The organism is Janthinobacterium lyxosi (genome assembly GCF_051380665.1).
Classification (GTDB): domain Bacteria; phylum Pseudomonadota; class Gammaproteobacteria; order Burkholderiales; family Burkholderiaceae_D; genus Janthinobacterium.
In genome coordinates this window covers 168,063-389,265 of sequence record NZ_JBNYXM010000001.1, presented here as the reverse complement: position 1 = coordinate 389,265, position 221,203 = coordinate 168,063, and the positions used below count along the sequence as shown (strand labels likewise).

Below are 221,203 nucleotides of genomic sequence, written 5' to 3'. Positions count from 1 at the left end.
TTCCGCCTTGCGACGGACACCCTTGCCGTTCAGCTAGCACTTCCCCTTGCCCGGTGTGCAGAGGACTTTCACCTCCAAGTCACTCAACTAACCACCACAGTCAGTCGAGCCGCGCTCCCGCGCGTCGCGCCATGCCTGGCGCACCAAAAAAAAGCCACCGGCATGAGCAGGTGGCTTTGATGTGGCGCAAGGTGCTTAGAAATTCAGCGCCGATTCCACGCCGGCGCTGTGCGCCTGTTCATCCGCGTGGTACGAGCTGCGCACCATGGCACCCACGGCGGCGTGGGTGAAGCCCATTTTATAGGCTTCTTCCTCGAACATCTTAAAGACGTCCGGGTGCACGTAGCGGCGCACGGGCAAGTGGCTGTTCGATGGCGCCAGGTACTGGCCGATGGTCAGCATGTCGATGTCGTGCTCGCGCATGTCGCGCATGACTTGCAGGATTTCCTCGTCCGTCTCGCCCAGGCCCACCATGATGCCGGACTTGGTCTTCACTTCCGGGTACATGGCCTTGAAATCCTTCAGCAGTTTCAGCGAGTGCATATAGTCGGAGCCGGGACGCGCTTCCTTGTACAGGCGCGGCGCCGTTTCCAGGTTATGGTTCATGACGTCAGGCAAGCCATCCTTGAACAGGTTCAAGGCTTTTTCCAGGCGGCCGCGGAAGTCCGGTACCAGCACTTCGATGCGGGTGTTCGGCGACAGGGCGCGCGTTTGCTGGATGCACTCGACGAAATGGCCGGCGCCGCCGTCGCGCAAGTCATCGCGATCGACGGAAGTGATGACCACGTAGTTCAAACGCAGCTTGGCGATGGTTTTCGACAGGTTGGCCGGCTCTTCCTTGTCCAGCGGATCAGGACGGCCATGGCCGACGTCGCAGAACGGGCAACGGCGCGTGCACTTGTCGCCCATGATCATGAAGGTGGCCGTACCCTTGCCGAAGCATTCGCCGATGTTCGGGCAGCTGGCTTCTTCGCACACCGTGACGAGCTTGTTTTCGCGCAGGATGTCCTTGATTTCATAGAAACGGGTCGATGCCGAGGCGGCCTTGACGCGGATCCAGTCCGGCTTTTTCAGGCGCTCGACTTGCTCGATCGGAATGATCTTGATCGGGATGCGCGAAGTCTTGCTGGCGCCTTTTTGCTTTTCGCTCGGGTTGTAGGCGGGAGCGGCGGGGGCGGTGCTGGAAATGGTCTCAGAAGTCATGGCTGCAAGCCCTTGACGGGCATGTTGGTTTGTTTGCTCAGGCATCCGCTGCCTGAGGCGCGCCTGCGGCGCTGTTTACTTCGCTTACATCGAGTAATACGGTCAATTCATGGGCCAGGGCGCGCTGCACCTCGGCCAGCGGCGCCGACACGCCCATGCTGCGCATGTCCACCGTCTTCAGGCCGAAATAGCCGCAGGGGTTAATCCAGGAAAACGGCGCCAGGTCCATCGCCACGTTGAGCGATACGCCATGGTAGGTGCAACCGTTGCCGCGCACTTTCAAGCCCAGCGCGGCGATCTTCGCACCCTTGTCTGGCCCGCCAGCAATATAAATGCCCGGCGCGCCGTCGATGCGCTCGCCAGCGAGATTATACGCCGCCAGCACGTTGATGATGGCTTGCTCGATTTTATGCACGAACTGGCGCGCATACAGCTTGCCGCCCGGCTTGTTGCGGCGCAAGTCCATCAACAGGTAAATCACCACCTGGCCGGGGCCGTGAAAGGTGACTTCACCACCGCGGTCCGTCTGCACCACGGGCACATTCTCGGCACCTGCCAGCAAATGGCCGCGGTCGGCCGCCAGGCCCAGGGTGAACACGGGCGGATGCTCGACGATCCACAGTTCGTCGCGCGTGTCTGTCGTGCGCGCGTCGGTGAAGGCGCGCATGGCGGCAAAGGTCGGCTCGTAATCGACGCGGCCCAGCTCGCGGATCAGCGCCGCTTCGGTTCGGGTGGTGGTCATGACAGATTCTGTAATCAGCTGCCGGCGCCCTGCGGACGCTGCGGCGAAGCGGTGATTATAAGCCAGGCCGCCGTTTCATTCCGGGGCGGCCCCTGGCAGCAACAGCAGCCTGCCCAATTTTTGTGCAGCATGGCGTATCTGGGCCGCATTCAGGGCCGTGTAGCCCAGCAGCACGGCCGGCGCCAGCTTTGCGCTATGGCAAAAATCACCGAGCGGCTGCAGTACCAGCCCCTCCTGCGCCGCGCGCGCGCAAAACGCCCGCTCGTCGCCGTCCGGCGGCAGCCACAGCACGCAATGAAAGCCCGCCTGCTGGCCAGTCACCGTGTAGCGCCCGGCGGCCGTCTGCTCGAGGCAGGCCAGCAGCAGGTCGCGCCGCTCCTTGTAGGCCAGCCGCGCCTGGCGCAGATGGCGCACGAAAGCACCATCCTCCATCCAGGCGGACAGCGCCAGCTGCTCCGTCACGCCCACGGAACGACCCGTCAACTGCAGGGTGCGCAGCAACTGCGGGCGCAAGGCGGGCGGCAGCACCATGAAGCCCACGCGCAGGCCGGCAAACAAGGTCTTGTTGAAACTGCCACAATAAATCACGCGCTGGTACTGGTCCAGCGCCTTCAGGGCCGCCAGCGGCGCGCTCTGGTAATTGAATTCGCTGTCGTAATCGTCTTCCAGCACCCAGGCGCCGCCGTCGTTCGCCCATTCCAGCAAGGCCAGGCGGCGCGTGACGGACATGGTCACGCCCAGCGGCGACTGGTGCGCCGGCGTCACATACGCGAGGCAGGCATCGGTGTGCGCGGCCAGGGCGGCGCAATCGATGCCCTCGGCGTCGACGGCAATGTCCACGGACACGGCGCCCGCCAGGGCGAACAGGGCGCGCGCGGCCGGATAGCCGGGCTCTTCCAGGCAAACCTTGTCGCCATCGCGCACGATGCTGCGCGCCAGCATGTCGATCGCGTGGCGGATGCCGGTGGTAACAACGATGTCTTGCGGATCGCAGCGGATGCCCCGGTACTTGGCGAGAAAATCGGCGATCTGCTGGCGCAGCTGAGGCAAGCCGGCCGGATCGGCGCTGCACAACTGCTCCGGCGTGGCGGCCGCCAGCGCCCGCGTGGCGCACTTGGACCAGGCGGCCATGGGAAACAGGCTGGCGTCGGCGCGCCGCGCCACGAAGGGCAAGCCGTCGCGCACGCCCGTGTCCGAGGCGGGCGCGGGCAGGCTAGCCGCTGCGGCCGGGGTGGCATCGGCGAAGCCTGCCATCAGGAAGCGCTCCGGCACCACGGCGCACACGCGCGTGCCGGAACCGGGCACGCGCGTCACGTACGCTTCCGCGTGCAGGCGGTCGAACACGGTTTCGATGGTGCCGCGCGACAACTCCCACCGTTCGGCCAGGGTGCGGCTGGACGGCAAACGGCTGCCCGCCGGCAGCATCTTCGTCAGGATGGCCGAGCGCAGCGCTTCATACGCGCCATCCTGCTTGTTGACGCCCGCCTTGTCGAGCCAGCTGGTGGGACGAGGCAAGTCCAGGGCGTGCGGTGATTTTCCTCGCGGCATGATAATCGTCCAAGTGGTCCAATGAGTTTTCTGATGACTGGCACTTTGCATTACACCACAAACATCCTACTCTCACCGTTCCGGTGCGCCAGCGGGGCGCACGCATGAAGGGACACCTGAGAGGATCGTGTAAAACAATGCAGAAACAACTCGCTTTATGGGCCTGGGGCGGCATCGTGCTGCTGCTGGTCTGCCTGTCGCGCATCAGCATCGACATCTATTTGCCTTCGCTGCCGGCCATGGCCGATGCCCTGCACGCCAGCGATGCCCAGTTGCAGCTGACCCTGAGCCTGTTCATGGCCGGCTCGGCCGCCTCGATGCTGGCTTGCGGGCCACTGGCCGACCGTTACGGACGCCGTCCCGTGCTGCTGACCGGCACGGGCATTTATGTGCTCGCCAGCATCGTCTGCACCCTGACCTCCGATGTGCACGTGCTGATCGCCGCGCGCGTGCTGCAAGCGTTCGGCGGCTGCAGCGGCACCATCATCGGCAGAGTCATGGTACGCGACCGCTTCGACCCCGCCACGCAGGCGCGCATGCTGGGGAGAATATCGATGGTGATGGGCCTGTCGCCGATACTGGCGCCGCTGGCCGGCAGCGTGCTCGATGCAGCGTTCGGCTGGCGCGCCGTGTTCGGCGTACTGTGCCTGCTGGGCGCGCTATCGCTGGGACTGATCGCCGCGTATGTGCCGGAAACGAAACCAGCAGATGCCGTGCCACAAGGCAATACCCTGGCGCTGTACCGCCGCCTGCTGGGCGATGCGTATTTCCTGCGCTATGCGCTGGCCATCGCTTGTGTGTATTGCACGTATTTCCCGTTCATCGCGGAATCGTCCGTGTTGTTGCAAAGAGGTATGCATCTGTCACCGCACGCGTATGCGCTGGTGTTCGCGCTGACGGTCAGCGGCTATGTGGCGGGATCGAGCCTGTTTCGCGCCCTGGGACCGCGCCTGGGCGCCGATTATATGCTCGGCGTGGCGGTGCTGATCAATGTGGCGGGTGCAGGCAGTTTGTTGCTGGCGGGCAGCCTGGCGCCGCAGCACGTGGCGTCGCTGGTGGCGCCGATGCTGCTGGTGATGGTATCGGTTGGCATGGCCATCCCCGCCTGCCAGCTGGCCGTGCTGCAGCCGTATGGCGCCCAGGCGGGCAGCGCCTCGGGCCTGTTCTTCTTCGTGCAAATGCTCATCACGGCCGTTTGCGGTGCCGTGATCGCCGCCATCACGGACGGCAGCGAAAAACCCCTGCTGTGGGTGACGGCGGCGGCCAGCACGGCCTTTGCCCTGGTGTGGCGGCTGACGCAACGCCAGCCCGCCCGGGCAAAAGCATGTCTTACATGACGATCTTGACCATCGGGTGGCCCGACAGCGCCATGTACAGGGCATCGAGCTGCTCGCGGCTGATGGCGCGCACGGTCACGGTCAGGCCCGTGTAATTACCCTTGGGTGATGGGCGCTCTTCCATGCGGCCCACGTGGAAGGTCGGATCGTGGCTGATCACCAGTTCCAGCATGGTCGGCGCGAAGTCGACATGCGTCGGGCCCATGATCTTGATGGGAAAGTCGCTCGGGTATTCGATCAGCGATTCGCTGGGAGGAATCGTGACTTCGGTGGGTGGGGTGGTTTGCATGAGAAATCCAATCAGTGCCGGTCAGAACAGGCGGCGCAGCATATAGCGCGCGGCGGCTGCATAAAGACGTATTGTAGCCAACTTTGGCAGCGCCTGCGCCGTTGCCATGGCGCCAGGGGCGCGGAAAAAAAAAGCCAGCTTTGTAAGCTGGCGAAAACTATTTCGTTTGGACAAAATAGCCGGAAAATCGGTGCTCTCAGCCGCGAAGGCATTGCGTTGTCTTGCAATGACTCCACTGTAGACAAAACACCGCGACTTGACCGCTGAAATGTGACGAACTGTCGGTTTGGCGGCTTGAACGTCGATAATCCATGACCGGGCGGACAGACGGCCAGCGCCAGCGGCCCGTTCAGCGCTCCGTTTCCTGCGTCCGGCTACCGCGGCCGGGACCGCCGCGCTCATTGTTGCGTTCACGCGGCGGATTGGCGCGCTCGACACCGCGCGCATCAAAGGGACGCTCGATGACGGGGCGCGGCGGCGGCCGCTCGGCGCGGGACCGCTGCTCGCCACGCCACCCGGGATGAGCCACCTGGTCTTGCACGGGTGGCAAGGCCGGCAGGGCCGGCATCACGGGCTGGGCCGGCACCGGCGGCTGTTGCGGCTGTTGCGGCACGAGCGGCCGGTTCGGCTGCATGGGACGCGGCGCCATGTGCGTCTGGCCATCGTCCGTCTGCAAGCGGCCGGGACGATTGACCCAGTCGCGCCGGACACCGTTGTCGCCGCGCGGCGCATCAAAGGGGCGCTGCCAGTTGCCCGCCGGCGCAGGCGCCGTGCTCAAGGGCAAGCTTTGCAGCACGGGTGGCGGCATGCTGGTACGGTTGCGGCGCGGCACGTCGACCATGGGCTGCGCGCCAAAACGCTCGCCCGCCACGGAGCGGCGCCCCTCGGCCACGCGGTTGATGCGGCGTTCATAGTCCGCGCTGGCGCGGTAGCCGGGCACGTAGCGGTCATGCGGCGACAGGGGAAACCAGCCCACGCCAGGACGCGCGCCTTGCTGCGGCCCAGCATTTGGCCCATGAACACCACCCACCCACCCCACCAGGGCCGGCGCCCACGGCACGCGGCCGCGCTCGCGCCCCGGTGCCCAGCCCCAGCGGTGGCCCAGCAGCACCCAGCGGCCGTAATGCGAGGGCGCATAGCCCCACGGCGCATTGTCGACCCAGGTCCAGCCCCACGGCGCGATCCATGTCCAGCGCCCGTCGCTGTACGGCGCCCAACCGGCCGGCACCGTGCTGGGCAGCCACAAGGGGCCGTATTGCGCATCGTCCTGCCAGGCGCCGTAGCGGTCCAGCTCTTCATAGCCGGTGGTATCGTCCGTGACATAGCGCAAGGCCGGCGCGGCAGCGGGCAAGGCTTCGGGCCAGTGGTCGAAGGCGATCCTCTGCACGGAGCCCGTGCGCAATGCATCATCCGTCAGCTCGGCGCGCTTGCCAGCACGCAAGGTGACGCTGCCCGTCGCGCCATCCACGTCGGCCGCGCCGTCGAGCACGCTGACGACGCTGGTGCCGGGCTGGCGCCCCGCATCGACGCGCACCCAGCCCGGCTGGGTGAGCGTCACGCGGGCCTGGGCGGTGGTCAGCTCGAAGCCGCGCAGCGCGTCGGGATTGCGCACGCGCACGCTAACTGTGCCATAGCCCAGGTGCAATTTGAAACTGTCGTCATCGAGCTCGCTCACTTCCAGCTCGGAATCGCCATCGAGGCGCACGGCGGCCGCGCCCACGCGAAATTCCGCCAGCGCGCCGCGCTGGGTGCTGAGCCGGTTATCCGTCGTGACGGGCCAGTTCAGCAGGGCGTTTTGCGCCTCGCCATCACCGGCGCGCACCAGCACCTGCCCTTCGACGGTGGAAATGCGGCCCACGCGGGCGGGCGGGTCCTGCGCCAGGGCGAAGGTGCATGCCGACGACAGCAGCACGGCGCAAACGGTGTTCAGGAGGGGGAGAGACAGGATCGGACGCATGATAGCGCTCCAGGCAGGACTTACAAGGGTGATTGCTATCGATTACATCCGCATCGGGCGGGCATCGCAAGCGGGCTTACAAATGTTTGCATATTGATCTGGCTCAGGATGCAGCCTGGCCACCGCGCTTGACGAAGAACAGGGCGGCGCCGACGGCCATCAACAGGCCGCCAAAGAAGCGGTTCTGCTTTTTCACGGCGCTGGCGTCGCGGAAAAAACGCTGCATCGACGAGGCCAGGAAAGCGTAGCTGTGCATGACGATCTGATCGATCGTGCACATGGTGACGGCCAGTATCAGCAGTTGCGGTAGCAGAGGCGAAGTAGGGCTGATGAATTGCGGCAACACCGCCACCATGAAGATGATGCCCTTCGGATTCGTCACGTTGGTGAGAAAGCCCGTCAGCACGCGCCGGCGCATGGAAGGCACCACAGCGTCGGCATGCACGTCGCCCGTGACCGCCACCTTGGCGCGCCACTGCGACAGGCCCAGGTAGATCAAATATAGCGCGCCCACCGTCTTGACGAGATTGAAAGCCACTTCGGAGGCCAGCAGCAAAGAGCCCACGCCGGCGCCGGCGATGCCCAGCACCACCAGCAGCCCCAGCTGCAGGCCGAGAATGGTGGCGCTGGCCTTTTTCACCCCGTACGACAGGCCGTGCGACATCGACAGCACGGCGCCCGAGCCGGGCGAGACGGCGATGATGGAGGCGGCGATGACAAAGGTGATCCAGGTGGCAAAGTGCATGCGGTTTCCAAAAAATGGGGATGAGAGGCAATTTTAACCCGGCCAGTGCGGCCTTGCCGGCCCGCCCTGAGGTAAGATCGCAGTCATGCCTTACCTACGTCAGCCCTTGCCGTACAACCAAGAATAACATCATGAAAAACAACACTTTCCTCGCTCCAAGATTTCCTGCCACCACCACGGGAGCACGCTGAGATGGCCGGCTCCAGCCTGCTGGCCCTGCTCGACGACATCGCCAGCATCCTTGACGATGTTTCCCTGATGACCAAGGTGGCCGCCAAGAAGACGGCCGGCGTGCTCGGTGACGACCTGGCCCTGAACGCGCAGCAAGTGGCCGGCGTGCGCGCCGATCGCGAACTTCCCGTCGTGTGGGCCGTCGCTGTCGGTTCGATGAAGAACAAGGCCATCCTCGTGCCCGCCGCGCTGGCCATCAGCGCGTTTGCGCCGTGGGCCATCACGCCGCTCTTGATGGTGGGCGGCGCCTACCTGTGCTTCGAGGGCTTCGAAAAGATCGCGCATAAATATCTGCACCCGGACGACAGCCACAAGGCCGAGCTGGCACAGGCGCTGCGCGATCCGCAAGTCGACCTGGTGGCGCTGGAAAAGGACAAGATCAAGGGTGCCATCCGCACCGACTTCATTTTGTCGGCGGAAATCATCGTCATCGCCCTGGGCACGGTGGCTGCGGCCACCTTCGCCCAGCAGGTGGCCGTCGTCGTCGGCATCGCCCTCATCATGACGGTGGGCGTGTACGGCCTGGTGGCTGGCATCGTCAAGCTCGATGACGCGGGCTTTTATCTGGCGGCGCGCAAGGGTGCGGGCGCGCTGATGAATGGCGTGCGCGGCTTTGGCCGCATGCTCGTGTCGGCGGCGCCGAAACTGATGAAATTTCTCTCCGTGGTGGGCACGCTGGCCATGTTCATGGTGGGTGGCGGCATTTTGACGCACGGCTGGCCGTGGGCCAGCGGCATGCTGCACCACGCGGAAGAAGCCGTCGGCGGCGTGGCCGGCATCGGCCCCGTACTGGCGGCCGTCACGCCCAGCCTGATCAACGCCGTGGCTGGCGTCATCGCCGGTGGCCTGGTGCTGGCCGGCGTCACCGCCGTATCGGCTTTGCTGCGCATGGTCAAATCACACAAATAAGCTTTCTGGTCTGATGGGGCGGCAGGCGCATCCGTGTCTGCCGCCTCGGCCATGCCGGCGGCGCCTGCCTGCCCATGGAGACCCTATGCAGCCTTCCCCCATTCAACGCCCCAGCAACGCCTTCATCGGCGCCTCCTGGGCGGCCCTGCTGATCGGCGCCATTACCTATTTGTCCGGCCTGTGGAACGCCACGATGGCCTTCAACGAGAAGGGCTATTACTTTACGCTCCTCATGCATGGCCTGTTCGCCGCCATCTCGCTGCAAAAATCCGTGCGCGACCGTAGCGAAGGCGTCGCCGTGACGGGCATGTATTTCGGCCTGTGCTGGGTTTCCGTGCTGCTGGCCTTGCTGCTGCTCACCGTCGGCCTGTGGAATGCCGCCCTGCAAAACAGCGAAAAGGGTTTTTATGCCATGGCATTCCTGCTCAGCCTTTTGCCGCCGTGGCCGTGCAAAAGAATGTGCGCGATGTGGCGCGCGCCCCGGCCGCCACACCAGCCGACGCGCCGGGAACTTAAGCACTAGCGGCGCGTCTATCTCTATATCCATAGCGGGAGAGGACGATGAGCGACCAGCAGAAACGTTTACAAATGGCGCTGGAGGCGGCGCACATGGCGATATGGGATTCGCGCATCGTCGCTGGCCAGGTCATCGACGGCACGGTCATCTGGTCGGCCAGGGGCGCGGCCCTGCTGGGCCTCGGGGAGCGCGCCCTGACGCATTCCTTCCCCGCCTTCCTCGACTGCGTGCATGCCGATGACCGCGACAAGGTGATCGGCGTGCTGCAGGACGGTGTGCGCCGGTGCGGCGGCTACGCCCTGCAATACCGCGTCGTCTGGCCCGACGGCAGCGAACACTGGCTGGCGGCCAAGGCGCAGGTCTTCATGGATGGCGGCGGCCATCCCGAACGCACCCTGGGCGTCATCTGGGATGTCACCGAACACATACTGCGCGAACTCATGATCGACGAGCGCAAGGAACTGGCCGAAGTGACGCTCAGCTCCATCGGCGACGGCGTCATCACCACCGATCCACAGGGCAAGACGCGCTACCTGAACCGCGTGGCCGAGCAACTCACGGGCTGGAGCAGCCAGTTGGCCGAGGGGCTCGACATCCTGGAAACGCTGTGCCTGGTCGATGAGCACTCGAACCAGCCGCTCGAGCACGTCGCCATCAAGTGCCTGCGCCTGCGCCAGGCCATCGGCATCTCCACGCACACGCAACTGATCACGCGCGAAGGCCGGCGCATCGCCATTGAAGAGTCCGCCGCGCCCATCTGGTCGCGCGAAGGTGAGATCCTCGGCGCCGTCGTCGTGTTTCGCGACGTCAGCCACGAACGCAAGCTGAGCCAGCAATTGTCGTGGCAAGCCACACACGACGCCCTGACGGGCCTGATCAACCGGCGCGAATTCGAACACCTGGTGGCGGGCGCCCTGCATACGGCCAAAGAAAACGGCCACGCGCATGCGCTGCTATACCTCGACCTGGACCAGTTCAAGATCATCAACGACACCTGCGGCCACGCCGCCGGCGACGTGCTGCTGCAGCTGCTGGCCAAGATGCTGCAGGGACAGATGCGCGACAGCGACATCCTGGCGCGCCTCGGCGGCGACGAACTGGGCGTGCTGCTGCCCCACTGTCCGCTCGAGCATGCGCGCCTGATCGGCGAACAGCTGCGCCAGTCCGTGCGCGAATTCCCCTTCGCCTGGGACGAACACAGCTTCGAACTGGGCGTGAGCATCGGCATCGCGGAAATCAACCAGGACAGCAAGTCCATGAGCGAGCTGCTGAGCGCCGCCGACCAGGCTTGCTGCCTGGCCAAGGAGCAGGGCCGCAACCGCCTGCACGTGTACCAGGAGTCCGACGTCATGCTGGCGCAGCGGCATGGTGAAATACTATGGATTTCACGCCTGAACGAAGCGTTCGCACACGATTATTTCCGCCTGTACGCCATGCCCATCGTGCACCTGCGCGACAGCCCGGAACAACATGACGAAGTGCTGATCCGCATCCGCAACAGCCAGGGCGACCTGATACTGCCCGGCGCCTTCATTCCCGCCGCCGAACGCTACGACATGATGCTGTCCATCGACCGCTGGGTCATCCGCGCCGTCTGCCAGCATATCCAGAGCGTGCGCGACAGCCTGCCGCCTTTGGCCGCGCTGGCGGAAAGCCGGCGCCGCACACCGGCCCTGTATTCCGTCAACCTGTCGGGCATGTCGCTGGCCGACACGGGCCTGCAAGACTACATCACCGGACAATTCGTACAGTACGCAATTGCGCCTGAACAAATCTGCTTTGAAATCACGGAAACGGCCGTCATCGCCAACTTACCAAAAGCGCAAGTGTTCATGCGCCAGCTCAAGGCCATGGGCTGCCGCTTCTCGCTCGACGACTTCGGCAGCGGCTTTTCCTCGTTCGGCTACCTGAAAGCGCTGCCCGTCGACTACCTGAAAATCGACGGCGTCTTCGTGCGCGGCATCGCCACCAATGCCATCAACCGCGCCATGGTCAAGGCCATCAATGAAGTAGGCCACGTGATGGGCTTGAAAACGGTGGCCGAATACGTGGAAAACGCGGAAACCCTGGCCATCATCCGCGAGCTGGGCATCGACTACGCGCAAGGCTACGCCGTGGGCAGTCCGCGGCCGCTGACGGCAGGCATCGATTAGTCACCGCCAGCAACCAATAACTTTAAAACAATGCCGCATTGCTATCGCTAAATGCGTGCGAGCACGACCAATCTGGAGGATTTTGATCTACATCAATAAATTTGCGCAGGCGACTCCTTACACTGATCTCCATTCTTGCAATCGTGCAAGTCTTATTCACCAATTAGCTCTTTAACTGATCAGGAAGCCGCGACCATGCGCCAAAATTTGCCAGTGACTAACCGTGAAGTCCTCGTCTTGGACGATCAGGCCATCGTGTCGAAAACGGATATGAACGGCAATATCGTGTATGTGAATCCGTACTTCAGCCAGGTCAGCGGCTTCAGCGAGGCAGAACTGATCGGTTCGCCGCAAAATATCGTGCGCCACCCGGACATGCCGGCCGAAGCGTTTGCCGACCTGTGGACCTCGATCCAGGCCGGCACGCCGTGGACGGGCCTGGTCAAGAACCGTTGCAAGAACGGCGACTTTTACTGGGTGCGCGCCAACGTCACGCCCATCCGCGAAGCGGGCAAGACCATCGGCTACATGTCGGTGCGCGTGAAAGCCGACAAGGATCAGGTCAAGGTGACCGAGGAAGCCTACGCGGCCATCCGCAACAAGGAGGGTGGCAACATTGTCATCAAGAACGGGCAAATCGTGCGCCCGGGCCTGGCGCACCTGCTGCACAATCTGACGCACATGTCACTCAACCTGCGCATCTGGGCCGCCACGTCCATCGTTAACTGTTTGCAACTGCTGGTGTGCGTCATCAGCCTGTTCGCCAGCGGCGGCAAGATCACCAATTACGCCATCTTCGGCGCCACCCTGTTCGGCTTCCTGATCAACGTTTTCCTCTGGTACACCTTGCGCATGTCCGTGCTCAAGCCGCTGGGCAAGGCCCTGAACGGCGCGCGGGCGATTGCCGCCGGCGACCTGTCGGGCAGCTTTGAGACGGATAGCACGGATGAAGTGGGACAATTGCTGCGCGCGCTGCAACAGATGAACAGCAACCTGATCGCCACCATCCGCGACGTGCGCATCAACGTGGAAACCATGGCCGTGGCTACCAAGCAAATCGCCGTCGGCAATATGGACCTCTCGGGCCGCACGGAATCGCAGGCGGCCAGCCTGGAAGAGACGGCCTCGAGCATCGAGGAATTCTCGTCGACGGTGAAACAGAATGCGGACAACTCGGTGCAAGCGAACGAGCTGGCCGTGGCCGCCTCGAAAGTGGCCGTGCAGGGCGGCGAGATCGTTGCCGAAGTGATCACCACCATGGACGAGATCAACACCTCGTCGAAGAAAATCGTCGACATCATCGCCCTGATCGAAGGCATCGCCTTCCAGACCAACATCCTGGCCCTGAACGCGGCCGTGGAAGCGGCCCGCGCGGGCGAACAGGGCAGGGGCTTCGCCGTAGTGGCGGGCGAAGTGCGCAACCTGGCGCAGCGCTCATCCGTGGCGGCCAAGGATATCAAGCAACTCATTGAAATTTCCGTCGGCAAGGTGGGCGCCGGCATGCTGCAGGTGAACCGCGCCGGCGCCACCATGGAGCAAGTGGTCAGTTCCGTCAAGCAAGTGACGGCCATCATGCAGGAAATTTCCATCGCCTCGCGCGAACAGAGCATCGGCGTCGACCAGGTCAACCAGGCCATCGCCCACATGGACCAGGTGACGCAGCAAAACGCGGCCCTGGTGGAAGAAGCCGCCGCCGCCGCCACGCGCCTGGCGGAAGAAGCGGCCAGCCTGTCGCAAGCCGTGAGCCTGTTCAATTTCGGCAAGATGCCGCCACCGCGCCGCGTCGCCATGCCCGGCGGCAAGGGAGGCGCCGCGAACACCGGCAAACCCGCCACGCTGAAACGCCTGGCCGCCTAAACCTTTCAAGACTTTACACACATCATGCCTACACTACTCAGCAGTGCTTCCGCCGACCTGGACGCCGTCGTCGAATTCGACCCGGTCATCATCGGCAAGATGAGCCAGTCCGGCCCCCGCTACACGTCCTATCCGACCGCCGACCGTTTCCATGCCGACTTCGGCTACGGCAATTTCCTCGAAGCGCTGGCCGCGCTGCGCATGCGCGGCGGCCGCCGTCCGCTGTCGCTGTACGTGCACGTGCCGTTCTGCGACACCCTGTGCTACTACTGCGCCTGCAACAAGATCATCACCAAAGACCGCAGCAAGGCCGCCACCTATCTCAGCTATCTGAAACAGGAAATCGCCATGCAGGGCAAGCTGTTTGCCGGCATGAACCAGATCGAGCAGCTGCATTTCGGCGGCGGCACGCCGACCTACCTGAGCGAGAAGCAGATGGAGGAGCTGATGCTGCATTTGCGCCAGCATTTCGAGTTCGCTTCCGATGAAGACGGCGAGTATTCGATCGAAATCGATCCGCGCACCGTGTCGCGCGAGCGCGTATTTTCGCTGCGCGCGCAAGGTTTCAACCGCATCAGCCTGGGCGTTCAGGATTTCGACGCCGACGTGCAAAAGGCCGTCAACCGCATCCAGCCGGAAGCGGAAACGGTGGCCATCATGCAGGCGGCGCGCGACGCCGGCTTCCGCTCGATCAGCATCGACCTGATCTACGGTTTGCCCAAGCAAAGCCTGGACACGATGACGGAAACCTTGCGCAAGGTCATTTCCGCCAGCCCCGACCGCATCGCTCTGTACCACTACGCGCACATGCCGCACCTGTTCAAGCCGCAGCGCCGCATCCTCGACGCCGACATGCCCGACAGCGCCACCAAGCTGGCGATGCTGGGCCTGTGCATCGCGCGCCTGACGGCCGCCGGCTATGTGTACATCGGCATGGACCATTTCGCCAAGCCGACGGACGACCTGGCCGTGGCGCAGCGCCAGGGCCGTTTGCACCGCAACTTCCAGGGCTACTCGACGCGCGCGGAAGCGGACCTGATCGCCTGCGGCGTGTCGGCCATCAGTTCCGTCGGCGCCGTCTACAGCCAGAATGAAAAGACGCTGGACGCGTATTACGAAAAACTCGACGAAGGCGTGCTGCCGATCGCGCGCGGCATCAAGCTCGACACGGACGATTTATTGCGCCGCATCATCATCCAGATGCTGATGTGCAACTTCGAATTGTCGATCGCCACCATCGAGCAAGCGCACCCCGTGAAGTTCCGCAGCTATTTCGCCGCCGAGCTGGAAAAGCTGCGCGAACTGGCGCGTGACGGCTTGCTCGTCATCGAGGAAGACTGGCTGACGGTGACGCCGAAAGGGCGCTTGCTGATCCGCAATATCTGCATGGTCTTCGACCGCTACCTGACGCAGGCCCGCGCCAACGCGGCGCCGGACACGGTGCAGCCGCTACGCTACTCGAAAACGGTGTAATACCGTCCGATGAATGCCCTGAGCCTCGTGCCCATGTTCATGGTCGGCCTGGCCGGCAGCGTGCACTGCATCGGCATGTGCGGCGGCATCGTCGGCGCGCTGTCGCTGGGCGGTGGCGCAGCTCCCGCGCCCAGCCGTCCCGTGATCGCCATCGCTGTGGCGCGCCCCGCGCTGCAAACGAACGTGCTGCGCATGCTGGCCTACAACGGCGGGCGCATAGTCAGCTACATGCTGGCCGGCGCCCTGGCCGGCAGCCTGGCCGGTGCTGGCATGCTGCACATGGCGTCACTGCAGGTGGCCGGCTACTGGCTGGCCAACCTGATGCTCGTCGCCCTGGGCCTCTACCTGATGGATGCCTGGCGCGGCCTGGCCCACTTGGAAGCGGCCGGCAATGTGGTCTGGCGCCGCGTGCGCCCCCTGTTGAAACCCTTGATGCCGATGGATACGCCATTAAAGGCGCTGGCCGTGGGCGGCCTGTGGGGCTGGGTGCCGTGCGGCATGGTCTACAGCGCCTTGCTGACGGCCATGCTGCAAGGCTCGGCCCTCAACGGCGCGGCCAGCATGGCAGCCTTCGGCCTGGGCACCCTGCCCATGCTGCTGGGCATGGGTTTTCTGGGCACGCGGCTGCGCACGCAGATGCAGCGCCGTCCCGTGCGCATCGCCAGCGGCTTGCTGGTGCTGGGCTTTGGCTTGCTGGGCCTGCTGCGCGCCGCCAACGGCGTGTCGCTGGGCTGGCTCGACGCCCTGTGCGTCACGGGCCATCCATGAAAAGATGCATGAAACCAAACCTATGAATGCTGTTTTAAAACCCTCCGCCTGCTTCCATTGCGGCTTGCCCGTCCCCAGCGGCTCGAGCTGGAACGTCACCATCGACGAGCTGCCCCGCGCCATGTGCTGCCCCGGCTGCGAAGCGGTGGCGCAAACCATCGTCGACATCGGCCAGAGCGCGTACTACCGCGACCGCGACGAATATGCCGTCAACGCGTTTGATGCCACCCTGATGCCGCCCGAACTGCGCCTGTACAGCAATGACGACGCGCAATTCGCGCGCGACGCCAGCAGCTGCGAAGCGACACTGTCCGTCGAAGGCATCCGCTGCGCCGCCTGCGTCTGGCTGATCGAACGCCAGCTGACGCGCCTGCCCGGCGTGCAGGCGGCCAGCCTGAACGTCGCCACCGAGCGCCTGTACGTGCGCTGGAGCCGCGCCGAATGCGAGCCGGGCGACATCCTGCAAGCCGTGCGGCAAGTCGGCTACACGGCCTATCCGTACGACGCCGTGCGCCATGGCGAGCGCCTGCAAAAAGCCAGCAAGACCCTGGGGCGCCAGCTGTTCGTCGCCGGCCTGTCGATGATGCAGGTGATGATGTACGTGGCGCCCGCCTACCTGGCCGAGGATGGCACGCTGGACGACAATATGGCCAGCCTGATGCGCTGGGCCAGCCTGCTGCTGACCTTGCCGGCCATCTGCTATTCGGCCATGCCCTTCTTCCAGGGCGCCTGGGCCAGCCTGCGCGCGCGCACCCTGGGCATGGACGTGCCCGTGGCGCTGGGCATCCTGGCCGCCTTCTTCGGCAGCGTGGTGGCGACCTTTACGGGCCGCGGCGAGGTGTATTACGACTCGGCCACGATGTTCATCTTCCTCTTGCTGTGCAGCCGCTATTTCGAACTGCAGGCGCGCCGCAAGGCCGCCTCGGCGCTGGAGCGCTTGCAGCACGCCTTGCCCGCGTCCGCGTCGCTGATGGCGGGCTTCCCGGACAACCGCACCACCACCCTGGTGCCGGCCGGCAGTCTGGCCGTGGGCGACATCATTTTAGTCAAACCGGGCGAGGCGATCGCCGCCGACAGCGTCATCATCGAGGGCACGAGCGCACTCGATTTATCTCTGCTGACGGGTGAGAGCGCGGCCCAGCGGCGCAAGACGGGGGAACAGGTGCCGGGCGGGGCCATCAACGCCAGTGCCGTCCTGACATTGCGCGTACTGAAACCGGCGCGTGAAAGCACCCTGTCGGACCTGTTAAAACTCATCGAGCGGGCCGGCAGCGGCAAGCCGCAGATCGCGCAGTGGGCCGATAAAGTAGCCGCCTGGTTCGTGCTGGGCCTGCTGCTGTTTGCCGTTGCCGTGTTCGCTTTCTGGAGCTGGCACGATGCGTCGCGGGCTTGGCCCGTGGCCATCGCCGTGCTGGTCGTGTCGTGCCCGTGTGCATTATCCCTGGCCACGCCGACGGCGCTGGCGGCCGCCACCGACAGCCTGCTGCGGCGCGGCGTGCTCATCGTCCAGCCGCATGTGCTGGAAACCCTGCACCGCGCCACGCATATCGTCTTCGACAAGACGGGGACATTGACCCTGGGCCGGCCTGTGCTGCAGCAAATCGAGGGCCTGGGCAACATGACGGAAGATGCTTGCCTGCAACTGGCCGCTGCGCTGGAAGCGGGCAGCGCCCATCCGCTGGCGCAGGCGATCCTGGCCGCCGCCGAAGGGTTGCCAAGACAGCAGGCGCACACGCATGCGGAACAATTGCAGGAAGTGCAGGGCCAGGGACTCGAAGGCGTGATCAATGGCGTGCGCTACCGTTTGGGCAACGCGGCCTTTGTCGCCGCCATCGCCGGGCCGCCGCTGGGCGACACGGCCATCGGCATGCAGGGCATGACGCCACTGTACCTGGGCACGCAGGGGCACTGGCTCACGCGCTTTTTGCTCAGCGATGCGCTGCGCCCGGAAGCGCGCGAAGTGGTCGATTATTTCCACCGGCGCGGCAAGCAAGTCGTGTTGCTGAGCGGCGACCAGGAAGCGCTGACGCAAAGCGTGGCGGCGCAGCTGGGCATCGCCACGGCCTGCGGCGAATGCCTGCCCGATGAAAAGCTCGATTTCGTGCAGCAATTGCAGGCGACGGGCGCCGTCGTGGCGATGGTCGGCGACGGCATCAACGACGCCGCCGTGCTGAGCGCGGCCGACGTCTCGTTCGCCATGGGTTCCGGCGCCGCACTGGCGCAGGCGCATGCGGACACGGTGCTGCTCTCGAGCCAATTGGTTTCCGTGCTCGACACGGCGAAAACGGCCGCGCGCAGCATGCGCATCATCCGCGAAAACCTGGGCTGGGCTACCCTGTACAATCTGACGGCCATCCCGGCCGCCGCGCTGGGTTTCCTGAACCCCTGGCTGTCCGGCGTCGGCATGGCTGCCAGCTCGGCGGTCGTCATCGCCAACGCCCTGCGCCTGCGGAAAGCCTGAACCATGGAAGCACTCTACCTCCTCATCCCCTTAAGCGTCGTGGTCGTCTTCATCGCCCTGTGGGTGTATTTCACCGCCTCGGACAGCGGCCAGTTCGACGACCTCGTCGGACCGGGCCTGCGCGTGCTGCAGGACGACGATACGGCGCCGCCCGAAGCGGCAGCCCCTCCGGCCACTCAACGCGAATAGCCTTGCGAGCCCGGCCGCGCATCGAAGCGCCGGCCCCACCACGGTAAAAACACGGTGTTGCCGCCACGTGCGCGAAACCACGGCTGCTCGTGGTCAACGGGCCGCACGACTGCCGGCGGCGCCACATCAACAATAGTCGTTTCATCAGCAATCCTTCTTCAAGAGAAACATCGACTGGCGGTATCTGCAAGACAGACCAAAGTGCAATACCAGACGCAAGACTGAAAACAAATATGCTCCAGCCCAGCCGGCACGGTAAGGTAGCAATCAATTTGCGCATCAGGATGTCTCCGGGCGCTTGTACACGCGCTCATCCACAATTTCAGAAGGCATGCTTCCCGTGCTGCCACTGCTACTCACCCAATCCAGCAAGGGCAGTTCCTTGAACGTTCCCGTCAAAAAATACTCACGAAAAATTTTCAATGGCAGCATTTCATTACCAGTAATTAAAAGACGCCAATCTGCCGCGATGCGCAGTTGTAGCATGCGGTCGTTGACGGGATTCAGATGCTCGATATGGATGAACAGGAAGAGGGCGTCCGACAAGCCCTCGCCCCACAGATCCGGCAGGGAGGAACAGCCATTGGCGAACGGGCCGCCGCCCCAGTAAGCGTGTTCGTTCAGGTAGACCGAATCGCCATACGCCTGCAACTCCTTGTCGCTGGCCGTGTAGCCCCGGCGAAACTGGATCACGGGCGAGAAATGCGCTTGCGGCCCGATGAAGGTGCTGGCCGTATAGTCGGGATCGACATAGCCGTCATCGCTCAGTTCGCTCCGATAGCCCACCGGCGTCAGTTGCCGCCCTGCACCGTAGCATGCGCCATGTGCTCGTCACAACGCTTCATGCGCGTGTTCAGGCCGGCGCATAGGCCTGCTTCGGCCGCGCGGTACCACTCGCCGTCGGAATTGACGCCATGCACGAAGATGACGATGCCCGGCGACGGCGCCTGCACCAGGCAAGCGAGCTTGCCGTGATCGAACAGGGTCGTGCCCTCGGCCTTGCCGACGACCAGGTCCACCTGGGCATCAAACGGGTCGCGGCGTTCCGGGTCTTCCATGGCGGGCCTTGGACTTGTCTGGACAAGTCACTCTAAGCCATTGCCTCCACGCACGTTTTAAGCCATGTCAAGCCAGCTGTTGCAGGGATCTTGCATGGCTTTTTTTACCCAAATCACCATTTATTTCGATGTCAGTTAGCTACTCTTATTTCATCCGGGGAATTTTGATCCACATCAAAGTTTTTTAGCGGTCAAACACTTACTCTCTGGCCACCATCATAAATAGTAATTCCAGGGAGAGTCTTTGTGGATCAATCGCTGAACTATAACTACAAGATCGTGAAGCAATTCGCGGTCGCTACTGTGGTATGGGGCATCATCGGCATGCTGGTTGGCGTTATCATCGCCGCTCAGTTGGCCTGGCCTGCCCTGAACCTCGACATACCATGGCTGACATACGGACGTTTGCGTCCGCTGCACACGAATGCGGTGATTTTCGCCTTCGGCATCTGCGGCCTGTTCGCTACCTCGTACTACGTTGTACAACGCACCTGCCAGGTGCGCCTGTTTTCCGACAAACTGGCCGCCTTCACGTTCTGGGGCTGGCAAGCGGTGATCCTGTGCGCCGTCGTCACCCTGCCCATGGGCATGACGCGCGGCAAGGAATACGCCGAACTGGAATGGCCTATCGCCATTCTCATCGCCGTCGTCTGGATCGCTTACGCCATCGTGTTCTTCGGCACCTTGATCAAGCGCAAGGTCAAGCACATCTACGTGGCCAACTGGTTCTTCGGCGCCTACATCCTGGCCGTGACGATTTTGCACGTGGTCAATGGCGCCGTCATGCCAGCCTCGTTCACCAAATCGTATTCCGCCTATGCGGGCGTGCAGGACGCCATGATCCAGTGGTGGTACGGCCATAACGCGGTGGGTTTCATCCTGACCGCCGGCTACCTGGGCATGGTCTACTACTTCATCCCGAAACAGGCCGAGCGCCCCGTGTACTCGTACCGCCTGTCCATCGTCCACTTCTGGGCGCTGATCTTCACCTACATGTGGGCCGGCCCGCATCACCTGCACTACACGGCATTGCCTGACTGGACGCAATCGATCGGCATGGTCTTCTCGCTGGTCCTGCTGGCACCAAGCTGGGGCGGCATGATCAACGGCATCATGACCCTGTCGGGCGCCTGGCACAAGCTGCGCACCGATCCGATCCTGAAATTCATGATCGTCTCGCTGTCGTTCTACGGCATCGCCACCTTCGAAGGTCCGATGATGTCGATCAAGACCATCAACTCGCTGTCGCACTACACCGACTGGACCGTTGCCCACGTGCATGCGGGCGCCCTGGGCTGGGTGGGCTTCATCACCATGGGTTCGATCTACTATCTGCTGCCACGCCTGGCGGGCCGCACGCAGATGCACAGCACGCGCCTGGTCGACGTGCACTTCTGGGTGGCCACCATCGGCATCGTGCTGTACATCGCGGCAATGTGGATCGCCGGCGTGATGCAGGGCTTGATGTGGCGCGCGGTCAATCCGGACGGCACCCTGACCTACACCTTTGTCGAAAGCGTGAAAGCAACGTATCCGTACTACGTGGTGCGCGTGGCCGGTGGCCTGCTGTACCTGTCGGGTATGTGCATCATGGGCTACAACACCTGGATGACCTTGCGCGGCAGCAAACTCCCCGTCGCCCGCATTCCGGAACTGAACGCGGCGCACGCCTGATAGGAGCAAAAGCAAATGAAATTTTCACATGCATGGATTGAGAGAAACCCCTGGCTGCTGATCGCCCTGGTCACGGTAGTGATCAGCATCGGCGGCGCCGTCGAGATCATCCCCCTGTTCTTCCAGAAGAGCACGACGGAACCGGTCGCCGGCCTGAAGCCGTATTCGCCGCTGCGCCTGGCGGGCCGCGACATTTACGTGCGCGAAGGCTGCTACAACTGCCACTCGCAGATGGTACGTCCGCTGCGCGCGGAAACGGAACGCTATGGCCACTATTCGGTCGCTGGTGAGTTCGTCTACGACCGTCCGTTCCAGTGGGGTTCCAAGCGCACGGGGCCGGACCTGGCCCGCGTGGGCGCCCGCTACAGCGATGAATGGCACCGCACGCACTTGAACAACCCGCGCGACGTGGTGCCCGAGTCGAATATGCCGGGCTACCCATGGCTGGCGACGACCAAGCTGGTGCCTGACGACATCATGCCGAAGATGCGCGCCCTGAAACGCCTGGGACAGCCGTACAGCGATGCGGAAATCGCCGCCGGCCCGGCGCAGCTGCAGGACAAGACGGAAGAAGACGCCCTGGTCGCCTATCTGCAAGGCCTCGGTACATTAATCAAAACAAGGAATTAGCATGGCAATCGAAAACCTGTTTGACAGCGCCAGCAGCGTCATGACGGTGGTTTCCTTTACGACGTTCGTAGGCATCCTGTGGTGGACTTTCAGCCGCAGCAATAGCGACTTCGACGCGGCGGCGCACCTGCCGTTCGACGACGAGGCGCTCGACTATCCGGCGGCGCCGGTATCCATGCCTGCGCCGGCACAAGGGGAGCGCAACCATGGCTGATTTTACGAGTGGCTTCTGGAATATCTACATCATCGTGCTGTCCCTGCTGGGCATCATCGGCTGCGGCGTGCTGCTGTACTCGCAGTCGAAAATCAAAGTGGTCGACGGCGCGCCTGCCGACGGCACCACGGGCCACGTCTGGGACGAGGACTTGAAGGAACTCAATACGCCGATGCCGCGCTGGTGGATGTGGTTGTTCTACATCACTATCGTCTTCTCGCTGGCGTATCTGTTCCTGTACCCGGGCCTGGGCAACTATGCCGGCAGCCTGGGCTGGAAATCGACGGGCCAGTACGAGGAAGAGCTGAAGAAGGCGGAAGCCGACTACGGTCCCCTGTTCAACAAGTACCTGAGCCAGGACTTGAAGACGGTGGCAGCCGATCCGCAGGCACTGGCCATCGGCCAGCGTTTGTTCCTGACCTACTGCGCGCAATGCCACGGTTCGGATGCGCGCGGCAACAAGGGCTTCCCCAACCTGACCGACAAGGACTGGCTGTATGGCGGCGAACCTGACGTCATCAAGACCACCATCCTGCACGGCCGCAATGGGCAGATGCCACCGATGGGCGCCGCCCTGGGCTCCGAAAAGGATGTCGAGAACGTGGCCCATTATGTGCTGAGCCTGTCCGGTTCCACCTCGGACCCTGTCAAGTCGGTGCTGGGCAAGGCCAAGTTCGGCGCCTGCATGGCCTGTCACGGTGCCGATGCGAAGGGCAACCCGATGCTGGGTTCGCCGAACCTGACGGACAAGATCTGGCTGTATGGTGGCAGTGCCGATACCATCATGGAAACCGTACGCAAGGGACGCAGCAACACCATGCCGGCCTTCAGCGATTTCCTCGGCGAGTCCAAGGTGCACGTGCTGTCGGCCTATGTCTGGAGCCTGTCGAATCCCCAGACGCCCGTGAAATGACGTAATGGAACCTCAAGTCATCAAGATGTATGCGGCCCGCGAGCAAATCTACCCTCGCGAGGCCAAAGGACGCTACGCTACCTGGCGATGGGTATGCGTATGGCTTACCCAGCTGGCGTTCTACGGCTTGCCGTGGTTGACCTGGAATGGCAGGCAAGCCCTGCTGTTCGATTTGACCACGCGCAAGTTCTACATTTTCGGCGTCGTGCTGTGGCCCCAGGATTTCATCTATCTGGCGGCCCTGCTGATCATCTGTGCGTATTTGTTGTTCCTCGTCACGGCCATTGCCGGACGGGTGTGGTGCGGGTTCTCTTGCCCGCAAACGGTATACACGGAAATCTTCCTGTGGGTCGAACGCCGCATCGAAGGCACGCGCAGCGCGCGCATGGCCCTCGACAAGCAGGGCCCCTCCGTGCGCAAGGCCTTCAAGAAAACGGCCAAGCACCTGGTATGGGGCGCCATCGCCCTGTGGACGGGCTTTACCTTTGTCGGCTATTTCACGCCGATCAAGGAACTGGCGCAGGCGGTGACCACCTTGAATTTCGGTCCCTGGGAATGGTTCTGGGTCTTGTTCTACAGCCTGGCAACCTACGGCAACGCGGGCTGGCTGCGCGAGCAGGTGTGCAAATACATGTGCCCCTACGCGCGCTTCCAGAGCGCCATGTTTGACCAGGACACCCTGATCATCACTTACGATGCCAAGCGCGGCGAACCGCGTGGCGCCATGAGCAAGAAGGCCGGCAACAACGACAAGCTCGGCGATTGCATCGACTGTACCTTGTGCGTGCAGGTATGTCCGACCGGTATCGATATCCGCAACGGCCTGCAGTATGAATGCATCGGCTGCGCCGCCTGCGTCGATGCCTGCAACAGCGTGATGGACAAGGTCGAGCGGCCGCGCGGCCTGATACGCTACAGTACCGACCATGCGATGGAAAACAACTTCAATTCGAAGCAGATCCGCCAGCGCGCCATGCGCCCGCGCGTGCTGATCTACACTTCCATCCTGGGCCTGATCATCATCGCCGTGTGTACCTCGCTGGCCCTGCGCACGCCCCTGAAAATGGACGTCATCCGCGACCGCGGTTCGATGGGACGCGAAGTGGAAGACGGCATGATCGAAAACGTCTACCGCCTGCAGATCATGAACACCTCGGAGCAAAGCCAGCATTTTAAAATCAGCGTCTCCGGCTTGCCGGGCCTGACCTTGCTGACGCGCGAAGAAGTGATGTTGCAGCCGACGGAAACGCTGGGCTGGCCGATCCGCCTGCGCGTGCCGCACGGCGTGGGAGAGAAGGGCTCGAACAAGATTGCGATCGAATTGCAATCGCTGGACGACCCATCGCTGCATGTGCGTGAAAGCGCGGTATTCATCGTGCCGCGCTAATGCAGGAAGGCCAGTCCCCGGATGGGGAGTGGCCGATTAAACAGGAGAAATATCATGTCCGACAGTCTCAAGCTGCAAGCACCCGTTGCACCGTGGTACAAGCATCGCTGGCCATGGCTGCTGATGATCGGCCCCGGCCTGTCCGTCGTCGTCGGCAGCTTCATGGGCTATATCGCGTTTACGCAGCCCGATGCGCTGGTGGTGGGCGACTATTACAAGCAGGGCAAGGCGATCAACCAGGATTTGAAGCGCGACACGATCGCCAGCAACCTGGCGATGGATACCAGCTTGTCGTATGACGTGGCGCAAGCGCGCCTCAGTGGTTCCGTGCATAGCTTCGGCAAGGCTTACCAGGGTCCGCTGCAGCTGCATCTGGCGCATGCGACCTTGCCGGAAAAGGATATCAAGCTGCTGGTGCAGCCCGATGCGGCCGGCAACTTCTCGGTAGCGCTGCCGATGCTCGAGCGCAGCCGCTGGCAAGTGCTGGTGGAAAACGACAAACGCGAGTGGCGCCTGTCCGGCATCTGGACCTGGCCGCTGCAACGCAGCATCGCGCTGCATGCGGACGCAGAACTGTAAAGCTTATTTACAGACGTCGGTACCGGCCGTAATGGCTTTCAACTTGGCCGGCTGCAAGATCTCGATCTCGCGGTTGGAGACGCGCAGCCAGCCTTCCTTCTTGAATTTCGACAATAAACGGCTGACGCTCTCGATGGTCAGCCCCAGGTAGTTGCCGATTTCCTCGCGCGACATGCGCAGCTGAAATTTGCTGGCCGAATAGCCGCGCGCTTCATAGCGCGAGGCCAGGTTGACGATAAAGGCGGCAAAACGCTGGGTCGCCTGCATATTGCCCAGCAACAGCATCACGCTTTGCTCGCGCGTGATTTCCTGGCTCATCATGCGGTGGAAATGGCGCAACAGGGTCGGCATGTTGCCGAGCAATTGTTCCAGGCTGGAAAACGGAATTTCACAGACTTCGCTGTCTTCCAGCGCCACCGCATTACAGTGGTGACGGTCGGCGCTGATGGCGTCCATGCCCAGCAGTTCGCCGGCCATCTGGAAACCCGTCACCTGCTCTTCGCCGCCCGGATTGATCTGGTACGTCTTGAAGTGCCCCAGGCGGATCGCGTACAGGTTCTGGAACGAGTCGCCGATGCGGAACAGCGAGGCGCCGCGCACGATCTTGCGGCGGCGGCCGATGATCTGGTCCAGCCTGTCCATGTCGCCCACATCGAGGCCCATCGGCAGGCACAATTGATGCATGCTGCAGGTCGAGCATCGCGCACGCAACGCTTCCACGTTCACTGTGGGCAAGGTGGGAGTGAGTAGCGCTTCAGTCATGTCGGTACCTTTAAGAAAATGCAATAACGAGTTTACTGCATACACGGTTGCCGTGTGCCAATTTCACCGCAATTGCGCTGAATAAACGACGTTCTGACTTTAATTATATGGCAACATCGTCAAAAGCCCATGCGGGGAAGGCAATTTGCGCGGCGCCGCTTGCCAAGTTGATGTATTGATAGGAAAATTCCTGACAGCATTATCTGCCGCCTGTGCCGCCCGGTACTGAAAAGGAAATCATGAAGCCTCTCGGCATTAAAGCAAAAGTCGCGCTGGCCACCAGCCTGACCTCGATCGCCATGATCGCGCTGGTCACCATGATCCAGGTGCAGCACATGCGCGCCGACTTCACCCGAGTACTGCTGAGCCAGCAATCGTCCCTGATCACCCGCACCGCTGCCGAGCTCGACGACAAACTGGGCATGCTGCTGCAGATCGTCACGCTGACGGCCAGGCAGCAGCCGCCGGAATTGATCACCCAGCCCGCCCAATTGCGCGAATACTATGCGCGCCGCTCGATGCTGGTGCTGTTCGACGATGTGCTGGTGCTCGACGCGCAAGGCGCCGTCGTGGCCGACATGCCCCTCGTCACGGGACGCGCTGGCATCAACGTTGCCGAACGCGAATATTTCCAGACCGTCTTGCGCACGCGCCAGCCCATGATCACCGAGCCGATGCTGGGCAAATCGAGCGGCATGCCCATCGTGCAGATGGTGGCGCCCGTGCTGGCCGCCAATGGCCAGGTGGTGGGCGTGGTGATCGGCGTGCTGCGCCTGTACAAGGATAACCTGCTGGGCCGCCTGCGCTCGGAAAAGATCGGCAAGAGCGGCTATTACTTCATCCTCACGCGCGGCGCCGTGCCGCGCTACGTGCTGCACCCCGATACCAGCCGTTTGCTGCAGCCGCGCAAGCCGAACGCCAACCTGACGACCACCCAGTTGCTGAAGGAAGATGGCGAAGGCAGCATGGTCAGCACCAACAGCCGCGGCATCACGGCCGTCAACAGCTTCAAGCGTCTGAAGTCCGTGAACTGGCTGCTGGCCGCCTCGCTGCCCGTCGAAGATGCCTTCGAACCGTTCGATGGCGTACTCTACCGGCTGGTACTGTGGAGCATCCTCGCTTCGCTGCTGGCTGCAGCCGTGCTGGGCTGGGTCACCGTGCGCCTGCTGTCGCCGCTGGTGCGCCTGCGCGACACCCTGCTGGCCCTGCACACCAGCGGCAACCGCTTCACCCCCGTGCCGGTGCAGCAGCGCGACGAAATCGGCGAACTGACGGAAGCGTTCAACGGCCTGATGAGCGAACGCGACCGCCTGCAGCAGGAGCTCGAATCGCGCGCGGCAGAGCTGGAGCAGGAGCGCGACCGGGCCGAGGCGGCCAACCGGGCGAAGAGCGACTTCGTGGCCAACATGAGCCATGAAATCCGCACCCCCCTGAATGCCGTGCTGGGCATGGTGTATCTGCTGGGCAATACCAGGCTCGACACGGAACAGCGCAAGTATCTGACCATGGTGCGCGTGGCGGGCCAGTCGCTGCTGGGCATCCTCAACGACGTGCTCGATTATTCGAAGATCGAGGCGCGCCGCATGGAATTGTCGCCCGTCGAATTCGACCTCGATGAAGTGATGAATACCCTGGCCACGACGATGACCATGAATGCGGGCGAAAAGGAGCTGGAACTGGCCATCGCCGTCGAGCCCGACGTGCCGCGGCGCCTGGTAGGCGACGCCCAGCGCCTGCAGCAAATCCTCGTCAACCTGGCCGGCAATGCCATCAAGTTCACCGAGAGCGGCGAAGTGGTAGTGGCCGTCAGCCTGGCCGAGAGCGAAAACGGGCGCGCCTGGCTGCGCTTCGAAGTGCGCGACACGGGCATCGGCATGACGGAGCAGCAGCAGCAGCAGCTGTTTTCCGCATTTTCACAGGGCGACCAGAGCATCACGCGGCGCTTCGGCGGCACGGGCCTGGGCCTGGCCATCAGCAAGCAGCTGATCCACATGATGGGCGGCGACATCGCCGTCACCAGCAGCGAAGGCAAGGGCAGCCGCTTCTGGTTCAGCGTGCCATTCGACATGCTGGCGCAGCCGGCCGAAACGCGGCGCATGCCGGCCCTGGGCCAGTTGCGCCTGCTGGTGGCCGACGATAACCGCACCACGCGCGAACTGATCGTCAAGCTGATCGAGGCGTGGGGCTGGCTGGCCGACGAAGTGGACTCCGGCTTTGCCGCCATCGAACTGTACCGCGAACGCCTGGCGCAGCAGCAGCCCTACGACGTGGTGCTGGCAGACTGGCACATGCCCGTCATGGACGGCCTGGCCACGGCCAAGGCCATCCGCCAGGCGGCCACCGGCCAACGCCAGCCCATCGTGGTGATGGTCAACGCCTTCGCGCGCAACCACCTGGAGGAAATCTCCAGCGCCGCCGAGGCCGATGTCGTGCTGATGAAGCCGATCACGGGATCGAGCCTGTTCGATGCCCTGCACCAGGCGCTGATCACCAAGAACGGCGGCGGCGAGCAGCGCATCCTGCACCAGACGCTGGGCACGGAGCTGGCCGGCGTGCACTTCCTGCTGGTGGAAGACAATCATTTGAACCAGGCCGTGGCGCGCGGCATCCTCGAGCACATGGGCGCTACCCTGGACGTGGTGGGCGACGGCTTGCAGGCCGTGGAACGGCTGCGCACGGAGGCACTGCGCTACGACATCGTGCTGATGGACATGCAGATGCCCGTCATGGATGGCTTCAGCGCCACCCACATCCTCCGCACGGAACTGCGTCTGAACCTGCCCGTGATCGCCATGACGGCCGGCGTGCTGGCGTCCGAGCGCGAACGCTGCATGACGGCCGGCATCAGCGATTTCATCGCCAAGCCCGTGGTGGTGGAAGAGATGATGGAAGTCATCCTGCGCCACCTGCCCAAGCGCCCGCAAATGCAGACGACCGAGCCGGCACCCGTTGCCGATGAAGAAGTGTTTTCCATGGCGCCGCTGATGCGCGTGATGGGGCGCGATGCAAAGGGGCGCGGCGTGCTGCGGCGCATGGTGGAAGACGCGCTGAACAAGGGCATGTCGCCCGTGCGCGACGCCGAAACCGCGTTGCAGGCGGGCCGCCACAGCGACGTGGCGCGCATCCTGCACGGCGTGCGCGGTTCAGTGGGTACCCTGGGCACGAAGCGCCTGATCCGCGCCGCGTTTGCCACCGAGGAAGCCATCGATGCGGGCCGCCTGGACGAGGTGCCGGCGCTGCTGGCGCACACGGCGCAGGAACTGGAGCTGGTGCTGGCGGCGGCAGCGGATTGGTTGTCGCGGTTGAAGGATTAGGCCTGCAACGTAAAGCTGGGGTCAGACCCCGGAACTTTGCTCAGCGTCGCCGTTTACGCCGGTACGCCCAGGATCACGCTGGACGCCTTGAAAATCGCCGTCACATTGCTGCCGATCTCGATGCCCAGGTCGGTGCTGCTCTGGTTCGTGATGATGGCGGCTATGGTGCCGCCACGCGGCAAGTCCAGCACCACTTCGGTGTTGACAGCGCCCGTCTGCACGCGCGTCACAAGCCCGGCCAATTGGTTGCGCGCGGAAAAGCGCGCCCCTTCGCTGTCCGCCACGAGGATGATCGACGAGGCCTTGATCAGTGCGAACGCTTCCGCGCCCGGCACCAGGCCCAGGCTTTCGCTGCTGCCCTGCGTGACGATGGCCACGATGTGCTGGCCGCCTGGCAATGCCAGGGTGACTTCGTCGTTGACGGCGCCCTGTTTCAGTTCGGCAACTTTGCCCAGGAATTGATTGCGTGCCGTGGTTTTCATGGCCATTCTCCGTATGAGTAAAAGATCGTCGGCGATGCCTTCCGCCTGGCTGCCCAGCTGGCGCAGGTAGCGGGCATGCTCGCGCTCGATGATACGGAAATTGTCGACCAGCTGGCGCCCCCGTGGGGTCAACCGCGTGCCGCCGCCGCCCTTGCCGCCCGTCAAGCGCTCGACCAGCGGCTCGCCAGCCAGGTTGTTCATGGCGTCGATGGCGTCCCAGGCCGCCTTGTAGCTCATCTTGACGAGTTTGGCCGCCTGCGTGATGGAGCCGCATTCGGCGATGGCGCCCAGCAATTCCACGCGGCCGACGCCGCCCAGGTGCTCGCCGCCCACCGTCATCCATACCGAGCCTTGCAGGCCAATTTCCGCTGCCGCTGATTTATCCAATGCGTTCACCCAATGCCCTATTTTCTTCCATGCTGTCAATTTGTCCGTCGCGCAAGTACAGCACATGCTCGCCCAGGATGCGCGCATCTTCCGGATCATGTGTGATCAGGATCATGGGCACGTCCAGGCGCTGCTGCCACTGGCTCAGTTCCAGACGCATTTTGACACGCAGGGCCGGATCGAGGGCGGCAAACGGCTCGTCGAGCAGCAGCGCGGCCGGCTCGGCCACGAGCGCCCTCGCCAGCGCCACCCTTTGGCGCTGGCCACCGGACAACTCGTCGGGGAACTGGTGCGCCAGTTCCTGCAAATGAAACGCGTCCAGCCAATGCTCGACTTTCTGCAATTTTTCGCGCGCGCGCGGATTGAACCAGCCGCGGCTCAGACCAAAGCCCACGTTCTGGCGCACCGTCAGGTGCGGGAACAGCGCGTAGTCCTGGAACAGGTAGGCCACGTTGCGCTGCTGCGGCGGCAGGTTGATGCCGGCGGCGGAATCGAACAGGGTACGGCCATTCAGGCGGATATGGCCCGCGTCCGGTGTAAACAGTCCGGCAATGGCTTTCAGGGTCATGCTCTTGCCGGCGCCGGACGGGCCATACATGGCGATGCGCTGACTGCTTGAGGTGCATTGCACGTGCAGGTCGAAGCGGCGTTTGCCGGAGCGCAAGGTGGCGCGGAGGTCGAGGTCGAGTTGCATAGGCGTCATCATCAGCGTCATTTGTGAGCGATGCGCCCGGGCGCCAGGCGGCCAGCCGACAGCAGCACCACGATGCACACGGCAGAGGTGATCAGCACGAGGGTGTTGGCGACGTCGTCCTGGCCTGCCTGCACGGCTTCATACACGGCCACCGACAAGGTCTGCGTCTTGCCGGGAATGCTGCCGGCCACCATCAGGGTGGCGCCAAACTCGCCCAGCGCGCGCACAAAGCCCAGCAGTACGCCGGCCAGGATGCCGCGCCAGGCCAGCGGCAAGGTCACGCGGAAGAAAATCGCCATTTCCGAGATGCCCAGCACGCGGGCCGCCTGCTCCAGTTGCCCGTCGACCGCCTCGAAGGCGGCGCGCGCCGGCTTGAAGACAAGGGGAAAGGCGACCACCGTGGACGCGATCACGGCGCCCTGCCAGGTGAAGATGAGATTGATGCCGAAGTTGTCTTGCAGCCAGATGCCCAGCGTGCCGCGCCGGCCCAATAACACCAGCAGGTAATAGCCGAGCACGGTGGGCGGCATCACCATCGGCAAGGTCAGCAGGGCGTCGAGCAGCTCGCGCCCGGGAAAACGCGTGCGCGCCAGCAGATAGCCCGTGCCGATGCCGAGCAGCAAATTGAGCGCCGTGGCCCACGCCGCTACTTTGAGCGACAGGGCCAGCGCGGTCCAGGCGATATCCATGCAGGTGCTTACCTAAAGATCAGGGCTTTTTAAAACCATACTTGGCAAGGATGGCTTGCGCCGGCGCCGTCTGCAGGTAGCTGACGAAGCGCTTCGCTTCGGCGGCATTGCTGCTGTCCTTGATAGTGGCGATCGGGTACAGCACGGGCGCCTCCAGCGGCACGTCCAGCACGACGTTGACTTTATCCTTCATGATGGCCGCGTCGGTGGCGTAGACAAAGCCCGCATCGACTTCGCCGCGCGCCACATAGTCGAGCGACTGGCGCACGTTCTGCGTGCCGATGGCTTTAGCTTGCACGGCGTCCCACAGCTTCGCCTTTTTCAGCGCGCCTTCCGAATAACGGCCGACGGGCACGCTGGCCGGGTTGGCGATGGCCACGCGGGTCACGCCCTTGTGCGTCAGGTCGCTCAAGCTCTTGATGCCCAGCTTGCTATCGTGCGGCACGATCAGCACCAGGCTGTTGCTGACGAAGTCCATGCGGTCGGCCGGCAGCACCAGGCCCTGCTTTTGCGCCGCATCCATGGTTTCCTGGTCAGCCGAGGCAAACACGTCCACGGGCGCACCCTTGACGATCTGCTGCAGCAGCACGCCCGAAGCAGCGAAGTTCAAGGACACCTTGCTGCCCGGATACTGTGCCTCGTAGCTTTGCGCCGCATCCTTGAACGCATTCGTCAGGCTGGCCGCGGCCGATACCACCACTTCGCCGGCAAAGGCGGACGAGGCGGCAGTGGCGAGCAGGGCGGCGCTGAGAAGTTTGGCGAGGGAGGTGAGGCGCATGATCGTATCCTTGTAAAGTGAACGGTGAACAAGGACCGTAATATACACTTATATATAGCGTTCTGCCATTGCATGGGTCAAGTGAACTCCAATGACATTTGACATGCGCGGATAGTCGGACTATTTTTAAAATAGAAAAATATCAACTTCCTTCAAGGGGGAAACGATGGGATACGAGGTACTGCTTGGCCCCTTGCTGCTGCTGACGGTAATTCTTCTGGCATTACACGTCGAGAAACGGCATCCCCTGGAGGAACAGCCTTCGGGTACCTCACGCTTCAATCTTGCTTATATGTTCATTTATGCTGCCAGTGGCGCGATGCTTGCGCCGCTTACGGCAATCGTGACTGTGCAACTTGTCAATGCAGCCGGCGGCGGCCTCATCGATCTCAATGTGTCGGGATGGATGCTGGCGCCCGCCTTCATCCTGTATGCCCTTACCATGGATTTTCTTGAATACGCCTTTCATCGCGCTCAACACCGCGTACCCGCCCTGTGGGCCATGCATTCCTTCCATCATAGCGATACGGCCATGAATGCCTCCACAACGACCAGGCACTACTGGGCCGAATCGGGCGTCAAGGCAATCAGCATCTATCTGCTTGCCGGCATCTTGTTCAAGACAAACATGGTGTTTCTGGCAATATACGGCGTCATGGGCTTCTACCATGTTTTCCCGCATATGAATGTGCGAATCGGCTTTGGCCGTTACTGGATGTTGTTGAATTCACCGCAGTACCATCGCATTCATCACTCTGTGCAAGCTGAGCATTTCAACTGTAATTTCGCCAGCCTCTTCCCGGTCTTCGACTGGCTGTGTGTTACTCACCATATTCCCCCTGCGGGAGAATATCCACCGACGGGTTTGGACACGGGCAAGGCGCCGAGGAGTTTGATTGATGCGGTGATTTGGCCAGTGCGAGCATGACCGGCCAATCCATTATTTATGTGCGAACCACCTGCGCCTCGTCACGCCTTGCATATTTTTGCGCGATCACGGCGCAGATCATCAATTGAATCTGGTGAAACAGCATCAGCGGCAAAATCACCATGCCCAGCGAGCGCGTGGAAAACAGCACCTTGGCCATCGGCACGCCGCTGGCCAGGCTTTTCTTCGAGGCGCAAAAGACGATGGCGATTTCATCTTCCTTGTTGAAACCCAGGCGGCGGCTGACAAAGGTGGAGATGCCCAGCACCAGCACCAGCAGCAGCAGGCTGATCAGGCCCAGCGCGACCAGGGTTTCCACCGAGATGGTATGCCACAGGCCTTCGCTGACGGCTTCGCTGAAGGCCGTGTAGACCACCAGCAAAATCGAGCCCTGGTCGACGTATTTCAAGGTGGCTTTATGGCGGTCGACCCAGCGGCCGATCCAGCGGCGCAGAAACTGGCCGGCCAGAAAGGGCAGCAGCAGCTGCATGACGATGGAGAGCACCGCGTCCACCGACGACTTGCTTTCCGCGCCCTTGGCCACCAGCAAGCCCACCAGGATGGGGGCGAGGAAAATGCCGATGAAGTTCGAGGCCGAGGCGCTGCAGATGGCGGCAGGTACATTGCCGCGCGCCATGGCTGTCATGGCGATCGACGATTGCACTGTGGACGGCAGGGCGCACAGGAACAAAATGCCCATGTACAGGTCGGGCGTCAGGAACGTCAGCGCCAGCGGACGCAGGGCCAGGCCCAGCAGCGGGAACAGGACAAAGGTGCTGGCCAGCACCAGCAAGTGCAGCCGCCAGTGCATGGCACCGGCCACCACGGCTTCGCGCGACAGCTTGGCACCGTGCAAGAAAAACAGGGCGCCAATGGCCACGGTGGTGATGTTGCCGAAAACTACGGCCGTCGTGCCCGTACAGGGCAGGAACGTGGCCAGCGCCACGGTGATGAGCAGGGCCACGGTAAAACTATCGGGTTTCAGATTGCGCAGCAGGGCGGCGGGAGAGAAAGAAGACATGCGGTAGCCTGGTAGCGGCGCAGCCTTGCAACAGAATGCTGTGCCGGGGATGACAAAAAGCGCCGGGAGCGGCGCCAGTACTGGCTATTCTACCTGCTTCCAGGCACCTTGCCTGGAAGCAGCATTGCTCCTCTTGCTAGCTCGCCTTACACGATGCCGCTGCTGCTGGCGCCCGCCTTAGGGGGCCGCGCCACGCCGCGTTGCTCCCGATAGCCACTGCTGCGGTAGCAGGCGACCGGATCGATGGCGGCGCCCGAGCGCAGGCGCGCCATGGCCAGGATGGCGCTCACGTCCGTGCGGAAGGCCTGTTTCAGGGCTTGCGCCGACGCATGCACGTCGTTGCTTTCCTGCAGATGGCGCAAGCCGGCGCGGTCGACCAGGGCCGACTGGATGAATGCGCGCTGCACTTCCACGGCGCTGCTCATCAGGCTTTCGATCGGGTCGGTGACATTGTGCGACTGGTCGAGCATGTAGGCGGGATTGAACGCCGATCCTTCCCGCTCGGCCGCATCGGCCAGTTCGTTGAACACCAGGAACAGCTGGAAGGGATTGATGCTGCCCGAATCGAGGTCGTCGTCGCCATACTTGCTGTCGTTGAAATGGAAGCCGCCGAGCTTGCCGAACTGCGCCAGGCGCGCGACGATCATTTCAATATTCGTGTTCGGCGCGTGGTGACCCAGGTCGACCAGGCATTTGGCTTTCGGTCCCAGAGCGGTGGCGCAGGCAAAACTGGTGCCCCAGTCGGCAATCGTGGTGGCATAAAAGGCCGGCTCGAACAGTTTATGCTCGATAAAGATATTCCAGTCGGCGGGCAGGGCGCCGTAGATGTCGCGCATGCTGTCCAGATAACGCTCCAGCGCGCCGCGCAGATTGTGCTGGCCCGGAAAGTTGGCGCCGTCGCCGACCCATACGGTCAGCGCTTTCGAGCCCAGCGCATGGCCCAGTTCGATGCACTCGATATTGTGCTCAACCGCCTGCGCGCGCACGCTGGCGCCTTGCGAGGTCAGACTGCCGTGCTTGTAGGTATGCGCCTGGCCAAGCTGGTCCTGGAAGGTATTCGAGTTGACGGCGTCGAAGCTCAAGCCATGGCCTTCGGCGATTTCGCGCAGGGCGGCCGTGTCGCTGACCTTGTCCCAGGGGAAATGCAGCGAGACGGCAGGCGTGGCCTGCGTCAGCTGATTGATCACGGCGCAGTCTTCCAGTTTTTCAAAGACATTGCGCGGCTCGCCAAGGCCAGGGAAACGGGCAAAGCGCGTGCCGCCCGTGCCGGCACCCCAGCTCGGTACGGCCACGGCAAAGGTCTGCGCCAGCCCCGTCAGTTTTTCAATATCCTGGCCGCGCCGTTCCAGCACGCCAGCCAGCGCCGCATAGTCGGCGTCCAGATTCGCTTTCAGTTTGGCATTGTGTTCTGCCACCAGGCCTTCGTTGATCATGCTGCTCATGTTCTGTCTCCTTGTACGCAGCGCGGCGCGATGGCCGGCTGTTTTTTTATAGGACTTGATTATCGTGTAAAGGCGGCGGCATTGCCGGCATCCACATTGATGATATTTCCGGTGCTCTTGGCCGCTTTTTCGCTGGACAGGAAATACACGGCTTCGGCGATGTCTTCCGGCAGTACGCTGCGTTTCAACAGGCTGCGCTGGCGGTAGAATTCCTCGATATCGTCCGAGCCGATCTTGTTCGAGGCGGCCCGCTCTTCCTTCCACTTGCCATCCCAGATGCGCGAGCCACGGATCACGGCGTCGGGGTTGACGACATTGACGCGGATGCCGTGCGGCGCGCCTTCCAGCGCCAGGCAGCGCGCCAGGTGGATCTCGGCCGCCTTGGCGGTGCAATAGGCCGAGGCGCCACCGGAGGCGACCAGGCCATTCTTGCTGGCCACATACACCATGCTGCCACCGAGCTGCTGCTGCTTCATGATGCGGAAGGCGGCGCGGCTCACAAGAAAGTAGCCGGTCACCAGGATGGACTGGTTGCGCTCCCACATTTCCAGGGTCGTGTCTTCCACCGGTGCGGACGACGCGATGCCGGCGTTCGATACCAGCAGGTCGACGCCGCCAAAGCGCAGCGCGGCCGCGTTCAGGATGGATTCGACTTCATGCTCGGCCGTGATATTGGCGCGCACCGTGGCAATATTGTCGCGGCCCGCCACTTTCAACAAGTTCTGCTCGGCTTCTTCCAGCGCACCGCCATCGATATCGGTCAGCATCACGCACGCGCCTTCCTGCAGCAGCTGGCGCGCCACGGCCTGGCCAATGCCGCCAGCGCCGCCCGTCACCAGCGCGATGCGTCCGGCCAGGCTTTTCGGTTTCGGCATGCGCTGCAGCTTGGCTTCCTCGAGCAGCCAGTATTCGATATCGAAGGCTTCCTGCTCCGGCAAGCCCACATAGGTGTCGACGCCATTGGCGCCGCGCATTACGTTGATGGCGTTGACATAGAACTCGCCGGCAATGCGCGCCGTCGCCTTGTCCTTGGCGAACGACAGCATGCCCACCCCAGGGATCAGATAAATGATCGGATTGGCGTCGCGCACGGCTGGGCTGTTGCCGTGCTTGCAGCGCATATAGTAGGCGATGTAGTCGGCACGGTAGGTGGCCAGTGCATCGTCAAGGCCCGCCACCAGCTTGTCGAAATCGGGATTGCCTGGATCAAAATCGATCACGAAGGGGCGGATCTTGGTGCGCAAAAAGTGATCGGGGCAGGAAGTGCCGAGCGCGGCCAGCGGCAGCAGATCATTGCTGCAAACAAAATCGAGCACGTTGGCGCTGTCGTCAAAGTGGCCCAGCTTGTATTCGTCCTGACTGATCTTGCCGCGCAGCAAGGGCATCAGACGCTGCGCCAAGGCCGCGCGTTCCGGCGCTGGCAGTGGCGTGGTCCTGGCGCCGCCAAACGCGGGCTGCCGGGTATTGGCGGCCAGCCAGTCTTCGGCGCGCTTGATGATGGCCAACGTCACTTCATAGCAGGACTTGGCCGTATCACCCCAGGTAAACAAGCCGTGGCCTTCGAGGATGATGCCTTTCAGATGCGGTTGCGACTGCGACAGCGCTTCGAGTTTCAGCCCCAGGTCGTAGCCGGGGCGTTGCCATGGCAGCCAGCCCAGTTCGCCTTCGAAAATCTTTTGCGTGAGCGTCTTGCTGTTGGCGCAAGCGGCAACAGCAATCACGGCGTCCGGGTGCATATGGTCGACATGCTTACGCGCGATATAGGCATGCAAGGGAGTATCGATACTGGCCGCGCGCGGGTTCAGGTTGAAAGTGCAGTGGGGCAAATAGGCCACCATCTCGTCTTCCAGCGCCAGGCCACGGTAGCGGCCTTTCAAGGCGTTCAGCTTGTCCATGTAGAGGGTGGAAAAGCCGTCGAGCTTGATGCTGCCCAGGTCGCCGCCGGAGCCTTTGACCCACAGCACTTCGGCTTGTTCGCCCGTCAGCGGATCGCTCATAGTGATCTTGGCCGAGGTATTGCCGCCGCCAAAATTGGTGATGCGCATGTCCGAACCGAGCAGGTTCGAGCGGTACAGCAGCAGCTCCGGTTCGCTCAAGGTTGTGGCGTGCGCGTCATCCCACAGCGAAGTCATGGGCGCAGGCGTGTTGGTATCCATCGTGGCGGTCATACAGTGTCTCCATTATTGGTTATGTGTGCCCATTGCCATGACCGCATCTGTGTGCGGAGCAGCTGGCGGCAGCAGCACTCAGTAGAAGTCAGGCGCCCGATCATGTCAATCAACAAGCAATCAAAATGGTGAGAGAAATGCAAATAATCATCATGTTGATCGAAGTGATGATCAGCCATTTGCGCGATGGGCAAATAATCACGATGTTGATTGATTGATTGTTGACATGCACTGCTCAACTGCTTAGGCTGGCTCACCGATACAGAAGTCGTCCCTGCGCTGTGCAGCCTATGCGGCAGCACGCAGGAGAGGGCTCAAGAGGAGACAACGTGATCAATCACAAACGCCGCAAAGGGCTGTTGAAGTTACTCGCCGAGCATACCGTGGCGAGCGTCGACCAGTTGGTCGGCTGGCTCAGTTCGTCGCCAGCCACCGTACGGCGCGATATCGCCTGGCTGGCCGAGCGCAATCTGCTGGTACGCACCCGTGGCGGCGCGGAAAGCCTGCCGCAAAAAAAACAGCGTACCTTTGCGCTGTCGGGCGAGACATTCCAGAACAACATCGACCGCTGCGCGGCGCAAAAACGCGCGATTGCCCGCCATGCCTGCGGCCTGTGCGCCGACGGCGACACCATCATCATCAATGGTGGCACCACCACCTACCGCATGGTGGAATTTTTGGTCGACAAGCGCCTGAAAATCCTCACCAACTCCTTCATGATGGCCGAGCGCCTCTTGATGACCAGCGAGAATGAAATCATCCTGCCAGGCGGCACGGTGTACCGCGAGCAAAACGTCATCCTGAGTCCATTCGACAACGATATCAGCCAGCACCATTACGCCAGCAAGATGTTCATGGGCGTGTACGGCCTGTCGATGCTGGGCCTGATGGAAGCGGACCCGATGCTGATCCAGGCCGAAAAGCGCTTGATCAGCCAGGCCGAAGAACTGATCGTGCTGGCCGACAGCAGCAAGTTCGCCAGGAAGGCCGGCCTGATCCTGTGCGGCCTGAACCGCGTGTCCTGCGTCATCACGGATACGGGCGCGTCCGACGCGGCGGTGCAGATGCTGGAGCAATCGGGCGTAAAGGTGCTGGCCGTGGCGCCCGAGCGCGCGCCGGAACCGGCCTTGCTGCAGGCGGAAAGTGAATGGCAGGGCCAATAAAAACCAATAACAAGATGGCCGGGGACATGGTGTCTACCGCCACATCAATAGTAAAAGGAGACGTGGCATGAAAATGAAAAAAATGATGGTGGCGGTCTTGAGCACCTGCATGATGGCGTGCCTGGCCACCGGTGCCCAGGCGGCTGAAAAAATGAAGATCGCCATGGTCGTGAAAAACCTCGGCAACGGCTTTTTTGACGCCGCCCATGAAGGCGCGAACGAGGCGGCCAAGCAGCTGGGCGACGTGGAAATCATCTACACGGGCCCGACCACAGCCACCGCCGAAGGCCAGATCGAAATCATCAGTTCCCTGATCAGCCAGAAGGTCAAGGCCATCGTCATTTCCGCCAACGACGCCAATGCGCTGGTGCCGATCACCAAAAAAGCCATGCAGCGCGGCATCAAGGTCATTTCCTTCGACAGCGGCGTGGCCAAGGATGGCCGCTTGCTGCAACTGAACCCATCGAGCCCGTCCCTGATCGGCCAGAAACAGATCGAAATGGCATCCGACGCCATCGGCGGTGCCGGTGAAGTCGCCATCCTGTCGGCCACGGCGCAAGCGACCAACCAGAATATCTGGATCGGCGAAATGAAAAAAACGCTGGCCCAGCCCGCGTACTCGAAAATCAAGCTGGTGTCGACCGTGTATGGCGACGACCAGTCCGACAAAAGCTACCGGGAAGCGATTGGCCTCTTGCGCAGCAACCCGAATCTGAAAGCCATCATCGCCCCGACCACGGTCGGCATCAATGCAGCCGGCAAGGCCGTCGTCGATGAAAAACTGGTCGGCAAAGTGTATGTGACGGGCCTGGGTCTGCCATCGGAAATGGCCGGCCACGTGAAAAGCGGTGCCGTGAAAAGCTTTGCGATCTGGAATCCGATCGACCTGGGCTACGCTGCCACCTACGCCGCGCACCAGTTCGTCATCGGCAAGGCGACGGGCAAAGCCGGTGAGTCGATCGCCGTGGGCCGCATGGGCAAGCTGACGGTCGACGCGGCCGGCGAAGCGGCGCTGGCGCCACCGTTCACCTATGACAAGGATAACGTCGAAAAGTTCTCGAAGATTTTCTAAGCGGTATTTGCAGCTCATGTCGGGTTATGGCCTTTGGCCTGACCCGACCTACGAATCTCTACTTGTGTGAACGGATCATGTCTCAGAATCCCCCTATTTCTGCGGGCGCCGATGCGTCGCAGACCGAGGCGCCGGTATTGCGCCTGCATGGCATCTGCAAGCATTTCCACGGCGTCACCGCGTTGCAGGACGTGGCCCTGACGGTGCGCGCCGGCGAAGTGATGGCGCTGATCGGCGAAAACGGCGCCGGCAAGTCGACCCTGGTCAAGACCTTGACCGGTATTTATCAACCCGATGCCGGCCATGTCGAAGTCGGTGGCCAGGCCGTGCTGTTTGCCAGCCCGCAAGACGCGATGGATGCCGGCATTACCGCCGTGCACCAGGAAACCGTGATGTTCGACGAACTGACAGTGGCCGAAAACATTTATATCGGCCGCCAGCCGCAGACCGGCTATCCGGCGCGCATCGACTGGGCGCTGATGGCCAAACAGGCCGCGGCGATCTTCGCCCGCCTGGAAGTGCAGCTGCCGGTATTGGCCAAGGTCAAGGACCTGAGCGTGGCGCAGCGCCACTTCGTGGAAATTGCCCGTGCCTTGTCGCAGGACGCCCGCGTGGTGATCATGGACGAGCCGACGGCGTCGCTGTCGCAACGCGAAATCCACGAGCTGTACCGCATCATCGGCCAGCTGCGCGCAGCCGGCACGGCAGTCATTTTCATCTCGCACAAATTCGATGAAATCTTTGCCGTTGCCGACAGTTACACGGTGCTGCGCGACGGCCATTTCGTCGCCGCCGGCCTGCTGGCCGAGATCACCGAACCGCAACTGGTGTCCCTGATGGTGGGCCGCGCGATCCACCAGGTGTTTCCCAAAGCCGATATTGCGCTGGGCCCCACCTTGCTGGAAGTGTCGCAGTTCTGTCATCCGACCGAATTTCACGATGTCAGCTTTTCCGTGCAGCAAGGAGAGATCGTCGGCTTCTATGGCCTGGTGGGCGCCGGGCGCTCCGAGGTGATGCAGGCGCTGTTCGGCCTGACAAACGGCGTCACCGGCAAGGTGAAAATTGCCGGCAAGGAGGTGGCGATCCGCAGCGCCAGCGACGCCATCAGGCATGGCATCGCCTATGTGCCGGAAGACCGCCAGCACCAGGGTGCGCACCTGTCGCTGTCCATCGTGCAAAACATCACCTTGCCCATCCTGGATGGCATCGGCTTTTTCCTGCGCAGCAAGCGTGCGCGCGAAACGGCAATCGCACGCCAGCTCAGCGAACAACTGGAACTCAAAGCCAGCCATTTCACGCAAATGGTGTCGGAACTGTCGGGCGGCAACCAGCAAAAAGTGGTGCTGGCCAAATGGCTGGCGACCAAACCCAAGGTCATCATTCTCGATGAGCCGACCAAGGGCATCGATATCGGCTCGAAGGCGGCCGTGCACCGCTTTATCAGCGAACTGGTGACGCAGGGCCTGTCGGTGATCCTGGTGTCGTCCGAATTGCCGGAAGTGCTGGGCATGGCCGACCGCGTGGTGGTGATGCACCAGGGACATATCAATTGCGTCTTCTCGCGCGCCCAAGCGACGCCGGAAAACGTGGTCGCCGCCGCCTCCGGCAGCGCGCACTCGAACGAGGAACTCCTATGCACTACCTGAAACAACGCGAAGTCCAGCTGGCGGTGCTGATCGTGCTGCTGGCCGGCGCCGTGGGCCTGCGCGCCCCCGTCTTCCTGACCGCCGGCAGCCTGTCGAATCTGCTCACCGACAGCACGCTGTTGATCATGCTGGCGCTGGCGCAGATGTTCGTTATCGTCACGCGCGGCATCGATTTGTCGGTGGCCTCGAACCTGGCGCTGTCGGGCATGATGGCGGCGCTGCTGGCGGTGAAGTACCCCGAGCTGCCCCTGGTGCTGGTGATGCTGGTGGCCGTGCTGATCGGCCTGCTGCTGGGCCTGGTCAATGGCTACCTGATCGGCTACCTGGATTTGCCGCCCATCGTCGTGACCCTGGGCACCATGAGCGTGTATCGCGGCCTGGTCTTCGTGCTGTCGGGCGGTGCCTGGGTCTCGTCGCACCATATGCCGGCCGGCTTCATCGCCTTTCCGCTCGACCATTTGTTCGGCATCACGCACCTGGTGTGGATTGCGGCGGCGGCGGTCATCGCCACCTGGCTGCTGGCACGCTACACGCGCTTTGGCCGCGACCTGTATGCGATCGGCAACCAGCCGATGGCGGCGCGCTATGTCGGCATCTCCACGGCGCGCCGGCTATTCTGGACATATGGCCTGTCGGGCATGATGGCGGGCTTGTGCGGCTACCTGTGGGTGGCGCGCTATGCGGTGGCGTATTCGGAAATTGCCTACGGCTTTGAGTTTACCGTGATCGCCGCTTGCGTGATCGGCGGCATCAGCATCGCCGGCGGCGCCGGTACGGTCTCTGGCGCCGTGCTCGGCGCGCTGTTTCTGTCCGTGATCAACAATGCCTTGCCGATCATTAAGGTCTCGCCTTTCTGGCAAAGCGCGTTGACGGGCATCGTGATCCTGACGGCCGTGCTCATCAATGCACGCGGCAACAAGAAAGCCGGGCGCCAGATCTTGCCGCAGGCCATGCTACAACCTTCATCAAGGAGCGCCGCGTGAACGCGATCTCGACTTCCCTGGACCAGCTTGCCGTGAGCGGCACGCCAACACCCGCCGCGCCCGGTTCGCGCTACACCATCCTCGACCGCAAGGCACAGCGGCTGTCGCACTACCTGGCGCACTGGGAAGCGCTGCTGGCGCTGTTGCTGGTGGTGGTGTTCATCGGCAACAGCATCTTCCTGCCGCACTTTTTTGATGCCTACAACCTTGCCGACAGCACCTTCAATTTCAGCGAAAAAGCCTTGATCGCGCTGCCGATGGCCTTGCTGATCATCTGCCGCGAAATCGATATTTCCGTCTCCGGAACGCTGGCGCTGTCATCGGTGGCGATGGGCTTTGCGCACCACCACGGCGTGCCGCCCGCAGGCTTGCTGATCGTCGCGCTGGCCATGGGCGCGGCCTGCGGCTGCCTCAACGGCGTGCTGGTCACGCGCTTCGCCTTGCCGTCCATCGTCGTGACAATCGGCACGGTGGCGCTGTTTCGCGGCCTGGCCAGCGTGATCCTGGGCGACCAGGCCTATACCGGTTATCCGCAACTGCTGATCGATTGGGGCCAGGGCTATTTCTTTGACCTCATCCCCCGTCCTTTCGTGATTTTGCTGGCGTTCGCCGTGCTGTTTGCCGTGCTGCTACATGCCACCAGCTGGGGCCGGCGCATCGTTGCCATCGGCAGCAACCCGATGGCCGCGCGTTTCTCGGGCGTGGCGGTGGACCGCTACCGCTTTGCCCTGTTCGTGGCCACCGGCGCCATGGCGGGCCTGGCCGCCTGGTTGCTGACGGGACGCATCGGCAGCACGCGGCCGAATATCGCCATGGGCTGGGAACTGGAAGTGATCACCATGGTCATTCTGGGGGGCGTCAGCATCGCCGGCGGCAAGGGCAGCATTGGCGGCGTGATGCTGGCCGTGCTGCTGCTGGGCATGGTCACCTATGGCCTGGCGCTGCTCAATATTCCTGGCGTCATCATGACCATTGTCGTCGGCATCTTGCTGTTGATCACGATTGCCCTGCCACGCCTGCTGAACCGCAAGCAAACCCGGAAATAAGACAATGGAACAGATCGCTTTCAAGATGCAGCTCAAGCCCGGCACTGCCGTCGAATACCAGCGCCGCCACGACGCCATCTGGCCGGAACTGGCCACCTTGTTGCGTGAGTCAGGCGTGCGCGACTACAGCATCTTTCTCGATGCAGCCACGGGTGTGCTGTTTGCCGTGCTGCGCCGCATGGACGGCCACGCGATGGCGGCACTGCCGCAACATCCGGTGATGCGCCGCTGGTGGCAGCATATGTCCGACCTGATGGAGACGCAGCTTGACGCATCGCCAGTCGCCGTGCCACTGGCCCCCGTATTTCATCTCGCCTGAGGAGTACCCGCAGTTCATGGAAGCGACCGTCGTACTCGATATCGGCAAGACCAATGCCAAGCTGACCTTGCTGGGCGCCACGGGCGCCATCCTGGCCGAACAGCGCTGCCCGAACAGCATCCTTCACACGGGACCGTATCCACACCACGATACCGAACGCTTGTGGGATTGGCTGCAGAGCACGCTGAGGGTGTTCTCGCACCAGGCGCGGATCACCGCCATCGTGCCCGTCACGCATGGCGCCACGGCGGCGCTGGTCGACGAAGATGGCCTGGTGCTGCCCATCCTCGACTATGAATCGGCCTTGCCGCAGGCGCTGGCGGCAGAGTACGCGGCGCTGCGGCCCGCGTTTGCCGACAGCCTGTCGCCGCAACTGCCATGCGGCCTGAACCTGGGCTTGCAGCTGTTCTGGCTGGCCAGGACCTACCCGGCGCAATTTGCCCGCGCGCGCCATATTTTGACCTACCCGCAATACTGGGCCTGGAGGTTATCGGGCGTGGCAGCGAGCGAAGTGACCTCACTGGGTTGCCATACGGATTTGTGGCAACCGCGGCAAGGGACCTATTCCTCGCTGGTACACGCGATGGAATGGACGCATTTGTTTGCGCCGCTGCAGCCGGCATGGACAGCGCTGGGGCCGGTGCAGTCGAATGACTTGCTGCCCGCTTGCCAGGTGCTGTGCGGCATCCACGACAGCAATGCCTCGCTGCTGCGCTATCTGGATGCGGAAGCGAACGACCAGCCGCGCACGGTCTTGTCCACCGGCACCTGGGCGATAGCCGCCGCCTTTGGCGCGCCCCTCGACGAGCTCGATGAAACGGCCGACATGCTGGCCAATGTCAATGCGCTGGGCCAGCCCGTCGCCTGCATGCGCTTCATGGGTGGGCGCGAATTTTCGGTGCTGGCCGGCGAGCAGCCGCAAGCGTGCGACGCGGCCGACATCGAGCGGCTGATCCAGCAGGGCACGCTGGCACTGCCATGCTTTGCCGAGTCCGGTGGGCCGTTTGTGGGGCGCGCAGGCCGCATCGTGGGGCCGCCGCCGCACAACGCCAGGGAACGCTATGCGCTGGCCACCTTGTATTGCGCGCTGATGAGTGACTATTGCCTCGATGCCCTGGGCGCTGGCGGGCCGGTCACAGTGGAAGGCAGTTTTACGGACAACCCGCATTTCGCCTCCTTGCTGGCGGCCTTGCGGCCAGGCCAGGAGGTTGCCGTGTCGCAGGACGCCAGCGGCACCACGTGTGGCGGCTGGATGCTGCACCGCTGGGGCGAGGTGCCGGTGGTGGAAGCATCCGTGACGCCGCCGCTGGAGTTGCCCGGCCTTGTTGCGTACAAGGAAACATGGCGGCAGTTGACATTATCGCGTTAGCCCAGCGGTTGTACTGCCGGGCTCAGACCCGCCGACTGATCCCGGATTTACTTTGGACTGAAGTAACGCCAGCAACTCGCATAGAACAAACGCACAAAAAAATGCCCTGTCCGCAGACAGGGCAACCCGGAGTAAAGTACAGCGCGAGGCGTTACCGCGCGGGCATTAACCGGCGGCTTTGACTTTCAGCTCGTTCTTGATTTCTTTCACGCCGCTGACGGAAGCGACGATCTGCACGACGCGGTCACCCGCTTCGGCGCTCGGTACATCGCCCGACAGGACGACAACACCTTGCTGGGTTGCTACCTTGACTGGCAGGGCAGCGGCTTGCGCATCGGCGCTCAGGGCGGCCTTGGCCGAGGAAGTGATGGTTTCATCAGGGACGGCAGCGGCAGCGTTGGCGGCCACTACGGTGTCAGCAGGAGCTTGTGCTTTTGGGGCGGAGTCAGCTGCATGCGAAGCGGTGATCGAGGCGCCCGACAGTACGATAGCGGCGACCAGGGTGTTGAACAGTTTCGATGTTTGCATGGTAGTTCCTCTCAATGAAGTTAAAAGCTTCTTACTTGGATAAAGCAACACTTTGAAGCGTCACATCTACCCATACAGCAAGCACCGTGCCAGCTTTTAAATTGCATTCAAAATCAACGACTTACATGCAAACCCGATTTTTCCAGCGCGTTTCAGCCGGATCTGGCCCGAAAAACGGGGCTTTTTGTCGCCTGACGGCGACAGATTGTGGCAAGACAATCAATATTTCTCGGTAAGTCTTTGATTATCCACACTTTATTTTTGTCGCTAATCAGCGACAGGGTCGCCATCGAGCCGAAACAGGGCCGGCGTCAACTCGTATTTCTGTAATAAACGGTAGAACTCCGTGCGGTTGCGGTCGGCCAGGCGGGCCGCGTCGGCCACGTTGCCGTCCGTCAGGCGCAGCAATTGAATCAGGTAGTCGCGCTCGAAGCGCTGCTTGGCTTCGTTGTAGCTGAGCGCTTCCAGCGACGGCACGCGCAAGGCCCGCTGCACCAGGCTCAGGGGCACCAGCGGCGCCGTGGCCAGCGCACACACTTGCTCGACCACATTGACCAGCTGGCGCACGTTGCCGGGCCACGGCGCGCTGACCAAGGCAGTCAAGGCGTCGGGGGCGAAGCCGTTCAGAGGCTTCTGGTACTTGGCCGCCAGTTTCTGCAAAAAATGGTTCGCCAGCAGCGCAATGTCTTCGCGGCGCTCGGCCAGCGGCGGCAGGGTCAAGGTCACCACGTTCAGGCGGTAATACAGGTCTTCGCGGAATTGCCCTTCCGCCATGGCCACGTCCAGGTCGCGATGCGTGGCGGACAAGAGCCGCACGTCCACCGGGCGCGTCTGGTCGGCGCCGACGGGGCGCACAGCCCGCTCCTGCAGCACGCGCAGCAGTTTGACCTGCAGCGGCAGCGGCATGTCGCCGATCTCGTCGAGGAACAGGGTGCCGCCATCGGCCGCCAGAAACAGGCCTTCACGGTTGCCCACGGCACCCGTAAACGAGCCCTTCACGTGACCGAACAGTTCCGATTCCAGCAGCTGCTCGGGGATGGCGCCGCAGTTGACGGCGATGAACGGCGCCTTGGCGCGGCGGCTGGCGTTGTGCAGGGCGCGCGCCAGCAACTCCTTGCCCGTGCCGCTGGGGCCGCGGATCAAAATGCTGGCGTCGGAACCGGCCACCAGCTTGGCCTCGGCCAGCAGCTCGGCCATCTGCGCACTGCGGCTGATCAGCTCGGCGCGCCAGCTCTCGTCGCCGGATGCCGGCGCCGGCATGACGGTGGACAAGTTGATGGCATACGCCACCTTTTCCATGAGCAGCTTGCCGTCGAACGGCTTCGTCAGATACGCAAACGCACCGCGCGCCGTGGCGTCGACGGCGTCGGGGATGGTGCCGTGCGCCGTCAGCAGGATGACGGGCAGGGCCGAATGCTGGCGGCGGATTTCATCGAACAGGGCCAGGCCGTCGCGGCCCGGCAACTGCACGTCGGTAATGACCAGGGCCGGCAATTCCACGGCCAGGCGGGCCAGCGCCGCTTCCGCGCTGCCCACGGCTGTCACGCGATAGTTGCCCGCCTTCAAGCGGATGGTCAGCAAACGCAGCAGGTCGGGATCGTCGTCGACCAATAAAATGTGGGCGTGCTCGCTCATTTCGGCGCTCCCGCGGCGGGGCGCACGGACAGGCTGCGTTCGATGTTTTTCAGCGCCTCGAGTTTTTCATTGATCTGGTCGATGCGGCGCAGGGCGTCGCGCAGCTGCGTGTTGAGCTTGTCGATGCTCTCTTCCTGGCGGCGCAGTTCCGCATACTGGCTGCCGAGCAATTGCGCCAGCGGCGCCAGCAGTTGCGCGTCCTTGCCCGTGGCCGTGGCCAGCGGTTCCAGCAAGGCTTGCGCGCGGGCCAGGTCGCCGGGACCGCGCAAGGCCGCTTGCAGCATGGCGCGGCGTATCGTGTTGTGCGGCGCGTGGTCGGCTTTCGCCAGGTCCAGCTGCGCTTTCACCAGTTCCGACGGCGTCATCAGGCGCAAGGCGCCTTGATACGCCAGCAGTTCGGTCAGCTGGGGATCGGCCACCACCACCACGCGCGGCGGCGATTGCACCAGCACGGGCGTCTGGGTGGGGGGCTTGGCGGCGCAAGCGCCCAATAGCAGCGCACAGGCGGCCATGCCGGCCAGGGAAATTCTCGTCATCATAAGGGCAGTTCTATCCGAAAATGTGCGCCGGCCTGGCGCGGTAAAAGAGTGACGCTGCCATCGTGGGCGGCGATATATTCGCGCACGATGGACAGGCCGATGCCATTGCCGTTGCGCGCGCCGGCCGCCTGGCGCACGCCCTGGTAAAACGGCTCGAAGATGCGCGCGGCATCCTCGGGCGCCACGCCGGTGCCCTCGTCGATGCAATCGATGCACACGCGGCCGCCTTCGCTGGACAGGCTAAACCGCACGGTGCCGCCTTCCGGGCTGAAGCGCACGGCATTCGACAGCAGATTCGCCAGCACCGTGGCCAGCTTGTCGCGATCGGCCTGCACGATCAAGGATTCGCCCTGCACCTCGACCGTCAGGCGGCGCGCCAGCCATTGCAGGCGCTGCCCGGCCACCACATCCTGCAGCAAGACCAGCAAGTCGACCTTGCTGTGCGCCAGATGCTGGGCGTCAAAAGCGGCAGTATTGTAGCGCAGCAAGTCTTCGATCTGGGTTTGCAGGGAGGCCGTGTTTTGCTGCAGGATGCCGGCGATTTCGCGCTGGCCATCGCTGAGCTTGCCCGCCACCTCGTCTTCCAGCAAGGCCACGCCTTCGCGCAGGGCCGCCAGCGGCGTCTTCAGTTCGTGCGAGATGTGGCGCAGGAAGCGCTCCTTGTCCGCGTCGAGGTCTGCCAGGCGCTGGCGCAGCCAGTCGAGCTGCTGACCCAGGCGGCGCGTGTCGGCCGGGCCACCGACGACGATGGGCTGGTCATAGCGCTTCTCGCCCAGGCGCCCGATGGCCGTCTCGATGCGGCGCAGCGGGCGCGACAGCAAGAAGCCGAAGCAGGTGGCCAGCACGGCCGCCAGCAGCACGGCGCCGCCCACCAGCACGCCCAGCACGCGGCGTTGGCGCTCCAGCTCGGCCAGCAGGGCGTCGTTGCGGCTGCCGATTTCCGTCTTGCTGTCGCGCGCCAGGCTGTCATTGATCTGCGTCATGCGGGCGAACGCGCGGTAGACGACGGCGTGGCCATCGCGCTTGCGGCGTTTTCCCGCTTGCAACACTTCCCACGCCGACTGCGCCTGCACCGTCCACTCGTCGGCCAGCTGGGGCGCGAACTCGGGCGTGGCGCGGTTCAGCACTTGCAGCGCCGCCGTCGCTTCGTCGCGGGCCGCCGCGTAGCGCTCGCGGAACACGGGGTCATCGAGCACGAGAAACTGGCGCGCGCTGCGCTCCATGGCCAGGGTGCGCTCGGACAAACGCTGCGACTGTTCCGTCAGGGTAATCGCCTGCGCCGCCGTCTCGCGCCCCAGCCGCGCCAGGTGCTCCAGGGTCAGCAGGGCTTGCACGGAAGTGGCCGTCAAAATGCCCGTCGTCAAAATGAAGGCGGCAAATAACAGTTGGCGAAAGGACAGTCTGGACAAGGTAAGCGCCTTCGGTTCAGTCAGCAAGGGGGAAAAGGCGCATGGTACGCTAAGCTTCCATCCCGGGGCGCCACCTGTCCACAAATAGTCTATTTGGTAACATTGTTGCTTTTGCGTCCGACAAGCAAGCCTCGGCGGCGGCGCGCAGATACTCCTAGTACAATAGGGAAAAGCTTCATACAGGCATCAAGCTGGCACCCGCCCTGGCGAGCCAGCCCTGGCATTGCACCGCTTTGCCCCCATATGTCATGCAGCCCCACCGACTATCCGAATCACCTACCGAAAAGATCCCATACCGCATGAGCACATTTGAAAAAGTCAGCAGCAACTTCATTCCAGTCTTGCAGGCAACCATCGAGCAATATGTCGAGCCAGCAACGGGCATGCGCCATATCCACATGCATACCGAGCAGGCTGAGATGGTGTTCCTGGTGGCCTTTCCCACTGTGCCTGAAGTGAGCGACGGGCGCGCCCACATCCTCGAGCATCTGGCCCTGTGCGGCTCGTCGCGCTACCCGGTGCGCGACCCCTTCTTTTCGATGCTGCGCCGCTCGACGGCCACCTTCATGAATGCGATGACCTATCCGGACCGCACCGTGTACCCGTTCGCCAGCACCGACCGCAAGGATTTCTTCAATCTGCTCGACGTGTACCTGGACGCAGCCTTCTTCCCGAACCTCGATTACCTGAACTTCCGCCAGGAAGGCTGGCGCCATGCGTTCGAAGGCGACAAGCTGGTATACCAGGGCATCGTCTTCAATGAAATGAAGGGCGCATTCAACAGCCCCATGCGCGCACTCGACAGCGGCATCGCCAGCGCCTTGCTCAAGGGCACGACGTATGAAGTGGAATCGGGCGGCGATCCGCTCAATATCCCAGAGCTGACGCACGCCATGCTGAAAGAATTCCACGCCAGCCATTACCATCCTTCGCAAGCCGTGATCATGACTGCCGGCAATATCGAAGCGTCGGCCGTGCAGGAACAAGTCGCCCAGCGCGTGCTGTCCAAACTCAGCGGTTTCTCCGAACGCCGCTTGCCGCAACTGGCGCCCGCGTGGACTGCGCCGCAGGAAAACATCGTCAAGATTCCTTCGCAGGAAGCGCGCGACGATGAGTTCGGCCTGCAATTCGCCTGGCTGATGGGCGAGTCGAGCGACCCCATCGCCTACTACCACGCGCATTTGCTGTCGCACGGCTTGCTGGGTGAATCCTCGGCGCCCGTCATGCGCGCCATGGAATCGGCCGGCTATGGCCGCCCATCGGACATGAACGGCCGCGACGCGGGCATCCGCCAGATGGTCTTCCACATCGGCATGGAAGGTTTGACGCAGGAACAGATCGCCGACGCGCACCAGCGCATCTGGACGGCCCTGGAAGAAACGGCGGAAGAGGGCATTCCCGCCGCCGTGCTGCACGCGGCCTTGCGCGACATCAAATACAGCCAGCGCGAAATCAGCAGCGGCCGCATGCCTTACGGCCTGGGCCGCTTGCTGCACGCCTTGCCGCTGGCCATGTATGGCGGCGACGTGATGGACGCGTTCGACAATGCGGCCATCCTGGAAACCCTGGAACAGCAGATCGAAGACCCGGAATTCTTCAAGCAGCTGGTGCGCGAGCTGATCGCCAATCCAACCCGCTTGACCACGCACGTGGTGCCCGACAGCGCCTACTTCACGGACCGCGCCGCCCAGGAAGACGCCAAGCTGGCGGCCCTGCAAGCGAAGCTGACGGATGCCGAGCGCGAACACATCGTGGCTGAATCGGCCGCGCTGGAAGCGCATCAGCAGCTGCCATCGAATTCCGAAGTCTTGCCGCGCATCCGTCCTGGCGACGTCAGCGCCGCGCCGCGCCCGGCCCTGCCGATTCCCCCGGCGATCGACGGCGCCGTAGCCTTCAGTATCGCCTCGAACGGCATCAGCTATGCCAACGTGCTGTACGACGTGTCGAGCTTGCCGGAAGCGTCGTGGCCATGGCTGCGCCTGTACACGGACCTGGCGCCGGAACTGGGCGTGGGCGACATGTCGTTCGACGACGCCAGCGCCTGGCGCCAGAGCATGGTGCCCTCGTTCCACATCGGCCTGGAAGCCATTCCCCGCCCGCAACAAGCGATGCGCGTGGAACTCTCGTTCTCGGCCAGCGGCTTGCGCGAAGAACACGCGGCGATTGCCGCCGTGCTGTCGGCGTGGATCGCCAAGCCCCGCTTCGATGAAGAAGAGCGTCTGGCTTTCCTGATCGAAAGCCTGGTGCAGGACAAATTGAGCAGCCTGGCCGAATCGGGCAACCGCTACGCCATGCTGGCTTCGGCGGCACCGCTGTCGCCCACGCGCCGCTTCGACGACATCGTCGGCGGCCCGGCGGCGCTGCCGTTCTACCGCCGTTTGCAGCAACTGAGCAAGACCTCGGCAGGCTTGCAGGAAATCGCCCGCGAACTCGACACCCTGCACGCGCACATCATCGCGCAGGCGCCAACCGTGCTGTGCGCCGGCCTGGAGCACGATGGCATCACGCTGGCCCGTTTGCTGGAATTGCCAGCGGCCAGCACGCAGGCGGAGACACCGGCCGTTGCCATCGCGCCTGCCGCATTGCCACTGGCCAACACGGCCCTGCATGCGACGAGCCAGATCAACCATTGCTTCGTTTCTTGGGCCGTGCCTGGCGTGCACAATCCGGACGCTTCCGCCCTGGCTGTCGCCGCTGAACTGATGACCAACCAGGTGCTGCATACGGCCCTGCGCGAAAAAGGCGGCGCGTATGGCGGCAGCGCCAGCTATGCGGCCGGCGCCGGCACGTTTACATTGAGTTCCTACCGCGATCCGCGCCTGGCCGGCACGTTTGCCGACTTCGGCACGACCCTGGATCAAATCCTCGACGGCGATTTCTCGCAAGAGCAGGTGGAAGAAGCCATCATCTGCGTCATCAAGGGCCTCGACAAGCCCCATTCGCCGTATGCGGAAGCGCTGACGGCGTGGAACATGCAGCAACGGGGCACGACGGAAGCCGTGCGCCAGCAGTTCCGCACCGGCGTGCTCAATTGCACCTTGAGCCAGATCAAGGACGTCACGCGCACCTGGCTGAAAAACGGCCAACCGAGCCGCGCCGCATTCGCGGGCAACACGACGCAAGACCTGGCAGGGCTGGACGTGGTCGATTTATTGGCGCTGGCCAGCTAAGCGTGTTACAACGAGCGCCGCTGCCTGATCAAGCAGGTACGGCGCTCGGCTCCATGAACATCAGCTCCCATTGATGACCATCCAGATCCTGGAAACTGTGGCCATACATGAAGCCGAAATCGATCGGCTCCTTGTAAATGCTGGCGCCCGCCTGGACGGCCTTCGCCACCAGGTCATCGACTTCGCCCCGGCTCTCGGCCGACAAACACACCAGCACTTCCGTCGCCACCTTGGTATCGCACAACTGCTTGGGCGTGAATTGTTTGAATTTGTCGTGCGTCAATAGCATGACGAAGATGTCGTCGGCGACGATCATGCAAGTCGCCGTTTCATCCGTGAAATAGGCATTGAAACTGAAGCCCAGCGCCGTAAAAAAGGCCACGGAACGCTCGAGCGACTGCACGGGCAGATTGACAAAGATTTTGCGGGCCATCATGTCTCCTTGAGGTGAGATGAAAAATGCTGCCCGCCGATTCTACACCGGCTTTTCAGCTCTTCGCGCGCGCCACGGTCTTGGGCGCGTAGCCGAAATAGCGGCTGAATGCGGCACTGAAATTGGCCGGGTGGCGGTAGCCCGTTTGCCAGCCTGCTTGCGCCACCTGGCAACCATTTTCCAGCAGTAACTTTGCCCGCTGCATGCGTAGCGCCAGCAGGGTGCGCTGGGGGCTGTCATTGTAGCGGTAGCGCCACCCCTGCTTGAACTTGAACAAACTCAGCCCCACTTGCGCGCACAGGTAGTCGAGCGTGAGGTCTTGCGCCATCTGCTCCTGCATCAGAGCATGTGCGCGCTCCAGTTTGATCATCTCGGCCTCGGACCAGCGCGGCACCGGCGCGGACGCGGGCCGCAGTCCCCTCAACTGTTCCGCCAGCAGGCTGAGCACGCCGATATGCACGGCCAGCGGGTCTGTCGCGCGCAGCAGGGAGCGCGCGTGCAGGGCGGCAGTTGGTGTGGTGGCGGCATGCGCCAGCTGGCGCGCACCACCGTTGGGCAGCAAGGACGTCAACCCTTCCGGCCAGTAGCGCGCCAACGCATCTTCGTCGACCAGCACGCGCAATTGCGCCGCCCGCTGGCCAGCCTCGAAACGGCGTTCGCCGCTGGTGTGGCGGAACACCGTCATGGTCGTATGGCCGCCCCGGAAACGCAATTGCTCGCCATCGCGCGTGGTGTAGCCGGACGCGCCTTCCAGGCCGATGGTAATGACCAGGCCGCCCGCATCGTCATGCTTCGATTGCTCGACGAGCGCAAGCCGCGGACGATAATCGGAATGCACGAGCAGCAAGCCCTGGTCGACCTGGCGCTGGTCGGCGCGGCACTCGCCCATCCCCGGGTCCAGCTGGCGCCGCGTCCAGCCTGCCGCTTCCCTGTCATGTCCTGCCATCGCTCCTCCTGTCCCTGCGCACCGTCGCGCATACGAAATGCGCCGCGTCGCATACAAATGCAAATGATAATTATTCTCATTGTTGCATAAAATAGCGTTTATGCACACCTATGCCCACTACGCCGAAAGGAAACACCATGCCGTTCACTTCGCAACACGCCTTGCAGCCCTACTGGGACTTGGCCGTCGCGCCCGTCCAGGCCGATGGCTTGGCCGCCGCCCTGGAACTGGGTATTTTCGAGGTGCTGGCCACGCCGCACACGCCGACGCAACTGGCCGTAGCCCTGTCGCTGCATGCGCCGCACACGGCCCTGCTGCTGGAATTACTCTGGAGCATGCAGGTGCTGGAACGCGATGCAGCCGATAACGAGACACAGCGCTACCGCTGCACGGCCCCCACCTTGCAGTATTTCTGCCGCAACTCTGTTTCTTTTTGCGGCGACGCCTGGCTGTACCGGCTGCATGCGCTGCGCCATTTCGCCGCGCAGTTATCTACCCTCGTGCGCGACGGCGGCAAAGCTGCGCCGTATAACACGGCAAATGGGGTCAACTGGGCCGCTGCCGCGCAGCAGCAGATCGGCCAGGAACAACGCGCCATCACCATGCGCGCGGCCCTGTCCGTGATGCAGCGCATCGCCCCGTTTGCAGACGGCAACACGCCACTGCGCCTGCTCGACGTGGGCGGCGGCCCGGGCTGGGTTGCCATTGCGCTGGCGCAAGCGCATGCGGGCTTGCTGGGTTGCGTTTTCGACTGGCCGGAAACGGTGGCCGTGGCCGCCGCGAACATCGCCCATGCGCAACTGTCTGACCGCCTGGAGACGGTGGGCGGCGACCTGGACAGCGACGATATCGGCAGCGGCTACGATCTCATCTGGTGCTCGTCCGTGCTGCATTTCGTGCCTGACATGGCGGCGGCCTTGCGCAAGATGCACGCGGCCCTGAAACCAGGCGGCGTGCTGGTGTGCGTACAGGCGGAAATCGCGTCAACGCCGGAAGAGGCGGCCGGGGTGCTGCCCTACTATTTGCCGATGCGCATGCTGGGCCGCACCGTCACGCGGCAGGGAGAATTGGCGCGCTTGCTGCGCGACACGGGCTGGCGACAAGTGGAGCAATACAGCGCCAGCGATTTTCCCATGGCGCCCGTGCAAGTGCTGATTGCGCGCACCTAACAATTGCCATTTAATAATTATCATTTTTATAGCTGATGAGAGCACAAATGCGCTAAGCTGTGCCTGCAGCGTGGCCGCTGCCTGACGTGGCTCGCCAGCATTGATCGATGTCATCCGCAGCACTCCGCTGCCTCCACAGGGAATCCATCATGAGTCAAGCAATTGCAGGGAAAGTCGTCGTCATCACCGGTGCCAGCAGCGGCCTGGGTGAAGCCACCGCGCGCCACCTGGCCGCACTGGGCGCCTGTGTCGTGCTCGGTGCGCGGCGCATGGATTTGCTCAATACCATCGCCGAGGAAATCACGGCCGCCGGCGGCCAGGCGGCCATTGCCCAGACCGACGTCACGCTGCCTGCCGACGTCAAGAATCTGATCGACACAGCCCTGGCCGTATTCGGCAAGGTCGACGTGCTGATCAACAACGCGGGACTGATGGCCATCGCGCCGATGAGCGCCTTGAAGGTCGACGAGTGGAACAATATGATCGATATCAACATCAAAGGCGTGTTGAATGGCATCGCCGCCGTCCTGCCGTATTTTCAGGCACAAAATAGCGGCCACTTCATCAACATTTCGTCGGTGGCGGGACAAAAAGTCTTCAGTCCGGGCGGCACCGTCTACAGCGGCACCAAGTTTGCCGTCAGCGCCATTTCGGAAGGCTTGCGCCATGAACTGGCCGCCAGCGGCGGCACCATCCGCACCACCACCATCCTGCCTGGCGCCATCGACACGGAACTGACGGGCGGCAGCAGCCACGCGGAAAGCGCAGCCGGGCTGAAAGAGTTTTACAAGCAAGCCATTCCCGCCGATGCCGTGGCACGCGCCGTGGCATATGCGATCGAGCAACCGGACGGCGTGAGCATCAATGAAATCGTGCTACGCCCCACGGTGCAGGAGTTTTAAGCCGCCCCCCTCTGCAACGACTCGATGATCAGGCCGGCCAGCCGCTCGACGGGCGGCCTGGACACCGTTGAAGCACGCAGCAGTTCCAGCGACAGCGGGGGCAGGGCAGGCAAGCCCGCCGCCAGGTGATCGAGCGCGCGCACGGAAGAGGGCAAGCCCAGGCTGGTGCGCACCGTCACGCCCAGCCCGGCGGCGGCCGCCGCCCACAGTCCCGCCAGGCTGGGACTGGTAAACGCCGTGCGCCAGGCGATGCCGGCACGGTCCAGCGCCTGCGTGGCGCAGCGCTGGAACAGGCAATCGCGGTCGAACGTAATGAGCGGTAACGGTTCACCCGATTCGGGGCGCCAGGCCAGGCTGGACGAAGCGATCCAGCGCATGGCCGGCTCGGCAATATGCTGGCGCTGCTGCGGCGGATACTGCGCCACGTCGGCAATGCAGGCGCCACCCCACAGCAGGGCCAGGTCCAGCTGGCCCATGGCCAGCCCTTCCATCAAGGCCGTGTTACGCGCCACGTGCGCCTCGATGCGCACTTTCGGGTGCGCGCGCGCAAAGCGCCCCAGCACATCGGGCAGCAAGGCTTCGCCAAAATCCTCCTGCAGGCCCAGCCTGATCCAGCCTTCCAGTTCCGCGCCGCGCAAGGCGACGGCCGCCTCGTCGTTGAGTTCCAGCAAGCGGCGCGCATAGCCGAGCAGGACTTCGCCGGCCGGCGTCAGCGCCAGTCCCCGGCCATCCTTGCGGAACAGGGGCATGCCCGCCTGCTCCTCGAGTTTTTTCAGCTGCGCGCTGACGGCCGAGGTGGAGCGGCCCACCTTGTCGGCCGCACGGGCAAAACTGCCCAGCTCGATGCCAGCCACATAGCTGCGCAAGAAGGCGATGTCGAAATTCAGCAGGCTCATAGGGCAAATGCAATCGTCCTGTTTTATGGGATGGTTTATCGTAAATTATCTGATATTCAGAATGATCGTAGCGCGCAACACTGTCAGGGTCAACCACTTTCCTGTCCATGCCATGACCACCAGCTGCCCTGCCGTTTCCCTTCCTGTCATTCCGCCCGCGCTGGGCGATGCCCACCGCTGGAAAGTACTGGCCGTGGGCGTGGCGGCCAATGCCAGTTTTTCCGCTGCCGCCAACGGCATGCCCACCACGGCCATCTGGCTGCGCAGCGGCTATCACCTGAGCAATACAGAACTGGGGGTGGCGCTGGGCGCCATGGGCCTGGGCGTGGCCCTGACCGAATTGCCGTGGGGCATGGCCACCGACCGCTGGGGCGACCGTCCCGTGCTGCTGATAGGCTTGCTGGGCACCATGCTGGCCTTGCTGTCCCTGCTGCTGTGGATCACGCCGCAGGATGGCAGCGTGCCGCCCTTGTGGGCGCTGGCGGCCGGGCTGGCGCTGGTGGGCGTGCTGGGCGGCAGCGTGAATGGCGCCAGCGGCCGCGCCGTGATGCGCTGGTTCGGCCCGGGCGAACGGGGTTTCGCCATGAGCATCCGCCAGACGGCCGTGCCGTTCGGTGGCGGCCTCGGTGCCCTCATCCTGCCCAGCCTGGCATCGCGCTTTGGCTTCATGCCCGTGTTTGGCGCCCTGGCCCTCGTATGCGGTCTGTCGGCGTTTTTTACATGGCGCTGGATGCATGAGCCCGATTTCTCTGCCGAGGCCGCCACGGGGCCGCACAACGCGTCCACGGGCCTGATTGGGGTCAAGCCTGCGCCGTCCTTGCAAGGTCCACTCAAAAACCGCAAAGTCTGGCGCATGGTGGCCGCCATTGGCTTGCTGTGCGTGCCGCAATTTGCCGTGCTCAGCTTCGCCACCGTGTTCCTGCACGACCATGGCCACCTGGGCCTGGCGGCCATCACGGCCGTGATGGTGGCCCTGCAGGCGGGCGCCATGGTGATGCGCATCTGGAGCGGACGCCACACGGACCGCCACGCCAACCGGCCCGCCTACCTGCGCGGCTCGGCCCTGGTAGCGCTGGCTTCATTCGTCTTGCTGGGATGCATCGCCTGGGCGGATGCGTCCGGCTGGCTGCTGATGGCCGCCGTGGTGGCTGCCGGCATCGCCGTGTCCGCCTGGCATGGCGTGGCCTACACGGAGCTGGCCACGGAAGCGGGCGGCGCCAATGCAGGCACGGCCCTGGGCATGGCGAATACGGCCGTCTACGTGGGGCTGTTCCTCACGCCGATGGCCATCCCGCACCTGCTGGCGGCCAGCAGCTGGCCCGTCGTGTGGTGGCTGGCGGGGCTGGTGGCGCTATGCACCTGGCCCCTGTTTCCGAAAGCTTAGGGCAGCACCCTTATCCGATAGACGCAGCGCATGGCATTGACCAGCAAGTGCTGTTCGCGCACGATGCTGGCGCCAGGCCCCACCACTTCCTGGAACAGCTGCAGTTCGGAGCGGCAAAAGCCCTGGCAAGTGCGTGCGGCGGCGCAGATGGGGCAGTGGTCTTCGATCAGCAGCCAGTCGTCGCCATCCGCTTCCACGCGCGCCATATAGCCCTCTTCATCGCGCACGGCCGCCAGCTGCTGCAAACGCGTGGGCAAGTCCGGCGCCGAGCACGCCAATGCGTACGCGCTGCGGCTTTCCTCTTCGCGCTGGGTAATCAATTTGTCCAGCCCCGCTTCGCCGAACAACTGGCGCACCGAGCCGATCAGCTTGATCGTCAGCTGCGCATGCGTGTCGGGAAAGCGCGCATTGCCCGCTTCCGTCAAGACCCAGTTCTGGCGCGGCCGTCCCGCGCCCGCCTGCGCTTCCTGGCGTCCTTCGATGAGGCCCGCCGCCACCAGCTTTTGCACTTGCTGGCGCGCCGCCTCGCCCGTCATATCCAGGGTCTTGGCCAGGGTGGCCGTGGAGACGGGTCCCTTGGTCTTGATGAAATACAGGATGCGCTCCGTCGTTTGCGGCGCTTCGCTATTATCCAAACGTTTACTTGTGTAATTCATTTCACTCAACTATCATGGGGCCAGTTAACCAACTAATTACTTGCATAATAGGCCGGTAGCTTCCCGCTGTCGAGGAGTTTCCACGTCCGCATGCAGGCAAGACACTTTTTGGACTGGACTTCCCATGCAACTGCCGCACTCCATCTGGCTGTTTCACGCCATTCTCGCCACTGGCCTGGCCATCTGGCTCAGCCTGGCCGCCATCAACAACCTGCACGCCTTCCACGGCGCCGTCTGGGCCATCGGCAACACCATGCGCATGGACCCGCTGCGCCAGGACCCCACCATCCAGACGCCGCTGCTGCGCCGCGCCCTCACGTCACTGACCTTGCACCGGCTATCGCTGGGCGTGGTGCTGGCGCTGCAACTGCTGGCCGCCATCGCCGCCTGGACGGGCGTGGCGCTGTTCTTTGGCGCGTCGCTGGCCGATGCGCTGCCCTGGCTGAACCTGGCCTTGTGCGTCATGGCCGCCTTTTTGCTGCTGATGCACCTGGCCGGCCTGTGGTTCGGCTACTGGATCGCACAGGAAGGCTTGCAGACGACGCATCTGGTGCTGCTGCTATGGACCCTGGGTTTGTTCTTTCTCTTCAACGCGCAGTGGACCTGATCAGCCTCCGCTGCGCCTCTTCTTTCCTGTTGTAAAGGACATCATCATGAATACGAAAATCGTCGGTGCTTCCGCGCTGGCCATCACCCTGGCCGTCGCCGGTGCCGCGCTCTATCCGCGTGCCGACTCACATGCGGCCGATGCCGCCGCCTACCCCGCCACCAAGGTAGCCCTCGTGCCCGTCGTGCTGGGCACGCAGGAGCGTTTTTTTGCCGGCGTGGGCGAACTGGAAGCGGCACGCCAGGTACAGGTGGCCGCCGAAACGGGCGGGCGCATCACGCAGATCCGCTTCGAGTCGGGCCAGAGCGTGGCGGCCGGCACCGTTCTGGTGCAGCTCAATGATGCGCCGGAACAGGCGGCCCTGCTGCGTCAGCGCGCGCAGCTGAAAAACGCGGAAAGCAGCCATGCCCGCACGGCGCAGATGGTCAAGGAAAAGGCCGCCACGCAGGAGCAATTGGATAGCGCATTGGCCGCGCGCGACGCGGCCCTGGGCGACGTGCGCCAGACGGAGGCGCTGATCGCACAAAAGACCATCCGCGCGCCGTTCGCCGGACAGCTGGGAATCCGCAAGGTGCACGCGGGCCAGTACCTCAACGCGGCCGATACGCTGGCCAGCCTGATTGACACGAAGTCGCTGCTGGTGAACTTCGCCCTCGATGAACAGAGCAGCGCGACACTGGCGCCAGGCCAGGCCGTGCAAGTGCTGGTGGACGCCTATCCCGGCGACGTCTTCACGGCAAAGATCAATGCCATCGACCCGCTGATCGCCCGCTACCGCATGGTGCAGGTGCAGGCGGTGCTCGCCAATCCGCGCGGCGCCCTGAAGGCGGGCATGTACGCGAATGTGCGCGTGGCGCGCGAAGCGGGCCAGCAGCTGACGGTGCCGGAAACGGCCGTGACCTACAGCGCGTACGGCGACACGGTCTTCGTCGCGCAGCAGGAAGGAAAACAGCCGCTCACTGTCAAGCGCGTGGGCGTCAAGCTGGGCGAGCGGGCCGGGGGCAGGGTAGCCATCCTTGACGGCTTGCGCGAGGGCCAGCGCGTGGTCGCCTCGGGACAGCTGAAACTGGCCGACGGCATGGCCGTGCAAGCCGTGGCCAACACCCTGGACGAGGCGAAACGCGCCGCGCCCAAGGCCGGTTCGTAAGAGGAGCACATCACCATGAAATTTACCGATTTATTCGTACGCCGCCCCGTGCTGGCGCTGGTGATCAGCACATTGATTTTGATGCTGGGCGTGATCGCCATCAAGCAGCTGCCGATCCGCCAGTATCCGATGCTCGAATCGTCCACCATCACGGTGACCACCACGTATCCGGGCGCCTCGGCGGAACTGATGCAGGGCTTCGTCACGCAGCCTATCGCGCAAGCCGTGTCGTCGGTGGAAGGCATCGACTACCTGACCTCGTCCTCGGTGCAGGGCAGCAGCACGGTGACCGTGCGCATGGAACTGAACCGCGATTCCACGCAAGCCTTGACGGAAGTCATGGCCAAGGTCAACCAGGTGCGCTACAAGCTGCCCGAAGGCGCCTTCGATCCCGTCATCGAGCGCGCGGCCGGCGATTCCTCGGCCGTCGCCTATGTCGGCTTTGCCAGCGAGAGCGTCTCGGCGCCCGCGCTGACGGATTACCTGGCGCGCGTGGTGCAGCCGATGTTCGCCACCATCGACGGCGTGGCGAAGGTCGACGTGTATGGCGGCCAGCAGCTGGCCATGCGTTTGTGGATCGACCCGGCCAAACTGGCGGCGCGCGGCCTGACGGCGGCCGACGTGGCCGATAGCGTGCGGCGCAATAACTACCAGGCGGCACCCGGCAAAGTGAAGGGACAATTTGTCGTCTCGAACATCAGCGTCAACACGGACCTGACCAGCGTGGCGGAATTCCGCGACATGGTCATCCGCAAGGGCGGTGATGCAAAGGACAGCGCTGCCCTCGTGCGCTTGAAAGACGTTGGCACGGTGGAACTGGGCGCGGCCGCCACGGAGACGAGCGGCATCATGGATGGCGTGCCGGCCGTGTACCTGGGCCTGTCGCCCACGCCGGGCGGCAACCCGCTGGTGATTGTCGACGGCATCAAGAAACTGCTGCCGGAGATCCAGAAAACCCTGCCACCGGGCGTGAAAGTCGAGCTGGCATTCGAGACGGCGCGCTTCATCCAGTCGTCCATCGACGAGGTGGCGCACACCCTGCTCGAAGCATTGCTGATCGTCGTCATCGTCATCTACCTGTGCATGGGTTCCTTGCGCTCGGTGCTGATTCCCGTCGTGACCATCCCGCTGTCGATGCTGGGTGCGGCGGCGCTGATGCTGGCCTTCGGCTTCAGCATCAATTTATTGACCTTGCTGGCGATGGTGCTGGCCGTGGGCCTGGTGGTCGATGACGCCATCGTGGTGGTGGAAAACGTGCACCGCCATATCGAGGAAGGCAAGACGCCCGTGGCGGCCGCGCTGGTGGGCGCGCGCGAAGTGGCCGGCCCCGTGATCGCCATGACGATCACCCTGGCGGCCGTATATGCGCCCATCGGCATGATGGGGGGATTGACGGGCGCGCTGTTCAAGGAATTCGCCCTGACCCTGGCCGGCGCCGTGGTAGTGTCGGGCGTGGTGGCACTGACCCTGTCTCCCGTGATGAGCTCATTGCTGCTGCAGCCGAAACAGGCGGAAGGGCGCATGGCGCGCGCCGCCGAGCATTTCTTTGAAGGCTTGACCACGCGCTATGCGCGCCTGCTGGACCGCTCCCTGCACCACCGCTGGCTGAGCGCCAGTTTCGCCGCCCTGGTGATGGTGAGTTTGCCGTTTTTATACCTGCTGCCGCAGCGCGAACTGGCGCCGGCGGAAGACCAGGCCAGCGTATTGACGGCGATCAAGGCGCCGCAGCACGCCAACCTCGATTACGTCGAACGCTTTTCCTACAAGCTCGATGAGATTTACAAGAACGTGCCGGAAACGGCGTCGCGCTGGATCATCAATGGCGGTGAAGGCCCGGCGTCTAGCATCGGCGGCATCAACCTGACGCCATGGGCCGAACGCTCGCGCAATGCGGCCGTCATCCAGGCGGAATTGCAGCATGCCGTGGGCGACGTGGAAGGCACCAGCATTTTCGCCTTCCAGCTGGCGCCCCTGCCGGGGTCGAGCGGTGGCTTGCCCGTGCAGCTGGTCTTGCGCAGCGCGCAGGATTACGCCACCCTGTTCCGCACCATGGAAGACGTCAAGCAGCGCGCGCGCGACAGCGGCCTGTTTGCCGTCGTCGACAGCGACCTCGATTACAACAACCCCGTGGTGAAAGTGCGCGTGGACCGCTCCAAGGCGAACAGCCTGGGTATCCAGATGCAGGACATCGGTGTATCGCTGGCCGTGCTGGTGGGCGAGAATTACCTGAACCGCTTCGGCATGGATGGCCGCGCGTATGACGTCATCGCACAAAGCCCCCGCGAACAGCGGCTCACGGCGCAAGCCCTGACGCAGCAGTACGTGCGCACAGACGATGGCAGCCTGCTGCCCCTGTCCGCCGTCGTGTCGGTAACGGAGCAGATCGAGCCGAACATGCTGACCCAGTTCAACCAGCAAAATGCGGCCACCTTCCAGGGCGTGCCGGCGCCCGGCGTGACCCTGGGCGACGCCGTGGCCTTCCTCGACGGTGTGGCGAAGACCCTGCCACCGGGCTTCAGCTACGACTGGCAATCGGACGCGCGCCAGTTCGCCACGGAAGGCAATGCCCTGCTGCTGGCTTTCCTGGCGGCCGTCGTCGTGATTTACCTGGTGCTGGCGGCCCAGTACGAGAGTCTGACCGACCCCTTGATCATCCTGATCACCGTGCCGCTGTCGATCTGCGGCGCCCTGATTCCGCTGGCGCTGGGTTACGCCACCATCAACATCTATACGCAGATCGGCCTCGTGACCTTGATCGGCTTGATCAGCAAACACGGCATTTTGATGGTGGAATTTGCCAATGAATTGCAGGTGCATGAGCAGCTGGACCGTATCAGCGCCATCCGCAAGGCGGCGCAAATCCGTTTGCGCCCGATCCTGATGACAACGGCCGCGATGGTGGTGGGCCTGGTGCCGCTGCTGTTCGCGTCCGGCGCCGGCGCCAACAGCCGTTTCGGCCTGGGCGTGGTGATCGTGTCGGGCATGTTGATTGGCACCTTCTTTACCCTGTTCGTGCTGCCCACCGTGTACACCTTTTTGGCCCGCCGCCACACGGCCGACCATGCCACGCCGCGTGCGCGCGATTTGTCGCAGGCGCTGAAGGAATCCCTATGAAAAATTACCGCTATCTTGTCTCCCTTTTCCCCGTGCTGGCCGGCTGCGCCGTCAGCCCCGCTTATGTGACGCCGGGCACGCCCGACGTCCATCTGGCCAGCCCGCAGCAGTCGCAATTCGCACCTGGCAAGACGGCTGCCAGCGAGGCCGCCTGGTGGACGTTTTTCGACGATGCGCGCCTGTCGCAGCTGATCGCCAGCGCGCTCGAACACAATCTCGATATCGCGCAGGCGCAGGCGAACCTGCTGGCCGCGCGCGCCGTCTTCGACGAGCGCCGCCTCGATGAACTGCCTGCCGTCACAGGCCAGGCGGGATGGCAGCGCAAGATGCAGCAAGATACGCCCGATAGCCGCGCCGCCAGCGCCAGCACGCGCGTGGGGTTCGACGCGCAATGGGAAATCGACCTGTTCGGCCGCCTGGCGCATATCACCCGCTCGGCGCAGGCGCGCGCCGACGCGGCGCAGGCGGACTTGCGGCAAGTGCAGCTGACGATTGCCGCCGAGGTGGCGCGCAATTACTACGACGCCCTGGGCTACCAGCAAAACCTGGTGCTGACGCAGGCGCAGGTGCAAAGCTGGCGCGATACGGTGGCCCTGATCGACGCGCGCATACGCGCCGGCAGCGGCTTGCCGGAAGAGCGCCACAATGCGCTGGCCAACCTGGCGCGCAGCGAGGCGGCCATTCCTCCCTTGCAAGCGGGCTTGCGCCAGGCGCAGTACCGGCTCGATGTGCTGAGCGGGCAGCGACCTGGCACAGACACTGCGGGCGCCATCGCCCTGGCGACCATGCTGCGGCAGCAGGCGCCGCTGGCGGGCCAGCTACCGCTCGGCGACGTCAACCAGCTGATCAAGCGCCGTCCCGACGTGGTGCGTGCCGAACGCCTGCTGGCCGCTTCCAGCGAAGACGTGGGGGCCGCCACGGCCGACCTGTATCCGCGCCTCAGCCTGGGTGGCTTTTTGGGCTTCTTCGCGCTGCGCGGCAGCGGCGTGTTCGACGGCGGCGCGCGCGCCTTCGAGGTAGCGCCCTCCGTCACTTATCCAGCCTTCCGGCTGGGCAGCGTCAAGGCACGCTTGCGCGGCACGCAAGCAGAGGCGCAGGGCGCCCTGGCGCGCTATGCGCAAGCCATCCTGGTGGCGCAGGAAGAAGTGGAAAACGCCGTTACGCAGCTGGCGGAAAACCAGGCGCGATTGGCCTCCTTGCTGCAGTCGGCGCGCCACGGCAATGCGGCCCTCGGCATCGCCAGCACGCGCTATGCGGGCGGCGCCGGCAGCTATCAGGCGGTGCTGGAAAACCAGCGCGCCTTGTACGATATCCGGCGCGAAGCGCTGCTGGCGGAAACGGCGTCCTACATCGATGCGATCGCCCTGTACAAGGCGCTGGGATGGGGGCACACTATGTAGCATTTTTCGCTCAGGAGGAGATGCGATGTTCACACAAGGCAGCTGGCTGAATCCACCGCAAACATGGTCCGCCGACGGTGCGCAGTTGCGCGTCACGACGGATGAAAAAACCGACTTCTGGCGCAAGACTTCGTATGGTTTTATCCGCGACAGCGGCCACTTTTTCGGCACGGACATCGACGGCGATTTTACGGCGCAGCTGCACGTGGCGGCGCAGTACGCTGCGCTGTACGACCAGGCCGGCATGATGGTGCGCATCGACGAACAAAACTGGATCAAATGCGGTGTCGAATTTTCCGATGGCCAGCTCTTATTGAGCACGGTATTGACGCTGGAAAAATCGGATTGGGCCGTCAGCCTTGCCCCTGCCATGTCAGACGGTTTCTGGCTGCGCGTGACGGTGCAGAAGGGCGTGATCCGCGTGCAGTATTCGACCGATGGCCGGCGCTGGCCGCTGCTGCGTCTGGCGCCGTTTCCCGAGGCCAGCAACTACCGCGTGGGACCCATGTGCTGCACGCCGGAACGCGGTGAGCTGGAAGTGGTTTTTTCCCGTTTTTCCATCGCTCCGGCGCAGCAAAAAGACTTGCATGATTTGAGCTAGATCAAGCCACCCACGTCTCGTGCAAATGGCGCCACAGCAGCGTTCCAGCCGGTGTTTTGTCATACACGACGGTCGACAGCCGCTCGGTGCTGTCGCCGCCTGGCAACGACTGGCATTCGCGGTAAGTCACGCTGGCGCCGGCGGCGCTTTCCTGGATCAATGTCAGGTCGGTAATGCGCATGGCGAGGTCCGGACGGCTACCGCCAGCGGCGCGGAAAAACGTTGTTAAGCCGGCGCCATCAAGCTGCTGGCCGCCGGGCGCCACCATCGTGAAATCGGGCGAAAAACGCGCCAGCAATGCGGCGCAATGGTCCGGCGCCGTGGTCTCGCCAGCGAGCCATGCGCGGATCAGCACATGCGTGGACAAGACGTCGTCAAAATAGGGATTCGTTGCATTCATTTTTTTGCTACTCCATGGTGATGTAATAGGTCGAGAACGGCGCGGTTGTCGATGCGCATGCATAGCGCCAAAGGCAGTACGCACGAGGCGGCGGCCAGCGCAAAGCACCAGTGGAAAACCTGCGCCGCACGCAGGTGCTGGGCGGCGTCATCCAGCGACGAAATTCCCTGCGCCGCCAGCAAGCCATTCAGCAGTACGCTGAGCAGCGCCACGCCCAGGCAAAAGCCCAATTGGCGGTTGATATTCCACACGGCGCTGGCCTGGCTCAATTGCGCGTCCGGCGTGCGCAAAAACGCCGTGCTTTGCGCCGTGCTGCTGCACAAGCCGCCGCCAAAGCCCATCACGGCATACGCGCCGGCCAGCGAGAATAATTGACCCGCCGCGTCCACCCACAGCAGCATCAGCATGCCCGCCGCCTGCAGCAGGGCGCCAGCGATAAACAAGGGTTGCGGACCCAGGCGGCGATAACTTTTACCGGTGAGCGAAATGGCCGCAAACGAGGCCAACGCCCACGGCAGCATCAGCGCACCCGCCGTCGACGCCGACATGCCCAGCACGCCCTGCAGGTACAGCATGGCCAGCAAGCTCACGCCCATGAAGAGGCCCGGCACCAGCAAATACATGAGCATGGAAATGCGCAGCAGCGGTTCGGCAGCCAGACGCAGGTTGAGCAGCGGCGTGGATTTGCGCAGCGCGCCGCGTACATAGCCCCACGCGCAGACGGCGCCCAGCGCCAGCACGCCGGCTCCAGCGGCCAACTCGCCCGGCGTACCCAGCATGGTCAGGCCCAGCAATAGCAGCAAAATCGCCGTGCTGCCCGCCAGCAGGCCGCTCACATCGAGGCGGGGAACGGCCGCGCGCGGCGGGTCGGGACGCAGCCAGCAGGCGGCCAGCAGCAGCGCCAGCGCGGCAAATGGCACGTTCAGATAAAAAATCCAGCGCCACGACAGGCTGTCGACGATCACGCCGCCCAGCGCAGGCGAGAAGGCGGGCGCCAGCAAGCCCACCAGCATGATGACGGAAGACAGGCCGGGGCGCTCGGCAGGCTGGTACAGCTGGTAGGTCATGCTTTGCCCCAGCGGAATGAGCAAGCCGCCGCCCAGGCCCTGCACGCAGCGCCAGATAATCAGCGCCTCGATCGACGGCGCCAGGCCCGCGCCGATGCTGGCGCATAAAAAAGTTAGCAACGATGCCATGAACACGGTTTTGCTGCCATAATAGGCAGCCAGCCAGGCGCTGGCCGGGATGACGATAGTCAGGCCGAGGATATAGCCGGTGCTGATCCAGGCCAGCTGCGCCACCGAGGCGTGCAAGGCATGGCCGATGTCGGGATAAGCGACGCTGGTGATGAACATGTTGATCAGGTCGACGAAAAACCCCAGCAGATAGATGGCCGCGACCTTTTTGCGATAGTCCATGGTGCTCCGAATGGCAAACAGCCAGCTTAAGCGCCCAGCGTCATTTGCGTAACGGGCCAGCTCCGATTACACTGTCAAATAAATTTTGACAAACCTCTACAACCCGCCTGCCTCCTCATTCTTATTTATGATCAGTCTTGACCGCCTGGGTATTTTCATCGCCATCGTCGACGCCGGTTCCCTGACGGCGGCCGCCGCCGTGCTGGGCCAGAGCAAGGCCGTCGTCAGCTTCAACTTGAAACAGCTGGAGGCGGAGCTGGGCGTGTCGCTGCTCACGCGCAGCACGCGCAGCCTGGCGCTGACCGACGTGGGGCGGCGTTTTTACGAAGATTGCCAGCGCGTGCTGAGCGAAGCGCATGGCGCCATCGAGACGGCGCGCCAGGGACACCAGGGCTTGCGCGGCACCCTGCGCCTGACCACCACCGTCGAATACGGCAGCCGCACGGTGATCCCCGCGCTGATCGCCTTCGCCGCCGCCCACCCGCAGCTGCAGATCCAGCATTCCTCGTCGTCCTCGCATGAAGACCTGATCTCGGGCGGCTATGACCTGGCCATCCGCATGGGCTCACTCAACGATTCGAGCTACCGCGCTTCGCTGGTGGAGCGCTACGCCATCTGGCCCGTCGCCTCGCCCGCCTACCTGGCCAGCCTGCCTGGCAGGGACATCGCCACCTTGCCCGACTTGCAGCGCGCGCGCTGGCTGGCGCATAGCCGACTCAGCACGCCCCTGCGCTGGGACGTGCAGACACCCGCAGGCCCCGCCGCCTTCACCGCGCAGGACGATGCCGCCATCCATTCCGACTCCGCCTCGGCCCTGCTGGGCTTTGCCCTGGGCGGCTGCGGCGTGGCCCTGCTGCCGCAATGGCAGGTGGAAGGGGAAGTGCGCGCGGGACGCCTGCGCCACCTGCTGCCCGACGTCATCTTCCCTCAGCAGGGCGTGTATGCCGTGTATCCGAACACCCAGCATATTGCGGAAAAGGTGCGCGCCTTTATCGATTTTTTGCGCGCTTTTGTGGGCACGCCAGACTGAGGGTTCACGTGGCGCCACGGCGCCCATGTCACGTCGATAATACTTGTTGAATATAACGATTTCCAGGGGGCAAACGAGCGCCCCTTTCGTTTTTCACGGCCTACACTGAAAGGACGTTGTTCACCGATTGGAGATCATCATGGCACACACATTGGCAGCAGTTTTCGTCCTGCGCGACATGGCCGAGCGCGCCCGGCACGACCTGATCACGGCTGGCCTTCCCGGCGCCAGCATCCGCCTGCACGATGCGGGCAGTGACGATATTTCCGCCACGGAAAACATCCGCCGCGACGATAGCGACAGCCTGCTCGACAACATCAAGCATTTCTTTACGGACCTGTTCGGCGGCCACGCCGACCGCCACATCTATGCGGAAGCCGTGCGGCGCGGGCATGTCGTGCTGACCCTGGAAGGGGCCAGCGACGCCGATATTCAGCGCGCCACCGACATCGTCGAGCGCTACGCGCCGCTTGACATCGATGCGCACGCCGACCACTGGCGCGCGGGCGGCTGGCAAGGCATGCCGCAAAACGACAGCGCGATGCGCCAGGGCGCCAGCATGCAGTCAAGCGCGCCATCGCAGCAGGGCACGTCCGCCGGCAACCTGAACGAAGCGGCGGCAGCGTCGCAGCAATTTGCGGGCGGCATGGCATCGCCGTCGCCGTCCGGCACGGGCGCCAACGTGCGCCGCTATCCGAGCGCCGACAACCTGCCCGGCACCAGCTACGACGACGAGCAGTATTACCGCAACCACTGGAGCAGCCAGTATGCGTCCAGCGGCGGGCGCTTCGACGACTACGATCCCGCCTACCGCTATGGCCATTCGATGGCGGGTAGCGACAGCTATCGGGGCCGCCCGTGGGATGAGGTGGAGGCGGACCTGCGTTCCACGTGGGAACACACGTATCCGCAATCGGCGTGGGACAACTTCAGGGCGGCCGTACGGCACGGCTGGGAACGCATCACGTCCTGAAGCTGGGGCGATGGCGCCCCTCAGCGCCCCTCGTGCGTCAGCTGCAGGAAGTGGTTCAGGATATGAAAGTGGTCTTCGAAGAATTGCTCTTCCATGGCCGGCAGCGATACCACGGGCACCCACTCGGCCAGCGCCGCATCGTCGGCCGCCGTCACGGCCGGCAGCTGGCGCGTCTTCAAATCGAAGTAATGCGCATGCGTAATGGTGCGCCCGCGTTGGCTGCGGTCCGGATGGTCGAACACGGCCACGCCGACCAGCGCCTCGACGAGGGTGGGTGCCAGCACGCCCAGCTGGGTTTCTTCCGCCAACTCGCGCAGGGCGCCCTGCAGCAGGCGTTCACGCGGCTCCAAAAAGCCGCCGGGCAGGGCCCAGAGGCCCTTGCCCGGATAACCGCCGCGGCGCACGAGCAAGACGTGGCCCCCTGTCTGCACCAGCGCGTCGACGGTGCAAAAGATGGGCGCATACGGCGCCGTGCGCCAGCGCGCCTTGTAAGCCTCGATGGCGCGGTATTCCTGCACCAGCGGCGCGTACCACGGCAACAAGGTCCACGCTTTTAAATACTGGCCGATGGCCGCCGGCAACAGCTGCGCCACGGCGCTCAGCGACACATCCACGTCCTCTGCCTCGAACAGCACGTTGCGAATCGCCGTCGCGCCGATGGGTGAGCCTGCGTCGATCTCCAGGTTCAGCAGCTGCCAGTGCGGGAAGTGGTGCAGATAATAACTGGTGGCATCCTTGAAGCAAGCCACCAGAGTGACGCGCTGCGCCGCGGGCACGGCGTCCGCCACGGCGCGCCGCACGGCATCGGCCCACAGGCCATCATCGTAGTAATCGCGCACGGCCACGTAATGCACGCGCGCGCGCTGCGCCTCGGGCAGGATGGCGGCGATCATGGCAGCCCGCTCCTGCCACGTAAACGGATTCTTCGGGCTACGCGCATGGAAGGCGGAACCGAGCACCACCACCACCTTGGCGGCGGTGTCCAGCGCCGTTTGCAGCAAGCCGGCATGGCCATTGTGAAAAGGCTGGAAGCGGCCGATCAGGATGGCTGCGTCGGCAGAATAGGCTGGGGTCATGCGTCGTCTCCGGTGGGGTAATGGGCGGCGATCGGCAATTGGCGGCCGCTGCCAAAGGCGCGCGAGCGCGCGCGGATGATGGGCGCCGCCTGGCGCCGCTTGTATTCGTTGCGGGCGACCATGCCGAGGATGCGCGACACCAGCGCCCGCCCCTCATCCGTCTCGCGCAGCTGGTCGACCAGAGTCAGCGCTTGCGCACTTTCTGCCGCCGGCAGGCGCCGTCCCTCGATATGCCACTTCAAGATTTCATCGAGCACGGGATAGGGCGGCAAGCTGTCCGTGTCGCGCTGGCCCGGCGCCAGTTCCGCCGACGGGGGTTTCTCCAGCACGGCGACAGGAATCAGTGCACGCCCGGCGCTGGCGTTGAGATGGCGCGACAGGGCGAACACCTCGGTTTTATACAGGTCGCCGATCAGCCCCAGTCCCCCGTTCGTGTCGCCGTACAGGGTGCAGTAGCCAACCGAGATTTCGCTCTTGTTGCCGGTGGTGAGCAGCAGGGCGCCGAAGGCATTCGAGTATTCCATCAGGATCGTGCCGCGCACCCTGGCCTGCAGGTTTTCCAGCGGCAGCCCCTGCAGCTTGCCGTCGAAGGCGGTCGCGTAGCCGGCCTCGTACTGCGCCACGATGTCGCGTATCGGGTGCGTGGTCAGCGCGATGCCGAGGTTGGCGCACAGGGCGACGGAATCGGTGACGGAGCCGGCGCTGGAAAAGACGGACGGCATGGTGATGGCCGCCACGTTGTCCGCGCCGAGCGCTTCAACGGCCAGGGCCAGGGTCAGCGCCGAATCGATGCCGCCCGAGCAGCCGACGACGACTTTGCTAAAACCGCAGCGGCGCGCGTAGTCGCGCAAACCCAGCACAATCTGGCGCCGCGCAAATTCGACGGCGGGAATGCCTTCCGGGTCGGGCACGGGGAAGGGCTGGCCATCGGGCTGCGCGAAACTGCCATCGGCAAAGCGCAGCAATTGAAAATCCTCGACGAAGCGGGCCGCCTCGAATTGCACGCCCTGGCTGGGCGAGATGGCGAACGAGGCGCCGTCGAAGACGAGTTGATCCTGGCCGCCCACCTGGTTGACGAACAGCAGGGGCAAGCTGACGCGCTTGCAGGCGGCGCCAAACACGGCGTGGCGCTGCGCGCGCTTGCCGATGTCGGACGGGCTGGCATTGATGCTGACGACCAGGTCGGGCCGGGCCGCGTGCAGGGCCTCGAAAGGGTTGACGGCGTAGGCGCGGCCATCGTCGTTCCAGCCATCCTCGCAAATCATGAAACCCACCTTGCAGCCGGCGATGGGCAAAATGCAGGCGCCGGGCGGACCCGGCTCGAAATGGCGGCCCTCGTCGAAGATGCCATAGGTGGGCAGCAGCTGCTTGTAGTATTCGGCCACGATGCGCCCGTCGCGGATGGCCAGCAAGGCGTTATACAGCGGCTTGCCAACGCCGGGATTGGGCCGCGCCGCGCCGATGACGGTGACCAGCGCCGGCCAGCGCGTGGATGCTTGCAGCAGCTTATCCAGCGCCTGCTGCATGTCGCGCAGGAAGGCGGCATCCTCGAACAGGTCGCCCGGGTAATACGCGCATAGCGACAGTTCGGGGCACACCAGCAAGTCGGCGCCATCGCTGCTGGCGCGCTGCATGCGCGCGACGATGGCACCGACATTGGCGTCGAAGTCGCCCACGGTGGGATTCATCTGGGCGAGGGCGATGGTCAGCATGGTAATCCTTTATTGCTTACGCATAATGGTGGCACTTGAGACCACTATCCTGCCTGAAAACGGTTCTGATGGTACTGATGCAATCGTGCAAGACTGCCGATCAAGCCGCTACAAGGTCTTGAGCCAGGCCCGCAAGCGCGTGCGCGCATTCGCATACGGCGACGAGGTATTGAACTGGATCATGCGTCCCATCGTGTAATGCGTGTACCAGGGCTGGCCATACAGCTGCGCATCGTCGTGCGCCTCGATCAGCGCCAGCAACTGGTTCTTCGCCTGTTCCAGGCGTTGCAGCAAGTCTTCCATGCCCAGTTCAGCATAGTCGGTATAGAAGCGCTGCGCCAGTTTCCCAAGAGCGTTCCACGTGAAACCTTCGGCGGGAAAGGCGATGTCCTCCATGCGTTTACCGTCGCGCAGCTGCGCGTGCCAGTGCAAGACCAGCTCGTTCCATCCCAGCAGATACGCGAGCAGATCGCACACGCTCATGCGCGTGCCCTTCACTTGCCCCTCCAGCACGGGTGCGCGCGCCAAGGCCGGTGGCACGCGCGCCAGCTCCTGCGCCAGCTTGGCGTACGTGGTGCTAATCGCCTCGACCAGTTCCTGCTTGCTGTTCGGGATAGCCATCACGCAGCCTTCACGACAGGCAAGCCGGCCGCCTGCCAGTCATCATAGCCGCTGCCGAGACGGCGCGCCTGCAAGCCGTGCTGGCGCAAGGCCGCCACGGCCTGCACGGACAGCACGCAATACGGGCCGCGGCAATACGCGGCGAATTCCTGGTTGGCAGGCAACTCGGCCAGGCGGCGCTGCAAGTCTTCAAGGGGAATATTGATCGCACCGGGCAAGTGGCCGGCAGCAAACTCCTGCGCGGGCCGCACGTCGAGCACGGTGATACTGGCTTCCTGCATGCGTGAGAGCAGCTCCTCGCCCGTGATCGCTTCCCCGTGGTCACCCCGGCTCAGCGCCTGCAACTCGCTGCGCTGATGCTGCGCATACAGCGCCAGCGCATCGAGCAACTGCATGACAGGGCCGCTGCCGAGCCGGTACAGCACGCGCTTGCCGTCACGGCGCGCCTGCACGAAGCCGGCGCGCCGCAACTGCTGCAAATGCTGGGACGTGTTCGCCACGGACAGGCCCGTCAACTCCACCAGTTGCTCCACCGCATACTCGCCCTGCGCGATTTGCTCGAGCAGGCGCAGACGCGGCGCGCTGCCCAAAATATGGGCAAACCCGGCGGAACCGGTGAGAAATTCGATTTCGGCATTTTTCATTGACACGATGCTAGCACCCTTATAACATTCAATCAAACAATTGAATGTTATAAGGTGACAGCAATGCAAATACTCTGGCTTGATGCCTTGGCGATCGGTGTGGGCGCGACGGCGGTGATGGATGTGTGGGCGCTAGCGTTAAAGCGCTTCTGGTGCATTCCCTCACTGAACTTTACGATGGTGTGACGCTGGCTCGGTCATCTGCCGCGCGGCACAGTGACGCATGTCAAGATCGCCCAGGCGGCGCCCGTGCGCGATGAAGCGATCCTGGGCTGGACCGCCCATTACGTGATCGGCGTGCTGTTTGCGGCCGTGCTGCTGGCGCTGGTGGGACAGGAGTGGGTGCAACAGCCGACGTTCGCGCCGGCGCTGCTGGCAGGCCTCGTGAGCGTGGCCGCGCCGTTTTGCATCTTGCAGCCGGGCATGGGCGCCGGCGTCGCCGCCAGCAAGACGCCGCATCCGACCGCCGCCCGCCTGCGCAGCCTGATGGCCCACACGGCGTTCGGCATCGGCCTGTACCTGGCGGCCCTGCTGTGGTCGACCGTGCGTTAAGACGTCATTGGCGGCACGGGTGCCGGCGCCGCAGTCGGTGCGGGTACCGCCGCCGAGATGGCCGGCGTCTCCGGCTGCGCCGGTACGCTGCTCAGCACCATCGTGCTGGGCTTGGCAATCGCGATATGCGCCTCGTCCAGGCGCTTGAGCAGCTCGAACAGCAGGGCGCTGCGGATGCCTGACGTCAGGCGCGGCGACGAGGCATAGCCGGTGGCGTTGAACAGCAACAAGCCATTGTCGATGCCGTCGAGCTGCACGCTGGGCGCCGGCGTGTCGAGCACGTCAGGATTGTCGACAAAGGCGGACAGGATCAGCGCGCGCGCCGCTTGCGCATCCGTGCCCAGCGGCAGCGGCAACTTGACCTGCACCAGGCCCAACGGATTGGCCAGGGTGACGTTGCGCACCGTCTTGGTGATGAATTCCGAGTTCGGCACGATTACCGTGGAACGGTCGCCCAATTGAATTTCCGTGGCGCGTACATTGATGCGGCGAATGTCGCCTTCCACGCCGCCCAGCGAGACCCAGTCGCCCACTTTGACGGGGCGCTCGGCCAGCAGGATCAGGCCGGACACAAAGTTCTGCACCACCGCCTGCAAGCCAAAACCGATACCCACCGACAAGGCCGACGCCACCCACGCGATGCGTTCCAGGCCGATGCCGGCCGCCGACAAGGCCAGCGCCACGGCCAGCACGCCGCCGATATAGCCAAACAGGGTGATGAACGACACTTGCATGCCGGAATCGAGATTGGTGGTCGGCAAATAACTATTTTGCAGCCAGCGCTTGAACAGGCCCAGCGCAACAAAGCCCACCACCAGCACCAGCAGGGCCTGGATCAGCGCGGCAGGGCGGATCGCCACCTCGCCGATGGCCAGGCCATCCTGCAGCTTGCCGACCCGTTGGAACAGTTCGCCCGGCCCTTCGCCGAACGGCGCCAGCAGCAGCATCAGGGCCAGCAGCACGACGATGGCGCGGCCGATGCCCGACAACAGCACGGCCGCCTGGTCGCGCGCCTTGGGCGTGGCCAGCACGGGGTTGACGGCGTCCGGCGGCGGCGGGGTGGAGGCCAGCAGCATGCAGATATCATCGACCAGCACCGTCAGCAGATAAGTGCTGCCCACCACCACCATGACCCAGGCGATTTGCTTGGCGACAAAACTGCCGAAGGCCACATAACCGACCAGCAAGCTGATGACGCTAGACGCCAGCGCCAACCACAGCAGCACCGTGACGCAACGCAGCCACAGCGGCGTGACCAGGGTGGCAGGATCGGCCTCGCGCAACCGGCGCCAGCAGCGCTCGGCGCGCATCAAGCCATAGGCGATGGTCGTGCTCATCACCAGGGCGACGATGCAATTGACGGCCACGGCCGTCGACAGGCCCGCATTGATGACGATGGTGACCCGTTCCGTCGCCCACACCAGCACCACGATGAAGGCAAACGTCGAGGGGAAATGGCGCAAGCGGTGCGCCAGCGCATCGGGCAAGGGCAACAAGCGCCACGATACGCGCCAGGGCGACAGCAGCGCATGGCCCAGGCCCGCCGTAAAACCGGCAAAACAGATGATGCCGATCAAGCTGCTGAGGAAAGTCGAGGTTTTTTCAGACAGGCCGCCATCCCAGCGCAGCCCCATGGCCAGCAATTCGGCCACCAGCCCCGGCGTAGCCAGCGCCAGCACCAGCACGGCCAGCGCATGCAAGGAGCGGCGCAAACGGCCATGCGGCACGCGCGTGGCCGTCACCACCAGCAGATAGCGCGAAATCCAGACGCTGGCGCCGATCACCGCCACGATGCCGGCCAGCAAACCGCCCCAGGCCGACCACGGCGTGGCGCGTGCGGCGTTGGCCAACTCCAGCTCCAGCGCCCGCAGGCGTTGCAGATTCTGCGGCAATTCGCCATGCAGCTGTTTCCAGAAAGAACCGGCCAGGATCGACGCCGTACGCTCGCCCAGGCGCGCCTGCAACTGCGCGCGGCGCGCCGTCGATACTTGCTCGGACGCCTGCGTCGCTTCCACGGCCAGCAATCGCGCCAGCTTCACCTGCGCATCGAGCGCGCTGCTGGTACGGTCCAGCTGGCTGCGCTGCGCCGCCACGTCAGGAGCATCTTTCGTGCCCGCCGCCGGCTTGCCCAGCTCGGCCAGCCGCGCCTGCACGCTGGAGAGCGTGGGCGAGAGCGACTCGGCCACCTTGTCCGCCTCGGCGCTGGCCGCCAGCGCATCGGCGCGCATCTGCGACAGGGTCGCGTCATCGAGATCGGTCTCGCCATCGAGCGCCTTCTGGATCGTGGTGATCTGCTTGCGCAAGCCATCGAGGCGCTGATCGGCCGTGGCCGCATCGTCGACGGGCTGCGACCAGGCCGGCGGCGCAGATAGCGAGCACGCCAGCAGCAGAGTCAGCAGGAAGGGGAAGAAACGGAGACGGAAAGAAGTCATGCGGACCTATGGCTGAAAATGAGAAAACTGCCGGATTGGCAGCGGCACCGGTCATGGCATGCTGCCAGGCGGGTGCCTGTCAATATAGCTGAAAACACGCGCAAGCCGCAGGATAGGCGGAACTGGCGTGTGCCCCGGGGAGAAACTAGGCATATTGCCCTATGGAAATATCACAAAAAAAGGTCTAGGATCGTCCTCCGCTTGGCGGCGCGGCACCCATCTGCACGCCGCCGACCTTTTGACCATTCCCTCCGTATTGAGACAGCCATGAAGTTTTTATCCAACCTGACCATCGGCACACGGCTCGCCGTAGGCTTTGGCGCCATCGGCGCCATGCTGATCATCATCTCCTGTCTGGGCATTGCCATGCTGGGCAAGATCAACCAGGGCACCGGCCATGTCGTGCATGACAGCATGCCGAAGATTGAGCTCGCCAACAGCGTGTCGGCCAACATCAACGACATCGCCATTGCCCTGCGCAACATGATGCTCAGCGCCGATCCGGCCGACCAGCGCAAACAAACCGACGCCATCCTGGCCGCGCGCCAGGCGGCTGCCGGCAATCTCGGCAAGCTCGCACGCATGCTCGATTCCGACCGCGAACGCGCGTTGCTGGCCAAGATGAACGACGCTAACGCGCGCTACGCGCAGGGACAGGAAGTGCTACTTGAACTGATCAAGAACGGCACGCCAAACGACAGCAGCGCCTACCTGTACGGCCAGCTGCGTCCCGTATTGCTTGTCTACAAGCAGTTGATTGCCGAACAGATCAGTTTACAAAATACCCTGGCCAATACGGCGGGCGACAACGCCAATGCCACCTATGCCAACACCCGCACCTTGCTGATCAGCATGTCGCTGGCGGCGCTGGCCATCGCGGCGGCATTGGCGTATGGCATCACGCGCTCCATCACCGTTCCTGCCACCATCGCGCTGCAAGTGGCCAACACGGTGGCCGCAGGCGATTTGCGCAGTCAGATCACCGTGCAGTCGCGCGATGAAATGGGACAACTGTTACAGGCGCTCAAGCGCATGAACGACAACCTGGCGCACACGGTGGGCGCGGTGCGCGCCGGTACGGAAACGATCGCCTCGGCCTCGTCCGAAGTGGCGGCGGGCAGCCTGGACCTGTCTGCCCGCACGGAGCAGCAAGCCAGTTCGCTGGAAGAGACAGCCTCATCCATGGAAGAGCTGACCTCGACCGTCAAGCAGAATGCCGACAATGCGCGCCAGGCGCATGTGCTGGCCGACACGGCCTCCGGCGTGGCGCAGCGTGGCGGCGCCGTCATCGCGCAAGTGGTGGCGACCATGCGGCAAATCGACGCCTCATCGAACAAGATTGCCGACATCATCGGCGTCATCGATGGCATCGCTTTCCAGACCAACATTCTTGCCTTGAACGCGGCCGTGGAAGCGGCGCGCGCGGGCGAGCAGGGACGCGGCTTTGCCGTCGTGGCCACGGAAGTGCGCAGCCTGGCGCACCGCTCGGCTGCCGCGGCCAAGGAAATCAAGACCCTGATCGACGACTCGACCCAGACGGTGGCGGCCGGCAGTGAACTCGTGCATCAAGCCGGCAACACCATGAGCGACCTGGTGGGCAGCGTGCGCCGCGTCACCGATATCATGGCCGAGATCACCTCCGCCAGCGCGGAACAGACGGCTGGCATCGAACAAATCAACCAGGCTATCAACGAAATGGACAACGTCACCCAGCAAAACGCGGCCCTGGTGGAAGAGTCGGCGGCCGCCGCCGCTGCCATGCAAGAGCAGGCGGCAACCTTGGCGCAAATGGTGAGCATCTTCAAGCTCGATGCGAACATACAGGCCGCCAGGCCGGCCTTCGCCACGCGTGCGTCGGCAGTCAGAAAAGCCGTGCGGCGTGATCCATCGCCATCGGACTGGGAAGAATTCTGACCAGAAAAACTCAAGGATGGGCACTGTCCAGCTTACATCTTGGCCAACAGCCCTCGCAGCAGCAACTCCAATGCGGCAATACCTTGTGCCAATCGCGCATTACCGTCATCACCGTCCGCAATCCAGAACGCCGCTTCGGCCAGGCTGCCATAGATCAGCGAAGCCAATGCCTGCGGGCTGGCTTCGGCCACAACGCCTTGCTGTATCAGCTTGTCGATGAGCCGCTGCATCGACTCGATGCAGTGACGCTGCGAGGCTGGTGAAGTACCGCCCAGCACGGCCCTGGCGTCGCGCAACACGATGCGCTGGATTTCTGGCTCAAGTGCCATCTCCAGATAGGCACGGCAGCGAATGCGAAAGCCTTCCCACGCATCGTCGGCGCCATCCGAAATGGCTTGCAGGCGGTCATCTATTTCAGCGTCGATGTGTTCCACCACCGCCTCCAGCAAGCCCTTTTTGTCGCCAAAGTGGTGATAGAGCGCGCCACGGGTCAGCCCCACCTGTGCGGTGAGGTCATCCATGGAGGTGTTGGCATAGCCCCGCTCACTGAAGACTTTGCGGGCAGTGGCCAGTAACGAGGCACGGGTTTCTTCCATTTCGGCACGGGTGCGGCGGACCATTATTTTCTCCTTACATACATACCGTATGATTGTTTACATGCAGTGCGTATGAATATATAATTTATACATACGCACTGTATGTATTATCGCTGCGGCATGTCGCCATGGCAAGCACAACATTCTGGAGAGCAATTGCCACGCCGTCGCAATTGCGTGGCAGCTACCCGACGGCGCCTGATACCGGCGCAACCTGTTTACCTAACGCAAGGATCTGAATCATGAGCACGTCTCCAAACGCGGCAGCAAAAACCTCGGTTCGGCACCCCTGGCTAGCCGTCACCGCCGTCGGCATTGCCACCTTCTCGGTAGTGACGACGGAAATGCTCCCGGTCGGACTGCTGACGCCGATTGCCGACACCCTGGACACCTCCACCGGAACCGCCGGCCTGATGATCTCACTGCCTGCATTGCTGGCGGCCTTGTTCGCGCCGCTGGTCGTGATCATATCGGGCGGCATGGACAGGCGCAAAATTCTGTGTGGCTTGCTGGGCTTATTGGCAATCGCCAACATTGCCTCGGCATTGGCTCCCAGCATGGCCTGGATGCTGGCTGCCCGGGTTCTCGTCGGCTTTTGCATGGGGGGTATCTGGGCCATTGCCGGTGGCCTGGCTTCCCGGCTTGTTCCGGCTCACGCCATCGGGTTGGCAACGTCCATCATCTTCGGTGGCGTGGCAGCCGCTTCCGTACTGGGTGTGCCGCTCGGAGCGCTGATCGGCGACTTTGCAGGATGGCGCTGGGCCTTTGGCGTCATGGCGCTGTGTAGCGGCCTGGTACTGGTTCTGCATCTGGCCGTCATTCCCGCGCTGCCCGTTGCCAGTTCGGCGACCATGCGCCAGTTCTGTGAACAGCTGGGCAAGCGGAAACTGCAAATCGGGTTGCTTCTGACACTACTGCTGGTGGCCGGCCACTTCATGGCCTTTACCTTCGTGCGTCCGCTACTGTTGTCGGTGTCGGGGTTCGATACGCAATGGCTTAGCGCACTGCTATTCTTCTATGGCTTCGCAGGTATAGTCGGCAACTTCCTGGCTGGCATCTTCGCTGTGCGGCGCACGGCGTTATCCTTGATAATGATCTCGATGGGCCTGCTGCTCGCGCCGGTGCTGTTCCTGACTGTCGGTGATTCCAACCTCGGCGGTGGCATGGTGCTGCTGGCTTGGGGACTGGCCTATGGCGGTGTCTCGGTCGGTCTGATGACGTTGATGATGAAAGCAGCACCGCAAGCCGTGGAGATTGCCACTGCGCTGTATGTGGGTGTGTTCAATGTCGGCATTGCATTCGGGGCATGGGCAGGTGGCCAGGTTGTCGATGGCCTTGGCCTGCCAGCCAACCTCTGGCTGGCAGCTGGATTCGCCGCCGCAGCATTACTGCTGTCATTTGGTATTAGCCAGGCTGAACAAAAAATGAAAACCTCCGGTCACTGACTGAGTGGAGACTGTTATGAGCGATTGGATACTGGAGCGCCTTGCCAGCCATCTCTTCATTTAAGTATCCTGGCAAACTGATACGCCAAGGTTAACGGGTGCCCTGACTGGAAATTTTCCGGAAGTGCAGAGTGCCGAGCTGAAAAGCAAAACGCCAACCTGCATGGGTTGGCGTTTTGCGTAGAACTGTTCTTGGTGGCCCGGGGCGGAATCGGACCACCGACACAAGGATTTTCAAAATAAGGGCCAGCCTACTTCGCGCTTTCCATGGATTCCGCTGTGTCGAAAATATGCGCCAGCGCGCTTTCCATGGCGCCGGCAGTGGCGTCGCCGCTCTGGTTGGTGATGATGAAGACCCCAAGCTGATATTTAGGAACGACGTAGGCGTAGCTTTGCGCACGTGGCACGCCGCCATGGTGGACATAATGCGTGCCCAACTGGCGATTGCTACCGATGTTCCAGAAATAGCCAATGCTGAAGTCATCCTGAAAGCGTACCAGCGGCTTGTGCGATTCGACGACCGCGGGATTGGCGCTCAATTGCAGGCGCAGATACTTCGTCATATCCGGCATAGTCGACTTCAGGTTGCCCGCTGCCCCCCAAGGCAGTTGTGGCATCGCTGTTGTCATGACGGGATTGTCGCTATGGTAGCCGGGCGCTAGCCGGCCGGTATCCTTGGCTGTGATTCTCAGCTTGGTATCTTGCATGCCGGCTTCGCGCGCGATGAATTGCGTGAGCAGGACTTCATAGGGCATTCCGTAGATTTTTTCGAGAGTGTGCGCAATGAGTTCGGTACCGGCGCTTGAATAGGCGTAGTCCTTGCCAAGCGGACCTTTGATGCTGACTGTGTGCAAGTCCTGCCAGAATTGCTGTTGTCCGTAGTTGGCGTAGGCTGCATTGAGCTTTGCCGGCGTGGCGTGTGCAATGAAATCCTTCAATACGGTATTCACCTGCAATGGCAGCATGCCCGGCATATTGCTGGTGTGCGTGATCAAATGGCGCAAGCGAACTGGCTGCCCCTGCGACTGCAGGTTCGGGTAGGCGGCCGCCAGGTACTTTTGTATGGGATCGTCGAGCGCCACCTTCCCATCAAGCACAGCATTCGCCAGTAGCAGGCCAGCAAAAGTTTTGCTGACTGAGCCGATTTCATACAGCGTTGTATCGTTCGGCGGATTGGCTTTGCCGGTCTCCAGCTCGCCTTGATGCAGAATGAACTCCTTGCCGCGATAAACTACAGCAATCGAGGTCGCGTGTAGAAATTTTGACTGCAGCAGGGTGCTCGCGGTCTGGCTCATTGCCGCAGGAATGTCATGCGCAGGTGCTGTGGCTGCGGGCTTGCAAGCTGCCAGCACTAGTGTCATTCCAGTTATGATTGCGGCGAGTTTGGTCATCATGCGCACCATCCAGGGGGGAGGGGCATTCTCGCACAATGGGTTCAACGGTGACAGAAAAAAGTCACTCGTATGGTTTTTCCAGAGAGTGAACGGCGGTGCCTGATAAAAGAGAACGCCACCCGGAGGTGGCGTTTTCTTCTTGGCTCAATTTACGACTTTATTGAGCAGGAATAATAGCGAAAGGCGGAATCCGGCCTGCTTATTCCACCGTCACGGACTTCGCCAGATTGCGTGGCTTGTCCACATCCGTGCCCCGCGCCAGTGCCGTGTGATACGCCAGCAGTTGCAGCGCGACCACGTGCAGGATCGGCGACAGGTCGCCGTAGTGCTCGGGCAGGCGGATGACGTGCAAGCCTTCGCCGGAGCTGATGCGGGAATCCACGTCGGCGAAGACGTACAGCTGGCCGCCGCGGGCGCGTACTTCCTGCATGTTCGATTTGAGCTTTTCGATCAGGGCGTCGTTCGGCGCGATGGTGACGACCGGCATTTCATTCGTCACCAGGGCCAGCGGACCGTGTTTCAGTTCGCCGGCCGGATACGCTTCGGCGTGGATGTAAGAAATTTCCTTGAGTTTCAAGGCGCCTTCCAGGGCAATCGGGTAGTGCATGCCGCGGCCCAGGAAGAGGGCGTTTTCCTTGCGCGCGAATTCCTCGGACCAGGCGATGATTTGCGGTTCCAGTGCCAGCACGGACGCGATGGCGACGGGCAGATGGCGCATGGCTTTCAGGTGCGCCGCTTCCTGTTCTTCGGACAGGCGGCCATTGACTTGCGCCAGGCACAGGGTCAGCAGGAACAGGCCCGCCAGCTGCGTCGTGAACGCCTTGGTCGACGCCACGCCCACTTCCACGCCAGCGCGCGTGATGTAGGCCAGCGCGCATTCGCGCACCATGGCGCTGGTGGCCACGTTGCAGATGGTCAAGGTGTGCAGCATGCCCAGGCTGCGCGCATGTTTCAGGGCGGCCAGGGTATCGGCCGTCTCGCCGCTTTGCGAAATGGTGACGACCAGGGTGTTCGGGTGCGGCACGCTGTCGCGGTAGCGGTACTCGCTGGCCACTTCCACGCTGACGGGCACTTTGGCAATCGCTTCGATCCAGTACTTGGCCGTCATGCCCGCATACGAGCTGGTGCCGCAGGCCAGGATCAGCACGCGGTCGATCTGCTTGAAGATGGCATAGGCGTTGTCGCCGAACAGTTCCGGCATGATGCCCGTCACGCCTTCGAGCGTGTCGCCGATGGCGCGTGGCTGTTCAAAAATTTCCTTCTGCATGTAATGACGGTACGGGCCCAGCTCGGCCGCACCCGTATGCGCATGCACGGTTTTCACTTCGCGCTCGACGGGCTTGCCATCGACATCGACAATCCAGCAGCGCGACAATTGCAGGTCGACCACGTCGCCTTCTTCCAGGTAGATGATCTGGTCGGTCGTGCCGGCCAGGGCCATGGCGTCGGAGGCGACAAAATTTTCACCATTGCCCAGGCCGACGATCAGGGGCGAGCCCTGGCGCGCGGCGACCACGCGGTGCGGCTCGTCGCGGCAGAACACGGCAATCGCATACGCGCCATCGAGGCGTTTCACGGCCTGCTGCACGGTCTCGAACAGGTCGCCGTTGTACATGTGCTCGACCAGGTGGGCGATCACTTCCGTGTCCGTCTGACTCTGGAAGACGTAACCCAAGGCCGTCAGTTCGGCGCGCAGTTCATCATGGTTTTCAATGATGCCGTTATGCACCAACGCCACGCGGGCGTTCTCTTCCGTTGGGGAAAAGTGCGGATGGGCATTGAAGGAAACAGGGGCGCCATGCGTGGCCCAGCGCGTGTGGGCGATGCCCGTAAAACCGCTCAAGCCTTCTTCGGCGATCTGCTTTTCCAGCTCGGCCACGCGCGAGGTGGAGCGCGAACGCTGCAAACGGCCATCGGCGTGCAGGGCGATGCCGCAGGAATCGTAGCCGCGGTATTCCAGGCGCTTCAAGCCTTCGACCAGGATGGGAGTGATATTACGTTGCGCTACCGCGCCGACGATGCCGCACATGGAAACCTCTGTCTAAAATTTAATCAATGCACGCATGCTAATGCAGAGTGAATGAAATATGCTTTCTAAATATGTGTATTTTTGACGGAATATTTCACAACTATTTTATGATGAAATATTATTTCATTTAAACTCAATATATTTTTCAATTCGTCAAAATTATGAGCGAACACAACATTGCCCTCGACGAGATCGATCGTCGCATTCTGAACGCCTTGCAAATTGATGCATCGCAAACCAACAGTGAGCTGGCGCGCTCGGTGCATGTCTCGGCGCCCACGTGTTTGCGGCGCGTCAAGCATTTGACGGAAAGCGGGGTGATCGAGCGGCAAGTGGCCATCGTCGCGCCGCAGCTGGTGGGCGCGCGCCTGACGGCCATCGTGGAAATCACGCTCGATGTACAGGCGGCGGAACGTATGGCGGAATTCGAACAATTGGTGGCGGAGGAAGCGGCCGTGCTGCAATGCTACCGCGTCTCGCCCGGACCCGACTTCGTGTTGATGGTGCAGGTGGCCGACATGCCCGCGTATCACGCGCTGGCGCACCGCCTGTTTGCCGCGCACGCCAATGTGCGCAACGTGAAAAGCTATTTTTCCACGTTTCGCAGCAAGTTCGAGACACGCATCGCCGTCTGATTTGTCATTAGCCGATTATCCACCGCTTGCCCACATGCTTATACGCGTCTTGCGCACCGTTTATACGGCACTTTTGCACAGGCTTATGCACAAGCAGGCTAGGCTCTACGAGCGATGGCAGGACGATTTTTCTCCCGCAATCTCCAGACAGGCCGTGCCCCGGCAAGCCTGTAGCATCCATGCATGCCACCGAGCAAGGCATTGCCACGGTGACTTTTACACCGCTTTTACACAACTTGCCCACAGGCTTTTGCACCACTTATCGACAAGCTTATCCACAGCTGCGCGCAGATGGAAAATTCAGGGACGCACTTGCGCGTCGGCATAAAAGCGGTAGCCGGCATTGCGGGCGGTATTGATGGGCAAGGTCATGCCGGTGGCCTGCTCGGCCTTGCGGCGCAAACGGCTGATCTGGGTGTCCAGGCGGCGCTGGTCATAGCTGAGGAAATCCTCGCCCAGGGACTGGACGATCTGCTGGCGGCTGACGATGCGCTCCGGTTCGGCCATCAGGGCGTGCAGCACCGTCACATCCTGTTGCGACAGCGCAATGGCGTCGCCACCGGGCGGCAGCAGGCGGCGCGGCCCCAGTTCCAGCACCCAGGCCGTGGCGGGCGCCGCGATGACAGCAACGGCCACTTCGCCCAGGCGCCGTGCCAGCGCGCTCAGGGTGGCCGCCAGTTCATCCAGGTCGGCGCTCTTGGGCAGGTAATAGTCGGCGCCGCCGCCCAGGCCGTTCACCTTGTCCCGCGTCGTGCCGCGCGCCGTAAACACGACGATGCCGATGGGCTGCCCCTGCGCCCGCAAGGCGCGCACCAGCACCATGCCATCGCCGTCGGGCAAGCCCAGGTCGATGATGGCGATGCGGTGCAGCGCCGGTACGTAACAGGCATGAAACGCGGCCAGGTCGGCCACGGCGCTGACACGGTAACCGCAGTCGCCGAGGAACTCGGTCAATTCCTGCCGCAGCACGGCTTCGTCTTCAAGCAGAATGAGGTTCAACATGGCACAAGGATAACCGATCGTCATGCTGCCGAGAAGCAAGCCGCAGGGGCCTCATGCCCCGCATGGTAAGCTCCTGCGCCATGAAAATCCTGTTTGCCATTGTCCTGTTGTTCGCCACCCTGCAGCCGCTGGCCGGGGGGGCCGCGCCCGTCTTGGCGCCACTGACGCTGCCGGCCAGCGGGGAGCCCGTGTCGGCCAGCGGCCACATGCAGATGCTGCGCGATACTTCCGGCCAGCTGGATCCGGAGGCCGCGCTGGCCGCATCAGGCTGGCGCCCGCTGCCTGGCGCCGTCAGTGCCGGCTATACGCAGGATGCCATCTGGCTGCGCCTGGAGGTGACGCGCGCGGCGCAGTCGCCCGATGAATGGGTGTTGCGCTTTAGCAACGCCGTGCTCGATGACGTGCGCCTGTATCGCCAGGATCAGGCCGGACACTGGCTGCGGCAAGAGGCAGGCGCCGACGTGATCCGCGACGCCTGGCCCGTCGATGCGCGCCAGGTGGTGTTTCCCGTTCAGTTGCCGCCGGGTCAGACGCAGCGCTGGCTGGTGCGCCTGCACAGCAAGAAAGCCATGTCGACGGAGCTGACGTTGTTGCCCAGCGCCAGCTTCGACGCTTCCTCGCGCCGCGAATACCTGTATTACGGCTTGCAGTTCGGCAGTTATTTGCTGCTGATCCTGTTCCATATCTTTTTCTGGCGCATGACGCGCGAAGCCCACAGCGGCTGGTATCTGCTGTATGTATTGACGAATGCCACCACGGAGGCGCTGACGATCGCCATTCCCCAGCAAATTTTCGCCATGCCGAATGGGCTGTCCGATCCCATGCTGGGCATATCGATGGCCATGTCGATTGCCGTCGGCGCGCGTTTTTCCACCTTGCAGCTGGAGCTGCCCACCCTGTATCCCCGTTTCAGCCGCGCCGTGGTGGGCATCACGGCCGCCGCCGCCCTGTTCGGAGTGCTGCTGGTGCTGCGCGGCGACTATGCCGCGGGCGTGCTGGTGGTGCAAATGACGGCCTTGCCGCTGATCGTGCTGTTCATCGGCCTGGCCAGCTGGCTGGCACTGCGCGGCCATCGTCCGGCGCATGCCTTTCTGTTCATTTTCGGCATCTTCTACGCCGGCGTCATCATCAGCTTCCTGCGCAACATGGCCGTGGTGCCGCCGAATTTCTGGACCAACCATGCAGCCACTCTGGGCGCCTTTGTCCACATGATGCTGATGAGCCTGCGCCTCAACCGCCGCTACGCCGAATTGCGCCGCGCCAGGGACAGGGCACAGGCCGAGGCTGTGCGTGCCGTGCACGCACTGAATGAACGCCTGGAAGAGCAGGTGGCGCGGCGCACACTGGCACTGCAACAGGAAATCGGCCGGCGCGCCGCACTCGAAGGCGAATTGCGTGCCGCCCTGGAAGTGGAAACCCGCACACGCGAAGAACAGCAAGATTTCGTTGCCATGGTGTCGCATGAATTCCACACGCCGCTGGCCATCATCAACACCACGGCCCAGCAAATTGCCCGCAACACGGAGGCGCCACGGGAAAAAACCTTGCAGCGCTGCCAGAATTTGCGCGAAGCGAGCGGCCGCATGACGGCGCTGGTGGATGAATACCTGAGCGCCGACCGCATGGAAACGAGCGCGGCGACGTTCCGTCCCCAGCCATGCAATTTGCGCGCCCTGCTGCATGCCGTGCTGGCCGAATGGCCCGATGGCCGCATCGACGCCAGCGTGCAGGCGCTGCCCGACAGCATCGTGGCCGATGCCAGCCTGCTGCGCGTGGCCCTGCGCAACCTGCTCAGCAATGCTGACCGGCATGCGCCGCAGGCCCAGGCGATTCGCGTGCAAGCCATTACGCTCGATGACGGTCGCGTGCAGATCGTCGTCAGCAATGCGGGCGAGCCCCTGTCTGCCGATGAAATCCCGCGCCTGTTCCAGAAATACTTCCGCGGTCGCATCGCCCAGCACAAGCCTGGTGCCGGATTGGGCCTGTACCTGGTGCAGCGCATCGCCGAATTGCACGGCGGCCAAGTCACCCTCGACAGCGCCGGCAACAACGGCACCATCAGCTTCGCCTTGCGCCTGCCCGCCTGATTTGCGCCGGCATTCCCGATAAAATCAGTCGGGAATTGCTCAGGTTCGTTCAACTTCAAATTCTTCCATTCTGCTGCACCTGCAAAAAACCTGGACCAGCGCAACGCCGTGTAACTGGGCGGGCGGGCAGCAGTGGAATGCCCGGGCATATGTCGCCAGGCCTGCCTTGATCGACTACAGTACTTGCACACATGCTATCCACCGTCTATTCACGCGCTTTTCCACAGACTTATCCACTACAACACATGGAAAAGCGGCGATGAAGAACAGTTATCCTCACTTATACCCAGGCTACCCAGCACTTATCCGCAGGCTTACGCACAGAGTTATCCACAATACGTGGGTAAACGCCGCTGCAGCGCTGGTAGCCAGCGGCAATCGAAGGAAAATGAAGCGACAAGCGCATGCCAGGCGATTTACACAAACTTGCCAACAGCTTATACAGGGGCTTGCACACATGCTTATCCGCCACTTATGCAGCGGCTTACCCACACAGTTATCCACAAATAAAAAAGGCAGGCTGCAAGGCCTGCCTGTGTGCAAAGTGGACGTTACGCTTACTTCTTGATCTTCACGGGACGCATCCAGCCGTCGATGCTCACTTGCCGCGCGCGCGAGACGGTCAGCTTGCCTGCCGGCGCATCTTTCGACAGCGTCGTGCCGGCGCCCAGGGTAGCGCCCTTGCCGACGGTAACGGGCGCGATCAGCTGGCTGTCGCTACCGATAAAAGCGTCGTCTTCAATCACCGTGCGGAACTTGTTGACGCCATCATAGTTGCAGGTGATGGTGCCGGCACCGATGTTGACCCTGGAGCCGATGGTGGCGTCGCCGATGTAGGCCAGGTGGTTGGCCTTGCTGTGCGCGGCGACCTGGCTGTTTTTCACTTCGACGAAATTGCCAATATGCACGTCTTCCGCCAGGACCGTGCCCGGGCGCAGGCGCGCATACGGGCCGATGATGGAAGCGGCGCCGACAATGGCGTCCTCGATATGGCAGAAGGGCTTGATGTACGCGCCAGCGGCCACCGTGGCGTTGATGAAGACATTGTGGGCGCCCACGCGCACGCCATCGCCCAGTTCCACCCGGCCTTCGAACACGCAGCCGACATCGATGGTGACATCGCGGCCGCAAATGAGTTCGCCTCGCACGTCAATGCGTGCCGGGTCAAACAGGGTCACGCCCCGTTCCAGCAGCGCTTGCGCGATATTGTTCTGGTGAATGCGTTCCAGCTGGGCCAGCTGCACCTTGCTATTGACGCCCGCCACTTCCCACACGGCAGCCGGGTGGGCCGAGGTAACGGCCACGCCATCGGCAACGGCTTGCGCGACGATATCGGTCAGATAGTATTCCCCTTGCGCATTGTCATTCGACAAGGCCGACAGCCATTGCTTGAGCTGCACGGTGGGCGCGACCATGATGCCGCTGTTGATTTCGCGGATGGCGCGCTCGCTTGGGGACGCATCCTTTTCCTCGACGATGCGCACAATGGCGCCGTCTTCTCGCACGATGCGGCCCAGGCCAAACGGATCGTCCTGTTCCACCGTCAAAATGGCCAGCTTGTCCTTGCCGGCCGCCTGCACCAGCTGCTGCAGGGAGGCGGCGCTGGTCAGCGGCACGTCGCCGTACAGGATCAGGGTCGGCACGCTGTCGTCCAGCAAAGGCAGCGCTTGCTGCACGGCATGACCTGTGCCCAGCTGCTGCGCCTGCTCAGCGGCGTCTATCTGCACGGCATGGCTGGCGTTGTAGCCGTCGAGCAACTTCAGCACCGCTGCGCCCCCATGCCCGTAAATCACGCATAATCGGGACGGTGCCAGGCCGCGCGCCGTGTCGATGACGTGCGACAACAGCGGCTTGCCAGCCAGCGGGTGCAATACCTTGGGCAGGGCCGACTGCATGCGTTTGCCCATACCGGCAGCGAGAATGACAACGTTCATAGAGCGTACTTTATAAGTTAAGAATATGAAAAAGTTTAACACGCAGGCCCCGTCCTCCACGCCCTTTGGGCGTTTTACTTATGCCGTGCTGGCCTTGATGCTGGTCGTCATGGCCGGCTGCAGCGGCTTGCGCCTGGCCTACAACAATGGCGATACCGTGCTGTACTGGTGGCTGAACGCGTATGTCGACCTTGACCGTGACCAGAAAGACTGGGTGCGCGACGATATCGACAAGATGTTCGACTGGCACCGCAAGACGCAATTGAAGGATTACGTGGAAATCCTGCGCACGGGCCAGAAGCAGTTGCAAGGCAATATCACGCAGGCGGACCTGATGATGGATTACAGCGAGATCAAGCAGCGCACCCAGGCGCTGCTGCTGAAGGCTGCGCCCGAACTGGCCGACCTGGCGCGCTCGCTCAAACCCGAGCAAATTGCACAGATGGAAAAGAAGTTCAAGTCAAACAATGATGATTACCGCAAGAAATACCTGAGCGGCGACCAGGAGAAACGCCAGAAACTGCGCTACAAGAAGGCCATGGACCAATTTGAACTGTGGTTCGGCAGCTTCAGCAGCGAGCAGGAAGCCATCATTCGCAAGGCATCCGACGCGCGTCCGCTGAACAATGACATCTGGCTCGACGAACGCATGCGGCGCCAGCAGAATGTGTTGAACCTGGTCAAGAAAGTCCACCAAGAAAAGCTCGGCAAGGAAGCGGCCGCAGCCTTGGTCACGACCCTGATCAAGGACAGTTTCGAGCGCCTGGAACACTCGGAGCGCAAGGCTTTTTTTGACAGCTACGAAGCGAGCACGGCGCAAATGGTCTTGACGGTGATCAAGATCGCCACGCCGGCGCAAAAAGCCCACGCCATCAAGCGCATGCAGGGCTGGATCGACGATTTCAATTCCCTGGCCACGCAACCCAAATAGAGAGGCAGCGCCAGCAGGGGAGAGGGGGCCATATGCTATAGTGGCCGCCATCGAATTGAAGAAATCCCCATGCAAAAGAAGATTAAAAAACCCGCCAAAGTCCCCGTCCACCACGCGCCGCCACCGAACCAGGTGCGCATCATCGGCGGCCGGTGGAAGCGCTCCGTGTTGCCTGTTTTGCAGGCACTGGGCTTGCGCCCGACACCGGACCGCGTGCGCGAAACCGTGTTCAACTGGATCAATCACTTGCGCGATGGCGACTGGGCCAACGCCCAGGTGCTGGACCTGTTCGCCGGCAGCGGCGCACTGGGCTTCGAAGCGGCCAGCCGCGGCGCCGCCGCCGTCACCATGGTCGATACGCACACGCCCGTGATCCGCCAGCTGGAAGAAAACAAGACGAAATTGCGCGCCGAGAATGTGCAACTGCTGCGCGGCGACGCCCTGCTGACGGCGCAAGGCCTGGCATCGCGCGGCCAGCGTTTCGACCTGATCTTTCTCGATCCGCCCTACCAGCAGGATTTCCTGGCGAAAGTGTTACCGCTGTGCGCCAACCTGCTCAAGGAAGGCGGCATGGTGTATGCGGAATCGGGCTTGCCGCTGGTCTTCGATGAAAGCAGCGAACTGGAAAAGCCCGAGTGGATGGCGCCATGGGAAGTCATCCGCGCCGATAAGGCAGGCACCGTTTATTATCATTTGCTAACTTACAACAAAGTGCCGTCAACTGCCTGAATCTGCCTATAAATGAGGCAAAAAGGCTCCCTAGCCCGAGGCGCAGCACCAATTTCAGGCATAATGCGCGTCTATATTGGTGCATCGTTAGGGAGCCGCAATGGTTGTAGCCGTTTATCCAGGAACATTCGATCCGCTCACGCGCGGTCATGAAGATTTGGTGCGCCGCGCATCGGGTCTGTTTGACAAGCTGATCGTCGGTGTGGCCGACAGCAAGAACAAGCAACCGTTTTTCTCGCTCGACGAACGCCTGGAAATCGCCAACGAAGTACTCGGCCATTACCCGAATGTGCAAGTGGAAAGCTTTTCCGGCCTGCTCAAGGATTTCGTGCGCAAGCACGAAGCGCGGGTCATCGTGCGGGGCTTGCGCGCCGTTTCCGACTTCGAATACGAATTCCAGATGGCGGGCATGAACCGCTACCTGCTGCCCGATGTCGAAACCATGTTCCTGACGCCCTCCGACCAGTACCAGTTTATTTCGGGCACCATCGTGCGCGAAATCGCGGCACTGGGCGGCGACGTCTCCAAGTTTGTCTTCCCCTCGGTGAACCGCTGGCTGCAAAACAAGATTGCCGCCAACGCTGCATCATCGCAATAAGTAAGAGTGAAATCATGGCATTACTGATCACCGACGAATGCATCAATTGCGACATTTGCGAGCCCGAGTGCCCGAATGACGCGATCTACATGGGCGCGGAAATCTACGAAATCGATACCAACAAGTGCACCGAATGCGTGGGCCACTTTGACGAGCCGCAATGCCAGCAAGTGTGCCCCGTCAGCTGCATCCCCTTCAATCCCGCCTGGCGCGAAAGCCCTGAGCAATTGATGGCCAAATACGAACGCCTGCAGGCGGAACTGCCTGCGGCAAAGACCTAAACCTTTCTCCCACGCCACGGTCCGTGGCGCCAGCTTCTGCCAACTGTTCTACACTGTGTGCTGACTTATCCACAGCCCATGGTTTCCACGGAGGTAGAAGATGCATAGCAGCACATCCCGTTTGGGCCGCTCCCTGGCCGCCGCCTGCCTGTGCGCCGCCGTGGCACAACCAGCGCTGGCCGTCGAAGTGGGCGGCGTCAAGCTGGACGACACGGTGCAGCTGGCCAGCCGCGAACTCAAGCTCAACGGCGCCGGCGTGCGCTACAAGGTCATCTTCAAGATCTATACGATTGCACTGTACCTGCCGGAAAAGAAAACCCTGCTGGCCGACATCCTGTCCCTGCCCGGGCCGCGCCGTCTGGAAATCATCATGCTGCGCGATATCACCTCCGACGAGCTGGGTCTAGCCTTCATGCAGGGTTTGAAGCGCAGTTCCGATCAGGCCGACCGCACACGCCTGCTGAGCCAGACGATGCAGTTCGGCGCCATGTTCGCCATGGTGCCCGGCCTGAAAAAGGGCGACATCCTGACTGTGGACTGGCTGCCGGAAGAGGGGACGTTGTGCAAGCTGAACGGCAAGCAGGTGGGCGACACGGTGCCGGAACTGGCTTTCTACAATGCGCTGCTGAAAATCTGGATCGGCGCCCATCCGGCCGACACCTTGTTGCGCGCGCATTTGCTGGGCGACGTGGCGTAATCGGCTGGCGGCTGGCGTAAAAAAATGCCGGCTCACGCCAGCTTGTCATTGCGCAACAGTTTATCGCTCAGGCGCGCGTCGACAAGGCGCGCAATTCGGCGGCATTGCTGGGCGACACGCCATCCATCTTGCCCAGGGTGCGTTGCAAGGCTTGCGCTTCGCGCATCTGCTGGCGCGCCAAACGCTCTTCGCGGCTCAGCTTGGGACGCACCAACAGCAGCATGGCGCGGGCGATACCCACCAGCAAAGGCTTGAATAGCAGGGCGAAGGCGCCCACGGCCACGATCACCAGCACGAGTTGCAGGGTGTTCAGCAGGGAAATCTCCAGCACGGGTGCGGATACTGCGTACAGGGCGGAGGCGAAGGTAGACATACTGTTCCTGTGCATTATAGAATTTGCCAGTACTATAGTGCAGTGCAACATATAAATCTAATTCCATTTCTTGATACCAATTATATGAATCGTGAATGGAAAACTGTAATATTTTTTGACGAGTGGAAATATTCGTGCCCGGCGCGGTTTACACTCTGAAGTAATCAATTCAACTTTTATCTTGGGCTTTCCATGAGTTTTCTGACGCTGGATCTGAACTTGCTGCGTGTTTTCGACGCCGTCATGACGGAACAAAACCTGACGCGCGCAGCTGGCCACCTGGCGATGACGCAGCCGGCGGTATCGAACGCCATCAAACGCCTGCGCGAGAGCCTCGGTGACGAATTGCTGATCCGCACGGCGTATGGCGTGAAACCCACGCCCCGTGCCGAAGCGCTGTGGCCGTCCGTGCGCTCGGCCCTGGCCAGCCTGGAAGCGGCTGTTACGCCGGAAACCTTCGACGTGTCGAAAACGCATGCCACCTTCCGCATGGCCATGGCCGATGCGACCGCCGCGTTCTGGCTGCCCTCGCTGATGCGCTCGATCGAACGCGAAGCACCGGGCGTCAACGTACGCATGATGCCGCTGACCACGCGCGAACCGCGACCGATGTTGCTGCGCGGCGATATCGACCTGGCCGTGGGCTTCTTTCCCGGCGTGGCGGCGCAATTGTCGAGCGAAACGGGTTCGCCCATCCGCCACGAACGCCTGTATTCCGGCAAGTATGTGTGCGTGATGCGGCGCGGCCATCCGCTGGCCGACAAGGAATTGACCCTGGATAACTACTGCGCGGCGAACCATTTGTTGGTGAGCTTTTCCGGCCGCGCGCATGGCTTGATCGACGAGGCGCTGTCGCAGATCCACCGCGAGCGGCGCATCTTGTTGACGGTCAACCAGTTCTTCACGGCCGGGCGCGTGGTAGCCAATTCCGACCTGATCACGGTCTTGCCGCGCCACCTGATCGCCTCGACGGGCATGACGGAATCCCTGCTGTACAAGGATTTGCCGCTGACGCTGCCGGCCGTCCACCTGGACATGCTGTGGCACGAACGCGACGCCCGCAGCCCCGCCCACAAATGGCTGCGCAACCACCTGGAAAGCATGAACACACCTACCCTGCGCACGGCCACGGCGGCCGGTGGCGGCGTGGCGCCCAAGCCGCATATAGAGTAACCGTAACCGACTATCGAGAAAAAACGCCTGATGATGACTCATCAGGCGTTTTGCTATGCATGGTTGCTGGAACGATAACCGATCCGGAAACCGCCCCAGTGCTTGCCATCGACGTGGATCGGCACGGATAAATCGTGCATGACTTCGCCCGTGTCGCGCTTGTACGTCTGTAATAAAAACGGCTTGATATTGCTGCCGCAGCGCGTCCCCGTGCGATCGCTGAAGATGCGCTTGGTGCGGTTATTCACCATATCGGTGGCATAGTCGCCCGTCAGCGGCTGGGAAAACTTTTTGTTGTGCGTTGGAAAGTATCCATTGTTGTCGACGGCGCCCGCATACGCCAGGTGCGGCAGGGCCGCCAGCACGCCTTCCTGCAAGTCCGGCAGCACTTTGTCCGTAAAGGCGTCGAACTTCGTGTTGTGCTTGGGCGGATTGGTATTCGGGATGGGCCGGTAGTGGCGGTCGAACAGGGCTTCGCGCGTGATGCGCCCCGACGCGATGGCTTGCTCGAACAGTTTACCCACTTCGCGCGCCGCGTGCTGGGCCGCCACACGGATCTCGTCGTGCGGCGTGGCCACGCTCGATTCGCCCAGGGCCCCGGCGATCACTTCGGCCCGCTCGGCCAGGGCCATGGCCGACTGCGTGGCGCGCGGCAATTCGGCATTCGTCGACAACATGCTGTCGCGGATTTGCAGGATGGCGTCGGCGATCAGCTGCGTCGTATCGACGTGTTCGCGCGAAGCGCGGGCGATTTGCCCGATCGCGTCTTCCGACACGCCCGACGATTCCTCGATATGGCTGAGCGAGGCGTGCACGCTTTCCACATTGCGCGCCGCTTCCGTGACGCCGGCCGCCAGCGAACTCATGCCGCGCGCCGCTTTTTCCGACTGCTCATTGATTTCGCGCACCATCACGCTGATTTCATCGGAGGCTTCCTTGGTGCGCTGCGCCAATTGCCGCACTTCACCGGCCACCACGGCAAAACCACGCCCGTGTTCGCCGGCGCGCGCCGCCTCGATGGCGGCGTTCAGCGCCAGCAAGTTGGTGCGCGCGGAAATATCGGAAATGGCTTCCGTAAAGCCGGTGATGCGTTTGGATTTGTCCTGCAAGCTCAGCATGGTACTGGAGGCCCCTTGCGCTTCCTCGCGTGCCTTATTGATCCGGTGCAAACCCTGATCCACTTCGGCGCGCGCCGCCACGCTTTCCACACGCACGCCGGCAGCCACCTTGGCGGCCCGTTCCGCATTGGCGGCAATCTTTTCCGTCATCGCGGCATTTTGTACGGAACTGTCGGCGATGTCGCTGGCTGTGCGCACATCGAGTTCCACCTTCTGTTTGACGGAATCGACAAAATACGAGGTTTCCGCCGCGCCGATCATGATGGCGTCGATGGCGTTGCCCACCGTGTCGGCGAACTGGTGCAAACCCGGCTCACCGCGCGGACGGCCGGCGAACGCCAGCAGCGCGGCGCCGATGGCGGCAGCCACGCAGGCAATCAGATACGGTTGGTCGCCGCCCGATAGCAGCAGCAGATAGGCCAGGCAACAGGCCACGGCCATGGCCAGGATCGTGAATACAAAGAAACGCACCAGCTGATGCTGCAACTGCTTCATTTGTCCCCCGCTGCGCGAACCCGTCACGTCCCGGCGGGGACATGCTGTAACCGTATGCGGGTGGGCACGATTGCCCACCTTGCACCCTGAACGTAACGTCTGCGCGGCGTTTCAGGCGGCTACCGGATAGCAATGTGTAGTTCTACCCTACAACAATTGTTCCGATAGCTCAATCAGAAAAGTGGGCTGGCTACACCAAGGTCACTTAATTGGCAATTTGGTGGTGTTTTTGACCTCTTCCATGACGGCATAAGTGTGGGTTTCCCGCACACCTTTTTGCAGCAAGGTCTTGCCCAGGAATTCGCGGTAGGCCGCCATGTCCTTGACGCGCGCCTTGACCAGGTAATCGAAGCCGCCAGCCACCATATGACATTCCAGTACCTCTGGAATGATTTGTACGCTATGCTTGAAGGCGTCGAATACTTCCGGCGTCGTGCGATCGAGCACCACTTCGATGAACACCAGCAGCGACACATCGAGCAGTTGCGGGTTCAACTGGGCCGTATAGCCCATGATGTAACCGGATTCGTGCAACTTGCGCACGCGCTCCAGGCAGGCGGCCGGCGACAGGTTCACGCGCGCGGCCAGCTCCACATTGCTGATGCGTCCATCGCTCTGCAATTCCATCAAGATTTTCTTACTGATCTTGTCCAGCATTACCATCACCCCCAAATTAATATTATTTGGTTAAATTGTCGCATCAAAAACTATCTATTGCTAGCCCCCTGTATTACCAGAATTAATCCATAAGAATCCCCTTTACAATCGAATCATCTTAACGTCCGACTTTCTGTATTTTTTTGCACCAAAAAAGAGCAAGAATTACGTCAGTTTTCGTCCCCATTTCCTTGTAAAGAGTACTTATGCACCCTGCAGGCCCCTCGGCTTTTAGCCCGATTCCTTTTGCTGCGTTCCAGGCAGAGATCCTGCCCGAAGCGACACCCCAGCGCGCCGCCATCACCGCCGCCTATAGGCGCGACGAGGTTTCCGCCGTGCAGTGGCTGTTGCAACAAGTCCGCGCCAGCAGCACCGAAACGACGGCCGAAGTGCAAGCGCTGGCGCACCGCTTGGTCTCGAACGTGCGCCACAAACGCACGCGCGCATCCGGCGTCGATGCACTGATGCACGAGTTCTCGCTATCGTCGGAAGAGGGTGTTGCATTGATGTGTCTGGCTGAAGCGCTGTTGCGTATACCCGACAGTCAAACGGCTGATCGCCTGATCGCCGACAAAATCAGCAAGGGCGACTGGCGCAAGCATCTGGGCGAATCGCCATCGCTGTTCGTCAATGCCGCCACCTGGGGCTTGCTCATCACGGGAAAATTGGTCAGTACCAGCAGCGAATCGGGTCTCGGTTCAGCCATGACCAAGCTCATCGCCAAGGGTGGCGAACCGCTGATCCGCAAAGGCGTCGATCTGGCGATGCGCATGCTGGGCAACCAGTTTGTTACGGGTCAGACCATCGAGGAAGCCTTGAAAAACAGCCGCGAGAATGAAACGCGCGGCTACCGTTACTCGTACGACATGCTGGGTGAGGCGGCCCTGACGCAACAGGACGCCGCCAACTATTACGCCTCGTACGAAACGGCGATCCATGCCATCGGCAAGGCCTCGAACGGGCGCGGCATCCGCAACGGCCCCGGCATTTCCGTGAAACTGTCGGCCCTGCACGCGCGCTACAGCCGCGCCCAGCGCGCCCGCGTCATGGAAGAATTGTTGCCGAAAGTCAAAACGCTGCTGTTGCTGGCAAAACAGTACAACATCGGCTTCAACATTGATGCGGAAGAAACGGACCGCCTGGAACTGTCGCTCGACCTGATGGAAGCACTGGCTTTCGATGCGGATTTGGCCGGTTTCGACGGCATCGGCTACGTGGTGCAGGCGTATCAAAAGCGCTGCCCCTTCGCCATCGATTTCCTGATCGACCTGGCGCGCCGCAGCGGCCGCAAGTTCATGGTGCGCCTGGTCAAGGGCGCGTATTGGGATGCGGAAGTCAAACGCGCGCAAGTCGATGGCCAGGAAGGCTATCCCGTCTACACGCGCAAGGTCTACACGGACGTCTCTTACCTCGTATGCGCGCAAAAACTGCTAGCTGCCAGCAGCCTGATCTATCCACAATTTGCCACGCATAACGCGCAAACCCTGTCGACCATCTATACCTGGGCGAAACGCGACGGTGTCCAGGACTACGAATTCCAGTGCCTGCACGGCATGGGCGAGACCCTGTACGACCAGGTTGTCGGCCCGGATAACCTGGACAAGCCGTGCCGCATCTACGCGCCCGTCGGCTCGCATGAAACCCTGCTGGCCTACCTGGTGCGCCGCCTGCTGGAAAACGGCGCCAACTCGTCGTTCGTCAACCAGATCGTCGACGAAAGCGTGGCCATCGATAGCCTGATCCGCGATCCGCTCGAGCAGGCGCGCCTGCAGGGCGGCTTGCCGCACCCGTCGATTCCGCTGCCGTTGGACATGTTTGGCAGCGAACGCAAGAACTCGGCCGGCCTGGACCTGTCGAATGAAGACACCTTGCGCACCCTGGCCACCGGCCTGGCGCAGCAGCAGCAATGGCAGGCAGCGCCGCTGATCGATGGCGCCGTCAGCCTGAATGGCCCCACGCACATGTTGCACAATCCGGCCCAGCACGACGATGTCGTGGGGAAAGTCATGGAAGCCGGTCCGGCCGACGTGGAAACGGCCCTGGCCAGCGCCAGCGCCTACGCCATGGATTGGCAAACCACGGAACCGTCGATCCGCGCGCAAGCCTTGCAGCGCGCGGCCGACCTGTTCGAAGAGCATCACATCGAGCTGATGGCCCTGGCCGTGCGCGAAGCGGGCAAGTCCCTGCCAAACGCGATCGCGGAAATCCGCGAAGCCGTCGACTTCCTGCGCTATTACGCGGCGCAGGTGGAACACGCGCCGAACACCCTGGCACTCGGTCCCGTCACCTGCATCAGCCCGTGGAACTTCCCGCTGGCCATCTTTACGGGCCAGCTGGCCGCCGCCCTGGCCGCCGGCAACGTGGTGCTGGCCAAGCCGGCCGAGCAAACGCCGCTGATCGCCCACCGCGCCGTGCAATTGCTGCATGCGGCGGGCGTGCCGCGCGGCGCGCTGCAATTTTTGCCCGGTAGCGGAGAGATCGTCGGCGCCGGCCTGTGCAACGACGCGCGTGTCAAAGGCGTGATTTTCACGGGCTCGACGGAAGTGGCGCAATTGATCAACCGCAACCTGGCTGCGCGGGCCGTGGCCGAAGGCATCGACATTCCCCTGATCGCCGAAACGGGTGGCCAGAATGCCCTGATCGTCGATTCGTCCGCCTTGCCGGAGCAAGTGGTGCAGGACGTGATGTCGTCGGCCTTTGACAGCGCCGGCCAGCGCTGCTCGGCCTTGCGCGTGCTGTTCCTGCAAACGGAAATCGCCGACAAGACCATCCATATGCTGAAGGGCGCGATGCAGGAATTGCGCGTTGGCAATCCTGATCGCCTGGCGACCGATATCGGTCCCGTCATCGATGCGGAAGCGCAAGGTAAGCTGCTGGCGCACATCAACAAGATGAAAACCGTGGCCATCGACCATTATTCGCTCGATTTGCCCACCGTCAAAGGCACGTTTGTCGCCCCGACCGTACTGGAAATCAAGTCGCTGGCGCAATTGACGCAGGAAGTCTTCGGTCCCGTGCTGCACGTGATCCGCTACAAGCGGTCCGAACTACCTCAACTGGTGCAATCGATCAACGACAGCGGTTACGGCTTGACCCTGGGCATCCATACGCGCATCGATGAAACTATCGCTTTCATCACCAAGCGCGCGCATGTGGGCAATATTTATGTAAACCGCAACATCGTCGGCGCCGTCGTCGGCGTGCAGCCGTTCGGCGGCGAAGGCAAATCGGGCACGGGACCGAAAGCCGGCGGCCCCCTGTACCTGAAGCGTCTGCAGCGCAATGCGCCGGCCGGCGCGCAGCACCAGCGCCAGGCGCCGCCCGCGCTCGATGCGCTGACCGTGTGGGCGAAGATGCATGGCCACGACAAGGTCGAGCAGCTGGCGCAGGAATACGCGCGCACGACCTTGCTGGGCAGCACCACCGTCTTGCCAGGCCCGACCGGCGAACGCAATACCCTGAGCTTTGCTGCGCGCGGCACGATTCTGTGTGCGGCGGCCACCTCCGGCACGCTGATGAATCAGCTGGCGGCCGTGCTGGCCACCGGAAACCAGGCCCTGGTGCTGGCGCAAGCGCCGGATCTGATCCCTGGCGACTTGCCGGCGGCGCTGAAGGACCGCATCCAGGTCGTCAGCAGCCTGGAGTCGGTCAAACATGATTTCCAGATCGCCATGATCGAACTTGGCCTTGATGGCCAGCTCAAACCACTGCTGGCGGCCCGGGAAGGGGCCCTGGTGGGCACCATCGCCACCACGCAAGAGGGTGCCATCCCCCTGTGGCGCCTGGTCGCTGAGCGGGCGCTGTGCGTGAATACGACGGCAGCCGGCGGGAATGCGAGCCTGATGATGCTGAGTGTCTAAAATTTAAGCAGGTAGTGAACGCAAAAAAGGGCAGAACCAGTGGTTCTGCCCTTTTTTTATGCACGAGGCGCCCGGGAATTAGCCAGCCAGGCGCTGGCACAGCTTGTGAATCACCGTAAACGCATACGGCGAGGCGACTGTCTGCACAAAACGCATGAAGTCGATGGCCGCCTCTTCGTTGGCATTGTCGGAAATGGTGCGCATGACGGTAAACGGCACACCCAACTCAAAGCACACTTGCGCCACGGCGGCGCCTTCCATTTCAACGGCCAGCAAGTCGGGGATATCTACTTTCAGCTGCTTCACATGCGCGGCACTGCTGATGAACTGGTCGCCGCTGGCGATCAGGCCGCGGTGCACTTGCGCCTGCTGCAGCGCAAACTCTTGCATATCCTTGTCTTGCAATACCTTGGCAAGGTCATCGCGCAGGAAATCTTCTGCCGCGCCGGCCAGTTGCGTACTCAACTCCAGGTCGGTGGCGAAGCGCTGCAAACCCGTCAGCGGCACTTCGAAGCGGGGAAACAAAGGTCGGGCATCCATATCGTGCTGTAGCAGCGCTTCGGCCACCACGATGTCGCCTACTTTCACGCGTTTATCCCCACTGCCGGCCACGCCGGTGAAGACGATGTGGGTAACTCCATACTTTTCCACAAGGATAGAAGCTGTCATGGCAGCGGCAACCTTGCCCAGACGCGACAGGACGCACACAGCGTCGATATTCCACAGGGTTCCCAGGGTGTAGTCGCGCATGCCGTGCGAACGCTTCTGGGGGCCTTGCATCGCTACTACCAGCCCCAGCTGTTCTTCGTGCAAGGCACTGATGATGCCTAAACGCATTTTTGTGTGTGAATTCATGCTGTTTTTACAGGTTTTTGGATTGCAAGACGGTTTACCACGGTGAAAACAGCCGTTTTGGTGACTTTTCCACCGTTCGCGTTTGTCTCTGTGTTTTAAATAAAGATGTATACATAAAAATAGTAATGATAGTAAACGGCCATTTTTTTGTGGATAAGTCGGTATACCATCGAAAAATCATCGACTTAGGGCACAAAAAAGTAGGCGCACAAGCATTGTATCTAGCGAGGACTTGTTTGGGATAAAAATTGAGCTGTGGACAAAGATCGACTTTTCCCACATCTCATCCTGTGGATATGCAGGCACTTATCCACAGCAGCAAGCAAAAATCATGGTTTTTCTTGCTGTAGTGGCATGTTTGACGTGGTGCGTGTGCATCGATCCTTGTCTGGCAATCAATCTTGAGCAACCACGAGCGTTGTTTTTTCACGCACGCTGGTATCCAGGTGATTCCTGGAAGACGGTTTGGCAGTGGGTCGAGATGTCGCCGTTGGCGTTGACGTTTTCTGCATGCTTTTGGGAAATACCCCCGGACTTCTGCTTTTTTTATCGGTTTACAATGAATCTATATATAAAAATAGTAGTAATAGTAAACGCGGTTTTTTCTGTGGATAAGTCACTTTTTTTCAACAGGATCAATCATTTACGTGCAAAATAAAGCGTGCATAATCGCTGTATCACGCGAGGAGCAAAATTGTATAAAATGCGGGCCTGCGCATAACTTCGTGTTTACTCACAAGTCATCCTGTGGATATCAAGTGACTTATCCACAATCGTATCGAACTTCCCACTTTTTTGATGTCGAACAGCCTGCTTGGCCAGAGCCTGGCCAAGGACTGTTGACGTTTCCATTTTGCAAAACGGTTTGGCAGTGCTGTGTGCGTGACGCCAGCCGTGCTGGTTTTCGTTGCTCAGTTGTTGGCTTGATTTTTTTTGTCAGCAGCTTGTCGGCTTTTTTTTGACGTGAGGCTTGCGAACCTTCTCGAAGGCGAAGGGCAGGCAAAATGCGCGTCGTCGGGTTTACCTTAATAAGTTCGTATACAAGAATAGTAATAGTAGTTAACGGTGGCATCTTCTGTGGATAAGTCCTGATTTATCCTTGTAAACAATCGCTTGGCGTGCGGATAAGCGCTGAGTAAGCGTTGTATCTGCCTGGGATGGTTTCTGGACAAAAAAACGCTGCCGAAAAAATTTTTCGTTTACGCACATATCGTCCCTGTGGATATCCATACGCTTATCCACAGCCTGCAACCCCTGTTTTTCGCTGTGTTTTACCTTGCCGTGACGCTAACCCGTATCGCTTGCCACGATTAATGTCGCCCTCGCCTGGGACTGGTGGTAATCTCAATCTGGCTCAACAGCCATGCATGCATGAAGAAAGACAGACTCTGGTAGCGGAACGCGGTGGGGAGACACGCCGCGCGACAGCTTGATGGCATACCGAAAGGAGCTTCATTGGAATCGGCAGGCGAATACGACTACATCATCGTGGGCGGCGGCACGGCAGGTTGCGTGCTGGCCAACCGGCTCACACGCGACAAGGATGCCAACGTTTTACTCGTGGAAGCGGGTGGCAAGGACGATTACTTGTGGATTCACATCCCCGTCGGCTATCTGCATTGCATCGGCAATCCCCGTACGGACTGGCTGTATTCCACGCAGGCGGACGCGGGTCTGGGCGGACGCAGCCTGATGTATCCGCGCGGCAAAGTCCTGGGCGGCAGTTCGTCCATCAATGGCATGATCTATATGCGGGGCCAGGCCGGCGATTACGACCACTGGGCCGACCTCACGGACGACGCTTCCTGGCGCTGGGACAAGATCTTGCCGTTGTTTAAGCAAAGCGAGGATTACTACGGCGGCGCCTCGGAAAACCATGGTGTCGGAGGCGAATGGCGCGTGGAAAAACAGCGGCTGTCGTGGGATATTTTGAATGCGTTTCGCGACGCGGCGCAGCAGGTCGGCATTCCGAAAACCAGCGATTTCAATGGCGGCGACAATAGCGGTAGCGCGTATTTCGACGTCAACCAGCGCCGCGGCATCCGCTGGAATACCTCGAAAGCCTTCCTGAAACCGGCGTCTCGGCGGCCGAATCTGACCATCATGACGGGTTGCCACGTGGAACGTCTGTTGCTGGAAACGACGGAGTCGGGACCGCGCTGTACGGGCATCGTGTTTACGGGCGGCGGCACGCAGTGGCAGGCGACGGCCAAACGGGAAACTTTACTGACGGCGGGCGCCATCGGTTCGCCCCAATTGCTGCAATTGTCCGGCATCGGCCCGGCCGCCTTGCTGCAGCAGCATGGGATTGCTCCCGTGCTCGATGCCGCAGGCGTGGGCGGCAATTTGCAAGACCACTTGCAGCTGCGCATGGTCTTTAAAGTGCAGGGCGTGAAAACCCTGAATGTGATGGCGGGCAATATGCTGGGCAAGATGCAGATCGGCTTGCAATATGCGCTGTTCCAGAGCGGGCCCATGTCGATGGCGCCGTCGCAGCTGGGCGCGTTTGCCAAGTCCGACCCGCAGCAAGCCACGCCGAACCTGCAATACCACGTGCAGCCGCTCTCCTTGGACAAATTCGGCGAGCCGCTGCATGCGTTTCCCGCATTTACGGCCAGCGTATGCAATCTGCGCCCCACCTCGCGCGGCCATGTGCAGATCGCGTCGGCCGACAGCTATGCGGCGCCGAATATCGTTCCTAACTATCTCAGTACACAGCAGGACCGCAGCGTGGCGGCCGACGCCTTGCGGCTGACGCGGGCCATCGCCGCCGCGCCGGCGCTGAAAAAGTTTGCGCCACAGGAATACAAGCCCGGCGTGCAATTCCAGAGCGAGGAAGAACTGGCGCAGGCGGCCAGCCAGATCGGCACCACCATCTTTCACCCCGTGGGCACCTGCCGCATGGGCCTGGCCAGCGATGCATCGAGCGTCGTTGACAGCCAGTTGCGCGTGATCGGCGTGGCCGGATTGCGCATTGTCGATGCCTCCATCATGCCCTACATTACTTCTGGTAATACGAACTCGCCGACGGTGATGATCGCGGAAAAAGCGGCGCAAATGATACACGCGGCCTGGAAATGACCGCGTAAAAGCGCGGGTTTGCGCCATTCGGGCTGGCGAAAAATCCCCGTAGTTATACTGTATTGTGCGTTAAATTTAAGTTGTGTATTATAAAAAAAATGACTAAGTAGTACAAAAAGTACAACTAGGAGACACGATGTCAAACGTAATCTTGGAAACAAGAAATTTGACCAAGGAATTCAAGGGTTTCACCGCAGTGAGCGAGGTGAACCTGAAGGTAGAGCGGGGCCATATCCACGCCTTGATCGGTCCTAACGGCGCCGGCAAGACCACGTGTTTCAACTTGCTCACCAAATTCCTGGTCCCCACATCCGGACAGATCCTGTTCAATGGGAAAGATATCACGGCCGCCAGACCGGCGCAGATCGCGCGCATGGGTGTGATCCGTTCCTTCCAGATTTCTGCCGTCTTCCCGCATTTGTCGGTGCTGCAAAATGTGCGCATCGGCTTGCAGCGCCAGCTCGGTACCTCGTTTCATTTCTGGCAGAGCGAACGCTCCTTGAACCAGCTCAATGATCGTGCCATGGCCTTGCTGGCCGAAGTCGACCTGACGGAGTTTGCCGACACCATTACGGTCGACATGCCCTATGGCCGCAAGCGGGCGCTGGAAATTGCCACCACCCTGGCGATGGAGCCGGAAATGATGCTGCTTGACGAGCCGACGCAGGGCATGGGCCACGAAGATGTACACCGCGTCACCGAATTGATCAAGAAAGTCTCGGCCGGCCGCACGATTTTGATGGTGGAACACAATATGAGCGTGGTCTCGGGTATCTGCGACAAGATTTCCGTCCTGCAGCGCGGTGCCATGCTGGCCGAGGGCAGTTATGCGGAAGTGTCGCGCAATCCGCACGTGATGGAAGCGTACATGGGCACCACCCACGCCGAACTGGAAGGGGTGCATTGATGGCGACACAAGTGAATCGCAGCGCACCCGCGCTGGAAATTGCACAGCTGCACACCTGGTATGGCGAATCGCACATCCTGCACGACGTGAACCTGAAAGTGGAGCAGGGCGAAGTGGTGACTTTGCTGGGCCGCAATGGCGCCGGCCGCACCACCACCTTGCGCGCCATCATGGGCTTGACGGGGGCGCGCACGGGCTCCATCAAAGTCAATGGCGTCGAAGCGATAGGTTTGGCCACGCACAAAATCGCCCACCTGGGCATCGGGTATTGTCCCGAAGAGCGCGGCATTTTTTCATCGCTGTCGACCGAGGAAAACCTGCTGCTGCCGCCGACCCTGGCCAGCGGTGAGAAGGGCATGTCGGTGGAGGAAATCTACGCCATGTTCCCGAATTTGCAGGAACGCCGCCACAGCCAGGGCACGCGATTGTCAGGCGGTGAACAGCAGATGCTGGCCGTGGCGCGCATCCTGCGCACGGGCGCGCGCCTGCTGCTGCTCGATGAAATATCCGAAGGCCTGGCGCCCGTCATCGTGCAAGGGTTGGCGCGCATGATCACCACCCTGAAAGCGAAGGGTTACACCATTGTCATGGTGGAACAGAATTTCCGGTTTGCCGCGCCACTGGCGGACCGGTTTTATGTGATGGAGCACGGTCAGATCGTCGAGACTTTTGCTGCATCCGAACTGGAGGCCAAGATGCCGGTATTGACCGAGCTGCTTGGCGTGTAGTCCCCATGTAGTACGCGTATATCTAGTACGCGTCATCGTCCAGCAATCGACTGAATAGCAAACAATAATTCCAACGGAGACACTATGAAACGTAACGCTATCGCCATTGCCACCGCCACTCTTTGCGCCTTGGGCTTTTCCGCCGCCGCGCACGCCCAGGTATCGGGCGACACCATCAAGATCGGTTTTATTTCCGACATGTCGGGCGTGTATTCCGACGTCGACGGCCTCGGCGGCGCGGAAGCCATCAAGATGGCGATCGCCGATGCCGGCGTCGTGCTGGCCGGCAAGAAGGTGGAATTCATTTCCGCCGACCATCAAAACAAGGCTGACATCGCCGCCTCGAAGGCGCGCGAATGGTTCGACCAGCAGGGCGTCGACATGCTGATCGGCGGCACCAATTCCGGCGCCAGCCTGGCCATGGCCAAGGTCGCGGCGGAAAAGAAGAAAATTTTCATTGCCATCGGCGCCGGCTCCTCGCGCCTGACGAATGAAGAGTGCACGCCCTACACCGTGCATTACGCCTACGACACGGTGGCGCTGGCGCGCGGTACGGGCGGCACCATCGTCAAGCAGGGCGGCAAGAACTGGTATTTCATGACGGCTGATTACGCGTTTGGCCACTCGCTGGAAAAAGACACGGCCGAGGTCGTCAAGGCGGCCGGCGGCAAGGTGCTGGGCAGCGTCAAGCATCCGCTGGGCGCCTCGGATTTCTCGTCCTTCCTGCTGCAGGCGCAAGCAGCCAAGCCGCAAATCCTGGGTTTGGCCAATGCGGGCGGCGATGCCATCAACAGCATCAAGGCGGCCAACGAGTTCGGCTTGACGAAATCGATGAAACTGGCCGGCTTGCTGATCTTCATCAATGATATCCATTCCCTGGGCTTGAACCTGACGCAAGGCATGTACCTGACGGATGGCTGGTACTGGGACTTGAATGCGGACACGCGCGCCTGGTCGAAACGCTATTTTGCCAAGATGAAGAAGGAGCCGTCGATGCTGCAGGCGGCCGACTATTCGGCTGCGGCGACCTACCTGAAAGCCGTCAAGGCGTTGGGGACGGATGACACCGAGAAGGTCATGGCTTACCTGAAAAAGACCAAGATCAACGACATGTTCACGCAGAATGGCGAAGTGCGTCCCGATGGCCGCATGGTGCACGATATGTATTTGATAGAAGTCAAGAAGCCATCCGAGTCGAAATACCCATGGGATTACTACAAGGTGGTTGCCACCGTGCCCGGTGCGCAAGCGTATGTGACCAAGGCCGAATCGAAGTGTTCGTTGTGGAAGTAAGACGCTAGCACCAACTGCGATCGCCCGCCTGCGCGCGGGTGGTCTGTCCTGCACGCTCTTCGCTCGCAGGGTTCGCCTTGCGCCGCCGCGCCAGTCTGCGGTGGCGTGTTTCCCTTGATACCACACCGCTACCCGGCGGTGCTTTTTATACTGTGATGCCATGGAAATTTTCGGCGTTCCAATACAAGCGATGATGAGCCAGCTGCTGCTGGGTCTCGTCAACGGCTCGTTCTATGCCATGTTGTCCCTCGGTCTGGCCGTCATCTTCGGCTTGCTCAACGTTATTAATTTCTCGCACGGCGCCATGTACATGATGGGCGCCTTCCTGGCCTGGATGGGCCTCAGCTATTTCGACATCAATTACTGGGCCATGCTGGTCATCGCCCCGATCCTCGTTGGCCTGGTCGGCATCCTGATCGAAAAGACCATGTTGCGCTGGTTGTACAAGCTTGACCATCTGTATGGCTTGCTGCTGACCTTCGGCATTACCCTGATCATGGAAGGCGTGTTTCGCTCCTTCTATGGAGTCTCCGGCCAGCCGTATGCCGTGCCCGAAGCGCTGGCCGGCGCGACGGACCTGGGTTTCATGATCCTGCCGAACTACCGCGCCTGGGTGGTGATCGCTTCCTTGAGCGTTTGCCTGGCCACCTGGTTCGTCATCGAAAAAACCAAGTTGGGCGCCTACCTGCGGGCGGGCACGGAAAACCCGAAACTGGTGGAAGCGTTTGGCATCAACGTGCCGCTGATGGTCACCCTGACGTTTGGCTTCGGCGTGGCGCTGGCCGGTTTCGCCGGCGTGCTGGCGGCACCGATCATCCAGGTCTCGCCGCTGATGGGCTCGAACCTCATCATCGTCGTGTTTGCCGTGGTGGTGATCGGTGGCATGGGTTCCATCATGGGCTCCATCCTGACGGGCCTGGGCCTGGGCGTGATCGAGGGCCTGACCCGCGTGTTCTACCCGGAAGGCTCGGCCACCGTGGTCTTTGTGGTGATGGTCATCGTGCTGCTGCTGCGTCCCGCCGGTCTGTTCGGCAAAGAAAAGTAATCCTCATCAGTCATGTATTGGAGCTACCACGATGAATAAAAATGTAGGCTACGCCATTGCCTTGCTGCTGGCGTTGGCGGCCCCGTTTTACGGCTATCCCGTCTTTCTGATGAAGTTGCTGTGCTTCGCCCTGTTTGCCTGCGCCTTTAACTTGCTGATCGGCTATACGGGCTTGCTGTCGTTCGGCCATGCGGCCTTCTTCGGCGGCGCCGGTTATGTCACCGGCTACGCGCTGCGCACCTGGGGCTGGCCAACGGAATTGGGCTTGCTGGCCGGCGTCGCCACGGGCGCCTTACTGGGCCTGGTGATCGGCGGCCTGGCGATCCGTCGCCAGGGCATCTACTTTACGATGATCACCCTGGCGCTGGCGCAAATGGTGTACTTCCTGGCCTTGCGCCTGCCGTTCACGGGCGGCGAGGATGGCTTGCAGGGTGTTCCACGTGGAACCTTGCTGGGCATGATAGACCTGGGCAATGACACCGTACTGTATTACTTCGTGCTGGCCATCTTCATTGCCGGCTTCGCCCTGATCGTGCGCACCATCCACTCGCCGTTCGGGCAAGTGCTCAAGGCGATTAAGGAAAACGAACCGCGTGCCATTTCGCTGGGCTACGACGTCAACAAGTATAAGCTGATGGCTATCGTCCTGTCCGCTTCGCTGGCCGCTCTGGCCGGCGCCACCAAGACCCTGGTGCTGGGCTTTGAAACCCTCACCGATGTCTACTGGGGCATGTCGGGCCTGGTCGTGCTGATGACCTTGGTGGGTGGCATGGGCACGCTGTCCGGTCCCATCCTCGGCGCCGTGCTGATCATCGCGCTGGAAAACAAGCTGGGCGATGTCGGTACCTATCTGGCCACGCACACGGGCATCGAGTGGTTCGGCACCCTGGGTGAATCCGTGGGCATGGTCACGGGAGTGATCTTCGTCATCTGCGTGCTGCTGTTCCGGCGCGGCATCGTCGGCGAAGCCATCGCGCGCTTCGGCGGCAGGGCTACCAAAGCCGCTGTCTGATTTTCAAGCAACGCCGGACGGATAGTCCGGCGTTTTTCATTGTGCGTCCACTGTTACTTCAACGGAGAGAACCACCATGCAAATGACGATCACGCGCGCGGGCACCGGCATGAGCTTGTGCACCCTGCTGGCGTTGGCAGCCTGCGGCAGCAACCATGCGCCGGAAGAACTGAACCAGATGCCCGGCTACCTGGGCACCATCACGCGGGCCGACTACGACGGCAAGACGAATGATTTACTCACAGCCGGCCTGGGCAAGACGGGGCTGGCGGGCACGGCGCCCGCCTATGCGAATGCTGAACAGCCGACGCCGCTCGAACTGCGCCGCAATGCCATTTATGCCAATTACCGCGCCGTGCTCGACATTGCCGCCAACAGCGGCTACGGCACCCTGTACGGACCGAACGTCGATGCCAGCGGTACCGTCGGCACGGGCGAGGGCCTGGTCGCGGGCAGTGAATACATCGCCTATGCCGACGATGGCACGGGCAAGAAGAATGTCACCTTGATGGTGCAGGTGCCGGCCAGCTTCGACCCCGAGCACGCCTGCATCGTCACGGGCACCTCCAGCGGCTCGCGCGGCATCTACGGCGCCATCGGCAGTTCGGGGGAGTGGGGTTTGAAGAAGGGCTGCGCCGTGGCGTATGCCGACAAGGGTTCCGGGACGGGCCTGTATGTGTTTGAAGACGACAGTGTCAACCTGCAGAACGGACTGCGCGCGGGAAGAGTGGCTGCGGGCAAGAACGCGCTCTTCGCGCCGGACCTGAGCGACGCCGACCGGCTGGCCTGGGCCGCTGCCAACCCGAACCGTATTGCCTTCAAGCATGCGCACTCGCAGCAGAACCCGGAGAAGGATTGGGGCAAGGTCACCTTGCAGGCGGTCGAGATGGCATATTATGTGTTGAACGAGCGCTACGGCGTGCTGGCCCACGATGGCAGTGCGCGCATCGTGCGGCTCACGCCGAAGAACACCATCACGATAGCCTCCAGTATTTCCAACGGCGCCGGCTCGGCCTTGCTGGCCGCGGAGCAGGATACGAAAGGCTTGATCAGCGGCGTGGCCGCCAGCGAGCCGCAGGTCCAGCCGGCAGCATCGGGCGCCTACAGCGTGCGCCAGGGTGGGGTGCTAGTGAACGCACCGGGGCGCGCCCTGTTCGACTACGCCACCCATGCGGCCCTGTATCAGCCGTGCATCGCCTCCGTGGCGGGCAATGCGGGACGCTGCACGGCGCTGGTGGCCAAGGGCTTGTTGAACGGTTCCGACCTGACTGCGCAGCAGGCGGACGCGAAGCAGCGCTTGCGCGCGTATGGCTGGCTGGTCGATTCCGATCCGCTGCAGGCAGCGCACGCGGGCACGAACATCCTGGTGGCCGTCACGTATGCCTATGCCTACGGCAAGTTTTCCGTGACGGACAAGGTGTGCGGTTTCACGTTTGCGCAGACGGATGGCAGCGGCAATCCTATCGCGTACACCTCCGCGCAAAAGGCGGCCAGCTTTGCCGCGCAAAGCGGCATCCTCGGCAATGTCGTGTATGAGAACAGCGTGGGCGGCGCCAAGGGCTACACGGCCGGCGTGTCACCCTCGACCAGTCTGGCGGACCAGTCGCTCGATGGCTTCCTGTGCCTGCGCAGCCTGGCGACGGGGCGCGACGCCGTCAGCAGCGCCAACTTGCAGGGGACATTGGCCGGGCAGAGCGTGCGCGTGCGGGCGGGCATGGCCGAGGTAGCGGCCAGCGGCAAATTGAATGGCAAGCCGGCCATCATCGTGCATGGCCGCAGCGATACCCTGATTCCCGTCAATCACGCTTCGCGCGCCTACCTGGGGCTGAACGCCGCGGTGGAAGGGGCAAATAGCCGGTTGCGCTATATCGAAGTGACCAACGCCAACCACTTCGATTCCTTCAGCAGCGCCTTGCCGACCCTGATCGTGCCGCTACATGTGTACCTGAACCGGGCGCTCGATGCCATGTATGCGCATTTGTCTGCCAAGCAGGCCTTGCCGCCTTCGCAGGTAGTGCGCACGGAAACACGCGCCGATGCATCGACATTGATCACGAATGTCAACGTACCGGCGCTAGCGTCGATGCCAGCGGCGGGCAATGCGATCAGCGTGACGGGGACGGTGGTGGATGTGCCCAACTGAGTGTCATAGCGCGGCCGCATAGATGGCGCGGGCATCCTCGCGTGTGACGACGCGCGGATTGTTGCCCAGCAAACGCGTCTGCAGCATGGCGTCGTCGGCCAGCCGGTCCAGGTCGCTGGCCGCGATGCCCACCTCGCGCAGGGTACGCGCGATGCCTGTGGCCAGGGCAATCGCCTGCATGGCGTCAATCAGGGCCTCGGCCCGCGCTTCCTCGCTGCCCGTGATGCCGGGCTGCACGACGGCTGCCAGCTGCGCATACAGGGGCGCCGCGTGGGAGAGATTAAAGCGCAGCACATGCGGCAGCAGCAGCGCATTCGACAGGCCATGTGGCACGTGGAACAGGCCACCGATGGGATAGGCGAGCGCATGCACGGCGGCCACTGGCGCATTGGCAAACGCCTGGCCGGCCAGCATGGCGCCCAGCAACATCGCCTGGCGTGCCGGCAAGTTGGCGCCATCGCGGCATGCCGTGACGAGATTGGCGTGCAGCAGTGACAACGCCTGCGTGGCCAGCATGTCCGATAATGGATTCTTCAGCTGGCGGCTGGTGTACGCTTCGATGGCATGCACCATGGCATCGATGCCGGTAGCGGCTGTCACGGCGGGCGGCAAGCCCAGGGTCAGGTTGGCGTCGAGGATGGCCAGGTCCGCATACAGTTGCGGCGCGACCACGCCCATCTTGCTGGTGGCGCCTGTGGTGACGATGGCGATATGCGTCACTTCCGAACCCGTGCCCGCCGTGGTCGGCAATTGCACCAGAGGCAGGCGCTGGCCGTGGACATTGCCGATACCATACAGTTGCGCCAGTTCCTGGTGGCCGGGCGCCAGCACGGCGATCAGCTTGGCCACGTCCAGCGAGCTGCCGCCACCGAAGCCGATGATCAGTTCCACGTGAAACATCTGGGCCTGTGCCACGCCGGCAAGCACGATGGCTTCGGGCGGATCGGCTTGCACGTCGGAAAATACGTGCGCCTCGATACCCGCCATTTGCAAGCTGTGCAGCGGATTATCTGCGAGTCCCGTACACAGAAAACCCGCATCGGTGACGAGCAGGGCGCGGCGCACGGTGGGGAAGTGATGGGCGATGTGCGCGCCCAGCTGGGCGGCGGCGCCCCCTTCAACGATCAGATGCGGCACGGTGCGGAACTGGAAGGCGGGCATGCAGACTCCTGACAACAAGGACAGAAGCCAAGCTTACTCCGCTTTCCCTCCCCGCGCATGTTTCACGTGGAACCAGAAGCGGGGGCTACTCCCACTCCAGCGCGCCGCGTTTCCATTCATAGGCCAGGCCGATGGTCAGCAGGCTCAAGAAACCCATGACGGCCCAGAAGCCGGGTAAGCCGAGTTCGTTGACGTTGGCCGCCCACGGCATCAGGAAGATCACCTCGATATCGAACAGGATGAACAGAATGGCCACCAGGTAGAAGCGGATGTCGAATTTCATGCGCGCGTCGCCGAACGCTTCGAAGCCGCATTCGTACTGGGACAGTTTTTGCGGATCGGGTTTGTGTGGACCCAGCGCGCGCCCCAGCAGCATGGGCACGATGCCGACCAGGATGCCGATCAGAATGAACAGCAGGACGGGAAAATAGTTTTCGAGGAGCATGGGGATTCCTCTCAGTGGCTGGAAGACATTTTCATCAGCACGATGCCGCACACGATGAGGACGGCGGCGCACACGCGCATGGCATTCAGTTGTTCACCGAGGGCGACGATGCCGACGATAAAGGCGCCGACGGCACCGATGCCGGTCCAGATGGTGTAGGCCGTGCCCAGGGGCAGGGTGCGCATGGCTATCGACAGCAAACCGAAGCTGGCGATCATCATGACGATGGTAATGACGGAGGGGGTGAGTCTGGTGAAACCCTCGGAGAGTTTCATCGAGTATGCCCACACGACTTCAAACATGCCGGCAATAAGTAAAAGTATCCAGGCCATGGCGGCTCCTTATACAGAGCGGGCCGTCCCGGTGTGTGCCCATGATGGGGGAGGCCGTCCTCCTGGATGATCGTCACTATGGCCACTGGCGTGACCACGGTGTAGCGGACGATGCGGCAATTGTAGCAAACATTGGCGGCCACCGCAGCCCCATCGCGAGCCTATGGAGTGTTCCACGTGAAACAGAAATTTCCGCTTCCTTGCCAATGCTGAGTAAAAATTAAGCAAAAATTGGCCCGTGGAAGGTTGCGCTCGCAAAAAGACTCTATAATCGGAGCTCTCTTCCCGCATTTTTACTTGCACTGTTACCTATTTATCATGTTATTTCCTACAGAATTCGACGTCATCGTTGTCGGTGGTGGTCACGCCGGTACCGAGGCGGCCCTCGCTTCCGCCCGTATGGGACAGAAGACGCTATTGCTCACGCATAATATTGAGACACTGGGCCAGATGTCGTGCAATCCCTCCATCGGTGGCATCGGCAAGGGCCACCTGGTCAAGGAGGTCGATGCCATGGGCGGCGCGATGGCGATTGCCACCGACGAGTCCGGCATCCAGTTCCGCATCCTGAACTCTTCGAAAGGCCCGGCAGTACGCGCCACGCGCGCCCAGGCCGACCGCCTTCTTTATAAAGCCGCCATCCGTACACGCCTGGAAAACCAGCCGAATTTGTGGCTGTTCCAGCAAGCAGTCGATGATTTGATCGTCGAAGGCGACCGCGTCGTCGGCGCCGTGACGCAGATCGGCCTGAAGTTTTTGGCGCGTGCCGTGGTCTTGACGGCCGGCACTTTCCTCGACGGCAAGATCCACGTGGGCCTGAATAACTACTCGGCCGGTCGCGCCGGCGACCCGCCTGCCATCTCGCTGTCCGCCCGTTTAAAAGAATTGAAGCTGCCGCAGGGCCGCTTGAAAACAGGTACGCCGCCGCGCATCGATGGCCGCACGATCGACTTTTCCGTGATGCAAGAACAGCCGGGCGACCTCGATCCCGTACCCGTCTTCTCGGTGATGGGCAGCACGTCCATGCACCCGCGCCAGGTGCCATGCTGGGTCACGCATACGAACGCGCAGACGCACGACATCATCCGCGCCGGCCTGGACCGTAGCCCCATGTACACGGGCGTGATCGAGGGCGTGGGCCCCCGTTATTGCCCGTCCATCGAAGACAAGATCCACCGTTTCGCGGGCAAGGAATCGCATCAGATCTTCCTCGAGCCGGAAGGCTTGACGACGCATGAATTCTATCCGAACGGCATCTCCACCAGTCTGCCGTTCGACGTGCAGATCGCCCTGGTGCAATCGATGAAGGGCATGGAAAACGCGCATATCCTGCGCCCCGGTTACGCCATCGAATACGACTATTTCGACCCGCGCGGCTTGAAAGCCTCGCTGGAAACGAAGGCCGTGGCAGGCTTGTTCTTCGCCGGCCAGATCAATGGCACCACCGGCTACGAGGAAGCGGCCGCGCAAGGCATGCTGGCGGGCCTGAATGCGGCCCTGTTGACGCAGGACAAGGAAGCCTGGATACCGGGCCGCTCCGAGGCGTATCTGGGTGTGCTGGTCGACGATCTGATCACCCAGGGCGTGCAGGAGCCGTACCGCATGTTCACCAGCCGCGCCGAGTACCGCTTGAGCCTGCGCGAAGACAATGCCGACATGCGCCTGACGGAAATCGGCCGCACCCTGGGCTGCGTGGGCGACGCCCAGTGGCAAGCGTTCGAGACCAAGCGCGAAGCGGTGGCGCTGGAACTGCAGCGCCTGCGTTCAACCTGGGTCAACCCGCGCATTCTGGCGGCCGCCGAATCGGAACGCATCGTCGGCCAGGCCATAGAGCGCGAGTACTCGCTGGCGGATTTGCTGTGCCGCCCGAACGTCGCCTACGACACCTTGATGAGCATGACAGGCATGGAAGGCCAGGCCCTGGCCGGCCCCGGCGTGGAGGATCCCGCCGTGCGCGAGCAGGTGGAAATCCAGCTCAAATATGCCGGCTACATCGAGCGCCAGAGCAAGGAAATCGAGCGCCATGAACACTATGAAAATCTGGCATTGCCGGCAGGTTTTAATTACCTGGACATCGGCGCGCTGTCGGTCGAAGTGCGGCAAAAACTCGACAAGCAGCGCCCAGAAACTCTGGGCCAGGCATCGCGCATTTCCGGCGTGACGCCGGCGGCGATTTCGCTGCTGCTGGTGCACTTGAAAAAGCGCGGTTTTGGTGCCGCGCAGACCACCACTTTAAAGGACGAGGTTGTTGAATGAAGCAGTTTGACCGGGCCGCACTGGCCCCCATTTTGAATGAAGGCATCGCCGCGCTGGGGCTCGACCTGAGCGCGGATCAGACGGAAAAACTGCTCGATTACCTGGCCTTGCTGGCCAAATGGAATAGCGTGTACAACCTGACGTCGGTGCGCGATCCCCTGCAGATGCTGACCTTGCACGTGCTCGATTCGCTGGCGGCCGTGCCCGCGTTCGCTCATGCCAAAAACGTGCTCGACGTAGGCGCCGGCGGCGGCTTGCCGGGCATGGTGCTGGCCATCGCGCGGCCCGATGTGACGGTGTCGATGATCGACACGGTGCATAAGAAGACGGCTTTTTTGACGCAAGTGAAGGCCGAACTGGGTTTGAGCAACGTCACCGTGTACACGAAACGGGTGGAACAGCTGGAGGTGCAGCAGAAATTCGACGTGATCACCTCGCGCGCCTTTGCTGACCTGTCCGATTTCGTCAACTGGTCGGGCCACGTGCTGGAAGAGGGCGGTCAGTTCATCGCCTTGAAAGGGATAGCGCCGCCAGACGAGCGCGAGCGACTTCCAGCGGAATGGCAAGTTACAGAGCTACGCGCAATCGCGGTGCCAGGGCTAAATGCAGAGCGCCATCTGGTCTTTATAGCAAGAATTTAAACGCCAGAAAATTAAATAATATAAATAGTTTATACGGTATAAATAATATAAACCGTATAAATGGTTTATATCGTATAAATGAAATAAACAGTATAAATCGTTTCGGTAAACATGCCGGGGCGCACGATGAAGTTTGCATCTCTTAACAACTAGAAGATACATGGCCAAAATTTTTTGTGTAGCAAATCAAAAGGGTGGTGTTGGTAAAACCACAACAAGCGTCAACCTCTCCGCCGGCCTGGCCAAGTTGAACCAGCGCGTGCTGCTGGTCGACCTCGACCCGCAGGGTAATGCGACCATGGGCGCCGGCATCAACAAGGCTGGCCTGAAGGCGTCCACCTATGAAGTCATGCTGGGCGAGTCCGATGTCAAGACGGCACGCCAGCGTTCGGAAGCGGGGCGTTTCGATGTCTTGCCGTCGAACCGCGAACTGGCCGGCGCCGAAGTAGAGATGGTCGAACTGGACAACCGCGAACGCCGCCTGAAGGAGGCGCTGGCCGAAGTCGACAGCGAATACGATTTCATCCTCGTCGATTGCCCGCCGGCATTGTCGATGCTGACCCTGAACGGCCTGTGCGCCGCGCATGGCGTGATCATCCCGATGCAGTGCGAGTACTACGCGCTGGAGGGCTTGTCCGACCTGGTCAACACCATCAAGAAGGTGCACGCCAACCTGAACCCCGATTTGAAGATCATCGGCCTGCTGCGCGTGATGTTCGATCCACGCATGACATTATCGCAACAAGTATCGGCGCAGCTGGAGCAGCACTTCGGCGACAAGGTCTTCAAGACCATCATCCCGCGCAACGTGCGCCTGGCCGAAGCGCCGTCGTACGGCTTGCCCGGCGTGACCTTCGACCCCAGCTCGAAAGGTGCCCAGGCGTATATCGCCTTCGGCGCCGAGATGGTTGAACGTATCAAACATATGTAAACAAAGGGCGAGCGACTCGCAAGGAATGATGTGAGCGCTTACTCTGAAAACACGATTAGGACAGCATGGCTACGAAAAAATTAAAAGGACTGGGTCGCGGACTCGACGCCCTGTTGGGCGGCGGCGGCGACTTCGCCAATCCGGACACGCATCAACCGTCGAACTTGCCTGTGTCGCAAATGCAAGCCGGCAAATACCAGCCGCGCACGCGCATGGACGAAGGGGCCTTGAATGAACTGGCCGCTTCGATCAAGGCGCAAGGACTGATGCAGCCGATCCTGGTGCGCCCGATCGGGCAAGACACCCTGAGCGGACTTGTTAAATATGAAATCATCGCCGGTGAACGCCGTTTCCGCGCCTCGCAACTGGCCGGCCTGACGGAAGTGCCGGTGCTGGTGCGCGATGTGGACGACCTGGCCGCCGCCGCCATGGCGCTGATCGAGAACATCCAGCGCGAAGACTTGAACCCGCTGGAAGAAGCGCAGGGCATCCACCGCCTGATCGCCGACTTCAATTTTACGCATGAGCAAGCGGCCACGGCGCTGGGACGTTCGCGCAGCGCCGTGTCGAACCTGCTCCGCCTGATGAATCTGGCCAGTCCCGTGCAGACCATGCTGATGGCCGGTGATATCGACATGGGCCATGCGCGCGCCTTGCTGGCGGTCGATGCGGCCAGCCAGATCACGCTGGCCAACCAGGTGGTGGCCAAGCGCCTGTCGGTGCGTGAAACGGAAAAGCTGGTCACGCGCACGGCCGAGGAAGCGGCCAACCCCGTCGAGCCGCGGCAAAAGGAAAAGTCTGGCGACATCGCCCGCCTGGAAGAAGAGTTGTCCGATGCGCTGGCCACGCCCGTGGTGTTCAAAATGGGCAACAAAGGCCGTGGCCAGTTGGTGATCGATTTTGCCGATCTTGACGTGCTCGATGGCTTGTTGACCCGCTTGCGTGGTTAAATAGCAAGCTGCAAAGACATGAGGAGCGTGGGTGTGGACAATCCGGCCATGCTTTCCAGATGCACCACGTGATTCCTTGATAACACGGCTGGAAGCGGCCAGACAAGCGACTTTGCCATATAGTGGTGCAAATGGCGGCGAATAGTCGGTAAAGCGTCAGTTTCACGCCGCAATCGCCCTGCTGCGGTGCAGCAACGTTTGACTCTATAGATCAAAGCCAACTATAATCCCGTGTCTTTGCGTGTGTAGATTTTTCTGGGAACCTGGCAATTGAGTGATTCACAACAAAGTATTGCCAAGCCCGTCTACAAAGTAGTTGCATTGCAGTTAGCAATCGCTATCAGCTTTGCCACAGTCACCCTGTTTTTCGGTGGCAGTGTCAGAGGCTGGTCCGCCGCATACGGCGGTGCTATCGCGGTCATCGGTAGCCTGGTGTATGCCCTGCTGGTCGTTCGCGGTTCTAGCGACGCCAATAAGGCATTCCGGGCGCATTTGCGCGCAGAAGTGATGAAAATATTTATCACAGCGGTGCTGTTTATATTGGCACTGGTGTTGTTTCAGTCGGCCGCCTGGTTATGGCTGATCTTGGGTTTCGCGGTGGCAACCTTAGCATACTGGTTTTCATTGCTCGCTGTTTAATCATTGGTTTTGGGGCCTGTTGTGCTCTGAAACGACAAATCTAAATTCATTATGACCACAGAACACGCTATTGAAGCGGGCCATGCTGCCCCGGCCAACGCTACAGAATACATCAGTCACCATCTGGCCCACCTGAAAAGTGCCGACGGCATGATCAATCTGGATACTTTCTGGATTTCGGCCATTCTGGGCTTTGTTTTCCTGGCTGTTTTCTATATGGCGTCGCGCCGCGCGACGGCTGGTGTCCCTGGCAAGTTGCAAAACTTCGTCGAAATGGTCATGGAAATCGTCAATGACACTATTAATGGGGCCTTCCACGCGAAAAGCAAGGTCATCGCACCGCTGGCCATCACAATTTTTGTCTGGGTCTGGCTGCTCAACGCGATGGACTTCCTGCCGGTTGACCTGTTGCCGAAGATCCTGAGCTGGTTTGGCGTGCATAAACTGCGCGCCGTGCCGACCGCCGACGTGAACCATACCTTCGCCATGTCGCTGTCGGTGGTGCTGTGCGTGATCGCCTTCTCGATCAAGGCCAAGGGCCTGGGCGGCTGGATCAAGGAACTGTTCACGGCACCGTTCCATGCAAATGGCTTGATCGCCACGATCGCCCTGGCACCTGTCAATTTCTTGCTGCAAATGGTTGAGTTGGTTGCAAAACTGATCTCCCTGTCGCTGCGACTGTTCGGCAATATGTATGCCGGCGAACTGATTTTCATCTTGATCGCGTTGTTGCCTTGGTGGGCACAGTGGGCGTTGGGTGGTCCATGGGCAATTTTCCATATCTTGATTGTAACTTTGCAAGCTTTTGTGTTTATGGCGTTGACGGTTGTGTATCTGAGCCTTGCGGTTGAGAAACATTAATCAGCAACTTTATATTTTGTTTTTTTAGTATCTTTCGTTTTTAAATTTAGGAGAATTTTATGCAAGCTCTGATCGCACAAGTACAAAGCATGACCGTTCTGGCAGCAGCAATCATCATCGGCCTGGCCGCAATCGGCACCGCTCTGGGCTTCGCTATCTTGGGTGGCAAATTCCTGGAAGCTTCGGCACGTCAACCAGAACTGATGCCACAACTGCAAACCAAGCTGTTCGTTATCGCTGGTCTGCTGGATGCCATCTCGATGATCGGCGTTGGTGTTGCTCTGCTGTACACGTTCGCTAACCCGTTCCTGTCCGCTCTGACGGCTGTTGCTCAGTAATTCGCTCCAACCCTAGGAGAAACTTTTAGTTAGGAGCAAAGGTATGGACATCAATATGTCGCTCATCGGCCAGATGATCACCTTCGCGGTGTTGGTCTGGTTCTCGATGAAGTTCGTATTTCCAGCGCTGAACAATGCGCTGGATGAGCGTGCCAAACGAATCGCGGATGGATTGGCTGCGGCCGATCAAGGTCAAGCTTCGATGGCTGTCGCTGAAAAGCGTGCGCAAGAGGCATTGAACAGTGCACGTGAAGAAGCGTCGCAACGCGTTGCGGACGCTGAAAAGCGCGCGCAGCTGGTTGCTGAAGAGATCAAGCAAAATGCACAAGCTGAAGCTGCGCGTATCATCGCGCAAGCCCAGTCGGACGCCGAACAGCAACTGTCGAAAGCACGCGAACAATTGCGCGCTCAGGTGGCTGACCTGGCTGTCAAGGGTGCCGAGCAGATCTTGAAGCGTGAAGTCAACGCTACGGCTCACGCCGAAATGTTGCAGCGTCTTGCTGTCGAGCTGTAATCATGGCAGAACTCGCAACCGTCGCCCGTCCCTACGCGGAAGCTTTGTTCCGCGTAGCCCAAGCTGGTAAGGAGTCAAGCAACCTCGCGGCGTGGTCCGAACTGGTGTCCGAACTGGCACAGATCGGTAGCCACCCCGAGGTACAGGCGTACGCGCGCAATCCGAAAGTTTCGGAAAGCGACGTCGCCGCCACCATCCTGTCGTTGTTGAAATCGCCGCTCAATGAAGAAGTGAAAAACTTCGTCACGTTGTTGATCGAAAATGGCCGCATCAGCCTGCTGCCGGAAATCGGCGCGCAATTCCATACCTTGAAAAACGGTCTGGAAGGTGCGGCTGACGCCGAGATCACGAGCGCTTTCGATCTGAGCGAAGGCCAAACGGCCGAGCTGGTCGCAACGCTGGAAAAGAAATTCAGTCGTAAGCTCAACCCTGCCGTCACAGTGGATCCATCGCTGCTCGGCGGCGTGCGCGTGGTTGTTGGCGACCAAGTGCTCGATACCTCGGTGCGCGCCAAGCTGCAGCAACTGCACGCTGCATTGGTGTCGTAAGACACGCGCTTCGGCAGGCCAGCTAAGACAGACCCTTACCCCTCGCGCAAGCTGAGAGAAACACTTTTAGGAGTTAGTATGCAACTCAACCCATCTGAAATCAGCGAGTTGATCAAGAGCCGGATCCAAGGTCTTGATGGCGGCGCTGAAGTGCGTAATCAAGGCACGGTTATTTCCGTCGCCGACGGTATCTGCCGCATCCACGGTTTGTCGGACGTGATGCAAGGCGAGATGCTGGAATTCCCAGGCAACACGTTTGGCCTGGCAATGAATCTGGAACGCGACTCCGTCGGTTCCGTGATTCTGGGTGCCTACGAGCACATCTCCGAAGGCGATACGGTGAAATGTACCGGCCGCATTCTGGAAGTGCCAATTGGTCCTGAGCTGCTCGGCCGCGTTGTCAACGCGCTGGGTCAGCCAATCGACGGCAAAGGCGCCATCGACACGAAACTGACGGCCGCGATTGAAAAAATCGCTCCGGGCGTGATCGCCCGTGAGTCCGTTTCGCAACCAATGCAAACCGGCCTGAAGTCGATCGATGCGATGGTTCCAGTTGGCCGCGGCCAGCGCGAACTGATCATCGGCGACCGTCAAACCGGCAAGTCGGCTGTGGCGATTGATGCGATCATCAATCAAAAAGGCCAGGGCATGAAATGTATCTACGTCGCGATTGGCCAAAAAGCCTCGTCGATCAAGAACATCGTGCGCTCGCTGGAACAGCACGGCGCGATGGAATACACCATCGTTGTCGCCGCTTCCGCTTCGGAATCGGCCGCCATGCAATACATCTCGCCGTACTCCGGTTGCGCCATGGGCGAATACTTCCGTGACCGCGGCGAAGATGCACTGATCGTCTACGATGATCTGTCCAAACAAGCTGTTGCATACCGTCAAATCTCGCTGCTGCTGCGCCGTCCACCAGGTCGCGAAGCGTACCCAGGCGACGTGTTCTACCTGCACAGCCGCCTGCTGGAACGCGCAGCACGCGTGAACGCCGACTACGTCGAGAAGTTCACCGACGGCGCCGTCAAAGGCAAGACCGGTTCCCTGACGGCTCTGCCGATCATTGAAACGCAAGCTGGCGACGTGTCCGCATTCGTTCCAACCAACGTGATTTCGATTACCGACGGTCAGATCTTCCTGGAAACCTCGCTGTTCAACGCTGGTATCCGTCCTGCAATTAACGCCGGTATTTCCGTATCGCGCGTCGGTGGCGCCGCCCAGACCAAGGTCATCAAAAACCTGTCCGGCGGTATCCGTACCGACTTGGCGCAGTACCGTGAATTGGCCGCGTTTGCGCAGTTCGCATCCGACCTGGATGAGTCGACCCGCAAGCAGCTGGACCGTGGTGCCCGCGTCACGGAATTGCTCAAGCAAGCCCAGTACTCGCCACTGTCGATCTCGCTGATGGCCGTATCGCTGTTCTCGGTGAACAAAGGCTTCATGGACGACGTGCCAGTCAAGCAAGTGCTGTCGTTCGAAGCTGGTGTCCACGCTTACATGAAGACCAAGCAAGCTGCTCTGCTGGCCAAGATCGAAGAAACCAAGCAACTCGACAAAGACAGCGAAGCAACTCTGTCGGCGGCCATTGCTGATTTCAAGAAATCCGGCGCATATTAAGCGGCCAGGCGGCGCCCACCTCGAGTGAGGCGCCGCCCTACGCGCAGAAGGAGTAAGGACTCATGGCATCAAGCAAAGAGATACGAGGCAAGATCAAGAGCGTAGAGAATACGAAGAAGATCACCAAGGCGATGGAAATGGTCGCCGCGTCCAAAATGCGCAAGGCGCAAGACCGGATGCGGGCCGCCCGTCCCTATAGTGACAAGATTCGCAATATCGCCGCCAATCTGGCGACCGCCAATCCGGAATACACGCACCCGTTCCTGGCAGCTGCCCAGGGTACGCAAGCGAAGGCAGTGGGTTTCATCGTTGTCACGACCGACAAGGGTCTGTGCGGCGGCATGAACACCAACATCCTGCGCCAGGTGACGTCGAAGTCGCGCGAGCTGGAAGCAGCTGGCAACCGGATTGAAGCAGTTGCCATCGGTAACAAGGGTTTGGGTTTTTTGAATCGCATCGGCGTCAAGATCATCGCGCACGCCATTCAAACCGGTGATACGCCCCATCTGGACAAATTGATCGGACCCGTCAAGGTCATGCTCGAAGAGTTCCAGGCAGGCAAGATCGATGCAGTGTACCTGTGCTACACCAAATTCATCAACACGATGAAACAGGAACCAGTCGTGGAGCAATTGCTGCCCCTGACGGCCGACAAGATGGTCGCCGACAAGGGCGCCCACACGTGGGATTATATCTACGAGCCGGATGCGCAAAGCGTGATCGACGAATTGCTGGAGCGCTATGTAGAAGCGCTGGTGTACCAGGCAGTCGCGGAGAATCTGGCGTCCGAGCAATCGGCACGGATGGTCGCGATGAAAGCTGCAAGCGACAACGCGGGTAGTGTGATCGGCGAACTGAAGCTGATCTACAACAAGACCCGCCAAGCTGCGATTACCAAAGAACTCTCCGAAATCGTCGCCGGTGCGGCTGCGGTTTAAACGAATTTAACTATATTGAAGGAACGAACATGGCTGATGGCAAAATCGTTCAGTGTATCGGCGCTGTGGTGGACGTTGAGTTTCCCCGCAACGCGATGCCTAAGGTATTTGATGCCTTGAAGATGGCAGGCTCGGAACTGACCCTGGAAGTACAACAGCAGTTGGGTGACGGCATTGTGCGTACCATTGCACTCGGCACGTCCGATGGCTTGCGTCGCGGCATGATGATCCAGAACACCGGCAAACCTATCATGGTGCCAGTCGGTAAAGCAACCCTGGGTCGTATCATGGACGTGCTGGGTAACCCGATTGACGAATGCGGCCCAGTGTCGCACGAGCAAGTCGCGTCGATCCACCGCACGGCTCCTGCATACGACGAACTGTCGCCATCGCAAGAACTGCTGGAAACCGGCATCAAGGTGATCGACCTGGTGTGCCCGTTTGCAAAAGGCGGTAAAGTTGGTCTGTTCGGCGGCGCTGGCGTGGGCAAGACCGTCAACATGATGGAATTGATTAACAACATCGCCAAAGCGCACAGCGGCGTGTCCGTGTTCGCCGGTGTCGGTGAGCGTACGCGTGAAGGTAACGACTTCTACCACGAGATGGCTGACGCGAAAGTGGTCGATCTGGAAAACCCGGAGAACTCCAAAGTAGCGATGGTCTACGGTCAGATGAATGAACCGCCAGGTAACCGTCTGCGCGTCGCGCTGACCGGCCTGACGATCGCTGAATCGTTCCGTGATGAAGGCAAGGACGTTCTGTTCTTCGTCGACAACATCTACCGCTTTACGCTGGCTGGTACCGAAGTATCGGCACTGCTGGGCCGTATGCCGTCGGCTGTGGGTTACCAACCAACCCTGGCTGAAGAAATGGGCCGTCTGCAAGAGCGTATCACCTCGACCAAGACCGGTTCGATCACCTCGATCCAGGCCGTCTACGTTCCTGCCGATGATTACACCGATCCATCGCCTGCTACCACGTTTGCTCACTTGGATTCGACCGTTGCGCTGTCGCGTGACATCGCTTCCCTGGGTATCTACCCAGCCGTGGACCCACTCGATTCGACCTCGCGTCAGCTCGATCCGTTGATCGTTGGTCAAGAGCACTATGACACCGCGCGTGCCGTGCAAACGACCCTGCAACGCTACAAGGAATTGCGCGACATTATCGCGATTCTGGGTATGGACGAGCTGGCACCGGAAGACAAACTGCTGGTTGCCCGTGCACGTAAGATGCAACGTTTCCTGTCGCAGCCTTTCCACGTCGCTGAAGTCTTTACCGGCGCGCCTGGTAAATACGTTTCGCTCAAAGACACGATCAAGGGCTTCAAAATGATCGCTTCGGGCGAACTCGATCACCTGCCGGAACAAGCGTTCTACATGGTCGGCACGATCGAAGAAGCAATCGAAAAAGCCAAGAAACTTAACTAAGTTAAGTCTGGGCCTAACCCCGCCTCTTACCAGGCGGGGTTCTTCAACCCGATAGGACACACATGGCACACACAATTCACGTTGACGTGGTTTCCGCTGAAGAACTGATTTTTTCAGGCGAAGCAGAATTCGTCGCGTTGCCGGGTGAACAGGGCGAGCTGGGTATCTACCCACGCCACACGCCTTTGATTACCCGCATCCGTCCGGGCGCGGTCCGCATCAAGGTAGTCGGCCAGGCTGAAGAAGAATTCGTCTTCGTTGCTGGCGGTCTGCTGGAAGTGCAACCGGACACCGTGACCGTCCTGGCCGATACCGCGATCCGCGGTCACGACCTGGATGAAGCGAAAGCGCTGGAAGCGAAGAAGTTGGCGGAAGAAAATATCCACAACAAGGATTCGGGCATCGACTACGCGCAAGCGCAAGCCGAGCTGGCCAGCGCGATTGCGCAACTGGCAGCGATCCAGAAGCTGCGCAAGCATTAATTTGCTCGCACGCAGTAGTAAAAAAGGCAGCCTGCGGGCTGCCTTTTTTTTCAGCAAAACTAACTTTAGTAAAACTAATTTCAGTAAAAGTTAACGGCGCTTGTCTTTTCCCCTTTCCAGCCCCGCCTTCAATATCGTCTTCCACTTGGCGCGCGCGCTAATGCGCTCGAGCGGCGATTCCTCGCTACGGCGGGCGTCGCGCAGCAGCTTGTGATAATTGCGCAAGCGGTCCGTATCGACGGCGCCGCGCACGGCGCAACCGGGCTCGCTCGTGTGCCGGCAATCGCGGAACTGGCAAGTGGATGCCAGTTCCGCGATGTCATCAAACGTGGCCGCCAGGGTGTCCGCATCGGCATCCGCGCGCCAGCTGCGCAAGCCCGGCGTGTCGATGATGCAGGCGCCGCTGGAGCACAGGTGCAAGGAACGCGCCGTCGTCGTATGCCGGCCGCGTCCATCGCCATGGCGCACGCCGTTGCTTGCCTGCTGCGTCGCGCACAGGGTATTGGTCAGGCTGGATTTGCCGGCGCCCGATGAACCGAGCAGCACCAGGGTCTGGCCGGCGTCCAGCCAGGGTTCCAGGATGGCTACGTCATACACATGGCGCGTATCGATGGCAAACAGCGGCACGTGGGACGGCAGACGGTGTTTGAACTGCGCCAGTTTGCCCGGCACGTCGTCGGCCACGTCGGCCTTGCTGAGCACCACCACGGGGTTGACCTGGGCCGCCAGCACGATGGCCAGATAGCGTTCCAGGCGGCGCGGGTTGAAGTCCTGGTCCAGCCCCATCACCAGCAGGGCCGTGTCGACATTGCTGGCGAGTACCTGGCGACGGCCGTCATTGCCGCGCCGCGCGATCTGCGTGACTGGGGATAAGTGTGCCGTTATCCACAGCGCGCCGTGAAGATCGTGTTCGGCAGCGATCCAGTCGCCGACCGTGAGCACGTTGTCCTGCGCCTGCAGCAAGCGCGGCAGGATGCGTGCCGGGTGTTCCTTGATGCCGTCGTGCACGCCGATGCTGTCGCGGTGGACGGCGCTTACGCGCATCAGCTGCGCGGTGGGGGAAGATACGTCGAGTTGGGTGGCTGCGCCGGCGATGGCCTGCTGCAGCCCGATAAGACGTAGTTGCGCAAAATCGAATGCGATCATGGTAGCGTGATTCCAAATTCTGTCGTCCGCGTACGGACGTGAAGCCTGCGCGTGCAGGCACCGCCAGTCGCCATGACTGGCACGAAAGAAGGGGACGTCGGCTACGCGATCACGCGTATGGGGAATTGCGAGCTAAGGGGCTTAGCGGGGAAAAACAGTGATCAGGCAGCCGACAGCACGGCAGTATCCGAATGGCGCATGTTGTCTACTCCTGTTGTGTGATGTAAAACGCCAGTGTGCCAGCGGCGTGCGCCGCCGTCAACCTTAGCTGCACATACCGTAGGCGCTGCGCTCGGGGAAATAGCGGTAGGTAAACGTGCGCACCGGGTAGCGCTTGCCGGCGACGAGCATGTCGGGCATCGACAAATCAAAGCGCTGCGGTAGCTGGCGTGGCAGTTGCAGGCGCAGCCGCCACTGGGTTTCCTTGCTATTGCCGACGGCGGCAAACATGATGGGCAGTTTTTCGATGACGTCGACGATTTCCGCTTTCCGGTTCATGCCGCGCTGGTAGATGGTCAGCACTTTCGCCTCGGCGAACGGCTGCTTGTGCGGTTCCTCCAGCAGGAAGGACAGGCGCGTAAAACTGGCTTGCGTACCGATGGGCAAGGTAAAGATCAGCGCCAGCTCCGTGCCGCCTTCCTTCAAGGTGACGGGTGGCGTGGCATACACGCTGATACCGCGCGGCAGCTCGAAACGCGAGCCCTCCGTCCACGTCTTGCACTCGGGCGTGGTGGCCTGGTACAGGCTCGGTGCCGTGTAGTCATCGCAGGCGGTGACGAGCAGTAACAGTGGCAGCAGGGACAGGGCGGAACGGCGCATGGGAGTCACGGTTGGAGGATGAGCCGACAGTGTAAGCGATCCCCTCGTGATCCACCAGTGACGCCAGGCCTACCCGGGCGGGGCGCGCCGCACGGACTGCAGCTGGCAGTGCGCCGCCTGCAGCGCTTCCTTGATGACGTCCAGCGCCAGTTGCGGCCGCGCCGCGCCGCACATGAAGATATCGACGGCGGCAAAGCTGCATTCCGGCCAGGTGTGGATGGAAATGTGCGATTCGGCCAGCAGCACCACGCCGGTGACGCCCTGGCCGGCGCCAAAGCTGTGGAAATGGCTGTGCAGCACCTGCGCGCCGGCCGTGACGGCCGCGCCGCGCAGCAGGCGCTCGAGCACGGCGCCGTCGCGCAGGCGTTCCGGCGCGATGCCCGACAGGTCGGCCAGCAAATGGGTGCCCAGAGGCAGATGCGGTGTGGCTGCCATGCTTACTTGTGGCTGCCGCCGCTGGAGCCGCCGCCATAGCTGCCGCCGCCGCTGCCCGTGCGCGAACTCCAGCTGCCGCTGCTGCCGCTGCCGGCTACCTTGAACATGCGCACCCAATTGGCGGCCGTGACACTGAAGGTCACCATCAAGGCATAGATCACGTATTTACTCATGGAGGATTCTTTGCATTCTTGTCGAGGAAAACGGCGGGCAGGAACAGCGCCAGGCAGCCCAGCAAACTCCACATCAAGGTGCTGGAGAACGAGACAAACATCGGGATCGCATTCAAGACCAGCACGATGATGATGAAGACCTTGGCGATGCCGCGGTGGCTCAGCTGGATATTCTGCACTTTGGTGCCGCCATGGAAGGCGGCGCCGAACCAGGCGGCCATCTGGTCATAGGCGACGGGTACGGAGCGCGACCACGTCATTTCTTCGCTGGTGATTTCCGCCGCCAGCTTGGTCTGCCCCTGTTCGAATTCATGGACGCGCGTGCTGTCGCCGACGGCCACCTTCCAGTTGAAGGCGCCCGCCGCATACACCACCTGCGAGCCGTAGTCATACAGTTTGCGGTAGCTGGCGCCATCGAGCGTGCAGGTATCGGCGTCCAATGACGTCCAGTTGGGCCAGTTCGGCAGCACGTTGGAGCGCGACCAGCCGTCGTCCGTCTCCACCAGCCAGAAGAAGCCGGCGCGCGCGTTGTACAACAGGTATTCGTTCCATTCACTGCCCTCGTCGTCGGCGCGGCGCATCATGCCGATGACCGTGAAATCGACATTGCTGATCTTCGCGCTGGCGCCCAGCTCCAGCGTGATGTCGGCGTTGTCGTGCACCTGCTTGCCGATGGCCAGCACTTGCGCTTCCGGGCCGCTGGCGTCGAGCTGCGCGTGGCAGGCGGGACACACCAGCTGCGCCGCCGCGCCGGGCACGTAGTTGATGCCGCTGCCACAGGACGGGCAGTCAAGCGCATCGAGCTTGCCGCGGTACTTGCCGGCGCTTTTGGCAATGGCATCGTCATCGCGCAGCAGCTGGCACTGCAAGCCATCCAGCGTGACGGCGACACCCTGGTAGACGACCGGTTGTGGGCCATCCGTGTAATCGAGCGTGATAAAGCTGGCGTAGTTGCGGAAGTCTGCCACCTGGATGCGCCAGCCCGCGCCTACCTTGAACGGCAATTCACCCTGGCCTGCGATGCATTCGGCATTGCGGATCTCGGCCGCCGTGTACTGCTCGCCGCAGAGCGTATAGCGCTTGCCCGGCGCCAGCTCGCCAAAGACGGGCAGGGCGTCTTGCGTGCTGCGCTCACGCGTCAGCGTGTACAGGCCGGACGAGTCGCCCAGCCAGGCCGTGCTGGCGTCGTCGAACAGCAGATACCACTCGTTCCACGTGCCGGCGCTGTAGCGCTGCTGGATGCGTCCGACGACCGTGAAGTGGATACCGTCGTGCACGCCGGCCGTGCCGATCTGGATCGGTGTATAGTCTTCCAAGACGGCCGACATCTTGCCCACGTCCCTGACGGAGTCGGCGTCCTTGAGGATGGTGCTATTGCAGTACTCGCACACGGCGAGCACGGAAGCGTGCGAGCGGAAACGAACTTCCGCGCCGCAGCTGGGACAGGAAACAGTTTGCATGCAGTCGCGCTTAGCCGATCAGTTTTTTCAGCAGTTCAGCCTTGGCGCCGTCGTAGTCGGCCGGCGAAATGAGGCCCTTGTCGAGCAAGCCTTTGAGCTTTTCCAGGCGCGCCTCGATCGGTTCTTCCACGGGAGCCGGTGGCGCCGCAGGCGGTGCGGCCGGGGCAGGTGCCGGCTGCTGTAGCGCTCCGCCCATGCTTTGCGCCATCACCTGGCCGATCGACAGCCCTGCGCCGAGGCCCGCGCCGATGCCGGCCATGCCGCCTTCGTTCTGCGCCGCCAGCGGGATCGCGTTGGCGACCTGGAATTTCGTATAGCCGCTCATCTTGTCGGCGCCCAGGCCACCCTTCATGCCGGCGGAAATGCGCTCGTCGAGCGCCGCCTGCAATTCCTCGGGCAAGCTGATGCTGGCCACGTTGAATTCATCGAGGCCCACGCCATAGCGGGCGAAGGCCTGCGCCAGGCCATCCTTGACCTCTTGCGCCATCAGCGCCTGGTTGGCCGCCATGTCGAGGAAGGGGACATTCGCGCCGCCCAGCGAGCTGGCCATGCTCGACATCAAAATGCCGCGCAATTGATCTTCCACCTCGTCGCGCGTATAGACTTCGCGCGTGCCGCTGATCTCGGTGAAGAAGGTGCGGGCGTCGGCGATGCGGTACGAGTACATGCCGAAGGCGCGCACGCGGATCATGTCGAAATCCTTGTCGCGGATGGTGATCGGCTGCGGCGTGCCCCACTTGCGGCCCGTCTGCACGCGGGTACTGAAGTAATACACGTCGGACTTGAAGGGCGAATCGAATAGCTTGTCCCAGTTTTTCAAGTTGGTCAGCAACGGTAAAGTTTGCGTCGTCAGCTTGTGCGTGCCGGGGCCGAAGACGTCGGCGATCTTGCCTTCGTTGACGAAGACGGCGACCTGCGATTCGCGCACATTCAGGATGGCGCCGTTCTGGATTTCGAAATCCTGCATGGGAAAACGCCAGGCCAGCACGCCTTCCGTCTCTTCGTTCCACTGCAGTACGTCGATAAACTGCTTCTTGATAAAGCTGCCGAGGCTCATGATGGTGTCCTTGAATGGGGTGAAACGTCAGGAAATGCAGGCGGCGTTGATGGCGCCGGTCGACAGGGAAATGGCGGCCAGCAAGCCGCCGAAGGCGCTGTTGTTCGATTCGATCTGGTCCTTCGACATGCGCAGCAGGCGCGTGGTGACCACATAGGCGAGCAATTGCACCACCATGGCGCCAAAGGCCCAGGCGAAGAACTGCTGGTAGTCGGCCGTGTGCATCAGCGAGGAGGCGATGGTGGCGGAAAAGCCCAGCAGGGCGCCGCCCAGCGACAGGGCCGCCGCCTGGTTGCCCTGGCGGATCAGCAGCACTTCGTTATATGGCGTGACGCGCGTGTAGATGATAAAAAAGGCAATCAGCAGCGCGGCGGCCAGTATAAGATGGATCAGATAGTTTAGGATGGCGGGCACGGCTTTCCTCGCAATGAGTATTTGATAACGTCAACGCATATTAGAACAAAAAAAGTCCCATGAACAAAAAGATTCTGATTTTGTCTGTCTTCGTGGTCGCCTCCTGCGGCCTCGCGTATGAACTAATCGCTGGCGCCATGTCCAGCTACCTGCTCGGCGACTCCATCCTGCAGTTTTCCACCATCATTGGCTGCTACTTGTTCGCGATGGGTGTGGGCGCTCACTTTTCAAAGTATGTAAAGGACGACGACGTACTTTCGCGCTTCGTCGATATCGAACTGGCCGTGGGCCTGATCGGTGGCCTGTCGGCCGCCATCCTGTTCATGACCTTTTCGTGGATGGCCGCGCCATTTCGCACCTTATTGTATGTGATGGTGTTCCTGATCGGCGCACTGGTCGGCATGGAAGTGCCGCTGGTGATGCGCGCCCTGAACACGCGCCAGACGGAATTTTCTGAACTGGTCAGCCGTGTGCTCACCTTCGACTACCTGGGCGCGCTGGCCGTTTCCCTGCTGTTTCCGCTGGTGCTGTCGCCGTACCTGGGACTGGTGCGCACGGGCTTTTTGTTCGGCATGCTCAACGTGGGCGTGGGCCTGTGGAGCATCTATGTGTTCCGCGCGGAGCTGAAAAACCTCACGGGGCGCTTCCTGCGCGCCTGCGCCGTGATGCTGCTGCTGATCGCCGGCTTTGCCATGTCGGACCGCATGGTGGCCTGGGGCGAACATGGCCTGTTCGGCGATCAGATCGTGTATTCCACCACCACGCCCTACCAGCGCCTGGTGATCACGCGCTGGAAGGACGATACGCGCTTGTACATCAATGGCAACCTGCAGTTTTCCTCGCGCGACGAGTACCGCTACCACGAGGCGCTGGTGCACCCCGTGCTGGAAGCCTTGCCTTGGGCGCGCCGCGTGCTGGTGCTGGGTGGCGGCGATGGCCTCGCCCTGCGCGAAATCCTGCGTTATCCACAGATCGAGCACGTCACCGTGGTGGATCTCGACCCCGCCATGACGGCCGCGTTTACCACGCGCCCGGAACTGGCAAAATTGAATAACAGTGCGTTCTCGGACAAGCGCGTCACCGTCGTCAATGCCGATGCCGCCGTCTGGCTGCGCAATAACGGTGACATGTTCGACGCGGCCATCGTCGATTTCCCCGATCCGTCCAGCTTCGCGCTCGGTAAACTGTACTCCGTGCCGTTCTACGACCTGGTGAAAAAGCACCTGGCGGCCAAGGGCTTGATGGTGGTGCAATCGACGTCGCCCTTCTTTGCCCCGCACGCCTACTGGACCATCAATTCGACTTTACGCGAAGTGGGCATGCGCACCTGGCCCTACCACGCCTACGTGCCCTCGTTCGGCGAATGGGGTTTTATTCTGGCCTCGCCCCAGCTCGACTACACACCGCCGACGAAATACCGCCTGCCGATGCGCTACCTGAATGCGGATACCACGCGCGAGATGTTCATCTTCCCGCCCGACATGCAGCCGCTGCCGATGGCGCCGAATCGCTTGAATACCCAGTCGCTCGTGCATGAATTCGAGCAGGACTGGAACCGGGTGATCCGCTGATGCAGCGCCGCTCCTTCATGCTGTGGGCCGCTGGCGGCACGGCAGCGGCCGCCGCTGGCATCGGCAGCATCGCCGCGTATCTGCGCTGGCAGGAAATCACGCCGAAGGTGCTGTATCCGGGCCGTAGCGAGGGACATTATTTGCGCAAGCTGCTGCGCGAGCGCGCGGCGCTGCCGGCGCCTTCGGCAACCATTACCACGGATGTCGCCATCCTTGGCTCGGGCATCGCCGGCCTGACAGCGGCCTGGCGCCTGAATAAACTGGGACACACGGATTTCCTGATGATCGATGGGCCGCAGCCGTATGGCAATGCGGCGGGCGGCCATTTCGGCGAGCTGGCTTACCCGACCGGTGGTCATTACCTGCCGCTGCCTTCGCCCGAATCGACCCATGTGCGCGAAATCCTGGTTGACCTGGGGATTATCCAACGCGATCCGCAGGCGGAAAAACCATATTACGACGAGCGCTATATCCTGCACGCGCCGGAAGAACGCCTGCTGTTCAACGGCCAGTGGCAGGATGGCTTCATTCCCACCGAAGGCGTCTCTGCCGAAGAACTGGCGCAGCACGAGCGCTTCTTTGCGCAGGTGGCGCAGCTGCGCCAGGCGCGCGGCAATGACGGCAAGCGCGTGTTTGTCTTTCCCACCGTGGAATCGTCGCAAGACCCGGCCTGGCAGGCGCTCGATACCATCACGCTCAAAGCCTGGATGGAGCAGCACGGCTACACCTCGCCCACCCTGCACTGGTATTTGAACTACTGCTGCCGCGACGACTATGGCACGCGCTATGACCAGGTTTCGGCCTGGGCCGGCCTGCATTACTACTGCAGCCGCTGGGGGCAGGCGGCGAATGCCGGCAACGGCGCCTGGCTGACCTGGCCGGGCGGCATGCAGCCGGTCGCCACGGCCATGGAGCAAGTGTCGGGCGTGCGACGCAAGGCGGGCACGGTGGTTTCCGTGCAGACGACGGATAAGGGCGTGGAAGCGCTGTGCCTGGAACTGGTCGACGGCCGGCCGAATACTTACCTGGTCAAGGCGCGCAAGGCCATCTGCGCCATGCCACTGTATGTGGCGGCGCGCGTGGTGAAGAATATCGCCGACTATGGCTTTGACGCGAAGCGCGATACGCCCGCGTATGCGCCGTGGCTGGTGGCCAACTTCCTGCTCAAGCGCTTTCCCGATGAATTGCCGCATGCGCCCCTGTGCTGGGACAACGTGGTGTACCAGGAACCGGGCCTCGGCTATGTCGTCTCGACCCACCAGGATATCCGCGTGCGCCCGCCCGAGAAAACCGTCTTCAGCGCCTACGTGGCCCTGTCCGACCGCACGCCGCAGGAAGCCCGCAAGTGGCTCGATACGGCCACGCCTGAGGAGCTGCTGGCGCTGGCCAGCGTCGACCTGAAAACGGCGTATGGACGCGATTTTGCTAGCTGCGTCGAGCGCGTCGACATCACCGTGCGCGGCCATGCCATGGCCGCGCCGCTGCCCGGTTTTCGCAGCAATGCGGGGTTGAAGGCGCTGCGCGAACATGACGGCGCCATCCTCTTCGCGCATGCCGATTTATCGGGTTTTTCCGTGTTTGAAGAAGCGGCATGGTGGGGGGATCGCGCGGCGCGGCTGGCCGTCGTATAAAAAAGGCCGGCGCAAGCGCCGGCCTGAGCCCCCTAAGGCTCGAACCGGTCTACTTGTTCTTGTTGATGACGTCGATGAACACGGCCGCCAGCAGCACCAGGCCCTTGATCACCTGCTGGTAGTCGATGCCGATGCCCATGATGGACATGCCGTTGTTCATCACGCCCATGATGAAGGCGCCGATCACGGCCCCCATCACCTTGCCCACGCCACCCGAGGCCGAGGCGCCGCCGATGAAACAGGCGGCGATCACGTCCAGCTCGAAACCCGTGCCAGCCTTCGGCGTGGCCGTGTTCAGACGCGCCGCGAAGATCAGGCCGGCCAGCGCGGCCAGCATGCCCATGTTGACGAAGGTGTAGAAGCTGACCCGTTCCGTCTTGATGCCGGACAGGCGCGCCGCTTTTTCATTGCCGCCCACGGCATACACGCGTCGGCCCAGCACGGTGCGGTTGGTAATGAAGGTGTAGGCGACGATCAGGATCGACATCACGGCCAGCACGTTCGGGAAGCCGCGGTATGACGCCAGCAGGTAGCTGAAATACACCATCACGGCGGCGAAAATCGCGTTTTTCAGCAGGAAAAAGGCACGCGGCTCGTTTTCCATGCCGTGCTTCAGTTGCTTGGCGCGGCTGCGTAGCGAGGTGATGATGAGCGCCGCGGCGGCGATCACGCCCAGCAGCAGCGACAGGCCGCGCAGGTTTTCGCCGCCGAACGGATCAGGTAAAAAGCCCGAGCTCAGCATCTGGAAGCCTTCCGGGAAAGGGCCGACCGACTGGCCTGCCAGCAGAGCCAGGGTCAGGCCCTTGAACACCAGCATGCCGGCCAGGGTGACGATGAAGGACGGGATCTTGAAGAAGGCGACAAAATAGCCTTGCGCGCCGCCGATGACGGCGCCGGCCAGCAGGCAGAGGATGCTGGCGGCGACAAAATTCATGTTGTAGTTGACGATCAGGACGGCCGCCAGCGCGCCGACGAAGCCGACCACCGAGCCGACGGACAAATCGATATGGCCGGCCACGATGACCATCAGCATGCCCAGTGCCATGATGACGATGTAGCTGTTCTGCAGCACCAGGTTCGTCAGGTTGAGCGGCTGCATCAGGGTGCCGTCGGTCATGTACTGGAAAAAGCCCATGATGACGATCAGGGAGAGCAGCATGCCGTAGTCGCGCATATTGTTCTTCAAAAAGCCGGCGTAGCTTTTCGCTTCCGGCGCGGCCGCTGGCGCGCCGGCCGCCGTTCCCGCTGTCAGTTTATTGTCCATTGTTTTCTCCGTGTGTAACGATTGCGCGCATGATTCGCTCCTGCGATGCTTCTGCTGCGCTGAGTTCTGCCGCGAAGCGGCCTTCGTTCATGACATAGATCCGGTCGCACATGCCCAGCAACTCCGGCATTTCCGAGGAAATCATGATGATGCATTTGCCTTCGGCGGCCAGCTCGCTGATGATGCTGTAGATCTCATACTTGGCGCCCACGTCGATGCCGCGGCTCGGTTCATCGAGGATCAGCACGTCGGGGCGCGAAAACAGCCACTTTGCCAGCACCACTTTCTGCTGGTTGCCGCCGGACAGGTTGACCACCTTCTGCGCCACGCTCGAGCAACGGGTCTTGAGCTTGCGGCGGAACTCCTCGGCCACGCCGAATTCACGTTGCTCGTCGATCACCATGTGCTTTGAAATCGCGTCCAGGTTGGCCAGGCTGGTGTTCTTCTGGATGTCTTCCTCGAGGATCAGGCCCAGGCCCTTGCGGTCTTCCGTCACATACGCGAAGCCGTGGTCGATCGCCTTGCCGATGGTGCTGACGTCGATCTCCTGGCCATTCTTGAGCACCGTGCCGCTGATGCGCTGGCCATAGGCGCGCCCGAAAATGCTCATCGCCAGTTCCGTGCGCCCGGAGCCCATCAAGCCGGCGATGCCGATGATCTCGCCCTTTTTGGCGTGCATGTTGATGCCCTTGATGACGGGGCGGTCGGCATGCTCGGGATGAAACACGCGCCAGTCGCGCACTTCGAAAATGGTCTCGCCGATGGTGGGAGTGCGCGGCGGATAGCGGTCCGCCATCTCGCGTCCGACCATTTTTTCGATGATGCGGTCTTCGCTGACGGGTTCGACGCGGCAGTCGAAACTGTCGACCGTGTTCCCGTCGCGCAGCACCGTGATGGCATCGGCGACACGCGAGATTTCATTGAGCTTGTGCGAAATCAGGATCGAGGCGATGCCCTGGCTTTTCAGGTCCAGCAGCAGGTCGAGCAGGGCAGCGCTGTCGCTTTCGTTCAAGCTGGCCGTCGGCTCGTCGAGGATCAGCAGCTTGACGTCCTTGCACAGCGCCTTGGCAATTTCGATCAGCTGCTGCTTGCCCACGCCCAGGTTGGTGATCAGGGTGTCCGGGGACTCTTTTAGGCCGACTTTGTGCAGCAGTTCGCGCGTCTTCGTTTGCGCGTATTCCCAGTCGATGACGCCCATGCTGGACGGTTCGTTGCCGAGAAAGATATTTTCGGCGATCGACAGCAGCGGCACCAGCGCCAGTTCCTGGTGGATGATGATGATGCCGATTTCTTCGCTGTCCTTGATGCCGCGAAAGTGCCGCGTCTGGCCCAGGTAATCGATGTCGCCCGTATAGCTGCCATGGCCGTAGACGCCGCTCAGCACTTTCATCAGGGTCGATTTTCCGGCGCCGTTTTCGCCGACGATGGCGTGGATCTCGCCGCTGCGTACGCGCAGGTTGACATTGTCTAGCGCAACGACGCCCGGGAATGTTTTGCGTATCCCGCGCATTTCCAGGATATTGTTCGTCATATAACCTCTCTGGCACGGCCGCGCTGGTCGGCATCGGTCGTGCGGCAGTCTTGTTCTGGATATTGCATGAAGCGAAAGGCCCGGCATCGCCGGGCCTGCAGTACCGTGGATGCTTATTTCACTTGCGCTTCCGTGTAGTAGCCGCTGCCGGTGACGAGCACCTGCTTCCAGTTCGCCTTGTCGACGGTGACCGGTTTCAACAGGTAGGACGGCACGACTTTCACGCCGTTGTTATAGGTCTTGGTATCGTTGACGGTCGGCGTCTTGCCGCTCATCATCGCGTCGACCATGTTCGCCGTTACCTTGGCCAGTTCGCGCGTGTCCTTGAACACGGTCGATGCCTGCTCGCCGCGGATGATCGATTTCACCGACGGGATTTCCGCATCCTGGCCCGTCACGACGGGGAAGGGCTGTTTTGGCGTGCCGTAGCCGACGCCCTTGAGCGAGGACAGGATGCCGATGCTCAAGCCGTCATACGGCGACAGCACGGCGTCGACACGCGCATTGCCGTAGTAGGCGCTGAGCAGGTTGTCCATGCGCGCCTGCGCCACGGCGCCATCCCAGCGCAGGGTGGCGACCTTTTCCATGCCCATCTGTTTCGAGCGCACCACCAGCTTGCCGCTGTCGATGTACGGTTTCAGGACCGACAGCGCACCATTGTAGAAAAAGTGCGCGTTGTTGTCGTCGGCCGAGCCGCCGAACAGTTCGATATTGAACGGACCCTTGCCTTCTTTGAGTTTCAGCGCCGATTCGATATAGCCCGCTTGCAGCACGCCGACCTGGAAGTTGTCGAAGGTGGCGTAGTAATCGATGTTTTTCGTGCCGCGGATCAAACGATCATACGAAATGACCTTGATGCCCTTGTCGGCCGCCTTTTGCAGTACGTTCGACAAGGTGGTGCCGTCGATGGCGGCGATCACCAGCACCTTGGCGCCCTTGGTGATCATGTTTTCCACCTGCGCCAGCTGGTTCGGGATATCGTCGTCGGCAAACTGCAAGTCCGTCTTGTAGCCGCGCTCCTTGAATACCTTCACCATGTTGTCGCCGTCGGCGATCCAGCGCATGGACGACTTGGTCGGCATCGAGATGCCGATCGCGCCCTTGTCGGCGGCACTTGCCACCGGCATTACTGCCATGCCGGAGATGGCCAGCGCCAGGCTCGCGGTCAGCATTTTCATTGTTGTTTTCATTTCAGATCTCCACCGTCTTCGATAGTTGAATATGCCAGGGCCGTCGTCCCAGGGGGCGGGCTCCGTGCGGATGGCCGATTACAGGCCACGGCTGATACTAGTTTGTCCATCCATCCCCCACCAATCACTTTTTTCGCATCGGTGATATCCAAAACGGTATCAATAAGCAGATTGATGCAATGCGCCATGCGGCCCCTTCCCGCCGTGTCGACAGGGGAGCGGGAGTTCGGCGGCGGCTTTTTTTGGTGCGCTGCAATACCAATAATCATCATCCAATTTGGTGATTTTCGTAATTGCGGCGACACAGGTCGGCGTGCAGAATCGGTCCGAACTTGAAGACCAGCCATCCCGTCACGCTCTTTTGAAAGCCGCCATGCAGCCGATTTCCCCCGCTTCCCTGTTGCCCGCCGACCTGGCGCAGGCCCTACTTATCGGCCGCATCTGGCGTGACGGCCCGTGTGTCGTCGCCGTGCGCGGCGGCGAGGTGGTCGACATCACGCGGACGGTGGCGACGGTGGCCGAGCTGTTCGAACGCAGCGATGCACTCGATGTCGCCCGCCATGCGCCCGGTATTGCGCTTGGCCCCGTGCAGGCGCTGCTGGAGCGGGCGCTGGCCGCGCCGGCAGGTGAGCCGCTGCTGCTGGCACCGTGCGACCTGCAGGCCGTCAAGGCATGCGGCGTGACCTTCGCCGTCAGCCTGCTGGAACGGGTGATCGAAGAACAGGCCGGTGGCGACGCGGCGCGCGCGGCGAGCCTGCGTACCGCCCTGCAAATGACCCTGGGCGGCGACTTGTCTGCATTGGAACCTGGCTCGGACGCGGCGCAGCGGCTGAAACAGCAGCTGCAGCAGCGCGGCGCCTGGTCGCAATACATGGAAGTGGGGATCGGCCCCGATGCGGAAGTGTTCACCAAGGCGCAGCCGATGTCGTCGGTGGGCTGCGGCGCGCAAGTGGGCTTGCTGCCATCGTCCGCCTGGAACAACCCGGAGCCGGAGATCGTCCTGGCCGTCAACAGCCGCGGCGAGGTGCTGGGGGCCTCCCTGGGCAACGACGTCAACTTGCGCGATATCGAAGGGCGCAGCGCCCTCTTGCTGGGCAAGGCCAAGGACAACAACGGCTCCTGCGCCATCGGCCCCTTCATCCGCCTGTTTGACGAGGGCTTTACGCTCGATACCGTGCGCCAGGCGGAAGTGTCGCTGCTGATCGAAGGCGCGGACGACGGCTTTGTGCTCGAAGGCGCCAGTTTCATGCGCGAGATCAGCCGCGACCCGCTGGACCTGGTGCGCCAGACGGCAGGCCAGTACCACCAGTATCCGGACGGTTTCATGCTCTTCCTCGGCACCATGTTCTCGCCCGTGAAGGACCGCGGTGCGCAGGGCGGCGGCTTTACGCACCACCTGGGCGACCGGGTCACCATCGCCAGCGCCGCGCTGGGCGCGCTGGTCAACGAAGTGCAGCGCTGCGATGCGATTGCCCCCTGGACGTTCGGCGTGCGCGCGCTGTACCAGAACCTGGCCCGTCGCGGTTTGCTTTGATCCGATTTTTTTAAAAGAGAGACACCATGCAGCATGCAACTTACCCCAGCCTGGCCGGCAAGCGTGTCGTCATCACGGGCGGCGGCACCGGCATCGGCGTGGCTATCGTCGAAGCGTTCGCACGCCAGGGCGCCCGGGTCACTTTCCTCGATATCGCCAGTGAACCCTCGCGCGCGCTGGAAGCCAGGTTGGCGGAACTGGCGCAGCCGCCCGTTTTCCGCTATTGCGACCTGACGGACCTGGGTGCCCTGGCCGCTACCTTCGCCGAGATCGAGCACGGCGCGGGCGCCACGGATATCCTCGTCAACAATGCGGCCAATGACGACCGCCACCAGTTGCAGAACGTCACGCCGGCCTATTGGGACGAGCGCATCGCCGTCAACCTGCGCCACCAGTATTTCTGCGCCCAGGCAGTGGCGCCGGCCATGCGCGCCAAGGGCAGCGGCGTGATTCTCAACCTGGGGTCGATTTCCTGGCACCTGGCGCAGGCGAACCTGTCGATCTACATGACGGCGAAAGCCGGCATCGAGGGCTTGACCCGTGGCCTGGCGCGCGACTTGGGCGTCGATGGTATCCGCGTCAACTGCATCATTCCCGGGGCCGTGCGCACGCCGCGCCAGGAAAAGCTGTGGCACACGCCGGAAGCAGAAGCCGTGATCCTGCAGGGACAATGCCTGCAGACGCGCGTGGAGCCGGAAGACGTGGCGGCGCTGGCGCTGTTCCTCGCGTCCGACAACGCGGCCAAGTGCGCCGGACGCGAATACTATGTCGACGCAGGCTGGTACGGCGCATGAACATTCCAGCCCAACGCCAGGCGCGGCGCTTCCGCTCGCAGGACTGGTTCGACAATCCCGACCACATCGACATGACGGCGCTGTACCTGGAGCGCTTCATGAACTATGGCATCACGGCCGAGGAGCTGCGTTCGGGCCGCCCCATCATCGGTATTGCGCAAAGCGGCAGCGATATCAGTCCCTGCAACCGCATCCACCTGGAACTGGCCCAGCGCGTGCGCGACGGCATCCGCGATGCGGGCGGCATCCCGATGGAATTCCCGCTGCACCCGATCTTTGAAAATTGCCGCCGTCCCACGGCCGCGCTGGACCGCAACCTGGCGTATCTGGGCCTGGTGGAAATCCTGCATGGCTACCCGATCGACGCCGTGGTGCTGACGACGGGCTGCGACAAGACCACGCCGGCCCAGCTGATGGCCGCCGCCACGGTGGACATTCCCGCCATCGTGCTGTCGGGCGGCCCCATGCTCGACGGCTGGATGGACGGCGAACTGGTGGGTTCTGGAGCTGCCATCTGGAAGGGCCGCCGCCAGCTGTCCGCCGGCTTGATCGACAACGACAAATTCCTGCAAATCGCCGCCGCGTCGGCGCCGTCGGCCGGCCACTGCAACACCATGGGCACGGCATCGACCATGAATGCGCTGGCCGAGGCGCTGGGCATGTCCCTGACGGGCTGCTCGGCCATTCCCGCGCCGTACCGCGAGCGGGGCCAGATCGCCTATGCCACGGGGCGGCGCATTGTCGGCATGGCGCATGACGACGTGCGCCCGTCGAGCATCCTCACGCGTGAAGCCTTCCTGGATGCGATTATCGTCAACGCGGCCATCGGCGGCTCCACCAACGCCCAGCCGCACCTGATGGCCATGGCGCGCCATGCGGGCGTGCAATTGCACTCGAGCGACTGGATGGCACATGGCTACGACGTGCCGCTGCTCCTGAACATGCAGCCGGCCGGGAAGTATCTGGGCGAGCGCTTCCACCGCGCCGGCGGCGTGCCGGCCGTGATGTGGGAATTGCAGCAGGCAGGGCTGCTGCACGCGAATCGCCCCACGGTTACCGGCAAGACCATGGCGGCGAACCTGGCCGGGCGCGAAAGCGCGGACCGCGAAATGATCCGCCCGTTTGCCGAACCACTGAAGGAAAAGGCCGGTTTCATGGCCTTGCAGGGCAACCTGTTCGACTTCGCCATCATGAAGACCAGCGTGATCTCGCCGCAATTTCGCGAACGCTACCTGTCGCGTCCCGGCAGCGAGGGCGTGTTCGAGGCGCGCGCCATCGTCTTTGACGGTTCGGCCGACTACCACGCGCGCATCAACGACCCGGCTCTGGGCATCGACGACAGCTGCATGCTGGTCATGCGCGGCGCAGGACCTGTCGGCTGGCCCGGTTCGGCCGAAGTGGTCAACATGCAGCCGCCCGATGCCTTGCTCAAGGCGGGCATCCTGAATTTGCCAACCCTGGGCGACGGGCGCCAGTCGGGCACGTCGGACAGTCCCTCGATCCTGAACGCGTCGCCGGAAAGCGCCGTGGGCGGCGGCCTGGCGCTGCTGCGCACGGGCGACATCATCCGCGTGGACTTGAACGCGGGCCGCTGCGACATGCTGGTCGATGCCTTTGAGCTGGCGCGCCGCGCGCAAGAACTGCCGCCGCCCGTCAACGACAGCGCCACGCCGTGGCAGGAGCTCTACCGCGCCAGCGTGGGCCAGCTGGAAACGGGCGCCTGCATGGAGCTGGCGCTGAAATACCGGGCCGTGGGGCAAACGCTGCCGCGCCACAATCACTAGTTTATTTGTTGTTCGTTGTACCCCGCAGTTAAAAAATGTAGTTAAAAAATCCAACAAGGAGACACGTAATGAACAAGATCATCAGTGCAGCCATCATGACCGCCATGCTGGCATTCACCAGCAGCGCCGCCCTGGCCGATGCGAAAAACCCGAAGATCGGCTTTTCCATCGATGATTTGCGCGTGGAACGCTGGACGCGCGACCGCGATTTCTTCATTGCCGCCGCCGAGAAGCAGGGCGCCAAGGTGTTCGTGCAATCGGCCGACGCCAGCGAACAGCGCCAGATTTCGCAGATCGAAAACCTGATCTCGCGCGGCGTGGACGTGCTGGTGATCGTGCCGTTCAACGCCACAGTCCTCAACAACACCGTCAAGGAGGCGAAAAAGGCCGGCATCAAGGTGCTGTCGTATGACCGCCTGATCCTGAACGCCGATATCGACGCGTATATCTCGTTCGATAACGAGAAAGTGGGCGAAATGCAGGCCGAAGGCGTGACCAGGCTGCAGCCGAAGGGCAATTACTACCTGCTGGGCGGCTCGCCGACCGACAACAATGCCAAGATGCTGCGCGAAGGCCAGATGAAGGTGCTCAAACCGTTCATCGACAAGGGCGACATCAAGATCGTCGGCCAGCAGTGGGTGAAGGACTGGAGCGCCACCGAAGCGTTGTCCATCGTGGAAAACGCGCTGACGGCCAACGGCAACAAAATCGACGCTATCGTCGCCTCGAACGACGGCACGGCCGGCGGCGCCATCCAGGCCCTGGCCGCGCAAAGGCTGGCCGGCAAGGTGCCGGTCTCGGGCCAGGACGCCGATCTGGCGGCGGTGAAACGCGTCATCGCCGGCACGCAGTCGATGACCGTCTACAAACCCCTGAAAACCATTGCCGCCGAAGCGGCCAAGCTGGCCGTGCAACTGGCGCGCAATGAAAAGCCGGCCTACAACTCCAGCTATGACAACGGCCTGAAAAAGGTCAGCACGGTGCTGCTGAAACCAACGCCTTTGACCAAGGCGAACGTGAACATGCTCGTCGATGACGGCTTCTATACCAAGGCGCAGCTGGGTAATTGATCGCCCGCCTGATGTCGGCTTGCACGCTGCGCGCTAAGCCGACATTCTTCTTCGTATCCGCAACGAGAGTGAGCATGTCCGACTATCTGCTTGAAATGAAAGGCATCGTCAAACAGTTTGGCGACGTCCGCGTAGGCGGTGTCCGCGCGCTTGACGGTATCGATCTGCAGGTGCGGGCCGGCGAGTGCATCGGCTTGTGCGGCGAGAATGGCGCCGGCAAGTCGACCCTGATGAAAGTGTTGTCCGGCGTGTACCCGCACGGTACCTGGGATGGCGACATCCTGTGGGATGGCCAGCCCCTGCGCGCGCAATCGATCCGCGACACGGAAGACGCGGGCATCATCATCATCCACCAGGAACTGATGCTGGTGCCGCAGTTGTCCGTGGCCGAGAATATCTTCATGGGCCGCGAGCTTACCCTGCCGGGCGGGCGCATGCATTACGCGGCCATGTACAAGCGCGCCGACGAGTTGCTGCGCGAATTGAAAATTCCCGAACTGAACGTGGCGCAGCCCGTGATGAATTACGGCGGCGGCCACCAGCAGCTGGTGGAAATCGCCAAGGCGCTTAACAAGAATGCGCGCTTGCTGATCCTCGACGAGCCGTCGTCGTCGCTGACGGCGTCGGAAATTGCCGTGCTGCTCGATATCCTGCGCGCACTGAAAGCCAAGGGCGTCACCTGCATCTACATTTCGCACAAGCTCGATGAAGTGGCGGCCATCTGCGACACCATCGTCGTCATCCGCGACGGCAAGCATATCGCCACCACGCCGATGGCGCAGATGAACGTCGAGCGCATCATCGCGCAGATGGTGGGCCGCGAAATGAACCAGCTGTATCCGCAGCGCGCCGTGGGGAACAAGGCGTCGGCGGCTATCGGCGAGGTGCTGTTCGAGGCGCGCCACGTGAGCTGCATCGATGCCGACAACCCGCAGCGCAAGAGGGTCGATGATGTGTCATTCACCCTGCGCAAGGGCGAGATCCTCGGCATCGCCGGCCTGGTGGGGGCGGGGCGCACGGAGCTTGTCTCGGCCCTGTTCGGCGCCTATCAGGGGCCGTGCCAGGCCGAAGTGTGGCTCGATGGCCGCCAGATCGATACTTCGTCTCCGCAAAAAGCGATTGCCATGGGCCTGGCCATGGTTCCGGAAGACCGTAAGCATCACGGCATCGTGCCGGACCTCGACGTGGGGCAGAACATCACCCTGGCCGTGCTGGAGACATTTGCGCGCGCCACTCGCATCGATGGCGAGGCGGAGTTGGCCGCCGTGCGCGGCGAGATCGCCCAGCTGGAACTGAAGGCTGCCAGCCCGTCGCTACCCATTACGAGCCTGTCTGGCGGCAACCAGCAAAAGGCCGTGCTGGCCAAGATGCTGCTGACGCGCCCGCGCGTCTTGATCCTCGACGAGCCCACGCGCGGCGTGGACGTGGGCGCCAAATATGAAATCTACAAATTGATGCTGGCGCTGGCCGACCGGGGCGTGGCCATCATCATGGTCTCGTCGGAGCTGGCCGAGGTGTTGGGCGTGTCCGACCGCGTGCTGGTGATGGGCGAAGGCCGCCTGCGCGGCGACTTTATCAACGATGGCCTGAGCCAGGAAACCGTGCTGGCGGCGGCGCTGGACCAGCGCCCGGCGCCAGCCGTCCATACCGCAAACAAGGAACCCGCAGCATGAAACCGCACAGTATCAAACAGCTGTTCACCCAATACAAGATGCTGGCCCTGCTGATCGCAGTGGCGCTGATCTGGGCCTATTTTTCGTGGAAGACGGAGGGCAGTTTCCTCACGCCGCGCAACCTGTCGAACCTGCTGCGCCAGATGTCCGTCACCGGCATCCTCGCCTGTGGCATGGTGCTGGTGATTATCGCCGGCGAGATCGACCTGTCGATCGGCTCCCTGCTGGGACTGCTGGGCGGCATCGCCGCCGTGCTGGACGTGACGCAGCACTGGCCACTGGCGCTGAACCTGGCGGCGGTACTCGGCTGCGGCCTGGTGATAGGCCTGCTCAACGGCTACCTGACGGCGTACCGGGGTATCCCTTCCTTCATCGTGGGCCTGGGCGGCATGCTGGCGTATCGCGGCATCCTGCTGGGCATCACGGGCGGCATCACGATTGCACCCGTCTCCGAGCCGCTCGTGTATCTGGGGCAAGGCTACCTGCCCGCCTTGCCCGGCATCGCGCTGGGCATCGGCCTGTTCCTGCTGGCCGCCTTTTTGACGTGGCGCGCGCGCGCCAGCCGCGCGCAGCATGGCTTGCCGCAGACGGCGCCCTGGGCCGACGGCTTGCGCCTGGCCGTCATCGGCGCCGTGCTGTATGCCTTCGTGCAAACCCTGAACGGCTATGAAGGCATCCCGCTGCCCGTGCTGTTGCTGCTGGCCTTGCTGGGACTGTTCAGCTACATCACCAGCCAGACCGTATTCGGCCGCCGCATCTACGCCGTGGGCAGCAATATGGAAGCGACGCGTTTGTCCGGCATCAACGTGAAAGCCGTCAAGCTGTGGATCTTCGGCATCATGGGCCTGATGTGCGCGCTGGCGGGCCTGATCAACACGGGCCGCCTGGCGGCCGGTTCGCCTTCGGCCGGCACCTTCAGCGAACTCGATGCCATCGCCGCCTGCTTCATCGGCGGCACCTCGATGCGCGGCGGCTCGGGCACGGTGTACGGGGCCCTGATCGGCGCGCTGGTGATGGCCAGCCTGGATAACGGCATGTCCATGCTGGACGTGGACACCTACTGGCAGATGATCGTGAAAGGCAGTATCCTCACCCTGGCCGTGTGGGTCGATGTCAGCACGCGAGCAGGGCGCAGATAGCCGTGAAACGATCTGGCACGCGAGGAGACACCATGAAGATGCCGACCGCGCACCGGATCGCGCTGCTGTTTAACGGGAATAAAATCTACGACCGCGATATCATCGCGGGCATCGCCGCCTACCTGAACACCACGCGCGTGTCGTGGGACCTGTTCCTGGAAGAGGACTTCCGCTGCCGCCTGCCAGGCATCGAACGCTGGCAGGGCGACGGCATCATCGCCGATTTCGACGATCCCGCCGTCTGCGCGGCGTTGGCGCACAGCCGCTTGCCCGTGGTGGCCGTGGGCGGCTCGTATGCGTGCGCCGAGGACTACCCGGCCGGCATCCCGTATGTGGCGACCGATAATTTCAAGATCGTCAAGCTGGCCTATGAGCACCTGGTGGAAGCGGGCTTGACGCGCTTTGCCTGTTTCAGCCTGCCCGAGGCCGATGTCAACCGCTGGGCGCAGGAGCGCGAAACGGCGTTTTGCGCGCTGATGGAGCGCGACCACATGCGCGCCGACGTGTACCGGGGCGTCGCCACCAGCGCGCCCGCGTGGGACGAGGCGGTGGAACAGCAGATCGCCTGGCTCAACAGCCTGGAAAAACCCGTCGGTATCCTCGCCGTAAGCGATGCGCGTGCGCGCCAGCTGCTGCAAGCCTGCATGCACGCGGGGATCGCCGTGCCGGAGCAAGTGGCCCTGATCGGTATCGACAACGATCCGCTGGCGCGCATGCTCACGCGCATTCCGCTCAGTTCCGTGATCCAGGGCACGGAGGAAATGGGCCGCACGGCGGCGCACCTGCTGCACCAGATGTTGAATGGCGCACGCCTGTCTGGCACGCGCATCCTGGTGCCGCCGGCCGGCTTGAACGTGCTCGCTTCCACGCGCCACCAGCCGTTCCAGCATCCGCAGGTGATGCAGGCGCGCCATTTCATTCGCCAGTACGCCTGCCAGGGCATCAAGACGGAGCAGGTGGCCGATTACGTGGGCGTGTCGCGCTCCTCGCTCGAAGCGCACTTCCGCCACGAGCTGGGGCGCAGCGTGCACGATGAAATCCTGCATTTCAAGCTCGATGCGGCCAAGACCCTGCTGGCACGCGGGCCGGGCCAGGTGGCCGAGGTGGCCGTGCGTTGCGGCTTTACCACGGTGCAGTACATGCATGCCGTCTTCAAGCGCGAACTCGGTTGCACGCCGCGCGATTTCCAGCAGCGCAGCCGGCCACCGCCAGCCCCCGGTCAGACGCCATGATGCATCTGCTGCGCAATGCGCGCGGCATGCGCGTGGCCATCGACGCGCACGATGCCAGTGTGCGGGCCTGGTGGGCACCCGACCGCTATGGCCGCCTGGCCGATGTGCTGGGCGCGGCGCCCCAAGCGGAGCATGTGCCCACGGGCTGGCAGTGCGCGCCGCCGGACGGCGGCCACTTGCTGTTGCACCTGGCGCAAGACGGCCTGTCGGTGCGCCTGGCCTACCGGCTCGACGAGGATGGCAGCCTGCACCTCGATTGCGTTGCCACGGCCGATACGGTTACCCGTTTTGCGCTTGCCGCACCCCGCTTCAATCTGCAGGGAAGGGGGGCCGCCGTGGCCGACCATGTGCTGCGTCTGGATGCCGACTGCTATTGGCCGGGGGGCCGCAAGGGCGAGGCGCCGCTCGATGTGGCGGGCAGCGCGTTTGACTTCCGCCAGCCGGCGCCGCTCGCTTCGCGCCTGGCCTGGCCCGCGCTGGCGCATTTAACGGGGTTTCGGCATGACTTTTACTGGACGGGCAACGGCAAGCTGCGCGAGGCGGCGTGGGTTGCCGACCCCGCGTCGGGCCGGGTCTTGCGTTTTTCCAGTACCCAGGACAGTTGCCATTTGTATTCCGATACGGGCTGTTTTTCCCTGCTGGCGCAGGGTGTGGAAGTGCAGCCGGGACAGGTGACGCGCTTCAAGCTGGCCTACCGTCTGGGCGTGCAGGATATCGACGCGTTTGACATATCCGAAGCGGTATCAATGATGTCAAAGAAGTGATTGGTCAGATATGCGGGGCAGTTCTACCATGGGGTAGTTTTTCCCTCATTTATTTTTGCCCTTAGCGACGCTGCGAACCTGCCCATGAACATACTCACCATCGATGTCGGCACCACCAATACGCGTACCTTGCTGTGGCGCGCAGGCGCCGTCGTCGCCCAGGCGCAGCTGGAAACGGGCGTGCGCAATACCGCCATCGATGGCCATAACGGCGCGCTGAAACAGGCGCTGCGCGACACCATCGCCAGTGTGCTGGCCAGCGAGGGCATCGCGCCGTCCGAAGTGGACCTGGCGCTGGCCTCGGGCATGATCACTTCGCCCATGGGCGTGCAGGAAGTGCCGCATTTGCCGGCGCCCGCCGGCCTGGCCCAGCTGGCGCAAGGCATGCAGGCGGTGGACTTGCCCGACGTGCTGGCGCAGCCCTTGTGGCTGATCCCCGGCGTGCGCAATCAGCATGGCGCCGTCGGCCTGCATAACGTCGAAGCGATGGACATGATGCGCGGCGAAGAGACGGAAGTCGTCGCACTGCTCGAGCGCTTGCAATTGCGCGGCGCGGCGACCCTGATCATGCCCGGTTCGCATACCAAATTGATCAGCGTGGACGAGCAGCGCCGCATTCTCGGCTGCAGCACCACCATCGCTGGCGAGCTGCTGCAGGCGATCACGCGGCACACCCTGATCAAGCAATCGGTCGATGGCGGTTTTGCGCAGACCCTGGTGCCGAAAATGCTGCTGGCTGGCGCGGCTGCGGCGCAAAAAACGGGACTGGCGCGCGCCTGCTTCAGCGTGCGCACCCTGGGCCAGTTCAGTGCTGTGGAATGCAATGAGCGGGCCAATTTCCTGATGGGGGCCGTCCTCAGCGGCGACTTGCTGGCGCTGCGCAACAGCACCGCCATCCAGATGCGACCCGATACCCCGCTCGTCATTACCGGCAAGCCCATGCTGCGCCAGGCGCTCGGGCTGCTGATCGAAGAACACGGATTTTTTTATGGCAAGCGCATCATCGTCGACGACCAGCAGCAAACCAATCTGGCCGGTCACGGTGCGCTGCTGATCGCCGTCGCGCGCGGCTTGATTTCCCCGCAGGAGACAGTATGAGTGACAACAAGAACAAGCGTCCCTTGCGTTCGCAAGCGTGGTTTGGCGGCGACGACAAGGACAGTTTTATTCACCGCAGCTGGATGAAGAACCAGGGCTATCCCGGCGACGCCTTCGATGGTCGTCCCGTCATCGGCATCTGCAATACCTGGTCCGAGCTGACGCCGTGCAATGGCCATTTCCGCGACCTGGCCGAGATGGTCAAGCGCGGCGTGCTCGAAGCGGGCGGCTTTCCCGTCGAATTCCCCGTCATGTCACTGGGCGAGACGAACCTGCGCCCGACGGCCATGCTGTTCCGTAACCTGGCCAGCATGGATGTCGAGGAATCGATTCGCGCCAACCCGATCGACGGCGTGGTACTGCTGACGGGCTGCGACAAGACCACCCCGGCACTGCTGATGGGCGCGGCCAGCGTGGACTTGCCCACCATCGTGCTGTCGGGCGGCCCCATGCTGAACGGCAACTACCGCGGCAGGCCGATCGGTTCGGGCACGGACGTGTGGAAGTTTTCCGAAGACGTGCGCGCCGGGCGCATGACCTCAAACGAATTCAAGCAGGCAGAATCGTGCATGTCGCGCTCCGCCGGCCACTGCATGACCATGGGCACGGCGTCCACCATGGCCAGCATGGTCGAGGCGCTAGGAGTGACCCTGCCCGGCAACGCCGCCATTCCCGCCGTCGATGCGCGCCGCAAGCTGCAGGCGCAGCTGACGGGCCGGCGCATCGTCGACATGGTGCATGAAGACCTGAAACTGTCGCAGATACTCACGCGTGAAGCATTTGAAAACGCCATCATGGTCAACGGTGCCATCGGCGGTTCGACGAATGCCGTGATCCACCTGCTGGCCATTGCGGGGCGCATCGGCGTGGACATGCGCCTGGCCGACTGGGACCGCCTGGGCCGCGACATTCCCTGCCTGCTGAACCTGATGCCGTCGGGCCAGTACCTGATAGAAGATTTTTACTATGCGGGCGGCCTGCCCGTGATCATCCGCGACCTGCTGGGCAAATTGCATGGCGAGGCGCTCACCGTCACGGGCGCCAGCATGGCCGTCAACGTGGCCGAAGCGGAAAATTTCAATCCCGAGGTGATCACGCCGCTGGCGCAGCCATTCAAGGAAGAGGGCGGCATCGCCGTCCTGCATGGCAACCTGGCCCCGCGCGGCGCCGTCATCAAGCCTTCCGCCGCCTCGCCGGAACTGATGCAGCACCGTGGCCGCGCCGTCGTCTTCAACAGCATCGAGCATTATAAAAAGCGCGTCGACGATCCCGCCCTCGATATCGATGCCAGCTGCGTGATGGTGCTGCAAAATTGCGGCCCGCAGGGCTATCCGGGCATGGCCGAAGTAGGCAATATGGGACTGCCGAAAAAACTGCTGGAGCAGGGCGTGCGCGACATGGTGCGCATCTCGGATGCGCGCATGAGCGGCACGGCCTACGGCACGGTGGTGCTGCACGTGGTGCCGGAAGCGGCTGTCGGCGGGCCGCTGGCGCTGGTGCGCGATGGCGACATGATTGAACTGGACGTGGCGGGACGGCGCTTGCACCTGGACGTCGACGATGCCGAGCTGGCGCGCCGGCGCGCGCAGTGGTGCGCCCCCGAGCCGGCCATGAAAGGCGGCTACCAGGCTATGTATATCAAGCACGTGATGCAGGCCGACGAAGGCGCGGACCTGGATTTTCTCGTCGGCTGCCGGGGTTCTGCCGTGCCGCGCGAATCACATTGAAAGAAGGAACAGATATGGGGACACGGGCCCAATTACTGGTCGATGCGCAGAACTTCCTGGGCGAGGGCGTGCGCTGGTGCGAACGCAGCGGCCGCGTTTTCTGGACGAATATCGAAGGCTGCCAGCTGCATGCGCTGGTGCTGGCCACGGGCGAACGCCAGAGCTGGGCCATGCCCGAGCGCCTGGCCTGCTTCGCGCTGACGGACAGCGACGATATGCTGCTGCTGGGACTGGCCTCGCGCCTGGCCTGGTTTGACGCGCGCAGCGGGGCCGTCACGCCCTTGCACACGGTGGAGGGGGACTTGCCCATGACGCGCCTGAACGATGGCCGCTGCGACCGCCAGGGGCGCTTTGTCTTCGGTACGCTCGATGAGCGCCCGTGCCGCGATGCCATCGCCAGCTTTTACCGCCTCAACCTGGATTTGACCCTGGAGCGATTGCCGCTGCCGCAGATCGCCATCTCGAACAGCATCTGCTTCAGCGTCGATGGCACGGCCATGTATTTTTGCGACTCGATGAAGAAGGCGATCTACCGCTGGGATGATTACCTGGGGGGCGACGCCAGCCGGGTGCGCGTGTTTGCCGCGCTCGATCCGGGGCCGGGCGCCGCCGACGGCGCCACCATCGATGCGGATGACTACCTGTGGAGCGCGCAGTGGGGGGGCGGCAGGGTCTTGCGCTTCGCGCCGGACGGCAGCGTCGAGCGCGCGATCACCTTGCCCGTATCCCAGCCCAGTTGCGTGAGCCTGGGTGGGCCGCACTACGACGAATTGTTCGTCACCACGGCCCAGGAGAGCCTGAGCCCGGCCCAGCTGGCGAGCGAACCGCTGGCCGGGGGATTGTTTCATGCGCGCCAGCCTGGCTTGCGCGGCTTGCCGGAAGTGCGCTTTGGCGCCCTGCCGGTGTGACAGGAGAGAGCATATGCAAAAACACACGGTTTTCGAGGGCATCCTCGAACGGGGCATGGTCGGTATCGTGCGCGCCCCTTCGGCGCAGGCGGCCGTGCAGATCGCCGAGGCGTGCATCGCCGGCGGCATCACGGCGCTGGAAGTGGCGTTTACCACGCCCGATACCCTGGGCGTGCTGCGCACCCTGCGCGAACGCCATGGTCATGACGTGCTGCTGGGCGCGGGCACGGTGCTCGATACCGAGACGGCGCGCGCCGCCATTCTGGCCGGCGCGCAGTTCATCATCTCGCCCGGCGTGAACGTGGAAACCATCGCGCTGTGCCAGCGCTACCAGGTGCTGGCCATGCCGGGCGCGATGACGCCGACGGAGATCGTCACCGCCCTGCAGGCAGGCGCCGACATCGTCAAGGTTTTCCCCGCCGAGATGTTCGGCCCCGCCTACATCAAGGCCCTGCGCGCGCCCTTGCCGCAAGCGCCGTTGATGCCCACGGGCGGGGTGACGGTGGAAAACCTGCATGCATGGTTTGCCAGCGGCGCCGTAGCCGTGGGTATTGGCAGCAGCCTGAGTGGTCCGGGCGCCACGGGCGACTATGCGGCCGTGACGGCGCGCGCGCAGGCTTTCGTGGCGAAGATGGCGGCCGTGCGTAAGGCTAAGTCTTCTGGCTAGCTCCCGGCGGGGCGGGAATCTGCTACGCTAGGCGGGCAATGTCGCACGCCTCATAGACCCGAATATGCCCAACATCGCCCGCATCCTGCAAGAGAGCCGCATCATCGCCATCGTCGGCATGTCCGACAAGCCCGAACGCGCCAGCCACGAGGTGGCCGATTACCTGCTGCAGCATGGCTACCGCGTGTTGCCCGTCAATCCGGCCCTCGTCGGGCGCGACGTGCTGGGGCAGCGCGCCTATGCCACCCTGACGCAGGCTGCGGCTGCCGTGGCGCCGGCGCGCATCGATATCGTCGACTGCTTCCGCAAGTCGGCAGATATTCTGCCCATCGCAGAGGAAGCCATCGCCGTCAAGGTGGGCTGTTTGTGGCTGCAGCTCGATATCATCAACGAGGCGGCGGCGCAGCTGGCGCGGGCGGCGGGTCTGGACGTGGTGATGGACCATTGCACAAAAATCGAGCACCGCAAGCTGGCGGTGACGGCATGAAGGCGCGCACGCAATTGCGTGCCGGCCAGGGTTTTGACCTGAACGAGGAATTCGCCGGCAAGCGCCTGCTGGGCGCAGCCACCAAGGCGGCGAACAAAAAGCTGACGGCGGCCCAGTGCAAGGCCCTGGACCGCGAGGAAACCGTGGCGCTGACGGCGCAGATCGCCGAGTGCCAGAGCATGCTGTATGCGCAGCACAAGAAAAAAGTGCTGCTGGTCTTGCAGGGCATGGATACCTCGGGCAAGGATGGCACGGTCAAGGCCATCTTCAGCAATATCAACCCGATGGGCATACGCGCCGTGGCGTTCAAGGGCCCCACCGATATCGAACTGGCGCACGATTACCTGTGGCGCGTGCACCAGCACGTGCCCGTCAAGGGCGAGATTGCCATCTTCAACCGCAGCCATTATGAAGATGTGCTGATCACGCGCGTGCAGGACATGATCGACAAGGCCGAATGCCAGCGCCGCTACGCGCAGATCCGCGATTTCGAACGCATGCTGAGCGAAACGGGCACCGTCATCCTGAAAGTCTTCCTGCATATCTCGAAGGACGAGCAACGCGGACGGCTGCAGGAGCGGCTCGATGATCCCGACCGCCAGTGGAAGTTCGATCCCAACGATATCGCCCAGCGCAAGAAGTGGGATGGCTACCAGCGCGCCTATGAAACGGCAATCCGCGAGACCGATGCCGATCACGCGCCGTGGTACGTGGTGCCGTCGAACTCCAAGACCCAGCGCAACCTGGTAGTCGCTTCCCTGCTGCTGGAAACCCTGCAGGGCATGAAGCTGGAGTACCCGGCACCGGACCCGAAACTGTCGTCTTTCAAGGTCGAGTAGAGCTTGGTGCAGTTCAGCGCTGCGCCTGCGGAATCGGCCGCGCTGTGGCATAGTATCCCTCGTCGATAATTCAAACCAGACCGGAGATGCATATGCTGCAGTTGAAAGATCCTACCTTGTTGCGTCACCAGGCTTACGTGAATGGAGCCTGGGCTGATGCCGATGGTGGCCAGACGATTAATGTGAGCAATCCCGCCACCGGCGAGCATATCGGCACGGTGCCCCTGATGGGCGCAGCCGAGACGCGCCGCGCCATCGAGGCGGCCAATGCCGCCTGGCCTGCCTGGCGCAAGAAGACGGCCAAGGAACGCGCGGCCGTGCTGCGCCGCTGGCATGACTTGATCCTGGAAAACGCCGACGACCTGGCGCTGATCATGACCACCGAGCAGGGCAAGCCCTTGCCGGAAGCGAAGGGCGAAGTGCAGTTCGGCGCCTCGTTCATCGAGTGGTTTGCCGAAGAAGGCAAGCGCATCGCGGGCGATACCCTGCAATCGCCGTGGCCGGACCGCCGCCTGGTCATCACCAAGGAGCCGATCGGCGTGTGCGCAGCCATCACGCCATGGAATTTTCCCGCCGCCATGATCACCCGCAAAGTCGGCCCGGCCCTGGCCGCCGGCTGCCCGATGGTCTTGAAACCTGCCGAAGCAACACCGTTTTCCGCGCTGGCGCTGGCCGTGCTGGCCGAGCGCGCGGGCGTGCCTGCAGGCGTGTTCAGCATCGTCACGGGTGCGCCGAAAGACATCGGCGGCGAAATGACCTCGAACCCCATCGTGCGCAAGCTGACGTTTACTGGCTCGACCCAGGTGGGCCGTTTGCTGGCCGAGCAATGCGCGCCAACGATCAAGAAACTCTCGCTGGAACTGGGCGGCAACGCGCCGTTCATCGTCTTCGACGACGCCGACCTGGATGCGGCAGTGGAAGGCGCCATCGCCTCGAAATACCGCAATGCTGGCCAGACCTGCGTCTGCGCCAACCGCCTGTACGTGCAGGACAGCGTATATGACGCCTTCGCCGAGAAGCTGGTGGCCGCGGTGGCCAAGCTGAAGGTGGGCAATGGCATCGAGGCGGGCGTCACGCAAGGCCCGCTGATCGACGCCAAGGCCGTCGCCAAGGTGGAAGAGCACGTGGCCGATGCATTGGCCAAGGGCGGGCGCCTGCTGGCCGGCGGCAAGCGCCATGCGCTGGGCAACGGCTTCTTCGAGCCGACCATCATCGCCGACGTGACGAACGACATGCGCGTGGCCACGGAAGAAACCTTCGGCCCGCTGGCGCCGCTGTTCCGCTTCAAGACCGATGATGAAGTGATCGCCCTGGCCAACGACACGGAATTCGGCCTGGCCGCCTATTTCTATTCGCGCGACATCGGCCGCATCTGGCGCGTGGCAGAAGGCCTGGAAACGGGCATGGTTGGCGTCAACACGGGCCTGATCTCGAACGAGATCGCACCCTTCGGCGGCGTCAAGCAATCGGGCCTGGGCCGTGAAGGGTCGACCTACGGTATCGAAGACTATCTTGTTATTAAGTACATCTGCATGGGCGGTATCTAAGGGTTAGCGTGAGCCGCGGCGCGCAGCCAAACGGTCTAGCATGCCCTTGACCGCATGCATCTGCGTGCCGCTCTTGCGGTAAAAATCCGGGTCGATCGGATTGACGCTGGTGTAGCCCCAGAAATCCCAGCAGCCTTTCGGGTTGTACGGGTAGACGGGGCTCGGTTCGGCCTGCGGATACAGCACGATGATCTTGTTGGCGTCCGCCACCTGGTTGTAGCCGGTGGTGGTGTAGAAGCGGTTGCCGATGGCTTGCGTCGTTTGCAGACAGCCGTGGAAGACCACGTGCACGCGGCAGCTCTCGCTGTCGCAGGCTTTCGGGATGTAGGCGTAGCCCGTATTGTTCATGCTGGAGTACGCGCTCTGGATGAAGCTGCGCTGGTTGAAGGCGATCAGTTTGCCCGTCAGGGTGGTCGACGAGGGCTGCAGGTCCGGGTACAGGTGCTGCAGGATGTCGCGCGCCTGCACGAAGTCGCAGTCATTGATGAACGGCGATTCCGTCACGGCGCAGGGTTTGTCCTGATTGTTGTCTGTGATGATGGCATGGCCCGCGCCGACCGTATCGACGAAGCGGATTTGCGCCGCCGGCGTGCCCGCCAGTTGATAGAATTTTTCCACCTGCTCCACCACCGGCCGCGTCACGGTCTGATCTTTCGTTCCGCTGAACAGATATACGCGCTGGCGTTTCAGGTTGGCCGTATCGTCGATGAGACGGGCGCGCGCAAAATCGTTCGCCGCGCGCAGCAATTCGCTGGCCACGGGCGGCGCCACTTGCGCGCTGCCCGGATTCATGCAGGTGGTCAGGGCATTCGTCAAGTAGGGAATATAGGGGAAGCGGCCCGGCTGACCCGAGCAGAAATACGGGCCACCGGCGATGATGCCGGCGCCTGCGACAGTGGCCGAGTAGGCGACGGCAAATTGCGCCGCCATGAAGCCGCCCGAAGACAGGCCCGATACGGTGGTCTGGCTCAGGTCGGCCTGGTAGGCGGGCAGGGCGGGGGCGTCCTTGGTCGCGGCGGGCTTGGCGGCTTTGGCAGCCGTGGCGGCGTGCGCGCCGCCTGGCACCAGGATAAGCAGGCTGGCGGCCAGCAGGGCGGTGGGTAATGCGGTCAGGTGCGGGAAGGGCATGGCAACTCCACAGGACAAGGGCAGGAAGGCCGAGCATAGGTAAAAAAACTGTGCGTTGGGCAAGTACTGCACCGTCCTTGATATCGGTCAAGCAATTGCTGTTGTTGTGGCCTTCACACGCGTGCGCGGCGTTTGGCATAGAATGGTTTTTTTCCTTTTCGACCATGGTGCCCTTCATGTCCAAGACCCTTGCCCAGCTGTTTGCGCTCACCACCCTTGCCGCCGGCGCCAGCCTGGCCATGCCGGCCCATGCCGCTGAAACCGCCACAGCTGCCGCCGCGCCAGCAGCCTGTCCGGCCATCCTCAAGCAGACGTTCAAGCGCCTGCAGGATGAAGTGCCGCAAAACCTGTGCCAGTACGCGGGTAAGGTCGTGCTGGTGGTGAATACGGCCAGTTATTGTGGTTTTACCAATCAATACGAAGGGATCGAGGCGCTGTATGCCAAGTACGGCAGCAAGGGCCTGGTGGTGCTGGGCTTCCCGTCGAATGATTTTGGCAAGCAGGAGCCCGGCAACAGCAAGGAAATCGCCGATTTTTGCTACAACACCTACGGCGTGAAGTTCCCCATGTTTGCCAAATCGGTGGTCTCCGGCCCCACGCCGAATCCGCTGTACGTTGATTTGATCAAGCAGACGGGCAAGACGCCGGCCTGGAATTTCCATAAATACCTGATCGACCGCCACGGTAAAGTGGTGGAAAGCTTCCCCAGCAAGGTGACGCCGGACGACAGGAAACTGGTGGGCGCGGTGGAAAAAGCGCTGGCGATGTAAGTTGCCAATATACAAGCAGGCCTGCGCGCCTGTTTTTTTTTAATGTTGTGCTTGTCGTCTTGCCGTCATTGTCCTAAGCTGGTTGTTCGCGTTTGTCTTCATAAAGGAGAGCATCATGGCGTATGTCGATGGATTTGTGGTTCCCGTACCGAAGGCCAAGCTCGATACCTATCTGGCCATGTCGCGCGCCTGCGGCGCTGTCTGGCGCGAATATGGCGCGCAGGAATTTCGCGAATGCGTGGGTGACGATGTCAAGCCGGGTAAGCTGACCTCGTTCCCGCAGGCGGTGGACTTGCAGGATGGCGAAGTGGTGGTGTTTTCCTGGATCGTGTTCGAATCGCGCGCCAAGCGTGATGAAATCAACGACAAGGTCATGAAAGACCCGCGCCTGGCCGAGATGATGGATCCGGCCAAGCTGCCGTTCGATGGCAAGCGGATGATCTATGGCGGTTATGAAATGCGCATCGACCTGTAACCCCTGAAACAGTCCATGGCGGCGTTGCAGTGCCTCGCCGTGCGTTCGCACTGCCTTCGGCAATGCGCCTTGCCCTGAACGGTTTCAGGTGCTACCGGTTTACAGGATGAGCTTGGCCGGCATCGCGCCGCGCAGGGCATTGCACACGACGATGGCTTCCGCTTGCGCCAGCATGGCGCGCGTGATGATGGTTTCCTGCGCATTCCAGGCGGGATCGGCCAGCATGGCAGCGCGCTGCACGCCCGGCAGCAAGCCGCAGGACAGGGGGGGCGTATGCCAGCAGCCATCGAGCTGGACGAAGACATTGCTGCGCCCGCCTTCCGTCAGCTCACCCCGCTCGTTAAAGAACAGCAGGTCGAAGCCGCCTTGTGCCTCGGCCGCGCGCCAGGCCGCGTCGTAGCGCGCGCGCACGCTGCTCTTGTGGCGCAGGAACAGGTCGTCCGCTGTGGTGGCGTCGGGCGCCAGCATGATTTTTACCGTGTCCGGCAAGGCGGTGAGCGCACCGCTTTGCACCGTGAACTGGCCATCCTGGCGCAGCGCCAGGCGCAGGCGGAAGGGGGCATCGTCGGGGCGCGCCGCGCAGGCCGCCTGCAGCGCGGCGCGGGCAGAGTCTGCATTCCAGGCAAAACCGAAGTAGGCGCTGGAAGCGGCCAGGCGCGCCAGATGGCGCTCTTGCTGGCGGCAGCCATAGTCGCGGCCGGCGTGCAGCGTCTCGAACAGTTCGAAGTCGTTGGTCAGGCCCGTCAGGAAGCGGGCCTTGAGCTGGCATTCCGCAAATTCCTCCTGCGGATCGCTATCGAGCACAATGCCGGCGCCCACGCCCATTTCGCCGCGCCGGATGCCGCCAGGGCCAAGCGGCTGCAGGGCCAGTGTGCGGATCGGCACGGACATGCAGAAGTCGCCCACCGCGTGGGCAGCAACGACGGCCGGCGGATCGAACCAGCCGATGGCGCCCGTGTAGATGCCGCGCGGCGCCCCTTCCAGTTCGGCGATGATTTCCATGGTGCGCCGCTTGGGCGCGCCCGTGATCGAGCCGCATGGATACAAGGCCTGGAAGATGTCGGCCAGGCTGGCGTCGCCGCGCAGGCGCGCTTGCACGGTGGAGGTCATTTGCAGCACGCTACTATAGCGCGTCACCTGGAACAGGGCCGGCACCTTGACGGAGCCCGTGGCGGCGATGCGGCCGATGTCGTTGCGCAGCAGGTCGACGATCATCAGGTTTTCCGCGCGGTTTTTCGGATCGTTGGCCAAGGCGGCGGCGCGGCGCACGTTTTCTTCCATTTGCTCAGGCGGGGCGGCCGGCGCCGTGCCTTTCATGGGGCGTGCCATCAACTCGCCTTGCGCATGGCGTACGAACAGCTCAGGCGACAGCGACAGCAGTGCGCCGCCGTCGGGCAGCATCACCAGTGCGCCATACGGCACCGGTTGGCGCGCGCGCAGCCGCGCATACAGGGCCGGGGGCGAGCCAAAGGCGTCGAAGCGCAAACGATAGGTGTAGTTGACTTGATAGGTGTCGCCGGCCACGATGTAGTCGTGGATGCGGTGCAGCGCCTGCGTAAATTGCGCCTGGTCCACATTCGTGTGTATATCGGCCACGCCGGCCGGCGCGGTGTCCGCGTCGACACGTTCGTCCAGCCACTGCGCCACGGCGTCCTGCGACAGCTGCGTGCAATGGTCAAAGACGAGCACCTGCGCCAGCGGCGGCGCGTCGATGCCGGCCGCGCGCGGCGGCATGGCCAGCAAGTGCGCCCCCAGCTCGTAGCTGCACACGCTGACGGCGTACTGGCCGCGTTTTAAAACCGCTTGCAGCCCTTCGAGCAGGGCTGGCCACCCGGTGCCCTCGGTGCACTGCAAAACTGCCGCCAGGCCCGTGTACAGGCGCGAACCGGCGCCTGGCGTGCTGGCGTCGTCGAGCAGGGCGAAACAGTCGGTATGCATGGGGACAGCTGCTGAGGTGACTTACCCCAGCAGCATGGCGATTTGCAGCGCCGCTTCCTGGGAAGGATTGATCTTGAAGCCGCTCTTGGCGTAGCGGTGCCAGCGCCCGATGACGAAGCTGACGATCAAGGTGGCGCGCGCTGCCACTTCGCTTTCCTTGCCATGGCCTTCGGCGGCGGCCACGCGCAAGGCCTGCTTGAGCGCCAGTTCCACGCGGTCGTAGAACTGGTTCATGCGCAATTGCAGGCGCTCGTCCTCATTGACCAGCGCGTCGCCGATCAGCACGCGCGTCATGCCCGGATTGCTGATGGCGAAATTGAGTAGCATGCCGACGATGTCGCGTGTCTGCGTCATGCCGTCGCTGTGCTTTTCCGCGATCTGGTTGATCAGGCCGAAGACGCTCGACTCGATGAATTCGATCAGCCCTTCGAACATTTGCGCCTTGCTGGCGAAATGGCGGTACAGGGCCGCTTCCGAGACGGCCAGTCTGGCGGCCAGTGCGGCAGTGGTGATCTTTTCGCCTTTCGGCTGCTCCAGCATTGCGGCGAGGGCCTGAAGAATTTGTAGCCTGCGTTGGCCCGGCGGTGTGCTTGCCATATTTTCTCTTGTCGTTAAAAAAATGCTGCCTTGATGGGGAGGTCCGTCACCGCCGCTAGCGGTGCGGCTTCCGGCGTCAACCGGAAGCCCAGGAGTCCCCTTCAGCGCAGACGGTGAAGGCGGCGTGCCAAATGCCGGACAGATTTTACTTTGACATCGACGTAAGCGGGGCGATTTAACGCTCTGGGGAGCTTCGCCACGCCGATCGGATCGGCCATTTTCAGGTATTGCGTGATCCAGGCCGTGCGCAGGCCCAGTTTTTTCGCACCCTTCAGGTTGGCCAGGGTGTCTTCCACCAGGATGCAGCGGCCAGGGCGGATCTGGTGCTTGCGCATCAGTTTGCGCAGCATCAGGGTCGATGGCTTGGGCCGCAGCTGGCGGTGCACATGCATCGCCTCGATGGCGATATGCTGCGAAAAATGCTGGCGCAGGCCCAGGTGGCGCATCACGTCGCTCGAATAGCGCAGCGGCGCGTTGGTGAGTAAAATTTTACGGCCAGGCAGGCGTTTGAGTAAAGCCACCAGCCCCCGTTCGGCGCGTATCATGGCGCGCAAATCGTCGAAGGTATGCGTCTCGTGCAAGAAATGCGCTGCCTGCACCTGATGGTGCTTGACCATGCCCAGCAAGGTGGCGCCATAGCGGCGCCAGTAGGCCGCGCGCGCCGCATTGACGATGGCGTCGTCGGCCGGCGTCACGCCATCACCTAGCACGCGGGCAATATACGTGTTCATATTGGCCGTGATGGTGGGGAAGATGGCGTGCGAGGCATTGTGCAGCGTGTTGTCGAGGTCAAACAGCCAGACCGGCGACGAGCGGTTAAGATGGGACACAGGCACGAGAGTCTTTAAGCAAAGATGAAAAATTCAACAAACAGGAAAACCATGCGACGCCAGATTATAGTGATGTTTTGCGGATTTTTCTTGCTGCCGTTGCAGGCTGCCCTTGCCGACGCGCCGCCCGTGGCGCAAAACCGGGGTGCCCTGTTCAAGGTGCAGGACGCCAGCCATACCCTGTATCTGTTCGGCACCATTCACGTCGGCGCCCCTGATTTTTATCCGCTGGAGCCGACGGTGACGCAGGCATTGGAAGGCGCCGGGGTGCTGGCGCTGGAGATCGATCCTGGCGCCGATCCGCGCGCCGCCTTGAGCGCCGTGCTGAAATACGGCATGGAGGCGCCGGGCAGCAAAGTACCGGCCGACTGCCGCCAGACCCTGGCCCCGCGCCTGGCGCCGTTGTTGCAAAAATACGGCATTCCAGCCGAATCGGTGGCGCCGATGAAGCCGTGGATGCTGGCCAGCATGCTGGCCATCGGCGAATTTTCCACCCTGGGCTACCGCTCCGACCTGGCGGTGGACAATTATCTGTCGCAGCAGGCCAAGGCGCGCAAGATCCCCGTGCTGGAACTCGAATCGATGGAAGGCCAGATGGCGCTGTTTGGCGCGATGTCGCCGGTCGACCAGTGCCGCTTCCTGGAAGACGGCGTGGCATCGATCGAGGACCAGGAACAAAGCCAGGAAGCGCGCGAGATCGCCAACGCCTGGCGCACGGCCGATGCGGCGGCCTTCGACAAGCTGGCGGCAAAGGCGGCGCAAGACCCCTCGTTCGCCGCGCAGTTCGTGCAAAAAGTGCTGCTCGACGGCCGTAACCCGGCCCTGGCCGACGGCATCGCCAAACTGCTGGCGCGCGAAAAGCACAGCCTGGCCGCCATCGGCGTGCTGCATCTGGTCGGAACGAAAAGCGTGCCGGATTTGCTGCGTCAAAGGGGCTTGAAGGTCGAGCGGGTGTATTGAAACGCGCAGTAGATGCGGGCTACAGATAGCAGAGCAGATGGAAAAATGTTCAGGGCAAGGCGTACTGACGAAGACAGTACGCTAGTACGGCGAGGAAGTACAACACCGCCATGGGCATTTTTACTATGGGGAGATGACGGCAGAGTAGATGAAAAATGTTCAGGGCAAGGCGCCGAGCCGAAGACAGTACGCATGTATGGCGAGGCGAGGCAACGCAGCCATGGACATTTTTCAGATACGGGGATAAATCGATGGTGCCCTTGACGTGGATCGAACACGTGGCCTCTCCCTTACCAAGGGAGTGCTCTACCACTGAGCTACAAGGGCATAAAAAATCGGCGCTGGGTGAATTGCGCCGAATTAGTTTTTAGTGCGAACGGATCATAGTACCAAAAGCCTGCTCGGTCAACACTTCCAGCAATAATGAGTGTTCGATGCGGCCATCGATGATGTGCACCGTGTTCACGCCGGACTTGGCGGCGTCGAGCGCGGACGAGATCTTTGGCAGCATGCCGCCCGAGATCGTGCCATCGGCGAACATCTCGTCGATTTCACGCGCGGACAGGTCGGTCACCAGGTTGCCCTGCTTGTCCTGCACGCCGGCGATGTTGGTCATCATGATCAGCTTTTCCGCTTTCAGGATTTCCGCGATCTTGCCGGCTACCACGTCGGCGTTGATGTTGTAGGCCTGGCCATCCTGGCCGAAACCGATCGGCGAGATGATGGGAATGAAGGCATCGTCCTGCAGCGCCTTGACGACGGCCGGGTTGATCGCGTCGATCTCGCCCACAAAGCCGATGTCGAGGAATTCACCCGGATGTTCGCGGTCCGGCATCTGCATCTTGCGCGCGCGGATCAAGCCGCCATCCTTGCCCGTCAGGCCGACAGCCTGGCCGCCGTAATGGTTGATCAGCATGACGATATCCTGCTGCACTTCGCCGCCCAGCACCCACTCCACCACTTCCATGGTTTCTTCATCGGTGATGCGCATGCCTTGCACGAAGGTGCCTTGCTTGCCGATTTTTTTCAGCGCGTTGTCGATCTGCGGTCCGCCGCCGTGCACCACGACCGGGTTCATGCCAACCAGCTTGAGCAGGATGACGTCGCGCGCGAAGCCGTGCTTCAGGCGTTCGTCCGTCATGGCATTGCCACCGTATTTGATGACGATGGTCTTGCCATGGAAATTGCGAATATAGGGAAGGGCCTCGGCCAGAATCTGCGCCTTGATTTGTGGCGGCACCGCCGTCAAGTCGTCATTCATGTCCAGGTTCAAGTTAGCTATTTGATTCATGGCGAGTCCGGAAAATAGATTGGTGAGATTTTACAGGGAAGAAGAAAATCTTGGAGGCATTATAGGGCGATCTTGTTGTATTTTCCCTGATGATCCTATAGTCTGGTCCGATATGTCCTCCAGCCAGCCCTTTTACTGCCAGTTACATCTGCGTCGCACCACGGTGCAGCATGACACACACTTGCCAATTCAGACACAGCCATGAGCCAGTGCAGCCTTTGCGGCGCCACCTTCCAGTGTGGCCAGCTCGACCCGGACGCCAAGAAGCCCTGCTGGTGCATCGCCTTGCCGCCGGCCGTTCCCGTGCCCGGCAGCGCCGCCGTGAGCTGCTGGTGCCCCGCCTGCCTGCAAGAGCGCATCGCCGCCTTGACGCCCCCGGCAGCAACGCCGGCCAAATAAGAGCCCCGGCGCGCTTTTTCCTTTGCAAAAGACCTTGCGTTTTGTAGGGGAATACGTTCAGACTTCGATTTTCAAGAATTTCTAATAGGAAAGTCATGCGCTTCAGGGATATCCGGATCGGCGTGCGCATCAATGCCGGTTATGCCATTTTGATCGTGCTGATGCTGGTCGTCATCGTCCTGGCGGGCAGCCGCATCTATGCCATCCGCGCCGAGACCGACGATATCCTGCAGCGCGACTGGGTCGCCGCCAAGGCGACCAGCAAGATCAATGGGCTGGCGCGCGAGGCGGCCACGCGCATCGGCAGCCTGCCGAACCAGCCCAAGCTGGCGCTGCGCCAGGCGAATCAGGCGCGCCTGGAAGCGATCAGGCAAGGCATCGATGAGCAGGTGCGCATCCTCGACGGTCTCGATGCGCGGCCCGACGAACGGCGCCTGCTGGCACAGATGCACCTTGCACGCGCCGGCTATTACGCGTCCCTGCAGGCCATGCTCGCACTGGTCGAGCGCGGCGAGGATGCTGGCGCGGAGCAGGCCATGCAGACGCAGACTTTGCCGGTGCTGGAAAAAGTGCTGCTGTATGTGGGCCAGCTCGATGACTTGCAGCAGCAGCAGATCCGCGACAGCGCGGCCAGGATACGCAACGACATCGACACGTCGCTGCTGCTGATGGGCGGTATCGGCCTGGCAGCCCTGCTGACTGGCCTGGCCTTTGCCTGGTCGGCGCGCTCGATCACGCGTCCGCTGGGCGAGGCGGTGGCGATCGCCACGCGCGTGGCCAATGGCGACCTCAGTTCCGTCATCGAAGTGACATCGCGCGACGAGACGGGCGAATTGCTGCAGGCGCTGAAAAACATGAGTACCAGCCTGGCCGTCGAGCAGGACCTGCGCCACGCCGTCGAAGTGGCCGAGGATGCGACCAAGATGAAGTCGGACTTCCTGGCCAACATGTCGCACGAAATCCGCACGCCGATGAACGGCATCATCGGCATGACCCACCTGGCGCTGCAGACGGAACTCACGTCGACTCAGCGCAACTACCTGGAGAAGGTGGAGTCGGCGTCGAAGAACCTGCTGGCCATCATCGACGACATCCTCGATTTCTCGAAGATCGAGGCGGGCAAGATGGCCTTTGAAAAAGTCGATTTTTTCCTCGAGGACGTGCTGGCGCAGATCGCCGACCTGTCCGTGATGCGCGCGCAAGACAAGGGGCTCGAACTGCTGTTCGACATCGGCCCCGACGTGCCGAACGCATTGCAGGGCGACCCGCTGCGCCTGGGCCAGGTGCTGATCAACCTGACCAACAATGCCATCAAATTCACGGACAAGGGCGAGATTGTCGTCAGCATCCGCCTGCAGCAGTTCGAGGAACATGCGGCCGTCTTGCGCGTGGACGTGCGCGACACGGGCATCGGCCTGACGCCGCCCCAGCGCAGCAAATTGTTCCAGGCATTTACCCAGGCCGACACGTCGACCACGCGCCACCATGGCGGCACCGGCCTGGGGCTGAGCATCAGCAAGCGCCTGGTGGAAATGATGGAAGGCGAGATTGACCTGGTCAGCGAAGCGGGTGTGGGCAGTACCTTTTTCTTTACGGCCCGATTCGGCCTGGCCGCCGTGCCGCGCGACAGCCTGCCAGTACCGCCGCAGTTCCAGGGCCTGCGCGTGCTGGTGGTTGACGACAACCCCAGCGCGCGTGAAATCTTCGTCAGCATGCTGACGGCGCTGGGTTTCGAGGCGCGTGCCGTGTTTGGCGGCGTGCTGGCCATCGGCGCCGTGGCGCAGGCGCGCACCGAGGGGCGCCCGTACGGCCTGCTGCTGATGGACTGGAAAATGCCGGGCATGAACGGTCTCGATACCCTGGCCGGCATCCGCGCCGATGCCGCCGGCATCGATGCGACGCCGGCCTGCATCATGGTCACGGCCTTCCATCGCGAAGCGCTGCTGGAGGCGGCGCGCCAGCGGGACTTGCCGCTCGACGGCGTATTGAACAAGCCGGTCAGCGCCTCGACCCTGCTCGACCAGATATCGTTCGTGTTTGGCGGCGTGACGGGGCAGAGCCGCAAGACGCAGCGCCAGAGCAGCTACCGCGACGACGAACGCGCCCTGCGCGGCGCCTGGCTGCTGCTGGTGGAGGATAATGAAGTGAACCAGGAAGTGGCGCAGCATATTCTCAACGACGCCGGCATCCGCGTCGATATCGCGAGCAATGGTGCCATCGCGCTGGCGAAGATCGAGGAAAACGCCTATGACGGCGTGCTGATGGATTGCCAGATGCCTGTGATGGACGGCTACCAGGCTACCCGCAAGCTGCGCCAGGATCCGCGTTATTCGAATTTGCCGGTGATCGCCATGACGGCCAATGCCATGGTCGGTGACAAGGAAAAATGCCTGGACGCCGGTATGAACGATTTCATCGCCAAGCCGATCGACGTGGCGCAGCTGTTCGGTACCCTGGCACGCTGGATCGCACCGGCCACGCCGCAGGAAATGACGGTGGTGGTGGCGCAGCCGGAAGCGGAGCTGCCCGTGATCGCCGGCCTGAAAATGGCGGAGGCCATGCGCCGCGTGGGCGGCAATGCCACTTTGATGCGAAAATTGCTGGACCGTTTTGTGGAAACCCAGTTCGATGCCATGCAGCGCATCGTCGCCGCTATCGAAAACAACCAGCTCGAGACGGCAATCCGCGAAGCGCATACCCTGAAGGGCCTGGCCGGCAATATTGGCGCCGGTGGCCTGGCCGACAGCGCGGCGCGGGTCGAGCATTTGCTCATCCTGGGATCGCATGACGGTTTGCCGCAGGCGCTGGCCGCCTGCACCCTGGCGCTCGATGAACTGGTGCCGAAGATCGTGCTGGCCATGCAGTCGCGCAGCAATGTGGTCGAGCCGGGCACCGCCGTGGTGGCACCGGTGGACCGGGCATACCTGGAGGCGGGCTTGCGTGAACTGTCGCAGTTGCTGCAGCAGGACGACGCGCAGGCCGTCAAGCATCTCGACGGCATCGGTCCCGTGCTGGTCGCGGCCGGGCAGGCGGAACATGCGCGCCAGTTGAAGCGCATGCTGGGACAATACGATTTCGAAGGTGCGCTGGCGCAGCTGGGCGAGGTGGCCGATGCGCTGGAGCTGACACTGTGACAAGGATAACTATGCAGAACGAAGGACGGGTATGAGAGCGCCAGCAGGCAAGCCAACCATCCTGGTAGTCGACGACACGCCAGACAATATCGATCTGTTGCGCGCGGTGCTGGAAGATGATTACCGGACCAAGATCGCCGTCAATGGCGAACGCGCCCTGAAGATCGCGGCCGGCAGCGACCAGCCCGACCTGATCCTGCTCGACATCATGATGCCGGGCATGAGTGGCTATGATGTGTGCCGCGCGCTGAAGGCCGATCCCGCCACGGCCGGTATACCCGTGATTTTTGTGACCGCCATGAGCGAAGTGGCCGACGAGCAGCTGGGCCTGGCCCTGGGCGCCGTCGACTACATCACCAAGCCGATTTCGGCGCCCATCGTGCTGGCGCGCATCAGGACGCAACTGGCGATGAAGCAGATGCAGGATTTTTTGCGCGACCAGAATCATTACCTGGAAACGGAAGTGGAGCGCCGCGTGCAGGAAGTGGCGGCGCTGCAGGACGTCACCATTCACGCCATGGCTTCGCTGGCCGAGACGCGCGACAGCGAGACGGGCAACCATATCCGCCGCACCTCGCACTACCTGAAGGCGCTGGCCGAGAAAGTACGCGGCCTGCCGCGTTTCCGTGATTTTTTGACGGACAAGAATATTGAACTGCTGTTCAAGACGGCGCCGCTGCATGACATCGGCAAGGTGGGCATCCCCGACCATATCCTGCTCAAGCCGGGGCGTTTCGAACCACACGAAATGGCCATCATGAAGACGCACACCACCTTGGGGCGCGACGCCATCCTGGCAGCCGAACACGAGTTGGGTATCGAAGTCGATTTCCTCAAGTACGCCAAGGAGATCGCCTACAGCCACCATGAAAAATGGGATGGCAGCGGCTACCCGCAAGGCCTGGCTGGCGAAGCCATCCCGATTTCGGCGCGCCTGATGGCGCTGGCCGACGTATATGACGCCCTGATCAGCCGGCGCATCTACAAGCAGGGCATGGACCATGCGCAGGCCGTGCAGATCATCGTCGAGGGGCGCGGTTCGCACTTCGACGCCGAGATCGTCGACGCCTTCCTGGAGATCCAGGAGCAGTTCATTGCCATCTCCAACCGCTATGCCGATGGCGTGTGCGAGATCGCCGACAAGCAGCGGCAGATCGCGCCATACACCGAAAACATCAGCTGACGGTCTTGAAGAAGCGCAGCATCTCTCGGCTGGCGTCCGGGCCCTTGCCGTCGGTATAGCTGCCGTCCCCGCTGCCGCCGGACCAGGCATGACCTGCGCCGTGGATGACCCAGTGTTCGCCCAGCGGCGAGCCATCGGCCTGGCTGTGCGTGGTGCGCGTGTAGCGGTGGCCATTCGGTACGCTGCCATCCATGGAAGCCGCCTTGGCAGCCTTGCCGCCCGCCTGGCTGCGCACGCCCTGGGCAATCAGTTCATCGCCATTGCGCGGGTTGACGGTGGTGTCGCGGTCACCATGGAAAACGATGATGGGCACGCCACCTGCCGGCGCCTGGCGCTGGGCATTGGGCATGGCGCCGCCCTTCATGGCGGCCAGTGCCGACGGCAAGTCCTTTGCCGAGGCGAACGGCAGGCCCGAATGCACGCCGACGGCGGCAAACAAATCCGGGTACAAGGTGCCGACAATGACGGCCATGGCGCCGCCCGCCGACAGGCCGGCGACGAACACTTCGCGTTCATTCACCGGGTAGTCGTCGATGACTTGCCGCGTGATGCCGGCGATCAGCGACGGTTCGCCCTGGTCGCGCTGCTGGTCGATGGCATTGAACCAGTTCCAGCAGCGCGAACTGTTGGCACCCTGTGTTTGCGCCGGGTAGACGACAAAACACTCCTTTTCTTCGGCCAGCGCATTCATTTGCGTGCCGGCGGCGAAATCGTCGGGATTTTGCGTACAGCCGTGCAGCATCACGATCAGCGGCATGGCCTGGCCGTGATAGCTGCTGGGGATATACAGCTTGTACGAACGCGTGCCCGCATGGTTGCGGTACACGCCGTCGATGAACTGCGCACCAGCGGGCATCTGCGCTGGCGTGGCGGCCGGCGCGTTGAAGCCGGGCGGATGGAAATTCGGCATCTCGAAGCTGGGCATGTCGAAGCTGTGCTGCCCCAGGCCGACAGGCACGCCCAGGCGCGCCATGAAATCCTGCGCGAAATCCTGTGCCGCCTGCGCGGGCGTGGGCGGCACAGGTGCCGCTTCCGGCGCGGCGGCAGGCTGCTCGGCTCGGGCCTGCGCAGGTGGTGGCGCAGGTGGCTGATTTATGTCGCGCATGGCCTGCGGTGGCTGCTGCTGCGTGGACGCTGCCTGCGGCGCCAGGCCGGCCGCGGCCAGCGCCTGCTGGATGGCTTCGGTGGCGGCGGCAGGACCTTGGCCCATCAGATTGCGGGTTGCGGCGCGCATGTGCGCCAACATGTTGAGAGGTAGTTTCATGACCATCCTTAACGGTGCCGCGCATCAGCCGGGTTATCGCCGCGAACCAATACGCTAGTGAATTCGCCCTGCAAGCGCCGTCTTGACGACAGTGCTGGCATGCAGGGCACCTAATACGAAAATCGACTCGATGGTGGCCAGTGCCAGTTCCACGGAAACGTCGCTGGCGATGCTGGCCAGTCCCAGGACCTGGATCTGCAGGCGCTGGCCGGCTGCCTGGATCGCTTCCAGGTCGGCGCGCGAATAATGCTGCATGCCCAATACCAGGCTTTTACGGGCGACGGTTTGTTTCACCACGTCGGCGTGGATACCCAGCTGGTTGCGTATGGCCGTACGGATCAGATCCGTGCGGTTGGAATAAAATCCCTCCTGGACCAGCAGATCGATCTGCCCCAGGTCGATCAAGCCGAGGTTGATCGTGATTTTTTCGGATTCCCCAATTTTGGGCTTGCTGTCTTGCTTGGCCATATATCTCCATAAACTCCACGTGGCATCCAATTGCCATCTGCATGGATGGTAGTATAGTTGTGAAAGATCTCAAGTCAAGCAGGATCTGGCCTGATTCTGTTGTAGGACGGGCACCCGCAGAGTGAAAACCGGCTGCAAAATAAATTTCCAGAAGATGCTTTTTTGAGCATGCTTTCGCTTGAAAATATACTCACAGAAACATTGCATGGCGACGCCGCCGCCTCGCCGGCACGGTTTCGCGGCATAATGAAAGCCTACACGTTTACCGATGCCGCTCCATGATGGTCGCTACCCCACCTCCGCCAGCCGTTCCGCTCCCCTTGCCGTCGCCGGTGCCGTCGCCTTGTGTCAGCCTGTGCAAGATGAACCGCAACAGCGGCTTGTGCGAAGGCTGCTTGCGCACGCTCGACGAGATCATCGCCTGGAGCAAGGCCGACGACGACTTCAAGCGCGCCGTGTGGGCCGAATTGCCAGGCCGCGAATCTTTGCTCGATTTCGAGTCCGACTACTGAGGAAGCCCATGCCGCGATCGCCAGCGCTGTTCCCCGATTCCATGCAGGTGTTCGAACGTGGCTGGCTGTCGTCGAACAACATTCTGTTCAAGGGCAAGGATGACGCGGCCCTGATCGACAGCGGCTATGTCACGCATGCGTCGCAAACATTGGCCTTGCTGCGCCATAGCTTGCAAGGGCGACCGCTGCACCGCTTGTTCAACACCCATCTGCACTCCGACCATTGCGGCGGCAACGCGCTGCTGCAAGCCGAATATGGCTGCCAGACGGCCATTCCCGTATCGGAAGCGGACAAGGTGCGAGCGTGGGATGTGGATGCCTTGAGTTTCCAAGCCACTGGCCAGCAATGTCCGCGCTTCGGCTTTGACGCCACCGTCTCGCCCGGCGACACGTTTACTCTGGCCGACATGGCCTGGCAGGCGCTGGGCGCACCGGGCCACGACCCGCACTCCCTGATTTTTTACTGCGCCGACGAGGGCATCCTCATTTCCGCCGACGCCCTGTGGGAAAACGGCTTTGGCGTGATCTTCCCCGAACTCGATGGCGGCTCCGGCTTTCTTGAGGCGCGCGCCACGCTGGACCTGATCGCCAGCCTGGACGTGCGCGTGGTGATTCCCGGCCATGGACGACCCTTCCAGGACGCCGCTGACGCCCTGCAGCGCGCGTATTCGCGTCTTGATTACCTGTCGTCGGACCCCGTGCGCAATGCGCAGAATGCCGTCAAGGTGCTGCTGAAATTTTTGCTGCTGGAGCGTCAGCGCATCGCCATCGCCGACATACCGGCCTTGTTGCGCGGCATGCCCGTCTTCGTAGAGGCTAACCGGCGCTTCCTGCGCCAGGAGGCGGTCGCGCTGGCCGAGTGGGCCGTCTCGCAGCTGGTGAGAGCTGCAGCGGCACGCGTCGAGGGTGAGTACTTGTTCAACGAAGGCTGAAACGGACAGGTGATAAATTCAGCACGACCGTACTTTTTCTGCACTATAATCAACGTTCAGTGTGTCTCTCATCCCGATCAACTTTCCAGCGAGTCCGCCATGGCATTGCCTGTTGCGTTGCAAAACCTCTCCTTACCCGTTATCGCCTCGCCGATGTTCATTGCCAGCGGCCCGGCTCTCGTCGCGGCGCAGTGCAAGGCCGGCATCGTCGGTTCCTTCCCGGCCCTGAACGCGCGTCCCGCCGCATTGCTCGATACCTGGCTCACTGAGCTGCAGGCCGAGCTGGCCGCCTTCCAGGCCGCCAATCCCGATAAAAAAGTGGGGCCGATCGCCGTCAACCAGATCGTGCACCAGTCGAACGACCGCCTGGCGCACGATGTGGAAGTGTGCGTGAAACACCGGATTCCCATCATCATTTCCTCGCTGCGCGCGCCGCCCAAGGAAATGCTCGACGCCATCCACAGCTATGGCGGCATCGTGCTGCATGACGTGATCTCGATACGTCATGCGAAAAAGGCGCTGGAAGCGGGTGTCGATGGCTTGATCCTGGTCGCCAGCGGCGCCGGCGGCCACGCGGGCACCCTGTCGCCGTTCGCGCTGGTGGGCGAAGTGCGCAAATTCTTCGACGGCCCGCTGGCGCTGTCGGGCTCCATCGCCACCGGCGACGCCGTGCTGGCCGCGCAAGCCATGGGCGCCGACTTTGCCTACATCGGCTCGCGCTGGCTGGCGACCAAGGAGTCGAACGTCAGCGATGGCTACCGCGACGCCATCGTCGAATCTGCGGCATCGGACATCGTCTACACGAACCTGTTTACGGGTGTGCACGGCAATTACCTGAAAAAATCGATTGTCGCGGCGGGACTCGATCCGGAAGCCTTGCCCGAAGCGGACAAGAGCGCGATGAATTTCGGTTCCGGCAGCGCCAAGGCCTGGCGCGACATCTGGGGCGCCGGCCAGGGCGTGGGCTTGATGGATGACGTGCCGAGCGTGGCCGAGATGGTGGCGCGCCTGAAGGCCGAATACGATGCGGCGCGTGCGCGCCTGAAGCTGTAACGCTGGTAGTGCCGGCTGACGCGGCATGTCGCGTCAGCCGAGCCATCCTTACTCCTGCTTCAAATCCTCGGGCTTGATGGCCCACAGGCCCGGCAGGTTGCGCCAATAGCCATACGCATCCATGCCGAAGCCGACGACGAAGCGGTTCGGAATCACCAGGCCGACGATGTCCGCCTGCACGGGCTTCTTCTTGCCGATGGCCTTGTCGGCAAACACGGCCAGGATCACTTCGGACGCGCCCATGTCCAGCAGGCGCTGCTTGACGTGCGCCAGGGTTTCGCCTTCGTCCAGAATATCGTCGAGCACGATGACGGTGCGGCCCGCTACGTTCGAGCGGGGGATGACTTTCCACACCACTTCGCCACCCTTGTCGTCGTCGCCGTAGCGGCTCACATGGATGTAGTCGAATTCGAGCGGAAAGCTCAGCTGCGGCAGCAGGTTGCCCGTAAACACGACGGCGCCGCCCATCACGCCCAGCACCAGCGGGAACTCTTTCGAGTCCTCGGCGTTGAAGCGCGTGTTGAGCACATCGGCCATGCGCGTGATCGACGCCTGCACGGTATCTTGGTCGAACAGCAGCTCCGCGTTCTTGATCAGGTCACGGGCACGATTGTGATGAAATTCTTGCATGGACTCTTGCATGGCGATGAGTAGGGCTGATGGTCAATGCCGGTATTATCCCGCAAATCGGCCTTATTTGTAATCGCGCATGTCGTCGATGACCTTGCCGTCTTGTGCCAGGCTGCCCACGGCCACCAGCACCACGTCGCCGCGCAGCTTGGTCAGTTCGCGGATCGAGCCGATGATGGCCTCGGTACCGCTGGCGTCAAGCGGATCGTCGACTTCGCAATGCAAAGCCATCTCGTCGTTGGCCATGCGTCCCGAGACCACCAGCCGCGCCTTCTTGATCTGCGGATGGCGGCGCGCTATTTCATGCACCTGCGACGGATGCACGAACATGGCGCGCACCTTGGTGGTCTGGTCGGCGCGTCCCATCCAGCCGCGGATGCGCGTATTCGTGCGCCCGCACGGCGAATCCGCCGCGTCCATCAGCACGGCCGATAAATCGCCCGTGGCGAAGCGGATCAGCGGGTAGTCGGCATTGAAGACGGTCACGATGACTTCTCCCACCTCGCCCGGTGCGACGGGAATGCCGCTGCCCGGGTGGACGATTTCGAGCAGCACGTTTTCGTCGACGACCATGCCCGGATTGAGCTTGCCATTGCTGGCCGTTTCATAGGCGATGCTGCCGATATCGGCCGAGGCATAGGTCTGGAACACGTGCGGCACGCCATTCTCGGCAAACCAGGTACGCAAGGATTCGGGCAAGGCTTCCGCGCCCATCACTGCCTTGGTGACGCTGCTGATGTCGGCGCCCATCTCGCACGCCTTCTCGATGATCAGTTTCAGGAATGACGGCGTGCCGATATACGTGTCCGGCTTCAGGTCGACCATCGCCTGCACCTGCATTTCCGTCTGGCCGATGCCGGCCGGGATGACGGTGCAGCCGATGCGTGCGGCGCCCCCTTCGACCATGAAGGCGGCCGGCGTGAAGTGATACGAAAAGCAGTTCTGCAGCAAGCCGCCGGCGCGCACGCCGGCCGCATACATGGGGCGCGCGAAGCGCCACCAGTCGGGGCCGCGGCCTTCCGGATCGAAGATGGGGCCGGGCGAGACGAACACGCGCGACAGGGCGTGTTTCGGCGTCGTGTTCAAGCCGCCGAACGGCAGCGCGCCGTGCTGCAATTGCTTGAGGTCGGACTTGCGCGTGACGGGCAGTTGCGCCAGCGCGGCGCGGCTGGTGATGTCGGCCGCGTTGACGCCATCAAGGATGCGGGCCCAGCCAGGCGCCGCCTGCGCGCGCGCGATCAGCTGCGGCAGGCCGGCCATCAATTCGCGTTCGCGCTCTTCGGGGGCGCGTGCTTCCAGACTGTCGAGCGTATCGGTCATGTTGCTGATTCTCCAATGTCACGTTGCAGTTTTTTCGTCAGCCTGGCAAAAATCAGGCTGTATGAGCGGTGCAGCAGGGTCGCCATCTCGGCATCGTCAAGGGCGTCGGGGCTGGCGACCAGCACCCATTTGGCCCGCGCCAGGTAGGGCGCCGGGCGGATGCCGGGGCGGTCCGTCAATTCCAGGAAGCGTTCCGCATCGACCTTGAAGCTCATGCCGCGCGTGCTGTGCGCTTCCGCGCCGCACAGCGCGAACATCTTGCCGCCGACGCAAAACGCCAGCACGTTCGTCCATTTGATGTCTTCTGCCGCGCCGGGAAAGCCGCGGCACACCTGCTTGGCTCGTTCCAGGTCCATGAAGGCTGCTCCCGTGTCAGGCCAGCCAGCGCTTGCGGCGGCGGTAGAACTTCATGTCGCGGAAGCTCTTGCGCCCGGCGCTGGAGACGCCCAGATAAAACTCTTTGACGTCTTCGTTGCTGGCCAGTTCCTGGGCTTGTCCTTCCATCACGACCCGTCCGTTTTCCAGGATGTAGCCGAAGTCGGCGTAGCGCAGCGCCACGTTGGTGTTTTGCTCGGCCAGCAGGAAAGACACGTTTTCCTTGTGGTTCAGGTCCTTGACGATGCCGAAGATCTCTTCGACGATCTGCGGCGCGATGCCCATCGAGGGTTCGTCCAATAAAATCATCGAGGGCTTTGCCATCAGCGCGCGGCCGATGGCGCACATCTGCTGTTCGCCGCCCGAGGTATAGCCGGCCTGGCTGCTGCGCCGCGTTTTCAGGCGCGGGAAATAGTGATACACCTTCTCCAGCGCGTCTTTCAGCTCGCCGCGCGACAGGCTGCGCGTGTAGGCCCCCGTCAGGAGGTTCTCCTCGATGGTGAGGTGGCCGAAACAATGGCGCCCTTCCATCACTTGCGACAGGCCCCGCTTCACCAGTTCATTGGGCGTCAATTGATCCACGCGCTCGCCCTTGAACTGGACCTCGCCCTTGGTGACGTCGCCGCGTTCGCCGCGCAGCAGGGTCGAGATGGTTTTCAGCGTGGTCGACTTGCCGGCGCCGTTGGCGCCCAATAGCGCCACGATCTTGCCCTGCGGGACCTGCAGCGACACACCCTTCAGGACCAGGATCACGTGGTCGTAGATGACTTCGATATTGTTCACCGACAGATAGGGCGGCGGCGTTTCCGCCTGGATCGGGGATTGCGTGGCAGTGTGGGTCATGGCTGCTTCTTTAAAATGTTAAACACGGGACCGGCGCGCTGGCACCGGTCCGGTTCTAGTTGCTTATTTCATGCACGCCGGCGTGATCTTCTTCTCTTCGGCGTACTTGCCTGACGATTCCTCGACCAGCTTGCGCACCAGGGCTTTGTCGCCGACGATCCATTTCGGCGTGATGGCGGTCCATTTCTTGCCATCCCACTGCTGCACCTTCACGGCGCCCGAGCCTTCATGGTCGTCGCAGCTGGTCTTCACGGTGGGGAACATGCCCAGCGCGCCGACGGCCTTCTGGCGCGCATCGTCGACGTTCAGGTTTTCCAGGCCCCAGCGCATCTGCTCGCCCGTGACGGGCTTGCCCTTGCCGAATTTTTCCTGCGCCACGCGGATCGCTTCCACCCACAGGATGCCGGCCGTCACGCCGCGCATGTGGTAGACGGAGCCGATGCGCGACTGATCGGACAGGTTGCCCTTGCCGGACGCGTAGAGTTTTTTGCGGATGTCGTCCAGCACGGGGTAGTTGCCCGGCGTATTGAAGCTCATGGCGGAATAGCCCTTGGCCGCATCGCCCGATGGAATCGTGTCTTCCTCGGAGCCGGCCCACCACACGCCCAGCATTTTTTCGCGCGGGAAGCCGTTGCGCTGCGCCGTCTTGATGGCGACCGAGTTCATCACGCCCCAGCCCCACAGGATCACGTGGTCCGGCTTGGCCTGGCGGATCTGCAGCCATTGCGATTGCTGTTCGCTGCCAGGCGGCGCGACGGGAATTTTCACCAGTTCAAAGCCGTACTGTTTCGACAGGGCTTCCAGGACGGGCAGCGGCTCCTTGCCGAAGGCCGAATCGTGGTACAGGTGGACGATCTTCTTGCCTTTCAGCTTGTCCATGCCGCCATTCTTGTCGCCCAGGTATTTGATCATGGCGGCGGCCTGGCTCCAGTAGCTGGAGATGAGCGGATACACATACGGGAAGACCTTGCCGTTGGCGGCGTCCGAGCGGCCGTAGCCGATCATCGTCATGGGGATCTTGTCCTGCGCCACGCGGTCCAGAATGCCGTAGGCGACGCCCGTGGAGAGGGTTTCGACCAGGGTGGCGCCGCCCTGCTTGGTTTTCAGGCGCTCATAGCATTCGACGCCGCGCGACGGGTTGTATTCGGTTTCGCATTCTTCCCAGCTGATCTTGACGCCATTCACACCGCCGGCCTGGTTGACCAGGTTGAAGTAGTCGATGATGCCGCCGTAGAAACCGGAGCCGCCGGCCGCGTAAGGGCCTACGCGGTAGGACGGCAGGGCGATGTACTGTTCCTTGTCTTGCGCCTGCGCGCTGCCGGCCATGGTGAGCGTGGCACTGGCGATGGCGGCTGCCAGCATGAGCGATTTGATGTGTTTCATTGTGTCTCCTCTTGTTTTATTTGGTATTCAAGTGAACCGACATCGGACTGCGAAGTAAAACCGTTAGTGCGGGAAAGGCCAGAGGCGTAATTTTTCTTTCGCGATCTGCCACAGCCTGGCCAGGCCGTGCGGCTCGACGATCAGGAAGAAGATGATCAGCGCGCCGAACACCATCAGTTCCAGGTTCGAGGCCACGCTGGTCGGCAATGCCAGGCCATGCGCGATGGTGTTCAGGAAGACGGGCAGCAGCACGATGAAGGCCGCGCCGAGGAAGGAGCCGAGGATGGAACCGACGCCGCCGATGATGATCATGAAGAGGATGCGGAAGGACAGGTCCAGGTTGTACGCTTCCGGTTCCACCGTGCCCAGGTAGGCATACGCATACAGGGCGCCGGCCACGCCGCAGTAGAACGAGCTGACGGCAAACGCCAGCAGCTTGGTGCGCATCAGGCGAAAACCGATTACCTCGGCGGCCATGTCCATGTCGCGCACGGCCATCCACGAGCGGCCCACGTTCGAGCGGATCATGTTCTTCGCCAGCAGGGCCATGCCGGCGACAATCGCCAGCACCAGCAGGTATTTGCTTTGCGGCGTATCGAACTGGTAGCCGAGGATGGTCATTTTCTGCACCGTAATCACGCCCGAGGAGCTGTAGTTGGTCAGGTACGGGATCTTGGTCAGGCACCAGACGACAAAAAACTGCGTCGCCAGCGTGGAGGCGGCCAGGTAAAAGCCACGAATGCGCAAGGAGGGCAGGCCGAAGGCGATGCCCACCATGGCCGCGCACAGGCCGCCCAGGATGAACGACACCAGCAGCGGCAAGCCGGGCAGGCGGGCCATGAAGTTATACGAGGCAAAGGCGCCCACGGCCATGAAGGCGGCCGTACCCAGCGACAGCTGGCCTGCGTAACCGGTCAGGATGTTCAGGCCCAGTGCTGCCAGGGCGAAGATCAGGAAGGGAATCAGGATCGCCGACAACATGTAGGGCGAGGCAAAATACGGCAGGAGGAAGACGGCGACGAGGAGTGTGGCCGTCAGCGCCAGGCGGTCTTGCCTGATCGGGAAAATCTGGTTGTCAGCCTGGTAGCTGGTCTTGAATTGTCCTGCTTCACGGTAAATCATGGCGTGTCCTTTGCGATGGAGCGGTAGCGTTGTGCGTCATGTGCATGGTGCGGTGTCAGATGCGCCGGATGATCTTCTCGCCGAACAGGCCTTCCGGGCGCACCAGCAGGAACAGCAGGGCCAGCACATACGGGAACCAGCCTTCGATGCCGCCGCCCACCATGGGACCGAGGTAGACTTCGGCCAGCTTTTCCGACGCGCCGATGATCAAGCCACCGACGATGGCACCGGGCACCGACGTAAAGCCGCCGAGGATCAGCACCGGTAGCGCCTTCAAGGCGATGAAGGTGAGTGCGAACTGCACGCCGTTGCGCGCGCCCCACAGCAAGCCGGCCACCATGGCCACCAGGCCTGCCACACCCCACACCACGGCCCAGATGCGCTGCAGCGGAATGCCGACAGCCAGCGCCGCCTGGTGGTCGTCGGCGACGGCGCGCAGGGCGCGGCCGACCTTGGTTTTCGAGAACAGCAAGGCCAGGCAAATCACCAGCAGCGCGCAAATGCCGGCCGCCATCAGATCGAACTGTGAGATGTTGATGTCGAAGCGGTCCATCAAAAACTGCATCGGCACGTCTTCGATGGGCAGGTCCAGCTTGTGCACTTGCGAGCCCCACATCAGCTGCGCCAGGCCTTCGATGAAAAAGGTCAGGCCGATGGTGGCCATGAAGAGCGTGATTTCCGGCTGGTTGACGAGGGGGCGCAAGACCACCCTTTCAATCGCCATGCCCAGCACGATCATGGTGAGCATCGTCAGCGGGATGGCCAGCCATAGCGACAGGCCGAACTTGTCCATGATGCCGACGCAGGTGAGGGCGGCGAAAAACACCATCGCTCCCTGGGCGAAGTTGAACACGCCCGAGGCCTTGTAGATCAAGACAAAACCGATCGCCACCAGCGCGTACATGACGCCTGACAGCAGGCCGCCGATCAGCACTTCAAAGAAAAAATTAATGTTCATTTCCATCCCTTGTCTAATGCGCCACACCTAAGTAGGCGTTGATGACATCCTGGTTGCTGCGCACCTCGTCGGGCGTGCCGTCGCCGATCTTCTTGCCGTAGTCGAGTACCACCACGCGGTCGGAGATATCCATCACCACGCCCATGTCGTGCTCGATCAGCACGATCGTCGTGCCCAGTTGGTCGTTGACGTCGAGGATGAAGCGGCACATGTCCTGCTTTTCTTCCACGTTCATGCCGGCCATCGGTTCGTCCAGCAGTAGAATTTCCGGTTCGGCCACCAGCGCGCGACCGAGCTCCACGCGCTTTTGCAAACCGTAGGGCAGGCGCCCCACAGGTGTCTTGCGGATGGCCTGGATTTCCAGGAAGTCGATGATCTCCTCGGCCTTCTTGCGGTGCTCGATTTCCTCGCGCCGCGCCGGGCCCCAATACAGGGCTTGCAAGAGAAAATTCGACTTCATCTTCAGGTTGCGCCCCGTCATGATGTTATCGAGCACCGTCATGCCTTTAAACAGGGCGATGTTCTGGAAGGTGCGCGCGATGCCGGACTTGGCGGCCGCGTAGCAATCCATGCCGCGCCGGTGTTCGCCCCGATAAATGATCTCGCCCTGCTGCGGACGGTACACGCCATTGATCACGTTCAGCATCGAGCTTTTGCCCGCGCCGTTCGGGCCGATGATGGCGCGGATTTCATGCTGTTTGACGTCAAACGAGATGTCGGTCAGCGCTTTCACGCCGCCGAACGACAGCGAGATGTTCTTCAGGTCGAGGATCACGGGACCGGTCTTGCGGGCCGTGCCGAAATGGGCGTCGGGTTCGTTCATTTGCATCGTGCTGTGCTCCATCATGCGGCCAGGCCCTGGGGCCGATACGTTTTGCTGTCCCAGATCTGCAGGTCGGCGCTGGTCGAACCGGTGCGGCCATCCTCGAATTTCACCTGGGTCTCGATGTATTGCGTTGCCTTGCCCTCATACAGGGCGGAAATGAGCACCGCGTACTTTTCGGCGATGAATTTGCGGCGTACCTTGCGCGTGCGCGTCAGCTCGTCGTCGTCCGGGTCGAGTTCCTTGTGCAGCACCAGGAAGCGGTGGATCTGCGTGTGGTCCATCAGCGGATCGGTCGCCAGTTCCGCGTTGACCTGCTCGATGCAGTCGCGGATCAAGCCGTAGGTTTCGGCGCGCGCCGCCAGGTCGGTGTAGCCGGCATACGCGATGCCGCGCCGTTCCGACCAGTTGCCCACCGCTTCGATATCGATATTGATGAAGGCGCACACCTGGTCGCGCGCATGGCCGAAGGCCACCACTTCCTTGATGAAAGGGAAGAACTTGAGCTTGTTTTCGATGTAGTTGGGCGCGAAGATGGCGCCGCACGTCAGCTTGCCGACATCGGCCGCGCGGTCGATGATTTTCAGATGGCCTTCGCTGTCGAACACGCCCGCGTCGCCCGTATGAAAGAAGCCGTCGGCATCGATCACTTCGGCGGTGGCATCGGGACGTTTGAAGTAGCCGCTCATGGTGGCCGGCGACTTCACCAGCACTTCGCCATTGGCCGCCAGCTTGACTTCCACGCCCGGCGCCGGCAAGCCCACGCTGTCGAACTTGATATTGCCGTCCGGCTGCAGACACACATAGGCGCAGGTTTCAGTGGAGCCGTACAGCTGCTTGAGGTTGACGCCGATGGAACGGTAGAAGCGGAACAGGTCGGGGCCAATGGCGGCGCCGGCCGTATAGGCGACGCGCACGCGCGACAGCCCCAACACGTTTTTCAGGGGGCCGTAGACCAGCAGCTCGCCCAGCTTGTAGCTGAGGCGATCCGCCAGCGACACGGGCTTGCCATCCAAAATCTGCGCGCCGCAGCGCTTGGCCACGTCCATGAAGTGGCTGAACATGTGGCGCTTGATGCTGCTGGCGTCTTCCATGCGTATCATCACGCTGGTGAGCATGTTCTCGAACACGCGCGGCGGGGCAAAGTAACAGGTGGGGCCGATTTCGCGCATGTCGATCATCACCGTGTCGCCCGATTCGGGGCAATTCACGGTGAAGCCGGCCACCATGGCCTGCGCCAGCGAAAACAGGCAGTCGCCCACCCACGCCATGGGCAGGTAGGACAGGATGTCTTCGTCGTCGGTGAGTTTGTCGAAGCCCACGCCGCCTTCGCCGGCTGCCAGCAGCGCCGTGTGGCTCTGGCACACGCCCTTCGGCTTGCCCGTGGTGCCCGAGGTGTACAGGATCACGGCCGAGTCGTGGCCAGCACCGGCTGCCACCGCAGCGTCGAAGAAGCCCGGATGCTCGCGGTCATAGGCCCTGCCCAGCACCTGCAGGGCGGCAAAGGACATCAGTTCCGGCTGGCGGTAATGGCGCATGCCCCGTTCATCGTCGTAGGCGATGTGGGCGATGTGCGGATACAGGGCCTTGAGTTCGAGCAGCTTGTCGACCTGCTCCTGGTCTTCGACGATGGCGTAGCGGATTTCCGCATCTTGCAGCACATAGGCCATGTCGGCGGCCGGCGCGTCCTGATACAGTGGCACCGGCACGCCGCCCAGGCTTTGTGCGGCCAGCATGGCCCAGTACAGGCGGGGACGGTTGTCGCCGATGATGGCCAGGTTCATGCCGCGCTGGAAGCCGATGGCAGCCAGTCCGCAGGCCAGAGCGCGCACCTCCTCGTTGACCTCAAGCCAGGTCCAGGTTTGCCAGATGCCCAGGTGTTTTTCGCGGAATGCGGGCTTGTCGGATCGTACTGTCCCGTGTTGCAATAAGCGCCGCGGAAAAGTCGGCATTGTTGCTGTGGTAGTCGTTTGCACCAGTGTCTCCCTGTTGCTTGTCTCAGGTGCCACCTCGTTGGATGGCGCTCTGTGTTTTTATGTGTAAGGCGTTTGTGCAATGATAGTAGCTTGCGTTAGTTTGCCGAGTTGTCTTTTCGGGGACATTTACCCACTTTTCGATGGTGCATTGCACAATGACCTACCCTGATATCCGTCTGAAGGATGCCGTGCGCGCGGCCCACTGGGCGCAACTGCTCGACCCCGTTCAACTTGCCCGGGTCGAGGCGGATGTGTTTGAAACCTTCGTGCCGAAAGGCGGTTTTGTCTGCCGCAAGGGCGAGCCGGTGGACAACTGGATCGGCGTCATCAGCGGCATGGTCAAGATGAATAATTTTTCCGCCTCGGGCAAGGCCATGACCTTCATCGGCGTGCCGCCCGGCAGCTGGTTCGGCGAAGGTTCATTGCTGAAGAATGAAATCCGCAAATACGACACCATGGCGCTGCGCGACACGCGCGTGGCGCGCCTGCCCGGCGCCACCTTTCACTGGCTGCTGGAAACGAGCCTGCCATTCACGCGCTTCTTGCTGATGCAGCTCAATGAGCGCCTGGGCCAGTTCATCGGCATGGTGGAAAACGAGCGTCTGCTGGACCTGAACACGCGCGTGGCGCGCTGCCTGGCCTCGATGTTCAACTCGCACCTGTACCCTGGCGTGGATACCTTGGTGCAGCTGTCGCAGGAAGAGATTGGCCTGCTGTCGGGTTCCTCGCGCCAGCGCGCCAACCAGGCTCTGCAGGTGCTGGAAAAAAAGGGCTTGCTGCGCCTCGATTATGGCGGCATCCGCGTGCTGGACCTGGAAGGCTTGCGCCGCTACGAGGCCGATGATGGCGAATGATGTATCGATGGACGACGTGCGGCACCTGACGGAACAGCACGATCAATCGTTCCTGCCGGCGCGCAGTGCCCTCCCCGGGCTAATCGCGGTATCATAGGCACTTCCCAGCACCGCTCCATTTTCGCTCCCATGCAGACACCTGACCAAGCCACTCCCGCCTCCCGTTTGTCGCAGCTGCGCAGTGCCATGCGCGCGCAGCACATCGACGCCTGCATCGTGCCATCGGCCGACCCGCATTTGTCCGAGTACCTGCCGGCCCGCTGGCAGGGCCGCGAGTGGCTGTCGGGCTTTACGGGTTCGGTCGGCACCCTGGTCGTGACGCAGGATTTCGCCGGCGTGTGGACCGATGGCCGCTACTGGGAGCAGGCGGAAGACGAACTGTCCGGCAGCGGCATCGTTCTGAAAAAAATCCCGTCCGGCGCCAGCGTGCTATATATCGACTGGCTGGGCGAGACCATGCAGCCGGGGCAGACGGTGGCCGTCGATGGCGCCGTGCTGGGCCTGGCCAATGCGCGCCTGCTGCAGCAGGCGCTGGGCGCGCAAGTGACCCTGCGCACCGATGCCGACCTGCTGCAAGCCGTGTGGCCGCAGCGTCCGGCCATGCCCGCTGCGCCCGTGGTGGAACATGCGGCGGCGTATCCGGCCCTGGCGCGCATGGAAAAACTGGCGGCCTTGCGCGCCAGCATGGCGTCGCACGGCGCGAGCCACCATGTGATTTCCACCCTTGATGATATCGCCTGGCTGTTCAATCTGCGCGGCGCCGACGTGAACTACAACCCCGTCTTCCTCGCGCATGCGCTGGTGGGCCCGGAGCGCGCCACCCTGTTCGTCGCCGACGGCAAACTTCCCGCCGCGCTGCGCGCCACGCTGGAGAGCCAAGGCGTGGACGTGGCCGCGTATGACCGTGCCGGCACCGCACTGGGCGCCCTGCCTGATAGCGCCACCTTGCTGCTGGACCCGCGCCGCATTACGTTCGGCACGCGCCAGGCCGTGGCCGAGGGCGTGCGCGTGGTCGAAGCGATCAACCCGACCACCCTGGCCAAGTCGCGCAAGACGGAGAGCGAAGCGGCGCACGTGCGCGCCGCCATGCAGCAGGATGGCGCCGCCCTGTGCGAATTTTTCAGCTGGTTAGATAGCACCCTGGCCGACCCGCAGCGCGCGCCCTTGACGGAAATCGGCGTCGACGAACACCTGACGGCATGCCGCGCACGCCGTGCGCATTTTGTGAGCCCCAGTTTCGGCACCATCGCAGGCTTCAACGCGCACGGCGCGATCATGCATTACCACGCCCATGCGGGCACGGAAGCGACCATCGAAGGCGACGGCTTGCTGCTGATCGACTCGGGCGGCCAGTATTTGGGCGGCACCACGGATATCACGCGCGTCGTCCCCGTCGGCAGGATCACGGCCGAGCACAAGCGCGATTTCACCCTGGTCTTGCGCAGCATGATCGCCCTGTCGCGCGCGCAGTTCCCGCGCGGCGTGAAGTCGCCCATGCTCGATGCGATTGCCCGCGCGCCGCTGTGGGCCGAGGGCATCGACTTTGGCCATGGCACGGGGCACGGCGTGGGCTTTTTCCTGAACGTCCATGAAGGCCCGCAATCGATTTCCCAGTCCGCCATGCCGGAGCCGCAGACAGCCATGGAGATAGGCATGATCACCTCCATCGAACCGGGTATCTACCGTCCCGGCCAGTGGGGTATCCGCATCGAGAACCTGGTGCTGAATGTACCAGCGGTCCCTGCGGGGACGACGCAGTTCGGGGAATTCTTGCGCTTTGAAACTCTGACCCTGTGCCCGATCGACACGCGCTGCGTCGAGCGTGCGCTGCTGCGCGACGACGAGGCGGCTTGGCTCAACGACTATCACGCCACCGTGCGCGCACGCCTGGCGCCGCACGTGGCGGGCGACGCGCTGGCGTGGCTGGAACAGCGCACGGGAGCCATCTGATGCGTTCGACCCGCGCCACCTCCGCCATCGAGCGGCTCAAGGAACGCACCGGCCACCGCCTCTACACGATGGCGCGCACGGGCGATGAACTGTTTTTCCTGACGGAAGGTCCCGGCTTGCCGCCCCTGTGCCCGCCGCTGGAACTGGATGCCTTTGTCGCCTTCGTCAATGGACTGGGGCCGCAAAAGGCGCGCCGCGTCAGCAAGCTCGATGTGGCGTTTGAAAAGCAGCTGACGAAAAAGCCCTAAATGCCGACCATCGACTTCCTGCGCGCCTATTGGTCGCCGGCCGAGCTGGCGACGAATGGCGTGATCCTGCTGAACTTGCTTGGCGCGTTGCTGCTGGGCTTGCTGGTGGGCTATGAGCGCTCATATCACGGGCGCGCCGCCGGCATGCGCACGTATGGCCTGGTATGCATGGCCTCGGCCGCGCTGACGGTGCTGGGCGGCTATCCGGAGTTCTGGTACGGCGGCCATGGCAACATCATCGGCAGCGACCCCACGCGTATCATCCAGGGTATCGTCACGGGCGTGGGTTTCCTCGGCGCAGGCGTCATCATGCGCGAAGGCTTCAATATCAGCGGCTTGACGACGGCCGCCTCGATCTGGGCCTCGTCCGTGATCGGCATCATGGTGGGCATCGGCTTTTATCTGTCGGCCATGGGTCTGGCCTTCATGTGCGCGATGGCGATGATTTTTCTGTCAAAATTGGAAAACTGGCTACCGTCGCGCCACGCAGTGGCCATCACCATGCGCTTCAAGCAAGGGTTTGTTCCGCGCGAAGATGCGCTGCGGCGCATGGCGGCCAAGCGCGGCTACGACATCGCCGGCGGCTCCCTGACCATCGGCAGCACCGACGGTATGCAGGAATGGCGCTTTGTCGCCATCGCGCATGGCAAGAACACGGGCGCCAGCCTGTCGGCCATGTCGGCCGAACTGGCCGCCTTCGAAGGCATCGCCGGCTTCCAGCTGTCGCATGCCCGTAATTGATACGGATGCTGAGAGGATGGACATGGATGCACAGGCCCAAGATGTACTCGATTTCTGGTTCCTGCCGCCGGATAACCCTGACTATGGCCAATCGCGCGTGGAATGGTTCCGCAAGGATGACGGCTTCGACGCGCAGATACGCGCGCGTTTCGGCGCGCTGATCGATACCGCCATCGAGGGCGGCTTGCGCGCGTGGGACGCGACGCCGCACTGCGCACTGGCGCGCCTCATCGTGCTTGATCAGTTTACGCGCAATGTGTACCGCGGCACGCCGCGCGCCTTTGCCGGCGACGCCCTGGCGTTGGCGCTGGCCGTCGCCTTGACGGACGCAGGGCAAGAGCGGCAGCTGCCGCCGATGCTGCGCGCCTTCGCCTACCTGCCGTTCGAACACGCGGAAGACCTGGCCATGCAGGCGCGCGCCGTCGAGCTGTTCCAGCTGCTGTCGCAGGCGCAGCCCGGTTTTGACGGCATGCTCGATTATGCGCAGCGGCACCAGGAAGTGATCGCCCGCTTTGGCCGCTTCCCCCACCGTAACGCCATTCTCGGCCGGCCCTCTACGCCGGAAGAGGTGGAATTTCTGCGCCAGCCCGGTTCCAGTTTCTAGGCAGCCATGGACGTCACCCTGAATATCATCGGCGCCGGCCATGTGGGCCGTGTGCTGGGCCGTCTGTTCGCCGGCGTGGATGGCGTCGTGGTGCAGGACGTGCTGACGCGCTCGATGGCGTCGGCGCAGACGGCCGTGGATTTCATGGGCGCCGGCACCCCCGTCGCCAGCTATGCGGCCTTGCGGCGCGCCGACGTCACCATGCTGGCCGTGGCGGACGACCAGATCGACCCGGCCTGCGCGGCGCTGGTGGCCGAAGGACGCCAGGCGGGCGCCATCGTGTTCCACTGCAGCGGCGCGCTGGCTTCCAACGTGCTGCTGGCGGCCACGCAGGCCGGCGCTTTTGTCGCCAGCGCCCACCCGATCCGCAGCTTTGCCGACCCGCAGCAGGTGGCAGTCACCTTTGACGGCACGTTTTGCGGCGTCGAAGGCGATCCGCTGGCGCTGGCCTTCCTCACGCCAGCCTTGCATGCCATCGGTGCGCGTCCCGTGCCCATCGATCCGGCCGCCAAGACCCTGTATCACGCCGCTGCCGTGTTTGCCAGCAATTACCTGGTGACGGTGCTCGATGCCGCGCTGCGCGCCTACCAGGCGGCTGGCATTCCCGAGCCGGTGGCGCGCGAACTGGCCCAGCCTTTGGTGACGGAAGCGGTGGCGAATGTGTTCCGCCTGGGCGCCGCACCCGCGCTCTCCGGACCCATCGCACGGGGCGATGCGGCCACCGTGCAACGCCAACAGCTGGCCGTGCAAAGCTGGGATGCCGCCACGGGCGAGTTGTACCGGGCGCTGGTGGCGCCCACGCAGGATCTGGCCAGACGCAAGCGCGGGGGATGAGTCAGGCGGCGTGCACGCCGTTGCGTCCGCGCTGCTTGGCCTGATACAAGGCGCTGTCGGCGCGCGAAAAGAACGCTGACTCGCTTTCGTCGGGCCGGTATTCGGCCACGCCCAGACTGATCGTCACGGGTAGCTGCGGCGCGGGCAGGCCGAAATCGTGCCGTTCGACGGCGGCGCGCAGGTTTTCCGCCACCTCCTCTGCTTTGGCCAGGCTGCAGTTATTCAGCAGCACCAGATATTCCTCGCCGCCCCAGCGCGTGATGACATCGCTTTCGCGCACGGTGGCGTGCGCCACGTCGGCCACGCCACGGATGACCTTGTCGCCCCACAGATGGCCGTGGGTATCGTTGACGCGCTTGAAGAAATCGATGTCGAACAGGATGGCCGACATGGGTTGTGCATTGCGCTTGGACAAGAGCATGGCGCGCTGGAACAGCAATTCCAGCGACTGGCGGTTCAGCAAACCCGTCAGCGCATCCGTCGAGGCGATGCGTTCGATGCGGCGCTGGTAGCGGTTCACCGTCAGCAAGGTCAGCAGCAGTACCAGCAGGGTGACGCCAAAGCTGATGGCCAGGTTGAGGATGAATACGCGCTGCAGCGACTTGACTTCGTCGCTGACATTCTGCTCGACCACCAGGTACCAGCCCAGTTCGGGAATGAAACGCGAGTTGACGAGGATTTGCGCACGGCCCAGCTGGTACGACAGATGCGTCGGTTCGCTCCGGCGGTTGATGATTTGCTCGGCAATGCTGCTCACGCCGGGCAAGTTGCGGATGTTGCCGTGCCCGTTGCGCTTGGTCTTGCCCGCCAGCACCAGGGTGCCGGCGCCGTCGACAAAATAGATGTTGCGGTGGAAACGTACCTGGTAGCGATCAATGATGTGGCTCATGGTGTCCAGGGTCAGGCCGATGCCGGTGGCGCCGATGAACTGGCCGTTGTAATCGACCACGCGGTGGTTGATGAAAATGGTCATGCTGTCGCGGTTGGCCATGTCCACGTCGACATTGGTTTCATAATCGCTGCTGTCCATGGCGCGCACGCGGTAATACCAGATGTCGCGCGTCGCTTGCGGGTTGACGGATTTCAGGGTGCCTTCCGCGTAATAATATTTGCTGCTCTTGTCCGTGACGAGGAAGCTGGTGATGGCGCCGTACTTCTTCTTGACCTCGGCCAGGTAGCGCACGATCTGTTCCGGCTTGTTTTCGCCGGCGAGTATCCAGTCGCGCACGAAGGTGTCGTGCGCCATCAGCGACGAGATGAAGACGGGGCGCAGCATGTCCTTCTGGATTTCGGAATAAATATTGTTGCCCGTCAAAGGCAAGGTCTGGTCGGCGATGCCATGCTCGATGGCCTGGCGCGACGCCAGGTAGCTGGCCAGGCTGGTGGCTATGAAGCCCGCCCCCAGGATCAGGGTCAGGAGGATGAGCAGGCGGTACTTGATCGACAGAAGGCGCATGGGTACGAGGGTAGGCAGGCCAGGGCGCGTGGATCTTGGCTCAGGCCGCGAGGCCGGGGGCAATCTTTACGCAAGCCAAAAGTATGCAGCAGGCCGGATATTGGCGCAATGATAACTGGCTTTATTGATAATTTACGCTGGTGTACACGACAAGATAACCACGACTTACTAAATAAAAGTGCCGATTTGTCGACAAAGATGCAAATTAGCAATAAGATTTGACGAGGGGAATCATTGCGCACCGCCCCTGTCTTGCCGCCCGTTTTCGGCGCAGGACACCACGCGCAGGGAGTGTTGTATGTTATTTTTAAAGAGTACGTCTGTCAGCAAGGCCCCCGGCATTTATGAAGTCGACATCGCCGCCAAACCACCGGGCAAGACCTTTGGCATTTTCCTCGCCACCGATCCCGATCATCCACCACATGCCTTGCTGGGGCAATTGAAGGCGCTCGGCTACGAGAACACCTATAGTTCGCCCTACCTGCACAAGGATCAGGGCAAGGTGCTGGACCTGCATTTCCAGAAGGATGGCACGGATATCTTCAAGGGCTGGAAAACCGAGGAGTGCACGCACAACCTGGTGGCCATCACGGCCCTGTTCGAGGAGCACGGCATCACCATCGCGCCACGTGTCATGTCGATGGCCGAAGCCTACGCCTAAACGCCTATCAAAACCTACTGCGCGTCGTGATTTGCGGCCTCCGATGCTCACTGCCTCGGCGTCCCCGTACCTCCGTACAGTTGCGCTTCTCGAGCCAACGGGGGCGCCGAGCCTCTCTTCCGCTCGCTACGGTTTTGTTTGGCGTTTTAAGTAGCTTCAACCTGTCTCCACGCCGATGTGATACAGCGCCCACGGGCAGCTGGCGAATCGTTCGGCCAGGGGCAGTGCCGCCACGGCCGCGATGCGGTCGGCATCATGGATCGCCCATAGCGGCCCCAGGCCGCCCAGCGCCATCGCCTGTCCGTCCAGGTGGGTGGCGACAATAAAACGCTGTGCGCGCGCCTGCGCCACGGTCAGCGCTGCCGCATAGCCGTCCACGGCGCGCAGCAGCAGGCGCACCTCATCTTCCTCCGGCGTGCCCGCCGCCTTCAAGACATCGACCAGCAGCGGTCCGCGCAGGGCGTGCGCCTTGCCATCGTATTCCAGGGTGGGGTAGATGGTGCGCGCCGGCAAGTTCGTCAGCGCCGCAAAGTCGAATGCCCGCGCCCGCTCAAAACTGACTTTCTGCTTGTGCATCATCTGGTCGCGCACGGCGTCGAACGGACCCCGGTTGGGCTTGGCTATGCTGCCTGTGATGGTCAGCAGGGCCGGACCGCGCAGAGTGGCGGGCGCCGCCCGGCCCAGGGTGGGCAGGGCAGTGGCCGCCATGGCGGCGGCGAGAAACTGGCGTTTGTGCATGTACCTCTCCTCTTGGGCTGAAAATCGCCAATGCTCTTAAGTCTATATTAAGTTCGCTTAACAGGGCGTATTTTGCCGTTATTGTCAGTTTGCAATGTCAGCTTACATCTTGTCACAGTTCTTACGGAATGGAGAAAGACGTAGCTTTTTTCGGCTGTTATTGTGTAGTCATCGCACTTCGCTGAACTGCGAATCCAGGCACGAATCTAGGAACATTAATTAATTGAGAGAGAGAGAACATGATGAAAAAGAAAATCCTGTTTGCAATGATCGCTTCCGTTACCGCACTGACCGGCATGAGCGCCGCACACGCTGAAGGCGCCTATGTGGGTGCCGGCATCACGGGCAACCGCTACAATTTTGATATTCCTGGCGCCACCAGCGCCGATAATCACAGCGGCTACAAGGCCGGTGCCAAGATCTTCGCCGGTTACGATTTCGATAAAACCTGGGCGGTAGAGGGCGGCTATGCCGATTTCGGCAGCAAGGATTACAGCTATGTCACCGGTGCCGGTAACGGTTCCGTGAAAAGCGACTCGCATGGCTACTATCTGGCCGGCAAGGCTACCATGCCGGTGACCGACAAGATCGGCGTGTTCGGTAAGCTCGGTGTGGCCAAGGTCAAGAATAGCTTGAGCGGCACCGGCCTGTCGACCGGCATCAGCGGCAACGACAAGACGGGCGTGTACGCTTCCGTCGGTGCCCAGTACGCGATCAACGAGAAAGTCTCGCTGACGGCGGAAGTGGAACACTTCGGCAAGAGTGCCGACCAGGGCCGCAAGGCTACGGGCCTGGCTTTAGGCGCACGCTACAATTTCTAATCACTTGGAAATGGGTTGAAAAAAAGGCAGTTACCGTGAGGTAACTGCCTTTTTGCATGGTCAGACGTCAATTACGTTGTCAGAGGCTTGTAGCGAATACGTTTTGGTTTCGCACCTTCTTCGCCCAGGCGTTTTTTCTTGTCCGCTTCGTACTCTTGATAGTTGCCGTCAAAGAAACTCACTTGCGAGTTGCCTTCGAATGCCAGGATGTGCGTGGCGATACGGTCGAGGAACCAGCGATCATGCGAAATGACCATCACGCTGCCGGCAAATTCCAGCAGGGCGTCTTCCAGTGCGCGCAAGGTTTCCACGTCCAGATCGTTCGACGGTTCATCAAGCAGCAGGACGTTGCCGCCCGCCAGCAAGGTTTTTGCCAGGTGTAAACGTCCACGTTCACCGCCCGACAAATTGCCGACGATTTTTTGCTGGTCGCCGCCCTTGAAGTTGAAACGGCCCAGGTAGGCGCGCGACGGCATCTCAAAGCGGCCCACGGTCAGCATGTCGGCACCGCCGCACACATCCTGGAAGACGGTCTTGCTGTCCGACAGCGAGTCGCCGCGGTTCTGGTCGACGATGGAGACGCGCGCCGTCTGGCCGATGGCCACTTCGCCGCTGTCCGGTTGTTCCTGGCCCGTGATCATCTTGAACAGGGTCGACTTGCCGGCGCCGTTGGGGCCGATGATGCCGACGATGGCGCCGGCCGGGATCGTGAAGCTCAGGTCGTCGATCAGCAGGCGGTCGCCGAACGCTTTCGACACATTCTTGAACTCGATGACCTCATTGCCCAGGCGTTCGGCCACGGGAATGAAGATTTCCTGCGTCTCGTTGCGCTTCTGGTATTCGTGCTCGGACAGCTCGTTGAAGCGGGCCAGGCGGGCCTTCGACTTGGCCTGGCGCGCTTTCGGGTTCTGGCGCGACCATTCCAATTCCTTCTGCAGCGCCTTCTGGCGCGCCGATTCCGTCGATTCTTCCTGCTTCAGGCGGGCTTGCTTCTGCTCCAGCCAGGTCGAGTAATTGCCTTTCCATGGAATGCCGCTGCCGCGGTCCAGCTCCAGGATCCACTCGGCTGCATTGTCGAGGAAGTAGCGGTCATGGGTGATGGCCACCACGGTGCCGGGGAAGCGCAGCAGGAATTGTTCCAGCCAGTCGACCGATTCTGCATCCAGATGGTTGGTCGGCTCGTCGAGCAGCAGCATGTCGGGCTTGGACAGCAGCAGCTTGCACAGCGCCACGCGGCGCTTTTCACCGCCGGACAGCACGCCGATGGTGGCATCCCATGGCGGCAGGCGCAGCGCGTCAGCGGCCATTTCCAGCTGCAAATTCAAATTGCCGCCATCGGAAGTCGAGATGATCGCTTCCAGGCGCGCCTGTTCCGTGGCCAGGGCGTCGAAATCGGCGTCTTCCTCGGCATACGCGGCGTACACGGCTTCCAGCTTGGCTTGTGCTTCAAATACTTCGCCCAGGCCCGACTCGACTTCCTGGCGCACGGTTTTTTCCGGGTCCAGCTGCGGTTCCTGCGGCAGGTAGCCGATGTTCAGGCCCGGCATCGGCACGGCTTCGCCCTGGATGTCGGTGTCGATGCCTGCCATGATTTTCAGCAGGGTCGATTTGCCGGAGCCGTTCAGGCCCAGCACGCCGATCTTCGCGCCTGGGAAGAAGGAGAGGGAAATATCTTTCAGAATCTGGCGCTTGGGCGGGACGATTTTGCCCACGCGATTCATGGTGTAGACGTAATTTGCCATTAGAAATCTCGGGTGATATACAAAGACGGACAGGATACGGTAAACGCCCGCTTCCGGCCAGCGCTGCGCGCTGCGGAAACGGACGCCAGGGGTAAGACTAGGCGGCGCTGCGCGCGCGGCGGCTGCTCCACAGGCCTTCGGCCGCATACAGGCCCAGCGCCGTCCAGATGACGAGGAAGCCCAGCATGCGCTCGCGCGTGAACGACTCGTGGAAGACCCACACGCCGATGAGGAGCTGGCCCGTGGGGGCAATATATTGCAGCAAACCCAGCACGGCCAGCGGCAGGCGGCGCGCGCCGGCGGCAAACAGCAGCAGGGGAATGGCCGTGATAGGGCCGGACGCCAGCAGCAGCGCGCGCGTGGCGGACGAGTCAGTATTGACGAAGCCGCTCTGGCCATGCCAGCCCAGCCACAGCATGTAGGCCAGTGCCAGGGGGAATAAAATCAATGTTTCAAACGACAGGCCTTCCAGCGCGCCCAGCGCGGCCGTCTTGCGCAGCAAGCCATAGCCGCCGAAGGTGGCTGCCAGCAGCAGGGCGATCCACGGCACCTGCCCCGCCTGCCATGTGAGCCAGGCCACGCCGCAGGCGGCCAGGCCGATGGCCAGCCATTGCAGGCGGCGCAGGCGCTCGTGCAGCAGCAAGAAGCCCAGCATGACATTGATCAGGGGCGTAATGAAATAGCCGAGGCTGGCGTCGACCACGTGGCCGTTGTTGACGGCCCAGATATAGATGAACCAGTTGGCGGACAGTAAAAACGCACTGGCGACGAAGCTGGCCACGACCCTGGGCTGCGCTTTCAGGCTGCCCAGCCAGCTCCACTGGCGGCGCACGGTCAGCACGATGCCGAGAAACAACAGCGACCAGACCATGCGGTGTGCCAGGATTTCCTGCGGTGCGATCTCGTCGATGGCATGGAAATACAGGGGGAACAGGCCCCAGCACAGGAAGGCGAGGGAAGCGTAGAGCATGCCTGGATTCATAATGAGGTACGCTGGAGAGTAGACGGTCTGTCATTATGGATGAAAACAGCGGGGGCTGCCCGGCGCCGCCGGCGAGGCGTAGAATGGCAACAAATCTATGACCGCGAGCCCGCGCAGCAAGGCGGAGCGGCACAAAACAACGACTTTGGGGCAGCTGCGGAACCATGCAAAAATACTCTTGCTATTTGCTAATACCTATCATATTGTGCGATGCAACAAAACAAAAACGGGTGCAATCTTGACGTCGGAACATAAAAAAAGCAGCCTGGTCGGCCTGACATTGGCTGCTGTCGGCATCGTCTATGGCGATATCGGCACCAGTCCGCTGTACACCCTGAAGACGGTGTTTGATCCTGCCCATGGCCTGGCGGTCACGCATAACAATCTGCTGGGCATCGTCTCGCTGATTTTCTGGGGCCTGACCCTGATCGTCTCGCTCAAGTACGTGACCCTGGTGCTGCGTGCCGACAACCGCGGCGAGGGCGGCATCATGGCCCTGATGGCGCTGGTGCTGTCATCCGTCAGCAAGTCGTCGCGCTGGCATGTGCCGCTGATGGTGATCGGTGTCTTTGGCGCCACCCTGTTCTATGGCGACAGCGTGATCACGCCGGCCATTTCGGTGCTGTCGGCGATCGAAGGTCTGGAAGTGGCCACGCCTGCCTTCAGCCCATATGTGGTGTGGCTGACGATCGCCGTGCTGGTGGCGCTGTATTCGGTGCAGTCGCACGGTACGGCCGGCATCGGCCGTTTCTTCGCTCCCATCATGGTGATATGGTTTGTCGCGCTCGCCTGCATGGGCGTGGTCAACATCATCAAGTCGCCAGCCATCCTGGCCGCCGTCAATCCCCTGCACGCGGTGGCTTTCCTGTTGGACAATGGCCGCATCGCCTTCCTGTCGCTGGGCGCCGTGGTGCTGGCACTGACGGGCGCCGAGGCGCTGTACGCCGACATGGGCCATTTCGGCAAGAAGCCGATCCGCATGGCCTGGTTCCTGATCGCCTTCCCCGCGCTGGCGCTGAATTACCTGGGCCAGGGCGGGCTGCTGCTGGCGCATCCGGAAGCCATTTCCAATCCGTTCTACCAGCAGCTGGGCGCGTGGAGCGTGTATCCGCTGGTGATTTTGTCGACCATGGCCACCGTGATCGCCTCGCAGGCGACCATTTCCGGCACCTTCTCGATGACCAAGCAAGCCATCGCGCTGGGCTTCTTGCCGCGCATGCGCGTGCGCCACACGTCGGAAAGCGAAATCGGCCAGATTTACATTCCTGCCGTGAACTGGCTGCAGCTGGCCGTCGTGCTGATGGCCGTCGTCGGTTTTGGCTCGTCGGAAAAGCTGGCCGCCGCCTACGGCATCGCCGTCACGGCCACCATGCTGGCGACCACCATCCTGACCTTCTTCGTCATCCGCTACCGCTGGAAGATGAATTTGCTGCTGTGCTGGGCTGCCACCGGTTTCTTCCTGATCATCGATGTGAACCTGTTCGCGGCCAGTTCCCTGAAACTGTTCCACGGCGGCTGGTTCCCGCTGCTGCTGGGCGCCATCCTGTTCATCATCATGCTGACCTGGAAACGGGGCCGCCAGCTGGTCTTCCTGAATCTGGAAAAACATGCGATCCCGCTCAACGAATTCCTCTCGTCGCTGTTCATCGCGCCGCCGCTGCGCGTGCCCGGCACGGCCATCTTCCTGCGCGGCGAAACGGATGGCGTGCCGCATGCGCTGTTGCATAACTTGTTGCACAACAAAGTGTTGCACGAGCGGGTGATTTTCCTGACCGTCTTCATGCATGAAGAGCCGTGGGTGGCGCCATCCGAGCGCGTGCGCGTGGTGGAGCTGGGCCACCAGTGCTACCAGGTCAATGTGCATTACGGCTTCAAGGATGAACCGGATATTCCGGCTGCGCTGGCGCAATGCGCCGAGCAGGGAATGGATTTCGAGATGATGGAAACGTCGTTCTTCATCGCGCGCCAGACCATCATCTCGACGCCGGGGGCCGGCATGATGCCATGGCGCGAGCACCTGTTCGTCACCATGTCGCGCAATGCGCGCACGGCGGCCGACTACTATCAGATCCCCAGCAACCGGGTGATCGAACTGGGCACGCAGGTGGAAATCTAGATATTATGGCCATTTTTGTAACGTTGCATCGGCGCACCATTCAGCGCCGTGCTTACGTCTGCTTACAAATGGGGCCGGCGACACCTGTTAAACTCCAGCCCGTACCGGTCCGCACCGTACGGGCCTCAGTCACACACCAATATTTAAAGGGAAACCATGAAATCGGTATTTCAATTGATCGCCACGCTCGCTTGCGCCGTGGCCCTGACCGCCTGCGGCGCTGCTGCCAACACGGAAAAGCCGGTCGTGCTCGACCCGAATACGCAGGTGAAGGATCTCACCTTCCCCGACGTGGTGGTTGGCACTGGCACGGCGGCAGTAGCGGGCGATACCCTGACCGTGCTTTACACGGGCTGGCTGTATGACGCAAGCAAGCCGGATAACAAGGGCAAGCAGTTCGATGCGAACCAGGCGGGCGCCGGTTTCTCTTTCCCTCTGGGTGTCGGCCAGGTCATCCTGGGTTGGGACCGCGGCCTGGTCGGCATGAAGGTTGGCGGCACCCGCATCCTGTCCATTCCGTATGACCTGGGCTATGGCAAGGCGGGCAAGCTGCCGTCGATTCCCGGCTACGCGGGCTTGCTGTTTGAAGTCAAGTTGATCGGCGTGGAGAAAAAGTAGTCACGCGCAGGGCAGCCAATACCAGGGGCGATTCCACGGAATCGCCCCTTTTTGCTTTGCGGGCCCTGTCTCCGTCAGGCTGGCGCCAGTTCCTGGAAGTAATAGGTGGCGCCGCCCAGCGTGGCCGGCGCGTCATATTGCAGCACCTGCGTGCGGCGCAGCGCCACCGGTGCGCTGAAGGCGGGACCATCGTAGACGAAGGTGTGGAATTCGCCGTTTTCGCCGCAGGCGTCGACGCCGGGCGGCAGGTCGGCCAAAAAGGCGGCGTCGAACTCGCGTCCGCAAAATTCGCGCGCCAGGTGCTGGCCATTGATGCACACGACGATGGCCTTGAAGCCGGCGGCGAGAAATTCGTCGACCAGCGCGCACCGCGCTTCGCCCCACAGGGGCAGGTGCGCCGTCAGGCCGGCGCTGGCGCAGACTTTTTCTTCCCAGTCGCGGTGCGGCTGCAGGTCGATGTCGCCAAACAAGGCGTGATCGATGCCATCGTCTTTCGCCGCGCGCAGCATGGCGATGAATTTTTCCTCGTAGCTGGCCCAACTGGCGTGATAGCGCTGCAGGCGCGCCCCCAGGCTGGCCGCCTGCGCTTCGAGCAATTCCGGCGGCACGCCGTGCGAGCGCGATTTTCGGCCATCTTCATCCATGGCCGTGATCAGCAGCGGCACGCGCATGCCTGCGTTGCGCGCGCGCCACAGGGCCAGGCAGGAATCCTTGCCGCCGCTCCAGGAAATGAGGGCCGTCGTCATGCTGCCGTCTCCGCCGCGCGCAGCATGTCGATGTGCTGTATGCCGTCTTCGTCGTAAGGGGTGCTGACGGTGACAAAATCGAACGACTGGTAGAAGCGCTCCAGGTACTGCTGCGCACCGATGCGAATGGCGTGGCCAGGATGCTGGCGTTCGGCGCGCGCGATGCCTTCCGCCAGCAGCTGCTTGCCGGCACCCGTGGTGCGCGCTTCGGGCGCCGTCAGCACGCGGCCCAGCGACATTTCCACGTATTTGGCGCCGGGTGCCAGCACGCGCAGGTACGCGGCCAGCTGGCGCTGGCCATCGACCATTTGCCAGCCCAGCAAGTGCATGGCTTGCTGGTCATGGCCATCGAGGTCCGGGTAAATACACTGCTGTTCGATGACGAACACGCGCTGGCGCAAGGCCAGCACCTGGTACAAATCGTGGGGACCGAGTTCGTCGAACGTGTTCCATTGCCAGGCGATCATGCGTACTCCGGAAAAATCAGGAAAAGAGCGCCATTCTAAAGGTACACGTGAAAAAAAACCGCGCTGCCTTCATGGCAGTGCGGTTTTGATGGCAAAGCGCGACGTGCAGCAGCCTATGTCAGGTGTGCTCAGACGAGCGTCAGGGTGACGTCGATGTTGCCGCGCGTGGCGTTCGAGTACGGGCACACGATGTGGGCGGCGGCGACCAGCGCTTCGGCGGCGGTGCGTTCCATGCCTGGCAGCGAAATTGTCAGCTCCACTTCGATGCCGAAGCCCGTCTCGATGGCGCCGATGCCGACCTTACCTTCGATGGACAGGTCCGCCGGCAGGGCGATCTTGTCGCGGCCGCCGACGAATTTCATGGCGCCGATGAAGCAGGCCGAGTAGCCGGCGGCGAACAGTTGTTCCGGATTGGTACCGATGGCGCCATTGCCGCCCAGTTCTTTTGGCGTGCTCAGCTTGACGTCCAGCACATTGTCGGACGATACGGCACGGCCTTCGCGGCCTCCGGTGGCGGTAGCTACAGCGCGGTACAGGACTTGTTTGATCGACATGATGGTTTCCTTGGTATGGATAAATAGATGACTACTAAATAGTGTGCTACTTGTTTCGTGGGCCGGAACCCCAGGATGCCCGTCTGAAGAAGCGATTGCCGGCGTCCATGCGCTCAATATATATCGCGCGCTATTTGATTGCAAGCGATTTTATTTTGAGGCGACGCATATTTATGCTTTATTTTCTTGCCTTTGTCGCCAGTATTGCCCTTCCATCGCATAATGGCCACCGCCGCTGGCGCCGATTGCTATTCTTGGCCCACTTCTACGTTCCAGGGAAAAATCATGACTAGCTTCTTCTTTATCCTGCGCCTCACCTTGGCCACGATGCTCACGTACATCATCGCCACCGTCCTCCTGGTCGAGAACTTCCTGCGGTTTATTTTCGGGCATACGGAAGGCTTCTTTGTCATCGTCGGCGCGCTGCTGGCCAGCGCCGTCATCACGAATGCGTTTTCGCATGTGCGGCGCGTGCGCCTGATCGCCGGCGCCGTCAATGCCAGCACCCTGTCGAGCCGTCAGCGGCGCCAGATCGAGATCCCGTTCGAGGCGGGCGAGGCGTTCGACATGATCGACGCGGCCATCCGCGAACTGCCGGGTAGCGAAGTGGTCGAAAGCGCGCGCGACAGCCTGCAGGTGCAGGCTAGAGTGCGCCGTGCGGCGCCCTACACGCACACGGGCTTGCCCCGCATGCGCCTGCTGGGTTTTCTGGAGCCGCGGCCGAACCAGATCCTCGCCACCGTCACGCCGAATGGCGAAGCGGGCAGCGTGACGCTGATCTGCGAACCGGCGCGCAATGCCTGGACCGACTGGTTCCTCGTCGACCATGGCAGCAATCTGGAAAACGCGGAAGCGGTGACGCGGGCGATGACGCGCCGCGTGGCGCAGCGCCGGCGCGGCGAGCAGGCCGAGGCGCGCCAGACGGTGACGGAAAAGGAACTCACGGTGGCCAAGCTGAGCCTGTTGCATGCGCAGGTGGAGCCGCACTTCCTGTACAACACCCTGGCCAGCGCGCAGCTGCTCACGCGCAGCGATCCCGTGCGCGCCGACGAAATGCTGGGCAACCTGATTTTGTATCTGCGCCATTCGCTGCCACGCACGGAGCAAGCCATGTCGACCCTGGGCACGGAGCTGGAACGGGCGCGCGCCTATCTCGATATCCTGAAAATCCGCATGGGCGCGCGCCTGAACCTGCAGATTGAGGTACCGCAATACCTGCGCCAGGCGGAGCTGCCGCCGATGATGCTGCAAACCCTGGTGGAAAACGCCATCAAGCACGGCCTGGAGCCGAAGAGTGGCGGCGGCACCATCTGGATCATGGCGCGCAGCGGCGATGGCACGGTGATCGTCACGGTGGCCGACGACGGCAAGGGCTTCAGTGACGACGGCGCCGGCACCGGGATTGGCTTGCGCAATGTGCGCGAACGCCTGCGCCTGACCTACGGCAATGCCGCCGCGTTTGCCATTGTCGCCAATTTCCCCGATGGCGTGACGGCCACCATCACGGTGCCTGACAGCACGGCGCAAGGAGCCTCGTATGCATCAGCCTGAGATGAGCTGCGTCATCGCCGAAGACGAAACCCTGCTGCGCGATGCGCTGGTGGCCTTGCTGGCTGAAGAGTGGCCGGCACTGCGCATCGTCGCCGCCTGCGACGACGGCGGCACGGCGCTCGACGCCATCGCCACCCTGCGACCCGACGTCGCCTTCCTGGATATCCGCATGCCGGGCTTGACGGGGCTGGAAGTGGCGGCCGGTGCGCTCGAGGCCAGTCCCGGCACCCAGGTGGTGTTCGTCACCGCCTACGACCAGTACGCGATCGATGCCTTCGACAACGGCGCCGTCGATTACTTATTGAAACCCATAGCCCGTGAGCGCTTGCAAGCGACCTTGCAGCGCCTGCAGGCGCGCGCCGGCAAGGCCCAGGCGGGCGACGGCGCGTTGGCCGGCCTGCTGCAGCGATTGAGCAGCGCCTTGCCAGCGGCCGCCAAGTCGCCGCCGCTGGTGTGGCTGACGGCCAGCAGCGGCAAGGATACGCGCCTGATCATGGTGGAAGACATCGCCTATTTTCAGTCCGATACCAAGTACACGGCCGTCATGACGGCGGACGGCGAGGCGTTGCTGCGCAAGCCGATACGCGAATTGCTCGACGTGCTAGACCCAGCCATTTTCAAACAGATTCACCGTTCCACCATCGTCAACATGAAGATGGTGGCGGCGGTCACGCGCGACGAGGTGGGACGCGGCGTCTTGCGCCTGAAAACGCGGCCGGAAACCCTGGCCGTGAGCCAGCCGTTCATGAGCTTGTTTCGCAATATGTAGAGCCGGGGTCAGACCCCCGTTTGTGTTGGCACTGAGCTTGACGTTAGCGGTGTTGAGGGTCTGACCCCACTAGTTACTCCGCGGTTTCAAAACCTTCGAGGACATTCACCACATTGATGCCCAGCTCCTTCACCGCATAGCCGCCTTCGAGGATGAAGGCGGTAGGCAGGTTCAGATGCGCCAGGCGTTCGCCCACGCGCAGGTAGTCGCCGCTTTGCAGGGCGAAGTGCGAAAGGGGATCGCCAACGAAGGTGTCGACGCCAAGCGACACCACCAGCGCGTCGGGCGCGTACATATTGATGCGCAGGCAGGCCGTTTCCAGCGCGGCGAACCAGCTGGCCGTGGAACTGCCGGCCGGCAGCGGCAGGTTGACGTTGTAGCCCGTGCCGGCGCCGCTGCCCGTTTCATCGGCGTGTCCCAGATAAAACGGATATTCGCTGCGCGGATCGGCGTGGATGGAGGAGAACAGCACGTCGTTGCGCGCATAGAAAATGCTTTGCGTGCCGTTGCCGTGGTGGTAATCGATATCGAGGATGGCGACCTTGCGCGCGCCGTCGTCGAGCAAATGCTGCGCGGCCAGGGCCGCGTTGTTGAGGAAGCAGTAGCCGCCAAAGAAATCGCTGCCCGCATGGTGGCCCGGTGGGCGCGTCAGGGCAAACGTCGCCCGTTCGCCCAGCCGCAGCGCATGGGCCGCATTGACGGCGCAGTCGGCGCCCGTCTTGGCCGCCGTCCAGGTGCCGGCGGTCAGCGGCGTGCCGTTGTCCATCGAGTACAGTCCCAGCTTGGCCGTGAAGTCGTCCGGTTCGATGTCGCTGCGCAAGGTGCGCACGGGCCACACGGATGGCAGCGCGTCCTTGCCCGCGTTGTCGGGATCGAGCGCCAGCCAGTCGTGCCAGGCGTGGCGCAAAAAATGCAGGTAGCGGGGCGTGTGGATGCGCTCCAGTGACGTCAGGGGAACGCCGTGCGGCGTGACGATGCGGCCCAGGTTGCGCCGTCCCAGTTCGGCCACCACCATGTCGGCCCGCTCGGGCGTCTCGAAGCAGGGCACCATGGTGCCGCGAAACATTTCGAAGCGGCCCCGGTGCTGGCTGTGCAATTCATTGTAGAAGGTCAGCATCGGGGCATTTTGCGCAAGGTCAGGTGTGCGAACACAGGGTGCTGGCGCGGTAGGCGGCGACGAAATCGTCGAAGCTGCCGGCGGGCGCTGCTTCCATGGCGCGCTGCTCGGCCAGCGAGCTGGCGGCCAGCCCGTCGAAGTACGCGCTTTGCTCGGATGTGGGCGGCTGCGCGCGGAAGTAGTCGGCGTGACGCTCGCTTTGGCGCAGGCCGAAGGCGGCAAAGGAGCCGCCGTTGGCGCGCAGCTCGGCCAATACCTTCGCCGATGGCGTCGCATCCGGGTCGGCCAGCTTGGCCGCCTGCGCCGCCAGGCTGTCCGCATGTGCCGTGCCGCCCTGGCGCGCGTCGAGCAGGGCCGCCACGGGGGCGATGCGCGCCAGCAGTTCCTCGCCCCACGCCTGCAGGGTGATTTCTTCGCCGTCACGGCGCAGGATCAGGCCCGGCGTGCGGCCTTCCTTGACGGTGCGGGCAAAATTGTGCGTGTAGCAGGCGCTTTGCTCGGCCGAGATGGGCGCGCTGTCGTCGAGCGCGCAGAACAGCAAAAAGGCGTCGAGGAAGCGACCCGTTTCCAGGCTGATGCCGACCGGTTCAAACGGATCGACATCCATGCAGCGCACTTCGATGTATTGCACGCCGCGCAGGCACAGGGCCTGGATGGGGCGCTCGCCAGTGCGGATCACGCGCTTCGGGCGGATGGTCGAATAGTATTCATTTTCGATCTGCAGCACGTTGGTGGACAATTGAATCCACTCGCCATCTTTTTTCGTGCCCAGCGCCGCATACGGCGGATACGGGTCGTTGACGGCGTGCGTCAGGGCGTTGACGTAATCATCGAGGCTGTTTTCGTGCGGGCGCAGGCCGGACTGGGCATCGTTCTGGTAACCGAGGTCGCTCATGCGCAGGCTGGTGGCATACGGCAGGAACAGGGTGTCGTCGGACAAGGTGTCGAGCTTGTGCGCGCGGCCGCGCAGGAAACCGGTGGACAGGGCCGGCGAGGCGCCGAACAGGTACATCAGGAGCCAACTGTAGCGGCGGAAATTGCGGATCGTCGCCAGGTAGCTTTCCGACTGCACGTCTTTCGGCGAGGCAGCTGCCTGCGTCGGGCTGGCGCTGGTGTCCGGATGGCTGGCCAGCACTTGCCACAGCTGTTCGTCGAGCGAATAGTTGTAATGGATGCCGGCGATGCATTGCATGGCCTTGCCGTAGCGCAAGGCCAGGCCGCGCCGGTAGACGTGTTTGAGCATGCCCATGTTCGAGCTGCCGTAGTTGGCGATCGCTATGTCCGCTTCAGGCGGCAGCTGGCAGGGCATCGACTGGCTCCACAGCAACTCGTCGCCCAAGCGGCTGTAGGCGTGGCGGTGCACGGTATCGAGCTTGTCGAGCGTGACGGCGATGTCTTGTTCGGCCGGGGTGATGAATTCGAGCAGCGCTTCGGCGTAGTCGGTGGTGATTTCAGGGTGCGTCAGCGCCGAGCCCAGGGCGGCGGGGTGGGGCGTGGAAGCCAGATGGCCGGCATGGTCGACGCGCAGGGTTTCACGCTCGATGCCGCGCAAGCCGCCCAGCAGCGCGCGGTTGGCATCTTCGGTCAGCAATGCCAGGCGGCGAGTCAACAGGTTGGGCAATTTGAGCTTCCTTTCTTGTGCAGCAGATAAATAATTTGTGCTGAGATTAACCGAATTTTGGCAAATGCGTCGGCGCCGGCCCAAAAAACGCCGCGTCGCCAGCGTCCGCCCCAGGGAATGGGGGCGGCGCTTCGGTCAGGAATTCGCTTGATATTTTAACAAACTGCGGAGCATCTGGCGCGCCGCCGGGTCAAGCTTTGCGCAGCTTGTCGTGCTCAGCCGAGGCGGGCGCCGCTGACGCGCTCGATGCCGGCCAGGTCGCGCCAGCTCTGCACTTTGCTGTAGCCGGCATCGGCCAGCAAGCCGCGCACGGATGTCGCCTGGTCATGGCCGTGTTCCATCAGCAGCCAGGCGCCTGACGCCAGGTGGCGCGCGGCGCCGGAGACGATGGTGTGCAGGGCCGACAGGCCATCGGCGTGGTCGGTCAACGCACCGGCCGGCTCGAAGCGCAAATCGCCTTCGGCCAGGTGGCGGTCGCCGCTGGCGATGTAGGGGGGATTCGAGACGATCAGGTCAAACTTTTCCGTGCCCAGCGCTTCGAACCAGTCGCTGGCCATGAAGGTGATGTTGACGCCGTTGGCGCTGGCGTTGCGGCGCGCCACGGCCAGCGCCGCGCTGCTCACATCCAGGGCCGTGACGACGGCGTCGGGGCGCGTGTACGCCAGCGCGACGGCGATGGCGCCGCTGCCCGTGCCCATGTCGAGCACGCGTCCGCCGGGCGGCAGGCGCTCGAGCGCCAGTTCCACCAGCACTTCCGTGTCGGGGCGGGGAATCAGCACGGCGTCGTTGACTTCGAACGGCAGGCCGAAAAATTCGCGTTGGCCGACGATATAGGCGATCGGCTCGCCTTGCAGGCGGCGTGCCAGCAAGGCGGATAAGCGCTCGGCTTCTTCGTTAGTGAGCACACGCTCCGATTGTGTGATCAGCGAGACGCGCGACAAGCCCAGCGCGTGGCCCAGCAGGATGCGGTTGTCGAGCGGGTCGAGCAGCGGACGGATTTGCAGGGCGCCGACAGTGCTGCCGGCGGGGATCAGTGTTTCTGGCATGGTGCTTTCAATTATTTCTGACGGCGCAGCAAGGTCCACAGCAGGCCGACGCTAAAAATGGCAAACCAGATGAACGCCCATTGTGGAATGGACAGGCCGAAAAACGGCACGCCGGCGTTTTCGCAGGCGCCATACGATTCAAACATGAAGGGCATGACTTGCGCCGTGAAAATCTTGTTCAGCGCCGTTTCCACCGGGTCGATGCCGCACGAGAAGCCGGGGTGCGCCAGTACGTATAAATGCTTGGCGCCCACGCCCAGGCCGCCCAAGGCTGCCAACACACCGATGCCGGCGCCGATTTTCGGCCGGTTGGCCGCCGCGCCAGCCAGGCAGGCGATGCCGATGGCGAGGAACAGGTAGCGCTGGATCACGCACAGCGGGCACGGCGCCATGTTCATGGCATGCTGCAAATACATGGCCACGCCCAGCATCAGGAAACACAGGGCGGCGATCAACAGGAGGACGGTGCGTGAATTTTTCATGGGCGACACGGTAAGGTGGATGGAATCGAGCTGGCCATTTTCGCACAAGGCCGGATTTTTATTGCTTAGCCGCTACTTAAGCCCCGGGGTCAGACCCCCGCTTGCGCCGACGCTTGATCTGCCGTCAGCGGTGGAGAGGGTCTGACCCCAGCCGTTAATCGCCCAGCGCGGCTAAAAGCTCGGCCTGGTGTTCAGCCGCCAGCGCATTCGTCAAGTCCATCAAATCCCCATCCATGATGAAGTCCAGTTTATACAAGGTCAAATTGATGCGGTGATCCGTCAGCCGGCCTTGCGGGAAATTATAAGTACGGATGCGCTCGCTGCGGTCGCCCGAGCCGATCAGGCTCTTGCGCGTGGCCGCTTCCTTTGACTGCTGCTCGCGCAATTGCACGTCCTTGATGCGGGCGGCCAGCACTTTCATCGCTTGCGCCTTGTTCTTGTGCTGGCTGCGGTCATCCTGGCATTCGACGACGATGCCGGTGGGCAAGTGGGTAATGCGCACGGCCGAATCCGTCTTGTTGATGTGCTGTCCGCCCGCGCCCGAGGCGCGGTAGGTGTCGATGCGCAGGTCGGCCGGGTTGATGTTGACGTCTTCCACTTCGTCCGCTTCCGGCATCACGGCCACCGTGCAGGCGGAGGTGTGGATGCGGCCTTGCGTTTCCGTGGCCGGCACGCGCTGCACGCGGTGGCCGCCCGACTCGAATTTCAGCTTTGAATACGCGCCGTTGCCGACCACGCGCACGATCACTTCGCGGTAGCCGCCCAGGTCGGAGTCGGACGACGACACCAGCTCCACTTGCCAGCGGTTGCGCTCGGCAAAGCGCGAGTACATGCGCAGCAGGTCGCCGGCGAACAGGGCGGATTCATCGCCGCCCGTGCCGGCGCGAATTTCCAGGAAGATATTGCGCTCGTCATTGACATCCTTCGGCAGCAGCATGGTTTGCAATTCGCGTTCCAGGCGCGCCATGGTGGTTTTCGCCGCCTCGATCTCTTCCTGTGCGAATTCCTTCATGTCCGGGTCGCCCAGCATCTCTTGCGCCGTGGCGATATCGTTGCCCGCTTCCTGGTAGGAATGGTACAGGGCCACCAGCGGGCCCAGTTCGGCATGCTCGCGCGTCATCTTGCGGTAGCTATCCATGTTCGACGTGGCGTCCGGGTGCATCAACAGTTCGTCAAGTTCGACCAGGCGGTTCGCCAGTTGATCGAGTTTGCCCAGCATGGATGGTTTCATAGCGATTCGCGGTAAAAGAGTGTAGGGATGGTGCGGGTCCGGCCGGCCCGGCAGACGGGCAGGGGGCGGCCGCGCGGGCGGCCAGCGGGGCTGCGCTAACGGCGGGGGCGGAACAGTTTCGGCAGCAGGGTGACCAGCTGCTTGCGCTCGTCGCCCTGCGCATGGTGCAGCGCCTGCTGTGGACCGTGCAGGAACTTGGCCGTCAAGCCTTTCGACAGCGCTTCCAGCACGGCATCGATGTCGGCGCCCTTGGCCAGCATCTTGCGCGCCCGTTCCACTTCCATCAGGCGCAGCGCTTCGCTGTTCTCATGCAAATGCTGGATGACGGGCACCATGGCACGGTCGTCGACCCAGCTCATGAAGGACTGCACGCGCGTCTCGATGATGACCTCGGCTTGCGCCACGGCCGCCTGGCGGCTTTCCAGGCCCGTCTGCACGACCTTGCCCAGGTCGTCGACCGTGTACAGGAAGACGTCGTTCAGGCGGCCCACTTCCGATTCGATGTCGCGCGGCACGGCCAGGTCGACCATGAACATGGGCTTGTGGCGGCGTGCCTTGATGGCGCGCTCGACCAGGCCCAGGCCCAGCAGCGGCAAGGATGACGCCGTGCACGAGATGACGATGTCGAACTGGTGCAGCATTTCTGGCAGGTCGGCCAGGCGGATGGCCTTGCCATTGAAGCGGTGCGCCAGCTCTTCGCCCCGCTCCATGGTGCGGTTGGCAATGGTGATGCTTTTCGGGTTTTGCGCCGCAAAGTGCGTGGCGCACAATTCAATCATTTCGCCGGCGCCGATGAACAGCACGTTCTGCTCGGCGATCTTGTCGAAGATGCGCTGCGACAGGCGCACGGCGGCGGCCGCCATGGAAACGCTGTGGGCGCCGATTTCCGTACTGCTGCGCACTTCCTTGGCGACGGAAAAGCTGCGCTGGAACAACTGGTGCAGATACGTGCCCAGGCCGCCGGCCTCGTCGGCCGTGCGGATGGCATCCTTGATTTGCCCCAGGATCTGCGTTTCGCCCAGCACCATCGAGTCCAGCCCGGAGGCGACGCGGAAGGTGTGGCGCACGGCATCGTGCTGCGGCAACATATACAAATGGGGGCGTAGCTCGCTGTAGTTGAGCTTGTGATAATCGGCCAGGAAATGCGCACCCGCGTCGAGCGGATTGGGTACATGGCTGGCCGCATACAGCTCGGTGCGGTTGCACGTCGAGAGGATGGCCGCTTCGTCGTTGTCGCGCAGGTCGATGCGCTGGAACCAGGTACGCGCCGCCATCACCGCCTGACCCAGATGCTCAGGCGCAAACGCCAGCTGTTCGCGGAGCGACACTGGGGCGGTGGTATGGTTGAGGCCGACGGCGAGCAGTTGCATTTCAGGGCTGTTGGGAATTCTTATGCCGACATTATAGCGCCTTGTGCCCGCTCTTTGAGCAGTTCGTCTGTTTTCGTCCGGATGCGTGGACGTCACCCGCCCAGTTTTTCCAGGCGATAACCATAACTGTAGACGGGCACCAGGCGGTAGCCGTGTTCGGGTTTCAGCTGCAGCTTGTTGCGCACGCGCGAGACGTGGGTATCCATGGTGCGCGAGGGCAGGGCCGTGTCGCGCTGCCACACGGATTCATGGATGTAGGCGCGCGACAGGGGACGGCCCAGGTTGCGGAAAAACAGCAGCGCCAGGGCGAATTCCTTGTGCGTTACGTCCAGCACTTCGCCGTCGCGCAGCAGGCGGCCGGGGCGGGTTTCAAATGTGTACTGACCGAATTGCAAGTACTCGGCGCCATTCTGCGCCGGGTAGGCCACACGCAGCAGCGCCTGGGTGCGCAAGGTCAGCTCACTGCGCCGCAAGGGCTTGATCATGTAGTCGTCGGCGCCCGCCGTCATGCCGGCCACCACATCGTCTTCGCCCGAGCTGTTGGTCATAAACAACACGGGCGCCTTCGGCGCCAGTTTTTCCCGGGCACGGCGCAATACTTCCGCGCCATCCAGATCGCTCACATGCCAGTCGAGGATGAGCATGTCGCAACTGTCCTTGCGCAATTGCCCCAGCATTTCCTTGCCACTCTGAAACTCGTGGCAAGCGTGGCCGGCGGCGGTGAGCACCTGGCAGATCAGTTCTGCCTGACTATGATCGCTATCGAGTACGGCAATTCGCATAATGGGCTGGAATGTGTAGCAACAAACAGACGGTCCGCTCTGCTTATCGTAATGTTAAGGAATGCTCAAGTGAAATATAACAGAGATTGCAACTGTGTCCAGTGAAATCAGCAGCCACATTCTTTACGTTACACTTGTTCATCTATCCCTACTAGTGGAGAAATGCGCATGGCAGACAAGAGCAGCACCGATTGGACCCTGATACCGGCCAGTCGTGCCGAAATCGAGCAAGTGCGCGAGCGTTGCCGGCGCCTGGTGCAGCGGCGTGCCATGATGTCGGCGGGCGCCTCGGCCATCCCCATTCCCGGCATCGACCTGATGTCGGATGTCGGGCTGTTTTCCATGCTGATCAATGATATCAACCACGAATTCGGCCTCACGCCCGAACAGATCGAGCGCCTCAACCCGCAGTTCAAAATGATGGCCTACCGCGCGGCAGTGGGCATGGGAGGCATGCTGGTAGGGAAGCTGGTATCGCGCGAACTGATCCTCCACCTGCTCAAGCGCAGTGGCGTCAAGATTGCCACCAAGCAGGTGGCGCGCTTCGTGCCGTTTGCCGGCCAGGCGGTGGCGGCAGCCATCGGCTACGCCGTGTTCCGCCAGATCGGCAACCAGCACGTGAATGCCTGCGCCGCGGTGGCGCAGGAATTGCTTGCGGTGAGGCCGGATTAGACCGGATCAGGCTTTACGCGTCCGGCAGCACGACGTTGACGTCGAGCACCTCCAGGTTGCCCTGGCGGTCCAGCGAGATCTTGATGTCGTCGGCATTGACCTTGGTGTACTTGGAAATGACGGCGATCAATTCCTTGTGCAGGGCGGGCAGGAAGTCCGGACCACCGCGGCCGCTGCGTTCGCGGGCGATGATGATCTGCAGGCGTTCCTTGGCTGCGGTGGCCGTCTTCGGCTTGGGGGGGAACAGGAAAGAAAGCAAGGCCATATCACTTCGCCCCAAAAATGCGCTGGAGTAATCCAGGCTTTTCATAGTTGGTAAAGCGCAACTCGACATCTTCGCCGAGGAAACGCGAGACCACGTCTTCATAGGCTTGCGCCACGTCCGTCCCCTTGAAATGGATGGCGGGATTGCCCTGGTTCGAGGCGGCCAGCACTTGTTCCGATTCCGGAATGATGCCCACCAGCGGGATGCGCAGGATTTCCTGCACGTCCTGGTAGGACAGCATTTCATCCGATTCCACGCGTTTTGGCGAGTAGCGGGTAATCAGCAAATGTTCCTTGACCGGCTCGCCGCCCGTCTGCGCGCGGCGCGACTTGGCTTGCAGGATGCCCAGGATGCGGTCCGAATCGCGCACCGATGACACTTCCGGGTTGGTGACGATGATGGCTTCGTCGGCAAACGTCAGCGCCATCAGCGCGCCATGCTCGATACCGGCCGGCGAATCGCAGATGATGAACTCGAAGCCCATGTTGATCAGGTCGTTCAACACGCGTTCCACGCCTTCTTCCGACAGGGCATCCTTGTCGCGCGTTTGCGAGGCGGGCAGGATGAACAGGTTGTCGCAGTGCTTGTCCTTGATCAAGGCCTGGTTCAGCGTTGCTTCCTTGTTGATCACATTGATCAGGTCGTAGACGACGCGGCGCTCGCAACCCATGATCAGGTCGAGGTTACGCAGGCCCACGTCGAAGTCGAGCACGGCTGTCTTGTGGCCGCGCATGGCCAGGCCAGTGGAAAAACTGGCGCTAGAGGTCGTCTTGCCGACACCGCCCTTGCCGGACGTCACAACAATAATTCTTGCCACAAATAATCCTTTTCAGATATCTCTTGAATTGTGCAGCTTAAGAGCGGTTCACGGGAGTGACCGGATTGACAGAGTGTATATCGATTCTGTCTCCAGCCAAACGAATTTGCGCGGGTCCGCGCGCCATTTCTGCGGGGAAACCATCCTCGAACGTGCGGTATACGCCGGCGATCGAGACCAGTTCCGGTTCCATGGCCAGCGCAAAGATGCGCGCCTGGGCATTGCCCGAGGCGCCGGCCAGCGCGCGGCCATACAGCGAGGAATACACGTGGATGCTGCCGTCGGCGATGATTTCGGCGCCATTGTTGACGACAGCCGTGATGATCAGGTCGCAGCCGCGCGCGTAAATGCGCTGGCCGGCCCGCACGGGCGTGTCGATCACCATCACTTGCGCTTCGGCTCCCGCCTGGGCGGCCGCCGTGGCGCTATCCTTCGGGCCATCCTTGGGTGGCGCATCGTCGCGCGTCTTGCCGCTGTCGAGGCTCAAGCCTTGCGCCAGGATGGCGTCATGCATCTCGGCCGGCGCATTGCGCACGGCCACGGCATTCAAGCGGTATTTTTTCAGCAGGGCCACGAGGGCGGCCCAGTCGATGGGCATGCTGCCGGGCGGCAAGGCAGCCACGTCCAGCACGGCCAGGTCGTCCTCGAAAAAGTCCGCCACGCCCCCCGTCATGTCGCGCAAGGCGGCATCGAGTGCCTGCGTATCGGCGCTATGCATAATGGCGGAGACAGCAACGACGGTGGAAATCTTGATTTCGATAGGCTTCTGCGACGGGCTTTTGGACATAAACATTTATCAAAGTGAAACTGCGGCAGGCCAACTGTTCCGTACGGCAACAATGGGGAGCAGTAAATTTCTTGCATTCTACTGCAAAAAAATCACCGTCAGGGACCTGGAGTGTGCTATTCCGCAGGGCAACAGTGACTTCTTGTCAAAAAACAAGGGCGGCGCCCCGGAAAACCGGTGCACCGCCCCGCAAGCAGCCGGACATGCGCCCTGACGGCGCTGTCCTGGATCAAGCCGCGCGCATCTGCTGTGCCGCCGCGACCATATTGCGCAACGCCGTTTCCGTTTCCGCCCAGCCCCGCGTCTTCAAGCCGCAGTCCGGGTTCACCCATAAGTTGGCCGATGGAATCACGGTGCTGGCTTTTTTCAGCAATTTCACCATGTCGGGCGTCGAGGGGATGCGCGGCGAGTGGATGTCGTACACGCCGGGGCCGATTTCGTTCGGATACTGGAACCGGCCAAAGCCCGTCAGCAGTTCCATGTCCGAGCGGCTCGTTTCTATCGTGATCACATCGGCGTCCATGGCGGCGATGTGCGGCAGGATGTCATTGAACTCCGCATAGCACATGTGCGTGTGGATCTGCGTCGTGTCCTTGACCACGGAAGCGGCGATGCGGAAGGTGCGCGTGGCCCAGTTCAGATAGGCATCCCACTGGCCGCGGCGCAGCGGCAAGCCTTCGCGGATGGCCGGCTCGTCGATCTGGATGATGCCGATGCCGGCCGTTTCCAGGTCCAAGACTTCATCGCGGATGGCCAGGGCCAGCTGCAGCGCCGTGCTGGCGCGCGGCTGGTCGTCGCGCACGAACGACCATTGCAGGATCGTGACGGGGCCCGTCAGCATGCCCTTCATGGGTTTATTCGTCAGGCTTTGCGCGTGCACCGTCCAGGCCACCGTCATGGCGGCCGGGCGCTGCACGTCGCCGTAGATGATGGGCGGCTTGACGCAGCGCGAGCCGTACGATTGCACCCAGCCCAGGCGCGTGAAGATGAACCCGTCCAATTGTTCGCCGAAGTATTCGACCATGTCGTTGCGTTCCGCCTCGCCATGCACCAGCACGTCCAGGCCCAGCGCTTCCTGGCGCTCCACGGCGTGGGCGATTTCGGCGCGCATCTGGTTTTCATACTCGGCGCTGGCCAGTTCGCCCCGTTTATGGCGGGCGCGGGCGGCGCGGATGGCCGCCGTCTGCGGGAAGGAGCCGATGGTCGTCGTCGGGAAGTCGGGCAAGCGCAGGCGTGCGCGCTGCACGCTCTGGCGCTGCGGGAAGCTGGAATCGCGGCGGTCCACGCTGGGCGTGAGCGCTTGCAGGCGCTGCGTGACCGATGCACGGTGGACGCGGGGGCTGGCGCGCCGCCCTGCGATGGCCAGACGAGACATTGCCAGCGCGTCGTCGTCGGAATGGCCGGCCAGCGCGTCCTTCAGCAGCGAAATTTCCGTCAGTTTCTCCGTGGCAAACGCCAGCCAGGTCCGGATTTCGCCATCGAGATCTGTTTCGGCTTCCAGGCTGAACGGTGCGTGCAGCAGCGAGCATGAGGGCGCCAGCCACAGGTGGCCGTTGCGCTTGGCCGCCAGCGGCTGCAGCACGGCGAGGGCTGCGTCGAGGTCGGTGCGCCAGATATTGCGTCCGTCGACGATGCCGATCGACAAGACTTTATGCGCGGGCAGCCAGTCGGTCACGCTGATCAGCTCGTGCGGCGCGCGGATGCCATCCACGTGCAGGCCGGCCACGGGCAGGCGGCAGGTCAGGCTGAGGTTTTCTTCCAACGGCGAGAAATACGTGGCCAGCAGGATATTCACGCCCACCTGGTTCAGCTGCCAGTACGTGCTTTCGAAGGCGCTGCGCCAGGTGTTGGGCAAGTCCAGGCCCAGGATCGGTTCATCGAGCTGCACCCAGCTCACGCCTTGCTGCTTGAGGCGGTCGAGCAGGGCGCCGTAGACGGGCAGCAATTGTTCCAGCAGGGCCAGACGGTCGAAGCCCGGCGTCTTTTCCTTGCCCAGCCAGAGGAATGTGAGGGGGCCGATCAGGGCCGCCTTGACCTGGTGGCCCAGCGCCTGCGCTTCGGCCACTTCCGCCAGCAGGCGCTCGCAGGCCAGCGAAAATTGGGTCTGCGGCGACAATTCGGGCACCAGGTAATGGTAGTTGGTGTCAAACCACTTGGTCATTTCCAGCGCGTGGTTGCCGGCGGCGTGTTCATGCTGCTCATGGCCGTTGGTGTGGCCGTGGCTGCAAGCGGCGTGTTCGGCATGGTTGTCGTTGCCGCGCGCCATCGTGAAATAGCGCGACAGGGGCGACTGCTCTGGCGCGAAATTGAAACGCGCCGGTTCGCAGCCCAGCAGCTGGATATGGTTGGCCACCTGGTCGTACAGGGCGAAGTCGCCCACGGTAACGTAGGCCAGCCCGGCGTCGCGTTGCAGCGCCCAGTGGCGCGCCCGCAGTTGCTGGCCCGTGGCTTCCAGGGCGGCCTCGGACACCTCGCCACGCCAGTGGCTTTCCAGCGCCAATTTCAGTTCACGCGCGGCGCCGATACGGGGAAAGCCAAGGATGTGGGTACGAATGGTCATGATGTCATCGAGATTTAATGTGAATGCGCTAGAGTGTGCGGCAACTTGGTCTATAATCAAAACGAAACCTTTTGACGAATAACATGAAAATAATTCACGCACATCACCCATTTTCCCGATGCTAGAAATCCGTCACCTGCGCACCCTGAGTGCCTTGCGTTCCTCCGGCAGCCTGGTGCGCGCTGCGCAGCTGCTCAATTTGACCCAGTCGGCCCTGTCGCACCAGATCCGTTTGCTGGAAGAGCGCTACAAGGCGCCCTTGTTCGAGCGCAAGTCGATGCCGATCGCCTTTACGGCCACGGGCAGCCGGCTGCTGGAGCTGGCCGACAAGCTGCTGCCCGAGATCGAGTTGGCCGAGCGCGACGTGGCGCGCCTGTCGCAGGGCGACAAGGGGCAGCTGCGCGTGGCGCTCGAATGCCATACCTGCTTCGACTGGCTGATGCCCGTGATGGATGCGTTCCGCCAGCGCTGGCCTGAGGTGGAAATCGACCTGGTGTCGGGCTTTCACAGCGAACCGGCGGAGCTGCTGCGCTCGGGCGAGGCCGATCTGGTGATCGGCTCGCCGTATGGCCCCGATTTCACCGTGTTTCCCTTGTTCCGCTTTGAAATGCTGGTGGTGATGGCGCAGAAGCACCGGCTGCAGGCGCAGCGCCGGCTGGTGGCGGCCGACTTTACGGGCGAGACCCTGATCACCTATCCCGTGCCGGAAGAGCGCATCGATCTGATCCGCGAAGTGCTGCGGCCCGCCGGCATCCAGTTTGAACGCCGCACGGCCGAGCTGACGGTGGCCGTGCTGCAGCTGGTGGCGAGCCGGCGCGGCATCGCCGCCTTGCCGAACTGGGCCATCAAGAACTACGTCGATTACGATTATGTGGTGGCGCGCCCGGTGGGTGAGCACGGCTTGTGGAGCGATTTGTACGTGTCCGTGCCGGAGCCGTTGCAGGATAAGGCGTATGTGCGCGATTTCGTCAGCGTGATACGCGAACAGTGCGCGGCCTCGCTCGACGGTATCAAGTTGTTGTCCTGATCAACGTTGACTTGGAAACAAACCAACAGGAAAGCTTGATAAATATCAAGGTTTAGCAATGAACCACCGCTTACAGTTGAGCACTGTGCGGCGCAACATGGCGCCGCCTACTCTTTGGAGAGGAACGATATGTTTTCATTTTCGGAACAATGGGCACGCGCCGGCAAGGCCGTGGTGGAAGCACAGTTGAGCAGTGCGCAAGCGTATCTCCAGGCTGCGGTCGACAGCGGTGCCAGCGTGCTCGATTGGCAGATCGATGCGGGCCGTGCGGCGCTGGCGGCCGCTACGGTGGCGGGCAATCAGCTGCTGTCCGTGAAGGATACGCAAGCGCTGCTGCAACTGTCGCGCACGCAGTCGCAACTGGCCATCGAACGCATCGGTGCATATGGCCGCCAGGCAAAGGATGTTGCTCAAGAAACCCATGAGAAATTCGACACTGTGACAAAGGGTGAGTTTGCTGCATCGCGTCAAAAATTTGGCGAGCTGTTGCAGGTGGTAAAGCAAACGCCCGTGCCCCTGATTATTCCCTTCAATAATTTTCTAAAAACCACTTTCGGCGGCGCCGATGAAGGGTATGATAAAAATAAAAACACGCGTCCCGTTCGTCAAACGTAGGCGCGTTGCGGCCCGGCAGCGGCTATCCGCCGCGCCGGGCCGCCTGCCGCCATCGCAGGGTAGACTGCCATCGCTGCCGTCTGCGGTGCGGTGCTGGAACTGTGGCGCATGCCACGCTAGAATGAAACACAGCTTGCTGTGTCTTCCCGAATTCGGATTCATTGGATTCTATTAACACCTTGACCTTGACCTTGGCCTTCGTGGCCTGCATATCGGAGAAATAAATGGATGATGTCGTAATCGTGGCCGCCGGCCGTACCGCAGTCGGAAAATTCGGTGGCAGTCTGGCCAAGATTCCTGCGTCCGAACTGGGCGCGCACGTAATCAAGGGCTTGCTGGCACAAACCGGCATCGACCCGAACCTGATCGGCGAAGCGATCCTGGGTCAGGTGCTGACGGCTGCCGTCGGCCAGAACGCCGCGCGCCAGGCTGTCATCAAGGCAGGCCTGCCCAGCTCCATCCCGGCATTCACCATCAACAAGGTATGCGGCAGCGGCCTGAAGGCTACGCATCTGGCGGCGCAAGCGATCAAGTGCGGCGACGCCAACATCATCATCGCCGGCGGCCAGGAAAACATGAGCGCATCGCCGCACGCCATGAACGGCTCGCGCGACGGTTTCCGCATGGGCGACTTCAAGATGATCGACACCATGATCGTCGACGGCCTGTGGGACGTGTACAACCAGTACCACATGGGCATCACGGCGGAAAACGTCGCCAAGAAATACGAAGTGACGCGCGCCGAGCAGGATGAATTCGCGCTGCAGTCGCAATTGAAGGCGGAAGCGGCGCAAAAGGCGGGCAAGTTCAAGGATGAAATCCTGCCGCTGGAAATCGCCAACAAAAAAGGCACCGTGGTCTTCGACAGCGACGAATACATCAAGCCCGGTTCGACCCTGGAATCGCTGACCGGCCTGCGCCCCGCGTTCGCCAAGGACGGCACCGTCACGGCCGGCAACGCCTCGGGCCTGAACGATGGCGCCGCCGCCGTCATCATGATGTCCGCTTCGCAAGCGAAGGAACTGGGCTTGAAGCCGCTGGCGCGCATCAAGGCTTACGCCTCGTCGGGCCTGGACCCGGCCGTCATGGGCATGGGCCCTGTCTCCGCCTCGCGTTTGTGCCTGAAAAAAGCCGGCTGGACGCATGAAGAGCTGGACTTGATGGAAATCAACGAAGCGTTTGCCGCGCAAGCGATTGCCGTCAACAAGGAAATGGGTTGGGATACCAGCAAGATCAACGTGAACGGCGGCGCGATTGCCATCGGCCACCCGATCGGCGCCTCCGGCGCGCGCATCCTGGTCACCCTGATCCACGAAATGATCCGCCGCGACGCCAAGAAAGGCTTGGCCGCATTGTGCATCGGCGGCGGCATGGGCGTCGCCCTGGCGATTGAGCGGGACTAATCGCTAGCGCCGAACCCGGGCTGTCGCGCGCAGTGCGTGACAGCGGGGTTCGCTGCGGTTCACCGCCGTCACGCGGCAGTTTTGGATAACTTCCATTAAATAATTAACTTTTTAGCAGCAGAACGACACTGAGGGGATGAAAATGGCAAGAGTTGCATTGGTAACTGGTGGCATGGGTGGTCTGGGCGAAGCAGTCTGTTTCAAGCTGGCGGCGCTCGGCTATCGCGTGGTCACGACCTATTCTCCAGGCAATCCGAAGGTCGCGGAATGGCTGGCGACGACCAAGGACATGGGCTATGACTTCAAGGCGTATCCGTGCGACGTGGCCGACTACGATTCGGCGGCTGCCTGTGTGGCTGCCGTGGAAGCGGAAATCGGTCCTGTCGACGTGCTGGTGAATAACGCCGGCATCACGCGCGACATGACGTTCAAGAAGATGGACAAGCCGAACTGGGATGCCGTGATGAGCACCAACCTCGATTCCGTCTTCAACATGACCAAGCCCGTCTGCGACGGCATGGTGGAACGCGGCTGGGGCCGCATCATCAATATTTCGTCCGTGAATGGTCAGAAGGGCGCTTTCGGCCAGACCAACTATTCGGCCGCGAAAGCCGGCATGCACGGTTTCACCAAGTCGCTGGCGCTGGAAGTGGCGCGCAAGAACGTCACCGTCAATACCATTTCGCCAGGCTACATCGGCACCAAGATGGTCATGGCGATTCCGCAGGAAGTGCTCGACAGCAAAATCATCCCGCAAATTCCGATGGCGCGCCTGGGCAAGCCGGAAGAAGTGGCTGGCCTGGTAGCCTACCTGGCTTCCGATGAGGCAGCGTTCGTCACGGGCGCGAATATCTCGATCAACGGCGGCCAGCACATGTCGTAATCGGTATTGAGGTACAACAGAGAGACAGCTGCGGCTGTCTTTTTTTATACTGGCAAGCAAAACAGGCGGGGTGCATGCTTTGCCTTAGAATCAGCATTTCTCCACGGCATTATCCCCATGACCCTCTTTCCTGCCTTGCGTCGCGCCAGCGTGGCCGCCATCCTTTTCCTGGGCGCCAGCGCGGCCCAGGCCAGCGTCGCGTTCCACGTCACTGTGATTACCGAGCGCGTCAACAAGCCCGGCGTGAACACCAGCCTGCCCGCGCGCGATACGCAGGACAGCGATGTCGTGCTGGGCCCGCATTACCTGAGCGTGCGTGAGGGCAAGAGCTTGTCCGTGCTCGATTTTGCCACGCGCCGTCGCTACATGATCAATACGGCGGCGTCCACCTACGACACGTATTCGCTGTTCGACGTGGCGGGCTTTCGGCATATCGAGATCGGGCACCGCAAGGGTATGGCTGGCGCGCTCCAGGCTGGCGGCCTGCAGGCCCACGTCACGCCGCGCGTGTATGAGGAGCAATCGCTGTCCGTGCCGGCGGCAAGGCGGCGCGGCGCACTGGCGCCGCAGGTGCTCGACGGCGCCGTGCTGTGGTCGCTCGACGAGCAGCCGCTGCTGCGCCTGGGGATTGCTGGCAGCCCCGCCAGCGGCGACGATGCCGCGGCGTTTGCCCAGTACTTGCGCTACACCTGGGGCGGCCATCCGCTGGTGCTGAAGATGCTGGCCGATGGCAAGCGCATTCCCGCCGACTTCACCTTGCACTACCAGGAAGTGGGCGGCAAGGTCACGCGCCATTTCCGCATCAACCGGCTTGTCATGGACGCGCCTGCCACGTATTCCCTGGCCGCGTACCGGCCACGTCCGCTGGCGGCCGATGCGTCCCCACTCGACAGAGTGCTGGCGCAGGCGGCGCTGTTGCCGCCGCTGGGAGCCCAGGCGCATCCGGCACTGCGGGCCGAAGCGGAACGCCTGTTTGCGGCAGAGAAGCCCTTCGAGGCTTTTTTGAGCATGCTGGAAGACCATTTTTCCACGGGCGCGCTGGTCGACAAACTCACGCCCCAGCAGCAAATGGCCATGCAGGAGTGCGAGCCCATCCATGACTTGACGCGGGGCCTGCTGGTCAAGGACCAGGCCGGCATCGCGGCCGCGCTGGTGACGGTGCAGGAGTTAAGGACGCAAGCGGGGCGGGATCAGCCCGTATTGGCCTTGTTCGAAGGGAATTTGCGCGCCAAGCTGGGGCAATGGCCGGAAGCGACTGCGCTGTATCTGCAAGTGCTGCAGGCAAAACCGCAGATGGCGGCCGTGTACCAGGACCTGGGTGACGCCTTGCTGGCACAATTTGATGCGCCGAACGCCTGGCGCAGCTGGGATGCGGGCCGGGCCATGGCGTCGTCGCTGCGGCAATTTCGCAAGGTCAACAATCTTGAGCGCGACCTGCTGAGTGACTATCCCGCCTTCTTTACCGATGGCGCGCCGGTTCAGCCGAAAGTTCAGCCCAGCACCAGCCGTCCGGCCAGCAGCACGAAGACGGAAGGCAGCACGAACTTGCCGTAAGGCGAAGGTTTGCCGCGCAGGCGGCGCGCCAGGCGCGCGGCCAGCACGGCGTACACGGCGTCGAACAGCAGGCCCACCAGCACCAGGACGGCGCCCAGGCGCAGGTATTGCATGCCGACGCTGTCGCTGCCGGTGACGAATTGCGGCAGGAACATGCTGCAAAACAGCAGTGCCTTCGGATTGAGCAGATTGGTCAGGAAGCCGCGCACCAGACTGGCGCGGGGGCTGTGCGCCGTAGCGGGGGCGGCTTCTTCCTGTGCCGTTTTTTTCGACAGGGCCGACTGCAGCAAGCGCAGCGCCAGGTACAACAGATACGCGGCACCCGCCCATTTGACCCACTGCAGGGCTTGCGGATGCGTCACCATCAGCGCCGCCAGGCCCGCGCCCGACAGCGCCACGTGCACCGCGCGCGCACCGGCGATGCCCAGGGCCGTCACCAGCGCCGTGGCCACGCCGCGCGCGGCGCCTGTCGCCAGCACCAGCGCCATGTCGGGACCCGGTAATAAAAAGGCGCCGGCCAGTGCCAGCAGGTACATCAGGAAGGTAGAATCGGACATGCAGTCAGTCGAAAAGAAAACGGGAGCAGGCGCACGGTGCAGCCTGCTCGCCGGGCCCCATTATGTTCTTGCTGTGATGAAATGTGCTTGCTTTTCCTGCCCTGCATGCCCTAGTATTCGGGTAGATTCCACTCCTATAAAAACAAAAAATAGATGAAAATTTCAGAAGTTAGCCTCGATGCCACCGATTTGCAGATACTCAGGCTGTTGCAGGATGAAGGACGGCTGTCCAACGCGCGCCTGGCCGAGCGCTTGAAGCTCAGCGAAACCCCCGTCTGGCGCCGCTTGCGCCGCCTGGAAGAAGAAGGTTTCATCACCGGCTACCAGGCTTTGCTCAATCGCAAGAAGCTGGGCATCGGCCTGGTGGCGTTTGTACGGGTCGTGTTTGCCAACCATGGCGGCGAGCAGCCCTCGCAGTTCGAGCAAGCCATCGCCACGATTCCCGAGATATTGTCGTGCCACAATGTGGCGGGCGAAGCCGATTATTTCCTGCAAGTAGTGGCGCGCGACCTGGAAGCGTATGGCGAATTCGTTTCGACCGTGCTGCGCCGCCTGCCCGGCGTGGCGGAAATCCAGTCCAGCCTGTCGATGCGCGAAATCAAGTCGTCGAACCGCCTGCCCTTGCCGCTGGCCTGAGGCGCCGGGGGCGCACTATCGCACTATAATTGGGTCTTTGCCAGGCATCCGCCGCCTGGTTTTCAGACCGTCTACGAGGACCGCCATGCCCGATTCCCTGTCGCCCCTGTTTCCCGTCCTGTCGCCGAACCGGCACGGCATGCTGGCGGTCGATGACATCCACACCATTTACTGGGAAGAGTGTGGCAATCCCGATGGCATTCCCGTGCTGTTCCTGCATGGCGGCCCCGGCGCGGGCCTGTCGCCGCAGCACCGCCGCTTCTTCGATCCGCAACGCTACCGCGTGATCCTGTTCGACCAGCGCGGTGCGGGCAAGTCCACGCCGCTGGGCGAATGGCGCAACAACACGACGCAGCTGCTGATCGACGATATCGAAGTGCTGCGCGCCCAGTTCGGCATCGCCCAATGGCTGGTGTTTGGCGGCTCCTGGGGCTCGACCCTGGCGCTGGCGTATGGCCAGGCGCATCCCGAAGCTTGCCTCGGTTTCGTGCTGCGTGGCATTTTCCTCTGCACGCAGGCGGAGATCGACTGGTTCATCGACGGCGTGCGCTGGTTTTATCCGGAACTGTACGAAGAATTTGCCGCCCCCATTCCGCCAGAGGAACGGGGCGACCTGCTGGCCGCCTATGTGCAACGCATCCTCAGCAGCGACCCCGCCGTGTACTGGCCCGCCGCGCGCGCCTGGAGCCGCTTCGAGGGGCGCCGCGTGTACCTGATGCCGCAGCCGGAAGATGCGCCGAACGATGCGCTGGACCTGGGCGTAGGCCGGCTCGAATCGCATTACATGGCCAATCTCGGTTTCTTCGAGGAAGACCAGCTGATCCGCAACATGGGGCGCATCGCGCATTTGCCGGCCGTCATCGTGCAGGGACGCTACGACGCCATTTGCCCACCGCTGTCGGCCTACCGCCTGCACAAGGCCTGGCCCGGCGCGCAGCTGGACATGATCCCGGACGCGGGCCATGGCGCGCTCGAGCACGGCATCGCTTCGGCGCTGGTGCGCGCCACCGAACGCTTCGCCCCGGGGCGCGGCTTCGCATGACGGCAGGGTCTGCCTGGCGGCAAAGCGGCCTGCCGGCGTGCGCCACCTGCTACACTAGCGCCTGTGCCGCCGCCTTCCGCGGGCGGCAGTGCGACCTTACCTTTTTTTACCCATGAACATACAGATCGGCGACATCGGCCATATCATCCAGCTGGCGATTGCGCCGGTCTTCCTGCTGACAGGTATTGGCACCATGCTGGTCGTGCTGACCAACCGCCTGGGCCGCATCATCGACCGCACGCGCGTGCTGGAAGACCGGCTCGACATCGGCTACAACGATTTCTACATGGATGAGTTAGATACGCTCTATACGCGTACCCATTTGATCAATTATTCGATCTCCCTGAGCACGGCGTGCGGTTTCTTTGTCTGCATCA

At 62.3% G+C, this 221,203-nt stretch carries 200 protein-coding genes, 1 tRNA gene and 2 pseudogenes (1 of these 203 running past the window's edge); 114 read left to right on the top strand and 89 right to left on the bottom strand.

The genetic code is table 11. The features are described 5' to 3' along the window. Positions 1-195: 195 nt before the first annotated feature. The 3 genes from lipA to pdxR all read right to left on the bottom strand — a co-directional run bounded on the left by lipA (position 196) and on the right by pdxR (position 3,493). A complete protein-coding gene (lipA, locus tag ACQ4WP_RS01840; RefSeq protein ID WP_436518395.1) occupies positions 196-1,203 on the bottom strand; it encodes a lipoyl synthase in 1,008 nt (335 codons plus the stop codon). Between the two features lie 37 nt (positions 1,204-1,240). Then, positions 1,241-1,945 (bottom strand): lipoyl(octanoyl) transferase LipB, encoded by a 705-nt coding sequence (gene lipB, locus ACQ4WP_RS01835; protein WP_436518394.1) that lies wholly within the window; start codon positions 1,943-1,945, stop codon positions 1,241-1,243. A gap of 75 nt (positions 1,946-2,020) precedes the next feature. Further along, entirely contained in the window at positions 2,021-3,493 is a 1,473-nt protein-coding gene (pdxR, locus tag ACQ4WP_RS01830; RefSeq protein WP_436518393.1) for a MocR-like pyridoxine biosynthesis transcription factor PdxR, read from the bottom strand. A 137-nt stretch (positions 3,494-3,630) separates the two neighbouring features. Between pdxR and ACQ4WP_RS01825 the strand changes: the two genes are divergently transcribed. After that, positions 3,631-4,830 (top strand): multidrug effflux MFS transporter, encoded by a 1,200-nt coding sequence (locus tag ACQ4WP_RS01825; RefSeq protein WP_436518392.1) that lies wholly within the window; start codon positions 3,631-3,633, stop codon positions 4,828-4,830. On the opposite strand, the gene ACQ4WP_RS01820 is transcribed toward ACQ4WP_RS01825, so the two are convergent. From ACQ4WP_RS01820 to ACQ4WP_RS01810, 3 genes are all read right to left on the bottom strand, one after another. Then, positions 4,823-5,119: a DUF493 family protein gene (locus ACQ4WP_RS01820; protein ID WP_102122449.1), complete on the bottom strand. Its 297-nt coding sequence runs from the start codon at positions 5,117-5,119 to the stop codon at positions 4,823-4,825. The two genes, ACQ4WP_RS01825 and ACQ4WP_RS01820, sit on opposite strands and share 8 nt — an antisense overlap. Positions 5,120-5,468: 349 nt before the next feature. Then, positions 5,469-7,076: a DUF6600 domain-containing protein gene (locus ACQ4WP_RS01815; protein WP_436518391.1), complete on the bottom strand. Its 1,608-nt coding sequence runs from the start codon at positions 7,074-7,076 to the stop codon at positions 5,469-5,471. Between the two features lie 103 nt (positions 7,077-7,179). Next, on the bottom strand, positions 7,180-7,821 hold the full coding sequence (locus ACQ4WP_RS01810; protein ID WP_436518390.1) for a LysE family transporter: 642 nt from the start codon (positions 7,819-7,821) through the stop codon (positions 7,180-7,182). Between the two features lie 192 nt (positions 7,822-8,013). Between ACQ4WP_RS01810 and ACQ4WP_RS01805 the strand changes: the two genes are divergently transcribed. From ACQ4WP_RS01805 to ccoS, 8 genes and pseudogenes are all read left to right on the top strand, one after another. Further along, a complete protein-coding gene (locus ACQ4WP_RS01805) occupies positions 8,014-8,961 on the top strand; it encodes a DUF808 domain-containing protein (RefSeq protein WP_436518389.1) in 948 nt (315 codons plus the stop codon). An 85-nt stretch (positions 8,962-9,046) separates the two neighbouring features. Next, positions 9,047-9,477, top strand: a pseudogene (yiaA, locus tag ACQ4WP_RS01800) (inner membrane protein YiaA). Positions 9,478-9,522: 45 nt separating this feature from the next. Next, positions 9,523-11,631: an EAL domain-containing protein gene (locus ACQ4WP_RS01795; RefSeq protein ID WP_436518388.1), complete on the top strand. Its 2,109-nt coding sequence runs from the start codon at positions 9,523-9,525 to the stop codon at positions 11,629-11,631. A gap of 195 nt (positions 11,632-11,826) precedes the next feature. Next, a complete protein-coding gene (locus tag ACQ4WP_RS01790; protein ID WP_436518387.1) occupies positions 11,827-13,488 on the top strand; it encodes a methyl-accepting chemotaxis protein in 1,662 nt (553 codons plus the stop codon). A gap of 24 nt (positions 13,489-13,512) precedes the next feature. Beyond that, positions 13,513-14,961, top strand: a complete 1,449-nt coding sequence (hemN, locus tag ACQ4WP_RS01785) for an oxygen-independent coproporphyrinogen III oxidase (RefSeq protein WP_436518386.1) — start codon at positions 13,513-13,515, stop codon at positions 14,959-14,961. 9 nt (positions 14,962-14,970) lie between these two features. After that, complete coding sequence (locus ACQ4WP_RS01780; RefSeq protein ID WP_436518385.1) at positions 14,971-15,729, top strand: sulfite exporter TauE/SafE family protein; 759 nt, start codon at positions 14,971-14,973, stop codon at positions 15,727-15,729. Between the two features lie 22 nt (positions 15,730-15,751). Then, complete coding sequence (locus ACQ4WP_RS01775) at positions 15,752-18,190, top strand: heavy metal translocating P-type ATPase (RefSeq protein ID WP_436518384.1); 2,439 nt, start codon at positions 15,752-15,754, stop codon at positions 18,188-18,190. Between the two features lie 3 nt (positions 18,191-18,193). Continuing rightward, on the top strand, positions 18,194-18,379 hold the full coding sequence (gene ccoS, locus ACQ4WP_RS01770) for a cbb3-type cytochrome oxidase assembly protein CcoS (RefSeq protein ID WP_436518383.1): 186 nt from the start codon (positions 18,194-18,196) through the stop codon (positions 18,377-18,379). 279 nt (positions 18,380-18,658) lie between these two features. Here ccoS and ACQ4WP_RS01765 read toward each other — a convergent pair whose 3' ends face one another. Next, positions 18,659-19,165, bottom strand: a complete 507-nt coding sequence (locus ACQ4WP_RS01765) for a T6SS effector phospholipase Tle3 domain-containing protein (protein WP_436518382.1) — start codon at positions 19,163-19,165, stop codon at positions 18,659-18,661. 5 nt (positions 19,166-19,170) lie between these two features. Continuing rightward, the gene (locus tag ACQ4WP_RS01760) at positions 19,171-19,437 is read right to left on the bottom strand and encodes a T6SS effector phospholipase Tle3 domain-containing protein (RefSeq protein ID WP_436518381.1); all 267 of its coding nucleotides are present in this window, start codon (positions 19,435-19,437) and stop codon (positions 19,171-19,173) included. A 246-nt stretch (positions 19,438-19,683) separates the two neighbouring features. On the opposite strand from ACQ4WP_RS01760, the gene ccoN reads away from it, so the two are divergent. Genes ccoN through ACQ4WP_RS01730 form a run of 6 tightly spaced genes read left to right on the top strand, consistent with a single transcriptional unit; the run spans position 19,684 to position 24,834 of the window. Continuing rightward, positions 19,684-21,111, top strand: a complete 1,428-nt coding sequence (ccoN, locus tag ACQ4WP_RS01755) for a cytochrome-c oxidase, cbb3-type subunit I (protein WP_034752511.1) — start codon at positions 19,684-19,686, stop codon at positions 21,109-21,111. A gap of 15 nt (positions 21,112-21,126) precedes the next feature. Next, complete coding sequence (gene ccoO / locus ACQ4WP_RS01750) at positions 21,127-21,741, top strand: cytochrome-c oxidase, cbb3-type subunit II (protein WP_436518380.1); 615 nt, start codon at positions 21,127-21,129, stop codon at positions 21,739-21,741. 1 nt (position 21,742) lies between these two features. Further along, positions 21,743-21,955 (top strand): cbb3-type cytochrome oxidase subunit 3, encoded by a 213-nt coding sequence (locus ACQ4WP_RS01745; protein WP_436518379.1) that lies wholly within the window; start codon positions 21,743-21,745, stop codon positions 21,953-21,955. Continuing rightward, positions 21,948-22,868, top strand: coding sequence for a cytochrome-c oxidase, cbb3-type subunit III (gene ccoP / locus ACQ4WP_RS01740; protein ID WP_436518378.1), 921 nt, complete (start codon positions 21,948-21,950; stop codon positions 22,866-22,868). Before ACQ4WP_RS01745 ends, ccoP begins: the two co-directional genes overlap by 8 nt. Before the next feature lie 4 nt (positions 22,869-22,872). Then, positions 22,873-24,255 (top strand): cytochrome c oxidase accessory protein CcoG, encoded by a 1,383-nt coding sequence (gene ccoG / locus ACQ4WP_RS01735; protein WP_436518377.1) that lies wholly within the window; start codon positions 22,873-22,875, stop codon positions 24,253-24,255. A gap of 54 nt (positions 24,256-24,309) precedes the next feature. After that, the gene (locus ACQ4WP_RS01730) at positions 24,310-24,834 is read left to right on the top strand and encodes a FixH family protein (RefSeq protein ID WP_436518376.1); all 525 of its coding nucleotides are present in this window, start codon (positions 24,310-24,312) and stop codon (positions 24,832-24,834) included. A 3-nt stretch (positions 24,835-24,837) separates the two neighbouring features. Here the strand turns inward: ACQ4WP_RS01730 and fnr are convergent, their stop codons facing one another. After that, complete coding sequence (gene fnr / locus ACQ4WP_RS01725) at positions 24,838-25,596, bottom strand: fumarate/nitrate reduction transcriptional regulator Fnr (RefSeq protein ID WP_436518375.1); 759 nt, start codon at positions 25,594-25,596, stop codon at positions 24,838-24,840. Between the two features lie 239 nt (positions 25,597-25,835). On the opposite strand from fnr, the gene ACQ4WP_RS01720 reads away from it, so the two are divergent. Beyond that, positions 25,836-28,910 carry a response regulator gene (locus ACQ4WP_RS01720; protein WP_436518374.1) on the top strand — a complete coding sequence of 1,025 codons (3,075 nt, stop codon included), beginning with the start codon at positions 25,836-25,838 and terminating at the stop codon, positions 28,908-28,910. Positions 28,911-28,963: 53 nt separating this feature from the next. Here ACQ4WP_RS01720 and ACQ4WP_RS01715 read toward each other — a convergent pair whose 3' ends face one another. The 4 genes from ACQ4WP_RS01715 to modA are packed head-to-tail and all read right to left on the bottom strand — an operon-like array spanning position 28,964 to position 31,940. Then, positions 28,964-29,731 (bottom strand): TOBE domain-containing protein, encoded by a 768-nt coding sequence (locus ACQ4WP_RS01715; protein ID WP_436518406.1) that lies wholly within the window; start codon positions 29,729-29,731, stop codon positions 28,964-28,966. A gap of 40 nt (positions 29,732-29,771) precedes the next feature. Beyond that, a complete protein-coding gene (locus ACQ4WP_RS01710) occupies positions 29,772-30,473 on the bottom strand; it encodes a sulfate/molybdate ABC transporter ATP-binding protein (RefSeq protein ID WP_436518405.1) in 702 nt (233 codons plus the stop codon). Positions 30,474-30,490: 17 nt separating this feature from the next. Then, positions 30,491-31,162, bottom strand: coding sequence for a molybdate ABC transporter permease subunit (gene modB, locus ACQ4WP_RS01705; protein ID WP_077398318.1), 672 nt, complete (start codon positions 31,160-31,162; stop codon positions 30,491-30,493). Positions 31,163-31,181: 19 nt separating this feature from the next. Further along, positions 31,182-31,940 carry a molybdate ABC transporter substrate-binding protein gene (gene modA, locus ACQ4WP_RS01700; RefSeq protein ID WP_436518373.1) on the bottom strand — a complete coding sequence of 253 codons (759 nt, stop codon included), beginning with the start codon at positions 31,938-31,940 and terminating at the stop codon, positions 31,182-31,184. A gap of 166 nt (positions 31,941-32,106) precedes the next feature. Between modA and ACQ4WP_RS01695 the strand changes: the two genes are divergently transcribed. Further along, positions 32,107-32,868: a sterol desaturase family protein gene (locus ACQ4WP_RS01695; RefSeq protein WP_436518372.1), complete on the top strand. Its 762-nt coding sequence runs from the start codon at positions 32,107-32,109 to the stop codon at positions 32,866-32,868. Between the two features lie 16 nt (positions 32,869-32,884). Here ACQ4WP_RS01695 and ACQ4WP_RS01690 read toward each other — a convergent pair whose 3' ends face one another. The 3 genes from ACQ4WP_RS01690 to ACQ4WP_RS01680 all read right to left on the bottom strand — a co-directional run bounded on the left by ACQ4WP_RS01690 (position 32,885) and on the right by ACQ4WP_RS01680 (position 37,499). Further along, the gene (locus tag ACQ4WP_RS01690; RefSeq protein ID WP_436518371.1) at positions 32,885-33,889 is read right to left on the bottom strand and encodes a bile acid:sodium symporter family protein; all 1,005 of its coding nucleotides are present in this window, start codon (positions 33,887-33,889) and stop codon (positions 32,885-32,887) included. Between the two features lie 146 nt (positions 33,890-34,035). Then, a complete protein-coding gene (rhaI, locus tag ACQ4WP_RS01685) occupies positions 34,036-35,331 on the bottom strand; it encodes an L-rhamnose catabolism isomerase (RefSeq protein WP_436518370.1) in 1,296 nt (431 codons plus the stop codon). Between the two features lie 59 nt (positions 35,332-35,390). Then, positions 35,391-37,499, bottom strand: coding sequence for a bifunctional rhamnulose-1-phosphate aldolase/short-chain dehydrogenase (locus tag ACQ4WP_RS01680; protein ID WP_436518369.1), 2,109 nt, complete (start codon positions 37,497-37,499; stop codon positions 35,391-35,393). 329 nt (positions 37,500-37,828) lie between these two features. Between ACQ4WP_RS01680 and ACQ4WP_RS01675 the strand changes: the two genes are divergently transcribed. The 7 genes from ACQ4WP_RS01675 (at position 37,829) to ACQ4WP_RS01645 (ending at position 45,097) form a co-directional block, all read left to right on the top strand. Further along, positions 37,829-38,662, top strand: a complete 834-nt coding sequence (locus ACQ4WP_RS01675) for a DeoR/GlpR family DNA-binding transcription regulator (RefSeq protein WP_436518368.1) — start codon at positions 37,829-37,831, stop codon at positions 38,660-38,662. A gap of 73 nt (positions 38,663-38,735) precedes the next feature. Then, the gene (gene rhaS, locus ACQ4WP_RS01670) at positions 38,736-39,734 is read left to right on the top strand and encodes a rhamnose ABC transporter substrate-binding protein (protein ID WP_436518404.1); all 999 of its coding nucleotides are present in this window, start codon (positions 38,736-38,738) and stop codon (positions 39,732-39,734) included. Positions 39,735-39,811: 77 nt separating this feature from the next. Beyond that, positions 39,812-41,380 carry a sugar ABC transporter ATP-binding protein gene (locus ACQ4WP_RS01665; RefSeq protein WP_436518367.1) on the top strand — a complete coding sequence of 523 codons (1,569 nt, stop codon included), beginning with the start codon at positions 39,812-39,814 and terminating at the stop codon, positions 41,378-41,380. Then, positions 41,368-42,363 carry an ABC transporter permease gene (locus tag ACQ4WP_RS01660; RefSeq protein ID WP_436518366.1) on the top strand — a complete coding sequence of 332 codons (996 nt, stop codon included), beginning with the start codon at positions 41,368-41,370 and terminating at the stop codon, positions 42,361-42,363. Before ACQ4WP_RS01665 ends, ACQ4WP_RS01660 begins: the two co-directional genes overlap by 13 nt. 5 nt (positions 42,364-42,368) lie before the next feature. Beyond that, positions 42,369-43,409 (top strand): ABC transporter permease, encoded by a 1,041-nt coding sequence (locus tag ACQ4WP_RS01655; RefSeq protein ID WP_436518403.1) that lies wholly within the window; start codon positions 42,369-42,371, stop codon positions 43,407-43,409. Positions 43,410-43,413: 4 nt separating this feature from the next. Then, positions 43,414-43,728, top strand: a complete 315-nt coding sequence (rhaM, locus tag ACQ4WP_RS01650) for an L-rhamnose mutarotase (RefSeq protein WP_436518365.1) — start codon at positions 43,414-43,416, stop codon at positions 43,726-43,728. Further along, the gene (locus ACQ4WP_RS01645; protein WP_436518364.1) at positions 43,676-45,097 is read left to right on the top strand and encodes an FGGY-family carbohydrate kinase; all 1,422 of its coding nucleotides are present in this window, start codon (positions 43,676-43,678) and stop codon (positions 45,095-45,097) included. The genes rhaM and ACQ4WP_RS01645 overlap by 53 nt, the downstream gene beginning before the upstream one ends. 165 nt (positions 45,098-45,262) lie before the next feature. Here the strand turns inward: ACQ4WP_RS01645 and ACQ4WP_RS01640 are convergent, their stop codons facing one another. From ACQ4WP_RS01640 to ACQ4WP_RS01625, 4 genes are all read right to left on the bottom strand, one after another. Beyond that, positions 45,263-45,625: a BON domain-containing protein gene (locus ACQ4WP_RS01640; protein WP_034752546.1), complete on the bottom strand. Its 363-nt coding sequence runs from the start codon at positions 45,623-45,625 to the stop codon at positions 45,263-45,265. 267 nt (positions 45,626-45,892) lie between these two features. Next, positions 45,893-47,260: a sigma 54-interacting transcriptional regulator gene (locus ACQ4WP_RS01635; RefSeq protein ID WP_436518363.1), complete on the bottom strand. Its 1,368-nt coding sequence runs from the start codon at positions 47,258-47,260 to the stop codon at positions 45,893-45,895. Then, positions 47,257-47,799, bottom strand: a complete 543-nt coding sequence (locus ACQ4WP_RS01630; protein ID WP_436518362.1) for a hypothetical protein — start codon at positions 47,797-47,799, stop codon at positions 47,257-47,259. Before ACQ4WP_RS01630 ends, ACQ4WP_RS01635 begins: the two co-directional genes overlap by 4 nt. Then, positions 47,796-49,208, bottom strand: coding sequence for a sensor histidine kinase (locus ACQ4WP_RS01625; protein ID WP_436518361.1), 1,413 nt, complete (start codon positions 49,206-49,208; stop codon positions 47,796-47,798). Before ACQ4WP_RS01625 ends, ACQ4WP_RS01630 begins: the two co-directional genes overlap by 4 nt. A 299-nt stretch (positions 49,209-49,507) precedes the next feature. On the opposite strand from ACQ4WP_RS01625, the gene ACQ4WP_RS01620 reads away from it, so the two are divergent. Beyond that, positions 49,508-52,378 carry an insulinase family protein gene (locus tag ACQ4WP_RS01620; protein WP_436518360.1) on the top strand — a complete coding sequence of 957 codons (2,871 nt, stop codon included), beginning with the start codon at positions 49,508-49,510 and terminating at the stop codon, positions 52,376-52,378. A gap of 28 nt (positions 52,379-52,406) precedes the next feature. Here ACQ4WP_RS01620 and ACQ4WP_RS01615 read toward each other — a convergent pair whose 3' ends face one another. Both ACQ4WP_RS01615 and ACQ4WP_RS01610 read right to left on the bottom strand, forming a co-directional pair. Then, positions 52,407-52,811 (bottom strand): VOC family protein, encoded by a 405-nt coding sequence (locus ACQ4WP_RS01615; RefSeq protein ID WP_436518402.1) that lies wholly within the window; start codon positions 52,809-52,811, stop codon positions 52,407-52,409. Positions 52,812-52,866: 55 nt separating this feature from the next. Then, positions 52,867-53,757 (bottom strand): helix-turn-helix transcriptional regulator, encoded by an 891-nt coding sequence (locus tag ACQ4WP_RS01610; RefSeq protein ID WP_436518359.1) that lies wholly within the window; start codon positions 53,755-53,757, stop codon positions 52,867-52,869. 137 nt (positions 53,758-53,894) lie between these two features. Between ACQ4WP_RS01610 and ACQ4WP_RS01605 the strand changes: the two genes are divergently transcribed. Then, positions 53,895-54,926, top strand: a complete 1,032-nt coding sequence (locus tag ACQ4WP_RS01605; RefSeq protein ID WP_436518358.1) for a methyltransferase domain-containing protein — start codon at positions 53,895-53,897, stop codon at positions 54,924-54,926. 149 nt (positions 54,927-55,075) lie between these two features. Beyond that, positions 55,076-55,828, top strand: a complete 753-nt coding sequence (locus ACQ4WP_RS01600; protein WP_436518357.1) for an SDR family oxidoreductase — start codon at positions 55,076-55,078, stop codon at positions 55,826-55,828. Here ACQ4WP_RS01600 and ACQ4WP_RS01595 read toward each other — a convergent pair. Next, positions 55,825-56,724 (bottom strand): LysR substrate-binding domain-containing protein, encoded by a 900-nt coding sequence (locus tag ACQ4WP_RS01595; RefSeq protein ID WP_436518356.1) that lies wholly within the window; start codon positions 56,722-56,724, stop codon positions 55,825-55,827. The genes ACQ4WP_RS01600 and ACQ4WP_RS01595 overlap by 4 nt on opposite strands. A 112-nt stretch (positions 56,725-56,836) precedes the next feature. On the opposite strand from ACQ4WP_RS01595, the gene ACQ4WP_RS01590 reads away from it, so the two are divergent. Further along, positions 56,837-58,108, top strand: a complete 1,272-nt coding sequence (locus ACQ4WP_RS01590) for an MFS transporter (RefSeq protein ID WP_436518355.1) — start codon at positions 56,837-56,839, stop codon at positions 58,106-58,108. Here ACQ4WP_RS01590 and ACQ4WP_RS01585 read toward each other — a convergent pair. Next, the gene (locus ACQ4WP_RS01585; protein WP_436518354.1) at positions 58,105-58,764 is read right to left on the bottom strand and encodes a helix-turn-helix transcriptional regulator; all 660 of its coding nucleotides are present in this window, start codon (positions 58,762-58,764) and stop codon (positions 58,105-58,107) included. The genes ACQ4WP_RS01590 and ACQ4WP_RS01585 overlap by 4 nt on opposite strands. A gap of 124 nt (positions 58,765-58,888) precedes the next feature. Between ACQ4WP_RS01585 and ACQ4WP_RS01580 the strand changes: the two genes are divergently transcribed. From ACQ4WP_RS01580 to ACQ4WP_RS01560, 5 genes are read left to right on the top strand one after another with little or no spacing between them, the layout of a single operon-like run. Further along, positions 58,889-59,371, top strand: a complete 483-nt coding sequence (locus ACQ4WP_RS01580) for a DUF2165 family protein (RefSeq protein ID WP_436518353.1) — start codon at positions 58,889-58,891, stop codon at positions 59,369-59,371. 46 nt (positions 59,372-59,417) lie between these two features. Beyond that, positions 59,418-60,518: an efflux RND transporter periplasmic adaptor subunit gene (locus ACQ4WP_RS01575; RefSeq protein WP_436518352.1), complete on the top strand. Its 1,101-nt coding sequence runs from the start codon at positions 59,418-59,420 to the stop codon at positions 60,516-60,518. A gap of 15 nt (positions 60,519-60,533) precedes the next feature. Then, positions 60,534-63,632, top strand: a complete 3,099-nt coding sequence (locus ACQ4WP_RS01570; protein ID WP_436518351.1) for a MexW/MexI family multidrug efflux RND transporter permease subunit — start codon at positions 60,534-60,536, stop codon at positions 63,630-63,632. Then, complete coding sequence (locus ACQ4WP_RS01565; RefSeq protein ID WP_436518350.1) at positions 63,629-65,032, top strand: efflux transporter outer membrane subunit; 1,404 nt, start codon at positions 63,629-63,631, stop codon at positions 65,030-65,032. The genes ACQ4WP_RS01570 and ACQ4WP_RS01565 overlap by 4 nt, the downstream gene beginning before the upstream one ends. 25 nt (positions 65,033-65,057) lie before the next feature. After that, positions 65,058-65,633, top strand: coding sequence for a DUF1349 domain-containing protein (locus tag ACQ4WP_RS01560; protein WP_436518349.1), 576 nt, complete (start codon positions 65,058-65,060; stop codon positions 65,631-65,633). A gap of 1 nt (position 65,634) precedes the next feature. On the opposite strand, the gene ACQ4WP_RS01555 is transcribed toward ACQ4WP_RS01560, so the two are convergent. Together ACQ4WP_RS01555 and ACQ4WP_RS01550 are read right to left on the bottom strand one after the other, a co-directional pair. Next, positions 65,635-66,033 (bottom strand): DUF4440 domain-containing protein, encoded by a 399-nt coding sequence (locus ACQ4WP_RS01555; protein ID WP_436518348.1) that lies wholly within the window; start codon positions 66,031-66,033, stop codon positions 65,635-65,637. Then, on the bottom strand, positions 66,030-67,451 hold the full coding sequence (locus tag ACQ4WP_RS01550; protein ID WP_436518347.1) for an MFS transporter: 1,422 nt from the start codon (positions 67,449-67,451) through the stop codon (positions 66,030-66,032). The genes ACQ4WP_RS01555 and ACQ4WP_RS01550 overlap by 4 nt, the downstream gene beginning before the upstream one ends. A gap of 127 nt (positions 67,452-67,578) precedes the next feature. Here ACQ4WP_RS01550 and ACQ4WP_RS01545 point away from each other — a divergent pair, with 127 nt between their 5' ends. Continuing rightward, the gene (locus tag ACQ4WP_RS01545) at positions 67,579-68,481 is read left to right on the top strand and encodes a LysR family transcriptional regulator (protein ID WP_436518346.1); all 903 of its coding nucleotides are present in this window, start codon (positions 67,579-67,581) and stop codon (positions 68,479-68,481) included. Between the two features lie 139 nt (positions 68,482-68,620). Beyond that, a complete protein-coding gene (locus ACQ4WP_RS01540) occupies positions 68,621-69,454 on the top strand; it encodes a hypothetical protein (protein WP_436518345.1) in 834 nt (277 codons plus the stop codon). A 20-nt stretch (positions 69,455-69,474) separates the two neighbouring features. On the opposite strand, the gene ACQ4WP_RS01535 is transcribed toward ACQ4WP_RS01540, so the two are convergent. The 4 genes from ACQ4WP_RS01535 to ACQ4WP_RS01520 all read right to left on the bottom strand — a co-directional run bounded on the left by ACQ4WP_RS01535 (position 69,475) and on the right by ACQ4WP_RS01520 (position 73,507). Continuing rightward, the gene (locus ACQ4WP_RS01535) at positions 69,475-70,530 is read right to left on the bottom strand and encodes a bifunctional nicotinamide-nucleotide adenylyltransferase/Nudix hydroxylase (RefSeq protein WP_436518344.1); all 1,056 of its coding nucleotides are present in this window, start codon (positions 70,528-70,530) and stop codon (positions 69,475-69,477) included. Further along, the gene (locus tag ACQ4WP_RS01530) at positions 70,527-72,242 is read right to left on the bottom strand and encodes an NAD+ synthase (protein ID WP_436518343.1); all 1,716 of its coding nucleotides are present in this window, start codon (positions 72,240-72,242) and stop codon (positions 70,527-70,529) included. Before ACQ4WP_RS01530 ends, ACQ4WP_RS01535 begins: the two co-directional genes overlap by 4 nt. Positions 72,243-72,350: 108 nt before the next feature. Next, positions 72,351-72,863 (bottom strand): ClbS/DfsB family four-helix bundle protein, encoded by a 513-nt coding sequence (locus ACQ4WP_RS01525; RefSeq protein WP_436518342.1) that lies wholly within the window; start codon positions 72,861-72,863, stop codon positions 72,351-72,353. After that, on the bottom strand, positions 72,863-73,507 hold the full coding sequence (locus ACQ4WP_RS01520) for an ArsR/SmtB family transcription factor (RefSeq protein WP_436518341.1): 645 nt from the start codon (positions 73,505-73,507) through the stop codon (positions 72,863-72,865). The genes ACQ4WP_RS01525 and ACQ4WP_RS01520 overlap by 1 nt, the downstream gene beginning before the upstream one ends. Positions 73,508-73,570: 63 nt before the next feature. Here ACQ4WP_RS01520 and ACQ4WP_RS01515 point away from each other — a divergent pair. Further along, positions 73,571-74,059, top strand: a pseudogene (locus ACQ4WP_RS01515) (DUF2938 domain-containing protein). Here the strand turns inward: ACQ4WP_RS01515 and ACQ4WP_RS01510 are convergent. Then, complete coding sequence (locus ACQ4WP_RS01510; protein ID WP_436518340.1) at positions 74,056-76,491, bottom strand: DUF3772 domain-containing protein; 2,436 nt, start codon at positions 76,489-76,491, stop codon at positions 74,056-74,058. The pseudogene ACQ4WP_RS01515 and the gene ACQ4WP_RS01510 overlap by 4 nt on opposite strands. A gap of 267 nt (positions 76,492-76,758) precedes the next feature. Here ACQ4WP_RS01510 and ACQ4WP_RS01505 point away from each other — a divergent pair, with 267 nt between their 5' ends. Next, positions 76,759-78,405, top strand: coding sequence for a methyl-accepting chemotaxis protein (locus ACQ4WP_RS01505; protein ID WP_436518339.1), 1,647 nt, complete (start codon positions 76,759-76,761; stop codon positions 78,403-78,405). Positions 78,406-78,437: 32 nt separating this feature from the next. Here the strand turns inward: ACQ4WP_RS01505 and ACQ4WP_RS01500 are convergent, their stop codons facing one another. Beyond that, on the bottom strand, positions 78,438-79,025 hold the full coding sequence (locus ACQ4WP_RS01500; RefSeq protein ID WP_436518338.1) for a TetR/AcrR family transcriptional regulator: 588 nt from the start codon (positions 79,023-79,025) through the stop codon (positions 78,438-78,440). A gap of 218 nt (positions 79,026-79,243) precedes the next feature. On the opposite strand from ACQ4WP_RS01500, the gene ACQ4WP_RS01495 reads away from it, so the two are divergent. Further along, complete coding sequence (locus tag ACQ4WP_RS01495; RefSeq protein WP_436518337.1) at positions 79,244-80,446, top strand: MFS transporter; 1,203 nt, start codon at positions 79,244-79,246, stop codon at positions 80,444-80,446. Between the two features lie 251 nt (positions 80,447-80,697). Here ACQ4WP_RS01495 and ACQ4WP_RS01490 read toward each other — a convergent pair whose 3' ends face one another. Further along, complete coding sequence (locus ACQ4WP_RS01490) at positions 80,698-81,840, bottom strand: serine hydrolase domain-containing protein (RefSeq protein WP_436518336.1); 1,143 nt, start codon at positions 81,838-81,840, stop codon at positions 80,698-80,700. A 199-nt stretch (positions 81,841-82,039) separates the two neighbouring features. Next, positions 82,040-83,869 carry a glutamine--fructose-6-phosphate transaminase (isomerizing) gene (glmS, locus tag ACQ4WP_RS01485; RefSeq protein ID WP_436518335.1) on the bottom strand — a complete coding sequence of 610 codons (1,830 nt, stop codon included), beginning with the start codon at positions 83,867-83,869 and terminating at the stop codon, positions 82,040-82,042. A 161-nt stretch (positions 83,870-84,030) separates the two neighbouring features. Between glmS and ACQ4WP_RS01480 the strand changes: the two genes are divergently transcribed. Next, positions 84,031-84,504: an Lrp/AsnC family transcriptional regulator gene (locus ACQ4WP_RS01480; RefSeq protein WP_436518334.1), complete on the top strand. Its 474-nt coding sequence runs from the start codon at positions 84,031-84,033 to the stop codon at positions 84,502-84,504. A 300-nt stretch (positions 84,505-84,804) separates the two neighbouring features. On the opposite strand, the gene ACQ4WP_RS01475 is transcribed toward ACQ4WP_RS01480, so the two are convergent. Next, positions 84,805-85,506, bottom strand: coding sequence for a response regulator transcription factor (locus ACQ4WP_RS01475; RefSeq protein ID WP_436518333.1), 702 nt, complete (start codon positions 85,504-85,506; stop codon positions 84,805-84,807). A gap of 53 nt (positions 85,507-85,559) precedes the next feature. On the opposite strand from ACQ4WP_RS01475, the gene ACQ4WP_RS01470 reads away from it, so the two are divergent. After that, entirely contained in the window at positions 85,560-87,593 is a 2,034-nt protein-coding gene (locus ACQ4WP_RS01470; protein ID WP_436518332.1) for a sensor histidine kinase, read from the top strand. A gap of 557 nt (positions 87,594-88,150) precedes the next feature. On the opposite strand, the gene glmU is transcribed toward ACQ4WP_RS01470, so the two are convergent. After that, the gene (gene glmU / locus ACQ4WP_RS01465; RefSeq protein WP_436518331.1) at positions 88,151-89,527 is read right to left on the bottom strand and encodes a bifunctional UDP-N-acetylglucosamine diphosphorylase/glucosamine-1-phosphate N-acetyltransferase GlmU; all 1,377 of its coding nucleotides are present in this window, start codon (positions 89,525-89,527) and stop codon (positions 88,151-88,153) included. 25 nt (positions 89,528-89,552) lie between these two features. Between glmU and ACQ4WP_RS01460 the strand changes: the two genes are divergently transcribed. From ACQ4WP_RS01460 to ACQ4WP_RS01440, 5 genes are all read left to right on the top strand, one after another. Further along, positions 89,553-90,458 (top strand): DUF6279 family lipoprotein, encoded by a 906-nt coding sequence (locus ACQ4WP_RS01460; RefSeq protein WP_436518330.1) that lies wholly within the window; start codon positions 89,553-89,555, stop codon positions 90,456-90,458. A 69-nt stretch (positions 90,459-90,527) separates the two neighbouring features. Beyond that, positions 90,528-91,187 (top strand): 16S rRNA (guanine(966)-N(2))-methyltransferase RsmD, encoded by a 660-nt coding sequence (rsmD, locus tag ACQ4WP_RS01455; RefSeq protein ID WP_436518329.1) that lies wholly within the window; start codon positions 90,528-90,530, stop codon positions 91,185-91,187. Between the two features lie 100 nt (positions 91,188-91,287). After that, a complete protein-coding gene (gene coaD, locus ACQ4WP_RS01450; protein WP_034752633.1) occupies positions 91,288-91,785 on the top strand; it encodes a pantetheine-phosphate adenylyltransferase in 498 nt (165 codons plus the stop codon). A 14-nt stretch (positions 91,786-91,799) separates the two neighbouring features. Beyond that, complete coding sequence (locus ACQ4WP_RS01445) at positions 91,800-92,066, top strand: YfhL family 4Fe-4S dicluster ferredoxin (protein WP_436518328.1); 267 nt, start codon at positions 91,800-91,802, stop codon at positions 92,064-92,066. A 100-nt stretch (positions 92,067-92,166) separates the two neighbouring features. Beyond that, positions 92,167-92,763, top strand: coding sequence for a chalcone isomerase family protein (locus tag ACQ4WP_RS01440; protein WP_436518327.1), 597 nt, complete (start codon positions 92,167-92,169; stop codon positions 92,761-92,763). Between the two features lie 67 nt (positions 92,764-92,830). Here ACQ4WP_RS01440 and ACQ4WP_RS01435 read toward each other — a convergent pair whose 3' ends face one another. Beyond that, positions 92,831-93,136, bottom strand: a complete 306-nt coding sequence (locus tag ACQ4WP_RS01435; RefSeq protein WP_436518326.1) for a hypothetical protein — start codon at positions 93,134-93,136, stop codon at positions 92,831-92,833. A 192-nt stretch (positions 93,137-93,328) separates the two neighbouring features. On the opposite strand from ACQ4WP_RS01435, the gene ACQ4WP_RS01430 reads away from it, so the two are divergent. After that, positions 93,329-94,309, top strand: a complete 981-nt coding sequence (locus tag ACQ4WP_RS01430; RefSeq protein ID WP_034752642.1) for a LysR family transcriptional regulator — start codon at positions 93,329-93,331, stop codon at positions 94,307-94,309. 53 nt (positions 94,310-94,362) lie between these two features. On the opposite strand, the gene ACQ4WP_RS01425 is transcribed toward ACQ4WP_RS01430, so the two are convergent. After that, positions 94,363-95,922: a methyl-accepting chemotaxis protein gene (locus ACQ4WP_RS01425; RefSeq protein WP_436518325.1), complete on the bottom strand. Its 1,560-nt coding sequence runs from the start codon at positions 95,920-95,922 to the stop codon at positions 94,363-94,365. A gap of 201 nt (positions 95,923-96,123) precedes the next feature. Then, positions 96,124-96,579 (bottom strand): Lrp/AsnC ligand binding domain-containing protein, encoded by a 456-nt coding sequence (locus ACQ4WP_RS01420; RefSeq protein ID WP_010393827.1) that lies wholly within the window; start codon positions 96,577-96,579, stop codon positions 96,124-96,126. A 206-nt stretch (positions 96,580-96,785) separates the two neighbouring features. Between ACQ4WP_RS01420 and putA the strand changes: the two genes are divergently transcribed. After that, positions 96,786-100,439, top strand: coding sequence for a trifunctional transcriptional regulator/proline dehydrogenase/L-glutamate gamma-semialdehyde dehydrogenase (gene putA, locus ACQ4WP_RS01415; protein ID WP_436518324.1), 3,654 nt, complete (start codon positions 96,786-96,788; stop codon positions 100,437-100,439). A gap of 78 nt (positions 100,440-100,517) precedes the next feature. Here the strand turns inward: putA and ACQ4WP_RS01410 are convergent, their stop codons facing one another. After that, positions 100,518-101,294 (bottom strand): 5'-methylthioadenosine/adenosylhomocysteine nucleosidase, encoded by a 777-nt coding sequence (locus tag ACQ4WP_RS01410; protein WP_436518323.1) that lies wholly within the window; start codon positions 101,292-101,294, stop codon positions 100,518-100,520. Positions 101,295-102,749: 1,455 nt separating this feature from the next. Between ACQ4WP_RS01410 and ACQ4WP_RS01405 the strand changes: the two genes are divergently transcribed. The 7 genes from ACQ4WP_RS01405 to ACQ4WP_RS01375 all read left to right on the top strand — a co-directional run bounded on the left by ACQ4WP_RS01405 (position 102,750) and on the right by ACQ4WP_RS01375 (position 111,503). Beyond that, positions 102,750-104,375, top strand: coding sequence for a GMC family oxidoreductase (locus ACQ4WP_RS01405; RefSeq protein ID WP_436518322.1), 1,626 nt, complete (start codon positions 102,750-102,752; stop codon positions 104,373-104,375). 136 nt (positions 104,376-104,511) lie between these two features. Then, the gene (locus tag ACQ4WP_RS01400; RefSeq protein ID WP_436518321.1) at positions 104,512-105,282 is read left to right on the top strand and encodes an ABC transporter ATP-binding protein; all 771 of its coding nucleotides are present in this window, start codon (positions 104,512-104,514) and stop codon (positions 105,280-105,282) included. After that, positions 105,282-106,010 carry an ABC transporter ATP-binding protein gene (locus ACQ4WP_RS01395; protein ID WP_436504897.1) on the top strand — a complete coding sequence of 243 codons (729 nt, stop codon included), beginning with the start codon at positions 105,282-105,284 and terminating at the stop codon, positions 106,008-106,010. The genes ACQ4WP_RS01400 and ACQ4WP_RS01395 overlap by 1 nt, the downstream gene beginning before the upstream one ends. A gap of 84 nt (positions 106,011-106,094) precedes the next feature. Beyond that, complete coding sequence (locus ACQ4WP_RS01390; RefSeq protein ID WP_436518320.1) at positions 106,095-107,303, top strand: ABC transporter substrate-binding protein; 1,209 nt, start codon at positions 106,095-106,097, stop codon at positions 107,301-107,303. 160 nt (positions 107,304-107,463) lie between these two features. Next, positions 107,464-108,348: a branched-chain amino acid ABC transporter permease gene (locus tag ACQ4WP_RS01385; RefSeq protein WP_034752662.1), complete on the top strand. Its 885-nt coding sequence runs from the start codon at positions 107,464-107,466 to the stop codon at positions 108,346-108,348. 31 nt (positions 108,349-108,379) lie between these two features. Then, complete coding sequence (locus ACQ4WP_RS01380) at positions 108,380-109,360, top strand: branched-chain amino acid ABC transporter permease (RefSeq protein WP_436518319.1); 981 nt, start codon at positions 108,380-108,382, stop codon at positions 109,358-109,360. Positions 109,361-109,442: 82 nt separating this feature from the next. Next, entirely contained in the window at positions 109,443-111,503 is a 2,061-nt protein-coding gene (locus ACQ4WP_RS01375) for a 3-hydroxybutyrate oligomer hydrolase family protein (protein WP_436518401.1), read from the top strand. Between the two features lie 3 nt (positions 111,504-111,506). Here the strand turns inward: ACQ4WP_RS01375 and ACQ4WP_RS01370 are convergent, their stop codons facing one another. From ACQ4WP_RS01370 to sugE, 3 genes are all read right to left on the bottom strand, one after another. After that, positions 111,507-112,664 carry an iron-containing alcohol dehydrogenase gene (locus ACQ4WP_RS01370; protein ID WP_436518318.1) on the bottom strand — a complete coding sequence of 386 codons (1,158 nt, stop codon included), beginning with the start codon at positions 112,662-112,664 and terminating at the stop codon, positions 111,507-111,509. 85 nt (positions 112,665-112,749) lie between these two features. Then, positions 112,750-113,109, bottom strand: coding sequence for an NADH-quinone oxidoreductase subunit A (locus ACQ4WP_RS01365; RefSeq protein WP_436518317.1), 360 nt, complete (start codon positions 113,107-113,109; stop codon positions 112,750-112,752). Positions 113,110-113,120: 11 nt separating this feature from the next. Then, positions 113,121-113,441 carry a quaternary ammonium compound efflux SMR transporter SugE gene (sugE, locus tag ACQ4WP_RS01360; protein WP_436518316.1) on the bottom strand — a complete coding sequence of 107 codons (321 nt, stop codon included), beginning with the start codon at positions 113,439-113,441 and terminating at the stop codon, positions 113,121-113,123. A 318-nt stretch (positions 113,442-113,759) separates the two neighbouring features. On the opposite strand from sugE, the gene mnmG reads away from it, so the two are divergent. The 13 genes from mnmG (at position 113,760) to ACQ4WP_RS01295 (ending at position 125,589) form a co-directional block, all read left to right on the top strand. After that, the gene (mnmG, locus tag ACQ4WP_RS01355) at positions 113,760-115,697 is read left to right on the top strand and encodes a tRNA uridine-5-carboxymethylaminomethyl(34) synthesis enzyme MnmG (protein ID WP_436518315.1); all 1,938 of its coding nucleotides are present in this window, start codon (positions 113,760-113,762) and stop codon (positions 115,695-115,697) included. After that, positions 115,694-116,338 (top strand): 16S rRNA (guanine(527)-N(7))-methyltransferase RsmG, encoded by a 645-nt coding sequence (gene rsmG / locus ACQ4WP_RS01350; protein ID WP_436518314.1) that lies wholly within the window; start codon positions 115,694-115,696, stop codon positions 116,336-116,338. Before mnmG ends, rsmG begins: the two co-directional genes overlap by 4 nt. Positions 116,339-116,498: 160 nt before the next feature. Then, complete coding sequence (locus tag ACQ4WP_RS01345) at positions 116,499-117,269, top strand: ParA family protein (RefSeq protein WP_010393800.1); 771 nt, start codon at positions 116,499-116,501, stop codon at positions 117,267-117,269. 65 nt (positions 117,270-117,334) lie between these two features. Continuing rightward, the gene (locus ACQ4WP_RS01340) at positions 117,335-118,219 is read left to right on the top strand and encodes a ParB/RepB/Spo0J family partition protein (protein ID WP_436518313.1); all 885 of its coding nucleotides are present in this window, start codon (positions 117,335-117,337) and stop codon (positions 118,217-118,219) included. A gap of 270 nt (positions 118,220-118,489) precedes the next feature. Continuing rightward, positions 118,490-118,858, top strand: a complete 369-nt coding sequence (locus tag ACQ4WP_RS01335; RefSeq protein WP_289950426.1) for an ATP synthase subunit I — start codon at positions 118,490-118,492, stop codon at positions 118,856-118,858. A gap of 51 nt (positions 118,859-118,909) precedes the next feature. After that, positions 118,910-119,719, top strand: a complete 810-nt coding sequence (gene atpB, locus ACQ4WP_RS01330) for a F0F1 ATP synthase subunit A (protein ID WP_436518312.1) — start codon at positions 118,910-118,912, stop codon at positions 119,717-119,719. A 59-nt stretch (positions 119,720-119,778) separates the two neighbouring features. Then, a complete protein-coding gene (gene atpE / locus ACQ4WP_RS01325; RefSeq protein ID WP_034752695.1) occupies positions 119,779-120,057 on the top strand; it encodes a F0F1 ATP synthase subunit C in 279 nt (92 codons plus the stop codon). A gap of 43 nt (positions 120,058-120,100) precedes the next feature. Beyond that, complete coding sequence (locus ACQ4WP_RS01320) at positions 120,101-120,571, top strand: F0F1 ATP synthase subunit B (RefSeq protein ID WP_034752697.1); 471 nt, start codon at positions 120,101-120,103, stop codon at positions 120,569-120,571. Positions 120,572-120,573: 2 nt separating this feature from the next. Then, on the top strand, positions 120,574-121,119 hold the full coding sequence (locus ACQ4WP_RS01315; protein ID WP_010393786.1) for a F0F1 ATP synthase subunit delta: 546 nt from the start codon (positions 120,574-120,576) through the stop codon (positions 121,117-121,119). Between the two features lie 78 nt (positions 121,120-121,197). Then, the gene (atpA, locus tag ACQ4WP_RS01310; protein ID WP_071080007.1) at positions 121,198-122,739 is read left to right on the top strand and encodes a F0F1 ATP synthase subunit alpha; all 1,542 of its coding nucleotides are present in this window, start codon (positions 121,198-121,200) and stop codon (positions 122,737-122,739) included. Between the two features lie 62 nt (positions 122,740-122,801). Beyond that, complete coding sequence (gene atpG, locus ACQ4WP_RS01305; protein WP_101483363.1) at positions 122,802-123,677, top strand: F0F1 ATP synthase subunit gamma; 876 nt, start codon at positions 122,802-122,804, stop codon at positions 123,675-123,677. A gap of 29 nt (positions 123,678-123,706) precedes the next feature. Continuing rightward, the gene (gene atpD, locus ACQ4WP_RS01300; RefSeq protein WP_071080005.1) at positions 123,707-125,107 is read left to right on the top strand and encodes a F0F1 ATP synthase subunit beta; all 1,401 of its coding nucleotides are present in this window, start codon (positions 123,707-123,709) and stop codon (positions 125,105-125,107) included. A gap of 62 nt (positions 125,108-125,169) precedes the next feature. After that, on the top strand, positions 125,170-125,589 hold the full coding sequence (locus ACQ4WP_RS01295; RefSeq protein ID WP_065307860.1) for a F0F1 ATP synthase subunit epsilon: 420 nt from the start codon (positions 125,170-125,172) through the stop codon (positions 125,587-125,589). 90 nt (positions 125,590-125,679) lie between these two features. Here ACQ4WP_RS01295 and rsgA read toward each other — a convergent pair whose 3' ends face one another. From rsgA to ACQ4WP_RS01260, 7 genes are all read right to left on the bottom strand, one after another. After that, positions 125,680-126,735, bottom strand: a complete 1,056-nt coding sequence (gene rsgA / locus ACQ4WP_RS01290) for a ribosome small subunit-dependent GTPase A (protein ID WP_436518311.1) — start codon at positions 126,733-126,735, stop codon at positions 125,680-125,682. A 264-nt stretch (positions 126,736-126,999) separates the two neighbouring features. After that, positions 127,000-127,554, bottom strand: a complete 555-nt coding sequence (locus ACQ4WP_RS01285; protein ID WP_436518310.1) for a hypothetical protein — start codon at positions 127,552-127,554, stop codon at positions 127,000-127,002. Between the two features lie 69 nt (positions 127,555-127,623). Beyond that, entirely contained in the window at positions 127,624-127,989 is a 366-nt protein-coding gene (speD, locus tag ACQ4WP_RS01280; protein WP_436518309.1) for an adenosylmethionine decarboxylase, read from the bottom strand. A 2-nt stretch (positions 127,990-127,991) separates the two neighbouring features. Beyond that, positions 127,992-128,162, bottom strand: coding sequence for a hypothetical protein (locus ACQ4WP_RS01275; RefSeq protein ID WP_436518308.1), 171 nt, complete (start codon positions 128,160-128,162; stop codon positions 127,992-127,994). Next, positions 128,159-129,622, bottom strand: coding sequence for a DUF4178 domain-containing protein (locus ACQ4WP_RS01270; RefSeq protein WP_436518307.1), 1,464 nt, complete (start codon positions 129,620-129,622; stop codon positions 128,159-128,161). Before ACQ4WP_RS01270 ends, ACQ4WP_RS01275 begins: the two co-directional genes overlap by 4 nt. Positions 129,623-129,632: 10 nt before the next feature. Continuing rightward, a complete protein-coding gene (locus ACQ4WP_RS01265; RefSeq protein WP_436518306.1) occupies positions 129,633-130,679 on the bottom strand; it encodes an SPFH domain-containing protein in 1,047 nt (348 codons plus the stop codon). Between the two features lie 27 nt (positions 130,680-130,706). Continuing rightward, positions 130,707-131,093 (bottom strand): DUF350 domain-containing protein, encoded by a 387-nt coding sequence (locus ACQ4WP_RS01260; protein WP_436518305.1) that lies wholly within the window; start codon positions 131,091-131,093, stop codon positions 130,707-130,709. A 59-nt stretch (positions 131,094-131,152) separates the two neighbouring features. On the opposite strand from ACQ4WP_RS01260, the gene ACQ4WP_RS01255 reads away from it, so the two are divergent. Further along, a complete protein-coding gene (locus tag ACQ4WP_RS01255; protein ID WP_436518304.1) occupies positions 131,153-132,664 on the top strand; it encodes a polyamine aminopropyltransferase in 1,512 nt (503 codons plus the stop codon). Then, positions 132,664-134,295 (top strand): NAD(P)-binding protein, encoded by a 1,632-nt coding sequence (locus tag ACQ4WP_RS01250; RefSeq protein ID WP_436518303.1) that lies wholly within the window; start codon positions 132,664-132,666, stop codon positions 134,293-134,295. The genes ACQ4WP_RS01255 and ACQ4WP_RS01250 overlap by 1 nt, the downstream gene beginning before the upstream one ends. Before the next feature lie 49 nt (positions 134,296-134,344). Here ACQ4WP_RS01250 and mmsB read toward each other — a convergent pair whose 3' ends face one another. The 3 genes from mmsB to chvE all read right to left on the bottom strand — a co-directional run bounded on the left by mmsB (position 134,345) and on the right by chvE (position 138,226). Beyond that, on the bottom strand, positions 134,345-135,559 hold the full coding sequence (gene mmsB / locus ACQ4WP_RS01245) for a multiple monosaccharide ABC transporter permease (RefSeq protein ID WP_436518302.1): 1,215 nt from the start codon (positions 135,557-135,559) through the stop codon (positions 134,345-134,347). Then, entirely contained in the window at positions 135,549-137,090 is a 1,542-nt protein-coding gene (gene mmsA, locus ACQ4WP_RS01240; protein ID WP_436518301.1) for a multiple monosaccharide ABC transporter ATP-binding protein, read from the bottom strand. The genes mmsB and mmsA overlap by 11 nt, the downstream gene beginning before the upstream one ends. 113 nt (positions 137,091-137,203) lie before the next feature. Further along, positions 137,204-138,226: a multiple monosaccharide ABC transporter substrate-binding protein gene (gene chvE / locus ACQ4WP_RS01235; RefSeq protein WP_223278970.1), complete on the bottom strand. Its 1,023-nt coding sequence runs from the start codon at positions 138,224-138,226 to the stop codon at positions 137,204-137,206. Between the two features lie 427 nt (positions 138,227-138,653). On the opposite strand from chvE, the gene ACQ4WP_RS01230 reads away from it, so the two are divergent. From ACQ4WP_RS01230 to gabD, 15 genes are all read left to right on the top strand, one after another. Then, positions 138,654-139,814, top strand: coding sequence for a fumarylacetoacetate hydrolase family protein (locus tag ACQ4WP_RS01230; RefSeq protein WP_436518300.1), 1,161 nt, complete (start codon positions 138,654-138,656; stop codon positions 139,812-139,814). A gap of 26 nt (positions 139,815-139,840) precedes the next feature. Further along, positions 139,841-140,608 carry a D-xylose 1-dehydrogenase gene (xylB, locus tag ACQ4WP_RS01225; RefSeq protein ID WP_436518299.1) on the top strand — a complete coding sequence of 256 codons (768 nt, stop codon included), beginning with the start codon at positions 139,841-139,843 and terminating at the stop codon, positions 140,606-140,608. Next, positions 140,605-142,392 (top strand): IlvD/Edd family dehydratase, encoded by a 1,788-nt coding sequence (locus tag ACQ4WP_RS01220; protein ID WP_436518298.1) that lies wholly within the window; start codon positions 140,605-140,607, stop codon positions 142,390-142,392. The genes xylB and ACQ4WP_RS01220 overlap by 4 nt, the downstream gene beginning before the upstream one ends. 95 nt (positions 142,393-142,487) lie before the next feature. After that, a complete protein-coding gene (gene xylF / locus ACQ4WP_RS01215) occupies positions 142,488-143,462 on the top strand; it encodes a D-xylose ABC transporter substrate-binding protein (RefSeq protein ID WP_436518400.1) in 975 nt (324 codons plus the stop codon). Between the two features lie 74 nt (positions 143,463-143,536). Beyond that, positions 143,537-145,135 carry a D-xylose ABC transporter ATP-binding protein gene (xylG, locus tag ACQ4WP_RS01210; RefSeq protein ID WP_436518297.1) on the top strand — a complete coding sequence of 533 codons (1,599 nt, stop codon included), beginning with the start codon at positions 143,537-143,539 and terminating at the stop codon, positions 145,133-145,135. Then, entirely contained in the window at positions 145,132-146,274 is a 1,143-nt protein-coding gene (locus ACQ4WP_RS01205) for a sugar ABC transporter permease (RefSeq protein ID WP_436518296.1), read from the top strand. Before xylG ends, ACQ4WP_RS01205 begins: the two co-directional genes overlap by 4 nt. A gap of 32 nt (positions 146,275-146,306) precedes the next feature. Further along, on the top strand, positions 146,307-147,506 hold the full coding sequence (locus tag ACQ4WP_RS01200; protein ID WP_436518295.1) for a XylR family transcriptional regulator: 1,200 nt from the start codon (positions 146,307-146,309) through the stop codon (positions 147,504-147,506). Continuing rightward, positions 147,503-148,270 carry an aldose epimerase family protein gene (locus ACQ4WP_RS01195; protein ID WP_436518294.1) on the top strand — a complete coding sequence of 256 codons (768 nt, stop codon included), beginning with the start codon at positions 147,503-147,505 and terminating at the stop codon, positions 148,268-148,270. The genes ACQ4WP_RS01200 and ACQ4WP_RS01195 overlap by 4 nt, the downstream gene beginning before the upstream one ends. Positions 148,271-148,354: 84 nt before the next feature. After that, positions 148,355-149,368 (top strand): 2-dehydro-3-deoxygalactonokinase, encoded by a 1,014-nt coding sequence (locus ACQ4WP_RS01190; protein ID WP_436518293.1) that lies wholly within the window; start codon positions 148,355-148,357, stop codon positions 149,366-149,368. Then, entirely contained in the window at positions 149,365-151,095 is a 1,731-nt protein-coding gene (gene araD / locus ACQ4WP_RS01185) for an L-arabinonate dehydratase (RefSeq protein ID WP_436518292.1), read from the top strand. Before ACQ4WP_RS01190 ends, araD begins: the two co-directional genes overlap by 4 nt. Before the next feature lie 14 nt (positions 151,096-151,109). Beyond that, positions 151,110-152,003 (top strand): SMP-30/gluconolactonase/LRE family protein, encoded by an 894-nt coding sequence (locus ACQ4WP_RS01180; RefSeq protein ID WP_436518291.1) that lies wholly within the window; start codon positions 151,110-151,112, stop codon positions 152,001-152,003. Between the two features lie 13 nt (positions 152,004-152,016). Continuing rightward, entirely contained in the window at positions 152,017-152,670 is a 654-nt protein-coding gene (locus ACQ4WP_RS01175) for a bifunctional 2-keto-4-hydroxyglutarate aldolase/2-keto-3-deoxy-6-phosphogluconate aldolase (protein WP_436518290.1), read from the top strand. A gap of 64 nt (positions 152,671-152,734) precedes the next feature. Beyond that, positions 152,735-153,157, top strand: coding sequence for a CoA-binding protein (locus ACQ4WP_RS01170; RefSeq protein WP_436518289.1), 423 nt, complete (start codon positions 152,735-152,737; stop codon positions 153,155-153,157). After that, positions 153,154-153,996, top strand: a complete 843-nt coding sequence (locus ACQ4WP_RS01165) for a PPK2 family polyphosphate kinase (protein ID WP_436518288.1) — start codon at positions 153,154-153,156, stop codon at positions 153,994-153,996. The genes ACQ4WP_RS01170 and ACQ4WP_RS01165 overlap by 4 nt, the downstream gene beginning before the upstream one ends. Positions 153,997-154,088: 92 nt before the next feature. Continuing rightward, entirely contained in the window at positions 154,089-155,543 is a 1,455-nt protein-coding gene (gene gabD, locus ACQ4WP_RS01160) for an NADP-dependent succinate-semialdehyde dehydrogenase (RefSeq protein WP_436518287.1), read from the top strand. 3 nt (positions 155,544-155,546) lie between these two features. On the opposite strand, the gene ACQ4WP_RS01155 is transcribed toward gabD, so the two are convergent. Further along, a complete protein-coding gene (locus ACQ4WP_RS01155; RefSeq protein WP_436518286.1) occupies positions 155,547-156,671 on the bottom strand; it encodes an extracellular catalytic domain type 2 short-chain-length polyhydroxyalkanoate depolymerase in 1,125 nt (374 codons plus the stop codon). 176 nt (positions 156,672-156,847) lie between these two features. On the opposite strand from ACQ4WP_RS01155, the gene ACQ4WP_RS01150 reads away from it, so the two are divergent. Then, complete coding sequence (locus tag ACQ4WP_RS01150; RefSeq protein WP_436518285.1) at positions 156,848-157,441, top strand: glutathione peroxidase; 594 nt, start codon at positions 156,848-156,850, stop codon at positions 157,439-157,441. 115 nt (positions 157,442-157,556) lie between these two features. Then, positions 157,557-157,916, top strand: coding sequence for a DUF1428 domain-containing protein (locus ACQ4WP_RS01145; RefSeq protein WP_436518284.1), 360 nt, complete (start codon positions 157,557-157,559; stop codon positions 157,914-157,916). A gap of 99 nt (positions 157,917-158,015) precedes the next feature. Here the strand turns inward: ACQ4WP_RS01145 and pabB are convergent, their stop codons facing one another. The 3 genes from pabB to ACQ4WP_RS01130 all read right to left on the bottom strand — a co-directional run bounded on the left by pabB (position 158,016) and on the right by ACQ4WP_RS01130 (position 161,287). Beyond that, the gene (gene pabB, locus ACQ4WP_RS01140) at positions 158,016-159,854 is read right to left on the bottom strand and encodes an aminodeoxychorismate synthase component I (protein ID WP_436518283.1); all 1,839 of its coding nucleotides are present in this window, start codon (positions 159,852-159,854) and stop codon (positions 158,016-158,018) included. Between the two features lie 21 nt (positions 159,855-159,875). Further along, complete coding sequence (gene slmA / locus ACQ4WP_RS01135) at positions 159,876-160,451, bottom strand: nucleoid occlusion factor SlmA (RefSeq protein ID WP_436518282.1); 576 nt, start codon at positions 160,449-160,451, stop codon at positions 159,876-159,878. Positions 160,452-160,552: 101 nt separating this feature from the next. Further along, a complete protein-coding gene (locus ACQ4WP_RS01130) occupies positions 160,553-161,287 on the bottom strand; it encodes a pyrimidine 5'-nucleotidase (protein ID WP_436518281.1) in 735 nt (244 codons plus the stop codon). Positions 161,288-161,332: 45 nt separating this feature from the next. On the opposite strand from ACQ4WP_RS01130, the gene ACQ4WP_RS01125 reads away from it, so the two are divergent. Next, a complete protein-coding gene (locus tag ACQ4WP_RS01125) occupies positions 161,333-162,241 on the top strand; it encodes a TraB/GumN family protein (protein WP_436518280.1) in 909 nt (302 codons plus the stop codon). Positions 162,242-162,493: 252 nt separating this feature from the next. Here ACQ4WP_RS01125 and ACQ4WP_RS01120 read toward each other — a convergent pair. Together ACQ4WP_RS01120 and argB are read right to left on the bottom strand one after the other, a co-directional pair. Further along, a tRNA-Thr gene (locus ACQ4WP_RS01120) sits at positions 162,494-162,568 on the bottom strand. Between the two features lie 40 nt (positions 162,569-162,608). Continuing rightward, complete coding sequence (argB, locus tag ACQ4WP_RS01115; protein ID WP_436518399.1) at positions 162,609-163,502, bottom strand: acetylglutamate kinase; 894 nt, start codon at positions 163,500-163,502, stop codon at positions 162,609-162,611. A 231-nt stretch (positions 163,503-163,733) separates the two neighbouring features. On the opposite strand from argB, the gene ACQ4WP_RS01110 reads away from it, so the two are divergent. The 3 genes from ACQ4WP_RS01110 (at position 163,734) to ACQ4WP_RS01100 (ending at position 168,248) form a co-directional block, all read left to right on the top strand. Further along, a complete protein-coding gene (locus ACQ4WP_RS01110) occupies positions 163,734-163,931 on the top strand; it encodes a cysteine-rich CWC family protein (RefSeq protein ID WP_436518279.1) in 198 nt (65 codons plus the stop codon). A 95-nt stretch (positions 163,932-164,026) separates the two neighbouring features. Beyond that, entirely contained in the window at positions 164,027-167,065 is a 3,039-nt protein-coding gene (locus tag ACQ4WP_RS01105) for a response regulator (RefSeq protein ID WP_436518278.1), read from the top strand. A 31-nt stretch (positions 167,066-167,096) separates the two neighbouring features. After that, positions 167,097-168,248: a response regulator gene (locus ACQ4WP_RS01100; protein ID WP_436518277.1), complete on the top strand. Its 1,152-nt coding sequence runs from the start codon at positions 167,097-167,099 to the stop codon at positions 168,246-168,248. Here the strand turns inward: ACQ4WP_RS01100 and ACQ4WP_RS01095 are convergent. Together ACQ4WP_RS01095 and ACQ4WP_RS01090 are read right to left on the bottom strand one after the other, a co-directional pair. Beyond that, positions 168,241-169,512: an extracellular catalytic domain type 1 short-chain-length polyhydroxyalkanoate depolymerase gene (locus ACQ4WP_RS01095; RefSeq protein ID WP_436518276.1), complete on the bottom strand. Its 1,272-nt coding sequence runs from the start codon at positions 169,510-169,512 to the stop codon at positions 168,241-168,243. The two genes, ACQ4WP_RS01100 and ACQ4WP_RS01095, sit on opposite strands and share 8 nt — an antisense overlap. A 54-nt stretch (positions 169,513-169,566) precedes the next feature. Next, positions 169,567-169,980, bottom strand: coding sequence for a CopG family transcriptional regulator (locus tag ACQ4WP_RS01090; protein WP_034783786.1), 414 nt, complete (start codon positions 169,978-169,980; stop codon positions 169,567-169,569). A 278-nt stretch (positions 169,981-170,258) separates the two neighbouring features. Here ACQ4WP_RS01090 and ACQ4WP_RS01085 point away from each other — a divergent pair, with 278 nt between their 5' ends. From ACQ4WP_RS01085 to ACQ4WP_RS01075, 3 genes are all read left to right on the top strand, one after another. Then, positions 170,259-170,492 (top strand): DUF1289 domain-containing protein, encoded by a 234-nt coding sequence (locus ACQ4WP_RS01085; protein ID WP_242428551.1) that lies wholly within the window; start codon positions 170,259-170,261, stop codon positions 170,490-170,492. Between the two features lie 8 nt (positions 170,493-170,500). After that, positions 170,501-171,424: an MBL fold metallo-hydrolase gene (locus ACQ4WP_RS01080; protein WP_436518275.1), complete on the top strand. Its 924-nt coding sequence runs from the start codon at positions 170,501-170,503 to the stop codon at positions 171,422-171,424. 99 nt (positions 171,425-171,523) lie between these two features. Further along, complete coding sequence (locus ACQ4WP_RS01075; protein WP_436518274.1) at positions 171,524-172,477, top strand: NAD(P)H-dependent flavin oxidoreductase; 954 nt, start codon at positions 171,524-171,526, stop codon at positions 172,475-172,477. Positions 172,478-172,525: 48 nt separating this feature from the next. Here ACQ4WP_RS01075 and ACQ4WP_RS01070 read toward each other — a convergent pair whose 3' ends face one another. From ACQ4WP_RS01070 to ACQ4WP_RS01030, 9 genes are all read right to left on the bottom strand, one after another. Continuing rightward, positions 172,526-173,107, bottom strand: a complete 582-nt coding sequence (locus tag ACQ4WP_RS01070) for a hypoxanthine-guanine phosphoribosyltransferase (protein WP_035823544.1) — start codon at positions 173,105-173,107, stop codon at positions 172,526-172,528. A 63-nt stretch (positions 173,108-173,170) separates the two neighbouring features. Further along, positions 173,171-174,427, bottom strand: coding sequence for a phenylacetate--CoA ligase family protein (locus ACQ4WP_RS01065; protein WP_436518273.1), 1,257 nt, complete (start codon positions 174,425-174,427; stop codon positions 173,171-173,173). Next, positions 174,424-174,783: an MmcQ/YjbR family DNA-binding protein gene (locus tag ACQ4WP_RS01060; protein WP_436518272.1), complete on the bottom strand. Its 360-nt coding sequence runs from the start codon at positions 174,781-174,783 to the stop codon at positions 174,424-174,426. Before ACQ4WP_RS01060 ends, ACQ4WP_RS01065 begins: the two co-directional genes overlap by 4 nt. Positions 174,784-174,799: 16 nt before the next feature. Continuing rightward, entirely contained in the window at positions 174,800-175,645 is an 846-nt protein-coding gene (locus ACQ4WP_RS01055; RefSeq protein WP_436518271.1) for an ABC transporter ATP-binding protein, read from the bottom strand. Between the two features lie 63 nt (positions 175,646-175,708). Further along, positions 175,709-177,028 (bottom strand): ABC transporter substrate-binding protein, encoded by a 1,320-nt coding sequence (locus ACQ4WP_RS01050; protein ID WP_436518270.1) that lies wholly within the window; start codon positions 177,026-177,028, stop codon positions 175,709-175,711. Positions 177,029-177,091: 63 nt separating this feature from the next. Beyond that, the gene (locus ACQ4WP_RS01045) at positions 177,092-178,150 is read right to left on the bottom strand and encodes a branched-chain amino acid ABC transporter permease (RefSeq protein ID WP_034752817.1); all 1,059 of its coding nucleotides are present in this window, start codon (positions 178,148-178,150) and stop codon (positions 177,092-177,094) included. A 55-nt stretch (positions 178,151-178,205) separates the two neighbouring features. Beyond that, positions 178,206-179,102, bottom strand: a complete 897-nt coding sequence (locus ACQ4WP_RS01040; RefSeq protein WP_198521486.1) for a branched-chain amino acid ABC transporter permease — start codon at positions 179,100-179,102, stop codon at positions 178,206-178,208. Positions 179,103-179,121: 19 nt separating this feature from the next. Then, positions 179,122-179,937 carry an ABC transporter ATP-binding protein gene (locus ACQ4WP_RS01035; RefSeq protein WP_029496076.1) on the bottom strand — a complete coding sequence of 272 codons (816 nt, stop codon included), beginning with the start codon at positions 179,935-179,937 and terminating at the stop codon, positions 179,122-179,124. 14 nt (positions 179,938-179,951) lie between these two features. After that, on the bottom strand, positions 179,952-181,883 hold the full coding sequence (locus ACQ4WP_RS01030; RefSeq protein ID WP_436518269.1) for an AMP-binding protein: 1,932 nt from the start codon (positions 181,881-181,883) through the stop codon (positions 179,952-179,954). A gap of 179 nt (positions 181,884-182,062) precedes the next feature. On the opposite strand from ACQ4WP_RS01030, the gene ACQ4WP_RS01025 reads away from it, so the two are divergent. The 6 genes from ACQ4WP_RS01025 to ACQ4WP_RS01000 all read left to right on the top strand — a co-directional run bounded on the left by ACQ4WP_RS01025 (position 182,063) and on the right by ACQ4WP_RS01000 (position 187,138). Next, positions 182,063-182,761, top strand: a complete 699-nt coding sequence (locus tag ACQ4WP_RS01025; RefSeq protein WP_436518268.1) for a Crp/Fnr family transcriptional regulator — start codon at positions 182,063-182,065, stop codon at positions 182,759-182,761. A gap of 129 nt (positions 182,762-182,890) precedes the next feature. Further along, positions 182,891-184,711: an aminopeptidase P family protein gene (locus ACQ4WP_RS01020; protein ID WP_436518267.1), complete on the top strand. Its 1,821-nt coding sequence runs from the start codon at positions 182,891-182,893 to the stop codon at positions 184,709-184,711. Further along, positions 184,711-184,959 carry a hypothetical protein gene (locus ACQ4WP_RS01015; protein ID WP_071079957.1) on the top strand — a complete coding sequence of 83 codons (249 nt, stop codon included), beginning with the start codon at positions 184,711-184,713 and terminating at the stop codon, positions 184,957-184,959. Before ACQ4WP_RS01020 ends, ACQ4WP_RS01015 begins: the two co-directional genes overlap by 1 nt. Continuing rightward, positions 184,960-185,700: an MgtC/SapB family protein gene (locus tag ACQ4WP_RS01010; RefSeq protein WP_436518266.1), complete on the top strand. Its 741-nt coding sequence runs from the start codon at positions 184,960-184,962 to the stop codon at positions 185,698-185,700. A 16-nt stretch (positions 185,701-185,716) separates the two neighbouring features. Next, positions 185,717-186,304: a DUF924 family protein gene (locus tag ACQ4WP_RS01005; protein ID WP_436518265.1), complete on the top strand. Its 588-nt coding sequence runs from the start codon at positions 185,717-185,719 to the stop codon at positions 186,302-186,304. 6 nt (positions 186,305-186,310) lie between these two features. Further along, positions 186,311-187,138, top strand: coding sequence for a Rossmann-like and DUF2520 domain-containing protein (locus ACQ4WP_RS01000; RefSeq protein WP_436518264.1), 828 nt, complete (start codon positions 186,311-186,313; stop codon positions 187,136-187,138). A gap of 1 nt (position 187,139) precedes the next feature. Here the strand turns inward: ACQ4WP_RS01000 and ACQ4WP_RS00995 are convergent, their stop codons facing one another. Beyond that, a complete protein-coding gene (locus ACQ4WP_RS00995; protein ID WP_436518263.1) occupies positions 187,140-188,594 on the bottom strand; it encodes a sensor domain-containing diguanylate cyclase in 1,455 nt (484 codons plus the stop codon). A 298-nt stretch (positions 188,595-188,892) separates the two neighbouring features. Between ACQ4WP_RS00995 and ACQ4WP_RS00990 the strand changes: the two genes are divergently transcribed. Then, entirely contained in the window at positions 188,893-189,255 is a 363-nt protein-coding gene (locus ACQ4WP_RS00990; RefSeq protein ID WP_436518262.1) for a hypothetical protein, read from the top strand. 156 nt (positions 189,256-189,411) lie between these two features. Here ACQ4WP_RS00990 and ACQ4WP_RS00985 read toward each other — a convergent pair whose 3' ends face one another. Next, complete coding sequence (locus ACQ4WP_RS00985) at positions 189,412-189,993, bottom strand: putative pterin-binding protein (protein ID WP_436518261.1); 582 nt, start codon at positions 189,991-189,993, stop codon at positions 189,412-189,414. Positions 189,994-190,232: 239 nt separating this feature from the next. On the opposite strand from ACQ4WP_RS00985, the gene ACQ4WP_RS00980 reads away from it, so the two are divergent. Next, on the top strand, positions 190,233-190,814 hold the full coding sequence (locus ACQ4WP_RS00980) for a porin family protein (RefSeq protein ID WP_436518259.1): 582 nt from the start codon (positions 190,233-190,235) through the stop codon (positions 190,812-190,814). A gap of 71 nt (positions 190,815-190,885) precedes the next feature. On the opposite strand, the gene ettA is transcribed toward ACQ4WP_RS00980, so the two are convergent. After that, positions 190,886-192,556, bottom strand: coding sequence for an energy-dependent translational throttle protein EttA (gene ettA / locus ACQ4WP_RS00975; RefSeq protein WP_436518257.1), 1,671 nt, complete (start codon positions 192,554-192,556; stop codon positions 190,886-190,888). A gap of 97 nt (positions 192,557-192,653) precedes the next feature. Then, a complete protein-coding gene (gene rarD, locus ACQ4WP_RS00970; RefSeq protein WP_436518255.1) occupies positions 192,654-193,538 on the bottom strand; it encodes an EamA family transporter RarD in 885 nt (294 codons plus the stop codon). Between the two features lie 238 nt (positions 193,539-193,776). Here rarD and ACQ4WP_RS00965 point away from each other — a divergent pair, with 238 nt between their 5' ends. Both ACQ4WP_RS00965 and ACQ4WP_RS00960 read left to right on the top strand, forming a co-directional pair. Then, positions 193,777-195,654: a potassium transporter Kup gene (locus ACQ4WP_RS00965; protein WP_436518253.1), complete on the top strand. Its 1,878-nt coding sequence runs from the start codon at positions 193,777-193,779 to the stop codon at positions 195,652-195,654. 156 nt (positions 195,655-195,810) lie between these two features. Next, positions 195,811-196,272 carry an FKBP-type peptidyl-prolyl cis-trans isomerase gene (locus ACQ4WP_RS00960; protein WP_436518252.1) on the top strand — a complete coding sequence of 154 codons (462 nt, stop codon included), beginning with the start codon at positions 195,811-195,813 and terminating at the stop codon, positions 196,270-196,272. A 74-nt stretch (positions 196,273-196,346) separates the two neighbouring features. On the opposite strand, the gene ACQ4WP_RS00955 is transcribed toward ACQ4WP_RS00960, so the two are convergent. From ACQ4WP_RS00955 to ACQ4WP_RS00945, 3 genes are all read right to left on the bottom strand, one after another. Then, positions 196,347-197,018, bottom strand: coding sequence for a Dph6-related ATP pyrophosphatase (locus ACQ4WP_RS00955; RefSeq protein WP_436518250.1), 672 nt, complete (start codon positions 197,016-197,018; stop codon positions 196,347-196,349). Next, positions 197,015-197,485, bottom strand: a complete 471-nt coding sequence (locus tag ACQ4WP_RS00950) for a GNAT family N-acetyltransferase (protein ID WP_436518248.1) — start codon at positions 197,483-197,485, stop codon at positions 197,015-197,017. The genes ACQ4WP_RS00955 and ACQ4WP_RS00950 overlap by 4 nt, the downstream gene beginning before the upstream one ends. 128 nt (positions 197,486-197,613) lie before the next feature. Beyond that, positions 197,614-198,039, bottom strand: coding sequence for an organic hydroperoxide resistance protein (locus ACQ4WP_RS00945; RefSeq protein ID WP_436518246.1), 426 nt, complete (start codon positions 198,037-198,039; stop codon positions 197,614-197,616). Between the two features lie 285 nt (positions 198,040-198,324). Between ACQ4WP_RS00945 and ACQ4WP_RS00940 the strand changes: the two genes are divergently transcribed. Continuing rightward, entirely contained in the window at positions 198,325-199,590 is a 1,266-nt protein-coding gene (locus tag ACQ4WP_RS00940; protein ID WP_436518244.1) for a histidine kinase, read from the top strand. Then, positions 199,577-200,359: a LytR/AlgR family response regulator transcription factor gene (locus ACQ4WP_RS00935; RefSeq protein WP_436518242.1), complete on the top strand. Its 783-nt coding sequence runs from the start codon at positions 199,577-199,579 to the stop codon at positions 200,357-200,359. The genes ACQ4WP_RS00940 and ACQ4WP_RS00935 overlap by 14 nt, the downstream gene beginning before the upstream one ends. Before the next feature lie 73 nt (positions 200,360-200,432). Here the strand turns inward: ACQ4WP_RS00935 and ACQ4WP_RS00930 are convergent, their stop codons facing one another. The 7 genes from ACQ4WP_RS00930 to ACQ4WP_RS00900 all read right to left on the bottom strand — a co-directional run bounded on the left by ACQ4WP_RS00930 (position 200,433) and on the right by ACQ4WP_RS00900 (position 208,008). Next, positions 200,433-201,476, bottom strand: a complete 1,044-nt coding sequence (locus ACQ4WP_RS00930) for a histone deacetylase family protein (protein WP_436518240.1) — start codon at positions 201,474-201,476, stop codon at positions 200,433-200,435. 19 nt (positions 201,477-201,495) lie between these two features. Then, positions 201,496-203,097, bottom strand: coding sequence for a glutamate--cysteine ligase (gene gshA / locus ACQ4WP_RS00925; RefSeq protein ID WP_436518239.1), 1,602 nt, complete (start codon positions 203,095-203,097; stop codon positions 201,496-201,498). Between the two features lie 215 nt (positions 203,098-203,312). Further along, on the bottom strand, positions 203,313-204,143 hold the full coding sequence (prmC, locus tag ACQ4WP_RS00920; protein ID WP_436518238.1) for a peptide chain release factor N(5)-glutamine methyltransferase: 831 nt from the start codon (positions 204,141-204,143) through the stop codon (positions 203,313-203,315). A gap of 11 nt (positions 204,144-204,154) precedes the next feature. After that, positions 204,155-204,625, bottom strand: coding sequence for a disulfide bond formation protein B (locus tag ACQ4WP_RS00915; RefSeq protein WP_436518237.1), 471 nt, complete (start codon positions 204,623-204,625; stop codon positions 204,155-204,157). A gap of 154 nt (positions 204,626-204,779) precedes the next feature. Next, entirely contained in the window at positions 204,780-205,856 is a 1,077-nt protein-coding gene (gene prfA, locus ACQ4WP_RS00910; protein ID WP_436518236.1) for a peptide chain release factor 1, read from the bottom strand. A gap of 95 nt (positions 205,857-205,951) precedes the next feature. Beyond that, positions 205,952-207,226 (bottom strand): glutamyl-tRNA reductase, encoded by a 1,275-nt coding sequence (hemA, locus tag ACQ4WP_RS00905; protein ID WP_436518235.1) that lies wholly within the window; start codon positions 207,224-207,226, stop codon positions 205,952-205,954. 92 nt (positions 207,227-207,318) lie between these two features. Then, a complete protein-coding gene (locus ACQ4WP_RS00900) occupies positions 207,319-208,008 on the bottom strand; it encodes a response regulator transcription factor (protein WP_436518234.1) in 690 nt (229 codons plus the stop codon). Between the two features lie 168 nt (positions 208,009-208,176). Between ACQ4WP_RS00900 and ACQ4WP_RS00895 the strand changes: the two genes are divergently transcribed. Beyond that, positions 208,177-208,680, top strand: a complete 504-nt coding sequence (locus tag ACQ4WP_RS00895; RefSeq protein ID WP_436518232.1) for a hypothetical protein — start codon at positions 208,177-208,179, stop codon at positions 208,678-208,680. Positions 208,681-208,693: 13 nt separating this feature from the next. Here ACQ4WP_RS00895 and minE read toward each other — a convergent pair whose 3' ends face one another. The 4 genes from minE to metE all read right to left on the bottom strand — a co-directional run bounded on the left by minE (position 208,694) and on the right by metE (position 213,109). Then, a complete protein-coding gene (gene minE, locus ACQ4WP_RS00890; RefSeq protein ID WP_071079935.1) occupies positions 208,694-208,945 on the bottom strand; it encodes a cell division topological specificity factor MinE in 252 nt (83 codons plus the stop codon). A gap of 1 nt (position 208,946) precedes the next feature. Continuing rightward, positions 208,947-209,762: a septum site-determining protein MinD gene (gene minD / locus ACQ4WP_RS00885; RefSeq protein WP_071325832.1), complete on the bottom strand. Its 816-nt coding sequence runs from the start codon at positions 209,760-209,762 to the stop codon at positions 208,947-208,949. A gap of 37 nt (positions 209,763-209,799) precedes the next feature. Continuing rightward, entirely contained in the window at positions 209,800-210,549 is a 750-nt protein-coding gene (minC, locus tag ACQ4WP_RS00880; RefSeq protein ID WP_436518231.1) for a septum site-determining protein MinC, read from the bottom strand. 229 nt (positions 210,550-210,778) lie between these two features. Beyond that, positions 210,779-213,109, bottom strand: a complete 2,331-nt coding sequence (gene metE, locus ACQ4WP_RS00875; protein WP_436518230.1) for a 5-methyltetrahydropteroyltriglutamate--homocysteine S-methyltransferase — start codon at positions 213,107-213,109, stop codon at positions 210,779-210,781. A 118-nt stretch (positions 213,110-213,227) separates the two neighbouring features. Between metE and ACQ4WP_RS00870 the strand changes: the two genes are divergently transcribed. From ACQ4WP_RS00870 to ACQ4WP_RS00850, 5 genes are all read left to right on the top strand, one after another. Continuing rightward, positions 213,228-214,136: a LysR family transcriptional regulator gene (locus ACQ4WP_RS00870; protein ID WP_436518229.1), complete on the top strand. Its 909-nt coding sequence runs from the start codon at positions 213,228-213,230 to the stop codon at positions 214,134-214,136. 129 nt (positions 214,137-214,265) lie between these two features. Continuing rightward, on the top strand, positions 214,266-214,751 hold the full coding sequence (locus ACQ4WP_RS00865; RefSeq protein ID WP_436518228.1) for a phasin family protein: 486 nt from the start codon (positions 214,266-214,268) through the stop codon (positions 214,749-214,751). 224 nt (positions 214,752-214,975) lie between these two features. Continuing rightward, a complete protein-coding gene (locus ACQ4WP_RS00860) occupies positions 214,976-216,154 on the top strand; it encodes an acetyl-CoA C-acetyltransferase (protein WP_426073533.1) in 1,179 nt (392 codons plus the stop codon). A gap of 142 nt (positions 216,155-216,296) precedes the next feature. Beyond that, positions 216,297-217,037, top strand: coding sequence for an acetoacetyl-CoA reductase (gene phbB, locus ACQ4WP_RS00855; protein ID WP_034752894.1), 741 nt, complete (start codon positions 216,297-216,299; stop codon positions 217,035-217,037). Positions 217,038-217,154: 117 nt separating this feature from the next. After that, positions 217,155-218,591 (top strand): tetratricopeptide repeat protein, encoded by a 1,437-nt coding sequence (locus tag ACQ4WP_RS00850; RefSeq protein ID WP_436518227.1) that lies wholly within the window; start codon positions 217,155-217,157, stop codon positions 218,589-218,591. Here the strand turns inward: ACQ4WP_RS00850 and ACQ4WP_RS00845 are convergent. Beyond that, a complete protein-coding gene (locus ACQ4WP_RS00845; RefSeq protein ID WP_436518226.1) occupies positions 218,528-219,148 on the bottom strand; it encodes a LysE family translocator in 621 nt (206 codons plus the stop codon). The two genes, ACQ4WP_RS00850 and ACQ4WP_RS00845, sit on opposite strands and share 64 nt — an antisense overlap. Before the next feature lie 153 nt (positions 219,149-219,301). Here ACQ4WP_RS00845 and ACQ4WP_RS00840 point away from each other — a divergent pair, with 153 nt between their 5' ends. From ACQ4WP_RS00840 to ACQ4WP_RS00830, 3 genes are all read left to right on the top strand, one after another. After that, positions 219,302-219,784, top strand: coding sequence for an Lrp/AsnC family transcriptional regulator (locus ACQ4WP_RS00840; protein WP_010393611.1), 483 nt, complete (start codon positions 219,302-219,304; stop codon positions 219,782-219,784). A gap of 85 nt (positions 219,785-219,869) precedes the next feature. Next, positions 219,870-220,826 (top strand): prolyl aminopeptidase, encoded by a 957-nt coding sequence (gene pip / locus ACQ4WP_RS00835; RefSeq protein ID WP_436518225.1) that lies wholly within the window; start codon positions 219,870-219,872, stop codon positions 220,824-220,826. 112 nt (positions 220,827-220,938) lie between these two features. Next, on the top strand, positions 220,939-221,203 hold the 5' portion of the coding sequence (locus ACQ4WP_RS00830; protein WP_071079926.1) for a DUF2721 domain-containing protein. Its footprint extends 176 nt past the window's final position; 265 of the gene's 441 nt are visible here — the first part of the coding sequence; it begins with the start codon at positions 220,939-220,941; its stop codon lies beyond the right edge, outside the window.

What these genes read in the sequence shown, in the direction of transcription:
- lipA (WP_436518395.1), bottom strand. Translation starts at nt 1,203, where the DNA reads ATGACTTCTGAGACCATTTCCAGCACCGCCCCCGCCGCTCCCGCCTAC.
- lipB (WP_436518394.1), bottom strand. Translation starts at nt 1,945, where the DNA reads ATGACCACCACCCGAACCGAAGCGGCGCTGATCCGCGAGCTGGGCCGC.
- pdxR (WP_436518393.1), bottom strand. Translation starts at nt 3,493, where the DNA reads ATGCCGCGAGGAAAATCACCGCACGCCCTGGACTTGCCTCGTCCCACC.
- ACQ4WP_RS01825 (WP_436518392.1), top strand. Translation starts at nt 3,631, where the DNA reads ATGCAGAAACAACTCGCTTTATGGGCCTGGGGCGGCATCGTGCTGCTG.
- ACQ4WP_RS01820 (WP_102122449.1), bottom strand. Translation starts at nt 5,119, where the DNA reads ATGCAAACCACCCCACCCACCGAAGTCACGATTCCTCCCAGCGAATCG.
- ACQ4WP_RS01815 (WP_436518391.1), bottom strand. Translation starts at nt 7,076, where the DNA reads ATGCGTCCGATCCTGTCTCTCCCCCTCCTGAACACCGTTTGCGCCGTG.
- ACQ4WP_RS01810 (WP_436518390.1), bottom strand. Translation starts at nt 7,821, where the DNA reads ATGCACTTTGCCACCTGGATCACCTTTGTCATCGCCGCCTCCATCATC.
- ACQ4WP_RS01805 (WP_436518389.1), top strand. Translation starts at nt 8,014, where the DNA reads ATGGCCGGCTCCAGCCTGCTGGCCCTGCTCGACGACATCGCCAGCATC.
- ACQ4WP_RS01795 (WP_436518388.1), top strand. Translation starts at nt 9,523, where the DNA reads ATGAGCGACCAGCAGAAACGTTTACAAATGGCGCTGGAGGCGGCGCAC.
- ACQ4WP_RS01790 (WP_436518387.1), top strand. Translation starts at nt 11,827, where the DNA reads ATGCGCCAAAATTTGCCAGTGACTAACCGTGAAGTCCTCGTCTTGGAC.
- hemN (WP_436518386.1), top strand. Translation starts at nt 13,513, where the DNA reads ATGCCTACACTACTCAGCAGTGCTTCCGCCGACCTGGACGCCGTCGTC.
- ACQ4WP_RS01780 (WP_436518385.1), top strand. Translation starts at nt 14,971, where the DNA reads ATGAATGCCCTGAGCCTCGTGCCCATGTTCATGGTCGGCCTGGCCGGC.
- ACQ4WP_RS01775 (WP_436518384.1), top strand. Translation starts at nt 15,752, where the DNA reads ATGAATGCTGTTTTAAAACCCTCCGCCTGCTTCCATTGCGGCTTGCCC.
- ccoS (WP_436518383.1), top strand. Translation starts at nt 18,194, where the DNA reads ATGGAAGCACTCTACCTCCTCATCCCCTTAAGCGTCGTGGTCGTCTTC.
- ACQ4WP_RS01760 (WP_436518381.1), bottom strand. Translation starts at nt 19,437, where the DNA reads ATGGAAGACCCGGAACGCCGCGACCCGTTTGATGCCCAGGTGGACCTG.
- ccoO (WP_436518380.1), top strand. Translation starts at nt 21,127, where the DNA reads ATGAAATTTTCACATGCATGGATTGAGAGAAACCCCTGGCTGCTGATC.
- ACQ4WP_RS01745 (WP_436518379.1), top strand. Translation starts at nt 21,743, where the DNA reads ATGGCAATCGAAAACCTGTTTGACAGCGCCAGCAGCGTCATGACGGTG.
- ccoP (WP_436518378.1), top strand. Translation starts at nt 21,948, where the DNA reads ATGGCTGATTTTACGAGTGGCTTCTGGAATATCTACATCATCGTGCTG.
- ccoG (WP_436518377.1), top strand. Translation starts at nt 22,873, where the DNA reads ATGGAACCTCAAGTCATCAAGATGTATGCGGCCCGCGAGCAAATCTAC.
- ACQ4WP_RS01730 (WP_436518376.1), top strand. Translation starts at nt 24,310, where the DNA reads ATGTCCGACAGTCTCAAGCTGCAAGCACCCGTTGCACCGTGGTACAAG.
- fnr (WP_436518375.1), bottom strand. Translation starts at nt 25,596, where the DNA reads ATGACTGAAGCGCTACTCACTCCCACCTTGCCCACAGTGAACGTGGAA.
- ACQ4WP_RS01720 (WP_436518374.1), top strand. Translation starts at nt 25,836, where the DNA reads ATGAAGCCTCTCGGCATTAAAGCAAAAGTCGCGCTGGCCACCAGCCTG.
- ACQ4WP_RS01715 (WP_436518406.1), bottom strand. Translation starts at nt 29,731, where the DNA reads ATGACGGTGGGCGGCGAGCACCTGGGCGGCGTCGGCCGCGTGGAATTG.
- ACQ4WP_RS01710 (WP_436518405.1), bottom strand. Translation starts at nt 30,473, where the DNA reads ATGCAACTCGACCTCGACCTCCGCGCCACCTTGCGCTCCGGCAAACGC.
- modB (WP_077398318.1), bottom strand. Translation starts at nt 31,162, where the DNA reads ATGGATATCGCCTGGACCGCGCTGGCCCTGTCGCTCAAAGTAGCGGCG.
- modA (WP_436518373.1), bottom strand. Translation starts at nt 31,940, where the DNA reads ATGCGCCTCACCTCCCTCGCCAAACTTCTCAGCGCCGCCCTGCTCGCC.
- ACQ4WP_RS01695 (WP_436518372.1), top strand. Translation starts at nt 32,107, where the DNA reads ATGGGATACGAGGTACTGCTTGGCCCCTTGCTGCTGCTGACGGTAATT.
- ACQ4WP_RS01690 (WP_436518371.1), bottom strand. Translation starts at nt 33,889, where the DNA reads ATGTCTTCTTTCTCTCCCGCCGCCCTGCTGCGCAATCTGAAACCCGAT.
- rhaI (WP_436518370.1), bottom strand. Translation starts at nt 35,331, where the DNA reads ATGAGCAGCATGATCAACGAAGGCCTGGTGGCAGAACACAATGCCAAA.
- ACQ4WP_RS01680 (WP_436518369.1), bottom strand. Translation starts at nt 37,499, where the DNA reads ATGACCGCCACGATGGATACCAACACGCCTGCGCCCATGACTTCGCTG.
- rhaS (WP_436518404.1), top strand. Translation starts at nt 38,736, where the DNA reads ATGAAAAAAATGATGGTGGCGGTCTTGAGCACCTGCATGATGGCGTGC.
- ACQ4WP_RS01665 (WP_436518367.1), top strand. Translation starts at nt 39,812, where the DNA reads ATGTCTCAGAATCCCCCTATTTCTGCGGGCGCCGATGCGTCGCAGACC.
- ACQ4WP_RS01660 (WP_436518366.1), top strand. Translation starts at nt 41,368, where the DNA reads ATGCACTACCTGAAACAACGCGAAGTCCAGCTGGCGGTGCTGATCGTG.
- rhaM (WP_436518365.1), top strand. Translation starts at nt 43,414, where the DNA reads ATGGAACAGATCGCTTTCAAGATGCAGCTCAAGCCCGGCACTGCCGTC.
- ACQ4WP_RS01640 (WP_034752546.1), bottom strand. Translation starts at nt 45,625, where the DNA reads ATGCAAACATCGAAACTGTTCAACACCCTGGTCGCCGCTATCGTACTG.
- ACQ4WP_RS01635 (WP_436518363.1), bottom strand. Translation starts at nt 47,260, where the DNA reads ATGAGCGAGCACGCCCACATTTTATTGGTCGACGACGATCCCGACCTG.
- ACQ4WP_RS01630 (WP_436518362.1), bottom strand. Translation starts at nt 47,799, where the DNA reads ATGATGACGAGAATTTCCCTGGCCGGCATGGCCGCCTGTGCGCTGCTA.
- ACQ4WP_RS01620 (WP_436518360.1), top strand. Translation starts at nt 49,508, where the DNA reads ATGAGCACATTTGAAAAAGTCAGCAGCAACTTCATTCCAGTCTTGCAG.
- ACQ4WP_RS01615 (WP_436518402.1), bottom strand. Translation starts at nt 52,811, where the DNA reads ATGGCCCGCAAAATCTTTGTCAATCTGCCCGTGCAGTCGCTCGAGCGT.
- ACQ4WP_RS01610 (WP_436518359.1), bottom strand. Translation starts at nt 53,757, where the DNA reads ATGGCAGGACATGACAGGGAAGCGGCAGGCTGGACGCGGCGCCAGCTG.
- ACQ4WP_RS01605 (WP_436518358.1), top strand. Translation starts at nt 53,895, where the DNA reads ATGCCGTTCACTTCGCAACACGCCTTGCAGCCCTACTGGGACTTGGCC.
- ACQ4WP_RS01600 (WP_436518357.1), top strand. Translation starts at nt 55,076, where the DNA reads ATGAGTCAAGCAATTGCAGGGAAAGTCGTCGTCATCACCGGTGCCAGC.
- ACQ4WP_RS01595 (WP_436518356.1), bottom strand. Translation starts at nt 56,724, where the DNA reads ATGAGCCTGCTGAATTTCGACATCGCCTTCTTGCGCAGCTATGTGGCT.
- ACQ4WP_RS01590 (WP_436518355.1), top strand. Translation starts at nt 56,837, where the DNA reads ATGACCACCAGCTGCCCTGCCGTTTCCCTTCCTGTCATTCCGCCCGCG.
- ACQ4WP_RS01585 (WP_436518354.1), bottom strand. Translation starts at nt 58,764, where the DNA reads ATGAATTACACAAGTAAACGTTTGGATAATAGCGAAGCGCCGCAAACG.
- ACQ4WP_RS01580 (WP_436518353.1), top strand. Translation starts at nt 58,889, where the DNA reads ATGCAACTGCCGCACTCCATCTGGCTGTTTCACGCCATTCTCGCCACT.
- ACQ4WP_RS01575 (WP_436518352.1), top strand. Translation starts at nt 59,418, where the DNA reads ATGAATACGAAAATCGTCGGTGCTTCCGCGCTGGCCATCACCCTGGCC.
- ACQ4WP_RS01570 (WP_436518351.1), top strand. Translation starts at nt 60,534, where the DNA reads ATGAAATTTACCGATTTATTCGTACGCCGCCCCGTGCTGGCGCTGGTG.
- ACQ4WP_RS01565 (WP_436518350.1), top strand. Translation starts at nt 63,629, where the DNA reads ATGAAAAATTACCGCTATCTTGTCTCCCTTTTCCCCGTGCTGGCCGGC.
- ACQ4WP_RS01560 (WP_436518349.1), top strand. Translation starts at nt 65,058, where the DNA reads ATGTTCACACAAGGCAGCTGGCTGAATCCACCGCAAACATGGTCCGCC.
- ACQ4WP_RS01555 (WP_436518348.1), bottom strand. Translation starts at nt 66,033, where the DNA reads ATGAATGCAACGAATCCCTATTTTGACGACGTCTTGTCCACGCATGTG.
- ACQ4WP_RS01550 (WP_436518347.1), bottom strand. Translation starts at nt 67,451, where the DNA reads ATGGACTATCGCAAAAAGGTCGCGGCCATCTATCTGCTGGGGTTTTTC.
- ACQ4WP_RS01545 (WP_436518346.1), top strand. Translation starts at nt 67,579, where the DNA reads ATGATCAGTCTTGACCGCCTGGGTATTTTCATCGCCATCGTCGACGCC.
- ACQ4WP_RS01540 (WP_436518345.1), top strand. Translation starts at nt 68,621, where the DNA reads ATGGCACACACATTGGCAGCAGTTTTCGTCCTGCGCGACATGGCCGAG.
- ACQ4WP_RS01535 (WP_436518344.1), bottom strand. Translation starts at nt 70,530, where the DNA reads ATGACCCCAGCCTATTCTGCCGACGCAGCCATCCTGATCGGCCGCTTC.
- ACQ4WP_RS01530 (WP_436518343.1), bottom strand. Translation starts at nt 72,242, where the DNA reads ATGCTGACCATCGCCCTCGCCCAGATGAATCCCACCGTGGGCGACTTC.
- ACQ4WP_RS01525 (WP_436518342.1), bottom strand. Translation starts at nt 72,863, where the DNA reads ATGGCTATCCCGAACAGCAAGCAGGAACTGGTCGAGGCGATTAGCACC.
- ACQ4WP_RS01520 (WP_436518341.1), bottom strand. Translation starts at nt 73,507, where the DNA reads ATGAAAAATGCCGAAATCGAATTTCTCACCGGTTCCGCCGGGTTTGCC.
- ACQ4WP_RS01510 (WP_436518340.1), bottom strand. Translation starts at nt 76,491, where the DNA reads ATGACTTCTTTCCGTCTCCGTTTCTTCCCCTTCCTGCTGACTCTGCTG.
- ACQ4WP_RS01505 (WP_436518339.1), top strand. Translation starts at nt 76,759, where the DNA reads ATGAAGTTTTTATCCAACCTGACCATCGGCACACGGCTCGCCGTAGGC.
- ACQ4WP_RS01500 (WP_436518338.1), bottom strand. Translation starts at nt 79,025, where the DNA reads ATGGTCCGCCGCACCCGTGCCGAAATGGAAGAAACCCGTGCCTCGTTA.
- ACQ4WP_RS01495 (WP_436518337.1), top strand. Translation starts at nt 79,244, where the DNA reads ATGAGCACGTCTCCAAACGCGGCAGCAAAAACCTCGGTTCGGCACCCC.
- ACQ4WP_RS01490 (WP_436518336.1), bottom strand. Translation starts at nt 81,840, where the DNA reads ATGATGACCAAACTCGCCGCAATCATAACTGGAATGACACTAGTGCTG.
- glmS (WP_436518335.1), bottom strand. Translation starts at nt 83,869, where the DNA reads ATGTGCGGCATCGTCGGCGCGGTAGCGCAACGTAATATCACTCCCATC.
- ACQ4WP_RS01480 (WP_436518334.1), top strand. Translation starts at nt 84,031, where the DNA reads ATGAGCGAACACAACATTGCCCTCGACGAGATCGATCGTCGCATTCTG.
- ACQ4WP_RS01475 (WP_436518333.1), bottom strand. Translation starts at nt 85,506, where the DNA reads ATGTTGAACCTCATTCTGCTTGAAGACGAAGCCGTGCTGCGGCAGGAA.
- ACQ4WP_RS01470 (WP_436518332.1), top strand. Translation starts at nt 85,560, where the DNA reads ATGCCCCGCATGGTAAGCTCCTGCGCCATGAAAATCCTGTTTGCCATT.
- glmU (WP_436518331.1), bottom strand. Translation starts at nt 89,527, where the DNA reads ATGAACGTTGTCATTCTCGCTGCCGGTATGGGCAAACGCATGCAGTCG.
- ACQ4WP_RS01460 (WP_436518330.1), top strand. Translation starts at nt 89,553, where the DNA reads ATGAAAAAGTTTAACACGCAGGCCCCGTCCTCCACGCCCTTTGGGCGT.
- rsmD (WP_436518329.1), top strand. Translation starts at nt 90,528, where the DNA reads ATGCAAAAGAAGATTAAAAAACCCGCCAAAGTCCCCGTCCACCACGCG.
- coaD (WP_034752633.1), top strand. Translation starts at nt 91,288, where the DNA reads ATGGTTGTAGCCGTTTATCCAGGAACATTCGATCCGCTCACGCGCGGT.
- ACQ4WP_RS01445 (WP_436518328.1), top strand. Translation starts at nt 91,800, where the DNA reads ATGGCATTACTGATCACCGACGAATGCATCAATTGCGACATTTGCGAG.
- ACQ4WP_RS01440 (WP_436518327.1), top strand. Translation starts at nt 92,167, where the DNA reads ATGCATAGCAGCACATCCCGTTTGGGCCGCTCCCTGGCCGCCGCCTGC.
- ACQ4WP_RS01435 (WP_436518326.1), bottom strand. Translation starts at nt 93,136, where the DNA reads ATGTCTACCTTCGCCTCCGCCCTGTACGCAGTATCCGCACCCGTGCTG.
- ACQ4WP_RS01430 (WP_034752642.1), top strand. Translation starts at nt 93,329, where the DNA reads ATGAGTTTTCTGACGCTGGATCTGAACTTGCTGCGTGTTTTCGACGCC.
- ACQ4WP_RS01425 (WP_436518325.1), bottom strand. Translation starts at nt 95,922, where the DNA reads ATGAAGCAGTTGCAGCATCAGCTGGTGCGTTTCTTTGTATTCACGATC.
- ACQ4WP_RS01420 (WP_010393827.1), bottom strand. Translation starts at nt 96,579, where the DNA reads ATGCTGGACAAGATCAGTAAGAAAATCTTGATGGAATTGCAGAGCGAT.
- putA (WP_436518324.1), top strand. Translation starts at nt 96,786, where the DNA reads ATGCACCCTGCAGGCCCCTCGGCTTTTAGCCCGATTCCTTTTGCTGCG.
- ACQ4WP_RS01410 (WP_436518323.1), bottom strand. Translation starts at nt 101,294, where the DNA reads ATGAATTCACACACAAAAATGCGTTTAGGCATCATCAGTGCCTTGCAC.
- ACQ4WP_RS01400 (WP_436518321.1), top strand. Translation starts at nt 104,512, where the DNA reads ATGTCAAACGTAATCTTGGAAACAAGAAATTTGACCAAGGAATTCAAG.
- ACQ4WP_RS01395 (WP_436504897.1), top strand. Translation starts at nt 105,282, where the DNA reads ATGGCGACACAAGTGAATCGCAGCGCACCCGCGCTGGAAATTGCACAG.
- ACQ4WP_RS01390 (WP_436518320.1), top strand. Translation starts at nt 106,095, where the DNA reads ATGAAACGTAACGCTATCGCCATTGCCACCGCCACTCTTTGCGCCTTG.
- ACQ4WP_RS01385 (WP_034752662.1), top strand. Translation starts at nt 107,464, where the DNA reads ATGGAAATTTTCGGCGTTCCAATACAAGCGATGATGAGCCAGCTGCTG.
- ACQ4WP_RS01380 (WP_436518319.1), top strand. Translation starts at nt 108,380, where the DNA reads ATGAATAAAAATGTAGGCTACGCCATTGCCTTGCTGCTGGCGTTGGCG.
- ACQ4WP_RS01375 (WP_436518401.1), top strand. Translation starts at nt 109,443, where the DNA reads ATGACGATCACGCGCGCGGGCACCGGCATGAGCTTGTGCACCCTGCTG.
- ACQ4WP_RS01370 (WP_436518318.1), bottom strand. Translation starts at nt 112,664, where the DNA reads ATGCCCGCCTTCCAGTTCCGCACCGTGCCGCATCTGATCGTTGAAGGG.
- ACQ4WP_RS01365 (WP_436518317.1), bottom strand. Translation starts at nt 113,109, where the DNA reads ATGCTCCTCGAAAACTATTTTCCCGTCCTGCTGTTCATTCTGATCGGC.
- sugE (WP_436518316.1), bottom strand. Translation starts at nt 113,441, where the DNA reads ATGGCCTGGATACTTTTACTTATTGCCGGCATGTTTGAAGTCGTGTGG.
- mnmG (WP_436518315.1), top strand. Translation starts at nt 113,760, where the DNA reads ATGTTATTTCCTACAGAATTCGACGTCATCGTTGTCGGTGGTGGTCAC.
- rsmG (WP_436518314.1), top strand. Translation starts at nt 115,694, where the DNA reads ATGAAGCAGTTTGACCGGGCCGCACTGGCCCCCATTTTGAATGAAGGC.
- ACQ4WP_RS01345 (WP_010393800.1), top strand. Translation starts at nt 116,499, where the DNA reads ATGGCCAAAATTTTTTGTGTAGCAAATCAAAAGGGTGGTGTTGGTAAA.
- ACQ4WP_RS01340 (WP_436518313.1), top strand. Translation starts at nt 117,335, where the DNA reads ATGGCTACGAAAAAATTAAAAGGACTGGGTCGCGGACTCGACGCCCTG.
- atpB (WP_436518312.1), top strand. Translation starts at nt 118,910, where the DNA reads ATGACCACAGAACACGCTATTGAAGCGGGCCATGCTGCCCCGGCCAAC.
- atpE (WP_034752695.1), top strand. Translation starts at nt 119,779, where the DNA reads ATGCAAGCTCTGATCGCACAAGTACAAAGCATGACCGTTCTGGCAGCA.
- ACQ4WP_RS01320 (WP_034752697.1), top strand. Translation starts at nt 120,101, where the DNA reads ATGGACATCAATATGTCGCTCATCGGCCAGATGATCACCTTCGCGGTG.
- ACQ4WP_RS01315 (WP_010393786.1), top strand. Translation starts at nt 120,574, where the DNA reads ATGGCAGAACTCGCAACCGTCGCCCGTCCCTACGCGGAAGCTTTGTTC.
- atpA (WP_071080007.1), top strand. Translation starts at nt 121,198, where the DNA reads ATGCAACTCAACCCATCTGAAATCAGCGAGTTGATCAAGAGCCGGATC.
- atpG (WP_101483363.1), top strand. Translation starts at nt 122,802, where the DNA reads ATGGCATCAAGCAAAGAGATACGAGGCAAGATCAAGAGCGTAGAGAAT.
- atpD (WP_071080005.1), top strand. Translation starts at nt 123,707, where the DNA reads ATGGCTGATGGCAAAATCGTTCAGTGTATCGGCGCTGTGGTGGACGTT.
- ACQ4WP_RS01295 (WP_065307860.1), top strand. Translation starts at nt 125,170, where the DNA reads ATGGCACACACAATTCACGTTGACGTGGTTTCCGCTGAAGAACTGATT.
- rsgA (WP_436518311.1), bottom strand. Translation starts at nt 126,735, where the DNA reads ATGATCGCATTCGATTTTGCGCAACTACGTCTTATCGGGCTGCAGCAG.
- ACQ4WP_RS01285 (WP_436518310.1), bottom strand. Translation starts at nt 127,554, where the DNA reads ATGCGCCGTTCCGCCCTGTCCCTGCTGCCACTGTTACTGCTCGTCACC.
- speD (WP_436518309.1), bottom strand. Translation starts at nt 127,989, where the DNA reads ATGGCAGCCACACCGCATCTGCCTCTGGGCACCCATTTGCTGGCCGAC.
- ACQ4WP_RS01275 (WP_436518308.1), bottom strand. Translation starts at nt 128,162, where the DNA reads ATGAGTAAATACGTGATCTATGCCTTGATGGTGACCTTCAGTGTCACG.
- ACQ4WP_RS01270 (WP_436518307.1), bottom strand. Translation starts at nt 129,622, where the DNA reads ATGCAAACTGTTTCCTGTCCCAGCTGCGGCGCGGAAGTTCGTTTCCGC.
- ACQ4WP_RS01265 (WP_436518306.1), bottom strand. Translation starts at nt 130,679, where the DNA reads ATGAGCCTCGGCAGCTTTATCAAGAAGCAGTTTATCGACGTACTGCAG.
- ACQ4WP_RS01255 (WP_436518304.1), top strand. Translation starts at nt 131,153, where the DNA reads ATGAACAAAAAGATTCTGATTTTGTCTGTCTTCGTGGTCGCCTCCTGC.
- ACQ4WP_RS01250 (WP_436518303.1), top strand. Translation starts at nt 132,664, where the DNA reads ATGCAGCGCCGCTCCTTCATGCTGTGGGCCGCTGGCGGCACGGCAGCG.
- mmsB (WP_436518302.1), bottom strand. Translation starts at nt 135,559, where the DNA reads ATGGACAATAAACTGACAGCGGGAACGGCGGCCGGCGCGCCAGCGGCC.
- mmsA (WP_436518301.1), bottom strand. Translation starts at nt 137,090, where the DNA reads ATGACGAACAATATCCTGGAAATGCGCGGGATACGCAAAACATTCCCG.
- chvE (WP_223278970.1), bottom strand. Translation starts at nt 138,226, where the DNA reads ATGGCAGTAATGCCGGTGGCAAGTGCCGCCGACAAGGGCGCGATCGGC.
- ACQ4WP_RS01230 (WP_436518300.1), top strand. Translation starts at nt 138,654, where the DNA reads ATGCAGCCGATTTCCCCCGCTTCCCTGTTGCCCGCCGACCTGGCGCAG.
- xylB (WP_436518299.1), top strand. Translation starts at nt 139,841, where the DNA reads ATGCAGCATGCAACTTACCCCAGCCTGGCCGGCAAGCGTGTCGTCATC.
- ACQ4WP_RS01220 (WP_436518298.1), top strand. Translation starts at nt 140,605, where the DNA reads ATGAACATTCCAGCCCAACGCCAGGCGCGGCGCTTCCGCTCGCAGGAC.
- xylF (WP_436518400.1), top strand. Translation starts at nt 142,488, where the DNA reads ATGACCGCCATGCTGGCATTCACCAGCAGCGCCGCCCTGGCCGATGCG.
- xylG (WP_436518297.1), top strand. Translation starts at nt 143,537, where the DNA reads ATGTCCGACTATCTGCTTGAAATGAAAGGCATCGTCAAACAGTTTGGC.
- ACQ4WP_RS01205 (WP_436518296.1), top strand. Translation starts at nt 145,132, where the DNA reads ATGAAACCGCACAGTATCAAACAGCTGTTCACCCAATACAAGATGCTG.
- ACQ4WP_RS01200 (WP_436518295.1), top strand. Translation starts at nt 146,307, where the DNA reads ATGAAGATGCCGACCGCGCACCGGATCGCGCTGCTGTTTAACGGGAAT.
- ACQ4WP_RS01195 (WP_436518294.1), top strand. Translation starts at nt 147,503, where the DNA reads ATGATGCATCTGCTGCGCAATGCGCGCGGCATGCGCGTGGCCATCGAC.
- ACQ4WP_RS01190 (WP_436518293.1), top strand. Translation starts at nt 148,355, where the DNA reads ATGAACATACTCACCATCGATGTCGGCACCACCAATACGCGTACCTTG.
- araD (WP_436518292.1), top strand. Translation starts at nt 149,365, where the DNA reads ATGAGTGACAACAAGAACAAGCGTCCCTTGCGTTCGCAAGCGTGGTTT.
- ACQ4WP_RS01180 (WP_436518291.1), top strand. Translation starts at nt 151,110, where the DNA reads ATGGGGACACGGGCCCAATTACTGGTCGATGCGCAGAACTTCCTGGGC.
- ACQ4WP_RS01175 (WP_436518290.1), top strand. Translation starts at nt 152,017, where the DNA reads ATGCAAAAACACACGGTTTTCGAGGGCATCCTCGAACGGGGCATGGTC.
- ACQ4WP_RS01170 (WP_436518289.1), top strand. Translation starts at nt 152,735, where the DNA reads ATGCCCAACATCGCCCGCATCCTGCAAGAGAGCCGCATCATCGCCATC.
- ACQ4WP_RS01165 (WP_436518288.1), top strand. Translation starts at nt 153,154, where the DNA reads ATGAAGGCGCGCACGCAATTGCGTGCCGGCCAGGGTTTTGACCTGAAC.
- gabD (WP_436518287.1), top strand. Translation starts at nt 154,089, where the DNA reads ATGCTGCAGTTGAAAGATCCTACCTTGTTGCGTCACCAGGCTTACGTG.
- ACQ4WP_RS01155 (WP_436518286.1), bottom strand. Translation starts at nt 156,671, where the DNA reads ATGCCCTTCCCGCACCTGACCGCATTACCCACCGCCCTGCTGGCCGCC.
- ACQ4WP_RS01150 (WP_436518285.1), top strand. Translation starts at nt 156,848, where the DNA reads ATGTCCAAGACCCTTGCCCAGCTGTTTGCGCTCACCACCCTTGCCGCC.
- ACQ4WP_RS01145 (WP_436518284.1), top strand. Translation starts at nt 157,557, where the DNA reads ATGGCGTATGTCGATGGATTTGTGGTTCCCGTACCGAAGGCCAAGCTC.
- pabB (WP_436518283.1), bottom strand. Translation starts at nt 159,854, where the DNA reads ATGCATACCGACTGTTTCGCCCTGCTCGACGACGCCAGCACGCCAGGC.
- slmA (WP_436518282.1), bottom strand. Translation starts at nt 160,451, where the DNA reads ATGGCAAGCACACCGCCGGGCCAACGCAGGCTACAAATTCTTCAGGCC.
- ACQ4WP_RS01125 (WP_436518280.1), top strand. Translation starts at nt 161,333, where the DNA reads ATGCGACGCCAGATTATAGTGATGTTTTGCGGATTTTTCTTGCTGCCG.
- argB (WP_436518399.1), bottom strand. Translation starts at nt 163,502, where the DNA reads ATGAATGACGACTTGACGGCGGTGCCGCCACAAATCAAGGCGCAGATT.
- ACQ4WP_RS01110 (WP_436518279.1), top strand. Translation starts at nt 163,734, where the DNA reads ATGAGCCAGTGCAGCCTTTGCGGCGCCACCTTCCAGTGTGGCCAGCTC.
- ACQ4WP_RS01105 (WP_436518278.1), top strand. Translation starts at nt 164,027, where the DNA reads ATGCGCTTCAGGGATATCCGGATCGGCGTGCGCATCAATGCCGGTTAT.
- ACQ4WP_RS01100 (WP_436518277.1), top strand. Translation starts at nt 167,097, where the DNA reads ATGAGAGCGCCAGCAGGCAAGCCAACCATCCTGGTAGTCGACGACACG.
- ACQ4WP_RS01095 (WP_436518276.1), bottom strand. Translation starts at nt 169,512, where the DNA reads ATGAAACTACCTCTCAACATGTTGGCGCACATGCGCGCCGCAACCCGC.
- ACQ4WP_RS01090 (WP_034783786.1), bottom strand. Translation starts at nt 169,980, where the DNA reads ATGGCCAAGCAAGACAGCAAGCCCAAAATTGGGGAATCCGAAAAAATC.
- ACQ4WP_RS01085 (WP_242428551.1), top strand. Translation starts at nt 170,259, where the DNA reads ATGATGGTCGCTACCCCACCTCCGCCAGCCGTTCCGCTCCCCTTGCCG.
- ACQ4WP_RS01080 (WP_436518275.1), top strand. Translation starts at nt 170,501, where the DNA reads ATGCCGCGATCGCCAGCGCTGTTCCCCGATTCCATGCAGGTGTTCGAA.
- ACQ4WP_RS01075 (WP_436518274.1), top strand. Translation starts at nt 171,524, where the DNA reads ATGGCATTGCCTGTTGCGTTGCAAAACCTCTCCTTACCCGTTATCGCC.
- ACQ4WP_RS01070 (WP_035823544.1), bottom strand. Translation starts at nt 173,107, where the DNA reads ATGCAAGAATTTCATCACAATCGTGCCCGTGACCTGATCAAGAACGCG.
- ACQ4WP_RS01065 (WP_436518273.1), bottom strand. Translation starts at nt 174,427, where the DNA reads ATGACCGATACGCTCGACAGTCTGGAAGCACGCGCCCCCGAAGAGCGC.
- ACQ4WP_RS01060 (WP_436518272.1), bottom strand. Translation starts at nt 174,783, where the DNA reads ATGGACCTGGAACGAGCCAAGCAGGTGTGCCGCGGCTTTCCCGGCGCG.
- ACQ4WP_RS01055 (WP_436518271.1), bottom strand. Translation starts at nt 175,645, where the DNA reads ATGACCCACACTGCCACGCAATCCCCGATCCAGGCGGAAACGCCGCCG.
- ACQ4WP_RS01050 (WP_436518270.1), bottom strand. Translation starts at nt 177,028, where the DNA reads ATGAAACACATCAAATCGCTCATGCTGGCAGCCGCCATCGCCAGTGCC.
- ACQ4WP_RS01045 (WP_034752817.1), bottom strand. Translation starts at nt 178,150, where the DNA reads ATGATTTACCGTGAAGCAGGACAATTCAAGACCAGCTACCAGGCTGAC.
- ACQ4WP_RS01035 (WP_029496076.1), bottom strand. Translation starts at nt 179,937, where the DNA reads ATGCAAATGAACGAACCCGACGCCCATTTCGGCACGGCCCGCAAGACC.
- ACQ4WP_RS01030 (WP_436518269.1), bottom strand. Translation starts at nt 181,883, where the DNA reads ATGCCGACTTTTCCGCGGCGCTTATTGCAACACGGGACAGTACGATCC.
- ACQ4WP_RS01025 (WP_436518268.1), top strand. Translation starts at nt 182,063, where the DNA reads ATGACCTACCCTGATATCCGTCTGAAGGATGCCGTGCGCGCGGCCCAC.
- ACQ4WP_RS01020 (WP_436518267.1), top strand. Translation starts at nt 182,891, where the DNA reads ATGCAGACACCTGACCAAGCCACTCCCGCCTCCCGTTTGTCGCAGCTG.
- ACQ4WP_RS01015 (WP_071079957.1), top strand. Translation starts at nt 184,711, where the DNA reads ATGCGTTCGACCCGCGCCACCTCCGCCATCGAGCGGCTCAAGGAACGC.
- ACQ4WP_RS01010 (WP_436518266.1), top strand. Translation starts at nt 184,960, where the DNA reads ATGCCGACCATCGACTTCCTGCGCGCCTATTGGTCGCCGGCCGAGCTG.
- ACQ4WP_RS01005 (WP_436518265.1), top strand. Translation starts at nt 185,717, where the DNA reads ATGGACATGGATGCACAGGCCCAAGATGTACTCGATTTCTGGTTCCTG.
- ACQ4WP_RS01000 (WP_436518264.1), top strand. Translation starts at nt 186,311, where the DNA reads ATGGACGTCACCCTGAATATCATCGGCGCCGGCCATGTGGGCCGTGTG.
- ACQ4WP_RS00995 (WP_436518263.1), bottom strand. Translation starts at nt 188,594, where the DNA reads ATGCGCCTTCTGTCGATCAAGTACCGCCTGCTCATCCTCCTGACCCTG.
- ACQ4WP_RS00990 (WP_436518262.1), top strand. Translation starts at nt 188,893, where the DNA reads ATGTTATTTTTAAAGAGTACGTCTGTCAGCAAGGCCCCCGGCATTTAT.
- ACQ4WP_RS00985 (WP_436518261.1), bottom strand. Translation starts at nt 189,993, where the DNA reads ATGCACAAACGCCAGTTTCTCGCCGCCGCCATGGCGGCCACTGCCCTG.
- ACQ4WP_RS00980 (WP_436518259.1), top strand. Translation starts at nt 190,233, where the DNA reads ATGATGAAAAAGAAAATCCTGTTTGCAATGATCGCTTCCGTTACCGCA.
- ettA (WP_436518257.1), bottom strand. Translation starts at nt 192,556, where the DNA reads ATGGCAAATTACGTCTACACCATGAATCGCGTGGGCAAAATCGTCCCG.
- rarD (WP_436518255.1), bottom strand. Translation starts at nt 193,538, where the DNA reads ATGAATCCAGGCATGCTCTACGCTTCCCTCGCCTTCCTGTGCTGGGGC.
- ACQ4WP_RS00960 (WP_436518252.1), top strand. Translation starts at nt 195,811, where the DNA reads ATGAAATCGGTATTTCAATTGATCGCCACGCTCGCTTGCGCCGTGGCC.
- ACQ4WP_RS00955 (WP_436518250.1), bottom strand. Translation starts at nt 197,018, where the DNA reads ATGACGACGGCCCTCATTTCCTGGAGCGGCGGCAAGGATTCCTGCCTG.
- ACQ4WP_RS00950 (WP_436518248.1), bottom strand. Translation starts at nt 197,485, where the DNA reads ATGATCGCCTGGCAATGGAACACGTTCGACGAACTCGGTCCCCACGAT.
- ACQ4WP_RS00945 (WP_436518246.1), bottom strand. Translation starts at nt 198,039, where the DNA reads ATGTCGATCAAACAAGTCCTGTACCGCGCTGTAGCTACCGCCACCGGA.
- ACQ4WP_RS00940 (WP_436518244.1), top strand. Translation starts at nt 198,325, where the DNA reads ATGACTAGCTTCTTCTTTATCCTGCGCCTCACCTTGGCCACGATGCTC.
- ACQ4WP_RS00935 (WP_436518242.1), top strand. Translation starts at nt 199,577, where the DNA reads ATGCATCAGCCTGAGATGAGCTGCGTCATCGCCGAAGACGAAACCCTG.
- ACQ4WP_RS00930 (WP_436518240.1), bottom strand. Translation starts at nt 201,476, where the DNA reads ATGCTGACCTTCTACAATGAATTGCACAGCCAGCACCGGGGCCGCTTC.
- prmC (WP_436518238.1), bottom strand. Translation starts at nt 204,143, where the DNA reads ATGCCAGAAACACTGATCCCCGCCGGCAGCACTGTCGGCGCCCTGCAA.
- ACQ4WP_RS00915 (WP_436518237.1), bottom strand. Translation starts at nt 204,625, where the DNA reads ATGAAAAATTCACGCACCGTCCTCCTGTTGATCGCCGCCCTGTGTTTC.
- prfA (WP_436518236.1), bottom strand. Translation starts at nt 205,856, where the DNA reads ATGAAACCATCCATGCTGGGCAAACTCGATCAACTGGCGAACCGCCTG.
- hemA (WP_436518235.1), bottom strand. Translation starts at nt 207,226, where the DNA reads ATGCAACTGCTCGCCGTCGGCCTCAACCATACCACCGCCCCAGTGTCG.
- ACQ4WP_RS00900 (WP_436518234.1), bottom strand. Translation starts at nt 208,008, where the DNA reads ATGCGAATTGCCGTACTCGATAGCGATCATAGTCAGGCAGAACTGATC.
- ACQ4WP_RS00895 (WP_436518232.1), top strand. Translation starts at nt 208,177, where the DNA reads ATGGCAGACAAGAGCAGCACCGATTGGACCCTGATACCGGCCAGTCGT.
- minE (WP_071079935.1), bottom strand. Translation starts at nt 208,945, where the DNA reads ATGGCCTTGCTTTCTTTCCTGTTCCCCCCCAAGCCGAAGACGGCCACC.
- minC (WP_436518231.1), bottom strand. Translation starts at nt 210,549, where the DNA reads ATGTCCAAAAGCCCGTCGCAGAAGCCTATCGAAATCAAGATTTCCACC.
- metE (WP_436518230.1), bottom strand. Translation starts at nt 213,109, where the DNA reads ATGACCATTCGTACCCACATCCTTGGCTTTCCCCGTATCGGCGCCGCG.
- ACQ4WP_RS00870 (WP_436518229.1), top strand. Translation starts at nt 213,228, where the DNA reads ATGCTAGAAATCCGTCACCTGCGCACCCTGAGTGCCTTGCGTTCCTCC.
- ACQ4WP_RS00865 (WP_436518228.1), top strand. Translation starts at nt 214,266, where the DNA reads ATGTTTTCATTTTCGGAACAATGGGCACGCGCCGGCAAGGCCGTGGTG.
- ACQ4WP_RS00860 (WP_426073533.1), top strand. Translation starts at nt 214,976, where the DNA reads ATGGATGATGTCGTAATCGTGGCCGCCGGCCGTACCGCAGTCGGAAAA.
- phbB (WP_034752894.1), top strand. Translation starts at nt 216,297, where the DNA reads ATGGCAAGAGTTGCATTGGTAACTGGTGGCATGGGTGGTCTGGGCGAA.
- ACQ4WP_RS00850 (WP_436518227.1), top strand. Translation starts at nt 217,155, where the DNA reads ATGACCCTCTTTCCTGCCTTGCGTCGCGCCAGCGTGGCCGCCATCCTT.
- ACQ4WP_RS00845 (WP_436518226.1), bottom strand. Translation starts at nt 219,148, where the DNA reads ATGTCCGATTCTACCTTCCTGATGTACCTGCTGGCACTGGCCGGCGCC.
- ACQ4WP_RS00840 (WP_010393611.1), top strand. Translation starts at nt 219,302, where the DNA reads ATGAAAATTTCAGAAGTTAGCCTCGATGCCACCGATTTGCAGATACTC.
- pip (WP_436518225.1), top strand. Translation starts at nt 219,870, where the DNA reads ATGCCCGATTCCCTGTCGCCCCTGTTTCCCGTCCTGTCGCCGAACCGG.